This window comes from Luteolibacter flavescens, from assembly GCF_025950085.1.
Classification (GTDB): Bacteria; Verrucomicrobiota; Verrucomicrobiia; order Verrucomicrobiales; family Akkermansiaceae; genus Haloferula; species Haloferula flavescens.
Genome location: NZ_JAPDDS010000006.1, coordinates 1 through 230,686 on the forward strand (window position 1 = coordinate 1; position 230,686 = coordinate 230,686).

General features: G+C 63.9%; 179 protein-coding genes, 2 tRNA genes, 1 other RNA gene and 1 pseudogene (1 of these 183 cut by a window edge). 105 read left to right on the forward strand and 78 right to left on the reverse strand.

Annotated elements, in window-relative coordinates:
* Positions 1-137 precede the first annotated feature (137 nt).
* Positions 138-917: an IS5 family transposase gene (locus OKA04_RS11955; protein WP_319800611.1), complete on the reverse strand. Its 780-nt coding sequence runs from the start codon at positions 915-917 to the stop codon at positions 138-140.
* A gap of 539 nt (positions 918-1,456) precedes the next feature.
* Between OKA04_RS11955 and OKA04_RS11960 the strand changes: the two genes are divergently transcribed.
* Together OKA04_RS11960 and OKA04_RS11965 are read left to right on the forward strand one after the other, a co-directional pair.
* Complete coding sequence (locus OKA04_RS11960; RefSeq protein ID WP_264501400.1) at positions 1,457-1,891, forward strand: hypothetical protein; 435 nt, start codon at positions 1,457-1,459, stop codon at positions 1,889-1,891.
* An 84-nt stretch (positions 1,892-1,975) separates the two neighbouring features.
* Complete coding sequence (locus OKA04_RS11965; RefSeq protein WP_264501401.1) at positions 1,976-2,482, forward strand: hypothetical protein; 507 nt, start codon at positions 1,976-1,978, stop codon at positions 2,480-2,482.
* Positions 2,483-2,950: 468 nt separating this feature from the next.
* On the opposite strand, the gene OKA04_RS11970 is transcribed toward OKA04_RS11965, so the two are convergent.
* Positions 2,951-3,403, reverse strand: coding sequence for a DMP19 family protein (locus OKA04_RS11970; RefSeq protein WP_264501402.1), 453 nt, complete (start codon positions 3,401-3,403; stop codon positions 2,951-2,953).
* A gap of 60 nt (positions 3,404-3,463) precedes the next feature.
* Positions 3,464-3,874 carry a hypothetical protein gene (locus OKA04_RS11975; RefSeq protein ID WP_264501403.1) on the reverse strand — a complete coding sequence of 137 codons (411 nt, stop codon included), beginning with the start codon at positions 3,872-3,874 and terminating at the stop codon, positions 3,464-3,466.
* 816 nt (positions 3,875-4,690) lie between these two features.
* On the opposite strand from OKA04_RS11975, the gene OKA04_RS11980 reads away from it, so the two are divergent.
* Positions 4,691-5,593, forward strand: a complete 903-nt coding sequence (locus tag OKA04_RS11980; RefSeq protein ID WP_264501404.1) for a hypothetical protein — start codon at positions 4,691-4,693, stop codon at positions 5,591-5,593.
* A gap of 185 nt (positions 5,594-5,778) precedes the next feature.
* Here the strand turns inward: OKA04_RS11980 and OKA04_RS11985 are convergent, their stop codons facing one another.
* Positions 5,779-6,282: a GCN5 family acetyltransferase gene (locus tag OKA04_RS11985; RefSeq protein ID WP_264501405.1), complete on the reverse strand. Its 504-nt coding sequence runs from the start codon at positions 6,280-6,282 to the stop codon at positions 5,779-5,781.
* Between the two features lie 520 nt (positions 6,283-6,802).
* On the reverse strand, positions 6,803-7,852 hold the full coding sequence (locus OKA04_RS11990) for a metallophosphoesterase (protein WP_264501406.1): 1,050 nt from the start codon (positions 7,850-7,852) through the stop codon (positions 6,803-6,805).
* A 965-nt stretch (positions 7,853-8,817) separates the two neighbouring features.
* On the opposite strand from OKA04_RS11990, the gene OKA04_RS11995 reads away from it, so the two are divergent.
* From OKA04_RS11995 to OKA04_RS12010, 4 genes are all read left to right on the forward strand, one after another.
* A complete protein-coding gene (locus tag OKA04_RS11995; protein WP_264501407.1) occupies positions 8,818-9,369 on the forward strand; it encodes a hypothetical protein in 552 nt (183 codons plus the stop codon).
* A 276-nt stretch (positions 9,370-9,645) separates the two neighbouring features.
* Positions 9,646-10,011 (forward strand): dihydroneopterin aldolase, encoded by a 366-nt coding sequence (locus tag OKA04_RS12000; RefSeq protein WP_264501408.1) that lies wholly within the window; start codon positions 9,646-9,648, stop codon positions 10,009-10,011.
* A 57-nt stretch (positions 10,012-10,068) separates the two neighbouring features.
* Complete coding sequence (locus OKA04_RS12005) at positions 10,069-11,691, forward strand: zinc ribbon domain-containing protein (RefSeq protein WP_264501409.1); 1,623 nt, start codon at positions 10,069-10,071, stop codon at positions 11,689-11,691.
* Between the two features lie 494 nt (positions 11,692-12,185).
* A complete protein-coding gene (locus OKA04_RS12010) occupies positions 12,186-12,341 on the forward strand; it encodes a hypothetical protein (protein ID WP_264501410.1) in 156 nt (51 codons plus the stop codon).
* Positions 12,342-12,469: 128 nt separating this feature from the next.
* On the opposite strand, the gene OKA04_RS12015 is transcribed toward OKA04_RS12010, so the two are convergent.
* On the reverse strand, positions 12,470-12,598 hold the full coding sequence (locus tag OKA04_RS12015; RefSeq protein ID WP_264501411.1) for a hypothetical protein: 129 nt from the start codon (positions 12,596-12,598) through the stop codon (positions 12,470-12,472).
* A 425-nt stretch (positions 12,599-13,023) separates the two neighbouring features.
* A complete protein-coding gene (locus OKA04_RS12020) occupies positions 13,024-14,244 on the reverse strand; it encodes an RsmB/NOP family class I SAM-dependent RNA methyltransferase (protein ID WP_264501412.1) in 1,221 nt (406 codons plus the stop codon).
* A 70-nt stretch (positions 14,245-14,314) separates the two neighbouring features.
* Between OKA04_RS12020 and OKA04_RS12025 the strand changes: the two genes are divergently transcribed.
* Positions 14,315-15,172, forward strand: coding sequence for a hypothetical protein (locus OKA04_RS12025; RefSeq protein WP_264501413.1), 858 nt, complete (start codon positions 14,315-14,317; stop codon positions 15,170-15,172).
* 23 nt (positions 15,173-15,195) lie between these two features.
* On the opposite strand, the gene OKA04_RS24735 is transcribed toward OKA04_RS12025, so the two are convergent.
* The 6 genes from OKA04_RS24735 to OKA04_RS12055 form a co-directional block, all read right to left on the reverse strand.
* Positions 15,196-16,584: a hypothetical protein gene (locus OKA04_RS24735; RefSeq protein WP_264501414.1), complete on the reverse strand. Its 1,389-nt coding sequence runs from the start codon at positions 16,582-16,584 to the stop codon at positions 15,196-15,198.
* A gap of 288 nt (positions 16,585-16,872) precedes the next feature.
* Positions 16,873-17,277, reverse strand: coding sequence for a hypothetical protein (locus tag OKA04_RS12035; RefSeq protein WP_264501415.1), 405 nt, complete (start codon positions 17,275-17,277; stop codon positions 16,873-16,875).
* A 342-nt stretch (positions 17,278-17,619) separates the two neighbouring features.
* On the reverse strand, positions 17,620-18,390 hold the full coding sequence (locus OKA04_RS12040) for a hypothetical protein (protein WP_264501416.1): 771 nt from the start codon (positions 18,388-18,390) through the stop codon (positions 17,620-17,622).
* Between the two features lie 691 nt (positions 18,391-19,081).
* Positions 19,082-20,389 (reverse strand): UDP-glucose dehydrogenase family protein, encoded by a 1,308-nt coding sequence (locus tag OKA04_RS12045; protein ID WP_264501417.1) that lies wholly within the window; start codon positions 20,387-20,389, stop codon positions 19,082-19,084.
* A gap of 83 nt (positions 20,390-20,472) precedes the next feature.
* The gene (locus tag OKA04_RS12050) at positions 20,473-21,249 is read right to left on the reverse strand and encodes a sulfite exporter TauE/SafE family protein (RefSeq protein WP_264501418.1); all 777 of its coding nucleotides are present in this window, start codon (positions 21,247-21,249) and stop codon (positions 20,473-20,475) included.
* 389 nt (positions 21,250-21,638) lie between these two features.
* Positions 21,639-23,822 carry an excinuclease ABC subunit UvrB gene (locus tag OKA04_RS12055; protein ID WP_319800612.1) on the reverse strand — a complete coding sequence of 728 codons (2,184 nt, stop codon included), beginning with the start codon at positions 23,820-23,822 and terminating at the stop codon, positions 21,639-21,641.
* 102 nt (positions 23,823-23,924) lie between these two features.
* On the opposite strand from OKA04_RS12055, the gene OKA04_RS12060 reads away from it, so the two are divergent.
* Together OKA04_RS12060 and OKA04_RS12065 are read left to right on the forward strand one after the other, a co-directional pair.
* On the forward strand, positions 23,925-24,806 hold the full coding sequence (locus OKA04_RS12060) for a hypothetical protein (protein WP_264501419.1): 882 nt from the start codon (positions 23,925-23,927) through the stop codon (positions 24,804-24,806).
* Positions 24,807-25,459: 653 nt separating this feature from the next.
* Positions 25,460-26,374, forward strand: coding sequence for a Gfo/Idh/MocA family protein (locus OKA04_RS12065; RefSeq protein ID WP_264501420.1), 915 nt, complete (start codon positions 25,460-25,462; stop codon positions 26,372-26,374).
* Between the two features lie 555 nt (positions 26,375-26,929).
* Here the strand turns inward: OKA04_RS12065 and OKA04_RS12070 are convergent.
* From OKA04_RS12070 to OKA04_RS12080, 3 genes are all read right to left on the reverse strand, one after another.
* The gene (locus tag OKA04_RS12070) at positions 26,930-28,729 is read right to left on the reverse strand and encodes an FAD/NAD(P)-binding protein (protein ID WP_264501421.1); all 1,800 of its coding nucleotides are present in this window, start codon (positions 28,727-28,729) and stop codon (positions 26,930-26,932) included.
* 41 nt (positions 28,730-28,770) lie between these two features.
* Positions 28,771-29,142, reverse strand: a complete 372-nt coding sequence (locus OKA04_RS12075) for a hypothetical protein (RefSeq protein WP_264501422.1) — start codon at positions 29,140-29,142, stop codon at positions 28,771-28,773.
* Positions 29,143-29,276: 134 nt separating this feature from the next.
* Positions 29,277-31,061 carry a hypothetical protein gene (locus OKA04_RS12080; protein ID WP_264501423.1) on the reverse strand — a complete coding sequence of 595 codons (1,785 nt, stop codon included), beginning with the start codon at positions 31,059-31,061 and terminating at the stop codon, positions 29,277-29,279.
* 201 nt (positions 31,062-31,262) lie between these two features.
* On the opposite strand from OKA04_RS12080, the gene OKA04_RS12085 reads away from it, so the two are divergent.
* On the forward strand, positions 31,263-31,844 hold the full coding sequence (locus tag OKA04_RS12085; protein ID WP_264501424.1) for a PEP-CTERM sorting domain-containing protein: 582 nt from the start codon (positions 31,263-31,265) through the stop codon (positions 31,842-31,844).
* A gap of 691 nt (positions 31,845-32,535) precedes the next feature.
* Here the strand turns inward: OKA04_RS12085 and OKA04_RS12090 are convergent.
* Positions 32,536-34,275: a LamG domain-containing protein gene (locus tag OKA04_RS12090; protein ID WP_264501425.1), complete on the reverse strand. Its 1,740-nt coding sequence runs from the start codon at positions 34,273-34,275 to the stop codon at positions 32,536-32,538.
* Between the two features lie 222 nt (positions 34,276-34,497).
* Between OKA04_RS12090 and OKA04_RS12095 the strand changes: the two genes are divergently transcribed.
* The 7 genes from OKA04_RS12095 (at position 34,498) to OKA04_RS12125 (ending at position 44,296) form a co-directional block, all read left to right on the forward strand.
* Complete coding sequence (locus OKA04_RS12095; RefSeq protein ID WP_264501426.1) at positions 34,498-35,172, forward strand: hypothetical protein; 675 nt, start codon at positions 34,498-34,500, stop codon at positions 35,170-35,172.
* 102 nt (positions 35,173-35,274) lie between these two features.
* Positions 35,275-36,771 carry a FecR domain-containing protein gene (locus OKA04_RS12100; RefSeq protein ID WP_264501427.1) on the forward strand — a complete coding sequence of 499 codons (1,497 nt, stop codon included), beginning with the start codon at positions 35,275-35,277 and terminating at the stop codon, positions 36,769-36,771.
* Positions 36,772-36,787: 16 nt separating this feature from the next.
* Positions 36,788-37,870, forward strand: a complete 1,083-nt coding sequence (locus OKA04_RS12105; RefSeq protein ID WP_264501428.1) for a helix-turn-helix transcriptional regulator — start codon at positions 36,788-36,790, stop codon at positions 37,868-37,870.
* On the forward strand, positions 37,867-39,465 hold the full coding sequence (locus OKA04_RS12110; protein ID WP_264501429.1) for an MGH1-like glycoside hydrolase domain-containing protein: 1,599 nt from the start codon (positions 37,867-37,869) through the stop codon (positions 39,463-39,465). Before OKA04_RS12105 ends, OKA04_RS12110 begins: the two co-directional genes overlap by 4 nt.
* Positions 39,462-42,095 (forward strand): MGH1-like glycoside hydrolase domain-containing protein, encoded by a 2,634-nt coding sequence (locus OKA04_RS12115; RefSeq protein WP_264501430.1) that lies wholly within the window; start codon positions 39,462-39,464, stop codon positions 42,093-42,095. The genes OKA04_RS12110 and OKA04_RS12115 overlap by 4 nt, the downstream gene beginning before the upstream one ends.
* 401 nt (positions 42,096-42,496) lie before the next feature.
* Complete coding sequence (locus tag OKA04_RS12120) at positions 42,497-43,108, forward strand: DUF4142 domain-containing protein (protein WP_264501431.1); 612 nt, start codon at positions 42,497-42,499, stop codon at positions 43,106-43,108.
* 279 nt (positions 43,109-43,387) lie between these two features.
* Positions 43,388-44,296 carry a hypothetical protein gene (locus tag OKA04_RS12125; protein ID WP_264501432.1) on the forward strand — a complete coding sequence of 303 codons (909 nt, stop codon included), beginning with the start codon at positions 43,388-43,390 and terminating at the stop codon, positions 44,294-44,296.
* Positions 44,297-44,619: 323 nt separating this feature from the next.
* On the opposite strand, the gene OKA04_RS12130 is transcribed toward OKA04_RS12125, so the two are convergent.
* A tRNA-Tyr gene (locus tag OKA04_RS12130) sits at positions 44,620-44,705 on the reverse strand.
* Between the two features lie 545 nt (positions 44,706-45,250).
* Positions 45,251-45,523 carry a hypothetical protein gene (locus tag OKA04_RS12135; RefSeq protein ID WP_264501433.1) on the reverse strand — a complete coding sequence of 91 codons (273 nt, stop codon included), beginning with the start codon at positions 45,521-45,523 and terminating at the stop codon, positions 45,251-45,253.
* Positions 45,524-45,707: 184 nt separating this feature from the next.
* Here OKA04_RS12135 and OKA04_RS12140 point away from each other — a divergent pair, with 184 nt between their 5' ends.
* Entirely contained in the window at positions 45,708-46,379 is a 672-nt protein-coding gene (locus tag OKA04_RS12140; RefSeq protein ID WP_264501434.1) for a hypothetical protein, read from the forward strand.
* Positions 46,380-46,435: 56 nt separating this feature from the next.
* Positions 46,436-47,317, forward strand: coding sequence for a hypothetical protein (locus tag OKA04_RS12145; RefSeq protein WP_264501435.1), 882 nt, complete (start codon positions 46,436-46,438; stop codon positions 47,315-47,317).
* 160 nt (positions 47,318-47,477) lie between these two features.
* On the opposite strand, the gene OKA04_RS12150 is transcribed toward OKA04_RS12145, so the two are convergent.
* Positions 47,478-48,725 (reverse strand): hypothetical protein, encoded by a 1,248-nt coding sequence (locus tag OKA04_RS12150; protein WP_264501436.1) that lies wholly within the window; start codon positions 48,723-48,725, stop codon positions 47,478-47,480.
* A gap of 1,093 nt (positions 48,726-49,818) precedes the next feature.
* On the opposite strand from OKA04_RS12150, the gene OKA04_RS12155 reads away from it, so the two are divergent.
* The gene (locus OKA04_RS12155; protein WP_264501437.1) at positions 49,819-53,457 is read left to right on the forward strand and encodes a family 78 glycoside hydrolase catalytic domain; all 3,639 of its coding nucleotides are present in this window, start codon (positions 49,819-49,821) and stop codon (positions 53,455-53,457) included.
* A 51-nt stretch (positions 53,458-53,508) separates the two neighbouring features.
* Positions 53,509-53,889 (forward strand): hypothetical protein, encoded by a 381-nt coding sequence (locus OKA04_RS12160; RefSeq protein WP_264501438.1) that lies wholly within the window; start codon positions 53,509-53,511, stop codon positions 53,887-53,889.
* A 115-nt stretch (positions 53,890-54,004) separates the two neighbouring features.
* Here the strand turns inward: OKA04_RS12160 and OKA04_RS12165 are convergent, their stop codons facing one another.
* Positions 54,005-54,622 (reverse strand): hypothetical protein, encoded by a 618-nt coding sequence (locus tag OKA04_RS12165; RefSeq protein WP_264501439.1) that lies wholly within the window; start codon positions 54,620-54,622, stop codon positions 54,005-54,007.
* Positions 54,623-55,076: 454 nt separating this feature from the next.
* Positions 55,077-55,340, reverse strand: coding sequence for a hypothetical protein (locus OKA04_RS12170; RefSeq protein WP_264501440.1), 264 nt, complete (start codon positions 55,338-55,340; stop codon positions 55,077-55,079).
* A 119-nt stretch (positions 55,341-55,459) separates the two neighbouring features.
* Here OKA04_RS12170 and OKA04_RS12175 point away from each other — a divergent pair, with 119 nt between their 5' ends.
* Positions 55,460-56,845 carry a dihydrolipoyl dehydrogenase family protein gene (locus OKA04_RS12175; protein ID WP_264501441.1) on the forward strand — a complete coding sequence of 462 codons (1,386 nt, stop codon included), beginning with the start codon at positions 55,460-55,462 and terminating at the stop codon, positions 56,843-56,845.
* A gap of 15 nt (positions 56,846-56,860) precedes the next feature.
* On the opposite strand, the gene OKA04_RS12180 is transcribed toward OKA04_RS12175, so the two are convergent.
* The 5 genes and pseudogenes from OKA04_RS12180 to OKA04_RS24745 all read right to left on the reverse strand — a co-directional run.
* Positions 56,861-62,002 (reverse strand): FG-GAP-like repeat-containing protein, encoded by a 5,142-nt coding sequence (locus tag OKA04_RS12180; RefSeq protein ID WP_264501442.1) that lies wholly within the window; start codon positions 62,000-62,002, stop codon positions 56,861-56,863.
* A 113-nt stretch (positions 62,003-62,115) separates the two neighbouring features.
* Positions 62,116-65,724 carry a serine/threonine-protein kinase gene (locus OKA04_RS12185; protein ID WP_264501443.1) on the reverse strand — a complete coding sequence of 1,203 codons (3,609 nt, stop codon included), beginning with the start codon at positions 65,722-65,724 and terminating at the stop codon, positions 62,116-62,118.
* Positions 65,725-65,777: 53 nt separating this feature from the next.
* Positions 65,778-66,521 carry an RNA polymerase sigma factor gene (locus OKA04_RS12190; protein ID WP_264501444.1) on the reverse strand — a complete coding sequence of 248 codons (744 nt, stop codon included), beginning with the start codon at positions 66,519-66,521 and terminating at the stop codon, positions 65,778-65,780.
* 769 nt (positions 66,522-67,290) lie between these two features.
* Positions 67,291-68,565, reverse strand: a complete 1,275-nt coding sequence (locus tag OKA04_RS24740) for a chitobiase/beta-hexosaminidase C-terminal domain-containing protein (protein WP_425503678.1) — start codon at positions 68,563-68,565, stop codon at positions 67,291-67,293.
* Between the two features lie 60 nt (positions 68,566-68,625).
* Positions 68,626-71,151: pseudogene (locus OKA04_RS24745) on the reverse strand (hypothetical protein); the annotation flags it as partial.
* Between the two features lie 187 nt (positions 71,152-71,338).
* On the opposite strand from OKA04_RS24745, the gene OKA04_RS12200 reads away from it, so the two are divergent.
* Positions 71,339-71,488, forward strand: a complete 150-nt coding sequence (locus tag OKA04_RS12200) for a hypothetical protein (protein WP_264501446.1) — start codon at positions 71,339-71,341, stop codon at positions 71,486-71,488.
* 188 nt (positions 71,489-71,676) lie between these two features.
* Here OKA04_RS12200 and OKA04_RS12205 read toward each other — a convergent pair whose 3' ends face one another.
* On the reverse strand, positions 71,677-72,903 hold the full coding sequence (locus OKA04_RS12205) for a tyrosine-type recombinase/integrase (protein WP_264501447.1): 1,227 nt from the start codon (positions 72,901-72,903) through the stop codon (positions 71,677-71,679).
* A gap of 32 nt (positions 72,904-72,935) precedes the next feature.
* The gene (locus tag OKA04_RS12210) at positions 72,936-73,817 is read right to left on the reverse strand and encodes a ribbon-helix-helix protein, CopG family (protein ID WP_264501448.1); all 882 of its coding nucleotides are present in this window, start codon (positions 73,815-73,817) and stop codon (positions 72,936-72,938) included.
* A gap of 299 nt (positions 73,818-74,116) precedes the next feature.
* On the opposite strand from OKA04_RS12210, the gene OKA04_RS12215 reads away from it, so the two are divergent.
* From OKA04_RS12215 to OKA04_RS12260, 10 genes are all read left to right on the forward strand, one after another.
* Entirely contained in the window at positions 74,117-74,431 is a 315-nt protein-coding gene (locus OKA04_RS12215) for a hypothetical protein (RefSeq protein ID WP_264501449.1), read from the forward strand.
* Between the two features lie 57 nt (positions 74,432-74,488).
* Positions 74,489-75,109 carry a hypothetical protein gene (locus tag OKA04_RS12220; protein ID WP_264501450.1) on the forward strand — a complete coding sequence of 207 codons (621 nt, stop codon included), beginning with the start codon at positions 74,489-74,491 and terminating at the stop codon, positions 75,107-75,109.
* On the forward strand, positions 75,106-75,660 hold the full coding sequence (locus tag OKA04_RS12225; protein WP_264501451.1) for a hypothetical protein: 555 nt from the start codon (positions 75,106-75,108) through the stop codon (positions 75,658-75,660). Before OKA04_RS12220 ends, OKA04_RS12225 begins: the two co-directional genes overlap by 4 nt.
* Entirely contained in the window at positions 75,657-75,851 is a 195-nt protein-coding gene (locus OKA04_RS12230; protein ID WP_264501452.1) for a hypothetical protein, read from the forward strand. The genes OKA04_RS12225 and OKA04_RS12230 overlap by 4 nt, the downstream gene beginning before the upstream one ends.
* An 8-nt stretch (positions 75,852-75,859) precedes the next feature.
* Complete coding sequence (locus OKA04_RS12235) at positions 75,860-76,672, forward strand: hypothetical protein (RefSeq protein ID WP_264501453.1); 813 nt, start codon at positions 75,860-75,862, stop codon at positions 76,670-76,672.
* A complete protein-coding gene (locus OKA04_RS12240) occupies positions 76,669-78,036 on the forward strand; it encodes a DnaB-like helicase C-terminal domain-containing protein (protein ID WP_264501454.1) in 1,368 nt (455 codons plus the stop codon). The genes OKA04_RS12235 and OKA04_RS12240 overlap by 4 nt, the downstream gene beginning before the upstream one ends.
* An 8-nt stretch (positions 78,037-78,044) precedes the next feature.
* Complete coding sequence (locus tag OKA04_RS12245) at positions 78,045-78,674, forward strand: hypothetical protein (protein WP_264501455.1); 630 nt, start codon at positions 78,045-78,047, stop codon at positions 78,672-78,674.
* Positions 78,671-79,084, forward strand: a complete 414-nt coding sequence (locus tag OKA04_RS12250) for a hypothetical protein (protein ID WP_264501456.1) — start codon at positions 78,671-78,673, stop codon at positions 79,082-79,084. The genes OKA04_RS12245 and OKA04_RS12250 overlap by 4 nt, the downstream gene beginning before the upstream one ends.
* Before the next feature lie 360 nt (positions 79,085-79,444).
* Entirely contained in the window at positions 79,445-79,840 is a 396-nt protein-coding gene (locus OKA04_RS12255) for a hypothetical protein (RefSeq protein ID WP_264501457.1), read from the forward strand.
* Positions 79,841-80,341: 501 nt separating this feature from the next.
* Complete coding sequence (locus OKA04_RS12260) at positions 80,342-80,635, forward strand: hypothetical protein (protein WP_264501458.1); 294 nt, start codon at positions 80,342-80,344, stop codon at positions 80,633-80,635.
* A 501-nt stretch (positions 80,636-81,136) separates the two neighbouring features.
* Here OKA04_RS12260 and OKA04_RS12265 read toward each other — a convergent pair.
* From OKA04_RS12265 to OKA04_RS12300, 8 genes are all read right to left on the reverse strand, one after another.
* The gene (locus OKA04_RS12265; RefSeq protein WP_264501459.1) at positions 81,137-81,328 is read right to left on the reverse strand and encodes a hypothetical protein; all 192 of its coding nucleotides are present in this window, start codon (positions 81,326-81,328) and stop codon (positions 81,137-81,139) included.
* Positions 81,329-81,455: 127 nt separating this feature from the next.
* Positions 81,456-82,133: a hypothetical protein gene (locus OKA04_RS12270; RefSeq protein ID WP_264501460.1), complete on the reverse strand. Its 678-nt coding sequence runs from the start codon at positions 82,131-82,133 to the stop codon at positions 81,456-81,458.
* Positions 82,130-82,438 carry a hypothetical protein gene (locus tag OKA04_RS12275; RefSeq protein WP_264501461.1) on the reverse strand — a complete coding sequence of 103 codons (309 nt, stop codon included), beginning with the start codon at positions 82,436-82,438 and terminating at the stop codon, positions 82,130-82,132. The genes OKA04_RS12270 and OKA04_RS12275 overlap by 4 nt, the downstream gene beginning before the upstream one ends.
* The gene (locus OKA04_RS12280) at positions 82,435-85,869 is read right to left on the reverse strand and encodes an Ig-like domain-containing protein (RefSeq protein WP_264501462.1); all 3,435 of its coding nucleotides are present in this window, start codon (positions 85,867-85,869) and stop codon (positions 82,435-82,437) included. Before OKA04_RS12280 ends, OKA04_RS12275 begins: the two co-directional genes overlap by 4 nt.
* 3 nt (positions 85,870-85,872) lie before the next feature.
* Entirely contained in the window at positions 85,873-86,802 is a 930-nt protein-coding gene (locus OKA04_RS12285) for a hypothetical protein (RefSeq protein WP_264501463.1), read from the reverse strand.
* A 7-nt stretch (positions 86,803-86,809) separates the two neighbouring features.
* Positions 86,810-87,481 (reverse strand): hypothetical protein, encoded by a 672-nt coding sequence (locus OKA04_RS12290; RefSeq protein ID WP_264501464.1) that lies wholly within the window; start codon positions 87,479-87,481, stop codon positions 86,810-86,812.
* A 91-nt stretch (positions 87,482-87,572) separates the two neighbouring features.
* Positions 87,573-89,096 carry a hypothetical protein gene (locus OKA04_RS12295; RefSeq protein ID WP_264501465.1) on the reverse strand — a complete coding sequence of 508 codons (1,524 nt, stop codon included), beginning with the start codon at positions 89,094-89,096 and terminating at the stop codon, positions 87,573-87,575.
* A gap of 46 nt (positions 89,097-89,142) precedes the next feature.
* Positions 89,143-90,246 (reverse strand): hypothetical protein, encoded by a 1,104-nt coding sequence (locus OKA04_RS12300; RefSeq protein WP_264501466.1) that lies wholly within the window; start codon positions 90,244-90,246, stop codon positions 89,143-89,145.
* A 19-nt stretch (positions 90,247-90,265) separates the two neighbouring features.
* Between OKA04_RS12300 and OKA04_RS12305 the strand changes: the two genes are divergently transcribed.
* Positions 90,266-90,622, forward strand: a complete 357-nt coding sequence (locus OKA04_RS12305; protein WP_264501467.1) for a hypothetical protein — start codon at positions 90,266-90,268, stop codon at positions 90,620-90,622.
* A gap of 1,554 nt (positions 90,623-92,176) precedes the next feature.
* On the opposite strand, the gene OKA04_RS12310 is transcribed toward OKA04_RS12305, so the two are convergent.
* From OKA04_RS12310 to OKA04_RS12390, 17 genes are all read right to left on the reverse strand, one after another.
* A complete protein-coding gene (locus tag OKA04_RS12310) occupies positions 92,177-92,446 on the reverse strand; it encodes a hypothetical protein (protein ID WP_264501468.1) in 270 nt (89 codons plus the stop codon).
* 15 nt (positions 92,447-92,461) lie between these two features.
* Complete coding sequence (locus OKA04_RS12315) at positions 92,462-93,082, reverse strand: N-acetylmuramoyl-L-alanine amidase (protein WP_264501469.1); 621 nt, start codon at positions 93,080-93,082, stop codon at positions 92,462-92,464.
* A 156-nt stretch (positions 93,083-93,238) separates the two neighbouring features.
* Positions 93,239-93,823, reverse strand: a complete 585-nt coding sequence (locus OKA04_RS12320; protein ID WP_264501470.1) for a Pam3-gp28 family putative phage holin — start codon at positions 93,821-93,823, stop codon at positions 93,239-93,241.
* Between the two features lie 30 nt (positions 93,824-93,853).
* A complete protein-coding gene (locus OKA04_RS12325) occupies positions 93,854-95,977 on the reverse strand; it encodes an SGNH/GDSL hydrolase family protein (protein ID WP_264501471.1) in 2,124 nt (707 codons plus the stop codon).
* A 20-nt stretch (positions 95,978-95,997) separates the two neighbouring features.
* Positions 95,998-96,552 carry a hypothetical protein gene (locus OKA04_RS12330; protein WP_264501472.1) on the reverse strand — a complete coding sequence of 185 codons (555 nt, stop codon included), beginning with the start codon at positions 96,550-96,552 and terminating at the stop codon, positions 95,998-96,000.
* Between the two features lie 32 nt (positions 96,553-96,584).
* On the reverse strand, positions 96,585-97,421 hold the full coding sequence (locus OKA04_RS12335) for a hypothetical protein (protein WP_264501473.1): 837 nt from the start codon (positions 97,419-97,421) through the stop codon (positions 96,585-96,587).
* Positions 97,418-98,056 (reverse strand): hypothetical protein, encoded by a 639-nt coding sequence (locus tag OKA04_RS12340; RefSeq protein ID WP_264501474.1) that lies wholly within the window; start codon positions 98,054-98,056, stop codon positions 97,418-97,420. The genes OKA04_RS12335 and OKA04_RS12340 overlap by 4 nt, the downstream gene beginning before the upstream one ends.
* Positions 98,057-98,242: 186 nt before the next feature.
* Positions 98,243-98,692, reverse strand: coding sequence for a hypothetical protein (locus OKA04_RS12345; protein ID WP_264501475.1), 450 nt, complete (start codon positions 98,690-98,692; stop codon positions 98,243-98,245).
* 93 nt (positions 98,693-98,785) lie between these two features.
* Complete coding sequence (locus OKA04_RS12350) at positions 98,786-100,852, reverse strand: portal protein (protein ID WP_264501476.1); 2,067 nt, start codon at positions 100,850-100,852, stop codon at positions 98,786-98,788.
* 511 nt (positions 100,853-101,363) lie between these two features.
* Positions 101,364-102,071, reverse strand: coding sequence for a hypothetical protein (locus tag OKA04_RS12355; RefSeq protein WP_264501477.1), 708 nt, complete (start codon positions 102,069-102,071; stop codon positions 101,364-101,366).
* A 32-nt stretch (positions 102,072-102,103) separates the two neighbouring features.
* Positions 102,104-102,388 carry a hypothetical protein gene (locus OKA04_RS12360; RefSeq protein ID WP_264501478.1) on the reverse strand — a complete coding sequence of 95 codons (285 nt, stop codon included), beginning with the start codon at positions 102,386-102,388 and terminating at the stop codon, positions 102,104-102,106.
* 264 nt (positions 102,389-102,652) lie between these two features.
* Complete coding sequence (locus OKA04_RS12365) at positions 102,653-103,159, reverse strand: hypothetical protein (RefSeq protein WP_264501479.1); 507 nt, start codon at positions 103,157-103,159, stop codon at positions 102,653-102,655.
* Between the two features lie 145 nt (positions 103,160-103,304).
* Entirely contained in the window at positions 103,305-104,009 is a 705-nt protein-coding gene (locus tag OKA04_RS12370) for a DUF2829 domain-containing protein (protein WP_264501480.1), read from the reverse strand.
* A gap of 46 nt (positions 104,010-104,055) precedes the next feature.
* A complete protein-coding gene (locus OKA04_RS12375) occupies positions 104,056-116,196 on the reverse strand; it encodes an LPD5 domain-containing protein (RefSeq protein ID WP_264501481.1) in 12,141 nt (4,046 codons plus the stop codon).
* 54 nt (positions 116,197-116,250) lie between these two features.
* Complete coding sequence (locus OKA04_RS12380) at positions 116,251-116,445, reverse strand: hypothetical protein (protein WP_264501482.1); 195 nt, start codon at positions 116,443-116,445, stop codon at positions 116,251-116,253.
* Positions 116,446-116,529: 84 nt separating this feature from the next.
* Positions 116,530-116,799: a hypothetical protein gene (locus OKA04_RS12385; RefSeq protein ID WP_264501483.1), complete on the reverse strand. Its 270-nt coding sequence runs from the start codon at positions 116,797-116,799 to the stop codon at positions 116,530-116,532.
* A gap of 46 nt (positions 116,800-116,845) precedes the next feature.
* The gene (locus OKA04_RS12390) at positions 116,846-118,651 is read right to left on the reverse strand and encodes a hypothetical protein (protein WP_264501484.1); all 1,806 of its coding nucleotides are present in this window, start codon (positions 118,649-118,651) and stop codon (positions 116,846-116,848) included.
* Positions 118,652-118,741: 90 nt separating this feature from the next.
* On the opposite strand from OKA04_RS12390, the gene OKA04_RS12395 reads away from it, so the two are divergent.
* A complete protein-coding gene (locus OKA04_RS12395; protein WP_264501485.1) occupies positions 118,742-118,966 on the forward strand; it encodes a hypothetical protein in 225 nt (74 codons plus the stop codon).
* On the opposite strand, the gene OKA04_RS12400 is transcribed toward OKA04_RS12395, so the two are convergent.
* Positions 118,967-119,566 (reverse strand): terminase small subunit, encoded by a 600-nt coding sequence (locus OKA04_RS12400; protein WP_264501486.1) that lies wholly within the window; start codon positions 119,564-119,566, stop codon positions 118,967-118,969.
* A 134-nt stretch (positions 119,567-119,700) separates the two neighbouring features.
* Here OKA04_RS12400 and OKA04_RS12405 point away from each other — a divergent pair, with 134 nt between their 5' ends.
* Complete coding sequence (locus OKA04_RS12405) at positions 119,701-120,300, forward strand: hypothetical protein (RefSeq protein ID WP_264501487.1); 600 nt, start codon at positions 119,701-119,703, stop codon at positions 120,298-120,300.
* Positions 120,301-120,628: 328 nt separating this feature from the next.
* On the opposite strand, the gene OKA04_RS12410 is transcribed toward OKA04_RS12405, so the two are convergent.
* A complete protein-coding gene (locus OKA04_RS12410) occupies positions 120,629-120,928 on the reverse strand; it encodes a hypothetical protein (protein WP_264501488.1) in 300 nt (99 codons plus the stop codon).
* Positions 120,929-120,939: 11 nt separating this feature from the next.
* Positions 120,940-121,161 carry a hypothetical protein gene (locus tag OKA04_RS12415; protein ID WP_264501489.1) on the reverse strand — a complete coding sequence of 74 codons (222 nt, stop codon included), beginning with the start codon at positions 121,159-121,161 and terminating at the stop codon, positions 120,940-120,942.
* 344 nt (positions 121,162-121,505) lie between these two features.
* On the opposite strand from OKA04_RS12415, the gene OKA04_RS12420 reads away from it, so the two are divergent.
* Complete coding sequence (locus tag OKA04_RS12420) at positions 121,506-122,255, forward strand: tyrosine-type recombinase/integrase (protein ID WP_264501490.1); 750 nt, start codon at positions 121,506-121,508, stop codon at positions 122,253-122,255.
* Between the two features lie 181 nt (positions 122,256-122,436).
* Complete coding sequence (locus OKA04_RS12425) at positions 122,437-122,835, forward strand: hypothetical protein (RefSeq protein WP_264501491.1); 399 nt, start codon at positions 122,437-122,439, stop codon at positions 122,833-122,835.
* A 53-nt stretch (positions 122,836-122,888) separates the two neighbouring features.
* Here OKA04_RS12425 and OKA04_RS12430 read toward each other — a convergent pair whose 3' ends face one another.
* Positions 122,889-123,197 (reverse strand): hypothetical protein, encoded by a 309-nt coding sequence (locus OKA04_RS12430; protein ID WP_264501492.1) that lies wholly within the window; start codon positions 123,195-123,197, stop codon positions 122,889-122,891.
* A 235-nt stretch (positions 123,198-123,432) separates the two neighbouring features.
* Here OKA04_RS12430 and OKA04_RS12435 point away from each other — a divergent pair, with 235 nt between their 5' ends.
* From OKA04_RS12435 to OKA04_RS12455, 5 genes are all read left to right on the forward strand, one after another.
* Positions 123,433-123,564 (forward strand): hypothetical protein, encoded by a 132-nt coding sequence (locus OKA04_RS12435; protein WP_264501493.1) that lies wholly within the window; start codon positions 123,433-123,435, stop codon positions 123,562-123,564.
* Positions 123,565-124,043: 479 nt separating this feature from the next.
* On the forward strand, positions 124,044-124,526 hold the full coding sequence (locus OKA04_RS12440) for a CHAP domain-containing protein (protein ID WP_264501494.1): 483 nt from the start codon (positions 124,044-124,046) through the stop codon (positions 124,524-124,526).
* 7 nt (positions 124,527-124,533) lie between these two features.
* Positions 124,534-124,902, forward strand: a complete 369-nt coding sequence (locus tag OKA04_RS12445) for a hypothetical protein (protein WP_264501495.1) — start codon at positions 124,534-124,536, stop codon at positions 124,900-124,902.
* A gap of 170 nt (positions 124,903-125,072) precedes the next feature.
* Positions 125,073-125,981, forward strand: coding sequence for a hypothetical protein (locus OKA04_RS12450; RefSeq protein ID WP_264501496.1), 909 nt, complete (start codon positions 125,073-125,075; stop codon positions 125,979-125,981).
* Positions 125,978-126,538 (forward strand): hypothetical protein, encoded by a 561-nt coding sequence (locus OKA04_RS12455; protein WP_264501497.1) that lies wholly within the window; start codon positions 125,978-125,980, stop codon positions 126,536-126,538. The genes OKA04_RS12450 and OKA04_RS12455 overlap by 4 nt, the downstream gene beginning before the upstream one ends.
* A gap of 96 nt (positions 126,539-126,634) precedes the next feature.
* Here the strand turns inward: OKA04_RS12455 and OKA04_RS12460 are convergent, their stop codons facing one another.
* From OKA04_RS12460 to OKA04_RS12475, 4 genes are all read right to left on the reverse strand, one after another.
* Positions 126,635-127,057, reverse strand: a complete 423-nt coding sequence (locus tag OKA04_RS12460; RefSeq protein WP_264501498.1) for a hypothetical protein — start codon at positions 127,055-127,057, stop codon at positions 126,635-126,637.
* A 1,670-nt stretch (positions 127,058-128,727) separates the two neighbouring features.
* Positions 128,728-129,159 (reverse strand): hypothetical protein, encoded by a 432-nt coding sequence (locus tag OKA04_RS12465; protein WP_264501499.1) that lies wholly within the window; start codon positions 129,157-129,159, stop codon positions 128,728-128,730.
* 474 nt (positions 129,160-129,633) lie between these two features.
* A complete protein-coding gene (locus OKA04_RS12470; RefSeq protein ID WP_264501500.1) occupies positions 129,634-129,795 on the reverse strand; it encodes a hypothetical protein in 162 nt (53 codons plus the stop codon).
* Between the two features lie 153 nt (positions 129,796-129,948).
* Positions 129,949-130,033: transfer RNA gene (locus OKA04_RS12475), tRNA-Leu, on the reverse strand.
* A 141-nt stretch (positions 130,034-130,174) separates the two neighbouring features.
* On the opposite strand from OKA04_RS12475, the gene OKA04_RS12480 reads away from it, so the two are divergent.
* From OKA04_RS12480 to OKA04_RS12530, 11 genes are all read left to right on the forward strand, one after another.
* Positions 130,175-131,263 carry an ABC transporter ATP-binding protein gene (locus tag OKA04_RS12480; RefSeq protein WP_264501501.1) on the forward strand — a complete coding sequence of 363 codons (1,089 nt, stop codon included), beginning with the start codon at positions 130,175-130,177 and terminating at the stop codon, positions 131,261-131,263.
* A 134-nt stretch (positions 131,264-131,397) separates the two neighbouring features.
* The gene (locus OKA04_RS12485) at positions 131,398-132,894 is read left to right on the forward strand and encodes an ABC transporter substrate-binding protein (RefSeq protein ID WP_264501502.1); all 1,497 of its coding nucleotides are present in this window, start codon (positions 131,398-131,400) and stop codon (positions 132,892-132,894) included.
* Positions 132,891-134,585 (forward strand): ABC transporter permease, encoded by a 1,695-nt coding sequence (locus OKA04_RS12490; protein WP_264501503.1) that lies wholly within the window; start codon positions 132,891-132,893, stop codon positions 134,583-134,585. The genes OKA04_RS12485 and OKA04_RS12490 overlap by 4 nt, the downstream gene beginning before the upstream one ends.
* A gap of 97 nt (positions 134,586-134,682) precedes the next feature.
* On the forward strand, positions 134,683-135,216 hold the full coding sequence (locus OKA04_RS12495) for an RNA polymerase sigma factor (RefSeq protein WP_264501504.1): 534 nt from the start codon (positions 134,683-134,685) through the stop codon (positions 135,214-135,216).
* Positions 135,203-135,805: a hypothetical protein gene (locus tag OKA04_RS12500; protein WP_264501505.1), complete on the forward strand. Its 603-nt coding sequence runs from the start codon at positions 135,203-135,205 to the stop codon at positions 135,803-135,805. The genes OKA04_RS12495 and OKA04_RS12500 overlap by 14 nt, the downstream gene beginning before the upstream one ends.
* A 144-nt stretch (positions 135,806-135,949) precedes the next feature.
* A complete protein-coding gene (locus OKA04_RS12505; RefSeq protein ID WP_264501506.1) occupies positions 135,950-137,800 on the forward strand; it encodes an RICIN domain-containing protein in 1,851 nt (616 codons plus the stop codon).
* Between the two features lie 134 nt (positions 137,801-137,934).
* Positions 137,935-138,633: a hypothetical protein gene (locus tag OKA04_RS12510; RefSeq protein WP_264501507.1), complete on the forward strand. Its 699-nt coding sequence runs from the start codon at positions 137,935-137,937 to the stop codon at positions 138,631-138,633.
* 605 nt (positions 138,634-139,238) lie between these two features.
* Entirely contained in the window at positions 139,239-154,667 is a 15,429-nt protein-coding gene (locus OKA04_RS12515) for an SdrD B-like domain-containing protein (RefSeq protein ID WP_264501508.1), read from the forward strand.
* Between the two features lie 82 nt (positions 154,668-154,749).
* A complete protein-coding gene (locus OKA04_RS12520) occupies positions 154,750-155,367 on the forward strand; it encodes a hypothetical protein (RefSeq protein ID WP_264501509.1) in 618 nt (205 codons plus the stop codon).
* A gap of 17 nt (positions 155,368-155,384) precedes the next feature.
* Positions 155,385-156,281 carry a hypothetical protein gene (locus OKA04_RS12525; RefSeq protein ID WP_264501510.1) on the forward strand — a complete coding sequence of 299 codons (897 nt, stop codon included), beginning with the start codon at positions 155,385-155,387 and terminating at the stop codon, positions 156,279-156,281.
* Between the two features lie 283 nt (positions 156,282-156,564).
* On the forward strand, positions 156,565-161,469 hold the full coding sequence (locus OKA04_RS12530; protein WP_264501511.1) for a hypothetical protein: 4,905 nt from the start codon (positions 156,565-156,567) through the stop codon (positions 161,467-161,469).
* A gap of 49 nt (positions 161,470-161,518) precedes the next feature.
* On the opposite strand, the gene OKA04_RS12535 is transcribed toward OKA04_RS12530, so the two are convergent.
* Positions 161,519-162,199 (reverse strand): TetR/AcrR family transcriptional regulator, encoded by a 681-nt coding sequence (locus tag OKA04_RS12535; protein WP_264501512.1) that lies wholly within the window; start codon positions 162,197-162,199, stop codon positions 161,519-161,521.
* Positions 162,200-162,397: 198 nt separating this feature from the next.
* Here OKA04_RS12535 and OKA04_RS12540 point away from each other — a divergent pair, with 198 nt between their 5' ends.
* The 9 genes from OKA04_RS12540 to OKA04_RS12580 all read left to right on the forward strand — a co-directional run bounded on the left by OKA04_RS12540 (position 162,398) and on the right by OKA04_RS12580 (position 174,404).
* Complete coding sequence (locus OKA04_RS12540; RefSeq protein ID WP_264501513.1) at positions 162,398-163,312, forward strand: PEP-CTERM sorting domain-containing protein; 915 nt, start codon at positions 162,398-162,400, stop codon at positions 163,310-163,312.
* 51 nt (positions 163,313-163,363) lie between these two features.
* Positions 163,364-165,181, forward strand: a complete 1,818-nt coding sequence (locus OKA04_RS12545) for a beta strand repeat-containing protein (RefSeq protein WP_264501514.1) — start codon at positions 163,364-163,366, stop codon at positions 165,179-165,181.
* Between the two features lie 198 nt (positions 165,182-165,379).
* Positions 165,380-166,027, forward strand: coding sequence for a hypothetical protein (locus OKA04_RS12550; protein WP_264501515.1), 648 nt, complete (start codon positions 165,380-165,382; stop codon positions 166,025-166,027).
* 82 nt (positions 166,028-166,109) lie between these two features.
* Positions 166,110-167,975, forward strand: coding sequence for a beta strand repeat-containing protein (locus OKA04_RS12555; protein WP_264501516.1), 1,866 nt, complete (start codon positions 166,110-166,112; stop codon positions 167,973-167,975).
* Between the two features lie 20 nt (positions 167,976-167,995).
* Entirely contained in the window at positions 167,996-168,793 is a 798-nt protein-coding gene (locus tag OKA04_RS12560) for a hypothetical protein (RefSeq protein WP_264501517.1), read from the forward strand.
* A 12-nt stretch (positions 168,794-168,805) separates the two neighbouring features.
* On the forward strand, positions 168,806-170,998 hold the full coding sequence (locus tag OKA04_RS12565) for a TonB-dependent receptor (protein ID WP_264501518.1): 2,193 nt from the start codon (positions 168,806-168,808) through the stop codon (positions 170,996-170,998).
* Positions 170,999-171,017: 19 nt separating this feature from the next.
* Positions 171,018-171,959 carry a hypothetical protein gene (locus OKA04_RS12570; protein WP_264501519.1) on the forward strand — a complete coding sequence of 314 codons (942 nt, stop codon included), beginning with the start codon at positions 171,018-171,020 and terminating at the stop codon, positions 171,957-171,959.
* Positions 171,956-173,332 carry an MATE family efflux transporter gene (locus tag OKA04_RS12575; RefSeq protein ID WP_264501692.1) on the forward strand — a complete coding sequence of 459 codons (1,377 nt, stop codon included), beginning with the start codon at positions 171,956-171,958 and terminating at the stop codon, positions 173,330-173,332. Before OKA04_RS12570 ends, OKA04_RS12575 begins: the two co-directional genes overlap by 4 nt.
* A gap of 1 nt (position 173,333) precedes the next feature.
* Complete coding sequence (locus OKA04_RS12580) at positions 173,334-174,404, forward strand: serine hydrolase domain-containing protein (RefSeq protein ID WP_264501520.1); 1,071 nt, start codon at positions 173,334-173,336, stop codon at positions 174,402-174,404.
* Positions 174,405-174,417: 13 nt separating this feature from the next.
* Here OKA04_RS12580 and OKA04_RS12585 read toward each other — a convergent pair whose 3' ends face one another.
* The gene (locus tag OKA04_RS12585; RefSeq protein WP_264501521.1) at positions 174,418-174,810 is read right to left on the reverse strand and encodes a hypothetical protein; all 393 of its coding nucleotides are present in this window, start codon (positions 174,808-174,810) and stop codon (positions 174,418-174,420) included.
* 169 nt (positions 174,811-174,979) lie between these two features.
* Here OKA04_RS12585 and OKA04_RS12590 point away from each other — a divergent pair, with 169 nt between their 5' ends.
* Genes OKA04_RS12590 through OKA04_RS12600 form a run of 3 tightly spaced genes read left to right on the forward strand, consistent with a single transcriptional unit; the run spans position 174,980 to position 177,559 of the window.
* Positions 174,980-175,819: a hypothetical protein gene (locus OKA04_RS12590; protein ID WP_264501522.1), complete on the forward strand. Its 840-nt coding sequence runs from the start codon at positions 174,980-174,982 to the stop codon at positions 175,817-175,819.
* Positions 175,816-176,292, forward strand: coding sequence for a flavodoxin domain-containing protein (locus tag OKA04_RS12595; RefSeq protein WP_264501523.1), 477 nt, complete (start codon positions 175,816-175,818; stop codon positions 176,290-176,292). Before OKA04_RS12590 ends, OKA04_RS12595 begins: the two co-directional genes overlap by 4 nt.
* A 4-nt stretch (positions 176,293-176,296) precedes the next feature.
* Positions 176,297-177,559, forward strand: coding sequence for an NAD(P)/FAD-dependent oxidoreductase (locus tag OKA04_RS12600; RefSeq protein WP_264501524.1), 1,263 nt, complete (start codon positions 176,297-176,299; stop codon positions 177,557-177,559).
* A 31-nt stretch (positions 177,560-177,590) separates the two neighbouring features.
* Here OKA04_RS12600 and OKA04_RS12605 read toward each other — a convergent pair whose 3' ends face one another.
* Positions 177,591-178,505: a LysR family transcriptional regulator gene (locus OKA04_RS12605; RefSeq protein ID WP_264501525.1), complete on the reverse strand. Its 915-nt coding sequence runs from the start codon at positions 178,503-178,505 to the stop codon at positions 177,591-177,593.
* Between the two features lie 46 nt (positions 178,506-178,551).
* Between OKA04_RS12605 and metE the strand changes: the two genes are divergently transcribed.
* The 7 genes from metE (at position 178,552) to OKA04_RS12640 (ending at position 186,127) form a co-directional block, all read left to right on the forward strand.
* Complete coding sequence (metE, locus tag OKA04_RS12610) at positions 178,552-180,966, forward strand: 5-methyltetrahydropteroyltriglutamate--homocysteine S-methyltransferase (protein WP_264501526.1); 2,415 nt, start codon at positions 178,552-178,554, stop codon at positions 180,964-180,966.
* Between the two features lie 41 nt (positions 180,967-181,007).
* Complete coding sequence (gene metF / locus OKA04_RS12615; protein WP_264501527.1) at positions 181,008-181,904, forward strand: methylenetetrahydrofolate reductase [NAD(P)H]; 897 nt, start codon at positions 181,008-181,010, stop codon at positions 181,902-181,904.
* A 34-nt stretch (positions 181,905-181,938) separates the two neighbouring features.
* Positions 181,939-183,186: a serine hydroxymethyltransferase gene (glyA, locus tag OKA04_RS12620; RefSeq protein WP_264501528.1), complete on the forward strand. Its 1,248-nt coding sequence runs from the start codon at positions 181,939-181,941 to the stop codon at positions 183,184-183,186.
* A 274-nt stretch (positions 183,187-183,460) separates the two neighbouring features.
* Entirely contained in the window at positions 183,461-184,144 is a 684-nt protein-coding gene (locus OKA04_RS12625; protein WP_264501529.1) for a phosphatase PAP2 family protein, read from the forward strand.
* 114 nt (positions 184,145-184,258) lie between these two features.
* Positions 184,259-184,723: a hypothetical protein gene (locus tag OKA04_RS12630; protein ID WP_264501530.1), complete on the forward strand. Its 465-nt coding sequence runs from the start codon at positions 184,259-184,261 to the stop codon at positions 184,721-184,723.
* 122 nt (positions 184,724-184,845) lie between these two features.
* The gene (locus OKA04_RS12635; protein ID WP_343226882.1) at positions 184,846-185,319 is read left to right on the forward strand and encodes a VOC family protein; all 474 of its coding nucleotides are present in this window, start codon (positions 184,846-184,848) and stop codon (positions 185,317-185,319) included.
* Positions 185,320-185,401: 82 nt separating this feature from the next.
* Positions 185,402-186,127: a tellurite resistance TerB family protein gene (locus OKA04_RS12640; protein ID WP_264501532.1), complete on the forward strand. Its 726-nt coding sequence runs from the start codon at positions 185,402-185,404 to the stop codon at positions 186,125-186,127.
* Positions 186,128-186,295: 168 nt separating this feature from the next.
* Here OKA04_RS12640 and OKA04_RS12645 read toward each other — a convergent pair whose 3' ends face one another.
* Both OKA04_RS12645 and OKA04_RS12650 read right to left on the reverse strand, forming a co-directional pair.
* On the reverse strand, positions 186,296-186,505 hold the full coding sequence (locus OKA04_RS12645) for a hypothetical protein (RefSeq protein ID WP_264501533.1): 210 nt from the start codon (positions 186,503-186,505) through the stop codon (positions 186,296-186,298).
* A gap of 261 nt (positions 186,506-186,766) precedes the next feature.
* Positions 186,767-188,920 (reverse strand): TonB-dependent receptor, encoded by a 2,154-nt coding sequence (locus OKA04_RS12650; RefSeq protein WP_264501534.1) that lies wholly within the window; start codon positions 188,918-188,920, stop codon positions 186,767-186,769.
* Between the two features lie 60 nt (positions 188,921-188,980).
* Between OKA04_RS12650 and OKA04_RS12655 the strand changes: the two genes are divergently transcribed.
* Positions 188,981-190,663, forward strand: a complete 1,683-nt coding sequence (locus OKA04_RS12655; RefSeq protein ID WP_264501535.1) for a choice-of-anchor M domain-containing protein — start codon at positions 188,981-188,983, stop codon at positions 190,661-190,663.
* An 18-nt stretch (positions 190,664-190,681) separates the two neighbouring features.
* Positions 190,682-191,377, forward strand: a complete 696-nt coding sequence (locus tag OKA04_RS12660; protein ID WP_264501536.1) for a choice-of-anchor M domain-containing protein — start codon at positions 190,682-190,684, stop codon at positions 191,375-191,377.
* 68 nt (positions 191,378-191,445) lie between these two features.
* Here OKA04_RS12660 and OKA04_RS12665 read toward each other — a convergent pair whose 3' ends face one another.
* On the reverse strand, positions 191,446-192,267 hold the full coding sequence (locus tag OKA04_RS12665; RefSeq protein WP_264501537.1) for an all3515 family Zur-repressed PEP-CTERM protein: 822 nt from the start codon (positions 192,265-192,267) through the stop codon (positions 191,446-191,448).
* Between the two features lie 168 nt (positions 192,268-192,435).
* Between OKA04_RS12665 and OKA04_RS12670 the strand changes: the two genes are divergently transcribed.
* Both OKA04_RS12670 and OKA04_RS12675 read left to right on the forward strand, forming a co-directional pair.
* A complete protein-coding gene (locus tag OKA04_RS12670) occupies positions 192,436-193,044 on the forward strand; it encodes a hypothetical protein (protein ID WP_264501538.1) in 609 nt (202 codons plus the stop codon).
* Positions 193,045-193,463: 419 nt separating this feature from the next.
* Positions 193,464-193,796, forward strand: a complete 333-nt coding sequence (locus tag OKA04_RS12675; RefSeq protein ID WP_264501539.1) for a hypothetical protein — start codon at positions 193,464-193,466, stop codon at positions 193,794-193,796.
* 53 nt (positions 193,797-193,849) lie between these two features.
* On the opposite strand, the gene OKA04_RS12680 is transcribed toward OKA04_RS12675, so the two are convergent.
* The 3 genes from OKA04_RS12680 to OKA04_RS12690 form a co-directional block, all read right to left on the reverse strand.
* Complete coding sequence (locus OKA04_RS12680; protein ID WP_264501540.1) at positions 193,850-194,257, reverse strand: hypothetical protein; 408 nt, start codon at positions 194,255-194,257, stop codon at positions 193,850-193,852.
* A gap of 93 nt (positions 194,258-194,350) precedes the next feature.
* Entirely contained in the window at positions 194,351-196,315 is a 1,965-nt protein-coding gene (locus tag OKA04_RS12685) for a c-type cytochrome (RefSeq protein ID WP_264501541.1), read from the reverse strand.
* Positions 196,316-196,395: 80 nt separating this feature from the next.
* Positions 196,396-198,696, reverse strand: coding sequence for a DUF6797 domain-containing protein (locus OKA04_RS12690; protein WP_264501542.1), 2,301 nt, complete (start codon positions 198,694-198,696; stop codon positions 196,396-196,398).
* Positions 198,697-198,901: 205 nt separating this feature from the next.
* On the opposite strand from OKA04_RS12690, the gene OKA04_RS12695 reads away from it, so the two are divergent.
* Positions 198,902-199,459 carry a DUF456 domain-containing protein gene (locus tag OKA04_RS12695; RefSeq protein ID WP_264501543.1) on the forward strand — a complete coding sequence of 186 codons (558 nt, stop codon included), beginning with the start codon at positions 198,902-198,904 and terminating at the stop codon, positions 199,457-199,459.
* Between the two features lie 4 nt (positions 199,460-199,463).
* Here OKA04_RS12695 and OKA04_RS12700 read toward each other — a convergent pair whose 3' ends face one another.
* A complete protein-coding gene (locus tag OKA04_RS12700) occupies positions 199,464-204,560 on the reverse strand; it encodes an Ig-like domain-containing protein (RefSeq protein ID WP_264501544.1) in 5,097 nt (1,698 codons plus the stop codon).
* Between the two features lie 147 nt (positions 204,561-204,707).
* Between OKA04_RS12700 and rnpB the strand changes: the two genes are divergently transcribed.
* Together rnpB and OKA04_RS12710 are read left to right on the forward strand one after the other, a co-directional pair.
* Positions 204,708-205,102: RNase P RNA component class A (rnpB, locus tag OKA04_RS12705), an RNA gene on the forward strand.
* Positions 205,103-205,208: 106 nt separating this feature from the next.
* The gene (locus OKA04_RS12710; protein WP_264501545.1) at positions 205,209-206,441 is read left to right on the forward strand and encodes a tyrosine-type recombinase/integrase; all 1,233 of its coding nucleotides are present in this window, start codon (positions 205,209-205,211) and stop codon (positions 206,439-206,441) included.
* Here OKA04_RS12710 and OKA04_RS12715 read toward each other — a convergent pair whose 3' ends face one another.
* The 3 genes from OKA04_RS12715 to OKA04_RS12725 all read right to left on the reverse strand — a co-directional run bounded on the left by OKA04_RS12715 (position 206,442) and on the right by OKA04_RS12725 (position 208,038).
* Positions 206,442-206,801 (reverse strand): hypothetical protein, encoded by a 360-nt coding sequence (locus OKA04_RS12715; protein ID WP_264501546.1) that lies wholly within the window; start codon positions 206,799-206,801, stop codon positions 206,442-206,444.
* Between the two features lie 123 nt (positions 206,802-206,924).
* Positions 206,925-207,293, reverse strand: coding sequence for a hypothetical protein (locus OKA04_RS12720; protein ID WP_264501547.1), 369 nt, complete (start codon positions 207,291-207,293; stop codon positions 206,925-206,927).
* Between the two features lie 55 nt (positions 207,294-207,348).
* Positions 207,349-208,038 (reverse strand): helix-turn-helix domain-containing protein, encoded by a 690-nt coding sequence (locus tag OKA04_RS12725; RefSeq protein WP_264501548.1) that lies wholly within the window; start codon positions 208,036-208,038, stop codon positions 207,349-207,351.
* Positions 208,039-208,249: 211 nt separating this feature from the next.
* On the opposite strand from OKA04_RS12725, the gene OKA04_RS12730 reads away from it, so the two are divergent.
* The 22 genes from OKA04_RS12730 to OKA04_RS12835 all read left to right on the forward strand — a co-directional run bounded on the left by OKA04_RS12730 (position 208,250) and on the right by OKA04_RS12835 (position 225,648).
* Complete coding sequence (locus tag OKA04_RS12730; protein WP_264501549.1) at positions 208,250-208,816, forward strand: hypothetical protein; 567 nt, start codon at positions 208,250-208,252, stop codon at positions 208,814-208,816.
* Positions 208,813-209,079: a hypothetical protein gene (locus OKA04_RS12735; protein WP_264501550.1), complete on the forward strand. Its 267-nt coding sequence runs from the start codon at positions 208,813-208,815 to the stop codon at positions 209,077-209,079. Before OKA04_RS12730 ends, OKA04_RS12735 begins: the two co-directional genes overlap by 4 nt.
* An 89-nt stretch (positions 209,080-209,168) precedes the next feature.
* Complete coding sequence (locus OKA04_RS12740; RefSeq protein WP_264501551.1) at positions 209,169-209,834, forward strand: hypothetical protein; 666 nt, start codon at positions 209,169-209,171, stop codon at positions 209,832-209,834.
* An 11-nt stretch (positions 209,835-209,845) separates the two neighbouring features.
* A complete protein-coding gene (locus OKA04_RS12745; protein ID WP_264501552.1) occupies positions 209,846-210,154 on the forward strand; it encodes a hypothetical protein in 309 nt (102 codons plus the stop codon).
* A gap of 11 nt (positions 210,155-210,165) precedes the next feature.
* Positions 210,166-211,083 (forward strand): hypothetical protein, encoded by a 918-nt coding sequence (locus tag OKA04_RS12750; protein ID WP_264501553.1) that lies wholly within the window; start codon positions 210,166-210,168, stop codon positions 211,081-211,083.
* Between the two features lie 9 nt (positions 211,084-211,092).
* Entirely contained in the window at positions 211,093-212,043 is a 951-nt protein-coding gene (locus tag OKA04_RS12755) for a hypothetical protein (RefSeq protein WP_264501554.1), read from the forward strand.
* A gap of 14 nt (positions 212,044-212,057) precedes the next feature.
* Positions 212,058-212,681, forward strand: coding sequence for a lambda exonuclease family protein (locus OKA04_RS12760; RefSeq protein ID WP_264501555.1), 624 nt, complete (start codon positions 212,058-212,060; stop codon positions 212,679-212,681).
* Entirely contained in the window at positions 212,678-213,676 is a 999-nt protein-coding gene (locus tag OKA04_RS12765; RefSeq protein WP_264501556.1) for a hypothetical protein, read from the forward strand. Before OKA04_RS12760 ends, OKA04_RS12765 begins: the two co-directional genes overlap by 4 nt.
* Before the next feature lies 1 nt (position 213,677).
* The gene (locus OKA04_RS12770) at positions 213,678-214,157 is read left to right on the forward strand and encodes a RusA family crossover junction endodeoxyribonuclease (RefSeq protein WP_264501557.1); all 480 of its coding nucleotides are present in this window, start codon (positions 213,678-213,680) and stop codon (positions 214,155-214,157) included.
* Positions 214,150-214,980: a hypothetical protein gene (locus OKA04_RS12775; protein WP_264501558.1), complete on the forward strand. Its 831-nt coding sequence runs from the start codon at positions 214,150-214,152 to the stop codon at positions 214,978-214,980. The genes OKA04_RS12770 and OKA04_RS12775 overlap by 8 nt, the downstream gene beginning before the upstream one ends.
* On the forward strand, positions 214,977-215,711 hold the full coding sequence (locus OKA04_RS12780) for an AAA family ATPase (RefSeq protein WP_264501559.1): 735 nt from the start codon (positions 214,977-214,979) through the stop codon (positions 215,709-215,711). The genes OKA04_RS12775 and OKA04_RS12780 overlap by 4 nt, the downstream gene beginning before the upstream one ends.
* Positions 215,681-216,163, forward strand: coding sequence for a helix-turn-helix domain-containing protein (locus tag OKA04_RS12785; protein WP_264501560.1), 483 nt, complete (start codon positions 215,681-215,683; stop codon positions 216,161-216,163). Before OKA04_RS12780 ends, OKA04_RS12785 begins: the two co-directional genes overlap by 31 nt.
* Before the next feature lie 257 nt (positions 216,164-216,420).
* Complete coding sequence (locus tag OKA04_RS12790; RefSeq protein ID WP_264501561.1) at positions 216,421-217,290, forward strand: DUF4394 domain-containing protein; 870 nt, start codon at positions 216,421-216,423, stop codon at positions 217,288-217,290.
* A gap of 180 nt (positions 217,291-217,470) precedes the next feature.
* Positions 217,471-218,883 carry a ParB N-terminal domain-containing protein gene (locus OKA04_RS12795; protein ID WP_264501562.1) on the forward strand — a complete coding sequence of 471 codons (1,413 nt, stop codon included), beginning with the start codon at positions 217,471-217,473 and terminating at the stop codon, positions 218,881-218,883.
* On the forward strand, positions 218,867-219,139 hold the full coding sequence (locus tag OKA04_RS12800) for a hypothetical protein (RefSeq protein ID WP_264501563.1): 273 nt from the start codon (positions 218,867-218,869) through the stop codon (positions 219,137-219,139). Before OKA04_RS12795 ends, OKA04_RS12800 begins: the two co-directional genes overlap by 17 nt.
* Positions 219,136-219,528 carry a hypothetical protein gene (locus OKA04_RS12805; protein ID WP_264501564.1) on the forward strand — a complete coding sequence of 131 codons (393 nt, stop codon included), beginning with the start codon at positions 219,136-219,138 and terminating at the stop codon, positions 219,526-219,528. Before OKA04_RS12800 ends, OKA04_RS12805 begins: the two co-directional genes overlap by 4 nt.
* 210 nt (positions 219,529-219,738) lie before the next feature.
* Entirely contained in the window at positions 219,739-220,305 is a 567-nt protein-coding gene (locus tag OKA04_RS12810; RefSeq protein WP_264501565.1) for a hypothetical protein, read from the forward strand.
* The gene (locus OKA04_RS12815) at positions 220,302-221,684 is read left to right on the forward strand and encodes a DEAD/DEAH box-containing ATP-dependent helicase (protein WP_264501566.1); all 1,383 of its coding nucleotides are present in this window, start codon (positions 220,302-220,304) and stop codon (positions 221,682-221,684) included. Before OKA04_RS12810 ends, OKA04_RS12815 begins: the two co-directional genes overlap by 4 nt.
* Before the next feature lie 58 nt (positions 221,685-221,742).
* The gene (locus tag OKA04_RS12820; RefSeq protein WP_264501567.1) at positions 221,743-222,198 is read left to right on the forward strand and encodes a hypothetical protein; all 456 of its coding nucleotides are present in this window, start codon (positions 221,743-221,745) and stop codon (positions 222,196-222,198) included.
* A 125-nt stretch (positions 222,199-222,323) separates the two neighbouring features.
* On the forward strand, positions 222,324-222,881 hold the full coding sequence (locus OKA04_RS12825; protein WP_264501568.1) for an N-acetylmuramoyl-L-alanine amidase: 558 nt from the start codon (positions 222,324-222,326) through the stop codon (positions 222,879-222,881).
* 426 nt (positions 222,882-223,307) lie between these two features.
* Entirely contained in the window at positions 223,308-224,480 is a 1,173-nt protein-coding gene (nhaA, locus tag OKA04_RS12830) for a Na+/H+ antiporter NhaA (RefSeq protein WP_425503676.1), read from the forward strand.
* Between the two features lie 247 nt (positions 224,481-224,727).
* Positions 224,728-225,648, forward strand: a complete 921-nt coding sequence (locus OKA04_RS12835) for a ferritin-like domain-containing protein (protein ID WP_264501569.1) — start codon at positions 224,728-224,730, stop codon at positions 225,646-225,648.
* Between the two features lie 382 nt (positions 225,649-226,030).
* Here OKA04_RS12835 and OKA04_RS12840 read toward each other — a convergent pair whose 3' ends face one another.
* The gene (locus OKA04_RS12840; protein ID WP_264501570.1) at positions 226,031-226,273 is read right to left on the reverse strand and encodes a hypothetical protein; all 243 of its coding nucleotides are present in this window, start codon (positions 226,271-226,273) and stop codon (positions 226,031-226,033) included.
* Positions 226,274-226,406: 133 nt separating this feature from the next.
* Here OKA04_RS12840 and OKA04_RS12845 point away from each other — a divergent pair, with 133 nt between their 5' ends.
* Positions 226,407-227,696, forward strand: coding sequence for a GAF domain-containing sensor histidine kinase (locus OKA04_RS12845; protein ID WP_264501571.1), 1,290 nt, complete (start codon positions 226,407-226,409; stop codon positions 227,694-227,696).
* A gap of 937 nt (positions 227,697-228,633) precedes the next feature.
* Here OKA04_RS12845 and OKA04_RS12850 read toward each other — a convergent pair.
* The gene (locus tag OKA04_RS12850) at positions 228,634-229,002 is read right to left on the reverse strand and encodes a hypothetical protein (protein WP_264501572.1); all 369 of its coding nucleotides are present in this window, start codon (positions 229,000-229,002) and stop codon (positions 228,634-228,636) included.
* Between the two features lies 1 nt (position 229,003).
* Positions 229,004-229,414, reverse strand: a complete 411-nt coding sequence (locus tag OKA04_RS12855; RefSeq protein ID WP_264501573.1) for a hypothetical protein — start codon at positions 229,412-229,414, stop codon at positions 229,004-229,006.
* Positions 229,415-229,536: 122 nt separating this feature from the next.
* Between OKA04_RS12855 and OKA04_RS12860 the strand changes: the two genes are divergently transcribed.
* Positions 229,537-230,686 carry the 5' portion of a phage portal protein family protein gene (locus OKA04_RS12860; RefSeq protein ID WP_264501574.1) on the forward strand. It continues 974 nt past the right edge of the window, so only the first 1,150 of its 2,124 coding nucleotides appear in the window; the start codon lies at positions 229,537-229,539; its stop codon lies beyond the right edge, outside the window.

Below are 230,686 nucleotides of genomic sequence, written 5' to 3' on the forward strand. Positions count from 1 at the left end.
AGGGTTCGAGAATAGTCCAGACGCGGTTGGAAATGTCGTGACGATGAAGATCCCGGCTCACGCAAGAGCAGCTAACGCATCCTGATTGTTAATCCAACCGAATCTTGCGACGACGCAGTCTAACGGGATACTGCAAGCTATCCCAAAACCTGTTTCATCAACAGGATCGAGCATGTCAGATTGACGAATCCTTGGAACATCGCCGTCGACTTCTCCCAGCGGATGCATAGCCGCCGGTAGTTCTGGAGCCAGCCGATCGTGCGCTCCACCGTCCAGCGTCGCTTGTAGCGCCGCAGCTTGCGGCCATCCTGCGTCCGGTTCCCAGGCTTCCGGTTGGAACGATGGGGGGAGATCATGTCCACACCCAGCCCGGCCAGGGTCTCATCGAGCTTGTCGGAGTCGTAGGCCTTGTCTCCGACAAGGCGCTCCGGAAAGTCGACCGTGACCATGAAGTCGAAGAGTGGCTCGACCAGCTTGCTTTCATGCGGGCTCGCGCTGCCGGTATTGACCGCCACCGGCAATCCCCTCGCGTCGACCATGATCATGATCTTCACGCCTTTGCCCGCCTTGGTGCCACCGATCCCGTCCCCGCCACCCTTGGCCTTGGAGAAGGTGCCGTCGATGAAGCACTCGTAGAGCTTGAAGCCGCCGCGTTCCTCGACCATCGCGCCGACTTCGGCGAGCAGTTGCTCGAACGCGCCGAGATTGACCCAGCGCTGGAATGCACGGTGGACCGAGCTCTTGGTGCCGAATTCCGAGGGTAGATCCTCCCACTTAGCGCCATTGTCGAGGATCCAGAAGATGCCCGCGATGGCCTTGCGCTTGTCGGTGCGTGGCCTGCCGCCCTTCGGCCTGGCCGGTTCGTCGGGCAACAGGCGGCAAAGCATATCAAGCTGGTCTTCGGAAAGCTCCATCATCGGACCGCATCAAGCACCATCCTTGCCAGAACCCAACGGTTTTGGGATAGCTTCTAGTGTCTGTTGCCCCTGCCGGGGCTGGGATGGGGTCTCAGTTGGGCGATTCGTGTTGGCGCGCGCTGGCGCTCTGGTGGTGAGGTACTGAGGGATGTCTTCCTGAGAGCGCACCGGTCAATGGACTGGCCCGAGTGGTCCTAGGCTGCGGATGTAGACCTATTAGCCCTCGGGGCGGTCGTTGTTTTTCGAGCGCGCGCGAGAGCGTCGTAGTTTGCCTCATTTTCGATCGCCGGGCTCTGATTGTGATTTCCACCTCCTGATACCGTCCGCTTTTCTCTCGTCGGTTTCGCTAGTTTCGTTGTCGATCCAATCGCTCCTGAGGAGGCGTGGCTCTTCCCGGGGGTGCAGGGGTTTTCCATCGGCGGTGAAGGTGGCTTCGGGCCGGTCTGATGACCGGCGCTCCCAGGGGGGCTGGCGGTCTGTGGAGCTCGTGCTTCCGGAGTGACATTGTGGCGGGGACGGGGTAGAGGGGAGGGAAGATCATGGATGTTTCCCGCTCGCATTTCCTGAGGTCCGTCTGGCTGGGGCTGGTGGTGCCGGGGTTGCTCGCCTTCATGTGGATCGTCTCGATGGACAGCGCGAAGGGCGTGTGGCTGCGTGACGGGCCATCGTGGTGGGGAGTGATGCAGTATGAGGGTGAGGCGGGCGTCTTCTACCATGGCAATGCTGTGCCGGGGGCCGCGGGGCATGAAATGGAGATGGTGAATGTGGGCGGCGCGGGCGGCAGCCCGATGTATCGCGAGCGCTGGGAATTCATCCGGCCCCACGGAGTGGTGGTGCCGCACTGGGTGCTGCTGGCGACCTACCTGCTGCCATGGGGCGCGTGGCTGGCGTGGCGATGGCGCCGGGTGGTGCAGCGGGAGGCGGAAATGGCGCGCATGTTGCAGGATTCCGCTCTTCAATCCACCGGCCGGTGATGTATCAAGCGGCAGGGAATGCCATGACATGCATCGGGCCCCGGGCCGCGGCATGAAATACGATAGATCTAGTAGAAAGAGACGATGGATGCGACGAGGGGACAGGGCATGATGTCGGGCAAGGGTGCAGGCTTGCGCATGATGGCCGCTGCGGCCGTGACCGCTGCGGTGCTCGTGCTTTTGCCAAGCTGCGGCTCCTGCGGAAGCGGGCGACCGCCCATGGTGGAGCGCGGCGTGAAGTACCAGCGAGTCACCATCGGTGCCTATGGCTCCGGAGATGCCATCGCGCTTTCCTCCAAGGACGCGCGGCGGCTTGTCGGCCTGCTCGGGGATTGCCGGCTGGTCGTGCCGGATGTGCCTCCGGATACGATGGTCTCGTGGTCGATGGAATACGTCGTCCACCTGCAGCCCGGCGCGCAGCCCGCAGACCAGGATCCCGGCGTGACCTTCACCGCGGACCGCGTGCTGCTCCACGCCTGCTGCATCCGCGACGGCACCCAGCGCGAGATCCGCGAGCTGCTGGATCCCTACATGGACCGCATCGACGAGGCATCCCGGCGCGGCCGCACGCCCTACACCGTGCAGCGGTAGCGGCCAGCTTCAGCCTGCTCTTGGATCGCCGCCGTCCTGGAGGCTTCAGACAAAGGAAGCACACCGCGAAAAACGCGAAATGGCGCGAAATCTGAAGGCATGATGAAAATCCCGAGCCAAAAATTTAGCGGGATCTCGCTTTGTTTCGTGATTCGATTTTACCTTCTCCGATGCCTGCGGGATGGCTACAGTTCCAAGTGAAATGTTCCGGACCCACAGCTTTCTTCCTGCCTTTAGATTTCGCGCCATTTCGCGTTTTTCGCGGTGAAATGAAAGCCCCGACCCTTTCGGAAAGCCGACCTCAACTATCCCGCACAAGCGCTGCTACGACCTTGCGTGACACACTCTAACAGATCTACGCATCTTCGCGCTCATCGCGGTTCGTTGAAAGCTCAAGCAGCTCGATGACGCGTGCCCCATGCTCTCGACCGAGCGCCTGCGGACTCCCGGGAAAGATACTCTAACAGATCAACCGCCCGCCGCGTAGCGGTCCGCCGCATCGTCGAAGCCGCCGGCTTCTTCCTCGATGTGGACTGCCATGGCATTCTCCTGCTCCAGGAGGGGGATGGCGTCGCCGCCCTGCTCTTCCAGGTAGCGCTCCAGGATCGCCTCCCGCGTCTGACGGTCCCGCGGGTAGGGATCGCCAAAGAAGGCCATCGCCTCCGCCAGCAGGTCCGCGCAATGCCGCATGCCCATCGCGCGAAAGGCCTCCACCGCCTCCGGTGCCAGCACGCCGGTGGGATTTGAGAAGAATTGCCCCAGCCCGCCATTCATGAATTCGGACTGCGCCCAGTGGGCGGCGAAAAGCAGTCGCGCCCTCTCCGGCGCTTCCGCGTATTGGCGAAGGAAGACATCGGGAGCATCGTAGATGCTGATGTCGTCCCAGAGGGGCTCCACGAGGGACCAGTAGCCGGTGCTCATGATGCGGGTGATTGAGTGAAATGAGTTATTGTTAGATAACTGTAGAGTGCTCTCCCCGGATCAACGGCGGTAGCTGCCGTCCGGCACGTGGGGGATGGGCTCCGGGTGGGCCATGCACCAGTCCACGGCGCGCTCGTTCACGCGGTAGTACGTGCTGCCATCGCCGCTCAGGTCCGGGGTGGCCTCGTCGCGGATGATGGTTTCCACGAGCTCGCGGATGACCTGCTTCTCCGCCTCCGGGAAGGTATCGTCCTCGGTGATCTGCCGCGCGACGAAGCGCCACATCGTCTCGTGGTCCGCGTCCCAGTTTCCGTTGCCATTCCGGTAGGCCTGGTCCACCAGCTTCCCGCAGATGCGGATCAGCTCGCCCTGGAGGGTCTTCGCCGGGCCGCTCGGCGGCACGTGGGCATCCCACAGGCGTCCGTGCTCGTGTTTCCAATTGTAGGGAGCGGGTGCAGGGGGCGGGCTCATGTGTGGGAATGTGTGGGAATGTGTGGGAATGTGTGGGAATGTGTGGGAATGTGTGGCTACCCCTTAGCGCAACATCGGAGAAAGGAAAGGGACGGTTTTCGTTAGAGGGGATCGTGCCGTGTGATCGGTGCGAGGCAGATGGATCGCAGGTGTTTGATGGCGAATGATCGCCGCAAGGCGGGAGCGCTGGCTTTAGCCGGCGAGTGCTTCTTTCGTGGGAGCATTCAAACGTTAGCAGCCCCTGGGAGCGCCGGTCATCAGACCGGCCCGACGTCATCCTTGATGTCCGCATAGCCCCTACTGGGAACGCGGAATTCATTCCGCCCGGGTCACCCTGACTGCGGCCTTCATCAACCACTGATGGACACGGATAAAGAGGGGATGGGGTAGGTGGCTTTTGGGACCGGGATGGATGGGATGGATGGGCAAGTGACATTCTGCCCGAGTCTCCCGACGCCGCTCGCCATCACCCGGTGCCATCGTGGTCCGCATCGCTCCGCGTGCGGCCGAAGTCATCTGGCGGCCAGCCCCACCGGACTGATCTAACAACGACTGACCGCCTCACCCGCAATCACATTCACCCGAAAAGCAGACCGCACCCGCAGCTTCCCCACCGGCGAACCGCACGCGGAGCGATGCGGACCGCGATTGGCTCCTGGTGATGGCGGGCTGTTAGGCTGCGCTCGGGCGGAATGAATTCCGCGTTCCCAGTGGGGGTGATGCGGGCTTTCCCGCTTCCACGCGATTGATTTCCTCCCATCTTCGAAATATCACATCTCCACCCCTCGTTTGTCTCGCGGCTTCGTCCATCCCGTCATGCGCCTCTCCCGATATCTTCCGCGGCTGATTTCCCTCGTGTCACTTCCGCTTCTCTCCCTGCCGGCTCATGCGGAGCGCGAGCGATGGAAAATGATCGCCGACGATTGGCACCAGCAGTGGGAAGTCGCGGAGCGCGAATGGTCTGCCGCTCTGCGCGCGAACCAACCCGGCGAGGCCCCCGGAGATCTCGCCCTCCTCGTGGCGGCTGCCGAGAAGATCCGCCCGCTGGTGAAGATCCGCGAGGCCGAGGGCCCGCCTTGGGAAAACCAGCAGGCGAGCGATCGATACCTGCGCATGGATTGGCAACTCGCCGTCGCCGCCACGGCAGCGGGCGATCATGCGAAGGCGCTGGAGTATCTCACGCAACAGGCGGCGACGCCGGTGTCCCTATTCGAGGGCTCCCGGAATCCGGATAGCTTTGCCCCTGATGTCCTGGCGCTGCACGCGGAAATCATGGCGCGCACCGGCAAGGTGGCGGACATTCAGCACTCCGGGTATCAGGTCTTTGGCGTGGTGTCTCCGGGCGCACCGCCGCGGTTCGTCTTTGTCCGGGAGCCTTTCGAGAAGGAGATCTCGCAGATCACCATCGAGGGTGTGGAGGACGACGAGCAGAAGCACGAGGTGTCGCTCTATGAAGCGACGGCGGAAAGGGACGTGCGATACCTCGGCAGCTCGTTTGTCTACACTGGGCGCGGCAAGCTGACCGTGTCCGTCGCCGACCGCACCGGGCCCGTACTGACCCTGCGTGGCGTCACGAAGATCGTGGAATTCCGCGGCGAACTTCACGTGCCCCATCTTCACGTATCGCCGCGCTCGGAGATCGAGCTCCGCATGAACGGGGAAAAGATCGAGCAACCCCTCGATGCCATCCGCCGGATGGACCAGGCGGGGGAGAAGTGACGACCGCATGGCTCCGGCATCGTGGTCCGCATCGCTCCGCGTGCGGTTCGCTGGTAGGGAAGCTGTGGATGCGGTCTGCTTTTCGGGTGAGCGTGATTGTGGGTGAGGGTGAGGGCTGGCGAGAAGGCAGTAAGATAAAATGCCTGGCACCCGCTACGGGAGCACCCCTTCGACTCAAGATTAGATTAGTCATTGCCCTCAGGCTTCGAATCCGGAGCGGGTTGAACAGCGCCGACTGGTTCCGCCGTTGCTGCTCGTGGATCCGGGGCGAGTCCACGGAGGATCTCAAGACGGTTCGGCGGAGCGTCTGGGGAGAGGAAATCGCCGATCGTATGCTCGGTTCGCCTTGGCCGACTCAGGAACTCAACCGGCCACTCTGTCCGGCGCTCCTCAGTCACAGGGACATATTCGCCCTCTGCGGTCTCGTTGATGTGCTCTTTCTGAAGGATCAGAGCCAGTGGTTCATCAGACCCGGGATTGGCCTTTGCAAATTCAAGGGCCTCCTCGCAGGTCTCAAAAGCGTAGTAGTAATCCTCACCATCAAACTCGTCTGGTGCTCCGCGTTGAGGATGGCACCACACGCGATACTCCAGCACCTCGTCCCAAACGTAGCCGCCGCCAGCGCCAGCGAGCGCCGGGTATTTGCTTACCATCTCAGGGGCGAGCACCGTTGGATAAGGACTCTTCATTCTTTGGCAGAACGGTTTTAATTGTTTGTCGAGAATGCGGTTCGCGAAGGCATATCCGGATCAAGTCGACTCGAACAGAAACGGGGAATCCGTAGTAGGTCAATCGGGTTCGATACTTGGAGACGCCCGAGAAATGTCCGATTTTTCTGAGCCGCGGGGAAGTTCTCTTAATGCGGTTGGTCGCTGGCTGGGTAATGGCACTTGGCGCTCACGCCAGGCGAAAGCATCGACATCCAGGATCAAGGAGATGCTCTGAATTCCGCGTTCCCTGTGAGGAGGGATGCCGGATGGCACTCGTTCATCCGGGGACTTCATTTTCCCAAAGTCTTTATCCCATCCATCCTGGTCCTGATCCCTTCAGTTCATCTGTGTCCATCCGTGTTTATCTGTGGTTGAAAAATACGAAGGCCAGGGATGGCCCGGGCGGAATGAATTCCGCGTTCCCAGGTGGCGCTCTCTGCGGAAATACTCGCCGGCTAAAGCCAGCGCTCCGCCTGCGGCAGCCATCCGGCCTCCGGCTCTACGCTTCCAGCACCCGCATCTTCCCCGTCACCTCGCGCTCGTAAGCGTGGATCCTCTTTCCGTCGGGGTTGATGAATTGCACCGTCATCTTCTCCTCCGTGACGTGGATGTGATTGAAGCCGCGCGTCTGCATGCAGAAGCCGCGGCCCTTCCCCGGCACCACCTCGTAACGGCTCGCGCCGCCGCCGCCGGAGACGACGAAGTCCGGCGAATACCCCTCCACCCGCAGATGCTGCAGATTGTGATCGTGCCCTGCCAGATAGAGGGAAACGCGGCCGTCCTTCAGGTAGGGCCCCCACTGCTCCAGCAGCTTCGACCCCGCCGCGTCGCCCCGGCTCTTCGTCTCGGAAAAGATCGGATAGTGCGAGACCATCCACAGCCACTTCGCCGCGGTGGGCTTGGCCATCTCCGCCGCCAGCCAGCGCCGCTGTGCGAGCTTCTCCTGCGGTGTCAGCGCGCCTTCGAAGTTGTTCCCGTCCAGATAGATCACCTTCACCAGCGGCTTGCCCGTCTTCCCCGGCAGCTCGAAGGCATACCACTTCGCCGGCATCTTCCAGCGGGATCCCGGGCTCTGCCGCGTCCGCGCGAGCTGGTAGTCCGCCTTCAGCCGCCCCTGCTTCGAGTCATAGCTCGGGCCGTAGTCGTGATTCCCCAGCGTCGCGTAGAAGGGGCAGTTGAAGTCCTTCTTCGGATACATCGCCGAGAAGCGCGCGGGGAATTCCTCCGGCATGAATTTCCCGTAGAAATTGTCCCCCAGCGCGAGTACGCACGACAGCGGCCGGCCGAGCGCCCCGGCGTAGGCCGCCATCTGGCGGGCCACCTGGCGTTGCTTGTCATTGTTCGTCCCGTAGTCGCCAACCGCCAGCAGGTCGATCCCCCCGGGCCCGAGCGCCGCTCCCTTGTCCGCGCCATCCGGAGCTGCGGCGAGCCGCCCCGCCAGCCCGCCCGTCAAGATGCCGGAGCTGAAAAGCAGCGTCGTCCTCAGCGCCTCGCGCCGGGACATCGGGTGGGGGGCTGGGTTCGAGTTTGAGGGTGAATGGCGGTTCATGGGATCGCGATCTGTGGAGAAGGATGCAGGGGGATTCGCGGGAAAAAGGGGACAGGCAGGAGACGGTGAGGAAATGAGAAGCGAAGCGGGACGAGGTGCGGACGTCACGATACGCCTGCATGCCTGCGTTTTTATCCCCCGCATTCGCTCGGAGCAATGCTGGGGTTGGGGGCTGCTAGCTGCGTGGGAAGGTAGCTTTTCGCGGTGCGGCTTCCGCTGGGAGCGCGTGCCACCGGCTCGCTTGGACGGTCGGCGAAGTGACCGAAGAAGCTGCTGCAACCCGAGGCCATCGTGGTCCGCATCGCTCCGCGTGCGGTTCGCCGGTCCGGGGAAGGCTCCTATCAAAGCCCGCACTCCCCCACATCCTTCCAGAGCCGGAGATTGAGATCTGCCTGTAGAACTGCTTCGCCGCACGCGGAGCGATGCGGACCACGATGGCACAGGGTCTCCGCAAGCGGTGAAGGTGGCTTCGCACGGCTGTCCTGTATGTTCAGAAATGCCACCCCAAACCCCTGATCTGCTGCGGGTGGCTTCCGAGAATGGGCCGATACAAAGCTCGTCGGAGGAAGTCACCCGCGGCGGATCGCCCGGAAGCAAACCCGTGTGCTTCCTTCGCCAACCGTCGAAGCGGGCCAGTCGCCGCGCGCTCCCAGGGGGATCTTCCGGAGAGAGCGGCTTTTGCCCGTGCCTCGCCAACTTTCCAAGCGGGCCAGTGGCCACGCGCTCCCAGCGGGGCATTCCGGAGAAAGCGGCCTTTGCCCGTGCTTCGCCTACCGTCCAAGCCGGCTGAAGCCAGCGCTCCCGGCTCCGCCGATCCTGTGCCGTGGTTTGGGGAGGTCTTGTTAGGCAAGCACGATCCGGGGGCCTGTTAGATCGCCTCGCCTTTCAACCCTCAACCCTCAACTCCCCCGCACGCAGTCACCCGCTTGGCTTGCATTCCGCGGCGCATGGGGGAGCCTCGGGGCATGGCCGTGACCCAATGGATGAGCTGGGAAGGGGGCGTCGATCTCGTCGCCGTGACTTCGATGGATGTGGCGATGCCGAATGTGATCGTCCACGTGGCGCGCATGGTCCACACGCCCGTGGGCTCCGCCCCGGCGGGGATCGTCCTGTGGCAGCCGGATCCCGCCGCGCCGCCGGTCGTCTGCGGCTTCGTCAGCAGCGATCCCGCGGTGGCCGCCTACTTCGGCCCGCAGATATTCGCCGGCACGCCTTTTGAAAACGCGCCCGTGCTCGATGCGCGGATCGATATCGCCAGCGGCCCCGTCACTTGCACCGCCCGTGTGGAAGTCGCGGGGCATGTCTTCGAGACCGAGCTGACCGGGCTGGAGCCCGCCGCGCTCATCCAGCGCGAGCCCATCGCCACCGCGCCCTTCACCCAGCAGGGCATCGAGGCCACCGCTGCCACGGCCACGCTGAAGGTGGATGGCCAGCCCGTGGACATCATCATCCCGCCCGTGGGCATCACCGGCGGCCCCTGCGCCGTCTCCGCACCCTGCGGCATCTACGCCCGCTGAGGCTTCCTCACCGGAGCCGGGGCCGGGGGAATGGAACTGGAACTGGACCGGGATGGATAGGATGGATGGGATTTGGAGAAAGGCGGAGAGGTGAGCGCTTCCGGCTTCCCCGAGCCTCCATCTGCCCCGGATGCCGCTACCACTGCTTCACATCCTCTCTTTTCCCATCCCATTCATCCTACCCATCCCATCCATCCCGGCCAGAATCCCCCGGCTGCCTGACTCACCAGGGCGCACCCCGGTCCACACCGCCCCGCACCTGTCCATCCACACATCATGGGACATCTCCATCAGATAGAAATCCGCCGTCTCCGCGTCACCTGCCACATCGGCGTGCCGGATGAGGAGCGCGCGCTGCCGCAGCACCTGCTCGTCACCGTGCGGGCCACCGTTTCCGCCTCCTTTCACCAGTTGGAGGACCAGATCGGCCGCACGCTGGACTACGCCGAGCTGGCCACCTCCATCCAGGACCTCGCCTCCTGCCGCCCGCGTCATCTGGTGGAAACCCTCGCCGCGGACATCGCCGGGCTGACCCTCTGCCACGACATCGTCACTTCCGTGGAAGTCACTGTGGAAAAGCACATTCTGCCGGATACGGAATGCGTGGCTGTGCATCTCCGCCGCGATCGCGGAATTGTCTAACTGTGTCGCGGTTCTCCCGGGTTGCATTGCCCCGCTGATCCGCCAAGCTCCCCGCACATGGATCAACCACAACCCGACGCGGAAAAGCTCGCCATCCGGTGCCCCGGATGCGCCCAGCGCTTCAAGGTGGGCCTGGAACTCCGCGACAAGATAGTGGAGTGCGGCACCTGCGAGCACCGCTTCCGCGTGAATGACGAGGTGGTGGTCCGCACAAAGAGATTCTACCCCGGGGAACGCAAGGACCAGGCGCTGGACAGCTTTTCCCGCGTGCCGAAGACCATCGCCTCGCCCACGCAGGCGACCTTCCAGCAGATGCAGTATTCGCCGGAGCCGGTCCACGCCCACCACCATCACCGCCCGCCGGCCGGGGCCACCGGCTCGCCGCTGCGGCTGCTGCTCGGCTTCGCCGCCGTCATCGTCGCGCTGGCAGTTGGCTTCATCCTCGTCTTTGGCGGAGCGCCCGGCGGCATGCTGGATGGTGCCTCGCTGTCGAAGCGCCTCATGCTGGCCGGCTTCTCCGCCGTCGTCTCCGGCGCCCTGCTCATCGCGGCAAATCCCTGGCGGCGTGGCCGTGCCATCTTCGGCGCGCTCGCCACCGCCGCCATCCTCCTCGCGCTGCCCTTCCTTTTCACCGGCGGTGAGACCACCTCCGCCACCATCGTGAGCACCGGGGACGACACCGGCACGGGTGGGGATGCCGGACAGCCGCAGCCCGGCCCCGCGGCCGAGCCGACCTCCGGAGAGCTCGCCCTGGCCGACTTCAAGAAGAAGATTGTCTACGATCCCATGGAGCGCGCGCTGGAGACGGACTCCGCCGCCATCGGCCTCTGGCTCCGCGGCTTGCGGGAATTCCACCGCCTGCAGGTGCGCGACTACATCGTGCGAAATACCGGCGCGGACCCCAGCTCCCACATGTACCCCCGCGAGGGCGACTACCTCATGGTCGTCACCGGGACGAAGGGCGACCTCGATACCCTCGCCCGCCTGTGCGCCCGCTTTGGCGAAGTCACCCGCCCTGCCGATGCCATCCGCGTCATCGAAGTCATCGTCGACAATACCAGCTTCCAGGAAGGCCCGCTCGACAAGCTGACCGACCCGCTGAATCCCTCCTTCTACGAGCTGAACAAGCGCGAGCTGGAAAGCATCGACCTCGATCGCGCCCGCCGCGCCGTCTCCCGCCTCGCCCCCGTCGAGCCCAAGTTCTACCGCAAGGACATCGCCCGCCGCCTCGGCGAGCTCGCGCAGGAAGGCGACGCCGCCCTGCTCACCGAGATCGGCAATGCCCTGCCCACCTGGAGCGAGCCCGGCGACGGAATGGAGAATGTCATCCGCGGAGTGGTGGAAAAGATCCCCGCCGGCAGCCCGGTGCCCGAGTCGCTGGTGAAATTCCTCGCCACCCGCCAGGATACCCAGGCCATCCCCCTCATCGACGCGCTCTGGCTGCTGGAGCCGAACAAGTGGGAAGAAAGCTACGGCAGCTTTGGCCCGCAGATCGAAGACAAGCTGCTGGACCGCCTCCCCACGACCACCGTCACCCAGCGCATGTCCGCCGTCCGCATCCTCGGCAAGGTGGGCGGCACCCGCTCCATCCCCGTCCTCGAGGCCTCCCTCCGCGAAGCCGAGCCCGAGATGAAGCTCCTCCTCACCCGCTCGCTGGAAGCCATCCGCAGCCGCAGGTAAGGGCCGGAGATCGGAAATCAGAGATCAGATGGCGGAGGTCAGAAACCAGAGCTTTGCCCGGTGAGCGGTGAAAGGCAAGTTGCCGAATGGTCATCGGCAGATGGCTGCCGGCAGGCGGAGCGCTGGCTTTAGCCGGCAAGTGTCCCTAAAGCAGACTGCTGCCATCACGGCCTCCACCCCGCGAAAGCGCCGCCGCCGCCGCCCAATGGCCCTCAGGTCACCCCGCCTCCACCGGCCACTTCGCCCGCCCATCCAAGCCGGCTGAAGCCAGCACTCCCGGCTCCGCCGATCCTTGCGTTCCCCCTGGGAGCGCGTGGCCACCGGCCCGCTTGTATAGACCGGCGAAGCAACCCCTCCCGCCCGCATCTCCCAGCCGCCGCAGGCGGAGCGCTGACTTTAGTCGGCGAGTAGCCTGTAATGGACCGTCACCCCCCCAAAAAAAAGAGAGCGTCAGTCACCGGACCAGCCCAATCCCGCCCAGCCCCATCAAACCCATGAGCCCCGACCACGCCTCTTCTCCATCCTCCCCGCCACCGGCCTGCGACACCTGCGGCCGCGAAGCCGTCATCGTCATCGACGCCCGCGGCTGGTGCGAATCCTGCCTCCACGCCCGCGGCTCCTGCTGCGCGGAGTCCGAGATGGAAGACTGATTTTCCCGCCCAACACCGGCAACGGAAACCGCAACCGCAGCACGAAACTCATCCCACCCGGACGATTCCCCAACCGCCAAGCTCCCCGAGCCCCGGATTCGATGCCGATATCGCGACCGATATCCGCCTCACCTCCCCGCGCCCGGCGTCGTCGCCGCAGGCTCGTCCTTCCGCGAAAACTCGGCGGTATTGCTCAGATAGACGATCGTCGCCGCGCTGAGGATCACAGCCAGCAGGACGACCAAGGTGAGCAACATGCCGAAACAAGACTTCATTCGCGTCCCCCGACCATGCCCACCTTTCCCGCCCCCGGCAAGGGCCGGTTTTCCGGAGATCAGAAGGCGTTCTGGCGGAGCGGAGCGCTGGCTTTAGCCGGCGAGTCATCCGCGCCCCCATGCCCTGGGCGATACGGGCCTTCGTGATGGACCCGGCAGTCAGGGACCACTCGGGCCGGTCTATTGACCGGCGCTCCCAGGGTGGGCGCTCCGCTTTTTGAAAGCCCCAGCACTCCCTCCGTCCGCCAAAAACCTCTCCGCGCTCCTCCGCGACCTCAGCGCCTCGGCGGTAAATCCCATCAGCCTCGACTTCCCCGGCCAAGCCGCGCCAGCTCCGGCCAAACACAGCCCGGCCTCGCGCACTTGGCGTCTTGGCGGTTCCACTTCCCCCATCCCCGGGGAAGCCGTCACTTCACCCGCAGCAGCGCGGCGTAGGCCCCGTCCGTCCCGTCGCGTTGTGGCAGCGCCTGGTGCGAGGCTTCCAAAGTGAGCTCCGGGTGATCCGCCAGCAGGGCCTCGATCAGCCCGGCATTCTCCTCCGCCTCGATCGAGCACGTGGAATACACCAGCCGCCCGCCCGGCTTCAGGCAGGGCAGCGCGTTCTCGATGATCTGGCGCTGCAGCTTCGGCAGCTCCTTCAGGTCGATGGGACGGAGACGCCAGCGCACGTCCACGCGACGGCGGAAGACCCCCGTATTCGAGCACGGCACGTCCAGCAGGATCGCGTCAAAGGCGCCCTGCCACTTCTCCGGAGCCGGCGTGCTCCAGTCGTGGCACTCGATCTCCGTGCCCGTGATGTGCAGGCGCTCCAGATTCTCCCGCAGGCGCGGCAGGCGCTTCTCATTCGAGTCCGTGCAGACCAGATCCCGCCCGCCGCCCTGGGCCGCCGCGATGAGGAAGGCCTTCCCGCCCGGCGCCGCGCAGGCATCCAGCACACGCTCGCCCGGCTGCGGGGCCAGCAGCTCCACGCAATGCCGCGTCGCGGGGTCCTGGATGTAGATCGCGCCCTTTGCCAGCAGCTCCGTCGGCACCGGCCCCTCGATCTGGAAATACCCGTCCGGCAGGCCCTCCACCGGCGTCTGCTCCGTGCCGTCCGCCGCCACCAGCGGATTCCACCGCGCGATCGTCGGCGCGGGACAATTGTTGAAAGCCATCAGCTCCAGCGCCTCCGACTTGCCATACGCCTTTGACCAGCGCTTCAGCAGCCAGTCCGGGTGCGAATGCACCACCGCGGCCGGCAACTCGGAGACGTCCTGCAGCTTCTTCTTCGTCGCCGCCGCCCGGCGCATCACCGCATTGATCAGCCCGCGCCCCGCGCTCTTCCCCAGCTCCACGGTCTCGAAGACCGCCGCATGGTCCGGCAGCTCCAGGATCAGCAGTTGGCAAAGCCCCACGCGCAGGATGTCCCGCGTCTCATCGTCCAGCCGGCCCTTCCGCAGCTCGCCGATCCAGTGGTCCAGCAGCCGCAGGTTCCGCAATACCCCCAGCACGATCGCATTCAGCAGCGCCCGGTCCGCCGCGGACAGGTCATTCCGCGAAGCATGCCGCTCGATCAGGCTCTCGGCATACGCATGGCCCTTCGTCCAAGCCCGGAGAATGGAAACAGCAGCACGACGCGGGGATTTCATAAGGCAGAGACGGAAGACTGGAAGACGACAGACGGAAGACTGGAAGCGCGGGGGAGGAGAGGGAAGCCGGATGACGGGCAGCTTTCAAGACTTCCCTCAGGGGAGGCGGCCACCTCACCCGCAGCAGGAGCCCGAAATTACCTTCAATTTACCCACCGCCGGGGGGCATTGCGGCATCATGGTCCCCATGCAGCGTGTTTTCCACCTCCTTCGCCTCCTGCTTCTGCCTTGGGTCGTGTCTTCTTCGCCATCGCACGCGGAAATCGAGGTGACATTTCTCCCGGCCACGAAGCCTGAAAAGGTGATCACGCCAAAGGCCACCCCGCCAAAGGTCGCGCCGACCGAGAAGCCTGCCCCTGCGCCCAAGCCGGAAGAGATCGATGGCGTGGCGGCCTATTACTTGGGTCGCTATGGCAAACCTCTGAAATCCGGGAGCTTCGACGAGCTGAAAGAGGGCATGACGCTGAGGGAGATCGTCACCCTGTTCGGCCCCGGATCACAGGAGCCGTGGACCGGCTTGAAGCGCATCGGGTGGTGGTGCCGAAATGGCAAGGGCCTATATGTGGAGCCGCCTTTTAAATGGGACGCTAAGGCAGAATACTATGTCGTCCAGAGCGGCGTCGACCAGCGCCATGACGAAGTGGCTCTGCTCGCGAAATCCTTGATCGCGAGCATTAAGGTCACTGGATCGAAGGCGGAGATTGCCCTGACGCACGACACTTACGAGGCCAAGGCCCACGAGGTAAGAACCTACGAGGCGGGGCAGACGTTTCAGAAGACCGAGCCCCTCCCGCAACTGGATCTCCGCATCTCAAAGATCGAAGGCGACGCCGTGCATTGCCGCTACTCCTATCAGGCCGAACCGAAAGGCCTGCTCCGATACTCGGAAACCGGGACGCTGATCCTCCGTGAAGGAAAAAGTAAATAGGAGCTATGCCCCCCGCCGCCCGGTCACTTCGCCTTGATCTGGTAGAACTGCTTCGAGGTGTCCGGCTTCGGGTGGCTGAAAATCATCGGGCTGCCCAGCGGGGACATGTTGTCCAGTCCATCACCGGCGGATAGCTGCAGGCTCAGGTTCACCTGATCGTATTCCAGCCAGATGATCGGCGAGCCCAGCTCCAGTTGCGCCGGGCTGCGGCGCAGGGTCAGCAGCAGGGCCCGCATCTCCGCGGTTTGCAGATTTGCCACCAGGGGATCGAGGCCGCTCAGGTGCTCTGCGCCATCGTCCAGCCCGTCGCCATCGGTGTCCGCATCGAGAGGGTCGGTATTGAGCGCCAGCTCCTCCGCATTGGTCAGCCCGTCAGAATCCGCGTCCTCGTCCTCCGGCAGCGTCTGCGGCGGTGCCTGCTCCAGCTTCCTGATGGAGAAGCCCTGGTGCGTGAAGGCATAGACGCAGTTCTCCGCGGCATCGTAGTGCATCAGGCGGGAGTCCAGCCCGTGATTCAGCAGGGACTTCGCATTCCCCGTCGTGGCAAAGGTGGTGGTGTCCCACACCTGGCTCGAGCCAAAGGCCACGGACCCATCGGCATTGAGAGCCTGGATCTGCTCCGGGAAGACGCCGTACTGGATCAGCAGGTTGTTGGCGTTGAAAAGGACGCTTCCATACGCCAGCCGCTTTCCGTTCGCAGAGATGGAGTAGTTGTTGTAATCCCAACCGTAGGGATAGGGACTGTAGGGGTGCCGATCCAGCTTGAACGCGACCGGCTCCTCGATGTCGAAGACGCCCATCTCTCCGAGGTTTCCATCATAGACATACTGTCCGAAGAGCTTGGTCTTCGTGTCATTGACGACCATGCGGCTCTTGATCTGGAAATTACCGATCTTCCCCAGCTCCGTCTCGGTGGTCAGATTGACGATCCCGGTCTGCCCCGCCACGTTGTGGATATTCCCGTTCTCCCATGCTCCGTCATTGTAGTAGAGCCGCTCCCCGGGACCGCAGACGAGATTGACGGGCTGATACTTTGTCAGGAAATGGTGAGTCTTCGTCTGCGTGGCCAGATCGACCACCGAGATCTGGTATCCCGCGGGCGTTCCAGAGCCTATGCCCCGGTTCGCCACATACATCTTCGTCCCCGCTGCATTGATCGCGAGCGAAGTTGGCAGCTTCCCTACATAGACCGGCTTGATGGTCTTCAATTGCAGGTCGATGAAGAGCACCTCGCTGCCCGTCCGGTTCACCGCATAGAGGAAGGGGCGGTTCGGGTCCTTGACGAGATCGACGATCACCGCGTCCAGCGGGATCGTGTCGGTCACTTCCCAGTTGGCGCGCGCGACGCCGTGCAAGCACGCGATGGAGCCGAGCACGAGTGAAAGAGAAAGGAGGGAGGGGGAGCTTTTCATGGTCACGTCAGGGCCGTTCGTCCGCACCGGAGCCCCGCACGGCGTGGGAGAGAGGTGCGCGCGCAATCTCTCCCGGCGATGATAGATCATCAAGGATATAGACATCACGGGATGAAGCATCCGGCGCATGTGGAAAGCTGTCTCCCCCTTGCCCTACTCACAGCAGTCTTCCCCGCGCGCTCTTCATCGCCCCTGCCTGCCCGCATCTCAAGGCCCGGGGTGCCTCCCACCCGGCTCCCGCCGGGTCAAGGGCCCCGCTCTGTCTGGAAAGGGGAGAGACCTTCAATATCAACCGAGCAGATCGTCCAGCGTGACTCCCTTCACCACGTGCCCCGTGGTCCGGGGCCGGAGTAGATGCCCGTATCTCGCGTGGAGCCGCGGGAACTTCGCCTTGGCATCCTCGTCGCTCAGCCGGTCATCGTGCGGTCTTGCTGGCGGTTCATCGCCGAGGACGAGATAGTGGAGGAATCCTTCGCCGTCCTGCCCGTCGAGAAGTGCCCGGTCAAAGACGTCGCAAACCCTTGTGACCAGATGGTATTCGTCGAATCCCGACGAAACCGGATCATCGGCCAGCTCATCATGATTTCCCACGATCCGCTGATACCTGTCCTCGGGCAGCAGCGTCACGCAATCGCGGAAGTCGATGAGCCCGTCATTGCCCGCCATCCCGTCCGAAGCCAGGAACGCCGCCATGGCGAATTCCGTCGTGTGAAGCGCTTCACACCGCAAGAGAAGATCCCGACCGATGACCGCAGCCTCCGCCGCTGACATCGACCGGCACTCCGCCTCCAACCGCTCCGCCACCACAGGAAACCCCGGCGCCCCGGCCCATAAGCGCGAAAGAAGCTGTTGGGTCAGTGGATTCATGCTTGGTGCAAGGTAGCTATCTTGCGCCGGGAAAGGTGCAAGGCTTCAGAGTCCGCGATAATCCTAATCAAGACTTCCGTGAAAAAGGGGCGATGGGTTGGGCTCCCCAGCTTTAAATAATGGATGCTACTTGTCGTTTGATCCTGCCCGCTGCCAAGCCTGCCCCGCCTAGAGCCCGCGTGGCCTCATGAAAGAAGAGTTCGTTGGAGCCGGGCCGCTTCCTTCCAGATAGGCGCGGATGGCACTGCTGGAGAAGGCATAGCCGGGTGATTTGCCGATTCCCACGCCACGATCGAGGATCGGGCGAACCTTTTCCAAGGCCGCCTTCCGGTCCTTGGAGATCGCACAGGCGGCGACCAGCGCCAGCGTGTCCATGCGGCGATCTCCCGCCGCCGCGCCTGCCAAGGCTTCCCGCTCGAAAGCCGCGTAGTCTTGCTCCACCCAATAGGCCAGCGTCCGCAGCAGCGGATGCTTGGAGCGGGTCATGGCCTTGGAGAAATCGTCTGCGACCGACGCTTTCATCTGACCCGGATCACGCCACGCGTCGTACAGGCACCAGGATACCCCGTGGCCTAGCTGCGCCGGCAGATCCTCGGATGCCGGATAAAGATAGACGAAGATGTAGCTGGAGCCGTGGTTGCATGAATGCGTCCACGGTCCCGACTCCGCCACCCAAGCCTCGTGGATCGCCAGCACGCGTTCCATTTCCTGCACCATCTCGTCATATCGCCCCTGCTTCTTCAGGGCTTGCAGCACACCGTCGAGGGCGGCTTGTGCTTCGTTCTCGCGGCGATTCAACTCCGCCCGGCGATCAAGCTTCCACAGCAAGGTCCCGCCCCACAGGCCGAAGGCAATACATGCAAACGCCGTGATCGCGATGGCCTTGCCCGATGGACGCTTCAGCTTCCGGAAGATCATCGCCATTACGACGCAAGACAAGAAGGCTGGCACCAGGGCCGCCGCCGCGCAGCGCCACATGAATGCCGTCAGCTCTCCTCCGCCTGCCGGGGAAGCCAAGAACCGCAGATCCGACAAGGTCACATCCCATCGCAGCCCGAGCCCCCAAGGAATCGCGATGCCAAAGACCCCGATCAAGACGATCAGCAAGCTCAACCACATTCGCATCCCTTATCCTGCGGCCAGGCCTTCCTGCCGCCAATCCGAAACGGAAGTCACCCGGTGAGTCGGATCCTGGCGGTCCCGCGACCTTCCCTGCTTCCACGCACGGAGATGATCGTCGTATGCATCCGCTCCCGGGCGGTGGTGGTGCATGCGGGTGGTCCCAGGGTGATTGGACGCTGAAGGCCGCGAACGAGGAGGTTTTTCGTCCCAACGGGACCGGAGTAATGAAGCCCGGGGTTGCGAAGCTACCCCGGGTGCACCACCGGGGATTGCCTACGCCGACGGCGTTGTGTGGAAGAGCCCGGAGTGTCCATGTGGCCGACACCTTCCACAACGCCGTTGGCGTAGGAGAGGTGTTGTGACGGTTCCCGGGGTAGCCTCCTGCGTCGGCAACCCCGGGCTTTGTTTCGCAGTCCCGTTGGGACAAAAAAGGCGCGGACCGGAGTCCGCGCCTCGTGATTCAAGTCTTGTATCTTGCGTCTTCCAGTCTTCCGTCTGCCCGCAGGGCTCAGCGACCGATGGAGACGTATTCGAGGCCGGCGGCCTTGACGTCCTTGGGGTCGAGGAGGTTGCGGCCGTCGAAGACGAGCGGGGTGCGGAGGCGCTTCTTGACCTCGTTGAGATCGACCTTCGCGAAGGCGGGCCACTCGGTGGCGATGACCAGGCAGTCGGCGCCGTCGAGGGTGTCGTAGAGGTCGGTGTGGTAGGTGATGTCGCCCTTGAGCTCGCCGAATTTCTTGGCGGTCTCGATCGCTTCCGGGTCGGTGGCGTGGAGGGAGGCACCCTCGGAGAGCATCTTCTGGGCGAGCTTGATGGCCACGGATTCGCGGACGTCGTCGGTGTTCTGCTTGAAGGCGAGGCCCCAGAGGGCGACCTTCTTCTCGCGGAAGACCCAGAGCTTCTCGCGGATCTTGCCGAGGAAGCGGTCGAGCTGGTCGAAGTTGATCTTCTCGACTTCCTTCAGCAGGCCGAAGGGCTGGCCGAGGGTCTCGGAGATGTGGATGAAGGCCTTGATGTCCTTCGGGAAGCAGGAGCCGCCGTAGCCGAGGCCGGCATTCAGGAAGGAGCGGCCGATGCGCTTGTCCATGCCGATGCCTTCGGCGACCTTTTCCACGTCGGCGCCGGAGGCCTCGCAGATGTTCGCCACGGCATTGATGTAGGAGATCTTCAGCGCGAGGAAGGAGTTCGCGGCGTGCTTGATGAGCTCGGCGGAGTTGATGTCGGTGACGAGCACGGGGGCGACGAAGGGCTCGTAGATCTTTTGCATCAGCGCGAGCGCGCGGTCGTCATTCGACCCGATGACCACGCGGTCCGGGTGGAGCAGGTCATCGACGGCGCAGCCTTCGCGGAGGAACTCGGGATTCGACACCACGCCGAATTCCACGCCGGCGGGGGCGTAGCGGCGGACGGTCTGCTCGACCTTGTCGCCGGTCTTCACGGGCACGGTGGACTTGTCCACGATGACGCGGTAGCCGAGCTCCGGGGTGAGGCACTGGGCGATCTCGCGGGCGACCTTTTCGATGAAGGAGAGGTCCACGGAGCCGTCCGGCTGGGGCGGGGTGGGGACGGCGATGAAGATGACGTCGCCATTCTTCACGCCTTCCTCGGTGGAGGTGGTGAATTTCAGGCGGCCGGCGGCCACGTTCTGCTTCACGAGTTCCTCGAGGCCAGGCTCATAGATCGGCACCTGGCCGGAGAGCAGGGTGGCGACTTTCTCGGGATTGTTGTCCACGCAGGTGACTTCGTGGCCGACTTCGGCGAAACAGGTGCCGGATGTAAGACCGACGTAACCGGTCCCGATGATCGTGATCTTCATGTGATAAGAGGAGGGGGGGTGGTGAAAACGCGGCGGTGTCTAGCAGCCCGGACACCCCCGTGCAAGCTCCGCGAAAGCGTTATTCAGGCCACCTGCCTCCAAAAAAGCACCGCCGCGATGCCCAGTCCGATGACCGCCACGATGACCCGCACGGCCACTGCCGGGATGCGCTGGGCGAAGTGGGCACCGAAGAAATACCCGGGGATGGACCCGGCCACGAGCCACCCGGCGAGCCGCCAATCCACGCTGCCGCAGGCGATGAAATAGACGACCGAGGCGGCATTGCAGCACAGGGCGAGCACGGCCTTCAGGGCATTCATGCGGTTCAGGTCGCGCAGGCCCAGCAGGCCGAGGCCGGCCAGCATCATGATGCCGATGCCCGCGCCGAAGTAGCCGCCGTAGATGGCCACGCCGGCCTGGAAGGCCATGCCCCAGGGGCGCGGGCGGTCCGGTTCGGCATCGTGGCTTTCGCCGCGCTTTTTCTTCAGCCAGCGCTGGATCAGCGGGTTCAGGAGGAAGAGCGTGGTGGCCATCAGCAGCAGCCACGGCACCACGGCATCGAAGTAGGTGCTGGGCAGTGCCAGCAACAGCCAGCCGCCCGCGAGCCCGCCGAGCAGGCTGACGGTGCCCAGCGGGATGATCCACGCCCGCACCTCCCGCAGCCGATGGCGAAAGGCCCACACGCTGCCCGGCATGCCGAGGAAGAGCGCCACGGTGGACGTGGTGTTTGCCAGCACCCCGGGCAGGCCCGCGGCCATCAGCGCGGGGAAGGTGAGCATGGTCCCGCCGCCCGCCACGGCATTCATCACCGCCGCGAGAAATCCCGCGGCGAGCACGATCCATTCGGCATGGTCAGGCATGCGGGGAAAGGAGGTGTTTTAAAGGGGGAAGGGAATGGCAAAGTGTGAGGCCGCAGCGCGCCGGGGGTGGTTTGCTGGTGGGGGGCTGCTTATTGGGTGAGTGAAGGTGAGGCGGGTGTGCGGGGTGGAGTGGTTCGGGGGCCGTGGGTAGGGTTTGCCGCCAGATGGCTCCGGCCGCACGCGGAGCGATGCGGACCACGATTGGCACAGCGTCGTAGCGGGTTCACTCAGGTTCTTCATCCCATCCATCCTATCTATCCTGGTCCTGATCCCTTCAGTTCATCTGTGTCCATCCGTGTCCATCCGTGGTTGATGGATGCAGCAGTCGGGATGACTCGGGCGGAATGAATTCCGCGTTCCCAGTGGGAAGGCGGTCGCTGGTGAAGACTCTACTTTTTCCGGCTGCGTCCGCCCTTCGGGTATTTCACCGGGCGGCGCTCGGCGGTGGCGGCGGGGGTGCCGTCCTTCAGCGCCTTGATCTGGTCGCGGAGGTGCGCGGCGCGCTCGAATTCCAGCTTGGCCGATGCTTCCAGCATCTCCTTCTCCAGCTCGGCGATGACCTTCACCTTGTTGTAAACCGCCTCGTCATCGGAGACCATGGAGCGCTCCAGCTTGTCCGCGCTCTCGCGTTGGTTCGAGTAGAGCTGCAGGCTCTCCTGCACGGCGCGCTTCACGCTCTGCGGGGTGATGCCGTGCTTCTCATTGTGCTCCATCTGCCGGCTGCGGCGATACTCGGTCACGTCGATGAGCCGCTGGATGGAGTCCGTCACCTCGTCGCAGAAGAGCACGCAGTGGCCATTCAGGTGACGCGCCGCGCGGCCCGCCGTCTGGATCAGGCTCGTCTCGTTCCGCAGGAAGCCCTCCTTGTCCGCATCCAGGATGCAGACCAGCGAGACCTCCGGCAGGTCGAGTCCCTCCCGCAGCAGATTGATGCCCACGAGGATGTCGAATGCCCCCGCGCGGAGTTGGCGGAGGATCTCCACGCGCTCCACCGTATCGATGTCCGCGTGGATGTAGCGCACCTTCAGGCCGGTGCCTTGCAGATACTCGGATAGATCCTCCGCGGTCTTCTTTGTCAGGGTGGTGACAAGCACGCGCTGGCCCATCTCCACGCGCTGGCGGCAGAGCTCGATGGTCTCGTCGATCTGGTGCTTCAGCGGGCGCATCGATAGCGTGGGATCGAGCAGTCCGGTCGGGCGGATGATCTGCTCCACCACGAGCGGGCGGCCCGGCTTCTCCGGGTCGAAGTCGCCCACCGGCTCCGCGCCGCCGCTCGGCGTGATGCGCAGCTTCTTCAGGTCGATGTGGGTGAAGCCGCGGTCATCGCCGCGTCCCTTCACCGGGATGAAGCGGCGGTTCTCCGGTCGTGAATTCACGATCTCGAATGGCCCCGGCGTCGCGGACACATACACGCGCTGCTTCGTCATGTGCATGAATTCGTCGAAGCGCAGCGGCCTGTTGTCCATCGCGCTCGGCAGGCGGAAGCCATGGTCCACCAGCACCGTCTTCCGGCTCTTGTCGCCCTCGTACATCCCGCCCACCTGCGGGATGGTCACGTGGCTCTCGTCCATCATCAGCAGGTAGTCGTCCGGGAAGAAATCCAGCAGCGTGTGCGGCCGCGATCCCGGCGCGCGTCCCGTGAGGTGACGCGAGTAGTTCTCGATGCCCTGGCAGAAGCCCATCTCCTGCATCATCTCGATGTCGTAGTCCGTGCGCATCCGCAGGCGCTGCGCCTCGATCAGCTTGCCCTCTTGCTCGAACTCGGTGACACGCGCGTCCGCCTCCTTGCGGATCTCCACGATGGCGCGCTTCATCTTGTCCCCCGGCGTCACGAATTGCTTCGCGGGGAAGAAGGTGTGCTTGTCCACACGGTCGATCGTCTTGCCCGTGAGCGTGTCGATGGTGGTGATGCGGTCGATCTCATCGCCGAAGAATTCCACCCGCACCGCCGTCTCGTCGAGGTAGGCCGGGTGGACCTCCACCACGTCCCCGCGCACGCGGAATTTCCCGCGGCCGAAGGCGATGTCATTCCGCTCGAAGAGGATGGCCACCAGCGCCTGCAGGAAATCATCGCGGCGGATCTGCTGGCCCACCCACACCGGCACCATCATGCCCTCGTAGTCGTCCGGCGAGCCCAGGCCGTAGATGCAGGAGACCGAGGCGATGACCACCGTATCCTCGCGGGTCAGCAGCGAGCCCATCGTCGAGAGACGCAGGCGCTCGATCTCGTCATTGATGGACGAGTCTTTCTCAATGTAGGTGTCCGTCCTCGGGATGTAGGCTTCCGGCTGGTAGTAGTCGAAGTAGCTCACGAAGTACTCCACCGCATTGTGCGGGAAGAAGTTCTTGAATTCCGAGTAGAGCTGCGCGGCCAGCGTCTTGTTGTGGCTCATGATGAGCGTCGGCTTGCCGATTTGCTCGATCACGTTTGCCATCGAGAAGGTCTTCCCCGAGCCGGTCACGCCCAGCAGCGTCTGGTGGGTATTGCCCGCGCGGATGGACTTCACGAGCTTCGCGATCGCCTGCGCCTGGTCCCCCTGCGGGGAATACTCACTGGAAAGTTGGAACGCCATCCGGCCCCTCTTCTAGGCGCGGATCGCATCCCCCGCAAGAGGCGCGGCGGGGGACGGCAATTTCCCTCTCGCAAACATGCCTCCATTTCTCATGATGCCCCGATGAAGCGCCGGGGATTCCAAGCTTTCGCGGGAGCGATCTGTAGCCTGCTGCTCGGCAGCGCCGTGGTGAATGCCCACGAGGATCCCCTTGGCGAGATTCATCCGGAGGTGTCCGAAAAGGACGGGAATTTCGCGATCAAATTCCGAGCGTCCATCCCTAATCAAACCCCGGAGGATTGGCTGAATCCGAAATACTTCGGGATGATCTTTTCCCCCCAGGGGAAGCTGCTGGCTCCCCGGCATGCCATACCTACCTCGCCGCCGGATAAGGAGCACTCCGATCCGGAGTCGCCATCCAAGGAAAGCCTTCGGGTGGGGGAATTGACAGGGACTTTCACCAAGGATCCATCAGGGAAGCCCGGCTACGCCATCGAGTCTCCGGACGGATCTACCCGGCGTGTGAAGCTGCTCTGGCCGGATGGCGTAAAGCTTGTTCACTTGGAAAGCTCCATCCCGACGAAGGAGGGAATCGCGGTCATCGGAAAGGAGGACCTGGAGATCCTGAAGGTCTATTGGTTCCCCCTGGAGGAAGGCGTCAAGCCGACCATCCTCACCATCGGGGTCACGGAATGCATCTATGATTTCCCCGTGGCTTCCAATCCCGTCTTCGCCGGTGGGCGGCTCTGGGTAGCCTACATGCGCCCGGAGATGGCGGGGGCGGGGGATGACAAGAAGAAGGTGACGAAGCTGCGGCTGTGGTCATGGAAACCCGGGGAAAAGGACGCCCGCGATGAGGAACTCGACTCCCCCGGGGACTGGAATACCAGCCTTTCCCTCTGCGCCATCGGTGACCGGCTTTGCCTTGCCTACCATTGCGTGAACTACTCGAAATGGAAGAGCGAGGAATCGAGGATCGTCACTGTCTTCCGTGAGGCGAAGTAAGAAGCTCGGCTGGGAACTATCCCGTAATCTACATCACCAGGCCGCCGCCCCGATTATTCGTAGTCGTGGTGGTGACACCACGCGAGGCCGCGGGTGAAATAGTCGGGTTTGGCGGTCCGGGTAAGGTTGGCGGTCCGCGTGAGGTCAGCATTCTGGGTGAAGTTGGCAGTCCGGGTGAGTTTGCAGCCCGGGGTGGCCTCCACCTCGATCCTCTTCGTCCCGGCAGGGACGGTGGAGATTAGCCGGTGGCGTGAGCCACCGGGATGCATCCGGCGAAAGATGGCCGCCCCGGCAGGGTCGGCGGAGGGGTGCGCGACACCTGCGATCCACCCATCATCTGCCATCTGCCGCCCCTGCCGGGGCTTGCATATTTTTCGGGCGATAAACCGGTGGCTCACGCCACCGGCTAATCTCCGGTGCCCCTACCGGGGCAAAAGACCAAAGCCCCGGTAAGGAGCCGAGCCGCAGCAGGGACAACGCAGCAGGGGCAAAAGACCAGAGCCCCGACAAGCAACCGAGCCGAGGTAGGGGCAAAAGACCGCGGGAGGGAGAAAAGACCGTGGCCCCGGCAAACTACCTCCTCTCCCGCCGGCTGAAGAATTCCTCCTGTGAAGGGCTTGCCCGGGCTGCCGGGATTCGCCTACCTACCGGCCATGGAAATCATTCGCGCAGGGGTTGCCGGGGCAGGATCGATGGGGCGGAATCACGCCCGCGTTTACAGCCTCATCCCCGGCGCGAAGCTCTGCGCCATCTACGATGCGGATGCCGGGCGCGCGCAGGCCATCGCGGATGAATTCGGCACCGTGGCCGTTTCTTCGCTGGAGGAGCTGGCCGAGCGCGCGGACGCCATCAGCGTGGCGGTCCCCACCATCGCCCACCGCGAGGTCGGCTGCCGGCTCATGGACCTGGGCGCGCACGTGCTGATGGAAAAGCCCATCGCCCCGTCCGTGGATGACGCGCAGGCGCTCGTCGAGGCGTCGAAGCGCACCGGCCGCATCCTCCAGGTCGGCCACATCGAGCGCTTCAATCCCGTGCTCCGCCAGCTCGAGCAACGCCTCACGCATCCGAAATTCATCGAGGCGCACCGCCTTTCCCCCTTCCCGAACCGCAGCATCGACATCGGCGTGGTGCTCGACCTCATGATCCACGACATCGAGGTCATCCTGCATCTTGTCCGCTCGCCCGTCGTCAGCATCGATGCCGTGGGCGTGCCCGTCCTCATGAAGTCCGAGGACATCGCGAATGCCCGCATCCGCTTTGAAAACGGCTGCGTGGCGAACGTCACCGCCAGCCGCATCAGCCCGGAAAAGATGCGGAAGATCCGCGTCTTCCAGTCCGACTGCTACCTCTCGCTCGACTACCAGGAGCAGGCCGGCCAGATCCACTGGAAGGAAGGCATGGGCATCCAGCGCGCCGAGGTGGAAGTCGAGAAGGACGAGCCGCTGAAGCTCGAGCTCGCCGCCTTCATTGCCAGCGTCGCCACCGGCCAGGACGCCGCCGTCACCGGCCAGCAAGGCACCGCCGCGCTGGAGCTGGCGCTGGAGATCACGAGGCTGATCCACGCTTGAGAGGGAGGCGCACGGGACCACGATGGCACCGGGTCTCCGTCGGCTAGGAGGGTGGCTTCGGGCCGGTCTAATGACCGGCGCTCCCAGGCTGCCGCAGGCGGAGCGCTGGCTTCAGCCGGCTTGGACAGATCGGCGAATCATGGGCAAAGCCGCTCTCCCCGCAGGCTCCCTGGGAGCGCGTGCCACCGGCTCGCTTGGAAAGACCGGCGAAGCTACCAGCAAAGCTCGCTCCACCGCCCCCCACTGGGAACGCGGAATTCATTCCGCCCGAGTCACCCCGCTGCTGCCGTATTCGTCAAACACGGACGAAGAAGGGGATGATGAAGCAACGCCCCAAGCACGGATGAAAGCTGACACACCAACGTCGGCCTTCGGGAAAGATACTCGCCGGCTAAAGCCAGCGCTCCGCCTGCGGCGCCTGGGAGGTGAGTGGTCAGGCGGACAGTAGGGATCGCTTCGCCGATCTTTCCAAGCGGGCCAGTGGCTGCGCGCTCCCAGGGCGCACAAGCAGCGGCGGAGCCGGGAGCGCTGGTTTCAGCCGGCGGGTATTCCTGATCAGCGGTGCGCCAGCGGGCAGAGGCCGTAGAGCGTGGGCTGGCCGGTGAGAGCGGCGGCACAGATTGCCGCGGCTTCATTCGCCGCCTGCAGGCCGTAGGAATAGGGGCGTAGGCCATTGATGTCCGGCAGCGCGATGTCGTGGATCACGCGGTCCGCGGTGCCGGATTCATTCACCAGGCGGTACTCACGGTCGTAGGCGAGTCCGCCCAGCTCCAGCGCGGGGCCGGAGGCGGTGTCGGTCACCTTTGCCTCGTCATCCATCTCTCCGGCGCGCCGCGGATCGCGGAAGCGCACCGTGGCCGGGGTGGCGATGCCTTCGCCGAAGATCGAGGGGAAAGGATGCTTCCCGGGCGCGGAGGGCTTCTGGCCGGAGGACTCGATGAAGATGCGGAATTCCTCCGTGCGTGTCTTCCCGTCCTCGCCATCCACCTCCACGCGCGTGCAGCCGTCGCCCGGCTCGTGATCGTGCACCTCGGCCATGCCCGCGACGACGTGGACGATGCCTGCCGCGCGCAGTGCCAGCAGCTTCCGCGCAGAGTCCGCGGGCATGGCGGCCACCACGCTCATGACGAAGGGCAGGATGTCCGCCTTCAAACGGGCATGATCTTCCGCGGGCAGCAGCTCGGCGTGGAAATTCAGCGTGTAGAAGAGATCGTCCAGATACTCCTTCCAATGCGTCGGCGTGCCTTCGCGCGTGAGCTTCTCCGCGATGGCCAGCTCGCCCGCCATGCCCTCGAAAGGATCGTCGTAGTCATGCTCGGCGGAAAGCGTCTCCACCAGATCGGCCAGCGTGAAATCCTCGGACTCCAGCCGCGACGCGATGTCCGCGCGGCCATCCAGCGTGAAGCCCTCGATCAGCACCGGGCGGCAGACCTCGTCGAAGTAGCTCGCGAGCGAAATGAAGCCCGCGGCATCCACCAGCTCCGCCAGCCGCTCGCGCGTCGTGTGCCGGTAGATCTTCCGCATCGGCTCCGTTTGCTCGAAGAGCAGGTGAGGGAGCTGGCCATCCGCCGAGTGGAGGATGAGGCGAAAGCCCTCCGCCTCCGGGTGCAGCGTGTAGGTGAGCTTGCCATCGTCATCGTGATGGAATGCGCCGTGATGATGCGCGAGCGTCGTGACCACGTCGAAGGCACTGAGCGACGCGCCCAGCACGCCGACGTCGAAGGTGTAGTATTCGCCCTCCGCCGGCAGGATCTTCGCGATCGGCCACGGCGAGGTGAAATAGCCATCCTCCGTGCGATCGCGCGAGGGCCACTGGTGCCCCGTCGCGATGACCAGCGAGTGAAAGGAGAAGTGCTCGCCGCTTTCCAATGTCACCACGGCTACGTGGCCGCGCGGGTGGCTCTTCACGTCGGTCACGCTCGTATTCACGCGCTCCTCCACCTCCACGCCGCACTCGTGGAGACGGCGCAGGATGAGCAGATACTGGCTGCGGAAATACGCACCCAGCGCGAGCCGCGGATAGATGGCGGACTCGCTGATCTCCTCCCGCCGGATGCCCCACCACTCGAGTTGCTCGTCCTCCGCACCGCAGAGCCACGTGGCCAGCGACTCCATCAGCGGCGGGATCTCCGCGGAGGAGATATTCGAAAGATGATGCCGGTCCGTGGTGGACTCGCTGTAGGGCATCCCCGTGCCCGCCACCGCCGACTTCTCGAAGATCGTGATGCGCGCGGGCCGCGACGATGGCGGTGCATCGAGCAGATGACGCAGCAGGAAGATCGCCGATGGCCCGCTGCCGACGATGCCGAGCGAGCCTGACGAGGGAGACGCGTCTCCGGGAGGGTGGTGAGACATGGCAGGGGATGGTTCTTTTCTAACAGGATCTAACAGGTTCGTCAGATCTCGTTCGATCCGCCGCCGGAGCCAGCTTCTCCCTTGGGTCCTTCGGGGTCGTGCTGCTTCTCCAGTTCGGAATTCAACGGATCGCCCGCGGCCTTTCCGCCGAGCGCACCGAGGCCCGCGCCGACCAGCGCTCCGATGGCCATGCCGCCGACTCCCGCGAAGCCTCCGGCCGCTGCGCCCACCGCCGCCCCGGCGATCCCGCCGACGGACGTGCCCACGGCACCGCCGAGTCCCTGGCTTCTCACCACATGGCTCGTGCCGTGGTCGTTTGCCTCGGGGTGCTCGGTCGGTGTTTCGGTGGGGTCCTGGCCTTCCTGATTGTCCTGGTAGTGGATCATGGTGCCATCCCCATGCGCAGGACGCATGCCCGCGGTGCCAAGACGCGCTGAACCCTTGAAAACAAGCCTTTCCCCGTCATCCGCTGCCGCCTCACGATGGAAATGCGCAAGCCCCGCAGATGCGATTTGCACCGGTGCGGGGCTGCGTGATTCCGGCAAGTTCAGAGGCCGTCGCTGATCTTGAAGAAGCCCTTCCCGGCGGAGAGATTGGTGATCGTGAAGGTCGCCGCGGCTCCGGTGCCATTCAGCGTCTGGATCGGCTGGAAGGGCGAGACGAGATCCGGCGAATGGAGCAGCGTGTATTTCACGCCCGCCTTCCCCTGGAAGCCCAGCACCAGGTGGCCCGCCGCATTCCGCGTGGTCGTCACGCGCAGGTCCAGCGGTGCCGCGGTCGGCTGGTAGGGATCGGTCCTCAGGGCCAGCGCCCGGATGGGCAGCGTGATCGGCGTGAGCGTGGTCGTCCGCGCGCTCGCCGTGACCGTCGTGGCCTGCGGGGTGATCACCAGCGCCTGCGAGGTGAGCTCAGGCGTCTTGAAATTCACCGTCACCGCCGAGTAGTCCGGGCAAGCGGCCACCACCGACAGGTAGGTGGGATAGTAGCCGATGACACGCAGGCCATCGCCGAATTCCGAGGACAGCGTGCCCGTCGTGTCCCGCATGGAAAGCCGCGCGCCGCCGCTGAAGGTGTCGTTCCGCACGAAGGCCTGCACCGGGGATGCGCCCGCGGGCACCTTTACCACCAGCGAGCGCGTCTTCAGCGAGTCGTCATAGACATCGAAGTAGGCGGCATCCGCCTGCACCGCGATCATCGTCGCGTAGCTGCCCGCGCCCTCGTTCACCGGCGGGCGATACTCCGCGGAGACTTGCCCGGTGGCATTGCTCACCCGTGCCACCACCGGCTGGATGGACGGTGGATTCAGCCCCTCGATGTCATTGCCTGTCAGCCACACGCTGGCGGAGTCCGGCGAGTAGGCATTCACCATGAGACTCGCACCGGCGATGGTGGTGGACCACGCCTTCGTGCCGTCCGGGGCGAACTTGATCAGGTGCGTCTTTTGATCATACGCGAAGGTCTCCATGTTCAGCGCGCTCTCCACCAGCGTGAAGATGAAGGAGCCGTCCGGCGCGGGCATCATCGCCGGGCTCGCGCTGATCGTATTGAAGGGCGGGGACGATGCGGCCCAGGTGAAGGTCCGCGACCAGCTCACCGCGCCATTGGAGTCGAGCTTCACCACCAGATACGTGTGCGCGGCACCAGCCGGTGACATCTCCACCGTGAGGTAGTGGCCTGAGCCATCCTGCAGGCTGGTGAACATCGCGGTCTGCGGATCGGTCTGCCCCTCCGCCACCTGCGGCAGCAGCAGCGGGCTGGAGTAGGTCCTGCTGATCGCCAGGGTGCCCGAGGCATTGAAAGAGACGAGGCCGAGGGTCGTGCCCTGGTCCATGAGTTGCATGATCTTGTCCCCCGGGGCCAGCGTGGCGAGCACGTCGTCGGTGTTCGCGGTGTGGCTGAATTCCACGGCGAAGTCCTTTGCGAGCGTGCTGCCATTTCCCACGCCCACGCGGGTCTTGCCGCCCGGCACATTGTAGATGGCGAAGTATTTCGCGGGATTCGAGCGCAGCGGGCCGGCGATGGTCGGGTAGTAGCCCGCCAGCGGGCCGGTCTCCAGGTAGGCCGACCACTTGTGTGCGGCATTTTGATCATAGTAGCCGAAGCCCGTGACGGGATACGTCGCCTGGCCGTTCGGGAAATTCATCTGCGAGAAGAAGACCGCGCCCGGAAGGCCCGGGTCGGTGGACATGCTGGCATAGGTGAAGGCGGGCAACGCAGGGTCATTCTGCCGGATGACATGGCCGAAGGGCTGGATGCCATGGCTCGCGGCCGTGAGGGACATGAGCGTGGTGAAGGCGATGCGACCGAGCGGGCGGGGGCGGGAAGATGACATGGACATGACGGCCGCTGGTGTATCTCGATCCGCGGAATTTGATATGGGTCGAAAGGTGCACCCCATTCCGGTGTCATCGGATGGCAATGGCTATGCGCTCGAGGTGGCACAAGGCCTCCGTCCCTTCTCCCATCAAGGCCTACGCGATCAAGGGGGTGTCGGAAACTTGACCATCGCGGTGTGTGAACAATCCTCCGCCGCATGAAGTTCATCCTTACTTTCGCGGCCATCTTCGGGCTTTGCCACGCGGCCTCCGCAGCAGTGGTCGTCACCATCGATATCTCCAGTCCCGGAGCCGTGGTAATCACCACCGTCGGCGCCGGATCTTCCTCGACGGGGGACCTCACGGTGAATTTCGCCGGCGGGATCTCGTTCCTCGGCTTCTTCACGGATAACGAACTGATCACGGCGGAAGAGCCCGCTCTCATCTCCGGGAACTGGCGGGCAAGCGGCACGAGCACCAGCTACAATGAGATGGTGACCTTCGAGTATGGCAGCCCGGATGTCGTTCCCGGTGTGGATCTCAGCATCTACAATCTCGGCGCGGTCCTCTCCGACGACCAGAATTTCGTGCTCGGGCAGCAGGCATTTTTCGGAAGCTCCGTCGTGGACTTCTCGTCCCTCACCCACCTTCCTGCCGTCGGAACCACCGGCAACGTGATGCTCGGCTACAGATCGTCCCATGGAGGCGTCATCGGCCAGTGGGAGGTGATCCCGGAGCCGACCACGGCGCTCCTGGGCCTTCTGGGCATGGGTGCCTTCGCCGCCCGCCGTCGCCGCTGATCACGGCCATGACCACGTCGCCTGTCTGCTAGTGTGGCAGGCGATCTCGTTCCGCAAAGGTTGCCGGAGGCGGAGCGCTGGCTTTAGCCGGTGAGTATCCTTCGGCAAGGCCGGCCTTCACCAAGACCGGTCTCCGCAAGTATCGACGTCAGCGCACAGCAAACATGCGCGCGTCGGTGAATCGTCACCTCACCATCCCTTCTTCATCTGTGTCGATCCGTGTTCATCCGTGGTTGATGAAAACGGCAGTTGGAGCGACCCGGGCGGAATGAATTCCGCGTTCCCAGTGGGCGTAAAGATCGCGATTTACTCGATTTGCCGGAGGCGGAGCACTGGCTTTAGCCGGCGAGTATCCTTCGGCAAGGCTGGCCTTTACCAAGCCGGCCTCCACTACTACCGACGTTAGCGCACATCAAACATGCGCGCTTCGGTGAAGCGTCGCCTCACCATCCCTTCTTCATCTGTGTCGATCCGTGTTCATCCGTGGTTGATGAAAGCGGCAGTGAGAGCGACCCGGGCGGAATGAATTCCGCGTTCCCAGTGGGCGATTCCCAGTGGGCGGTTCCCGATGGTGGGTGATGCGGGCTTCTCACGGAGACGTGTTGGAGCTTCTTCGGAGAAATGCGGAGCGCAGGGTGAGGCGGGCCGGTCTGATGACCGGCGCTCCCAGGGTGGCGTTCTCAAGCAAGCATTACTCGCGGATGCGGTAGAAGTGCTTTCCGGCGGTGGCGTTCTGGTCGGTGTAGGTGGTCTCGCCGGCCATGCCTTGCACTTGCCCGAGGTCCTCCCATTCATCGAGATCTTGCGAGCGCTCCACCCGGTAGAGCTGGCCTGCCGCGGAGGCCCAGGTGAGCGTGAAGGTGGAGGCCATCGCATCGCGACTGAAGGACACGATCCGCGGTGCGGGATACTCCAGCGTGATGCCGAGCGGCGCGTGCATCTCTAGCCCGTAAACGACGCCACCAACCGGATTGAGATCGATGCCGTTCGCGGTGAGGTCTTCCAGCGTGCCGTTGAAGTTCCAATACGCCACCAGCCCCGGCTCGTTGCCCTGCAGGCCGTTCGCCAGGCTGCCGCGGATCTCCTCCACGGTGCGCGCGGCATTCCAGATGCGGATCTCGTCGAGGTAGCCGTGGTAGTAGCCCGCGCCAAAGGCGTCGCTGAGCTTCCGCCCGATCATGTGGTTCGCATCGGTCACGCTGACAGGCGCGGCGGGTGTCGCCGTGCCGATCGCGGTGCCATTCAGATACGTCACCACCTTCGTGCCATCGTAGGTCACGGCGAAGTGATGCCAGCCGTCGGAATTCGGCCCGCCCTCGTCGAGCGCGAAGGGCAGTCCGGTCTCGATGACGCTGTCGTCTCCCCAGAAGTAGTGCCGTACCACCGAGGACCCCGCGAGGCGGAAGCCGTTCGCCTGGCGCGTCGCCTCATTTCCCCAGAAGACGAATGTGCTGCCACCGAGCGGCTCCGCATTGATCGTCTCCGGATTCGCCCACAGCTCCACGGTGAAGGGCTCGTTGCCCGACGGGATGACCCCGGCCGCCGGGGCGAAGGTGAGATGGCTTTTTCCATCCAGCCGGATCGAGCCATTGCCGGTGAAGTTCGGGTGGCTCGCGTCATCGAGCGGATCGGTCGAGGCCGCCACTTCGTCGCCATCGGAGTAGAGATCGCCATCCGTGTCCACCATCAGCGGATTGGTCTGGTGGACATTCACCTCCGCGCCATCGCTGAGGCCGTCGCCGTCGGTGTCCGGATTCTGGCTGTCGGTGCCGAGCAGGCTTTCCTGTTCATCGCTGAGGCCGTCGCCATCGGAGTCGGCACCCGGTTGGAAGACGGACAGCTCGTCGAAGGGCGCGAACTGGCTGTTGGTGCCATTCCCGCCGAAACGCACCCAGATCTCCGTGCCATCCGGCAGACCTGTGAGATCCACCGTGCCGCTATGGTAGCCCACGCTGCCGATGCCCGCGGGGATGACCGAGAAGGTGCTGCCGAGCTGCACGATGCCGGGCGCCGAGCGGATGTCCACGCCATCCCCCGGGAAGAAGGTCTCGTCGGCGGTGAAGAATTCCAGGTCCGCGCCGGTCGAGGCATTCCCGTCCGTGAAGATGCCCTGATAAAAGCGGAAGCCGAGCTCCGGCGCGCGCGACGCATCGTAGGTGCCGATGGACTGGTAGATCCATCCGGTGCCGCGCAGCGCGAGATGCCGGCTCGGCGAGTAGCCGTTGCCGCTGTCCGCCTGGATCGCGTTGAAGGGATTCACCCACTCGGTGTAGCTGGCACCGCCGGTGCTCGATTCATACCACGCCGTCACGTCCTGGTTCTGCCCGGTCTGGCCATCCTCGAAGCTCCCGCCGATGACCTGCGGGGCGGCGAATGCGGGGAGACTTGCAGTGAGCGATATGACGAACGAGAGGACTTGGGGTTTTCTCATGATGGATCTGGTTTCATCATGACGATTTCATCCGCGGCCCGCGGGCGACCACCCGATTTCAGGTCGCAGAATCCCGATTTCCGATCACGTCCGGGAGGCTGACCGAAAACGCCGCCTCATCGACCGAAAATGCCGTGGCACCCCCGCGGGTGGAAGGGGCACAACCAACGGCGGACGCTGGCAAAAGCCCGGCCGCCGACAAAACCCACCACCGCCAAACCCATGAAAACCTCCCTCCTTCTCATCGCTGCCGCCATGGCCTCGCTGCCCGCCGCCCGGGCCGCGCTCACCGTCACCGCGGGTGACTTCGATGACGGCCTGACCGGCCAGCAGTTGAATGTGGCCGGCTGGTTCGACAGCTCCGTCGGCGGCTTCGTCGAGTGGAACAATGCGGCGGAGTCCATCCAGAGCGATCCCGCGAATGGCTACGTACAGAGCCGCCATCTCGCGATGCGCGGCGATGGCTATGTCTATCAATCGCTCGGCACCTATCAAAGCTCCGCCGGCACCGCCGCGCAGTGGCAGGTCTATCAGGGTGTCTTCGCGGACAACAATGCCTCGGCCGGCTTCACGATTTCCTTCTACGCCGGAGCCTTCCCGGGGGCTTCCGAGGGCGTGGACATCGCCGGTGCGGGCCTCGCCATGATCGGCTCCGCATCCAGCCTGAGCCCGCTGGGAAATCCCACATCGCTCGCATCCGCGGGCTACCGCAGCGGCTCGCTGGATCTCTCGGCGCTCGCCGAGGGCACCGAGGTCTGGGTGGCCATCCGCGGCACCGGTGGCGGTGGTGCCTTCGCGCCGCTGGACAATTTCTCGGTGACGCAGATCCCGGAGCCATCCGTCGCATTGCTCGGGCTGTTGGGTGTGGCCGGATTGCTCGTGCGGAAGCGTCGCTGAGGCGTCCGCCGCATTCCTGATGGATTGTCACGCCGCAAGCCACCTGCCACCGTCGAGGACACGGAAAACCCTCACCCTCATTTTCACCCCGACCACGAGACCATGAATCTGGAAGACGCGCTGCGGAAGATCGACGAGGGCAGACTGAATGAAGAGGCCGCCTCGGGACTTCGCGACTGGGTGCTGGATGAGCCGGACGCGCTCGCCCGCCTCGCCGCCGCGCCCGCCCTGCTCACCGGTCTGCCCGCGGGGGGCTCGCCACGCGAGGCCCAGCCCCGGCCATTCCTCTCGCGGGGAAGGCTGGGTGCGCTCGGTGTGGTGCTCGTCGCGGGGCTGGGCGGTGTGCTCACCTGGCAGGCGCTGCGCCCCGGTGCGGCCGCGCCACCGGCATCCGTCGCGGCATTCGTCACGGTCTATGAATCCCGCGCCGAGGGTGGCTTCAAGGTCGGGCAAATGGTCCCGCGCGGTCGCTACGACCTGCGGCCCGAGGACGAGATCGCCATGGTTTTCAGCTCCGGTGCCCGCGTGGAAATCAAGGGCCCCGGTGCCTTCGAGATCCTCGACGAGCGGAAGATGTTCATGCACGAGGGCCTGCTGAAGGCGCGCGTCGATGGCCGCCTCGGTCCCTTCCAGGTGGAGACGCCGGAGGGCCGCGTGATCGATCTCGGCACGGAGTTCACCGTGGCCCGCCCGCGCAATGGCTCGACCGAGGTTTACGTGAACGAGGGCTCCGTGCGCGTCGAGGCAGGCGGGAAGGATCGCCTGCTTTTCGAGAATGAGGCCGCCACCGTCGCGTCCGGTGAGATGGCCGCGGAGGACTTCCTGAAGCATCGCTTCGACACGCCGCTCGACCTTCACGAGATCGCCAGTGCGAATGCCCGCGCCTCGGCGGAGCCCTCGACCGCGCCGCCATCGTGGATGGACACGTGGGATCTCGCGACGGCCAAGCCGGGCGACAGCACGCCCGCGGAGTCCGGTGCCTTCAGGCTGCGCGGCGGCATTGTCACCGATGGCCTCACCTATCAATCCGGCGGCTACACGCTGCGCACCACGCCGCACGCGATCATGACCGGATCGACGGTCGGTGACTTCGAGTGCCTCATCCAGATGCGGGACCGCCGCGACACCGGCACGGAGAGCAGCTACGTCAGCTTCCTCATGCGGCTGCCCGATCCCGACCATGGCATCGAGACCGCCTATGCCGGACTGTCGTTTCTAACAGAAAGCCGCTGGGAGCATTTCTTCGTCGGCGATGGATGGTTCAAGTCCGGGCTCTGCATCCACGAGGGGACCACCGTGCCCGGGAAGTCCCGCGAAATGGAGACGCCGCTCGGCATCCCGCTCGGAAAGGAGACGGTGCTCGTCGTCCTGCGCATCGACCGCCTGAAAAAGGTGACCGACGTCTGGATCGATCCTCCGCTCGGCCTCGCGGAACCGCCCGCGAATGCCGATGCGCGTTGGCAGGATGTGCCGAAGTTCGACCTGCTGGGACTGCGCTCCGGGCACTACGTCCATGAGGGCGGCTACGTCTGCATCTTCGATGAATTCCGCATGGGCTCGGACTGGCGCACGGTCCTGCCGCTCGAGCCCGCGAAGTGATGCCCGCCTTCCTTTCATGAAGCGGATCACCGTCATCCTGTCCGACGCGGACGAGCGCACCATCCTGCGGATGAAGGGCGTCGGCGACTTCTTCCTCGGGGCCGCCGGATACCAGGTGGACTATCGCATGGCAGACAGCTCGCCCCCGCTCGCAGGCGAGACGGACGGCATGATCTTCCTCGGTCGCCCGTGTGGTGCGCCACCGCCGGGAGTCCCTGTCGTCGGCGTGGGGGAGGAATTCCACGCGCGTGAGGTGGCGGTGTGCCGTATCCGCGAGGACGCGGGCGCCGCGGGCATGGCGGCGGGTGATCTGTTGGCACGACAAGGCGTCGCCCGCGCGGTGATGATTTCCTCCGGCAGGGCAGGGGACCTCGCGATGTGGAAAAGCTTCCAACGGGCCATCGCACGATGGGACCTGCCGTGCCATCACCATGAACTCTCCGATCCCGCGCGCGGTCTGCCCGGGCAGGTGCGGGACCTTCTCATGTCAGGCCGCTGCGGCGTGCTGCTGACCTCTCCGCTGCTCGCCCTGCCGCTGCACGAGGTGAGGCTCGCGGCGAAAGGATCGCTGTGGATGACCGGCAGCGATGCCCCGGGCATGGCCGCCGCGCTGGAGCTGACCTCCGGCATCGAGTCCTCGCGCCGCATGGGCTGGCTGGCCGCTGCATGCCTGGTGAAGGCGATGCGGGGCGATGCCGTGCCGCCGCTGCTGGAGGTGCCGCCGCACGGCATCGCCCACCGCCGCAGCACCTATCCCTTCGCCGGGTCCGGATGCGCGGAGGTGGAGCGCGCGCTCGCCTTCATCCGGGATGCCGCGGAGCGCGACATCGGCGTGGACGACGTCGCGCGCGCGTCCGGCGTCTCGCGCTCCGTGCTCCAGCGCCGCGTGAAGGAGACGCTGCATGTCTCGGTGCTGCACCTCATCCAGTGGCACCGCATCGAGCGGGTGAAAACCTGCCTCTCCGACCGCAGCCTCGGCATGGAACAGATCTCGGAACTCACGGGCTTCTCCTCCTCCGCGCACATGACGGAGGTCTTCAAGAAGTGGACCGGCAATACACCCACCGAATTCAGAAACCAGCTCAAGGCCCGCCCATGACTTTCCTCCGCGCCACCCTTCGCACCCGCTTTCTCGCCGCGGCATCGTGCCTGCTTTCCGCCGGTGCTTCCCTCACGTCTGCCGCCGGGCCGGTGCCTGCCGTCGAGCGCCTGCGACACCATGTCGAGCAGTTCAATGGGCGGGACACGGACCTCTATCCGCAGTCGATCCCGAATGCGCAGGCCTACGATTTCCTGAAGGAAAACATCCCGCTCTTCGACGCGCCGGACGAGGACTTCGTGCGGACCTACTACTTCCGCTGGTGGGTCTATCGGAAGCACGTGAAGGCCACGCCGGAGGGGCGCGTGATCACCGAGTTCCTCCCGCCCGTGCCCTGGGCCGGGAAGCACAATACGATCTCCTGCGCGCTGGGCCACCACCTCATGGAGGGCCGCTGGCTGCGCGACCGCGGCATCATGCGCGAGAATCTGCAGTTCTGGCTCGGCAAGACGGATGGCGGGCACTTGCGGCGCTACAGCACCTGGCTCGGCACCGGGCTGTGGGAGCTGCACGAGGTGCATCCCGACGAGGCTTTCCTGAAGGACTTGCTGCCGTCGCTGGTCGCGAATTACGAGGGCTGGGAGGCGACGCATCTCTGCGCCGACGGCCTCTTCCAGCAGACTGACAATGCGGACGGCATGGAGGTGTCCATCGGCGGCTCGGGCCGACGCCCGACGATCAACAGCTACCTCTACGGGGATGCGCGCGTGATCGCGAAGATCGCACGCCTCGCGCGGAATTCCTCGCTCGCCGGGAAGTACGACCGGAAGGCAGACGACCTCCGCAAGCGCGTGCTGGCCACGATGTGGGATGACGATGCGGGCTTCTTCCGCGTGCTGCCGGGCAGCGAGGGGGAGAAGCGCGCGGACGTCTCCGAGCTGCTGGGCTACACGCCGTGGCTCACCGGGCTGGCGGATACCGGCGAGCGCCACTCGCGCGCGTGGCGGCTGCTCACGGACTCGAAGGGCTTCCTCGCTCCCTACGGCCTCACCACCGCGGAGCAGTCGCACCCGCAGTTCGCCATCAGCGGCACCGGCCACGAGTGCCAGTGGAATGGCCCGAGCTGGCCCTACCTCACCTCCGCCACGCTGAAGTCGCTCGCCAATGTCCTCCACGCAGGCGGGAAGCAACCGCTCACCCGCGGCGACTACTTCAAGCTGCTGGCCAACTACACCCGCTCGCAAAGGCTGACAGCGGCAGACGGCACCGTGCTTCCCTGGATCGATGAGAACCAGGATCCGTACAGCGGCGAATGGCTCGCCCGCAAGCTGCTCATCGAGCGCCACTCGCCGATCCGCGAGCGTGGGAAGGATTACAACCACTCGTCGTATTGCGATCTCATCCTCTCTGGCCTCGTCGGCATCCGGCCCGCCGTGGGGAACAAGCTGGAGATCGACCCGCTACTGCCGCCCGGACGCTGGCGCTACTTCAGCGTGGAGCGCGTGCGCTATCATGACCGCGAGGTGTCCGTGGTGTGGGATGAGGACGGCCTGCGCTACGGACGCGGGAAGGGCCTGCGCCTCATCGTGGATGGCAAGGTCATCGCCTCTCGCCCCGACCTTGGAAAGCTCTCCGCCGTCCTGCCTGCCCGATGAATGCCTTCTCCCTCCGCGCCGTCCTGTTAGGCTCTCTTTTCGCCGCCTCCGCATCGGGCGCGCCGCTGATCCTCGATCCCGCACAGGTCGATGCCCACCTCGATGTCTTCCGCGAGGAGGACCGGTGGTATTTCAATGTCGCGACGGACGCCGCGGTCTCGCAGGTGAACCACGGCACCTACGGCGGCCAGTGGGTGAAGAATGCCGCTGCGGCGGACTACCTGCGCACCAGGATCCCGCTGCTGGACGTGCCCGATGCCGCGCTGGAGAAGACCTGGTACTACCGCTGGTGGGCCTTCCGGAAGCACATCAAGAACATCGGCACGCCGGTCGCTCCGGACTTCATCATCACCGAGTACATCGACCCGGTGCCATGGGCGGACTCCACGAATGCGATCGTGGCTCCGGTGGGCCACCAGCTCTACGAGGCGCGCTGGCTGGATGACCCGCAGGTCAGCCGCGACTACATCCGCTACTGGATGACCCACGCCGCGGCGAATCCCCGGCGCTACAGCGCGTGGCTGGCGGACGCCACGCTGGCCCGCCACCTCGTCATGCCGGATGACGCGCTGGTCACCGAGATGGTCTCGTCTCCAACGAACCGCCTCACCCTTGACTCGAATTGGCAGGGCTGGGTGCTGAAGGACTCGCGGCCCGGCGGGGAGACCCAGCAGGCGAGCTACGATGCCGCCGACCGGCTCTTTTGGCAGAATGACGACCGCGACGCGATGGAGGTGAGCTATGGCGGCAGCGGCAAGCGCCCCTCGATCAACAGCTACCTCTACGGCGACGCGCGCGCCACGGCGGAGATGTATCGCATCGCCGCCCGCCATCAGCCGGCGCAGGCCGCGACGCACCTCGCCTCCGCCACCCGCTACGACGGCCTCGCCGAGGATCTCCGCGAGGCCGTGCAGACGCGGCTGTGGGATGAGAGTGACGAGTTCTTCAAGACCGGCTACGGCTCCGGCGGGAATGACGGCCCGTCCTCCTCCGCGGACTCCGGCACGCCGCGCCACACCTGGTGGGCACCGGATCACCTCGGCACCAGCGAGTGGGTGCAGTATGACTTCGCCAGTCCCGTGACCGTGGATCGCTGCGAGGTCTATTTCTACGATGACCGGCCCCATGGCGGCACCCGCGTGCCCGGCTCATGGGAGCTCCAGTACTGGAATGGTACGGCGTGGCAACCGTGCGTCCGCAAGCCGGGGCAGACCTATGCGGTGGAGCGCGATGTCTACAATGGCGTCGCCATCGAGCCCGTGACCACCTCGCGGCTACGGCTGGCCGCGTCGTTGCAGCCGGGCTTTTCCGCGGGCACGCTGGAGTGGCGCGTCTTCTCGACCGGCGGTGCGAATGTCTCCCTCGCCGCCACGCCGTCCGCCTCCTACACGGACATCTACGGCGGCACCGTGGCCGCGCTCAATGACGAGGGCCGCTACCCGGTGCAGGATCGCCGCGAGCAAATCGGATTCACCCCGTGGTATTTCGGCCTGCCGGAGAAGGACGCCGCCGTGGACTACGACCGTGCGTGGTCGCACCTCTGGAGATTCACCACGAGCCACGGCCTCACCAGCGGGGCCACGGATGAGGCGGGCTACCAGACCGGGCAGCTCGGAAGCTGCTGCCAGTGGAATGGCCCGGTCTGGCCCTTCGCCACCACCATCACGCTGAAGGCGATGGCGCGGCTGCTCCACGAGCACCAGCAGCCCTACGTGACGCGTGGCAATTACCTCGATCAACTGAAGACCTACTCGGACAGCCACCGCTTCACCCTCACGCGCGGCTCTGAGACGCGCACGCTGTCTTGGATCGATGAGTCGATGACCTCCGCCGGACCGGGTGGCGGGCTGTGGACGCACATCGGCGGCAATGGCGTGCAGCCCGGCAATGCCCCGCGCGGATTTTCCTACAATCACTCGGGCTTCGCCGACCTCGTGATCACCGGCCTCATCGGTCTGAAGCCGCGTGCCGATGACATCGTGGAAGTCGCCCCGCTGGTGCCGCTGGATGCAGGCGGCGGCTACGTGTGGGACCACTTCTGCCTCGACCAGGTCGCCTACCGCGGCCACCAGCTCACGATCCTCTACGACAAGACCGGCCTGCACTATGGCGCGGGCCAGGGGCTCCACGTCTTCGCCGATGGCATCCGCATCGCATCGTCACCGTCCGCCGGTGCCGTGCAGGGCGTGCTGCCAGATGCCATCCAGCGATGGGCCGCGCCTTTCTTCCCCGGCCATCCGGACCAGCAGCAACTCGCCGCGGACGCCGACCCCGATGGCGATGGCTCGGACAACCTGCTCGAGTATCTCTCCGCCACCGATCCCTCGTCGTCATCCTCCATCCCGTCCACGCGCGTGTGGATCGCCCCGGTGGACGGCCAGCCGGTTGATTCCGCGAAGCATCTCCACGTCGAAGCGATCGTCCGCGAGACGCCCCAGAACATCACCCTGCAGCCGCAGCTCTCCGCCAGCCTCGCGGATTGGGAAACCGGGAGCTTGTCCGTCGTCGAACTCCCCGCCATTCCCCGCGGCGATGGCACCGTCCTCCGCCGCTTCCGCAGCGCCGACCCCGTATCGTCCGTGGATGCCGCCTTCTTCAGATTTCGCGCCACCTTGCCTGTCGCGGAATGATCGGGCGGCAAGGAATCTGCAATGTCCGGGCTTGCGATCCGCACCCTCTCGTCATCCGGTGGCCGACTCGATGCACGCTGCCGTTTTGTTAGACTATCCCGCTTCGAGCTATCGCCGCCTCACTGGATTCACCGAAGAGATCGAATCGTGAATAACGCGAAATACCGCGAAATTTTCAGATCGGATTCTCTCCCTTGCCTTTGGATTTCGCGCATCTTCGCGTCCTTTCGCGGTGAAATAAAAGGCCCGAAACCTTCAAGCTGCCGTTACCCGCGATATCGAGTAAGCGGCCACGACCTCGCGTGAAAACGCTCCATCACCATCTGGCCTGCAACACCCGGTGATCAGCCTTCACACGATGCCCGTCCAGACGTGGCACCTGACCTGCGATAGCGGGCTGCATGACCACGAAACTCCTGATCAAGTGGGCCGGCATTGCCGCAGTGATCGGTGCACTCCAAGCGCCACTCTTCGCACGCGATGACGGCAAGGTCGGCAAGATGGAGCCGGCCGACTTCAGGAAGACCACCGAGAAAGCAGGAGAGAAGATCGCAGCCCTGCTCACCGTCGACGCCCCATTGTCCGCCGTCGACCGGGCCCTGATAGGGGAGCTGGCACTTGTAGGCCTCGCCCAATTGCAAGCGAGCGAACTGGCCGCGACGAAAGCGCGGGCAACCGAGGTGAAGCTGATCGCGGAAGAGGAAGCGAAGGAGCAGAATGCCATCGCCGCCAAGCTCAAGGAAGTCGCCACCAGAAAATCCCTCACCTTGCCCACCGAACTCGACGACCAGGGAAAGGAGCTCTTGGAGAAACTGGAAGCCATCGGCGACGGCTTCGACCGGCTCTACCTGCAGGAAGTCGGAGTCCGCGGCCACGAGGAACTCAAGAAGACCATGACCAAGGTCCAGCTCCAAGCGACCGACCCCACGCTCAAATCTCTCGCCGCAATGATCCTGCCCCTCATCGAGATCCACATCACCGTGGCCCAGGATGAAATGGCGACCCTGGGATAAGTTCACCAGAAGCCCGGCGCAGCCGGCTTGGACGGATGGCGAAGCACGTATAAAATCCGCCTTCTGCGACCGGCCTAGCTGGAAGCTCGCCGCCACTGGCCCGCTTGAAAAAAATTGTATGTTCTTTTGAGCCGCAAAAAGTTGCCTGTCTCCCTGAATCCGGGCATTGTCAGCAGATCAATCCCACGGGATGAGTCTTAGATGAAATCGACTGTGGTGGTTTCGATTGTGTGAATTTATTGTGACGGTAGGTAGATTGATGTGGTGATTAATATAGTAATGAGGTTCAACTTTGCTTTCTTGTTTTTACTGTTTTCTCCCTTGGAGGCTTCAGTCAGGGATTCCGCGATTGATGAGTTGTTGCTTCCAATGGTTTTATCTTACGTGCAAGGCGGGCACAATGACAAGATAAAGTGGGATGATAATAGAAATGGTGGATATCTGCTGCGATTGGAGATGGACGTTACGGGGGATGGTAGATCGGAAGTATTTATTGCCTCAACGCTGAATTCAAATAGATGGGGTCACTCATGGGATGTTTTTGATTTTACGGAGAATCGGATGCTTCGTCCGTATGACGAGTCAATCTCATTTGGTATTGCGAGATCGGTTACTAAAAATGGACAGACGTCACTTGATGAATATCCTTTTGGAGACAAAGAGCGTCTTCGGGTAAGTGATGAGAAGCCCTACGAAATCATCCAGTATTGGTTTTCTTTTCCTCGGATCACTGAGGATAAAATCTATGTGAGTGAGGAAGAGGCAATAAAAATTCGCTCAGCTAATCCCCGCGAACTTCCGAACCTGCAAGCGATCCTGCTGGCTGATTACTTGGTAGATCCAGACGCGAAATGGAAGGATGTTGTCGGCTATGGAATTGATATGAGCGATTGTTGGTATCTGGATGAAGATAAGGTAAGAGCCGAGAACAACACGGACTTCACTCCTCAAGTGGCTCTGTTACACCTCGGCCTCGCCCCAGCGACGCCCGAAAATCAAAAAAAGGTGAGCCGGCCAGAAAAAGCCGCCATCCCCTCCCGCTTCAAGGAACCGGCGGCCAGAAAGGCAAAGGAACCACCGCTGACAATAAACGGCGAAATTCTTTCATCCAGGCGATGGCCATGGGTGGCTGTGATGGTCGGGGCTGCGCTTGGCCTCCTTTGGGTATTCCTAAGAAAATGGAGGTGACGAGTCCCGCTTCCACGTCGTCTCTCTGAATTGCCAGTGAAAATCATGCGACCGGGCTGGAATCTGCGCGTCACTTCCTCGGCCTCCGGATCCGACGCATGCTGCTCTCCCCGCGCCGCCAACCCATCGTAAAGCACCTCACAGCCCGACGGGCTTAGGACGGAAGCACCGTCAGAACGAAGCGGCGCATCAGAATGCGATTGGGCGACCAGCGAGAGGGCTCATCCAAAATTTGCGGGGAAGCTGCCGGAAATCAAAACCGGCGGTCGGGGCGCTCGGAGAAAGCGTCTCTTTTCGTCTCCGCAGTCCTCTCAGGGAGAGGATGGTGGGCAGGGCTGGATTCGAACCAGCGTAGGCGTTAGCCAGCAGATTTACAGTCTGCCCCCTTTAGCCACTCGGGCACCTACCCATTTGTATCGGCGGGGGCAAAGAGCTATGGAGGGGGGCGGGCTTTGGCAAGGGAAAACCGATCATTATTTGCGATGGGCGGGGTTTATTTTCGCGGGGAGCTGTTAGGGAGGGTGCAGGAGGGGTGAAAGCGGGGAATTCCTGGTTTTGGCTGGGGCTCGAGGGGGGGTGAGGGGAGGCTGCTGTGGCGGTGGGTGCCGGGGATGATGGGGGGAGACTTGTGGAGGCGTGGACGGGGTTGGAGACCGCGGGCGGTGGGCGTGGTCTTGTCTTGATCCGGGAGGTCGGTTGGTTGAGAAAAGGGATAGCGGTGGATTCCGTGGGAAATCATGCGGCCATGAATGAGCGATCAAAGGTGACGGCGGGAGTGGGGGAGGGTGGATGCGCGTTCGCGAGGGCGGATGGCGGGGTGATGGCGATGGTGCGGCAGCGGTGGTTTGGGATCGGGGTGTGTTTGCTGGCGATGGGGGTGGGGGCGCTGACGTTTTCGCTGGGATTTCCGCAGTCGGGGCCGGGGCGGAGTGCGGAGGTGATGGGGGTGATTTTTCAGGGGCCTTTCGGCGGGCGGGGGATTTTCCCGTGGTTCGGGCCGGTATTGTGGTCGGTCTTTCCGTGGACGGCGCTGGTGCTGCTGGTGTCCCATCCGTTGCGGCCCAGGGCGGTGACGATGGTGACGACGTGCATGGGCGGCGCGCTGTGGTGGCTGATGGGGTGGTACGGGATCGCGGTGGGGTAAGGCCGGAGGGCGGCGCAGGCGGAGCGTTGGCTTTCGCTGGCCTTGGGCATGCGGGCGAGGTGGCCATTGGAAGCCGGGCTCACCGGTGGGCATCGTGGTCCGCATCGCTCCGCGTATGGTTGAGGGCGTGACGGAGGGGGCTGTCGCGGGGATACTCGCCGGCTAAAGCCAGCGCTCCGCCTGCGGCGCTCTCCGCACCCTCGGTATGTCCGCCAGTCCGGAAAGCGGGGCCTTGTATTGGAAGAAATCGGGGGTATGCCGGTGGGCATGTTTGCGATGCGTTCCCTGATGCCGGTTTGCGGGTCTTTTGTTGGCGCGGCCCTCGTGGTCGCGGGGGGCTTGCAGGCGCAGGAGAAGCCGGCTCCTCCCGAGGGAAATCCCGCGGCGGCCGAGTCAAAGCAGGCGCCGCAGGAGGTGCCACAAAACACGCCCGCGCCCGCTCCAGCCCCGACAGGTGCCGAGACGCCACCGGCTGCGGAGGCCAAGTCGCTGGCCCGGACGGTGAAGGTCCAGGCGGATGCGTGTTCACAGGCGTCGCTGCGAGGCGATTTCGAGGCGTCGCTGCCCTTCGTGCCCAAGAAGCTGATGGACCTGATGGGTGGCCGCGATGCGCTGAAAAAGATGATGGAGCAGGGCCAGGGCGAGTTGAAGCGCCGCGGCGTGACGATCGACTCGGCGACGACGGCGATGCCGGAGGAGCCAAAGAATCACGGCGGCCTGCTGGTGACGCTGGTGCCGACGACGACGCACCTGACGACGCCGCAGGGCAAGGTGGTGGCGACTTCCCACCTCATCGCCATCTCGGAGGACGGCGGCGAGCGCTGGGTCTTCGCGGATACGGCGACGGTGAATGAGGAAAAGCTGGCGACGCTCTACCCGGCGCTGAAGGGCAAGGTGAAGATTCCTGCGGCGACAGCGCGGATGGTGGGGGAGAAGTGAGGGGGCTAGAATGAGGTGTACCCCACGGGGCTCGACGGCCTTAGGCGATTGAAGACATGAACATCCAATATAGGGTCATAAAGAAATTCGCTTTTTTGATATGTACGATTATCGGTATCGTCTTCATGTTTGCATGGTTCAGTGGGAGCGAGGTTCGGGCATTTGTGAGGATGCAGAATGTCCCCATCGAGTTTCACGGTAAGGTTGTTGACGAGAATGGTGCTCCATTGGGGGATGTTGATGTGAAATATAAGGTCCTTTCGGGATCGTACATCTTCAGTGGACCGAAGCAGGTTTCCTTCAATTCATCGGTCGTCACAAAGAGTGACGGGTCTTTCTCAATTGGCCGCCGGGCTGGCATGATTTTGATAGTGGGGCCCCTGGGGAAAGGAGGCTATCGCGATGTCCTGAGCGATGGTCGTAGTTTTGGTTATGGTGGGGTTCCTCAGCCTCACCTTCCGGACGTGGCAAATCCCGTGGTTTTTCTCATGGTGCCGGAAGGAGCTGCCCGTCTTGAGAAGATAGATTCGCCACGCCTTTCATTTGCCTGGAATGAGGGATCAATCAGGGTCCCGGTGGCAGGTCTGGGAACTTTGGTTTTGGATCCGGTGCGGGCTGTGGAAGTGCCTGTCCTAGGTGAGAAATTCGATTGGAAGATTGGATTGAGCGTCGAGGGTGCGCAGATCGTGGACTGTGGCATCGAGTTTCCGGTCATTGCTCCGGATTCCGGCTATGTCGGGAATCTCAAATATGAAGCATCCAAGGATGATGAGGAGTGGCCTTCCATGCTGAGACGATACATTGCCTTTAAAAGTGATACTGGAGAATATGGATTGATTGAGTTGGGGATCTACGTCGATCGACGGAATCATCGAGTCAACGGGACGCTGAATATTATCAAGAATGCTTCCGGTGCGCGGAATTTGGATGAACCTTAGACAACATCATCTGATTGGAAAAGATCGCAGGGTGTAGTGATCCGATCTTGTTGCTCGCTGGCTGAAGCCAGCGCTCCGCCTGCGGCGCGGGAAAAGAAAAGCGGCGACATTGCTGTCGCCGCTTTGGTGAGCCTGGTGCTTTTGCTTTCCCGGTCCGGTATCAGCGGAAGGGATCGGCGAGCGGGTCGGGGCCGCTGCGGTTGGTGAAGACGGGGACATTGTCCCACTCGAATTCCCAATCGGGGAAGCCCTTGGTGATGCGCTCGCGGATGGGATCGACGATGGCCTCGGTGGTGAAGATGGGGAGAATGGGGCGGCCATTCCCGGCGGTGCGGTATTCCTTGTCCTTTTCCTCGACGAGGAGGAGGAAGCCGACGACGCCGCCGGGGCGCTCGCCGATGGCGAGGTCCATCTCGAGCTCTTCACCGGCGCGGACCTGGATCCAGTCGCCAAAGACGAGCGTGCCCATCGGGCCGGGGTAGGCGTCGCTGCCTGCGGCGGGCTCCCACTTGTCCTGCACGGGGGCCTGGAGCTCCGGGCGGGCGGCCACGAGGCGGAGGCGGCCCTTTGCCTGCACGGCGATGTAGTCGTCCGCGGAGCCGACGAAGCGGAAGCTCATGGTGCGGGGCGCCTTGATCTTGCCGCGGTAGTGGGCGAGCCAGCCGGAGGGCTTCATCTTGTCGCCGGCGCCGAAGAGGGCCGGGCCCTCGTCCGCGGGGCGGAGGGGGATGGCGAGCTGGGTGAGGTAGAGGGTGTCGGGCGCCTTGAAGAATTTCCGGAAGGCGGAGTCGCGGAAGCGGCGGTTCTGCAGGTCGTGGGCGCGGGTGATGAAGTGCTGGGCATTGCCGATATCGTATTCAACGGCCTTGCCCTTCTCGTCCTGCTTGAAGTCGTAGAGGTGTCCGGCGAGGGCGTCGGAGCGGTCCTGCTTGCCGCCGAAGACGGAGGTGGAGACAAAGCCCTGGCCGACGCCGGGGCCGCTGCCCATGCCGCTGCCGGAGCCAAAGCCCTTGCCAATGCCGGTGCCGCGGCCGCCGCCGGCACCACCGCCGGAGCCGGAGCTGGCGTCGGACATGGCCATGGGCATCGAGGCACTCGCGAAGTCAGGGGAAGCGTCCGGCAGGGAGAAGGAGGCGGGTCCAGCGACCGCGATGCGCTTCGAGAGGGCGGGCGAGGTCATCATGCGCTGCTGCGCCTTGATCTTGCTGACCGTCTGGCCCTCGTTGCCGCCACCACCGCCGCCGCCGGGGAGGAAGTCGATTTTTTCCTCGGGGGGCTCGACCCACTTCACGAAGTAGAAGACCGCCAGCATGAGGAAGACGAGGTGGATGATGACGGAAATGGAGAAGGCTCCGGCTCCGAATCGGCGGGGGCGGCTGGGGGTGACGTAGTCGGATTCTTCAGTCATGAGGTCACAGGTCTGAACGCAGGAGAAGGTAGGCTTCTTGGATGGATTTGCGCGCGAAATTCAAGGGTGCCAAGGCAAAGATTGGGAAATCAGGGGTTTGTGGCGTGATTTACTATGGAAAGTGGTAGGGGGAACGGTGGGAAATTGTGCGCGGTGATCGGTGAAGGACATGAGAGCGGCCCGTGGGCATCTCCGGGGGCGTGCAGCTTGCTGCGGAGGGATATGGCGACAACGAAACGGGCGAAATTGACGAAAGGAAGAAGTCGGGACGGGGGGATGATGAACCGCCAAGACGCCAAGGTCGCGAAGGAAGGTGATTGGGGTGATTGGGGTGATTGGGGTGATTGGGGTGATTGGAGTGATTGGAGTGATTGGAGTGAGGGGATTTTTGTCCCGGTGGGGACCTCAGGATATTAGCCGGTGGCGTGAGCCACCGGGTATCTGGGCAATGATGTATGCCGCCCCGGCAGGGTCGGCGGATGCGGCCGGTAGGGTGTTCCTAGTGGGGGCGATCGGGGATGGGGGCTTCTGTCGCCCCTGCCGGGGCTTGTGTTTTCGTTGGCGACGCGGATCCGGTGGCTCACGCCACCGGCTAATATCCGATGCCCCTGCCGGGGCTGTGAGCCGATGCTCCTGCCGGAGAAAAGCTGCTGCCTCTGCCTGGGCCGAGAGCTGGTGGGAGGCTGGAGGTCAGTGAAGGAGACAGGGGAGAAATGGTGAGAGCCTAGGTATTTTTGTAGGTCTAATAAGTTTGCCAAGGAATACATGGTTTGTTTGATGGCTAGCCATGGGATGGCGTCTCTTGGAAAAGAGAAAGGCGTCTTTTCATCGAAAAAACATGCGTATTCAAGATCCCGGATGACCGGGGGACGCGGAGGTAAACTAAGATCCATTTCGCCAGAATATACATGCCAAATTCCAAGTTTTCCATTCCGCGCGACGTGTCGGAGTGATAGGAGGATGAATAGGCGAAATCCCTGAAAACCTGTGGGATCAAGGGGTCGCATCCGCACCCGCAAGGACAGGGCCGGTCTCTTGCCGCCCGCTCCCGCTGCATCCTTTCCTCGCTTTCTGAACCCATCCCCCGTCCGCCATGCCACGATACCTCGTCTCCTTCCTCGCCACGACGCTCGCCGGATCGGCGGTCGTGGATGCGGCACCCTCGGTCACGAAGCTGAGGTGCGAGGACTTGGCAAATCCGACGGGCGTGGAGGTGGCGCAGCCGCGGCTGAGCTGGTGGATGACGTCGGACGTCCGCGGCGACACGCAGTCGGCGTATCAGGTGGTGGTGGATGGCGTGTGGGACTCGGGGAAGGTGATGTCCTCGCAATCGATCCACATCCCGTACGCGGGGCCGGCGCTGGAGCCGGGTCGGCGCTACGAATGGCGCACGCGGATCTGGGATGCGGAGGGCGCGGCCTCGGCGTGGAGCGAGACGGCCACCTTTGCCACCGGCATCCCGTCGTGGTCCGGGGAGTGGATCGGGCAGGAGAGCGCTGCGTGGCATGCGGGGATCGCAAGGGCTCAGTGGATCTGGTTCCCCGAGGGCAGCCCGGCGAGCAGCGCGCCGGTGGGCACGCGGCACTTCCGCCGCAGCTTCACGCTGGTGGAGGCCCCTACCCGGGCGAGCTTCACGGTCGCTGCGGACAATGGCTTCGAGGTATCCGTGAACGGGACGAAGGCGGGCGAGGGCAGCGATCTCACTCACCCGGGCCGCTTCGACATCGCGCCGCTGCTGCGGGCGGGCGAGAATGTGATCACCATCACCGCGTCGAATATCGGCACCGGTGCGAATCCCGCGGGCCTCATCGCGGGCTTGAAGATGGACTTCGCGAATGCGGCACCGATGGAGATCCACACGGACGCGCGGTGGCAGGCGAGCACGGACGGCAAGACGTGGAGCGCGGCGATGCCGCTGGGCGGCTTTGGCATGGCGCCGTGGGGCACGCTCCACGGGCGGAATCCCGCGCGCTACCTGCGGAAGGATTTCACCAGCGATTCTAACAAGGAAATCGCGCGTGCCACGGCGTATGTGTGCGGGCTCGGTTTCTTCGATCTCTTCCTCAATGGCGAGGAGGTGTCCGACCATGTGATGGACCCGGCGCTGTCCGACTACTCGAAGACGGCTTACTACGTCACCTTTGACGTGACGGACCGCATCCGGCCGGATGCGAATGCGGTGGGCGTGGTGCTGGGGAACGGGCGCTTCCACGCGCCGCGGCTGAGCGAGCCGGCACCCACGCAGCACTTCGGCTTCCCGAAGCTGCTGCTGCAGATCGACATCGAATACACCGATGGCACGAGGGCGACGGTGGTGAAGAGCGACCCGACGTGGAAGATGACCGACGACGGCCCCATCACCGCGAACAACGAGTACGACGGCGAGGAATACGACGCGCGGAAGGAGATGCCGGGCTGGGCGGCGGCGGGCTACGATGACTCGGCGTGGGCGGCGGCCACCGCCGTGACGGCACCGGGCCCGCAGGTCGCGCCGCAGATGATCGAGCCGATGCGCGTGGTCCGCGTGATCGAGCCGGTGGCGATTACGAATCCCACGGAGGGGAAGTACATCGTGGACATGGGCGAGAATTTCTACGGGACCATCCGCCTGAAGGCGAGCGCGCCGGTGGGCACCACGGTGAGCATGACCAGCTCGTATAGCCTGAATGCGGATGGCACGCTGAAGATCGCGGACAACCGCAGCGCGCTGTGCACGGACCGCTACACCTTCAAGGGCGAGGGCGTGGAGGTGTGGACGCCGCGCTTCAAGGGGCAGGGCTTCCGGCGCTTCGAGGTGAGCGGCCTGCCGGAGGCACCCGTGCTCGCGAATTTCGAGGGGCTGGTGATCAGCACGGATGTGGAGGACGCCGGGGCATTCGAGTGCTCGGACGAGCTGCTGAATGACATCCACCGGTCGGTGAAGCGCGGCCTGCGGATGTTCCTGCGGAGCGCGCCGATGGACCCGGACCGCGATGAACGGCAGTCGTGGATGGGCGATCCGGCGAAGGACGCGGAGAGCGGTGCCTACAATTTCAACGTGGCGGCCTTTTACTCGAAGTGGATGGACGACGTGGCGCGCTCGCAGCGCGGGGACGGCTCCATTCCCGACGTCTCGATGTATTGGAACTGGGGCGATGGTGTGGAGTGGGCGAGCGTCTTCACCATCCTGCCGGAGTGGATCGGGGACTTCTACGGGAACCCTCGTATTTCAGCGAAGCACTACCAGGCGATGCGGAAGTGGGTGCTGGCGATGCGCCGCCACGAGGAGAAGGACGGCACGCTGCGCGGCGCGAGCTACGGCGACTGGTGCGACGTCTCCACGATCACCTCGGGCATCAACAACGGCAATACTTCCTCCGCGCTGATCTCGTCCGCCTACCAGTATCACAACTACCGCATCATGCAGCGGCTGGCGACGACGCTGGGCCGCACGGCGGATGCCGCGACCTTCTTCGAGCTGGCGAACAACCTGAAGGTGGCCTTCAACGCGCGCTTCTACGATGAGACGACGCATGTCTATGAGTCGGACACGCAGTGCGCCTACGTGCTGGCGCTGAAATTCGGCCTGGTGCCGGACGGGGACAGGCCCGCGGTGCTGGCGCGGCTGGTGGATGACATCATGGTGAAGCACCACGGGCATCTCACCGTGGGCCTCATCGGCATGCAGTGGCTGATGCAGGTGCTGGGCGAGGAGGGCCGCTCGGATGTGGCGTGGACCATCGCGACGCGCACCGCGCGGCCGAGCTGGGGCTACATGCTTTCCAAGGGAGCGACGACGATCTGGGAACGCTGGGACGGCGACACGCGTGATGCCTCGATGAACAGCGAGGCGCTGCTCATCCTCGCGGGGAACCTCGACGCGTGGTTCTACCAGTATGTGGCCGGGATTCGCCCGGGCTCCACGGCATTCAAGCGCATCGTGATCCAGCCGGAGATCGTGGGCGATCTCACCTCGGCGAAGGCACACTTCGACTCTCCCTATGGCCGCATCGCGAGCGAGTGGCAGGTGGTCTCGCCGACGGAGGTGACCTTCACGTGCACGGTCCCTGCGAATGCGAGCGCGGTGATCCACGTGCCGGTGTCGAGGGTGGGGAATGCCACGATCACCGAGGGCGGCGTGCCGGTGTGGAGCGGCGGGGCCTACCGTCCGGGCGTGAAGGGCCTGGGCTACGAGGGGGCGGATGAGAAGGCGGTGCACCTGACTGCGGGCGCGGGCACGTATGAATTCCGCATCACGGGCACCTCGCTGGTGAAGCCAGGTACGATCATTCTAGTAGATAATGACAGCCCGGGTGCCCGCCTGCGTGGGAGCTGGACGCGTGGCACGAGCACGGAGGTGGACCAGCGCCACGGGGCGAGCTTCTCCTTCGCGGTGGCGGGCACGGGTGACTCGACGGCGGAATTCCGCCCCTACATCCCGGCGGCGGGCAACTACAAGGTGCAGGCGCGCTGGACCTCGCACTGGAACCGCGCGACGGATGCACCCTTCACCATCCGTCACGCGGGCGGGGAGACGACCGTGAGGCGGAACCAGGAGGAGAACGGCGGGAAGTGGGTGGACCTGGGCACCTTCGCATTCGACTTCGGCGCGGAGGGCAGGGTGACGCTGACGAACGATGCGGACGAGCACGTGATCGCGGATGCGGTGCGCTTCGTCCCCGTGGATCCCGCGGATACCTCGCTGATCTCCGGCGATGGCTTTGACGGGAAGGACGTCCTTCCCGACGCCTGAATCATCCCGGCTCGTCAAATGCCGCGCGGCCGGTACCGTGCTTGAGTGGCCATGCGTCCGGTTTGCCGATGGAAGTCCTTCTGGTTCGGCGTGCTGATCCTGGCATTCCTTGCATTCGCATGGTGCCGTTCGATGAATCATCGGGACACCTTGGTCGGCCACTATGGCCCGTGGGAGGGAGGCATCCTCAGCGGGAGCGGTGCGCTGAAGTATGTCGGGGAGTTCGACCGGGAGAATGAGCGGGACCTCTACTTCTTCACGATCACCGCCCGCCTGCCATCGGAGGACGGGCAGGTCTTCGCGAAGGCGTGGTCGCTGGAGGAGTTCGGGCCATCCATCGGCTACTGGTTCCTCATGCTGCTCTTCGCGATTCCGTGGGGCGCTTTTCTCGCGTGGCGCTTTCGCCGGCAACGCGCTCTGGGGAACTCATGATCACAGGGGCGAGGGAATCTCTGATTCCTCAGTTTCATCAGTGGTTGATGAAAACAGCATTCGAGTATGACTCGGGCCGGTCTAATGACCGGCGCTCCCAGGGGAGGTGACCGGATCAGTCGATGGTGAAATCGACTTCCGTCTTTTGTCCTTCGAAGCGGGTGAAAGTGCCGATGCCGAATGCCTTGATCTCGCTTTCGGGTGCGGTGAGCGACCACTTCTTCTCCCCGCCTTGGAAGACACTGTAGGTGATCTGGCTGCCGTCACCGGAGATGCTCCAGTTGTAATCCATCTTCTCCTTCAGATCGATGAACTCGGTCTTGAGCTTCTCCTCGCCCACTTCCATGACGATGAGGTAGCGCGCATTGTCCTCGGCGGAGGAAACGCCGACCTTGATGGTGCCGGAGCGCGGCGAATAGGGGACCATGGCGATCTTGCCGAGGTGCAGCACCGGGGATCCATCGACGTTGCCGCCGGCATTCTTCATCTCACCCTTGATGCGGATGCGTGTCTGTTGCTTGCCTGCGGTGACGGTCACGCGATGTTCGTCGAAGATGCCCTTCATCTTCGGATCGATCTTCATCTCGCGCCGGTTTGCGGTCCACGGATGGATGGCCACTTCCTTTGCGGTGATCGGTGCAGGCTTGCCCTTGGCGCCTTGGGCCGAGGCGATGTCGGCGGTGATGAAGAGGGCGAGGACGGGCAAGAGCCGACAGAGGAAACGGAGATTCATGGCGAGGGACATGACATCTTTCCAGACATGCAAAAAGGACAATATTGGAGATGGGAGGTGACGATTCTTGAGTTGTTCCGCCGGGTGGGCGAGTGTGTCTTTTTCGGTGTGTTTTCCCGCCTTTGGGTGACGGATGGTGATGTGCTGTCGATTTGTCGAAACGGGCCGTTGGCCGCGTGCTCCTAGGGCAGCACAAGGATCGGCGGAGCCGGGAGCGCTGGCTTTAGCCGGCTTGGACGGGCGGGCGAAGTGACCATAGGAGCTGGGCTTCACCTGCGGCCATCGTGGTCCGCATCGCTCCGCGTGCGGCGAAGCCATATCGCGGCGGTCTGCTGCCAAGACACTCGCCGACTAAAGTCAGCGCTCCGCCTGCGGCGGCTGGGAGTGGGTCGATGCGCGCAGTCAGGGATTGTCCGGGCCGGTCTGATGGCCAACGCTCCCATGGGCGCTGCACTTACTCGTCGGAGATGACGACCTTGCGCTCCCTCTCGGGGGCTGAGGGTGGTTTCTCAGGCAGGGGGCCGGCAGCTTTCCGCTTCTTCTTCTTCTTCTCGTGGTAAAACCACACGAGTTGCAGTGCGGAGACGATGATGACGTAAAGATAGAGGATGCGGTTTCGAAAGTTGGTGTCCTCGATCTGCGTGTAGAGAATTCCCCACACGGAGCCGACGACCACCGCGAGAGTGATCCGGATGATGATTTCTTTCCGATTCCGCATTTGCCTTCCTAATCCTCTGCTTCCCATCACGGATGATATCTCCCGGCCGGGTTTGCAAGGATGGATGAAGCCGCCGCATCCTCCGGTTGTGCGGACGCGGGGATGGTGGAGGGTAGGGGATGGCGGGTGAGCGGCATTTCGACTTCGTGGTGATCGGTGGTGGCAGCGCGGGCTATGCGGCGGCGCGTGTGGCACGGGAGGCTCGCGACAATGTGGCGATCATCGATGGCGCAGAGCACCTGGGCGGCCTCTGCATCCTGCGCGGCTGCATGCCATCGAAGACGCTGATCTATTCCGCCGAGGTGCTGCACCTGGCGCAGCGCGGGCGCGAATTCGGACTGGTGATCCCGGAGGCGCGCGCGGACATGGCCGCGATGCAGCGGCGAAAGCGCGAGGTGATCGAGGACTTCGGCTCCTATCGCCGCGGCCAGCTCGAGGCGGACCACTTCACGCTGATCCGCGAGCGCGCGAGATTCGTGGATGAAAGGACCGTGGTGCTGGAGCCTTCCGGCGACCGCATCACGGCGGACCACTTCATGATCTCCACGGGCTCGGTGGTGAATGTGCCGGACGTTCCGGGGCTGGCAGAGACGCCGCACTGGACGAGCGACGATGTGCTGGATCTCGATTTCCTGCCGGAGTCCGTCATCGTGCTCGGCGGCGGCATCGTGGCCTGCGAGTTGGCGCAGTTTCTCCGTCGTGCGGGATCGCGCGTCATCCAGATCCAGCGCAGCGGGCGCATCCTGCGGAATGCCTCGGAGGATGCCGCCGCTGTGGTCACGCAGGCCTTCCGCGACGAGGGCATCGAGCTGCACACCGGCACCGCCATCCGCGGGATCCGTCGGGAGGGCGATCAGGTCGTGGTCACCTACGACTGCGACGGGAAAGCCTGCGAAGCCCGCGCCACGCACCTGCTGAATGCCCTCGGACGACGGCCCGCGCTCGACGGCCTCGGCCTGGAAGCCGCAGGCGTGAAGACCGGCGAGTCCGGCATGATCACCGTGAATGAACACCAGCGGACGAGCAATCCCGCCGTCTATGCCGGCGGCGATGTCACGGGCCCGCACGAGATCGTCCATCTCGCGGTGATGCAGGGCGAGCTCGCGGCACGGCACGCGACGGGCAGGCCCGCCGAGCCGATCGACTACGACCACCTCACAGGCGTCACCTTCACCGACCCTCAGGTCGCCTCCGCAGGCATCACGCCCGCGGACGCGGAGAAGCGCGGCATCCGCATCAAGTCGGCGACGTATCCCTTCGACGACCATGGCCGCTCGATCCTGATGGGTGCGACCTATGGCTACGTGAAAGCCTGGGCCGACGTCTCCACCGGCAAGCTGCTCGGTGCCGAGTGCGTGGGGAAGGACGCGGGCGAACTCATCCACGGCATGGCCATCGCCATCACACTCGGTGCCACCGCTCGCGACCTGCTCCGCGTGCAGTGGTATCACCCCACCCTCAGCGAGATCTGGAGCTATCCGCTCGAAGACCTCGCCGGGGAGTGATGCCTACAGCGTTTTTCAGAACGTGGTGACGCGCACGCGGCCGAAGCGCTTCGGCCCGGTCGCGGGGTCGATGAAGGTCACGCGTTCCCAAGTTCCATCGATGGAGACGGTGGCGACGGGTGCGATCTCCAGCGCATGCAGCGCGTCGAGCGACGAACCTGTCTCCACGGTGTAGGTGATGACGGGCGAGCTGGCGGCCTTGCGGCGGACGAATTCGATCACGAGCCTGCCTTGCGCATCCGGGTAGATGCGTGGCAGTCCGGCGCTGCCGCCTTCGGGCATCACGCTCAGGTTCGCGCTGTCCAGATCACCGGCATCCGGAGCCATGTTGAAGGCGTACTTCAGCAGGTTCTCCACGCCATCGGCGGAGGGGCTGCCGTTGTCCTGCGAACCATTTGCCGCCAGTCCGTGCAGGAAGCGCCAGTCATCGAGGGGAGTAGCCGGTGCATTGGATCCGCTTTCAAATGCGCCGATGTCCGGCGCGTCTCCCCACGAGAGCGCCTGTGGCGGAATGATCTGCCGTGCGAAGGGCGCGGTGCCGTCTATCTGCTCCCAGCTTACCTGCATGGCGGCTCCGACCGCGGCCTCGTAGTAGCCGATCCACAGCGCATGGCGGCCTGCGGTGAGCTGCACGGTGCCGCTCACATTCCGCACCGAGTGGGCTCCATTGTTGTCCACCACCACATTGCCATCGATGGCGAGCACGGAGCCGTCGTCGCTCCGCGTGGTGAAGCGGTAGGTGGCCGTCTCCGGCACGGTGATGAAGCCGGTCCACAGCGCGGCGACATTGTCCACGGCGAGCGGGATGCCGAGTCCGCCGAAGATATTCCCGCCCGACTCGCCGCGATCCAGCACGCTGCCATCGCCCGCCGTGGTCTCCGTGCCCGCGCCGAAGTCGATGCGCGGAGTGGAGAGGGTGGCCACCGGAGTCAGTGCCTCCAGCGCGCCGGGCGCGGTGAGCAGGGTGGTGGTCGGCGTCGTTGCCAGCGCGTAATAGTGCCCCAGCAGGCCGGTGTTTCCGGCACGTGCCACGCCGCGCTGGTCGATGCGCGTCCCGGGGATGGAGATTCCTCCATTGTTCGCGATGCTGCCGGGCCGCAGCGCCATGGTTGGCGTTGGGCCACCATTGTCGGACAGGATGTCCAGGCGGAGCTGGGATGCGGTCACGCCGGTCAGGTTTCCCTTCACGCCATTGACCAGCCCGCCGCTGCCGCCCGCACCTACTAGATTGTTCGTAGATTGCGCGGAGAAGGTCCCGCTGCCATTGCCGCCGGATGTCACCACACCGTCGGTGCTGTTCCCGGCGAGGATGGAGTTCACCATCGTCACGGCCGTCTGGTAGATCCAAAGCGGGCCGTTCGGGCCGGTATTCCCGCTGATGGTCACGTGGCGCAGCGTTGCTTGAGTGGCTCCGATGCCGAGGGCGCTCGCATGATTGGCGGAAGTGTTCCCGGTGAAGGTCGAGTTTTCCGCGAGGAAGAGCGGCGATTCTCCCCAGCTCTGGATCGCGCCGCCCTCGGTGCCGGCATGGTTTCCCGTGAAGGTGCAGCCGCGCACGGTCAGCGCGCCGTGGCTCCAGATACTACCCCCATGGTCGATGGTCCGGCCGCCGGTCAGCGTGAGATTCTCCAGCCGCAGCGAGCTGCCTGAGGAGACATGGAAATGCCGGAGCTGGACCCCCGGAGCGATCGCCAGCGTGATGCGCGATCCGGAAGTGGGGCCCACGATGGCAACGTCATGATTGTAAACTTCCATCGCGCTCGCCGTGCCCGCGTTGTTCCACTGCGTGGACATCGTGATGGTGCCGCTCAGCTCCGGCGCGAAGGTGATGACGTCCGTGCCCGCGCGTTTCTCGGCGTGGTAGAGCGCCTCGCGCAGGCTGGTGCCGGTGCCCAGCTCCGGGACGCTCGCGCCATCGTCCTCATCGACCAGCGTCGTGACGACCAGCGAAGGCGCGAGCACCTGCCAGACACTGCCGATCCCGTCCGCAGATCCGATCCGCTCGTAGCAATTCCCGGCGGCGTTTCTCAGCAGCACCTCGCCATTCGCACGGGGATAAAGCTGCACGCCGGAGGCATCCGCGAAAACGGGTCCGTCACCCTCTGCCCAGCGATACACCGCGTGATCGGCTGTGCCGCCTTCATTGAGGAGGAACCACGTCGCTCCATCCCCGGCAATGACATGCGCCATGACCTGCCAGGCGCTGCCTGCTCCCGTCGCTGATCCCGCCCGGGCTTCCACGCTTCCATCCGCGCGGCGCACCAGCACCGTGCCCGTGGCAGCCTTGCCGATTTCCTCGCCCAAGCCCCCGCCGATCCAGACGGCGGGCTGGCCCGGCTCCTGACGGTAAACGCGCAGCTCGCTGCCGATCGCCACCGGTCCCAGATACCACTCGGCATTGCCCGCGGTGAGGATGGTCCCGTAGCTCTCCAGCCCGCGCTCATACGCGCCGATGTCCACGCCGGTGAAGCGCACCCTCGGCCTGCCTCGCTGGTCGGTCGCGGCAGCCCCGGTCACGGTGCCCGCGTCTGCCGCCGGGCTGCCCTCCAGCAACGCGAAGGTGAGGGTCGGGCCGCCATTGTCGGCCAGCTCTCCCAGACCGGGCTCGGTCACGCCGACGATGTTTCCATTCACACCGTCAGTCAGGTTTGACGAGCCGCCGGTGCCGATGAGGTTGTGCGAGCTGGCGGCGGTCAGCGCATGTCCGCTCAGGTCCGAGGCGTTGCCGTTGTAGGCGTTCGTGTTGTTGACCACGATCGAGTTCGTGAGCGTGACCCAGTTGGCCGAGCCGGAGCTGGACAATCCTGCCGCGTGGATCGCGATGCGGTCGGCGGTGTTGCCGCAGATGGTCGTATTCACGATCTCCGCGCGTCCCTGGCTGTCGATGGCGCCGCTGAGGAGGGTGTGGTTGTTCGTGATCGTGCAGTTGACGATGCGTGCGTTCTTTTCCCAGGAGTTGAAGATCGCACCTCCCGATCTCGCGGAGCGATTGTTCCGGAGGGTGCAGCGCTCGATCAGGAGCGTGCCGGAGTTGAAGACGGCGGAACCGGAGTCCCCATGGCATCCGGAGATCGTCAGGTCCGAGATGGCCAGGTTGCCATTGACCATGAACATGCGGAATGATCCGCCGTTGCCGTCCAGGGTGATGCCTTCGTCACCGGGCAAGCCGCGGATCGTCAGGTTTTTGGTTACGGTGAATGCCGTGCCATTGGTCGACTGGGTCACCTGCAGGGTCTGCCCTGCCAGCGCGGGGGAGAAGGTGATCGTCTGCGGGCCGGTGAAGCTGTTCGCGCGATTGATCGCTTCCCGCAGGCTGCGGCCCGTCCCCAGCGTGGGATCCGGGCTGCCATCGTCCTCATCCACGGCGGTGGTGACCGTCAGATCCTCCTGCACCACGTAGAGGGTGAATGCTTGCGTGACTGTCTCGCCGAAGTCGTTCCGTGCGGTGATGGTGAGCGGGTAGGTGCCTTCCGAGCCCAGCGCCGCGGTCCCGTGGAGGTCGCTGTAGCCGGCGGTGATCCCCGTCGGCAAGGTGCCGCTCACCTGGACCACCGGCGCTGGATCCCCGGTCGTCGTGATGTTGAACTGCGAGTTCATCCCCACCTGGAATGTGGCCGCATTCGTGCTGGTGATGGCAGGCGGGACGGCCCCGGCGGTCACGACCAGCTCGAAGGACTGCGTCGCCGTTTGGCCGAATTCATTCCGCGCGGTGAAGGTGAGCGGATAAGTCCCCGCGGTGCCCGAGGCGGGATTCCCGATGAGGGCTCCCTGGGGATTGAAGTTCACCCCCTGTGGCAGGTTTCCCGTCATGGTGATGACGGGAGCCGGGGTCCCGCTGGCCGTGATGCTGTGGGTGAGGGGCGAATGAACCCTGAGGGACACCGATGGCGCGCTGGTGAACTGCGGCGGGACCACATGCGTCAGCAGCATCTCCGTGATGCTATTGCCCAGCGAGGACACGATGTCCTGCGCACCATCCCCGTCCAGGTCTCCCGTGTTCAGTTGGAAGCCGCCCCTGTTCAGGGGCTTGCGGGTGCCAAAGGTGAAGCTTCCATCCGCCTGTCCGCGCAGGATGACGGCGTAGCTCTCCAGGACCACGGAGGAGTCTGCCCAGAAGACGAGATCCGCTCTCCCGTCGCCGTCCATGTTTGTGGCGAGCAGGCTGGCATGTGCCGGCACGAAGGTGTCATTCGCAGGCCCCGCCCCGTAGATGGCCACCCCGTTTACGCCATAAACGGTCCCATTGTTGAAGATGGAGCCGAAGGTGCCGTCGCCATTTCCCATGACCACGCCGACATTCTGGCCGGCAGGGAGATTGCCGCTCTCGTCGGCCACCAGCAGGACGGCGAGGTCGGTCTTGCCGTCGCCATTGAAGTCCCCGAGCGCGGTGCGTCCGGTCGGTCCCGGCATCTGCATTTCCCGGTGGCGGGCGAAGGTGCCGTTCCCCTGGTTGAGGAAGCTGATCACGGTTCTGCCCCCGTTCGGCGCGCTGACCACGAAGTCCGGCCGGCTGTCGCCATTCAGGTCGGCGACGCTCAGCGACCGGGTCATGGTGTAGCGCGTCCGGGCGGAGGCATCGAAGGTATTCCTCTGGGTGAAGGTGCCATCGCCATTGCCGGTCAGCGTGGTGACCAGTCCCTCCATGGCGTGATTCAGGTAGCCGGTGGCGATGATGTCGGCCTTTCCGTCCTGATTGAAATCGACGATCTCCATCGAGACGGCACGCAATCCCAGATCGGTCACCTGCTGCGGCAGGAAGCCGCCATTGCCGTCCCCGAGCAGCACGCTGATCGTGGCGTCCCCCAGGTTTCCCACGATGATGTCGGGATGCGCGTCGCCATTGACCCGCGCGACCTTCACCTGGGTGGGTGAGTCCCCGGTGTTGAAGAAGGTGGCGGTGCCAAAGGTGCCGGTACCAGTTCCAAGCGCGACCGCCACCTGGGAGCTGTGGATGGTGCGCACCATGTCCAGCTTCCCGTCGTGGTTCACATCGGCGAGTGCCGTCGCGTAGTTGGAGTTCGGGGGAAAGGTGACTTCATTCGACCTGAGGTGGTATCTCAGGTCGGGATTGGCGGCATGCAGGCCCGCCGTCATGGCGAGGGCCGACAGCCAGCCGGGCAGGAATCGTGATGCGGGGAACCGGGGGAAAGCAGTCATGTGCTGGAGAGATGAGGCGATTTGATTTGCTCAAGTCCTCAGCGGTCCAGCGCATAACCTTACCGGAAACGCGGGATTTTATTCCGGAAAGTTCTCCCCCTCGCGAGGGCGGCTCATTGCCCGGGCTCGGCTGTGATCGCCGGCAGCGCGAGCACCCTGCGGGCCCAGATGGAATACTCGTCCGTGGCGGCGGAGGCGGCGAGGCGCTGCCTCAGCAGAAGGATGCGGCCGATGTCGCTGACTCTCATGGCATTGCCCTGTTCGTGGAGAAGCGCGAGGCCTTCTAACAGATCCGGGAACCACGGCGGGACCGCACCGCGTGGCTGGGGCACAGCCCAGAGCTGGCCCTCCCGCATCCACGCGCCGAGGTGCACTTGGCGGCCGTCCGGCGACATGATGGCGCGCACGCCCTCGGCATCGAAGCCCATGCCGCTGAAGTTCCCCGGGTGGTGGACGCTCACGCGCTCGCCCCGGGCGGTGTCCCAAAAGCTGAAGCCCGTGTGATCGAGCACCATCAGGCACTTCCCGTCCGCGGTGAAGCGCACGGTGGCGGCGGAGCTGGGCTGGTGCATCGGGCGCGAGGCGGGCGTGCCGGTGAGCGGGTCCCACAGGCGCGCGGTGCCATCGCGGCACGAGGTGGCCAGCAGCCTGCCATCCGGGCTGTATTCCAGATGGGCCAGCCACGTCGCGTGCAGCATCGGCTGACCGATGGGGCGGCCCGTGGCGGCATCCCAGACGCGGGCCGTGCCATCGTAGGAGGCGGTGGCGACATGCCTGCCATCCGGGCTCCAGCTTCCGGCGATGATCGCGTCGGTGTGGCGGGTGAAAGACGCGAGCTTCTTCCCCCCGTGGAGATTCCACACGTGTGCGACGCCGTCCGTGGACCCGGAGAGGAAGCGGTCGCTGCCATCCGGGGCGAAGCGCAGCACCTTCACCTCGCCCGGGTGAGCCAGTGTCTGCACCAGCTTGCCCGTGGCGGTGTCGGAGATGCGGATGTGGCCGTCATTGTGACCGGCGATGATGCGCGTGCCATCGCGCGAGATCGCCGACGGGCGGATCGCTCCGGGATGGTGGACCGGCGGCCACAGCGGCTGCCGCGTCGCCAGCGTCCACCCGTGCAGCCAGCCATTTTCGGTGAGCGCATACAGGCGCGCTCCATCCGGTGAAAAGTGGAAGCCATACACGTCGCCCTTCGTCGGCTCGTCCAGCACCACGCGACCGGTGGCGAGTTCGTAAACGTAGGCGCGGAAATCCGGCGAGATGCTGAGGCAGGCGAGCTTGCCATCCGGGCTCAGGCGATTGATCGCGATCTCATTGACCTTCCCCGGCACCTGTCGCTGCGGCGGGCGCGTCACGGACGAGCGCCACACCGTCATCACCGTTGGCGATCCCGCACGCGCGCGCTGCGTGGTGAGCACCGTCTTGCCATCATGCGAGACGTCCACGTCCGCGGCCCTGTCCACCATGTCGAAGCGGATGGGATGGCACAGCGCCTCGCCCGTCCCGGCATCCCACGCGATGACCTGGCCATCCCGCCCCGAGCTGACCATGCGGCTGCCATCGGGCGAGGAAACGAGCACGGTGGGATTGTAGAGGTGCTTCATCGTCGGCGAGGTCTTCACGCCGGAATTCGTCTCGTACATCGCGAGCTCGTTCCCGCCCACGGTGAGGGTCACGCGCGAGCCCGCGGCATCCAGCGTCACCAGATCCACGGGTGAAGGCGAGCTGTCGATCTCGCATCGCGCCTCGTTCGTGGCGGCATCCCACACGCGTACGGTGAAGCGACCGTCTGCCAGGGCAAAGCGTTGCCCGCCCGCCGCCAACGCCCCGTTTCCGAACTCCTCCTTGGCATGCACCTCGACCAAGCGCCTGCCTGATGCGACCTCGATGAGCGAGGCGTGCCTGGCATTCCACACCAGCGCGCGAGATCCATCCGCGGAGATCGCCGCCCTGCGCACGCCGCCTTCGACGGTGAGCACCTTAGGCATCACATGCGGCACGGCGCAGGACCACACCTCCGCCGACTCCGCCGAGTGCCCGAGCAGGTGCGTGCCATCCGCGGAGAACTTCAGGAAACCGAGCGCGGTTTTTCCTCCGCGTGGCAAGGCGACGGGTGAAGCCTGTGCGCTCTCCCATGCCAAGAGCGGCCCGCCATCCATCGCCACCGCGAGCGCCAGTGGTCCGCCCGAGACGGCGAGTGACTTCGCCGCGTCATCCAGCGGCAGCCGTGCGATCTCCGCGCCGCTCTCCGCATTCCACGCCCGCACAATACGATCCCTGCCTGCCGCGGCAAACCAGCTCCCGTCCGGTGCGAGGCGCGGCGCTGTGGCGGGCGGTCCGTCCAGCGTGACCGGTGGCCCGGCGGGGCAGGGGAAAGGCTGCTGGTCCACCACGGACATCGCCAGCATCGCGGCGGGCCAATTTCCCGGCTCGGCCCGCAACAGCGTGGCCAGTTTTGCAAGTGCCTCCGGGCCGGCATTCGTATCGATCTCCCGCACGATGCCGGTCCAGTGCAGGTGCTCTAGCACCTCCTGCTGGTGCCTGCGTGCCGCCTCCGCGCGGCTCCATTGCCAGGAGACGCCGCCCAGCCCGAGGACCAGCGCGAGCGCCAGTGCCGCGAGCAGGCTGGAGATCCCCGGACGCCGCCGCGCCCAGCGCCACACGGCCTCCGGCGCGGTGACCGGTCGCGCCATGATGGAGCGTCCGGAAGAGTAGCGCTCCAGATCCTCCGCCAGTGCGTGCGCGGTGGCGTAGCGGCTGCCCGGCTCCTTCGCCAGGCACTTCATGCAGATCGTGGCGAGGTCGCGCGGCACGCCTTGCAGGGGCGCGGGCATTTCATCCACCACCATGCGCGCGGTGGCGAGGGGCGATAGACCGGTGAAGGGCGGCCTGCCGGACAGCAGCTCGTAAAGCACCGCGCCGAGGCCATACACATCCGTCGCCGTGGTCACGTCACGGAGCCTGCCATCCGCCTGCTCCGGTGCCATGTAGCTGGGGCTGCCCATCACCGCCAGCGAGAGCGTCCGCACGTTGTCCGGCTCGTGCTCGTGGATCATCTTCGCCAGGCCGAAGTCCGTGATCTGCGGCTCCCCGTTTTCATCCACGAGGATGTTCGACGGCTTCAGGTCGCGGTGCAGCACGCCGCGGTCGTGGGCGAAGGCGACCGCATTCGCGACCTTCGCCATCATCGTCGCGATGGCCCCGTGGGCATCGCCTCCTGCGGCGCGGTCCAGTGCGGTAGCCCAGCCCGCGACATTCCGCCCGCCGAGCACCAGCCGCATGGAAAAGAAGTGCTGCAGCTCGTGCTCCCCGATTTCGTAAACCGGCACGATATTCGGGTGGTCGAGCCGTGCCGCGGCGGCGGCTTCCTTGCGGAAGCGCTGCACCGTCTCCCCGGTGGCCAGCTCGCCCGCGAGGATCATTTTCACCGCCACCTCGCGACCGAGGCTGATCTGTCGCGCGCGATAGACGATGCCCATGCCGCCGCGCGCGATCTCCTCCAGCAGCTCGAAGTCGCCGAAGCCGCGCACCTGCGGTGCCCCGAGCAGATCGTCGTCCTCCGTCTCCACGAAGATGCCGAAGCCGCTGCCCCTCCCGATCCCGACGCCGAACCCGAGCAGGCAACGCGGGCACTGCCCGAGCGGCGCGCCGGGTGGAATGGCGGAGCCGCAGAGCGGGCAGGTGTCGGCCGGATCGGCGGATGTCGGATCGTGGGGAGGCATGGTCCGTGGGAGGTGCGGGCTTGTCTCTCTACTCACCGGTGCCCGCGGATTTCTTACACACCCGCAACGACATTCATCAGATGGGCCAGCTCGGCCTCCACCTCATCGGAAGTCTCCACCGTCTCCGCGATCGCTTCGCGCAGCAACTCGCCATAGCGCCGCCGCATGCGGTGGACAGCCACGGCCACGGCACCCTCGCTGATGCCGAGCTGCCGTCCCAGCTCGCGATGGCCCGTGCGGTCGAATTTCCCCGCCAGGCAGGGCAGCAGTGCCCGGAAGACCTCGCCACGGCCGGCACGCTCGTAGTCCTCGCCGAGTCGCTTGCCCGTCTGCTCCAGCAGGGAAAAAGCCCAGCTCCGCTCGAATTGCGCGTCCGGCGTGAGCGGCCCCGCGGGCTCGAGCGCAAATCGTCGCTCCGCCTCCACCTCGTCGATGGGGACGAAGGAAACGCCGCCGCCGCGTTTCAGCGCAGATTTGTGGCGCTGCTCGTGGCCCAGGTGATTCTTGATCGCGCCTAACAGGAAGGACCTGAAGCGGCCCTTCCCCGGCGTCGCGCGCGCCAGCATATCCCCGGACAGCAGATGGAGGAAGAAGCCCTGCGTCAGATCCTGCGCGTCCGGCACCGCATGGCCGCAGCGCCGCAGATAGGCGTAGAGCGGATACCAGTAGCTCTGGCAGAGCTTTGCCATCGCATCCTCGCAACCGTCCTCACCGGCGCGGAGGATCAGGCTCCACCGCGTCGTCTCGAATGCATGCGACCCGTCGGGCGCGGCTGGAGAGTGGGGGCGGGACTCCATCGGACGGCCCGCAGCATCACTTTCCCGTCCGGAGGTTCAAGTCCCGCGTGCTGCCATCCTAGTGGGAGCGCCCCCCTTGGGAGCGCCGGTCATTAGACCGGCCCGAGTGTCCTAGGACTGCCCGAGTCACCCATCGTTGTCGCACTGGCGAAAGTGCGGAGGATGTCCCTGTAGCGGACTTCTTCCGCGGCCTCAGCTTTCCAGAGCCAAAGGCCTCAGCTCACCACGTCCGCGGGTTCAGTTCTCCGGGGCCAGAGGCTTCATCTCTCCACGTCTGCGGGTTCGGCTCTTGAGGGCCAAAGGCCCGACCATCCCTCAGCCCGGGCCAACGGCCCGGGAAAAGCATCGCAGTGAGGGTGGCGGCCTGAAGGGCCGCGATACGTGCGGAGGGGTTTCAGTCGGAAGCCCACGAAGCAAAAGCCATGCGTGAAGGCGCGCCGTCCGGGTGGGGGCGGCGTTTGTTTGACTGACCGGCCTGCATCCTATCGCCGCCCTTCAGGCCGCCGACCTGTGTCGATAGCCAACCCCGGCCGTTGGCCGGGGCTGAGGGATGGCCGGACCGTTGGTCCTGGAAACCCGGGCTTCTGACGGCAGGCCTTGCACGCTTTACCTGCTGCTCCGGTGGCGTCACCACCGCGACCACGGCGGGAAATTACCTGCTCCTCCGGCTGCTCAATACTCAATCTGGAAACGCTCTAACAAAAAGACCGGCCCGCAGTTTCCTGCGGACCGGCCGGGGAGGGTGCCGGGGTGTTAGTCCGGCAGATTCCTAGTGGGGGAAAATCACCACGTCATCCACCACGGCGCGCTCCGTGGAGCCGCCGGTGCGGGCGCTGAAGCCGAAGCGTCCATCCTCCGGTAGCGTGAAGCCGGGCAGCGCGACATCCGTGAAAAGCGTCACGCCATTGAAAACAACGCTCACACCGGCGGTCGCGTCGTAGCGGACCTCGACGGGAACGGTGACCCCGTTCGTGAAGGGATTCGTCGGGTTGTGGGCCACCGCCGTGCCGTCGCGGAAGATCCGGACCCCGATGGAGCCGTCGCCGCCGTTGTTATACGTGTCAAAGCTGATCGTCAGGTTCCGCGCCGTGCCGGGGCCGTCCTCGCGCCAGGTGCCGGTGCCCAGATCACCCACGGAGAAGGCCACGCCATCGGCAGGATTGACGTGACCTGCCGGGCCGAGATTCAGCGTGAAGCGCGCGGTGAAGCCGCTCATGCCGGAACCTGTCACCGGGCCATCCAGCACGACTGCACCCTGCTGACCTCCGCCCGTCTCATCGGTGAGCTGGATCCCCTGGCTCGTCCAGATCGCATGGCCCCGCAGCGAGGCCGCACCCGGGCCGGAGCTGAAGTCATTCACATACGACGGAAGCGTTAGCACCTTCACCCGGCCAAAGCGACGCGTGCCTCCGGTGCTATCCGTCACCGTGACGCGCTCCCATGCGGCATCCAGCGACGTGACGCTGGCCGCGGCGAAACCGAGCTTCGTCCATGTCACGAGATCGCTGCTCGCCTCCACCGCATAGGTGATGCCGGGGCGGCTCGCGGCCTTGCGACGGACAAAGGTGAGCGTGAGCCGGCCTTCCTCATCCAGCTCCATGCGAGGCAGGCCGGCGCTACCATCGGCGGCCAGCACGGATGCGTTTGGCTTCCCAAGGTCGGCCGGTTGGCTTGCCAGGTTGAAGGCGAACTTGAGCAAATTCGACACGCCATCACCGGAGGGATTCCCCTCGTCCTGCGAACCGTCCGAGGCGAGCCCCATCTGGGATCTCCAGCTCGCCAGACCATCGCGGATCACGAAGAACGCGCTGGCCGTTGTGGATGGCGCGTAGCCCGGACCGTAGGCCACTGCGCGCACCGTGGCCGTCTCCGCGAGCGCAAAGGCCTGCGTGTAGATGCTGCCATGCGTCGCCGTGGGAGTGGTGCCATCCAGCGTGTAGCGGATCACCGCGGCGGGCGAGGCGGTGGCCAGCGTCACCGTCGCACTGCCGTCGAAGGCACCACCGGCCTCCGTGAATGCCGGTGTGGCGGCGGGCTCGGGCACGCGCTCGTAGGCACCGATGTCCGGCAGCGCTCCTTGCGGACGGGCAATGCCGCGCTGGTCCGTGGTGATCCCCGCGATGACGACGGCGGCATCGACCGCAGGGCTGCCAAAGGCAAGCGCCACGGTCGGCATGCCGCCGCCATTGCTGTTGGACGCGGCGAGGATGCCTGCATTCGTGGCGGAGAGATTCAGCAGGTTGTTAGACGAGGCACCTGCGAGTGCCGGCCCGTGAACGTCGGCACCGGCAGGCGCGGTGTTTCCGGCCACGATCGTATTCACCGCGGTGAGGCCCGAGGCCCAGAGATTCAGCCCGCCGCCCTGCTCCGTGGCGGTATTGTGGGCGATGGTCGCGTGCTGCACCGTGGCGGAGCCATTGCTGTGATGGTAGCCGCCGCCGCGTTTGGCGGTGTTTCCGGTGATCGTGCAGTTCTGCAGCGTGGTCGCGGCATTTAGGGAGAAGATGCCGCCGCCCTCATCGAGCGCCGTGTTTTGGTCAAAGGTGCATTCGGTGGCGTTCAGCGTGCTGAGGTTGCAGATGGCTCCGCCGTTCTTCGCGCGGTTGCCGGTGAGGCGCACGCGATGCAGGTCGAGGCGGCCGATGTTCCAGGCGACTCCGCCGCTGTCGGTGGCGCTAATTTCACCGCCGGTCAGCACCAGGTTCTTCAGCGTGAGGAAGGCATTTGTCTCCACAAGGAAGAGCCGCCGCGAGGCCCCCGGCGCATTGAGCGCGAGGGTCACGGGCGCTCCGCTGCCACCATCGATGGTGAGCGTTCCCACCGCGACCAGCGCGGTATCGTAGCCGGATGTCCACCCGTCCGTGAGTGTCACCGTCTGCCCTGCGAGTGCGGGGGCAAAGGTGATGGTCTGCGCACCCGCGAGAGTGCGCGCGTGCGCCACGGCTTCGCGCAGGCTGGTCTTGTTATCCAGATTGTCCGTGGTGTCCGTCGCGAGGTCCACCACCAGACGCGGCGCTTCCGTCACCTTCACTGTGAATTTCGCCGCCGCGCCATTGACCGTGTAGGTCACCTCATGGGTGCCGACACCGGCGGCGGCCGGATTGAAATTCGACCCGCTCACGCCCGGCCCGCTGAAGCTGCCTCCCGTGGTCTGCGGCCCGGACGCGGCGAGGAGATCGAAGGAGGCATCGGTCACCTTCCGCGTGAGCCCTGCCGTGGCGGCGGCATTGAAGGTCGGCAGGTTGATGCACGTGAAGGACGTGGAAACCGCCGCGTTGCTGGCGATGAGCCGGAAGGTGCCCGCCACGTTGTTCGCCGTGAACTCGGGGGCAATGATCCTGCCGCTGGCATTCGAAGTCCCGATGCCGCGCGGCGCATCGAAAGGGAATCTTGCCGAGGCGCCGCCAGCCTCGCTCTCGATGGTGAACGAGACCGAGTGATTGTTTCCAAGGGCCACACCATCGGAGTCGCGGACGGTCAGGACTTCCGGGCGCGGGAAAATCGTCCCGACCGGTGTGCTCAGGGTCGCCACCAGGGGGTCATACTTGTCGATGACCCTCACCCAGGCCGTCCTGCTATCCGCCACCGTGGGTCCGGCATTGCTGACGCGCACCCAGAAGCTCGTGTTCTTCATCAGTGGCGCAGTCTCGAAGCTCCCCGTGGTCGTCGTGCCGACGTGCTTCGAGGTATCCGGTGCGACACCCTCGTACCAGTTGTAAACAAGGTCGGTGCCGCGCGCGCCGATGGTGTAGGTCCGCCGGTAGCCCTTGAAGGCGGACCCGTCAAACATCCCGTCCTGCTCGTAGATCTCGGCTGGCGCGATCCCGGTGACGACCGCATCATTGCTGTCCGTGTAGGTGAATGGGGAGAATACCGAAGCCCGGCAGAAGTAACTGGCACTGCCGGGTGCGGTCATGACCGGGGGCGTGTAGCTGGTGCCCGTGGCACCGGGAATCAGCGTGGCCGACTGGAAGGCATGGCGCGACCCCTTGTACCACTGGTAGCTCATCTCGCGCGGGTCATCCCGCAGGACGGCAGTGACGGTCAGGGTGGTGGTGCCGGGGAGATTGACGTAGGTGTTGGCCGGATGCTTCGTGAAGAACGGCGAATTCTGGAACTCATAGTGGAAGCCCGTGAAGGTATTCAGGACGCTGGGCGATTCGGTGCGATGGCCCGCCCAATTCAGGCCCAGCCAGCCCACTCCCGAGTTCGTGGCCGCCGTGACCGTCCAATGCAGGTTTGATCCGGGCGTGGTCGGCACCACGCTCGTGATGGTCGCCGGAAAAGTGGGCTCCGAGAAAGCGAAGTTCTGCGCGGTGACTCCGGCGATCGGTTCGTCGAAGGACACTTTCCACCGGACGGAGGCCGCCGTGGTGGGAGTCGGGTCGAGTTGGACGATGTCCGTGACCTGCGCGCTCTGGAGAACGGTGACCCGGACGTGGTGGGTGGGTCCTTCCGCCGGCCCATAGCTGAAGGGAATCGTGATGACGGAGCCCGCAGGCAGCGTCTTCGGATAGACCCTCAGGGCCTTGCCGGGATGAATCCGGTTCGACGCCTTGCTGGGGTCAGGGGCGAAAGTCCCGAGCGAGGGCCAGACCGCCACGGCTGCCACCCCGGTCACACTCGCCATGCGGGCGACCGATGGCGAAGGATCCGTATAGAAGTGAAGCAGTTGGCCCGAGGTATTCGTGATATCCACGGAGTTGTCGCGGCCCGGAAGATTCGGCGCGACGGTGGCGGTGATGTCTTGGGCTCCAAGTCTGGCCGACGAAATCACCAGCGCCACGAGGAGGGAAAAGAGGAGGGGGATCTTCACGATGAAATGCTATGTCATCGTGATCCTCACCCGCGGACCGCCCATCCTTACCGCCTTCCCGAAAAATTCCGCCGGCATTTTTCGCGCCGCAGACATCTTCGAGGGCGCTTCCACCGCCCACGAAAAAGGCCCGGATTTCTCCGGGCCTTGATTCACAATAGATGGTGCTCGAGGGGGGACTCGAACCCCCACGGATTACTCCACTAGATCCTTAGAGAGACGCGCAACCCGTTGAAATTGTTGACTTGGTGGAATCCCTTAGAGCCGTATGGGCATCGATTTTCGTTTCTACAGGTCCGACAGATACCGACCTAACGTTTCATCGGACGAAATCGGATTTCAGCCAGCCTTGAGGTCCAGCCACGGCGCGATGGTGGCAGCTCCCTCTGGCATGAGATCGAACCAGGCTTCCCCCTGCTGCCTCGTCCGTGGATTGTGGTAGTGCCCGTGGAGCATCTCCTCGCTGGTGCCCATCTCCTCCGCCACGGTGATGAGATTCCGGAGCACGCCATTCCGATACGATGCGTAGCTGTGCCGAAGCGCGTCCTGAGGCCACTTGGTAAACCGCTCGGGAAAGCGCTTCGCGAGCGCCTTCCCCCACACCGTGGTGGCGCGTGGGTGGACCTCCGTGGGATTCTCCGTGCAGATCGGCCCTGTCCAGGTAGGCCCGGCGCCGGCGGCTTCGAGCCACGCGCGGGTGACGGGGTGTAGCGGCACGATTCGCGCACGTCCGGTCTTCGCCACTTCCGCCGGGATCCGGATGACGTTCCACTCCCAATCGATGAACTCCCACCGCATCCGCGGCTTGGGATTGTCTTCCTTGGGAGCGAGCTCTTCCGGGCGGATGCCCTCGAAGGCACCGAGTACCACGATCGGAAACCACTTCCGTTCCACGATTGAGAGGAGGAAGAGCAGCTCGTCGGGCTCGAAGATCTCGAGCTTGCCCTTTGGTGCCTCGATCGAAGGGAGACGGTCGGCGAGCGTGGTGGGTTCGTTGCCGGCGATGCCGTCCTTGAGTGCCCATCGCCAGAAGTTCACCAAGTAGCCACGGATCGCCTTCTTACGCGCCGGGCCCGCGGTGCCGGTGCGGTTGGTCCACCACTGCTCCAGCTCCCCGATCTGGATGTCCGTGAGCATCACGTTTGCGAAGTCGGCCGCGAGAGCATCCATGTCGCGCTTCACCTGGGCGAGGTGGGGAGTGGCGTCCTTGCCGGCCATCTTCCATGCGAGGAAGCGGGTGACAGCGTCCCGCACCTTGCTGCTCTTCTTCCGGCTCGCGAGGAACTGCAGCACGGCCTCTTGGTCTGCCACCGAGCATTCGCGCTCGATCGCCTCGTGGAAGGCAAGGCGCGCCGGCGGGAGAGCGGTCCAGATGGTGCCGCGCTGCTCGATGTCCTCGAGCGTCTTTTCGGCGGTGGCCTTCGCCTCATCCTTCGTCGGGCGGGTGATGTACTGCCATTTGTCGAGCGCCGTGCGCCTCCAGGCAAAGCGCCAGCCATCACCGTAGGGATAGACCGTGAGGTGGGAATTTCCTCGCGAGACGCGGAATGTTTTACGCGCAGGCATGATGCTGTTCTTGGGGTTGAGCATGGCCCTAATCAGCGCGCTTCACTCCAACGTTTAAGGTCGATCATCTCCGGATACCCCAGCACCTTGACAAGGGTGTATTGGATATCACCGGGCTGAAGAAGATACTCCCTAGGAAAGGCGGAATTAATGTGGCGAGCGATGGGAACGCCCTTTGAAGTTGCTTTTTCCCCTTCTATGCTCGAGCGGAAGTAAAGTTCACCGATGCCGAACCCGTGCGGGGTGTTGTATACGACGACTTGTCCTGCCTCTGGGAAATCCAGATAGTGCCATGGATCAAGAGCGACTAGGGCACCACTAGGGATTTGTGGGTGCATGCCCTTCCCGTAAACACGCATTATGTTGCCCCAGCCTCCGCTAGAAAGCAGGTGAACCCAATCGTCACGGTGTGTAAGCGGTGCTCGTCCCCCGGCAAGTGCATATCCGCACGCTGCCTGACCTAGGAACGGCTGAAAGCGGCCCTTATGGTGAATGCCGAGGACTCGCTCGTCATCGTCCTCAGGCACCTTGAATTCAGGACTCTCCCAGTAGTCTTCGAGCTGTTTGAGAAACTCGCCAGGTTTTGTTTCGACCAGTTGCACTAACTGGCGGTGCTCTGCGTCAAGTCGTTCGGCGCGCTCAGTCCGATAATGATGCTCCGTAACTACGCGTCTAACAACGTCATCAGGAAGTTGGTCGTAGGGAGAAGAGTGGGGATCCGTTAGTTGGCTTGTTACCGTAACCGGAAACTCGATCTGACCAGTGGCTTCAAATGCACGGAGAACGGCATCTAGCGCTTGGCGAGTGATCTCCGCGCGGGATAGCGGGCTCTCTTTCTCCAGAGCTTCTAACCTCTCGACCATCTTTGGATTCAGACGAACGGTGAGATTCACATCTTTTATTTCTCTGGCCATAAATGAGTTGTGATTGCACGCACGTGTTCGCACACAAAATGATTTGCGTCAATTTAATGTGCGGTGTATGTGCTTTTCGTGTGCGCTGAAGATGCCGCGCGCCTTTATTCAATCGAATCTGAAGATGAGCACCAAAAAGACCAACATCACCGTAAGAGCCCGCCCCGAATTGATCTCCAACATTGAACGAATCGCCAAGGCGAACTGCTCCAGTAACGGTCGCATCATCGAGCTAGCGTGTGAGCGTTTGGTGGACGAAGTCCGCCAAACTGGCCGACTTCCCCTTCCCCCCGTCGAGCTTGAACCCGCTATCACGGAGGGCTGATTCGATGACATTCTCCCCTGAACAAGAGGCACGCGTCATCGCAGAAGCAGCGAGGATCATTGCCGAGCAAGCGATACGAGAGGCGGGCAGCGCTAAGCGCCTCGTCACCTTCCCTATCCCCACCATTTGCCAGATGACGGGACTCTCCCGGCACACCGTGCCGCAGCGGATGCCCATCACTGAAACCACCCCCGGCAAGCACGGGGTCACCTTGGAAAACTTGGAGAACTATCTGGACGGCAAGACCATCTGGCCGGGTCAAAAGCGCCTTGCTTCTACAGGAAAGTGAAAGAGCCGGTGTCTTCAGCACCGGCCCCTTCGAAGTCGTAACCCTGATTGATTAGACGTGAAAACCTTAGCAACCAAAAGACCGGCCGTCAACGCCGGGAAAACTCAGAAGCGGATCCAACCGACAGCCGCTCCCGCTTCGGGGAAATCCGAAGTCCTTCGCATCGAGGTGCCCCGCGCTGACCTCGACGTATTTACTGCCTTCGCTGATCACTTCGCGCTCACGCCCGAGATGGTGATGGAGCATGCGGTTTTCGCGCAGGTCATCGCGTTTGGCGACACGGCGCTTGGAGGCCTCGCATGGTTCGATTCCAGGCCTCCAGGCGAAGACCTCGTGATGACCGAACTGTCTTTCGCTCGCGATGCATTAGACCTGCTGGAGTTCGTAGCCTCTACGCTCCGAAGGACTATCGAGGAGCTTGTTGCCAACTTTCTCCGAGAAGAGGCCGACTCCTATGCCGGCGAGATGGAACAAGCTTTGGCAGGAGACGGCATCGACAGCCATATCGACCTGCCACATCAGGCCCAGCGGGTCCTTGCATCCGAACTTGCCGCTCGGCGAGGAAGGCTGCCGAAAGACGGCAACAAAAAATGGGACGCGTGGGAGTGGCTGAACCTCCAGAGCTATCGCCCCGGTGCGAAACCTACTGAATCCCCAGCGAAGGAGGTGAAGCAATGAAGCCGCCTTCATCACTCGCCGCCTTTGAACGCGGCCTGAAGGAAGACCACGCCCAGGAGGAAGCGCGCAAGCTCGAGGTGCTCGGGATCGAACTGGAGAAGCCGAAGAAGCGGTCTGCCACGCGTATGAAGGCGTCGGCTCGGGACCAGAAGTGCCTTCGAACGAACATCGGCATCCAGCCTGAACTCGGAGACCAGCTCGAACGGGTCGCGCATGCGCTCGAACTCTCACCGCTCGACGTGGGAAGGATGATTCTGGCTGCTGGCATCGAGGCAGTCGTCTGCCAGATCGAAGCGACGGGTAACGTCGTCCTCCCACTCCGGCTCGAGGTCCGGCGTCAGAGTTCCACCAACGGCACTCGGTATCTCCGCACGGTTACGCCTGAGCGCTTCGAGAGCCTTCGAGGCCTCTTCGCCAGACCCCTTGCCCGATGGTGTCGGGGTAAGCACGCGGGCGACCGTACCGGAGAGCTGATGCCGCCGCCACCACCGGAGCCGACCGCAACAAACACCGGCATTGGAAATGCCACCATCATCGCCTGGAACCCATGAGCACTCCCACCGACTACGAACGAGGCCTTGCCGATGGCCGGAAGGAGCGCGCTGCCGAAGTACAGAAGCTCGCAGACGCGCTGAACAAAGCGATCTCGGAGAATCTGACCCTTCGCTCGAAGACTTTCACCCACCTCGATGCCGTCTCCCGGCAAGGCTATCACGCCTCGGTCGCGCGCCCGATAGACTGACCCCTCTCATGCCCCAAAGACTTCTCAGGGAAGGAATCCTCACCTCCGACCGGGTGGACAAGCTGTCCAATCCCGACGAGGTCTTCTATCGCCGACTCATGTCGGTGGTGGATGACTTCGGGCGGTTCGATGCTCGCCCAGCCATTCTCAGATCCTCACTCTACCCCTTGCGCATCGAACGGGTGCGAGAGGCCGACATTGTCCGCTCTCTGGCGTCCTGCCAAGAGGCCGGCTTGATCCGTCTCTACAACGTCGATGGCAAGGGCTACCTGACGATTCTGGACTTCCGGCAGCAGGTGCGAGCCAAGAACAGCAAATACCCCGATCCGCCCGATGAGGAGCAACCGCTGAGCAACTGCACATCGTCTGATGTACATCCGATATCAGATGATCACTTAGACGGAGACGGAGACGGAGACGGAAACGGAGACGGAGACGGAGACGGTACCCCCAAACCCCCAGAGGGGGATATCGGGCCGAGTAAAACGACAGGCAGGGTCACGGAAAGAGTCCTTCCCGACAACTGGAAGCGGATACCGAAAGGCGAGCAGAAGACTCGAAAGGTCCTTCGAAACAATCGCCTCATGGAGCGCATAGGCGGTTGGTTCAACCGAAAGCCCGAAACTCTGTGGTCGATAGCAGAAGCAGGGGCTCTCTCGCAGATCAGCCCTCCGCCAGAGGATCTGGAGCTCCTTGAGTCCTGGTACCTCGCTTCCAACGTGGGTGAGCGGGACATTCGCCGTCGAGACCTGCTAACCCTTCTCAACAACTGGAGCATCGATCTCGATCGTGCCCGACTTTGGAGCGCTGAAATGCCATGAGCGAAGATCCGATCATTCGGCAAATGCCCCACGCAATCGGACCGGAGAAGTCCGTCCTTTCGAGCTTGTTCAAAGGTGACCGTCTTCTCGATGAGAGCCCTCGTCCAGTTCATCGGGACCTCTTCTATCACGCTGCGCATCGCGCCCTTTTCGAGGACTTCGTGAGCGTAGGAAATTCGTGGGAACTTGTGTCCACCGTCCAACGTCTCCATGACAAGGGGATACTTGATCACGTGGGCGGGCCCGCGGGAGTCACCGACATCTACACCTACGCCCCGAACGGTCACCACTTCGCCCCCCATCTGGATATCCTTTGTGACCGGTATGCCCGGCGCATGGCAATCAGGGCTGCCACCGCGGCCGCTGAAGCCGCCTACGATTGTTCTGGTGAGGCCGACTATCTCGCGGCGCTAAGCGCGCCGGTGACGGCCGTCTTTGACGCCGCGGCAGATGCAGCACCGACGAAGGGCATGAAGACGCTTGCAGCAGATTTCCTTGCCCGGTTCGAACAAAAGGTTGCCGGCGAGATGATCGCCGACGGGATCATGACCGGAATTCCGGAAGTCGACCGGCACCTCCATGGTATGAAGCCTCAGCACGTTGGCATCATTAGCGGGCGATCGAGCGGAGGAAAATCCACCTTGGCCACACAGATCTTTGGAGGGCTTACCGATGCGCTATACCTCATTCTTGAGCGCACCGAACAAAGTGCCTTCGACCGTAGCGTGGTACAGGTGGCTCGCATCCACCACGGCGCTGTTTTCGATCCAAAGCAATTCGCGGAGATGAGCGGACGAAGCAGGCCCGAGAAGCGCCACCTCATCGCCATCCAGAAAGCTGTGAACCAGCTCTCAACGTCAAATCTCCACATCGTCAAACCCAGCAATCGGCGTCTGGCTACGATCTGCGCGGAGATCCGCCGCCACGTCCGGCTGAACAAGGTGAAGGTCGTATTCCTCGACCAAATAGGCCTGGTGCGTGGCGAAAGAGTCAAAGGAGATACCGGCGAGGCGGAACTGCGCGGAATTTCCAACACGCTACAGGAACTCACGCACGAACTTGCGATCTCACTGGTCGTGCTATCGCAGGTGACAGCCGACGGCGAAACGAAGAACGCCCGTGCTGTCGAGGAGGACGCCGACTGGTGGCTATCAATCATCCAGGAGCGCGACAAGAAGAAGGCGAACTTCGGTGAGCATCAGCACATCCTCATCGCGAAGGATAGCCATCACTCCTCCGGCGGAGAACGGCTGCCGCTGATCCTCGACAAGGACACCCTGCGCTTCGTGCACGGGTTTCCTGCATCCGCGGACGAACCGAAGGAAGCTGAAAAGAAGGACCGCTTCGGTAATAGCCGCCGATAACACAATCTATGAACCGACCCATCGATCCAGACCTCGACGAATCTCCCAACGTCCATGCTATGAGCGTCCCCGCGCTCCAGCGAACGCTCGTTCACGTTAGTGGCGAGCTTGCCGAGGAGCGCACAGAAAACCGGGCTCTCCGTAGGGAAATCGCAAAGCTTCAGGCGCGGCCAGCACCTCCTACCGACTCATCGCTATCGCCTATGATTGGGTATCTCGCGTGCTTGGCATCCCAATCATTCGCAGCTCGCGAACTCCTCTTCCCAAGAAAGAAGCTTCTGCTGGAGGCCGCGAAATACTTGGGCGGAGTTTCTCTCCTCATCCGGATTTTGAACAATGAAGGGCTGACCGATGCGCAGAAGGAACTTCTGAGTAGCGATCCTTCCTCGGTGGCTGATGTCCCTGACAATCTTCCGGAAGCAATAGACTTGGCACTGAAAGCTCTCGGAGATGAGAGCCTTCACCGGGAGATGGATGAACTGAATGTGGGTTTAGCGAGGCCCGGAATCAGCTCGCAAGAGACGGTCATGATTTTGGACCGGGTCAAAGAGATCAACGCGAGCCTCAGCGGTGTCCAGATGCCTACGATATTCACCGAAAGGTTTGATCGAGGCCAAGTCTCCGCCATGTGCAAATGAAGAAGGCTGACACCACCGCCATCATCCAAGCCGCGACCCCCCTCGGGCGCGAGGAGGCGATGCGACGCCTCAGCGGTGAGGACGCCAAGCCGCTCCGCGCACTGCTCTCCGACCTCGTTGATGAGTACGAGATTCAGCAGAAGGAATTCGGGGAGTGCCCGATCTGGCTCAAGCGGATGGACGGATTGACCATCGAGGCGGCGAAGGAAGTGGTCCGCGGGAAGTTGCCAGATGTCCCGGAATCAGGCGGGAAATTACCCAATAGTCCCGAGAACAGCGGTGAATCGTTGTTAAAGTCCCCGGCGAAGGAAAACTGCTGCAGGATGTGTGGATGGGAACCATGTTCTGGGCGCACGTGCCTTCATCCCCACTGCCCGCTCTCCAGCCAACTACCGGAGACAGTGACATGAAAGAATCCATCTCCTACGTCGGGATGCCGTCCGACATAGTGCGCCGCCGTAGCCGACGAAATGCGCGAAGGTCCCGTATGTTGTCGCCCTCATCAGCGAACCTACAGCCTATGAGGGTAGCTTCCAGCCAGCCTGCTCGCTCTCTCAATTTCACGTCGGAAGAGAGAATCGCCGTTTGAACAAGGCCTCGCGTCCGTTAGCATTGCTTCATGCCTAAGCCGTCCGGCACGTCACGCCGCCAACGTTTGCGAAGTTCCGGAGACTACGGCTTCGGTCGTCGTTTTCCCTGTACCGCGATTCTTTTTGGACTCGGAGTCATCTTTGCTGTGGTGATCTGGTTATCGATCTGACGGACCATCAATGCAGCCCCGCCCGCTCTATCACTGGAAATCCTTTTGGCTAGGGCTCTTCGTCGGGCTTTTCCTCGTGTGGGCCTGGCACGACAGCCTCACCAATGCGGTCGGCGGCTGCTATGGCAAGCCCGGGGGCACGGGCTACATGTTCACGCGAAAGAATGGGGAGTCCTTCCTCAGCGTGGTGACGCCTTGGTTTGCCAGCGGCCTTATCTGGAATTATGCTGGGGCTTGGGACCCGCGGACGGATCTCCGGTCGATGCAGGAGCATGGCAGGGTGAACTTCATCCGCATCCCCGATGCGGTGGTCGGCATTTCCTTCGTTTGGCTCTGGTGCGAGCTTCTGGGCTGGCGGTGGAGGCAGGAGCGAATGAGGTTGTCGTCTCTCTGCCAAGGGGAGTAGGTCACCGCAGCCAGTCGAAGCGTTTGTCGTCCAGCACCACTCTCCTAGCTTCGGGCCAAGCTGCGCACGAGGCGGCCACTGCGGACCGCGCCTCCTCATACCTCCCGGTCTCAACCATGGCCGTTGCCATCCCGTGGTAAAACGCCGCCGCCGCCTGCCGATCAAGGAAGCTTCCAGACGCGAGCTTCTCGGCTATCTCGGTTCCTCGACCCCAGTCCCTGGTCGCGTCGAATATCCGAACCAGAATCCGAAGAGCTTGTGGTCCTTTCCGTCTGGGCCGGGGCAATGAATAGATCGCGGCCTTGGCTTCGTTCCACAAGCCTCGCGCCGCCAGCTTTTCCGCTTGCGCAAGATTCATTCAGATACCTTCCGCTGGAATACGGGGCTGCGCAAAGGACATCTCGTCTACTGGCGGAACGTTGGCCGTATCTAGGCCGCGGTTGCCAATATCAGGTCACGCAACGGACTTGCTGTAGCGCTTTAAATCACCACGTTCAACCCATGAGGAACTACCTCGTCACCTTCCACTCCCCCGACGATCACGGCATCGAAGAGCGTCTCTCCGTGATCCTTTACAAAAACTACCGCGTGATCACCGAGGATCGCTCCGCGGGACTGTTTTTCATCACTGACGACAGCCATTCTGACGCATCGCACATCCTCGACCATCTGACCGGCTCGCTCGACGAAGAGTCGGTCTTCACTCTCTACGTCTTCGAAATTCGAGGGTCTTGGGATGCAGCGGCCGACGAAGAGGTGGTTCAGGCGCTGGAATCGAAAATTCGCCGGAATTGACGGAGACGAACGTCAGTCGCTTCCGAGATAGCTCTTTCGGAAGCGCTGGCGAGCAGGTTCAAGGCTCCAGGGATTGGAAAGCCGGAAATTAACCTGGGCAGCGGCAAACAGCGTCGAGCATCAGAGGGTTACGAGACTGGAAAACTATGCAGGCGACCGGACCGGGAGTTCGGAAAAGCCGCGGTCAAAACCGCAGATTTGCGGTGGGATTTGGAAATTCACCAAGGTTCAGCGGATGCGGACCCATCGGTGCTCTCCAAGCTTCTCCGAAGCGTGGAAGATCTGGAGTTGGAACTCGTAGCCCTCGCTGCTCACTGGATTGACGGGTGGAGCTCCGTTCGCAGGAAGAGACATTCCATCGAGTGGCGGGGTGTGTTGGTCAGCGGCACAAAGCCAATCACCGACCCTGCATTCTTTTGGGGATGGCTGCTGGCAGGGGGAGTCGTTCATTTCGACGGATTAGCAGACTTGCAGGCGGTCTGCAAGGAACGTGCATCTCGGTCAGTCGGGAGCGAATTCGGCTATTACGCGGTCCAGCAGGTCCTGCTGAACCACTTGATCCAGTCCGGACTCGGCAATCTTCCGGCGTAGGTATTCTGCCTTCGAATTCTGTGCGATGGCGCAGTCGCCGGGGGAACAATGCTGCTCTGTGATCAGCAGTTCGATGAATGCGCGTAGCTCCGCCTCGTTCATCCGGCCATATCAGCGGGGTTGGACGGTGAGAGCAAGATCTTCGGTTGCAGGTTGCCTCGCTGGCTCAGAAGGCATCGGTAGGGGGAGCTAGCGCATGTGTTCACGTGGTCAGTCCGTGACGGTCGCGTCAAGTCGGCCCGTAGCTGTCCACCTTCACCGGGTGGTTCAGCAGCAGGGGATTCACAATCACCTTCTCCGGCACCGTCTTGAATGTCTGGGCGTTCCAATGGGTCTTCCGGCGATTTGCGCTCTCCATCGTCATCCCGGCCCGCCGCAGCACCGAGGGGAGAGCGATCTCGGAGAAGCACTCCCGCGTCTCCTCCGCGCATCGGATTGCCTCGAGTACAGCCCGGCGGGAGAGCCTGAAGCAGGCCGGCACGAAGAAGCACGATGCCCAGTCCGGGGTGCCGCGATGGCTCCACCAGGGATTCTGCAACGTGGCAGCCCGCTCGCGTATCGGGTTGCTCACGCAGTCGGCGGGATTCCCTCGTTGATCGGCGAACAGCGCCTTCCATCGCTCCTGCGAGGCCACGCAATCGCTCTCGATGAACCAGTAGGCGTCGGCATCGACTGCGAGATCCCGCACGGCGGCGAGCCCCACCCATGCCGCCCGCACCCAGCAACGCTTCGTGAATGGAACCGACGTGTCCGCGGAAAGCCAGTTGCCCGGAACCCGAAAAGGGCGGGCGTGCCGTTGGTGGCACTCCGGCAGGGAGACGGCGATCACGCGCTCGTGGGCGTCCTGCAGGGCCTGAACGCGGAGGGGATGCCCCGTCACATCCTGAACGATGACCACCTCGGTCATATCGGGCTGCTGCTGTTGTCGTCGTCGCAGCCGGTCCGAATCACCTGCTCACCTTCCGTTAGGATCTTACGGCGGTCCCATTCCAGCCGACCGACCTCAGCCCCGTCACAGTCCTGGAAGATGATCTTGCCCTCCTTGCCGATCGCCTGATTCACCGTCTTGCTGCCCTGCTGCGGCTGCACCGTCGGACGCGGAGCGGGAGCGGGGCGCGGCCTGCCCACCGAGGAATCGCGGAGGGTCTTGGTCTCAAAGAAGGTTCGGACTGCTTCCCGCCGCTCGGTCTGTTGCTTGCTCTCAGGGATCATGGATAGGTGCTCTTCCACGTCCACGTGGCTGCCGCGTCGAGCGGCAGTTCGTAGAGGATGTTCCACTTCGTCCCGTTCCAGTGCGCGTTCGTGTCGAGCCCTCGGTCGAAGGCGGCCGTGTAGATCCGCCCGTCTGGCAGCGCGAGTGTCGCGGTGACGAGCGGGAGGGGGATCGGACCGTTCACTCCGGGGATGATCGTCGCCGTGCCGTGGATCGGGATGTACGCCCCGAATCGCGGAACCGGCGCCACCACGTTGAATGGCCACGTCGGCTGCGTGTGGCCGGGGATCGTCATGTCGAGGAAGTCGGCACCGTTGACGACGATGTCGGCCTGCGCGCTGCCGGGGAAAGACAGGGTGAGGACCATTCCCGGCCGCATTTCGCGGATCCAGACGAAGTGGTAGAAGTTGATGTGCTGGGGAGTGCCAGCTCCACCCGGACGGCTCGACGAGAACAGAAGCTCGATGTGCAACGGTCCGAGGTCGATCGTCGGGGCGTAGAACCACACCGGATCGGAGTCTCCCGCGGGATACCGGGCGACCACCGCCCAGCGCTCGCCATTCTCCCCAAGGTCGGAGGGAAGAGTGAAGACGAAGTTCCCGTTCGGGTGGACGGTGGCCAAGGTCTCGTCATCCGGATCGTTCTCCGGGTAGATGGCGATCGTGGTCGCACCGGCGGGAAGCGTGCCGACGTAGCCGATGCTGGCCTGGGTAAAGGTAGGCATCGCCAGCGGGATTACCGGAGCCGTGATCGTGATCGAGTTCGAGCGGATCGCCGCGTTCACCGGACTTGTCGCCACCACGCGGACGGACTCACCGCGGATCAGGCCGGGCAGGAGGGGGATGCCATAGTTCCCGCCGCCGTCGGCGGTGTCGTATGCCAGCAGCGTGTTTCCGAGGTAGGCATTCACCCGCGCGCCCGGCGTCGCCACGCCCTCGATGAGCACCGAGGTGGTGAAGGCTGCACTGGTGAGCGTGGGTGGCGTGCTCGAGGCCTCGACGACCGTCGCTGGTGACGTCCCGCCGGCATCGGTGGCTGTGACGGATACCTCGTCGCCGGGTGACAGCGCCGTGCTGAAGGCAAAGGCGAAGTTTCCCGCGGAGTTCGCCACCACCGTGGACGCTCCGACGCCGGGAGTCGTGTTCGCGCTCGCCGGTGAGGGGATGAGGCCTTGGCAGGTGCCGTTCGTGATCGAGATTGCCAGCGACGCATCATTCGGTGCGACCGCGCGCGCCGTGAGTGTGACCTGGTTCCCCGCGCTGCCGGGGAGATAGTCGTTGTTCGCCTGCGAGAGCAGGATGCCCGCTACAGCCTTCTCCGCCACGGTGGATGCGGTGTCGCCGAAACCCACGGCGAAGTCCACCTGCAGCGGGCTCCAACTGGCGACCCCGCTCGTGATCGTCGCCCTTGCGGTACCGGCGGCGGTGATGCTCACCGGAGAGTTTCCCGCCGTGGTGATGGTCGATGTCGCAGGCGTGACGCCAGTGCTGTTCGGGTCGGTCAGATTCATTCCGGCGGTGCCGTCGTTCGCGGCCGTCACACGCGCTGTCGCCAGAAGGTTCCCGCCAGCCGTGGAGAAGATCCAGTGAGCATTCGCCGCGGTACCCTCCAGCGCCCATTGAGCAGCGGTAGCCATCTCGCCCGCGGCCATCCCCGCGGTGAGCGGCACCATCACGCCCGTGACCGAGACGAGCGCCGAAGTGAAATCGACGAGCGCGTCGTCGCTCGTCGTGATCGTGCCCGCGAAGGCCAGCGTGAGAATCTGGGGCCGGTTTGCTGGAATGGTGACCGTTTCCACCTGTGCCACGGCGTTCACCAGAATCGAGATCCTCGCTCCGGGCTTCGAGGTGCCGGTGAGGGTGGTGAGGTCCGCAGAAATGGTGGCAGTCGGCGCGAGGGGCGCGAGGTCGTTGGTGGTGACTGGCGTGACCTGCGAAGGAATGCCCCCGCGGCGCGCGATGACGCTAAGCACGACCGGGTCGTTGTGGGTCACGTCCAGCTTCATCGAGTAGGCCCCGGAGCCGTCGCTCATGCCGCGACCGATGATTGTCAACCCTTCGCGGGCGCTGACTTCGGCGTAGGGGCTCGTCGTCCCGCTGATCGTCCGGTTGTCCGCGGAAATGTCGGCAGTCGGCAGCAGCGGGCGACCGGCGGCCGGCGGCGGGTCGTTCGCGCCGGTGTCTCCAGTGTAGCCATCCGGGGCCGTCTGCCCGAGTGGGATCGTCTGCCCGTTGTAGACGCCCGTCGTGTTGATTTCCTCGATCTCGATCAGGTAGAGGCCGTATCGGGTCTTCCGAGGCGTGTAGCCGATGATCATCGAGCTCGATCCGGCGAAGGCGGAGAAGCCGGGAGTGGCCGCCAGCGTGTTTGTGCTCTGGCCGACGCTGATAGTGTCGCCGTTCTCAATGTGGAGCTCGCCGTGAATCGTCTCCGGGATATCGAGCTGCCGCGCCTCCGCGAATGCCGAGTTTCCACGGTCGGAAGCATTTGCCCACGCCCGGCTGATGCCTATGGTTTCGTTCACCGTCACGATCTTCTGGATCGGATACAGTAGCCGGAGTGCGTCGGGCGTCGTCGTGAGGAATCTCAGGATCCGTGCCTCGTAGGGACCGCCGGATGGCTTCACGATGTCATAGGCGAAGTAGTAGGCCTCATCGTAGGCGGGTGCGGCCTCCGGCGAGTTCGCCCATGCCCACGCTGCCACCAAGTTGATTCCGCGGAGCAGGGCGGGGAAGGGGTAGTTTGCATCCGCCGGGATGGAGACGAGCTGCCGCGGGGCGGAGTAATCACCAGCGAGCCGCGTGGTGATTTTCAAGTCGTGGTGCTCGCTGCCGCTGACACCCTCGACCGTCACTCCGCCGCCTGAGCTGTCTGCCACGCTGCCACGGGGGACAACCTCGGTCGTGCGCGTCACGCTCGCATCGAGTTCGTCGTCATAGAAGGGCTCGATCTTCGGTGAGAGAATGAAGATCCGCTCGACGGCCACGAGAATGGAATTCGGGTCGCTGCCGATCTTCGACACGGTCTCGGTGGCAAATTTGAAGGGCGGGAAGAGCGTGTCGGGGGTTCCTGCCGCGGGAATCGTGCCCGCATATCCGCTGGCCAGATAGTCGGCCCGCTTCATCACGTAGAAGCGGCTTACCGTATCGCCGCCGGACTTGCTGAAGTTGTAGCTGTCCTGAGCTGCGAAAGTCGCCGGTGCCGGAAGGTGCTGGATCCACACTTCCTTGTGATTGTTCCCACGGGGTGACGAGCCTCTGGCGATGATGAGGTGCCCGCTGAACTGTCCCCACTCGGGACCGACGGGCGCACCGATGGCCGGAAGCGGCGTCTGCACCGAGACCGCCCGCTTTGTCGTGTAGATGTTGATGATCCCCTGGAACTGGGAGTCATCCACCGTCGTGCGCGGTGTGAAGGCGTCGTCGGCCATGGGTCAGTAGGTCGAGGTGAACCGCGCGCCGGCGCTCTTCCGCGGATTGAGGGAAGCCAGCAGCTTCAACGCGCTCTGGTAGTCGTCATCGACCGACACTTCGGAATTTCCGGGAAGGTAGAAGGCGGAAGAGCTGAGCCGCTTGAGGGCGATGGGATAGAAAAGGGTCTGGACGAACTGCAGCGGGATCGGAAGGGCCGCGTTGCTTGCTAGGCTGTCGACGACGACCGGAGGTGCCAGCATGGCGCGATACTCAAGCACGCCGTCGACCGCCGGTGCCGGTTGGATTTTGAGGCGCTGCCGCGGCCCCGACGTCGCGTCCTTCATCCAGGTGTCCACCGTGTAGCCAATCGGCTGGCCGATCCGCTGTGCGACCCGCGGAGGCGGCGGGTCAGCCTGATGGTGTCGATGGAGACCGAAGTCATCATCCCGCGGCGGGAGCGTCGGGTATTCGCTGGCCACGAGGTTTCCCAGTTCCCGGCGATTCGCCTTCACCGGCTCGCAAACCTCCATCACGTCGGCGTCCAGCGTGACGCAGTCCTGAAACACCGTGGCCAAGGTGCTGCCGGTGGGCCCGTCGTGCGGCACCTTCAGCATCACGGCAGCAGCGTCGTTGCGGATCTGGTTATCGAAGGCGCTTCCGTCGATCACGATCGCGCAGCCCGCCATCCATGCTTCCCATCCGGTGGTGATGGTTGCAGCCGAGCTTCCATGCGTGACGGTGATCGTCACTCGCGCCGGAGCCCGCAGCAGTGCGCCCTTCTCGTCGTAGCGGACCCATGGCGATCCCGCACCGAAAAGCTCTTGGAGCGCGGCATTCATCGCCAGTGCCACCGCCGCATTCCTTCCCGGGTAGTCGGCGTGGTCCGGAATCTGGCGCTCTTCCCAGGCGAAGCGGGTGAGGAGCTGCGCGGCAATGGCATTGATGGTCATGACAGGATCAGGCTTTCGACTTCGCCTTCTTGCTCGCGGGCTTCGCGGCTTTTGCTTTCTCAAGCTTCTTCCGGTCGCGGTATTGCTTCTGCCGCTCGGCATTGCTCATCGCTGCCTTGGCTGCCGGCTTCGATGCGGCATCAGCTTCCGGCCCCCGCTGGGTGGTGGCAGGCTGGTTGCTCAGCTCGCCCTCGATGGCCGCAATCTGACCTTTCAACGTGGCTTCGATCTCGTCCGTGGAAGCGCCGGAAGAGAGAAGCGAGATGGCGGACATGATGATCTCCGGCGCGCCGGTCAGTTCGGCGAGGCGCTTGAAGGTCTCCAAGCTCGATGGGGTGCCCGAAGTCTGCGCCGGGGGCTGCGCGTGTTTCCACGGGACCACGAGGATCATGAGGGGTGTCTTCAACGCGTTGCGCGTGCCCAGCACGTCCTGAGCAATCGACGTGTTCTTCGCGTAGACTCCCTTGGGGACGCCCGCCATCCACACCGAGACGGGAACGTCGATGACGTGCGCCCCTATCTCGTTGTCACGCGTCGCGAGGTAGCGCCTCGAGAGACCGCGGAGGGTGTAGATCCCCGGATTATTGATCTGGCGGATGACCAGGCGCACGGCGTGGGTTTCATTGGGAGCCGCAAAGCGGATGAGGTCCGCGGCGGTGACGATTTGGGGCAGGTTCATGGAGATGAATCAGGGCCGCATCTGGGAAAGGAAAAGGGGGCGGCGGTAGATGCGCGACCGCCGCCCCCAGTGGGTTCCGAGCCCGGCCTCGTCAGATCGACGGGCAGGGGAAGCCTTCGTGCTCGATCGCATGGCGGACGAGCAGGTAGCTGACCGGCTTGCCGCGCGGGTTCTTCGTCACGCCGGTGCCGAAGAACTCCTCGTAGCCACGGCCTTGGATGTGGCCGTAGTCACGCTCCTGCTCGATCAGCGCATTGCGGATGCCACCGTAGGCGAAGCAGGCAGCCATCGCGCCGAAGACGTAGGACTCACCGAGGCACACGCCGCGGGCGTTCGCCTGGATGATGTAGGCACCGGCCTGCACCTGGTCCTTGTAGACGTAGCCAGCAGGGAGGTTGCTGTCGGCATCCGGTGTGATCACGTTGGCCGCAACCGTGGGCGTGGTGCCGAGGTTGAGCTGACCCACGATCTTCGCGCCCTTCGTCGATGTGCCGGCGGTGGTGGCGAGGATCTTCGTGATGACGATCTGGTTGCCATTGTTGCCGCTGCCGGTATAGGCGATGAAGCAGCGCGACCCGTCCGGATTGCATGCCCACGCGTAGTATTCGGTGGGGTCCGCCGCCGGGTTGTCGGTGATGAAGAACTTGAACGCGTGGCCGTAGAAGAACTGCCAATATTGCGACAGCAGGTTCGCCGGGTTGGTGACCAGCTTGCAGTCGGCTGCCGCGCTCGCGATGCTGAACGCCACGTTGTTGATGCCCGTCGGGCTCATCGCGCCGCCGGTGTAGTCGTCCCACGCCTCATCTGTCTCGCGCATCTCGAAGAAGGGCATGCCCTGCCAGTCGATGAGTTCGCCGGTGAAGTTCGCGTTCATCTCGCCGCGAGCGTGGCCATTGGCGAGCGCGAGCTGGAAGCCGTCGTCGTTGCGGATCGGCAGCATCGCAGTGCGGCCGCCGAAGATGAGGTATCCGTCGATCGCGCTGCCGGTACCCGAACGCTTCACCTGCATCGGCAGGCCGCCGAGACGGCCCAAGCGGGAACGGGCAGCGCTGCAGAGGTCGAGGCTGAGCGTGTCGGTGGCGAGGAGGTCGTTGTCGCTCGCGCGGTTGTTCACGCGGTAGAGGTTGCCGTCGACCGCCTTTCGAAGGCGCATCATCATGTCGTTCTGACGGTTGATGCCCATCTTCTTGCCGAGGAGCTTCAGCAGCGTGCTCGTCAGCTTGCCTCCCGTGGTCATGAGGTGGAGTTCCTCCTTGGTCAGCTCGAAGCCGTCGCGGTAGAGGCCGATAGCCACGTCCCACGTCTTCATGATCGAGGTGGAGGTGCGGCCGGTCAGCTCCTGCGAGCCTTTCGCACCGGGACCACCGGGCGTGCCGACAACCGTGAAGTTCACCTTGTCCGCCCCGCCGCCGCTGAGGTCGGAGTTCTCGACGAAGATGGAGCGCACTCCCATTAGGCTCGCGCCACCGGTGTATTTGGACGTGAAACCGGCAAAGGCGTTCTGCTGGGTCGCCGCCATGTGCAGCGTCTTGGAGAAGACCTCTCCCTTCAGTTTGGGATCCTCCGCGATGTATTCGGAGAGGATTTTGACATTCGAATCGCTATTGTAAGCCATGGATAGGGGTCAGTGGAGGTGGTTTGGTGATCCCGACGGCTGCATGTCACAGCATGTCTGCGAGGCGCTGCAGTTCGTCGGCGTTGAGGTCATCGATCCCCTTCGTGATCTGCTCCTTTGTCGGGCGGACGGTCGTCTGGTGCCCTGGTGCCAGGTTTGAGCCGACAGGCCGTGATGGCTTTGCCGGGGCAGGTGTGGCAGGTGGTTTCGCGGGTGCTCCCTTGGTGATTCCGAGATCGCTGGCCACTTCATCGGCCATCGCCTTGATGTAGTTCGGATCCTTCAAGCGTGGGTCGCCCTTCGAGCGGGCCGCGGTGACGCGGTCGTCGAGGATGCGGTTGAAGGCGGAGTTGTCGTCCGCCGTCTGCTCGGGATACGCGGCTTCCACCTCTTCGACGGCAGCTTCAAACCTCTGGCTGTAGACGGAGGCTGCGGCTGCCTGGTCCTTGGCCGTAACCGCCGCTTCCTTTTCCGCGTATTCGGCGCGGACGAGGTCGAGGCCGAGGGATTCGATTTCCCTCGTGAGCTTTCGGACTTGGGCCCGGTCGAAATCATCGTCGGCTTGGTCCCGCTGTTCGCGGAGATCCTCGATCCGGCTTTGAATCTCGCTGACCTTCGAAGGAGTGGCTTCGAGCTGTGGAGTGGGCTGCTGATCTTCCACCGGCGCTGCGTTCGACGGGTCCGCGGTGTTACCCTTCAGTAGGGCGACGGCCTCGAAAATGTCAGTGGCCTTGCCCTGGCGAATGAGTTCGACGGCGGCGGCAGTCTGTTGGGCTGCATCCGGATCGACTCCGTTCAAGGATAGGCGTCGGCGGAAGTTCTTCTCGGGATCGGCCGTCGGCGCTTGCTCCGGTTCTGCTTCAGCTTCGGCAGCAGCTGCAGGTGCAGCTTCCGGCTCGGCTTCGGCGGGTGCAGCGGGTTCGGCATCTTGGGAGGCCTCCTGCGGAACTGCGTCGATCGCGTCGAACAGTTCGTCCAAAGAAGCTCCATCAAATGGGGATGCGGATTCGCCAACCGGCTGCTGTTCGCTCGCGGGAGTGGCGGTATCAATCACGGGCGGCTGTTCGCTCGTCCCGTTCTCGTTTTGGTCTGACATCGCCGCGGATCGTGCCCGGCATTTTTCGGTGGCGTAACGGGCGCAACTGCTCAAGGTCCGCCGTTACGGACAGATGAGCATTGAGGCAGCAGAGGGATATATCGAGCTGGGCCTTTTCCACGATGCGTGGGACGCACTGGAGGACTTGGAGCCCGCTCAAAAGACCATGCCAGCCGTTATCCGGCTGCGGCTGCAATGCGCTCTTGGATTCGAGCGCTGGATGATGGTCGAGACCTTGGCTGACCTGCTAGCCCAAGGCGAGGAGAGTGATCGCGAGGGCGCGGCGCGGGCCTACCATCTCCTTGTCGTCGTGTCCTTGAGGGTGAAGAGAATCGAGACCGCAAAGCGATTCGTTGCGAAAGCCGTTGAAGCTTGGCCAGCAATTCGCTCGGAGATCATCGACGACCCGGATCTCTCCGAACTCTTCTGATAGGTTTTTCCGAAGGTATCCTTCGAAACTCTCTCCTCCAAGGGGGAGGCAAAAACGGATACGACTGCCGCTTCCCCAGAGTCATGAGCACATCCGGTTGGACTGGCCGGGTGCCGACAACGAGCCCCCGCGGCGGCGACCCGCGGGGGCTTCCTTCCCTCAGAGCAGGTTCCACTGCGACTCCTCTAACCATTTGCGATTTCGTTGGCGCGGTCCCCCCCGGGGATTAGGATGAGTTGCCCCCGTTGTATGGCGATACGAAGGGGCACAAACAGACAGCATACTGAGAGGCGCGCCTTCTTCTGAGAGGTAGAAGGCGCGCTTTTCTTTTGCGGAAGGACAACCAGCAAGTCGCATGGAATTTCTGCTCTGGCTTCCCTAGGCTTTCGAGGCGACCGGGCCTCTACGTAAAAATACTTTGACGACCTTGATTTCCATGTAAAGTAACCGGCGCTGTTTTCCTTGCGGCCGGTGGAAGCCGGGGGGCTTGAGAGACCACCGTCGCGACGAATCCAGCATCAGCTTCAGAATTGAGCCGTCCTCCCCGACGACCCATTCTGAGCAACCCGTCGATCTCTCCATCCGGGGGGACGAGAGATCGACTCAGCCATGGGTGCCCTCTCCATCACCCGGAGAGGGCACCTCCGGTCTGGCACACACCCATACCGGTGTCTTTGGGGGGGCGTTACAAAGAACATCGTCCCTCGATCATCGCAAGGAGATCGCGGATCAATTAGATCAAATCCCGGCGCTTGCCCGCTCCAACACTGCAGTGAACCGGTCTCGACTGAGCATCCAGCAGCGCGCGATCCTCGAGCTTGCCGCGCGACACGGCGGAAAGTGCTGGCCGGAGCTGATCTATCGGGAACTGCACGGACATCCTCCGAAATGCGGGAATGGGCCCGGTCGAAGGACTCCAATACCGCCTTCGACCCGGACCATGGTCTCAAAACGCCTGGCGACCTTGGTCGAGAGGGGATTGCTGAGGCGAGATGCCTATGGGCGCACCTTCACGCTGGTTGTGGCCGCGTAGGATGTCTGAATCTTTTGAGGTTCGACCGGTGGTGTGCCCGGCCCGGAGAAAGTTTTATCTGGCGCTTGGGGCGATCCACTTCAAGAGTGAACCTCTTCGCGTCTACCACTGATGCGGGCTCCTTTGGCAACCGCTTTGCCAACCCGCCTTTGGCCGGTCCGCTTTCCCACGTGCCTTATGCGCCAGATCGCTTGCCTCGACCAGATTCGCTCGTGCATCCTGAAGAGGATGCGATGCTCCTTTGTCTACAGACGCGAGAAGCTCGTCGCGGATCTCTACCTCCTTGGCCAATGTCGACCGAATCTCAGCTACATGGTGGTCGCTTGGGTAATCGAGCCGATCGAGAGGTGGCAGCACCTCATCTATTCCCAGATCTACGACCTTGAATGTGTGGGAAAAGCTGACGCGATTCGTCCCGACTTCAACCCTCGTGACCGAAAGATTGTCGTCATCGACACTCACTTGCCCGTGGTTCGCGGATCCCACCGAAACTGACTGAGCGGGACCCCAAGCGACAGCGGTCAGACTTCCTGCGAAGGCGGCGTGGTTGTCGGAGGAAGAATGATCGATGGCCGTCTATGGACCCACAGGCACGTGGCGACTCCGCAACCGCCGGACAAGCGTTCGATGTCCTTCCGCATCGCCTCCATCTGAACCGCCTGATCCGTGATCACCCGCGACTGCGAGGTAATCCGAGAATTAAGCGAGCTGAAGATCACGCTCGCCAGCGTGCAGATGCAGCCGCACAGGGCGGCAATGGTGCCGAGAAACCATCCAAGAGGAACTTCCATCGGGGAAAAGAGGGGTCAGAGGGTGGGGATTGCCGCGGTGAATCCGCAAGCGGCGCGGAGGGCGGCCATCGGGAACGCAGGGCCGGGGTCGGACTTGCGGCCGCGTGCGATGTCCTCGTGGCCGATGATGTCGTCGAGGTTGTAGCGCTTCACGAGGGCCAATGATACGCGCTCGCAGGCAGCGAGCTGTGAAGCGGGGAAGGCCTCCCAGTCGGCAACGGGCCCGCCGTGCTTGTGCTTCGCGCGGACTGAACCGAAGCCCGGCTGCTTGGCGGCCCAGTCGTAGGCGTCACGACCTGGAGTATCGGCGCCCGCGTTTGCCAGCTCAATGCCGATGGAACAGGAGTTGAGGCCGACGTAGAGCTTCCCCGTCTTCGGGTCCCTCCATTGGGAGGTTCCGGCGTGCCCGGCTGTGACATTGAAGGGACGGCACTGGATGATGGTGCCGTCGCGATCGATCACCACGTGAGCGCTCGCTCCGTTCGCGCCGGGATTCCTCCACCACTCGATGCTGCTGACTGCAGTAGCTCCTGAGGTGAAGTGGACGACTTCAAAGCGGCGCGTGTTCATGGGGCTGCCGCCCGGGATCAGTGCGCGCTTCACTCCTTCGAGCCAGTGGTCTGCGGTGATGTTCATCGGCGTTTTGCTTCGTAGCGGGTGAGGGTTGTCCATGGGCACCTCGGCACGATCAGCGCCGAGGCCTGCGCCCCGCTGAAATAAAGCGCGGGGAGCAGGCTAATGAGAACGGGCGCAGTGGTGCGGTGGGTCATCGGGTGAGCGTTCGAAGGAGGATCACTTTCCCGCGTCGATCACCTGAGCGGCCCTCTGTGCGACGAGGCCGGCATTATAGAGGCCCCACACGGCATCTGCCGGGGACGACTTGGCCCTGAGGACGTCCGCGGATGCCACGTTGAAGCTCTTCCCGTCGGCGGTTTTCACCGGCTCCGAAGGGATCGGCTGTCCGGTTATTCCGGCATAGACGCCCGTGCAGGACGGAGTGAGGAACAGCGCGAGGAGAGCGAAGATCCACAGCGGTGTGGTGCCCGCTCCAGACGTGCCGTTCGACTTCGCCGAGATCGTCCACGAGGTGGAAATCAGGACGAGTGCCACACCGGAGAGCGCTTCGGCCTTTGCAGGGTCAATGATGCCGTAAGCTACGAGGACGCCGGAAGCGCCGGAGAGGACCTTGCGAATGAGGCTGAGGACGACGTCCAGCCCTTCGTTTGCCTTGAGGGCGAAGACGAGCGAGACGAGGGCGATGATAACACCGGAAACGAGTTCAACGGTGCTGGAGGTGGTGACGCCGTAGGTCACCAGTGCGGCACCGATTGCGGTGCCGACTTCACGGACGATGCCAAGTGCTTGGTCTTTGTTCATGGGAAGGATGGGATGGAGATAGGTTGCGGGTCACTGGCGCTCCGTGAGCATCCAGTCGAAAGTGCTGGTGTCGGTGGTCACCGTCGCTCCGTTCGCATTGATCGCGGTGATGGTGAAAGAGGCCCCGGCGGTCTTCGTCACGAGATAGGAGTCGCCTCCCGTGCCGCCGTGGGCCGTCTTGGTGATGTCGATGTGCGTGTTTGCCGTGATACTCGTGTTCGCGACGGTGGCCACGCCTGCCACCAGTGCGACGCCCGTGCCGATTCGCGCATTCGCGCCGGTCTTCAGGCTCACGCCGAGGCCGACGTTCTCGAACTTCAGGTTGCCTGTTTGATCGAACCTGCTTGCGACCGTTCCGTTGGAAGCTCCGCTTGCACCCGTCCGCATTTCAAAGAGGTTTGCGGTCTGCCCAGTGATCCCGGAGGCGCAGAGGGCGATCATGCCAGCTGTGCCAGAGTGGGCCTCAACACGACCGGTGGGTTGGCGAGCGCTGATCGTGAGTCCGACCTGTCCCATGATCCATTGGCCGGCCGAATTGATGTTCGTGTAATCCTGCGAGCCCCGGCGGAATGCCAGGCCCGAGGCGCGCCAGTCGGAACTTGTTCCATACTGCCAAATCACGTTGACCGGATTTGCGTTCACGGTCCCTTGACCCATGTCCGAGAACGACAGCCCGGTTCCATTGCCGAGCGAGCCGTCGAAGTAGATCGGGAAGTCGAAATTGGGAACTGACGTGACTCCGCGGCCATACCATTGCGGGCCACTGGCAAAGTTTCCCTGGGTGTCGTGAAGGAAGCGACGAACCGGCTGGAAGTAATCGAAGACTGCCTGGGAGATCAGCACATCGCCGTAGTAGGCAGTGTGAACCTCCCCTGGCGCGGCGCGGTGGATCAGCATGTTCTTCGCCTGCTGGATGGTCGCAGGCATCACCGCCTTGATGTCCACGAAGGTTGCGGAATTGTCGGCATCTGCGGCGAAGGCGCGCATGTAGGCGTCAATCGAGGCATTCCGCGGTTCCGAACCGTCATCGGTGAGGTGACGACCGATGAGGACAAGGTCACACTCGGGACGTGCAGTGCGGATGCGGGTGATGACGGTCAGAAAGTCCGGCACCCATGCAGCAAGATCGACTTCCGCCTTCTCCCGGAAGAAGATGACGTCCGGCTTCAGCCAGCCGAGCAAGGTGTCCCAGTTCGACTGCGTGGTCTGCGCCATCTGCGCCATCGTGCAGCCTCCGATGGACACGTCGCAGTCGACGACCCCCTGCCGGGAGGTGGCAACGACCGGATTGTTCTGCGAGAGATTGGTGATACCGGCGGCGAGGATCTTCGGAGTGCCGGACGCCCAGACGACGCGTATGCGGGTGGAGATGGGACCGAATGCGGCGCTCTCCCACACCTGCAGACCGCTGGTGGCGACCGAGTTGCAGTTGACCGTCGCAAGCGCGGTCCATGCTCCGGCCGCGGTTTCGTATTGGACAGTGAAGGACCCCGCTGCCGCGCCCTCATAGGCGACCATTGCGAAGCGACCGACGGGAAGCTTGCCGGTGCCGTCTCCATTCAGCCCAAAGGTGGCAAATGACGATGTGTTGGTAGACAGGGTGATCGTGCGGCCGCCGAATGGCGTGAGCGTATACTCACTGTAATGGGCGGAGAGAACGGCAGTGCCGTTGAGAGCTACCTGTGAACTCATCTTCACCGTTCCGGCTGTCCCAAGAACCGCTCGCAGCAGGGACACGCAGTTGGTAGCCCATGAGTCTCCCACCGTCAGGGTGCGGATAACTGGAGGCAGCGAGTTTTGCCGGTTCCAGTTCAGGTGGTTCATCGTCCAGTACAGCCGCTGCGGAGCGCTGTTGAGGTCGTTGGCTGCGGATGGCTTGATCGCGTTCCATCCCGCCAACGCGTCGAAGTTCGACATGTCGCGAAGCAGGATCTCGTCAGCGGATACCGCTCTGCCGGTGAGCCGGTCGATCAGACGGAGGGCATAGCGGGCGACTGTCGCGGCGGGTTCCTCGGCAGTGGTCCCGCGCGGGGTCCAGAGCTTCGCGATCGCCTTGAAGGCGCGCTTGCCGATGCCGTCGGAGTTGTTCACGCCCGCGAAGTCGCGGTGCGGATCTGGAAGGCGGTTGCGGTCGGCGTTGAAAGGGTCGGGCATGTGAAGGTGGGGTGAGAGGGTTAGGACTCGGGTTCAGCAGTGGAGGAGGGGATCAGCTCCATCATCGCGGCCTTGGCCTCCGCCAGCTCCGGCGGCACCTCGATGGCCTCGATGGTCGCGCGGGCGAGATCCGTCTCATCCGCTTGCAGCAGTACGCGCACGGTGGCAAAGGCGATGCCGAAGCTCCCCTGCAGCTCCACCGGCACGGCCGCGCGGAAGACCGCATTAAGGTCGGACAGCAGCGTGGATGGGGGTGGCTCCGGCACTGCGGTCAGCCGGGCAATCTCATCGGCGTGCTGCTGCGCTAGGTCCGCGAGCTCGCTGATTCGCTGCATGTCCTTGGACTGGGCCAGCTCCTTCAAAGCGGTCGCATGATTATCGGCTAGCACCATGGCCTCGCCCTCCAGTTCGCCGACGCGCGTCACCGCCGCGGCATTGAGGGCGGGCAGCAGCGCTGCGAGCGCGGCCAGATCCAGCGGTATCGGCGAGCCGCTGTCAGTGGTCTCGCTCGCGCCGAGGAAGACCCCGTCCTCGGCGGACAGCACAATTAGGATTCTCTGTTGTTGGGCAGACATGTTCGGGAATGTTGTGAGTGAGGGTTGGTTGGTCAGAGCACCATGCGGACGATCCAGTTGGTCCCGTTTGATCGGACCAGCGCGCGAACTGCGCCGCCGCCCGCCACTGTTGCTCCCGCTGCCGGACCATTGGCATCCGTCACCTCGATCCACATTCGCGCGTTCGTGGAGGCAGTAGGCAAGGTGCCCACCGTGGACTGGCCGTAGGTGATGCCGCCCCCGGCCATGACGCTCTGGCAGGCGATGGACGCATCCGCAGAGTTCACACGATTCCGGAGCTTGAGTAGCCCATCCGTATCGGCATCGAATACTACCCCCCGCGAGTTGCTTGAGTTTGTTAGCCGGAGAGTAGAGTTGCCCAACGCAACCACTGCAACTCGGCTCGACCAAGACAGAGTGTCAGTGGGGCCAATTGTTAGGTTCGTAAACGTTCCCGCCGCAGGTGTCGTGCCCCCGATAGCCACATTGTCCATCGAGCCCACGCTCGCTGGAAGTAAAAGCAGTGTGCCACCCCCATTCGGAGCCAGTCCAATCTGGCCGTTCTGCGTAGTGAACGCGATGCTGGCGTTGCCTGTGGCGGAGACAAAGAATTGTTGGCCAGCTCCAGGCTCAAAAAGAGTGGTGCTGTTCCAGGTATTGATGCCCGTCCACGCGTTAGTTCCAGCGAGAGAACCCTTCCCGTCGAGCGTGGTTTGTAGACCTGTAATATCGGTCTGAGCATGCGAATGGCTTGCATTCGCGAAGATGCCTCGCGGCAGCATCACGGGATTGCCGAGGCCATCGAGAGCGAACAGTGAAAGCGTGGCCGCGCTGACCTCGCGGAAGGTCACGTTGCCATCAACGTTCTGTGTGAGGATGAAGGTCGTCATTCGGTGGGGTTGATGGCTGATGCGGGCCAGAAGATCGTGACGCCATCTGCCTCAGCGCTGGCGATGCCGCTTGAGATGGTGATCGCGCTACCACTTCCGCCGCCGCTTGCGTTCAGCGCGAGAAGCGGTGCTTTCTTCCACAGCGCACTGTCGCCGGTGCCGGAAATAACGACGTAGAGGAAGTTACCGTCGCACATCATCTGGTATGGCGCGCCGGATGTAGCGGCTTGCGCCGTGAAGGTCGGTGTTCCGGTGGAGTCGAGGTCGCTCGCTGGATCGGGCTCCCATCCCGTAGCGAACTCAGGCGAAGGATCATTCCCGGGAACGGCCCGCCATGTCGCACTAGGACCGGTGCTGCCCGATCCGTAGAAGGAGATGCGCCAGCGTCCGGAGCTGTAGTGGATTTTGAGGTGCCGGGTGTCTTCTGGAACTACGAAGTTCCCATCGCTTGAGAACCACGGCTTGCCGCCAAGCTCACCGCCGTAAGGGACGAAGCCGGTGATGTCGGGATTCAGCACTCCACCGATGAAGATTCCGCGGGAGAGAGGCGTGCCGGCAGCGATGTTCACCACCCGCCCGAGGATCTTGCTCTCCAGTTCGTCGGCGGAGTAGGGGATGCCCGTGCTTCGATCCACGACCCGGTGTGCGACACGGCAGAGTGTCGCTACTGGGATTTCGAGGATCGCGCGGATGGGAGACCAGAGCCGGGCGATCTTGGACATGGAGCGCTGCGGAGGTGCATCGACCTCGTTGGCTCCACGCCAGTCTCGCGATGGCTCAGGGAATTCCTGCCGGTTGGATGGCACAGGCATCGCGTCAGGTCAGATTCGAATCCAGGCACCGGCACCATTCGTGTTCACGCACTGCCAGGCGTAGCTGGTGTTCGCAACCAGCGAGGTGACGGCAGCTCCACTGATGGTGCCGCCGCCCAGGACATTCACTGTGAGCGCGGTCTGCGTCGCCGTGGAGAGGAGGCGCACGATCTGGCCTTCCTTGGCAAAGGCTGCAGCCGGGAGACGGAACGTGCCGGTCGCCAGTGTGCCCGCTGGGGTCAGGTAATGCACCTGGTCGACGAAGGCCGCGGCAAGGATGGTGAAGCCGGTGAGCGGAGTGGTCCGGATCGAGACCGTGCGGCGCTGGAGTTCGTCCGCTGAGTAGGCTTCGCCGGTCTGTCGGTCGATCACCCGGAGGGCGTATCGCGAGAGGGTGGACAGAGCGTTCTCAAGCGCGGTCCCGATTGGACGCCACGCCTTGATCAGCTTCTGGGCCACCGGATTTGCCCGGCGCGCGCTCCCTGCGAAAGTCGCGGAGGGCGCCGGGAAGTCGTTTGGATTCTGTGGGGCTGCCATAGCAGCCGGAGAGTGTCATGCCGCCGCAGTCGGCATAACGGGCGCATCGGATGCCGGTGCCCCTTCGCCTTCCATGACCGCTGGCGCGGCCAGTCCCTGGCTCGCGAGGAAGGCGTCGAAGACCGGTTGCATCTCCGGCGGGAGCAGTGCCGAGATGCTTGCGGCATCGAGCACGGCCTCACGGATGACCTTCTCCGCATCGTTGAAACCGAGCGCCGCGATTGCCTGAATGAAGAGCCGCCGGAGGGAGGACTTGTCGATCTCCGGGACCGCCGAGTAGCTGGTCGCGATCTGGATTGCTGCCTTCGCGGCCTCGAGCTTCTGGAGATTCTGCGATTGCGTGAGACTCAGTGAAACGTTCGCCCGCAGCCCCTTCACATCGCCCGCCCTGATCTGCAGAAGCTCGGCATCGCGGCCCTCGCCCCACGTGAAGGTCTCATCCTGATTCTGATTCGCGTAGTTCAGGTGGACCGAGTATTCCACCACCGGCTGCAGATCCTTCATCATCTGCGAAATTTGGGACCGGTCGAGGAGCGCGGCGCGGCCCGCGTTCAGCTTCGATCCCGTGGCCGTATCATTCTCCGGGATGCCTGCAAGTTCGCCCTGCGAGGCGCTCGACGTGCCCATGCGAAGGTTGAGCGTCTGAAGCATCTGCTGGAGCAACGCGTCACTGCGGCCGTTCGCATCAGGGACCACTTTGAACTGGAAGGCGTCATCGATGCTCTTGTCGTCGGCGATCTCGTAGACCTTGTCCGGATCGTTCACGATGTCCTGCCCTTCGAGCTTGTCGACGAAGGCGCTTCGCTTGAATCCCTTCAGCACGTCCGCGCTTCTCCGGTTCCGTAGCGTGGTCGCGTTGAAGAAGCCGTCGATGGTGTCGTTCGCCTCTTGGAAGCGCTCCCAGTAGCCCTTCCCGAGGACGCGGCGCGGCTGCTTGAAGGCACGAACGGCGAAGACCGGCAGCATCCCGCCGGGAGTGACGTTCGCGAGGAAGTCGCAGCGGAACATCACGCGAAGGTCCGGCGAGAAGATCACGTGGATCCGGACCGGCTTGCCCGTGTTGAAGGGATCGCAGCGGAGGTAACCTTCCACCAGCCACACGACCGGGTTCGCCTGCGGATCGAGGGCCATCGCAGAGCCATGAATCTCGCTCTCCCCGCGGTGGGCGCGGGGTTCATCCTCTCCGCCGAGCTGCGCGGCCGCGATCAGGTCCTCGTGCTCCTTGGTATCCAGATCGTATGCGGCGACGAGATCGTGGACGCCCATCTTGAACCGGTGAAGGAAGTCGGTGTGGCGGAGGTTCAGCTCCGGAGCGATTGGGTCAAAGGCGATGTCCTTCCAGTCGAGGTTCGCCGCGTCAATGTTGTCGTAGACCTCGGTCGTCTCGGTGATGAGGATCTCCTTCCACACCCAATCGGCCGGCGGGAATGCCTGAGTGTCGACCTGAGCGGCCGCCTCATCCGTGACGATGTAGTCGCCGGTGGGGTCGAGGATCGGTTTGCCGGACTTCTTCGAGTGAAGGACGTAGTCCGCCTGCTCGTGCTCCTCGATGTCCCGCAGCCAGCGAATCTTCGGGAACGCGGTGCCGAGGTGGGTCGCGAGGATGAGCGAGTCGATCAAAGTCGCCTCGAGGTTCGACTGGTCGAACTTCCACTGACTGTGCTTCGTGATCAGCTCCGCGAGCTTCGTGTCGTCGATACCCTGCGGTGTTGCGGCAAGCCATGGGCGGGTGGCGAAGATGTCGTCCTTCGCCTGAGCGTGGATCTGGTCGCTCTTGCCGGACACCAGCCCGAGTGTGTTGTTCTGCCGCTCGAAGATCGATCTCCGGGCGTCGGACGTTTCACGGTTCGGGGCCGTGCGGTCGGAGTAGTTGTCATCCGCCAGCCTCTCGAAGCGCTCCATTTTCGCGCGCCAGGTGCTGAGTGCTGGGTGTAGCGCTTCCCATTGGTCGATCGCGTAGTCGAGGAGCCACAGCTCTTGCTGCGGGTTCATGCCCTTCGAAAGGGCGGTCTTCCCCCGGCTGAACAGCTTGCTCTGGACGGGCTTGGCGGGCGGGCCGCTGACGATCAACTCGTAGCTCATTGCCGCGCATGGTGCCCGCCGCACGAGTCACTCGTAACGGGCGCAAGGAGCGGGTTGAATTTCCAGTGCCTTGTGCGGTATAAGGACCGGCGATGACACCTCCGCCGCCCTACACGAAGATGCCCAGCGTTACGGTTCGCCGTAGATGCCGGGCTCTCGTGATTGAGACGGCGGCGCGCTACGGCATCCCGCCTGCATTCGTCACCGCTCACGTACGACCGGTGAAGGCGGTGACCGCCCGCCGAGAGGTGATGAATGCGATGCTGGAGATGGGGCTCACTCGCTCACAGGTGGCTATGGCTTTTGGGCGTGACCTGCGTCGAGTCCGAGAGAGCGAGATCGGCAAGGCAGGGAAGCCGGGGAAGCCGATGTTCCGGCGCCGGGACTACCGACGGTTCGACCTTTTCGGGGTGCCGCTGGAAAATCCGGGCAGGAAAGCAACTGCATCGCGGTCAGCAGCGGCGCTTTCCGAAAGCAGCTAGGGCTGCTAATGCCAAAAGACACCCGAAGGTTATATAGCAGCCGACGGGGAAGACGAAGTTGCCTCTGTGGGCTTGGCCTTTTCGGGATAGATTTCGTTAGCAAGATCTGGGGTAGACCTCATAGCCAACTCCACGAAGTTTCCAAATTCCACGAGTCTATGAGTTACCTCTGTCATAATGTCGACCGTTGGCATGACGTTGAGATCTTCAACTGATTCGTAAACCTTGGTTCCTTCTTCCCAAACCTGCACAAAGGAAATCCAGAGATCAAAGGGAAGGTGCGCGCGTTCGAAATTACCGGCGATCATGTAGCGTCCGTTAATTTCGAAGTAGGCACTCCTTTTCTCTAGGACTTTTTGTTCAAGCTCATCCAAGCGTCCGGCTTCGGACGCCTCTTCTTTCAAGAAGTGATAAGTATGAACAGCAGCGAGAAAATCCCCGAGTATTCTGATGTAGTCGCCGACCAGGATCTGGGTGTTCGACATCGCCTGGAAGCGCAGGTCGATGATCTTCGCAACCGCGGCGACTCGCAGGTTTGATGTGGCGCCAGCTGCGATTTTGGTAATGTCATGCTCCAGATCCCGCAGCTCTTTCTTCGTCGCGAATCGGTCTGTGAACCAACCTTTGAAATAGAGCTGAATGATCCAAACGGCCGCGAATGCAACTCCGCCCGCTCTTAGAAGCCAGTCAACTGCCTCTCCAAGGATTTCCCAACCTGTCATGACAGCGGCATACACTTACTCGTGCGCAAGGGAAGTAAATCCGAAGGTTAGATTTCCCTCAGCCCCTCTGCCTTTATGAAGGTGAGCACCTGGTCGAGGAAGATTCCGGCGGGATAGCAGACGTTCTCCTCGGCATTGTGGGGATCGGCGTACGGCCCCTTTCCGCGCGTCCGATAGTCGAAGGCAAAGCCGACGTGCATGGCCTCGTGGGAGAGGATTTCCGCGGTGAGGTTCCCTTCGACCAAACACACGATGCAGAAGTACCGGCGATCCACCTCGATGCCGATCAGTTCCCGATCTCCGTTGTATTCTTCGATTGCCAGCTTGGTCACGAAGCCTGCGCACCTTCGCCCAAGTCCGGGACCCCTCGCATTGTCGGAATTGCGATACCTAGGCAAGATCCTAGACTGGAAGTTCCTCATCGCAGCGCGGGTGCGGAAAATGGCCACCTTCGCCGCGGGATAGTCATCGCTGGCTACATGAATGTTGCAGGCGGCGACGAGACCAGGAACCCCGCCCGGTATTCGCTTCAGGCGCTTTGGCAGGCCTTTCCGGCGGAAGGTGAGCCGGACGGGGTCATGGTAGACGTTCATGTCTCAGAAGGGAGCCGTGTCCACTTTGCCGTCGGGTCCGATCATGATCCGCTGTCCGCGGAAGAACTTCTCGTGAGCGCCGTCTGCCTGAGCAACGAGGTAGAGGTCGTCATTCTCGTGGGTTACCGGGTGCCCGTGGAAGTCGAAGGACCATGGCATTCCATTGTGAAGCGTGACACCTTGAGTAATTCCGAGCTGCACAAAATCTTCGAATGAGATCCAGTCCTGGATATTCGGCGACTTCTCGTCAGGTGGAAGAGGTTCCCACGTCTGCTGCCGGATGATCTCAATCGTCTTGCCCTGCTCCATGAGGTAGGCGCGCTCGAAGCATCCGCCGCAATCAAGTTCCATCGGCACGGGCGGTTGATCCTTTACGATGTAGCGTCCGATGCGGTTCCGCTTGTGATCGAAGGCTTCGACTTCGATGCCATGATTCGCGAGAACCGTGGTCGTGATGCCAGCAGCCTCGATGATCTCGGCGCGGCCTGGGGTAACAAGTTTCAGTGTCATGTCTTTGGTCTAGGTTGAGCCGTCACCTCTGACGGTTGCGCAACCTTGGACCGAAGTAGATGCGTGCTGTAACGGGCGCAGTGGACACAAAGAAGCCCCGCGCGAGCAACCAACCGGAAGTCGCGCGGGGCCTGTGAACCGCAAATCAGGCGACGTCGTCGGCAGCCGGATCGTCCGGCAGAATCTCCCAGTCCTCAGCGAGAATGTCGGTCTGCGAAGCGAGCCAACCGGTGACGGTGGAGCCGGTCGCGGCGCGCATGTTCACATTCGGAAGCCGCGTGACCACGCCGTCGTCGCCTAGATCGAAGAGATGGTCGGAGACCCCGTCGATGTGGGTTTCGCGGGACGGCAGGGAATCGGTGATCCCCTTGTTCAGCCACAGGAACATTCCCTTGCCGTTCCAGCCCATACGGGCCACGCGCTTGCCCTGCTTCAGAGCTTCGACTGCGTCGCCGAAAGTCCCCCTCGACGCAGTGGCGCTCAGCTCACCCGGCTCCGGATCGCCCCCGGAAGCACTCGCGGAAACAGCATCGGTGCGCGGCCCGCTGTCTGTGTGGACCAACACGGGCGCGACGTCGGGCCAGTAGAAGGAGCCTGGTGTCGGCTCTTTGGTGGCAGTCACGGAGGTGAGCCAAAGGGTGTCGGTCCCATCGAGCAGCAACTTGCCGTTCACCGCGCTTTCCGGCGAGTCGCCCCACGCGCGGACAACGATCATGGGGAAGACATCGCCTTCCTTGACGGTATTGCCGGAGAGAACCCCGCCAGACTGTTCACGCTCATGGTTGATGGCGGAAACCTGGGCAGCGGCGAGGACGAAGAGGACGATGCGTCCGATAGATGGTGTTTTCATAGCCCGGGCACCGTGACGGACCTTCCGTCACGGCGTAACGGGCGCACTATTTGAGCGTCGCTGATCTCTCCGCTAGGACCTTCGCCCGCAGACGCGCCCTCTCGGACTTTTGCGCTTGGCTCACCACGTCCTTGATGCGCTCCGCGTGCTCCTCGGTGAGTGGTCTGGTCTCCCAGTCGTCGCCGAGCATCCGCCGGGCGAGCTGGCCGGCGTTCCGATTCGCTTCCGCCTGATCCTCCGCGGAAAGGCCCACGGATTCGCTCTTGTCGTTGCCGGGAAAGCGCACGGTGATCGCATTCGAGATCGGCTCGATGGCGACGCGCTCTTTCGAGTCCGCCGTTGCGAGGTTGTAGCGGAAGATCCACCGGTCGATCGGGTCGGCCTCGGTTCCGAAGGTCGCATTCGTGGGGTCGAGAATGCGGAAGATGAGATCCGTAGCAGCCGTGCCACCAAACTGCTCGCCACGGGCAGACGGCACTTCCCGTCCCCACACGTCGGTCTTTGCCGGAGCCTTGCCCGGTGCCAGCGAGTAGCCAACCCGCTTTGCGACCGAGTAGAGAAAGCCGTCGTCCGCACGAGGGTTCTGATCACGCACGACCGTGTCCGACTCCCGGAGGGGCTGGCGGATCAGATTCGGGACGAAGCCGGTCACGATGTTCGAGGTCATCCGCTCGCCGAAGCGGTCGGGGTCTTCGATGGCGTTCAGCAGAGAGGAGAGGCCCTGCAGGAAGGTCTTCTCGCTCACCTGGTCCTTGAAGCGCGCCACCGTTTCGGAGGCGACGGCGGGTTTGAGCCCGCCCTGTCGATTGATTGTCACCAGCAGGTCTGCGCTCGACGCCAACATAGTAGCGAAGGGCTCGACGCGGGAGTAGCTGAACTGCACGCCGGTGCCCGGAATGCGGATCGTCATCGGCGGCATCACCGCGTAGGCGTTGTCCCGCTCACCGCGCCGCGTGGTCTTGTATGGCACCGTGCCAGTGATGATCGGAAGCTCGTCCTCCTCACCCCCGCCGACGAGTCCCTGCATGGCGAACAGGGCCGCCCAGCCGAGCGTCTGGTTCGTCAGGTCTTGGATCAGGCGCAGGCGGTCGTAGATCTGCTCTGCGTCGGCTCGTAACTGCTCCGGGCTGTGCTTCGGACTCTTCAGCAGGCCGCGGTCCTTCGCTGCCGCCATCACCCGGCGGCGGAGCGACCGGATGCCGTCCACCACGATGAGGAAGCTGCCGAGCGGCGACATCTGGATAGCCTGCTTGAAGATGTTCAGCGGCGTATCGATGAAGGGCAGCACCAGCGTTAGCGGTCGGCCAATGTAGGGAGCCGAACGGCCTTGCTTGAGAAGCTGGGCCACCTGGTCGAGCCGGTTGATCAGCCGCGGGCCCTCGCCGTCCAGTTCCTCTTGGAAAGTCACGCGCTTAGCGCCGTCGATCGCTCGCAGCCACGCCTTGCTGCCGGGCTCCATCAGGTCCGCCATCCGGTCCTCATACGCCTTGCCGGTGAGCTTCTCCTCAATACGGGCGATCCGGTGTGACTGGCCAGCCACCTCGAACTGCGCATAGAGGCTCTTGAAGAACTCGTCCGCCGCCGTCATCGCGCGGAAGGAAAGCGCCCGCATGATTTTCCCGATCTTTCCGCCAAGGGCAGGCGGAATGTATTCGGCACCCAGACCGGTGAAGTCGAGCTGCAGGGCTTCCGCGCGGGCGTAGGCATCAAAGGTGCGGCTTTCCAGTTTCCACGAGCGGACAGCGTTGCGGGCCGCAAGCTGGGTCGCCTTGTGAAGCTGGCGGGCCATGGGGACGAACTCCTTGAAGGTCGCTGCGCGGTCACTTCCTTGCCCGACGAGACCGAGCAGATTGTTGATCAGCGCCTCCGTGCCCCGGCGGGGCAGCAGGTCATAGGCGACGTGTAGGAAGTTCGAGCCGACGTTTACGATGTGGGTCTGTGGGCCTGTGAGGATCGAGGAGCGCCAGTACTCCATGAGGGCATCGAGCTTCGAGCCGCGGGCGATGGCGAAGGCGTTCATCACCTCCTTCATCGCGACCGGGTCATTCAGGTCGAATGTGCCGCCGGGTATCTCCGGGCCGTGGTTCCACGGCTCCAGCTCCCTTTCGATGGGGTTCGGATTCGCCGGATCGTATGCGCCGTCGACTTTGAGCTCCGGATCCAGTCCGAGTTCTCCCTGGCCAATGGTCGTCTTCCGCTCGCTCGGGCCGGTCGTCTCGTTGATCGGCTCCGCGAAGAGTTCGCTCTGCTTGCGGAACTTCTCGCGGGTGGCTGGAAGCGCCGCCCACTCGTCGATTCTCATCCGCTCCGCCTTGGGCAGCAGGTTCATCTCCGCCTGCCACTCGCGATGGGTCTCGGGAAACTCCTTGGCGGCCCACTCCGTGAAGGAAAAGCGATCCCGCGGCCGCAGCGCCTTCATTTCGGTTTCGTAGAGCGTGCGCCACGTGGCCGGCGGACGGCCCGCCCATTCATCAAGCGTGATGTCGGGTTTGCCCACCGGCTTGCCTAGCACCTGCTCGCGCTTCTTCTCCCGGTTCTTCCGCTCGCTCTCGCGCCTCGTTGCAACTGCCTTCTCCTTCTGGCGCTTCTGCTGGTCCGCAGCATCCGCTGCGATGTCGTCAGGGTGGGGGACGCCAAGGTCATCGAGGATCGATCGCATGGCGTTGGACATTCCCGAGGCAGCGAGAGCGCTCTCGAGGTACCGCTTGGCGCTGGCGGCCATCGCGTCGTTGATGCCCGCGTAGAAGTCGCGGTAGATCTTCTTGGCGTCCTTCACGTCCATGCCGGTCTGGAAGGAGACGGCATCCCACGTGGCGCCGGAGCGGATGGCCTGCACCACCAGCTTCTCGCGCTTGGTCAGCTTCTTCACCTGCTCGTCGATGACGGTCATTGCCCTCGGGCTCTCGGCCTGGGTCTGCTTCTGAGCCTGCTGAAGGCGGCGGAAGGCGGCGAGAGAAGCATCGATATCGATGCCTTGCGCGAGGAGTTCTTCCTTGATCGCCTTCACCCGGTCCATCCACTGGGCGAGCATCGACTCCTTCTGCGCCTTGGTCTTGCCCTTCATCGCCTTCCGCGTGGCGGCGTCCGGCGTGGTGAGGACTTCCGCGAGAAACTGCGCATGGCGCTCCGCGGGCCGCATGTGTGGGTCGAAGCGCATGGCCAGCGCGCGGGCGGTCTCCGTGCCGATGTCGCGGTAGCTGTAGGCCAGCATCGCGAGCTTCACCTGCTGGGCCTTCGTCTTCGCCCCGCCGTCGATCATTTCGCGACCGAGGATGATCTTCGCTGCGGCGACCTCGTAGTCCGCGAGCTGCCTCTCGTCGGCACCGGCGGAGAGGATCGAATCGTAGGTGCCCTGATAGTCCGCGGACAGCATCTCCTCCGCCTTGGCGATCACCTCTGCGCGGCCGCGCACGCCAGGCACGTCCGAATCGTTGCGCGCCTGGTCGATGGCCGCCATGGCAGGCTGCGCACCATACCCGAGATCAGGGCGTCCGCCGTCGATCTTGCCGTCGCGCATCACCGGCTGCAGGCCGTCCGTGCTGGCCGCTTGGGTGGCCACAGCGAGCCGTGCCCGCACGTCGTTCAGCACGCGGGAGACTCCCAGCTCGCTCAGGCCGAAGCGCTTCATCACCTCGGCCTCGGTCGCACCGTTGCTGATCCGGCGGAACACTTCCCGCTGGAGTGGCGGCATCGCTGCCAACGCGGCATCGACCGCAGCCTGTGTGTCCTTTGAAGGTGCAGACAGGAGCGTTACGCCATCGCCTTCCACCTTCTTGACGATCTCCGCGAGCTGTGCCAGCGTAACGGTGCGCTCCGGATTCGCCAGTATGCTACCGTCTCCACCGGACGGGAACGCGCTGTAAGCGGCCGGGGCGTCTTCTATTTCGAAAGTCTTCAAGTCGTAGAAGCGGCTCCATGGGCCGGTGCTGTCGCCCTCCCGCGGTTCGACGGTGATCCGCACGAGCAACGGCTTCCCGCCCAGTTCTGCCACGGAGTGCATCGTGACCATGCCATCGCGACCGACCGATACGATGCGCGCCTGCTCGATCAGTTCCGGCAGCGCGGCAATCACGCGCATCCGCTCCGGCTTGCGGTTCTGCTGCGCCGTGTGGCCGAGGCCGTAGCGGGTGACTCCCACGTCTTGGCCGAGGACCGGCGAAGGGAAGTTCCCGCGGAGGTTTGTCCGCGCCCATTCTGCGATGTCGCGGGAGGACGCGCGCTCGTCCGGGAATCCCTCGGGCAGCGTGACTTCCACGATCTTGGCCGGTGCCTGATTCGCAGGGGAGGAGAAGAGACGGATCTCACCTCCAGCGGCTTCTTCCGAGCGAATGGTCGCGAAGAGATCGTCGAACGCTCCTTCGATCGGTGCCATCTCCTCATCCAGGTGGTAGGGATAGCGACCGGGATCCCGGACGAACTCGCTCACCGGTGTCACATTGGCCAGATAGTCATTGTGGAAGCCGTCCCGCATCATCCGGCTGATCACGTAGTTCTCGAACGATCGAGCGGCGATTTCGATGATCCGGCTCCAGTAGCCATCGGACTTCCCCTTGTCGATTTTGGCGGCACGCTTAGCCATCGGGGAGGCATTGAGGGTGGAAACGAGGTTCAAGAAGCCTTTCTCCACTTCTGGTCGGACACCGGGGACGGCCTCCCAATCTTCCGCGACGTTGTAGAGGAATTTCCCGTCCCTCCGCACATTCTGCAGACGGTTGAGGTTTTCTTTGGTCTGCACTTCGCCGGTCAGCTTGTGCCGCATCATTCCTTCGGGCTGAAAGGTGATGAAGCTTCCGCCGTGGGGGTCGTTCCTCGAAATGGGGCGCTTGCGCTGAAAGTAGTGATCGAGAGCGTGAAACCATTCATGCGCGAGCGTGCCGGCTCCGCGGGTCTTGGTGAGGTTGATGACAAGATTCCCGGGCTCGTAGTGAGCCGATGCTTTGCCAGAGCCCCGAGATCCGAAGGCAAGGCCAAGCTGCCCTTCCAGCGAGACACCGCGGGATGGAATGCCGATGATCACCGCCAGGTCGTGCAGCGCATCGAATGCCTCATTGAGCATCCCTTGGCGCTCCTTGGCATTCGCTCCCTGCGAGACCCAGTTTCCGAATTCCACGCCCCGGAAGCCAAAAGCGGTCTGGAACATTTCCGGACTTGCGTCCTTGCCACTTCTCCTCGACGTCCCAGTGCGAGGCCGGTTGGCTCGAGTTCGAAGGTCGTCCTCCTTCACGTTGTCGGACTCCTTCACCTGATTCCAGGCTTCAGCGAGCTCGGCAGCATTCTTGCGGATGAAGGCAAACGCCTCCTCCGAGGTGCTGAAAGTCTTCAGCTTCCGATACAGTGGGTCGCCCTTCTTGTTGATGTAGAACTCCCCGATCCCTGACCGCGGTCCGCGGACCTGGAACTCCATCTTCTTCGCCGCCGGCTTCTGCCCCAACTTGTCCCGGATCTGATCAGCGAGAGCCTCAAGATTTGGGGCCCTGACGGTTTGGCCGTCAAAGCTGGCGGTGGTAAATGGGGCTGGCACTTTCTCGCCCGTGCCCCGGTCGTAGCTGTATGCGTCCGGATAGTCGGCCACGTTCGAGACGCGCCCCCACTGTTCCCGGGGAAGCATGCCCAGCAAGTCCACGGTATCCGCAAACTTATGCAGACCGATCGAGCTTCGGTCGTTGCGAATAGCCGTGATCAGCTCCTCGGGTCCGAGATCCTGGGCCCGTGAGAAGAGCTGCCGGGCCTGCTTCACGGTTTCAACCCACCGGCGAAGCTTCCAGTCATTGCGCGGCTTGGCAGGGATGAGATCGCGGGCCGCATGCGCCACGGCAGCAGCTTTTTCGTCGGTGATCGCATCGAGCGCTGACTTCGGCCAGATCTCCGAGAGCGATTTGCCGCTGATCTCGTCGTCTCTGATTTCAGGAAGCGAGGTTCTCGGCTGGTCCTTCCGCGCTCCCTGCATCTTCACACCGAAGTCGCCAAGTTCTCCTGCCTTGAGGGAAGGTGATACAGCGGACGGCGTTGCACCGGCAGACCTCGTCGCGGCACTCGGCATTTCGAGAACCAGTGGAAGCAGCTGGCGGATCGGAGCCATGAGTCGAATGACTGCCATCGGTTCAGCAGGTGCTTTCGAAAGGCTGGCCATCCACTGATGGTGCCCGTCGACCACATGGCCATCCGACGAGACGAGAATTGAGCGGTTGCCACCCTCATACTCCCGAGCCTTCCGGACCTTGGCCGGTGAGTATTCGGCCTGCGTCGGTCGAAGGGTGCCTGGCAGCACGTCCTCTGTCGCATAGGCGACGCCGCGGGCTCGAAGGAACTGCACGAGAGCGGACCTATCCTCCGCCCGGATCTGCGGCATCTCCGCTCGAGGAATGCCAAGTGTCCCCGAGCGAGGGCCGTAGGCGGTCCACGTTTCATCGATCTTCGGTCCCTGCAGTTGAGCTGCGGGGATGATGTCCGGAGTGGTAGGCTTGGGAGTCGAGGGCGAAGCCTCAAACGAAAATCCGAGCTGCTGCCTGGTGCCCAACTCCCCGGACGCCCCGAAATCGAACATCCCTTGGCCAATCGAAGTGGACGAGAAGAGGATGTCGTCATCCTCCTCGACCGTGAAAGCCGCACGTTCTTCCGGCTCCGGCATCGCCGCCCGCGCTGCTTCTGCCGCAGCGATCTCCGCATCAGTCCATTCCCGGTTCGGATCGAGCGAAGTTCCCGCCGCACGCTGCCCGGTGGCCACCTGATTCAGCTCCGTCCCGATCATCGCCCAGAGGTCTGACGCGGTGGAACCTTCCTCGACCATCGACGCCATCACGTCCGGTGCCACACCCTCGCCGGACTTGGCCATCAGGAGCGACAGGATCTCGCGCGCCACGCGGCCGTTGCCCGCATTCTCGAACTGGTTCTGGAAGACCGCATCGTCGTGCTCCGCGGTGTTGCGGAGGACAGCCATTTCCCGCTCGGTGAGCTTCTCGCCGGCGCGCTTCCTTGCCAGCACCAGCGAGATGACGTTCGGACGTGGCGCGATCTTCCCGTTGGCGAACACCGCGGAGAGGGTGGGAAACTCGCCGGAGTTCAGGATTTCCCGGGCTCGGACGCCCGCCGGTTGGTCCGGCTGCCGCTTTGGCGGGAAGCGCTCATCGAGCCAGCCGCGGATTGCCTGGTCGAAGTAGGGGCGGCGCTGATCCGGTGGCAGCGTCTCAAGCACCGCGTCGAGATCCTCCGTGGCAAGCTCGAGGTCGCGGCGAAGGTTCTTCGTGAGTCGCTTGTCGGCGGCTGCCGCATCCCGGATGGCCAGGCCGATCACGCGCATCGGGGCGTTCTCGTCCTGTGCTGGTGCGGGTGCTCCGTTACTTTCGGCTTGGACCGCTCCGTTACTTTGGTCCGCTGCTCCGTCAGTATGCTTGCCCTGATACTCGGTGAGGATGCCCTCGATGGCGTCGATGGCCTGCCTCACGCGCGGCGGGACATCACCCTTGGCCACGAGATCGCGCAGGAAGTTCAGCGCGCTGCGCAGGAGCTGGATGAGCTGCTGCGGCATGTCTTTCGTGAAGGCGCGCGTAAGCTCGGTCACGCGGCCGTCCACGCGTTGCTGGACAAGCATGCGGACGGTCTCAGCCGCCTGCTGCCAGGTCTCCAGCCTAGCGAAGCTCTCCTGCCCGTAGGTCGCGGCTGCCGCACGTTGCTGCATCGCGGTGAACTCATCCCATAACAGCGCATACGATTCCTTGAAGGACTCCCCGGCGCGCTGAGCTGCCTCGAGCTGCGCGAGGTGGACGATCTCCTCACCGAGAACAGCATCGAGCCGTGCCTCCTGCTGCTCGGTGCCGTCGAATGCCGCGAGGTCTTCGCGGGTATCCGCAAGGTTGATGACGACGCGCCCTTCCAGCATGTAGGCTCCGCCGGAGCCGATCCGCTCGCCGGTGGCGTCGACGGTGAAGCGGCCCTTGAGGGCGGGAAACTTCGCTTCGGCCCGGGCGACCGCGGCGCGGACCGGCTCCGCTACCGGCGATTCCGGTGATGAAGGGGATTGCTGAGGTAATTCGGCAGCGGAAATCGCGTGATCTGGCAACGATTCGGGCGCTGCACCGGGGGATTCCGAGGTACTTTCGCCTGCTGCCCGCGCCATCGACGGGCTGACCGTCCGACCGGCGGCGCGTGCTTGACCCACCACCGCGGGGACGTCCGGAAGCGACGGATCGGCCGCCCGCAGCGTCTCGTATTCCGCGGTGTCCATTCCGGCATAGTTCGGCTGGGCGGGAGGGGCAGACGCTGCCGTCTCCACGCCGTTCTGCCGCAGATACTCCGCGCGCTCCGCAGGGCTGAAGTTTGGATTCGGCGGCAGCACACCGCGGTCTGCGAGAAGCTTGTCCTCCGCCTGTCGCCGTGCCGTCTCAGGATCTACCGCCTGTCCTTGCGGCTGCGGCGCTCCGGCGACTGGTCCGGGTCCTCCGGCGGCCGTTTGTCCCGCGGGCGGCTGGGCTTGTGGAGCTTCTTGAGCCGGTTGCGGTCCGGTTGGTCCTTGCGTGTTCTGCTCATTGGTCGGAGAGGTGGGTTCGGGTTGGGTGAGGGGAGAGGAATCGACGAGGGCGCGGCTCTCGTCGGTCTGGACGAGGCCACCGACGAGCGGCTGGTCGGCGAGAAGTTCGGCTCGGCCCTCCGCGGTGAAGACCGTCTGGCCGTTCACGTCGGCGAAGTAGGGCATGCCATCGCGCGTCTGGAGGCCGGTGATCGCCCTGCGCTCGGCACCGGTGAGGAGGTCCGTGCGTCCCGTGGCCACCTTCACGAGTCCGAGCGTGCGGGCCTTCGTCGGGGCATCCATCGCCTTCGTGGACTGCGCGGCCTCGACCACGCCGCCGACGTAGTTCGTCAACGCAGCCGAAGTATCCTCTGCCCGGACAGTTGCGCGGGAGAACTTCGAGGCGGCGTTCTCTCGCCATGCAGCGCCGACTTCCGCAGCAGTGCCATTGTCGCTGGGCACACCGCGGGCCGGGACGGGCTTAGCATTCGCGAGCTCTTCCGCGGCTGCGACCAGATCCTGCACCGCGACGGCATGCTCGTCGGCGAGCTGCTTGTGGGTGACCGGGTCGACCATCGAGAGGGCGGACTCGGCCTCCTGCGGTGTCATCGGCGCGAAGCCGGGCGTGTCGGCGTTCGTGCGGTTGTACCAGTCGGTGAACTGCTTCGTGGCCTTCGCCTTCTCGTAGCGCTGGCGGTAGGTCCCGTGCGCACCGCCGATCGCTCCGGTGAGCGGACCGAGGAAGATCGCGCCGACGAAGCCGGCAGCCACCTGCTCCTTGAAGCTTTCCTCGGTCACATTGGGATCCGCCAGAGCAGCCACGCCTTCCTCGATGCCTTCACCGATGCCCTCGACGGTCTGCACCTTGGCCACGTCGACCGCCTTGTTCGCGAATCGCTTCGCCTTGCTCGCTGGATTGGCCAGCGTGTCGCTGAACTTCAGCGTACCGGCGAAATCATCCCTCAGTCCAGCCACCGCACCGCGGAGCCGGGAGAGTCGAGTGCTCGCCGCGGCTGCTTCCGCACCTTCCAGAGTGGCCCGCGCACCGGTGGAGAGCAGCTTGCCCGTGCCCGCGGTGAGAGCGGTGCTCAGAAGCTCGATGCCCATTTCCTGAGGCGGTGCCATCACGCCTGCGGAGAAGGCACTGGCGAAGCGTCCTTGGCCCTCCGTGAGGGCTGCCATGGTTTCCTCTGCCTGCCGGTGGCCCTTGTCCATGCGCAGGCGGCGGCGGAAGGACTCCCAGAGTTCCGGATCACCGGTCTCAGCGAAGCCGATCAGCGCGGAGCCGAGGGATTGATCGCCCAAGACATCGAAGTCCGAGCGCTCAACTGCCCAACCGTCTTCCAGATTCAGGCCATGGAGATCGAAGGCGCGATCTCCCACGGCCTGAGACGCAGCAAAAATCTGCTCGCGGAAGTCAGCGTCAGGCACCTCGTGCCGATTCTCGATCAGCAACCTGAGCTTCGCCTCAGCCGCACCGAGGGCATTGTTCCGTGCCTTTCCCTCATCCGTGAGGTGCTTCGTGTAGTTCTGGACGAGACCGCGGTTGAAGTTCGCACCTGCGCGGCCAATCACGGCTCGCTGAGCCTTGGCACCTTCTGCCATGTCATCTGAGACCACACCTCCGACAGTGAAGACGGCTTGGCCTGCAAGCCCCGAGAACATCCCCAGCATCGAGCCCGCGGCATCCACGACGATACCGCCGGTGTCCTTCATCAGCCCTTTGGCGATGTCCCCGCCGGTCTTCTCCGGCAGTCCCACGCCGCGTGCCGCCTTCTGCATGGCGAACGTGACGCCGGGTTTGTGGCGGTTGTTGGAATACCACTCGGACACGAACTGCCCTTGGATGCGCTGCAACGTGTCGTGGTCCTTCTTCGCATTGGCCTTCTGCCACTCGTATTTCATTCGCGGCTCCTGCCCGCCAAGCCATGAGTTGAAGGTCTCCGGCGACTTCGGATCGCTCGCCTTGAGCGTGTCGTCGTAGAGACGATTCATCAGCGTCTCCGCGTGGCCGATGGAGAGGCTCCCGTCCTTCGTCTTTCGCAAGATGTCAGCGTGGCTCGCGCCCATCGCCTTGAGCACGTCGTTCGGGTCCGGCTGTGGCAGGCTGCTCTGTCCCTCTGCCAGCGGACCTTGTGTGGGCTGACTGATGACCTGCATCACCTGAGCCATCCATTGCGCTTCCTCCTGTGGAGACTTTCGCTCGCGGAGGTTGTCAGCCACGTAGGTCTGAAGTCCGCCGGGCTGGCCCGAAGTGGAAACCGCAGCCAGCACGTCCGCAGGCGATGTGGTCTGAAGCACGAGTGTGGGGACACCGGAACTGGCGTCGATCTTCCCGACCGCCTCGCGGCCGCGGTAGATGTAGGTCTGGCCTGCCCGCTTGCCTTCGAGGGTGAGGTTGTCACCGGCAATCGATCCAAGCGCCTGGCGAAGTTCGTTCTCGCTGCCCGGCGGCACAGGGCGCGGCGTGACGATCTCCTCGTTGGCGACCGCCGCCGCAGCCATGGCGGGCCCGCCGAGGAGGCCGGTTTCCATCTCTGCAAGCTCGCGGGCGATGCCACCGTCATCCGCGGGCAGCCCGAGCTCGATGCGCCGCTCCCGTTCCTTGAGCCGCACCCGTTGCTCCTTGATCTCGCGCTCGACGCGCTCGTGGTTTCCGGAGGTCTCGACATGCTTGGTGTATTCGGCCTGGGCGCGGCGGAACTCCTGTTCGGATTCGTAGCGCTCCTTCTGAAAGGCGATGAACTCATCGCCCTTCTCATGATCGGCCAGCGGCTGCCAGTTTCCGTAGGTGTCGTAGCGGCCCATCCGGGCAGCGCCACCCGACTTCCGGTGCGCTGTAGACTCTGGCTCGCGGACATACTTGCCAGCCAGCGCGTCCTTGCGCCCCTTCGCCGCTTTGTAGTCCGCGGCGATGCGGTCCCACTTCGGCTTGAAGGCAGCGTTCGCCTGACGGAAGGCATGCTCGCGGCCGTCGAGGTTCTGCTGCTCCTTCTGGATCTTCAGCAGCTCCGCCGCCTTCGGATCGGTCCCGACCACGCGGCGCTGCGGGCGACCGAAGGCATCGGGCACCTCGACGTAGCGCTCCGCGGTCTTTTCGTCGGTCTTCTCCGGCAGCGGCTCGGTGACCTCAGTGCCGCGGTCATCGCGGAAGGTCTGCTGCCACACGGGCTTTGTCTCCGCCTTGGTCGGCAGCACCCCGGACGCGCCGGCATCGGGCACCAGCGGGTTCGACGTCGGGGTGAGCGTGGTCTCTGCCAACTGCACCGGCGCACCCACGGCACCCGGCTTGTAGACCGGTGACCCGTCGTCGTGGCGCTTGATCGAGCGCTCTCCTGTCTCGATGTCCGTGGTGGTAACCATACCGGCCGCCGCACCCATACGGACGTTGCGCGCTCGCTCCTCGCGCTGTGTCTTCTCGAGATCCCTCTGTTGCTTGGCGGATTCTGCAGCCTGCGCCTTTGCCTGCGCCTCCGCATCGCGTTGGGCCAGGATGGACGTCTTCTGATTCTGCCGGTGCTGCCGCTCGACGAGGTCTTGCCCGATGCGCTGGGCTACGGGATCACCCGATGAGCGGGCGAGGGTCTGAGCACGGGGATTGACGCCAGCTTGGCCGACCGATGCTTTCTGGAGGTAGCTCTGGACCTCCTCCTCGGCAGGGGAGAGGCGGGTGTTGTTTGCCATGCTTCAGCATGGGCTGAAGGCATGGCGGGGCGTAACGGGCGCAGGGTTCAACACTCACTCATAGTCGATCCCGTCTGCTGAAGCCTTTTGCTGGACGCGGATATATTGTTGTTCGCCCACCCAACACCAAAGGACACCGTCCCTGTCCGTAACGAAATGATGGTCGCCTTCCTTGTCGACCACTTTGCCAGGACCAAGGCCTCGAAAATTGGGGATGACGTCGCCGATGAGGTATTGCTTCTGCTCCATTCTCAGATCCAAATTCTTTCGGAGGCTCTGGTCAATTGGCGCATCCGATCATTGAAACTGCTCCCACTTCATGCTAGGGACCGCTCACCGCGCCGCATCGAACCGCTGGAGCACCTCGTTGATCCGCTCAGGCGTCATCCCGATCTCCTCCACGGCGTCCGCCTCGATTCGCTTTGAGCTCTCGGGCGCGGCCACGCCTGTGCAGTGGGGAGCCTTCTGGCCCTCATCCTCGATGAAGACAAATTGGTCGGCTTCCCCGATCTCCTCGCGAAGATGCGCCTCAAGCTCGGACTTGCGCGGATAGCCTTTGGGGAGGCTGATTGAATACTGATAGGACTGCTGGGGATTTTCCACGATGCACCGGTAGCCGATCACTGGACGAGCGCAAGCGACCTCAGCATCACCCCCACGAACGCGCCTTCCAGCCATGCGGCCCGCGGTCCTTGGGCTCCACGTTCTTGATCTTCACCACGCGATATTCGGTGGCACTGGATGGGATCACCTCCCATGCGATCGCCGCGTGAATGACGTCGTCGTCGTGGTAGCCGAGCGCCCCGACGCTCTTGCCTTTCGCGTTACGGATGAACTTCTTCATCTCGCCGATCATGTGCTCGCACGGGATGTCGAGGTCTCCGTTGACCAAGGCGCTTGCCAGGGATGAGACCAACGCCTCGCGGGTGTTCGCGTCGGTCATCTTGAAGCCATACTGCTCCTCGACCTTGCCGGTCCGGTTGTTCAGCGGCTTGCGCTTGTAGCAGGGTATTCCCGCGAGCTGTAGGCGGCGGAGGATGTGGAAGCCCTTGTTCACCTCCTGCGCGGCGATGCACGTGCCGTAGTAGCGGCTGAGGCGGATGGCATGGTCCGCCACGTCGTCTTCCTCCCCGCGGAAGGGTGCCTTGAGCCGGGCCACCAGCTTCATCGGTCTCCACACGTCCATCGCCTCGTCCTGGTAGGCACCGCGCCAGACGCCGAGGCTGTTGGCATCAGGATCCGCTCCGACCGTCTGGCTCAGGCTCTCCGCCGGGTCGAGGACCAGACCGTATTTCATCCCCGGCACCGGGTGCTCGTAGATCTCGATGTCGCCGGAGCCGTCGTGTTGCGGAGAGAAGCTCACCACGTTGTCGTGCTGGCGGATGAGGAAGCCTAGATCCGGGGTGATGATCTTCGCCCGCTCTTCCATCTGTAGCAGACGCTCCATGTCGAAGCGTGGGGTGCCACCGGCGATCCAGCAGGAAACGGGGTCGGAGGGGTAATAGAAGGCGAAGATCCGCGGGTCCTTGTCACACTGGCTGTCGATGGTGTCGCGCCGCCAAGCGAGCTGCTCGTAGGTCCAACCGTATTTCGCGCGACCCTCGCGCTCGATCTCGGTGAGCGTCTCGTCGATGTAGCCCCGCTCGATCTCCGACACCGGCTCCTTGCGGCGGTAGTCAGCGAACTCGTGCCAAGCGGCGAACACCTTGATCCACACCTCCTCGGGCCGGAAACCCTCCTCATACCGGCGGAGGAAGTCGTCGAGCCACATCCCCTCATTGAAGGTGTCGTAGAACCAGCCCGCGGCATTCTCGGGCGTGGATTCGGCGATGACCACGGTGTCGTCGCCATCGAAGGACGGCATGGCAGCGGTGATCGTCTTCCGGTCGTTCTTCTTCTCGGTCTGAGGGTACTTCGAGACCTCCGACATGTGGCCGAACTGCCGGGTGCCGCCGACGCCGGCGTCCGGGTTCTCCGCGGTGTCCACCGTCCACTTCGAGCCGTTCGCCCACGCCTTGGTGCCGGTGGCGTCCTGCACCAGCGGATTGTCCCACGGGAAGGAGTCGTGCCCGGAATAGTCTGCCAGGCGCTCGGTGAGCATGGCCGAGTTCTCCTTGCAGTCGGCGATGGTGATTCCCTCGATGGTCCGCCGCTGGGCCTCGTGGTAGCCGCAGTGCAGCGAGAAGGTGGAGAGACCGGCGCGGCGGGGCTTCACCCCGATGATGCGTATACGGGTGCCGGGGCAGCGCACGCGCAGGGTCTCAATGACCTCGGAGACGCGGAGCTGCAGGACATTGGGCTCCGGCCGGATGTAGCGGCCGTTCTTGTCCTTGATCTCCATGAACAAGGCGAAGTGAACCGCGGGGGAATTGTAGGCCAGGGCCGTGAGGTCGTCCTCCGACGCCTCGTCGAGCATCGTGCGAAAGCGGGTGACAATCTCGGGCTCGGTGGTCAAAGCGCCCGGATCGTGGGGCAGGGGAGCCGTGGCACGTAACGGGCGCAAAGGCGTTGCATCACGCTCCAGAAGCAGATAATCGGTGAGAATATGATCCCCGAAGCGCTGGGTTTGGCATTTATCGAGAACTACCTAACCGCCGTGGTCTGGGCGATGCTGGTGGTGATCTTTGCGGTTCTGGTGCAGTCGGGTGGGTATGGTCGACTTCTCAAGACAAATTTTGGAGGCATGGTGGCGACTCTCCTCGTGCTCTCGCTTATCTTTCTAACTATCCGGCTGATCGGTGAAGTGTACACGGCATTCTTTGCCGGTTAATCACCCCTTCTTCCCGCCCTTGTATTTCCCGGCCAGAGCGCTGGTGACCTGGCTCGCACGCTCCTTGATGGAGAGGAGGGTCTTCTCCCCGACATCGACCTCGACCCGGTCCGGCTCGAAGTGCCCGAGGAGCTTCGAGTGCAGTTCGATCGCACGAAGCTTGTCGCCCATCTTCACCTTCCGACGCAGGACGGTCGGCCCGGCCACCTCATTCCCCGATGGAGCCTGCCCGCGGCGCAGCTTCCCGCGGCTCCCACCGGCCACGGTCTCCTCCGAGAACTCGACGCACAGCGGGCTGTCCGGGCCGATCTGCTCGATGGGCGTCCGAATCAATTCCGCCAGAAACCGCAGCTTCTCGTCCTTCGTCATGTGCGCCGCCTTGGTCTGAGGCTCCCTCAGGGCGGCTATCTTGGCCTGTACGTCAGGATTAGACAGGGCTTCATGCGCATTCCTTCGCGCCACCTCCCTTGAAACCTTGTACCCTGCTTGAATCCAGGCGTCAGCAGGAACCACACCGGCAGCAATGAACTCGCAGAACCTTTCACGTCGGACGTTCGGCTTCGGCTCTGGCTTCGTGGCCTTCTTTTTGGCGGACTTCATGGGGTAGTACGGGAGCGCTTCGCTCGCTCGGGCTGGGGAAATTTTAAAGCAGGCCGACAAGCTTCATTTAACGGGCGCAACTTCCTCTTTTGCGCCCGGTGCGCATCCTCTCCGCACAGTCCTATCCTGCCCCCATGGCACGCCAGATCTACCTTCCCGGAGCGAATCCCTACAGCGATGGCTGGAACGGCCGCGGACGCCGTAGAATCGACGCCAGGCCCCAGAACTCCGCAGCGACGGCAGCCGGCATGCGTGGAGTCCACAGGGACACCCGCGGGAATGTCATTGGTGGCTACACCGCAGAAGGCGAGGGGATCGGCACCAAGGGCGGGAACTGGCGCAAGCCGATGGATCTGGCCGGCATGCCTCCGGCGGCGGAGCAGTCCCAGCCGGTGACGACGGCGGCCCCGCCTTTGGCTAATTCCAGCCCGGCAGCATCCTCTGCCGCTCCGAAGCGCTCGTGGCGCGATGGCATGGCCACTCAGGGCACGATCGGCGCGGACTTGGGCGCCAAGCCCACCCCGACCGGCGGAGGGCTCTGGAGGTGGAACGAGTTGAACCCCGACGCGGGCAAGTTCGGCCAGAAGAGGCCGATGGCACCGGGTGAGATCCGCGATGCACCTGTCGTCGCTGAGAAGCCGCTCGGGCCTTCCCAGCCGAAAGTGGCCGCTCCGGCTGCCACCGCTCCTCCGGTAGCGAAGAAAAAGGCCTCTTGGCGGCAGCCGGTGGCCTGAGTCTTTCCTCCCATGGCACGGCGCTGTCTCGAATCAGGGCGAGGCGGTGCCGGGCCTTTTCGCGTTCTCAGACAAAGTCGAATCGCCACGAAGTAGAGTTATCGAACACCACTTCCGCACCCATAAATCGAAGCGATCCTTCGGTGGGGCCAGTAGCAACCGTCAAATAGGTCGATCTCCGGAACTGACGCTCAAACTCATGGCGCTGGAAGCGACCTACCACGCAGCGAAGCCCTTCGGAATTACGTCCCTGCCGTGTCAGATCGTGCCGCTTGCGCATGATCGCCTCAGCCATCTCGGAGTAGGTAGATGGGAAATAGTGCATCGATCACGTGGAAGGTTGGTGGTCCTCCACCCAATTCAGAAAGCCGAGGATGTCACCACAGACGTTCCGCGGACCATCGTTCGGATAGGGCACGCCGCTTTTGAGGTGATTCATCACGTCGCGGTGCCACTCAGGACAGGGTTCAGGACGTGAGCACGAGACATGGCCGCCTCCGTCGGGGAAATGCGTGACCTCGAATCCAGATACGTGCCTGATTCTGTGGAACACGCCGAGCGAACCAACGCCACTCGGCCCCAGTTGCCAGCCGGAAATGGGAGTCGGTGATCCTTCGTCGGTGTCCATCGTTACGGCGATCATGAGAGAAGTGAGTTACGGCGTCTAGATTCATTCGCCGCTGGGTCGCCCCAGCAGATCAGCATTCCCTCAAACGGGAAGCCATGGGTCTCCCGGAACCAACCGGCCATGTCTTCCCAAGTCTCAAAGCCGTCTGCCACGGCAAACTCCTCGCGCTCGGTCGAACTGAGCCGACGTCCCGCGAGCTGGATCGAATCGCCGTAGATCTCGATGTCCTCCACCGCGGTGATGATCCCCTCGATGAGCCTATCGGGAAGGTCGCGATTGGACTACTGGCCCCAGAAGGAGTTAGCCTTTGACCAAATCGTGAGCCGTCTTTTGCTATCTATTACAACGAGTGCTTCGGCTTTAGCGCGGCGGGCGTCGTCGAGGGCGCAGGCAAGCTGTCTGCAGTCTCCATCGTCGCGCGGATCATACGCCGCGGTGGTAGGCTCGAAGCCAATGAGGTCTTTTGACCATTCGGAGACGGGCGCGTCGAGGTAGGGGATCAAGATTTCCTCGACGACGATCAGCGGTCTGGTTGGCGGGGTTTTCAATTTGAACGAGTTCGAGGTGTCTGCTGAGCGTGCTTGCTGATCAGTTCGCCCGCGCGCAGCCGCTCGATTTCTGGCCACGGAATGAGGATCTTGCTGGTGCCGGGAACACGGCGGAGCCTTCCGGCATGTACTTCGTTGCGAAGGTGGGACTCGGACTTGCCAGTGAGCAGAGCGGCCTCTTTGAGTTTCACTGGTGCACGGCTTGCATCAGCTGCGCCTTTCAGTTCGGCGGCGACGAGCGGTGCCAGTTTCTTAGCGAAAGCCTCAAGCAATTGGTTTATGTCCATTTCGGGGATAAAGAGCAGGGATCTATCGAGCCGACGATGTCCCGATCGTGTCGTTTTCCCGTGGTATGTCGATGGCGTAACTTAGGAATTGCGAAGTTTATCTTGCTGAGATTGAGTGACGTCGGCGATGAATGGCTCACGATCAGAGGTGGTGAGGAAGGCACCAAGAACAGCCTGGTGCGTCGCGTGCCGATCAACCCTCCACTCTCCGCCGTGATCCTCCGGCGCCGGTATCCTGGAGCGGCCGGCAAGGTCTTCACCATCACGAGCCCTGTGAAGGCGTTCCAGAATGCCTGTACCGCTTGCGGTGTGCCTCCACTTCGCGTGTATGATCTCCGGCATATTTTCGCGACCGTGGCCATCGAGAGCGGCGTGGATATCCTCACGGTGTCACGTTGGCTCGGCCATCAGGACCGCGGGGTGCTCGCCATGAAGACCTACGGTCACCTTCGCGATGAGCACTCGCTGCAGTCGGCGAAGAAGCTGGCGTGACCCGTCCCATGCCGCGGGGTGATCATTTCTTCCAACCCTGGGACCACCTCAGGAGCAGATAAGCCACCGGCACGCCGAAGACGAACCCGCTGAACCCTCCCAAAAGTTGGTCATATACCCTCTGCAACTGCTGTGCGCGAATGCAGCCGCTCCCGTCACTTTGGCAGGAGTCCTGGTCTCCATGGCTCTTCTCATCCTTGGTGCCGTGGTCGCTCACTGGCTCACGAGGGACCGTGAAGAGAAGGCCAAGAGCGCATTGCTGGAAAGGGAGGCCGAGCTGAGAAGGCGTAGCTTCCGCAAGCTCGCCAGAGTGTGGAGATACACGCTGGAGCGGCTGCCAAACAACAACGCCTCGGTCGTGTGGGAGGCCTACGAAAAGATGGCCGTTGAGATCTTGGCTGAGGGTGACTTGTCGGCTCCCGACTTCAAGCGGCACGACGATCTCATGGCTGCGATCAAGACCGCTGGAGAGATCCGAAAACGCGATGCTGAAGCAGAGGCACAGCAGAATTGCTGCTCGCTCCGCGAGTTGCTGCGGGACAAGGTGAAGGCCATTCAGGAGATTGCCGATCAGGGATGATTTCATCTCTGCGACGGTGAACCGCCGTAACGCCATGCGTAACGGGCGCTTCGTTACTCCGCCCGAGGCTCCTTGCACGAGACACCGTTCCTCCGGAGGAGCTTCACCGCGGCAGCGAGTTGGAGCTCCCTCCCGTCATCGGAAAGGTGGCGAGGTGAGTTTCCGCCCTTCGCTTCAGCCACGAAACGCTGCAGCCACCGCAGGACGCGCGGGTCGCTCTCCTGGATCCACTCCCCTGCCCTTGTCCGGAATTCGAATCCGAAGTCGAGGTGATGGCAGAAGATCTGCCGGTCGAGGCCCCAGTCGGTCGTGACGTGGGCCACCATGTCGTCGTGAGTGAGGCGGTCGACCTGGACGACCATCCCTGCGCGCAGCTTGCCGAGGGATTCTTTCAGCCGCGCTTGCCCTTGGTGCGGCTGCGCCTCACGCCAAACCGGTTCTGCCCGAGAGGAAGAGGCGGACGAGTCCATAAGTTCACTCGAACACCAAGTTGCGTGAGCTGTCAACGGGGAGCGTTACGAAGGATGGTGTCAGCCGTAACGCTTGGGCTGGACATCCCCGGGCATGATCGGCAGGAACTTAGGCCCGCTCCTACTCATGAAACCCGCCCTTTTGAGAGATGCCGCGGCGCTGTGCGTCGCGTTCGTGTGGATCGTCCCGATTCTGATCTTCGGAGCTTTTGTCCTGCCGTTCCTGGCGATCTCGGCGAAGTGGAAAGCGGCCAATTGAAGCCTCGCTGCGGAAACGGCGCGCGTGGGAAGGGCTGGACTTTCTGGAGGCGCGAGGGCAGGAAAAATTGGTGCGAATCGTCATCCTTTTCTTAGGCTTCGTATGCTTGGTCTCCTGTGACAGGGAGGAGGACGTCCTGAGGTCTGAGTTTGAAAGGCTTCAGACACAGAATACTACGCTGAAAGCTAGGGTCTCCGACCTGGAAGATCAGATTGAGCGCTCTCGAGAAGCCACGGACTACGTGGAAGTTTCGGCACTGAGATTGGAAAGTCAGCTTCGACGATTTGAACATGAAGATTGGAGAAACGTGGTCCCGACTGTAGAAGCTACGGCGCGTGAAGTCCTCGGAGGAGTTCACCAGATTCTGGATGTGCTGTATTAGCGATGGGTAAGCAGGTCCGCTATTAAAGACCGCCTCCGCCCGCACCAAGTGGGAGGCCAGCCTCAAGCCCACCAAGGAGGGCAGCATCGCGGCATGCATGGTGGAGCTGGCGACCGCAGATCTCCACATCCGCGAGACCGAGGGCAGCAACCGCGGCCCCGGCATCGAGAAGTATTGGTCAGCCACAAGCTATCCGGGCGGCTACGAGGCCCGCCAGCCATACTGTGCGGCCGCGGTCTGCTGGTGGGTGGAGCAGGCTGCCAAGGATGTGGGCTACACAGCTCTGCCGCTGCTCCGATCTGCCCGTGCTTTCGATTTCCACCAGTGGGGGAAGACGAACGACTCGGCGGGGCGGAAGGTCTCGGTCATCGCCAAGAGCGACGAGATCCTCCCGGGCGACATCATCGTCTTCTCGTTCTCCCACGTCGGCATCGCCGAGGCCCGCTCCCCCAAAGGACGCGACGTCCAGACCATCGAGGCGAACACCTCGCCCTCCAGCACCAACAACGAAGGCGGCGGCGTTTACCGTCGCACCCGCTCCCGCAACCTCATCCGCGCCATCGTGCGCATCACCGCCTGATTCTCCAGTGAACACTCTCTCCAGCTTCATCGCCGACACCTCCGGTCACTCCGAAAAGGTCCTGATATACACCCTCATCGGCGGTCACGTCGTCACCCTCGTCACCCTCATCGTGAAGGCGATCATCGACCAGATGAACCGCGTGCAGGACCGCCTGGACAAGCAACTGGCACTCACGGAAGGGAGGCAGCGGGAAACCCGGCTTGTCGCGAAGATCGACGAAAACACCAAGATCTCGAAGGAGGCTTTCGTGGCCGCGAACGGGCACAACGAGAAGATCGCGACGGCCGTCGAGCTGGCACAGAAGGCAATGGAGACCGCCGCAACGAAGGAGGTGCATGCCACTGTCGAGCTGCGGCAGGCGGAGACCAAGTAGAAGGTGCGCCCACCTTCCTTAGGCGAAATTGATATTCGACCCCATGATCATGTATGCAAATCGCCTTGATTACCACGTCGCTCCTCATCATCTGTGGGATGTCTAGACTCCCACATATGATTGTTCGTGCCTTCGGATTCGCCATTGACGCCTCTATTTTCCCCCCTGCGATGCCCATCGACTCCCCATTTGTCGGGCTAAAAGATCATGGGACGTCAGCTTTAGATCCTCGAAAAGAGACTATTCACGGAACTGCGACATTGGTGAAGCATGCCTTCCGCAACGTAGAACAAGAGTGGTGGGCTGGTATCATTCTGAAAGCTCGAGACGCAAGGTCCTTCAGTAAGCTGGTTAGGGCTGGCGGAGCGATTCGGATGACAGCCGAAGAACTAAAAGATGGGAAAATTGCGGAGAGCGCCTACTTCCTAGCTCATCCCACGTCGGGCCGTGGCCTTGTTGCCACTTATTGGGGTGCCCCCGGAGGAACCACGATCGAACGGGCGCTCAAAAAGACGTTCACTGCACGACAGAAGACCTTGCGGCAAGAAGCTCTCTCGGCAGCCACTAGCGACAAGGATCGCGCAGCCATCCTTAAGCACTACAAAGGTGCCCTGAGGGTCAAGGCTCAGATAAGAGATGGCTCGATGGCTGAGTATTTGAAGGACATGAAGACGAAGTCCTTGGACATCAAAATTACTTCGGTGGAGAACCGTGACAGGCTGTTCCGGACGGCCCCCCCCAAGTCGGTCACTCGAACGGAACATTACGTGTTTCCCCCGAACTTCGCTTTCAACTCCGAACTCGCAGAGGCAGCCGAACTGGAAATTTCCCAGTTGGAGGGAGTTGAGGCGACGTTCAAAGGCGTTAATTCTAAGGGCGCACCGCAGACGGTGAGTAATGTCGAATTAAAGAATAAGCTCGTTTTTGCCACGGCTGAGTACGACGAACTTCACGGGGACTTCTTCGCCTTCAATCATGACGAGCATGGGAGCAACATCGCCGAGTCACCGGTGATTGACTGGCTGAAAAAGGTTCTCAATCATGGCTCTGTTCATCAGAATCTCGTCACACCCCAATGATGAGAATTTTTGCGGCTTTCTGGCTTCTTCTTCCCTGCGCGCTGGGTTGGGGCGGGTGGTGGATTGCCGTCAACAGCGAGGAGCTCATGGGCGTTTCCACCGCGAAGTTTCTTGAGACTTTTGCTGCGTCGGCGAGGACTCCGATTTTTTCAGGATTTCTCACGATGGGCAGTTTTCTGCTGGCGATGAAAACGAATATTCTAGCCCGACTGAAAGAATCCTACGACACAGAGACCCATAGGCTCGAATTTTTGAGGCGTAACTCGTTTAAACCAAGGGCGGAATGGGAAAGGTTTTACGCCCCACTTGAGCGGCTGAGTAGCGTACTTGGTTGGAACGTCATTGCATGCCTCGCCACGTCACTTTTGCAGATGACCATGGGTTTTTGGCTTCACCCAATTGGATTCGGCGCGTGTGTCGGTCTTGCTGGAGCATGCCTAGCGCTCCTTACCTACCTGACCTTTGAACTCATGAGATCCCACCGGGCATGGTTCGATACGATCAATGCGAAAGCAATTGATGGGATCGACGATATCCCACGGAATGGAGCGTCGTAGGGCGGTGAGCGGCATTCCAGTCATTTCAGGGACATTTCTTCTCAAGATCCATATGATCTCGGTGGTCATGCGAACCGGTAAGGCCGGCTTACAGGTTCATGACTCCTCTTCTTGAGTCGGCACTTCCCACCCGTTCCGTTCCAAGATCCACTCGATCTCATCAATCAGTCGGCGCTTCTCCGCTGGGGTGGCCACATAGATCTTGGTCCTGTCGTCAGCAAAAAGCGCCTCTCGCAGCCTCGGGAGGTAGCGCCGGCTTCTCTCGTCGCTTTCCGGAATCCAGAGGCCCGAACGGGTGCGATACTCCCGCCCACAATCGACGGCCGCCGCCGGTAGCTGCCAGATGCTGCCCTCAGCTCTGACGATGAGGTCACGCCAACCGGTGCGCTCGAGCACCTCCAGCGGTGTCTTGTGGGCGAGGCCGACGGGCAGGATGATGCCGCGCTCGCCGTGGGCCCAGCCTCGCAGCCCTGGCCGCGGGTTCACTTGGCGGCGCACCGGCTCGTCGTTGAGTTCCATGGGGTGTGCGGGGACTTCTCTTACCACTGCGAATGGAGTCCTACTTGCGAATCATCAGAAGAACTGTGGTCAAGGCTGCCACCATCATGAGGACTGGGATGAAATAGGGCGACTCGAACATTGCCGATTCGCTACCTCATCCTCGGTGCGCAATGCAATCCAAAGACTCTGAAGTCGGCTGTGTCTGAGCAAATGTTGCCCCCCTCCACCCGGAGGGGGGCTTGTATGACCCCGGCGGGCCTGTGGACCCGCCGGATACCATTTCACCGTATGCTGTCAGTGAGCTGCGGCGGGCGAACCTCCTACCGCGCGCCCGCCGTCCACGACTCACCGGTGAGAGATAATCTTACATCATGGGGAGCGCCACCGAAGGATTCATCAAAAGAGAACCTTTCCTTCGACCTTCCATCCATCGGTTTCTTTCGAACACCTCTGGAATTGGAAGGGGAACGATCGTGACGTGCTCGAAAAGTGGATCGTCAGCAGATCGCCAGGGTCAGGTTCAATCTGTCGATCTGCAACTAAGGTGCAGCCATGCCACTGACTATCCTGAACAACGGGAAACGCGTATTTGGGCGACGGAAGTAGGCTACAGCACACTTCGCCGTTTCTCATCAGATGAGAGGCCATCTTCCAATATACTCGCGGACCGTTCTAGCGCCAGAACGCACAAAAACCAAATGACTGGGTGAAGCCCCCGCAGGAGCGCAACCCGCGGGGGCCTCTGCCGGAGTCCGATCTGATCCCCTTGGTCAGATGGACGCGCTCACGACACGGTCAACAACGTCGGCGGGTTCCAAATAGTTTCGCGTGAGCGGTGCGAGATTTCTGATGGCAGCCATCGAGAAAATCTAATCCCCCGCAGGTCCGCTCCCGGTTGAATCGGTCAGGATGAGCGTCTTGCCATCCTCAAGGCGTTTCAAGAGTCCTCGTTCGACGAGCCGAGATATTCGAGAAGACACCATCACCCGGGTGGACTGAGGAATCGGATCTCGCCGCGAAGGGCCCTTCGTCTTCCTCGGGTGGCCGTGCAGTTCCTGATAGATAAGCTCGGGCCAGCACTTCCCACCGTTTTTAGAGGCGAGGTCCAAAATGGCTTTCTGCTGCTTGCTTAGCCTGGAGCGGTTCATGGCCGGGAATTTCTGGCCGCGAAATCTAACTTATCGGTGATCTGCTTGCGAAGGTAATTCTTTCGTGTTCACTGCCTCACCCCCCGACACGCTGGCAGTTATTTGCCGGATCGGAGGTGCCCTCTCCTGGCGACGGAGAGGGCACCGATGAAAGTTTCGCCCTCTCCGCGAACAGAGAGGGCGATGGGGAGGGGGGCAAGGCGACGGGATCGAATCCGGTAGTCCATGCCCGAACTGTCGGAAGACTGCAGGAGCTTAGGAGCGAAGCTCGCTGCCGCTCACCGAATCGACGTTCACAGGTTATTCACAAGCCGCCCAGCCGATCATGCATTTTTTGCGGTATCGATTGTAAAAGCGCGTGAGAAAAGCAGAAGCCCCGCCGGGACAGACCCGCGGGGCTTCTGGTCGGCACGCGGAACGGCCCCCCGACTGTCCCAGTTGCGTGCGCTGACGCCGGAATTTGATACGGAAACCGAGAATTTCTATCAGAAAGTGCAGGGTGGTTGAGAACTGCTTCTCACTGCGCACTTCACACCGACACTACTCCTCGCCGTACTGGGCAATCACGAAGCGCCCGATCGCCTCAGTGACGGAGGCCGCAGAAATCTTGTCGAGGGGGAGGACGACCGCCTTTGCCGGAGACGTGGGGCTTTTGGCACTCGGGTAGAGGAAATGAATCACGTCAGAGTTTTCCAGCCACTGGAAGCGGGTATCTGGAAGACCGGCTACAAGCATGACCTTCTCAAGAGCGCCTGGTGTGTTCCTGTTCTTGATCTGTGCCATTCTCCCGTTCTCGTTTAGGGCGGAACAGATTTTCTCGAGTTCGGCGGCGATGATGGTCGTAAAAGCCTTCTCGGCCTCTGCGCGCAGCTCCTTTTGTCGTGATCGGCGCTCCTCATATTGAGCCATGAGTTCCGCGCTTTTGGCCTCGTCGCGAGCTATGCTTTTCCTGATGTGATCGTTGTAGTCCATGTTCAAGGAGGTCAAATCTCGTCTGTTGGTTCGGCTGGTCCGGACGCAACCGAGGCTATGCAGAATTCTGCGTATGGGAAAAGGTTCACCATACGCAGAAGCCTTCAGGCCACAGGAGATCGCAGACTTTTTTGTTGTCGATAAAGCTGATTCCCATCGTGGGGTCTGCCGTGACGGAATCCCGAATAGATCGCCGGGCTGCCTCGAAATTTCGATTTTGGATGCTGACGATCGCCATGACGACGTATGCCTCAGCCGCGGTCCTCCTGTCTTGTTCGTCACCATGCCGCAAGATGCTGATCAAGTCCCTCACCAGCTCCCATTTCCTCCAATGGATCGCACATGCCGTCCGTATCCGTATAGCCGGCGGCCCAGCCCGGTCTTGAGGGGGCAAAGTCTCAAGGGTGTCCCACGCTTCCTCATAGAGCTCTAGGGAAAGGAATCCACTGGCCTCCCGAAGGATGGATGTGGAGTTCACCACACGTCACCTCGCCTTTCAAGGGCTGGAGGGTCCGGCAGCACCTGCAAGCCGGTGGAGAAAGCTGGGTTATTGGGCATGAAGACGCATTCCACTACTATGCGCCCTTCACCAACGGAAAACACGTAGCTCAGTTGCTTTGTTTGTTCGATGGTCATCGCGCCGATGAGGGCTTGGACAACGGCGTTTTCGTGGGGAGGGAGGGGGTCCATTGGAGGGGCAATTCTATCGGACGAAAATCGGATTTGGTGGTCCGGGAGGTGATTCCACGAAAAAGGCCCGGCTTTCGCCGGGCCTTGATTCACAATAGATGGTGCTCGAGGGGGGACTCGAACCCCCACGGATTACTCCACTAGATCCTTAGTCTAGCGCGTCTACCAATTCCGCCACCCGAGCATTGCTTTGTTGGTGGGCCGCGGATTTATGGGGCGGACCCGGGGTTTGCAAGAAATTCTTCAATCGATTTTCGATTTTGTTCCGCGGGTGCTTCCCGCTTGCATGGCGGGGCCTGAAAGAGTGCCTTTTGCCCCCAGTCTCATGGATGCCATCATTGCGGATTCCATCGTCAAAGATTTCGGCAGCGTCAGGGCCCTGGACGGGGTGTCCGTGGAGGTGGCCGCGGGGGAGCTGTTTTTCCTGCTGGGTGCCTCGGGCTGCGGGAAGACGACGCTGCTGCGGTGCATCGCGGGGCTGGAGACGCCGACTTCGGGAACGATTTCCTTTGGCGAGCGGGACGTGACCACGCTGCCGCCGCACAAGCGCGAGGCGGCGATGGTCTTCCAGAGCTACGCGCTGTGGCCGCACCTGAGCGTGGAGAAGAACGTGGCCTTCGGCCTGGAGGAGCGGAAGATCCCGCGGGCTGAGATCCGGCAGCGGGTGGGGGAGGCGCTGGACCTGGTGCACCTGACGGGGCTGGGGGAGCGGGGGATCGACCAGCTCTCCGGCGGCCAGCAGCAGCGGGTGGCGCTGGCGCGCGCACTGGTGGTGAGGCCGAAGTGCCTGCTGCTGGATGAACCGCTGTCAAATCTGGACGCGAAGCTGAGGATCGAGATGCGGCGGGAGATCCGCCGGATCGTGAAGGAAGGCGGTCTGACGGCGATCTACGTGACGCACGATCAGGAGGAGGCGCTGTCGATGGCGGACCGGATGGCGGTGATGAACCGCGGGAAAATCGAGCAGCTCGGGACTTCGGAAGATGTTTACCGGAATCCCCACACGGCCTTCGTGGCGAGCTTCATCGGCGAGACGAATCTGATCAAGGGACGCGTGGTCGAGGTGCGCGGCGAGTATGCGATGGTGAAGACGGAGGCTGGCCCGCTGGTGGGCCGGGTGACGCGCCCGGAGTGGCAGCCGGTGGCGGGGGATGATGTGACGCTGTCCATCCGCCCGGAGGCCTGGCATGTGGAGGCGGCGAGCGGGGAAAACGGGGTGACGGGGAAAATCACCGAGCGCTCCTACCTGGGGCAGCGCATCCAGTATGTGGTGGATACTCCGCTGGGGCCGCAGCAGGTGGTGGAGCTGAATCCGCATGTGGTGCGGGAGCCGGGCGAGACGCCGGTGCGGCTGACGGCACGGCATGCGGACGTGGCGGTGCTACAGGTGCAGATGCAAGTGAACATGCGATAAGGGGTGGCGGGAGCCGCCGGGATGTGATGCGATTTTCATGCGACGAGAGTTGATGCGGAGTAATGCGATGTGAGCTGACCTGACCTGACGACAGAGCCGACCGAGGCACCTTCCCCCTCTTTTCCCTTCCCCCCATGATGCGACGTTTCCTCCCCATCCTCCTGCTGCTGGCCGCGGTGATCGCCGCGCCGATCCTGCTGCGGCGGGACTCGGATCTGGCGGAGATCGGCCAAGGGGATGACCGGCTGGTGATCATCACGCCGCACAATGAGTCGATCCGCTCGGAATTCGGCGAGGCATTCGCGAAGCACTGGAAGGCGAAGACGGGGCGGACGCTGAATATCGAGTGGCAGATCCCGGGCGGCACCTCGGAGATCGTGCGGGTCATCGAGAGCCGCTTCACCGCGGCAGGGGAGATCGGGAAGGCGGGCGTGGGAATCGATATCTTCTTTGGCGGTGGCGAGCCTGAGTTCAATGGTCAGGCGGCGAAGGGCCGCTTCGTGCCGCTGGCGGTCTTCCAGGAGCAGCCGGGGTGGTTTGCGGACAGCGTGATCCCGCGGACCTTCACGGGGGAGAATTTCTACGAGGCGGATCACCTGTGGGTGGGCACCTGCCTCTCGCAGATGGGCATCTGCTACAACAGGGACTCGATCAAGCGGCTGCGTCAACTGCCGCTGCGGAAGTGGGACGACCTGGCGGACCCGGCGCTGGCGGGCTACGTGGCACTCGGCGACCCGACGAAGAGCGGCTCGGTGAACCGCGCCTACGAGATGATGATCCAGGAGAAGATGCAGCAGGTCATCCGCGAAAAGGGCGACAGCCCGGAGGCGCGCGAGGAGGGCTGGAAGCAGGGGCTGAACCTGCTGCAAGCGATGGCGGCAAACGCGCGCTACTTCACGGACTCCGCCAGCAAGGTGCCGCACGATGTGGCGCAGGGCGATGCGGCGGCAGGGACGTGCATCGATTTCTACGGGCGCTCCTTCGAGGAGTCGCTGTCCCGCCGCGGCCGGCAGTCCCGGCTGGTGTGGACGGCTCCGCTGGGCGGCACCTCGGTGAGCGTGGACCCCATCGCGATCCTCAAGGGCGCGCCGAACGAGGCGATCGCGCAGGAATTCGTGACCTACGTGCTGAGCAAGGAGGGGCAACTTATGTGGAATGTGAAGGCAGGCCAGCCGGGCGGTCCGCGGGAGACGGCTCTACGGCGGCTGCCGCTGCGGCGCGATGTCTACACGACGGAGAATCTGGCGCGCTTCTCGGATCCGGATGCGCTTCCCTACGAGCGCAGCGGCGGCTTCCAGTATCAGCGGGAGCTCACGGGGCCGGCCTTTCGCGCGTTGCAGCAGGTCTTCCGCGCCATGGCGATCGACCCGCATGACGAGATGAAGGACGCGTGGGTGGCCATGCGGAATAATGCGGGGCCCCGCCAGCGCCCGCTGGCGGAGACCGCGGCGGGGCAGGCCTTTTACGATGTGTCACACCTTTCCTACGCGCGGCTGATGGATGAGATCGTGCCGCTGGTGGGCAAGCGCGACCCGCTGGCGACCTCGCGCGAGATGGCGAGGATCTCCGCGACCTTCCGGGCGAATTACCAGCGCGCGGCTGCCCTTGCGACGAAAGGAGGCGCGCCATGAATCGCGGCGCTGCCATCACGGTGACGGGCATCGTCACGGCGCTCTTCGCGGTCTTCTTCCTGTATCCGGCATTCTCGGTCATCGGGGAGGCCTTTCGCACGCCGCAGGGGGGCTTCACGCTGGATTTCGTGGGGGATATTTTCCGGAATCCCATCTACCGCGAGGGCCTGTGGAATGCGCTGGCGCTGGGGGTGACGAGCACGGTGGTGACCTTCTTCATCGCCTTCCCGCTGGCGCTGGTCTCGCACCGGTATGATTTCGCGGGGAGGGGTCTGTTAGGCATCCTCATCCTCATCCCGCTGGTGCTGCCGCCCTTCGTGGGGGCCATCGGCATCCGCCACATGCTGGGGGTGGAGGGCTCGCTGAATGCGCTGCTGATGGAGCTGGGCATGATGAACCGCGAGACCCCGGTGGACTGGCTGGCGCGCGGGCGCTTCTGGGGGATCGTGGCGATGAACGCTCTCCACCTCTACCCGATCCTTTACATGAACATCACCGCCGCGCTGTCCAATCTGGACCCGGCGATGGAGCAGGCGGCGGAAAATCTGGGCTGCACGCCGGCGCGGCGGCTGTGGCGGATCACCCTGCCGCTGGCGATGCCGGGCATCTTCGCGGGCTCGGCTATCGTCTTCGTGTGGGCCTTCACGGAGCTGGGGGTGCCGCTGGTCTTCGACTACACGCGGGTAGCGCCGGTGCAGGTCTTCGACGGGATCAAGGATCTCTCGGGGAATCCCACGCCGTACGCGCTGGTGGCGGTACTGCTGGTGATCTCGGCGTTGGTCTTTGGCGTGACGAAGTGGCTCTTCGGCCAGCAGACGGCGGCTGCGACGCCGCGTCCGAAGGGCCGGGGAGCGGAGGTGAAGCTGCGCGGGCTGAAGTCGCTGGGCTGCGCGATGCTCTTCGGCACGGTCTTCCTGGTGGCCTCGCTGCCGCACTTGGGGGTGATCCTGCTTTCGCTCTCGGACGATTGGTACAAGACGGTGCTGCCGATCGCGCTGAAATTCGATCACTACCTCGACGCTCTGGGCGATCCGCTGGTGGTGCCGTCGATCCGGAACAGCCTCTTCTACGCCTCCTTCGCCACGCTGGTGGATCTGGTGCTGGGGGTGGCCATCGCGTGGGTCATCGTGCGCAGCACCATCCGCGGCCGGGCGATCCTGGACGGGCTGATGATGCTGCCGCTGGCGGTGCCCGGGCTGGTCCTGGCCTTCGGCTACCTGGCGCTGACGCAGGAGGGGCGGCCGCTGCATTTCCTCATCGGTGAGGGGGGGAATCCCGCGCTGCTGCTCATCGTGGCGTATGCAGTACGACGCCTGCCGTACGTGGTGCGGTCCGCGGTGGCGGGCCTGCAGCAGAGCAATCCGCTGCTGGAGGAGGCGGCGCGCTCGATGGGTGCGGGCTGGCTCAGCACGCTGCGGAAGATTTCCCTGCCACTCATCGCGGCGAATCTCGCGGCGGGATGCATCCTCGCGTTCGCCTTCGCAATGCTGGAGGTGAGCGACAGCCTCATCCTCGCACAGCAGGTGGAGTACTATCCCATCACGAAGACGATCTACTCGCTGCTCTCCTCGCTGGGGAATGGCCACGAGCTGGCCGCGGCGCTGGGCACGTGGGCGATGGTCTTCCTCTCCATCGCCATCGCCGGTGCGGCGGCGATGGCAGGGAAGCGCGGCGGGCTTTTCCGCTTCTGATGCTCCGCGCGGAAGGGCGCGCGTGGCGATCTGCCGGGTGGCTTCGTTTTTCTGTAAGGCGACGGGCGCTTGATGCTTCCTATGATCCAGAAGCCAAGTGGACACCTCCGAACATCAAAGGAAATTCGCCGAGTGGACCGGGGAGCACGGTGCGATCCTGCATCACGTGGTGAATGGATTCGCGTCCGGGGCGGACCGGCATGACCTGCGCCAGGAGGTGATGCTGGCCGTCTGGAAATCCATCCCCGCCTACCGCGGCCAGGCGAAGCCGACGACCTATCTCTACCGCGTCTGCCACAATGCCGCGCTGATGTGGAAGCGCTCGGAGAAGAACTACCGTCACCGCATCGATCGCTTCACGGCGGAGACCCGCGAGGACGCAGGCATGGCGATTCCGCCTGCCGTGCACCGTGGCTCCGGGGCGGAGGAGCGGCTGGAGCTTCTCTACGCCGCGATCCACCGGCTGAAGCTGCTGGACCGCTCGCTGATCCTGATGTGGCTGGACGGCCTGAGCTACCACGAGATGGCAGAGATCCTGGGACTCACGGAGGGCAACGTCGGCATCAAGATCAACCGCATCAAAGGACAACTCACCCAAACACTGAAAGGAAACGACCATGGACCTCGCTGAACTGCAAAAGACCTGGAAATCCCCGCTCAATGACCTGCCCGCCCCGGAGCGGACGATGCTGGTGACCGACTTCGCGCGCCGGATGATCCGCCGCCGCCGCTTCCGGTCGATCTGGCTGGCCACCACCTTCCTGTGGCTGGCGCTGGCAACGGCGGCTGCCGCGCGGGCGGTGGTGCTGGGCCGCACGGACTCGCTGGAGCGGTGGTGCATGTTTGCCCTGCTGCTGCCCCCGTGGGGGCTGGCGATTCACTTCCTGCGGCATCACTTGCGTCCGGAGGCGGGATTCACGTCCGGGCAGCGATCCGTCAGGGAGTCGGTGGCGGGTGAGCTGGGTGACACGCGGACCGGCATGCGGCGCATGCAGTGGATCGGGCTGCTCCAGCTCGTGATGATCCCGCTGCTCGCACTGGTGGTGCGGCACCTGCATGCGGTGGGGAAGGTGTCATCGCGCGAGCTGATGTCCCTCTCGGTCTTCATCGCCATCGTGCTGTCGGTCTCCGCCGCGGGGATGGCGTGGCGATACTTCGGCTGCCTCTCCCGGCGGCGGGATCGGCTGGAGGGGATACTCCGGCTCTGCGACGAGGCGTGATCGCATGGTGGCAAAGTCGCGGCGCGGGAGAGATGCGGTGCGGACAGGATCTCCGGAGTTTTGTTGGCGGAGGATGGATCGGGATTCCGCCATTCATGTTGAAGCGGGTGATTCCGCGGCAGCACACGGCGACTACTAACTACCATGAAATCAAACTCGACCAATCGCATCCCGGGCGGCACCGCGAGCTCCGGTGGATGGCTTCTTCTTTCCTTCGCGGTGCTTTCCTCCGCATCGGCATGGGCACAGGTGGCGAATGGCACCTACAAGATCGTGGCCCGGCACTCGGGCCAGGCGCTGGAGGCAAATGGCACCGGCAGCCAGTCCACGCTGAAGCAGCTCCCCTACGAGGGCAGGGCCAGCCAGCAGTGGACGCTGACCAGCCTCGGCGGCGGGCAATACCAGATCATGGGCGTGCAGAGCGGCCTCTACGCGCAGGTCACCGGATCCAGCCAGGCGAACGATGCAGAGGTGCGCCTCTACCCGTGGGTGAACCAGAACAACTTCAAGGTGACGCTGGAAGCCACGGAGGACGGCTACTACCGCATCAAGTTCGTCCACTCGAACAAAGGGCTGGCCGTCTATCGCGGCGTCGGTCCGCTACTAGATTCATCGTACAATTACGGCTTCAAGGCCGTGCAGCGCGACTCCGGCGGGCTGCTCGACGACCAGTGGAAATTCCTGCCGACGGGTCACGTCGCCAATGCGGGCAATCCCTTCGAGATGATCGTGCTGCCGGACACGCAGAAGTATACCAACGAGTGGAACGGCGGCACCCACGAGATGTTCTACGGCCAGACGGCATGGATCGCGAACAACCGTACCACGCGGAACATCAAGTACGTCGCCCACGTCGGCGACATCGTGGACAACCAGAACGTGCCCGCGCAGTGGGTGGTGGCGGACACCGCCATGTCCACGCTGGACGATACCGTGCCCTACGGCGTGGTGCCCGGAAACCACGACTACAACTGGTGGGAGACGGTGCCGGTGACCCAGTCGTATCACCAGATCTTCGGCGCGAGCCGCTGGGCGGGGAAGAGCTACTATGGAGGTAGTTTTGGCGCGCTGAGCAATGAGAACCACTTCGACCTGATCACGGCGAACGGCATCGACTTCGTGATCATCTACCTGTGCTGGCGCGACAAGGACAACCCGAACCAGGCGGAATACGACTGGGCGGACAGCATCCTGAAGGCCTACCCGGACCGCAAGGGCATCCTGGTCAGCCACGAAATCATCAATCCGCACCGGAGCTGGGGATGGAATGGCCAGCAGATGTACGACACGGTGAAGGGGAATCCGAATCTCTTCCTCACGCTGTGCGGCCACTACGGTGGCGAGGCCATCCGTTACGACCGCTTTGGCAACAACATCGTCCACTCGGTGCTGGCCGACTACCAGGGCGACGTGAACGGCGGGAATGGCAAGCTGCGCGTGATGAAATTCGTCCCGGCGGAAAACATCATCCGCATCGAGACCTACTCCACGCACACGAACCAGTGGTACACGAACTCCGGCGCGCAGATCTCGATCCCCTTCGAGATGGGCATCGTGAATGGCGGCATCTATGAGCTGGAGCCGCTATGCGCGCCTGGCAGCCGCATGGAAGTGCGCAGCGGCAATTCCGCGAACAGCTCGAACGTCTCGTTGTGGACCGACAACAACTCGAACCCACAGCGCTGGCGCGTGGAACTGCAGACCGATGGCTCCTACGAGCTCATCCCCCAGCACGCCACCGGCATGCGCCTGAACGTGGCGTCCGCGGGCACGTCGAACGGGACGAACGTGGATATCTACGCCGACCAGAATTCGAACTCGCAGCGCTTCGTCCTGCAGAGCCAGAGCGACGGCTGGTATGAGATCGCGCCGAAGCACGCGCCGGCCATGCGGCTGGACGTGCAAGGCGGTCTGAGCGCGAACAACACGAACATCCGTCTCTACACCGACAACAACAGCGCCGCGCAGCGCTGGAAGCTGATCAAGCAACCCTGAGCCGGAAGCGGTCTCGGGAAACAAACGTGGCACCTGCTTCCCATTGGAGGCAGGTGCCCTTCATGCGAAATGGACGGGAGCCAATCCCGTGATAGATGGGAATGGAAGGCCGATGAATCCGATCGAAGTGAAGCATGAAACACGAACTTCAGCAGTGGGGCGGTCTCGCACTTCTCGCGTGCGCGATTTTTCTAACAGTCTCGCGCAAGCCCGGCGACTCCGGGCAGGCGCGGCACGAGGAGAGTGCGCCGGCCGATGCGGCACCGCGTGGACTTCGTGAGAGCGCGGAGCGTTCTCGTCATGATCGCGGTCAGGGCAGGGTGGTGGATCGTGAGGAATTGAAGCACGCCTTGCTGGTGGCTCTCGATTCGGAGGATGATGCGGCTCTTGCCGGCTACGTCGTAAGGCATGCCGGTGGTGATTTCCCCGCGGTGCTGCAGGTGGTGAGAAGCGATGCGGGATTCATGCCGCGGCGCATCCAGATGGAGGAAGCGCTCGTGCGCTCGTGGTCCGCCCATGATCCCGACGCGGCGATGCATTGGGCAGCCAACCTGCCGGAGTGGGAGCGTGCGGAGACGCTCGGGCGCGTGTGCCGGAATGCGGCAAGGGTGGCTCCGGCGAAGGCGATGCGCGCCTTGCTCGGATCGCGCGAAGGAGAAGCCGTGGCAGGCGACGCGGAGAGTGTGGCGGACACCTGGGCGGCGAGCGATGTGGATGGCCTGATCCGCTGGGCGACGGCATTGCCAGGCGGAGAGCTGCGCGAGCGCATGGTGGCGAAGGCGGGCGAGGGAGGATTTGTTAGAGAAGACTTCGGCGGCCTTTCCCACGAATAGGGGAGGATGCTGGCACGGATCGCACGGTGAGGTCTGACACGACCGGAGAGGGGATATTCCGCTCGGAACTAATGGGCATGTCCGTGTTCGTGCGAGGTGTCGTCGGGGTATTTTTGATGTATCCGGGTATGTTATTATCTTTTTGAGTTATCCTTACCAAAAATCGCCATTTGGGGTGATGGATCGGACCAAGCAGGAAATGACGATAAGGTTATTCCCCGGCTAAGGTTTTGTGCCGGTTTTGGGCGATGGGCAATTTGCCCGGTAGCTTTGTGGTGGCCTTGTTACGGGTTGGTTACATGAGGGTTGCGATCAATCGCTGGTGCGTTTTGCACTTTATTGTCTTATTGGCTTATAAGTCAGGGGTTCCTGAAGAAATGCGTCTTTTTACGATGCAAAGGTGTTGACGTTTTTGAAGAGTTAGATAGATCAATGGGCGTTCTTTGGCCTTCTCTCCTCCCCGAGAAAAAGGAAACCGCTGTACATACCCTACAACTCCGTTTTCGGGAGGCTCGATAGGTGCCACAGGTACCCTCGGACGAGGGATAACCGTGCCCTGATGAGACGATCTTCCCGGTGCGTATTGCCCTTAAGATCCCACCTCCATGAAATCCCGGACTGCCTTCGCAGGAGCCCGCGCTTTGCTTCAGCCCATTCTGGCCTTGGTCGGGATGGCGAGCGCCTTCTCCCAATCGATCGTTCAGGAATACTACGTGCCGATGCCCGAGGCTCAGATCCGCCAGTCTTTCCTGGCGCTCGCGAGCAACACGGGCACGACGATGGACACCACCATCTCCATGGTGGCGGCCGTCAATGGCACGAAGATCGTGTATGACCACTGGGAGGACGGCTATGAGGTGAACCTCGACAGCCCGACGCAAGCCTCCACCCAGATCTGGGGTGACGGGAATGACTCGAACGGCAAGCCGCCGGGATTTGCCACGGACCCGAATGGCCTCTCCGCCGGCGCGGTGATCGCGCTGCGGAACCTGATCACGCTGCCGCGGAATCCCACGGCATTCCTTTACGACGGCCGCGACCGGGTGGGGGCCACGCGCGGGATCGCGGTGAGCCGGTCGAGCTGGGCAACTACGCCGGGTGCCGTACTTGCGGACGCGACCGAGGTGAATGCCACCATCGACTGGGGCACGAATTTCACCATCCCGGTGGGTGAGAACGAGATTTTCCCGACGCCTGCGACGGCGTCGATGTTCGAGCTGTGCTCGCTCTTCGTCCAGGCCTCGCAGGCAGGCACGACGGTCCGGATCGACCGCGATGGAAATGGCACCGTGGATGCGACCGTGGTGCTGGGACAGGGAGAGACCTACTATCTGGAGCGCGGCGTCCTGCGTGGTGCCACGGTGCTGGCCACGAAGCCGGTGCAGACGCACATCATCACCGGGGACATCGGAGGGAACTACGAGACCCGCTGGTACACCGTCGCTCCCACGAATCTGTGGGGCAGCCGCTACTACAGCCCGGTGGGCACCGCCTCGGATGGCGATGACACCTACGTCTTCCTCTACAATCCGGACACCGAGGCGACCACGGTGGCCGTCACTACGCGCCTGGGCACCAGCACCATCAGCATCCCTCCGAAGAGCAACTACATCTACCTGATGCCCCAGGAATCGGGGGCCAGCTTCATCAATGCGGCGGGCAAGACCTTCTACGCGATCGCGACCGTGGGTGCGGAACCCACGGCGAACAACGTACACGACTGGGGCTTCAGCCTCGTGCAGGAGTCGGACCTGACCACCTCGCTGTCGCTGGGCTGGGGCCCGGGCAGCTCCGAGACCGGCACCATCACGGTGAACGGAAACCCGGTCTGGGTCACGGCGACGAAGAACACGACGCTCTACGTTGACTTCAATGGCGACCGCATCGGCTCGCAGACCGATCCGCTGGGCGGCAAGTGCGACCAGATCCTCCAAGTCTCCGCGCTCCAGGTAGTGCGCCTCTTCGACCCGGACAAGGACCAGACCGGCATGCGCGTCTACACCACGGACGGCACGCTGATCACGGGTGCCTGGGGCCAGGACCCGGCGACCGCCGGCCCGGGCAATCCGTTCCTGGATGCGGGCACGACCATCCCGTCCTTCCCGCTGCCGGTGATCCGCAAGACCTCGGCCATCGCCGTGGACAACAACACCGTGGGCCTGAGCGACGGCGACGTGCTTGAATACACCATCACGTTGGACAATGCGGGCCTCGTCGCGCTCGGCAACACCCTCGTGACCGACAACCCGCCCTCGAAGCTCATCTACGTCGCGGGCAGCGCGACTCGCGACGGGGTGACCGTGCCGGACAATACGGGTGCGGGCAACACGCCATTCCCCTTCGATGCGGGCGGCTATAATATCCCGATCCTTGCTCGCGGCCAGGTCACGACGCTGAAGTACCGCGCGACCATCAGTGGCACCGGCCCGATCACGAACACGGTGACGACCTCGTATCCCGGCGTCGTTTCCACGAATACCATCTCGGTCCCCGGCGGCGGCACGGCAGCGCAAATCACCTTCAGCCTCTCCGGCGGCACCGGCACCACCACCTACACCGCTGGCGATGGCATCTACGTGACGCTCACCGATCCGGATGCGAACACGAACAGCACCACGGTGCAGACCGTCACGGTGATCGTGAGGAATCCGACGACGGGTGACTACGAGACGATCACGCTCACGGAGACCACGGCGTCTTCCGGAGTTTTCCGAAACACGACCCCGCTTCCCTCGTCCTCCGCCGCGGGGACAAAGCCGAATGACGGCACGCTGAATGTCTTCCCGGGCAATGGCCTCACCGTCAGCTATACCGACCCGGTCTTTGGCGAGACGGCGAATGCCACCGCAACGATCATTACGCCTGCTCCTGCGAAGATCCTCTACCTCAGCACGGACGGCGTGGGCAATCCGGACCAGGATCTGGACCGCATCGATCCGAATCTGTCCGGTGACACGACCCCGGCATTCACGGCGGACATCACCGTGCCATCGGCAGTGACGGCAGGCACCACGTCGCAGTTGGGTTTCAATGGCCCGCTGCTCGGCACCACTCCGAGTGCCACGATGAGCCACACTGTCAGCGGGACGAACCGCCTCCTGCTTCTCTCGGTGAACTACGAGGACGACAACACGGCGGGCATGGCCATCAACACCGTGACCTTCAATAACGTCGCGATGACCCGGGTCTCACGCGTGCCTTCCTCGCAGGAGGCGGTCAGCGAGCTCTGGATGCTGATGAATCCACCCGCGACGACGGCGAACATCGTCGTGAACATGACCGACTTCAGCATCGGCGACGCGCTCTACCTCGCGGCCACCACCTTCACCGGGGTGAATCAGACGACGCCGCTCGGCACCACGGTCACGGCGATCGGGACGACCACTCCCACCACGATCACCGCGGGTGGCGCGGTCGGCGAGCTGGTCTATGTGACCGCTGCCATCGATGACTCCCGCACGGCCACACCGACCGGCGCGACGGCCACCGCGCTGTGGAATGGCGCGATTGGCGGCACCGGTGACGGTATCCGCAGCGTGGGTAGCACGCGTGCGGGCACCGGGTCCACGGCTGCCTTTGCATGGACGCTCAGCGCGGCGGATACCTGGGCGGCCATCGCCGTGCCGATCCGTCAGGCCACGGCGGGGATCGCTTCCACGGTGAGCTTCACCCAGACGCCGAACTTTGCGGAGGCCTTCACGATTCCGTCCGGCTCCCAGTTGGTCGGGACCATCTTTTACACGGCGTCCACCGGCACCCTCAGCGGCACGGTGGCAGTTTCGGCCACGCTGCGCTACGGTTCCACGGTGGTGGCCACCGCCAGCTCCGCGAGTGCGAATGCCAGCACGTCGGTGCTGACCTTTAACTTCCCGGCGCTGTCGAGTGCGGTGACGATTCCCGCCGGGCAGCCGCTCACGCTCGACATCACCACGGCGGTGTCCGGCGTTTCCTTCCGCGTCGATTACGACCTGAATACGAAGCCGTCGCGGATCTCGATCCCGACTACCACGGTCATCCACACGGACTCGGTCGGCGTCTACACCGCGCCATATCCCGGCGGCACGCTGGTCACCAGCCCGTCGAATGGCCAGACACTCTACGTCCGGACCGTCGTGGGCGATCCCTTCGGTGCCTATGACATCACCAGCGTCTCGCTGAATGTGGACGCGCGTGACAGCAACATCGACGACTTCACCGTCGTGCTGAACGACGCGAACGTCGTGGCGAGCACCGCTTCGTCGAAGACGTATGAATACGTCTGGCGCACGGGCGTGACCACCGGGCCCTACACGCTCGCGGCAACCGCGCGAGAGGGACTCGAGGGCACCATCACCTCTTCGCGTGCCACCTCGGTCACGCTCAGCTTCCAGGACCTCGGCACTCCATCCACCACGGAATTCTTGAATGCCAGCGGCACCCGCACCACGACCTACGCGGCGAATGACCCGGTCCGCATCCGCGTGACCGACCTGGACAAGAACCAGAATCCGAACCTGGCCGAGACCATCACCGTCATCGTCACGAACAGCAGCGGCGACTCCGAGACTGTCACGCTGGTGGAGACCGGGGTGAATACCGGCGTCTTCGCCGCGGTGTTGCCGACGACCTCGACCGGCTCGCCCACGCAGAACAACGGCACGCTCTACGCCCCGACCGGCAGCGTCATCAACGTGGTCTACACCGACGCCACGGACAGCAACGACACCTCCAGCGCCACGGCCACGGTGCCTGCGGCCACGGCCACGCCGGCCTTGTCCATGAGCAAGACGCTCATCTCACCGACCGGTGGCCAGGCAATGGTGGGCGACACGATCCAGTATCGCCTCCGCGTGGTGAATACCGGCGGCACGGCGCTTTCCACGGTCTCCCTCACGGACACCTTCCCGGTGGCGAACCTGACCTACGTCTCCGCGACCACCACGCCGACCAGCGTTTCCGGTGGCACCATCACGTGGTCGAATGTCGGCCCGCTGGCACTCGGCGAGTCGGCGGAGATCTTCCTGACCTTCACCGCGAATGCCGCGGGCACCACGGTGACGAATTCCGCGACCGCGACCTCCGGTTCCGCGACTTCCACCAGCTCCGCGAACATCACGATCGTCCGCCCGCGCCTCACCGTCACGAAGACGGTGACGAGCCCGACCTCGGGCGTTGCAGGCAGGGGAGACAACGTGGTCTTCAATATCTCCGTCCAGAACTCCGGCACCACGGCCATCCCGAACCTGCCGCTGGAAGACCTCTTCAGCAACGATACCTTCGAATACGTCACCGCCTCGCTCACACCGAATGCGGTGGGCTCCGGCACGATCCTTTGGAATGACATCACCGGCCCGGGCAGCCTGGCCGTGGGTGCCACCCAGACCATTTCCGTCACCCTGCGGGTGAAGGGCCAGGCGAACCCCGCGACGAACGTGGCGGCGGTGAACTACGCCACGGATGCGAACGGCAATGCCGTCCCGGCAAGCAGCAGCACCGCCTCGCTGGTGACCTCCGCCGCCTCGATCCGGGGCACTGTCTTTGAGGACAAGGGAACGGCAGGCTTCGGCGATGGCGATACCCCGCTCGCGAACGTGCGAGTCACGCTCTACTCCGATCCGAACAACGACGGCGATCCTTCCGACGGCACGGTGCTGGCGATCGCCAACACGGGAACCGATGGCGTTTATGAATTCCTGAATCTCGCGATCGGCAACTACGTCGTGGTTGAAACCGACCCGATCGGCTACCGCAGCGTGGCCGACGTGGATGGCGCGAATGACAACCGCATCAAGGTCTCCATCACCACGCTCACCGCGGTGACGGGGCGGAACTTCCTCGACATCTACATCAATCCCCAGGACTACGCGAACATCGCAGGCCAGGTCCGCAACGACGTGGATGGCGACGGCGACCTGCTGGATGCGGACAGCGGCATCAGCGGCGTGACCATCGATCTCTACACCGACCCGAATGGCGACGGTGATCCGACAGACGGCACGCTCTACCTGAGCGTCCTCACCAACAGCACGGGCAACTACAACTTCGACCTGGTGCCACCCGGTTCGTACGTCGTGATCGAGACGGACCTCGCGGGCTACTTCAGCACGAACGACAAGACCCTGCCGAACGACAACCGCATCCCGGTCACGGTGGCGGCCAACGGCAACTCGCTCGACAACCACTTCCTCGACTCGAACGCCACGACCCTGCTCGGAACGATCGGTGATCTGGTCTGGGCGGATGCGAACAACAACGGCCGCTTCGACGCGGGCGAGTCCGGCATCCCGAATGTGATCGTGCAGCTCTACCGCACGTCGCAGACCCCGGGATCGAGCGTCCCGTATCGCACCACCACCACGAACTCGAGCGGCATCTACGCCTTCGCCGGAGTGCCTGCAGGCAACTATCTCATCTACCTCCCTGTCTCGAATTTCTCGGGCAGTGGAGCGCTGGTCACCTCGCCGCTGTCCTCCACCCTGACGGTCACCTTGGACAACCGGGTGAACAACGATGACAACGGCATCCAGACCGCATCCGGCGCCGCGGTGGTGAGCCCGGCGATCTCGATCTCGCCGAACGAGACGGACAACACCATCGACTTCGGCTTCGTGCCGAATGCCAGCCTCGGCAACATCAGCGGCACCGTCCTCGCCGACATCAACAACGACAACATCGGCGATACGGGCATCGGTGGCGTGACCATCCAGCTCTTCACCGATCCGAATGGCGACGGCAATCCGGCGGACGGCGTCGTGGTGGCCACCACCACCACCGCCGCGAATGGCAGCTACTCCTTCACCGGTCTGCCGCCGCGTGCCTACGTGGTCATCGAGTCGCAGCCCGCGGGCGGCTACCTCTTCGTCTCGGACAGCGACAGCAGCACCCCGGCCCGCCAGGTTGCGCTCGTGCTGGCTGCCGGTGGCAGCGGCGTGGCGAACTTCGTGGAAGAACTGCCCGGCACCGTGACCGGTCGCATCTACCGCGACGTGAATGGCAATGGCACCCAGCAGCTTCCCGCCGAGCAGGGCATCCCGGACATCCGCGTGGTCATCAGCAATGCGAATGGCGGCACGCAGGAAGTCTTCACCGACTCGGATGGCAACTGGAGCGCTACCGTGCCACCCGGCACGACCATCGCGAACGTCGATGAATTCTACCTCCCCGAGGGCTGGGTCCAGACCGAGGGCACCGATCCCACCACCGTCACCGTCAGCGCGGGCGGTTCGGTCAGCGCTGGAAATGACGGCTACTTCTACCCGGCCATCGTGACCGGCCGCGTGTATCGCGACGTGCTCGGCAATGGCGTGCAGGACGGCTCCGACCCGGGCATCTCCGGGGTGATCGTCCGCGTCCGCGACGTGCTCGGCGTGATCCGCAATGTCACCACGAATGCGAATGGCGACTGGACCGTGAGCGTGCCTCCGGGTGCGACGGTCATCGATGTGCTGGAACTCGACGCGACCTTCCCGACCGGCGGCATCCTCGTCGAGGGCACCGATCCGAACACGGTGGACGCACAGCCCGGCACCACGACGAATGGCGGCAGGGACGGCTACTACTTCCCGGCCACCGTGACCGGCCACGTCTATCTCGATGTGAATGGCAACTCGGTGCAGGACTCGGGCGAACCGAATCTCCCGAACGTCGGCATCCTCGTCACCGGCAGCAATGGCGTGGCGCAGACCGTCAATACCGACAACGCCGGCAACTGGCTCGCCAGCGTGACGCCCGGCGGCGGCACCGCGAAGGTGGTGACGACCAGCCCGGGATTCCCCGCCGGTGCGGTGCAGCGCCAGGGCGATGACCCGACCAGTTTCGTCGCAGTGGCGGCGCAGGTCGTCTCCGGCGGCATCGACGGCTACTTCGTCCCGGCCACGGTGACGGGCTACATCTATCGTGACGTGAATGGCAATGGCGTGCAGGATTCCGGCGAGGCCGGCCTGGCAGGCGTACCCGTGAAGATCACGAATAGCCTCGGCGCGGTGCAGACCGTGACCACCGATGCGCTCGGCTTCTGGACGGCGACGGTGCCACCCGGCACCACCATCGCGGATATCGATGATGCCAGCCCGGCGATTCCTTCCGGCTCCGTGCGCACGCAGGGCACCGATCCCACCACCGTGACCGCGCTCGCGGGTGCCACGGCGGATGCGGGCAAGGACGGCTACTATCAGGCGGCGACCGTCACCGGTCACCTCTACGTGGACTCGAATGGCAACGGCGTCGAGGACGCGGGCGACCAGCCTCTTCCAAACGTCAACGTCATCATCACCGACATCCTCGGCGTGGTGCGCGTGGTCGTGACGGATGCGAATGGCAACTGGACCGTGAGCGTTCCTCCCGGCCAGACCACGGTGGACGTGGACCAGGCCGATCCGGACTTCCCGGCAGGCGGCACACTCAGCCAGGGCACGGACCCGAGCACGGTGACCGCCGTCGCGGGCCAGAGCACCGCGGCAGGCACCATCGGCTACCGCATCCTCGGCATCGTCACCGGTCACCTCTACATCGACGTGAATGACAGCGGCGCGCAGGATCCGGGTGAGCCGGACCTGGCAGGCGTCACGGTCACCGTCAGCGGCGGGCCTTCCGGCACCGTCACCACCGAGACGGATTCGCAAGGCAACTGGTCCGTGAGCGTGGCTCCGGGCAACTACCAGGCGAAGGTCGATACGCTCGATCCGCAATTCCCGGCCGGCTCGGTCCAGAGGGAAGGCACCGATCCCACCCCGGTCACCGCATTGGCAGGCCAGACCGTGAGCGCGGGCAACGATGGCTACTACATCGCCACCTCGGTCACCGGCACCATCTACCTCGACCGGAACAACAACGGCACCCGCGACAACGGCGAGCCCGGCCTCGCCGATGTGACCGTGCAGGTCACGGCATCGAACAACTCCGTCCGCACCGTGGTGACGGATGCGAATGGCGTGTGGGTGGCCAGCGTTCCACCGGGCACCACCACCAGCGTGGTGCAGGAGACCTCGCCGATCTTCACGGCCGGCTATGTCCGCACGCAGGGCACCGGCACCGGCACGGTATCGGCGGTGAATGGCTCGCCGACCTCGGTCCCGATCAACGGCTACTACTTCCCCGCGACCATCACCGGCCATCTCTTCAATGACCTGAATGGAAACGGCATCGAGGACTCCGGCGAGCCGGGCCTCGGCGGCGTGACCATCATCATCACGGACAGCCTCGGCGTGGTCCGCACGGTGGAGACGGATGTGAATGGAAACTGGACCGCGAGCGTGCCTCCCGGCCAGACCACGGTGGACATCGACAATTCCGATCCGCAGATCCCGTCCGGCGCGACGCAGACCGCGGGCAACGATCCGGTGACGGTGACGGCCGTGGCAGGCGTGAGCACGCCGTCCGGTTCCACGGCTGGCTTCTACAAGTCGGCGACCGTCACGGGCCACCTGTATCTCGATACGAATGGCAACGGCACGCAGGACATCGGCGAGCCGAATCTGCCAGGCGTGAATGTCTTCGTCGCCGACTCGAACAACGTGACCCGCACCGTGGTCACCGACGAGAATGGCAACTGGACCGCCAGCGTGCCTCCGGGCCAGACGCTCATCGACATCGATGAGACCGACCCGCAGTTCCCTGCCGGCTCCACGCAGACCCAGGGCGTGGCCTTGACCACCGTGACCGCCACGACGGCGAATCCGGTGAGCGCCGGTGCCGCGGGCTTCTTCGTGCCCGCCGTGATCACGGGTCACCTCTACCTCGACCTGAATGGCAACGGGAACCAGGACTTCGTGGTCCACGACCTGGCGAACGTGAACATCATCGTCACCGACTCGAACGGCCAGACGCAGATCGTGGTGACGGATTCGAATGGCAACTGGCGCGCCACGGTGCCACCGGGCCCGGCCTCGGCGAAGGTGGACGACACCGACCCCGAGTATCCCGCGGGATCGACGATCACGCAGGGTGCGGCGACCACGGTCTTCAATGCGATCGCCGGTGCGACCACGGGCAGCACGCCGGTCGGCTTCTTCTTCCCGGCGCGTGTCTTCGGCCACCTCTACATCGATACGAATGGCAACGGCGTGCAGGACACCGGAGAGCCGGACCTGGCAGGCGTGGACATCTTCGTGACGAGCGCGATCAACAACGTCCAGACCGTGACCACCGATGCGAACGGTGACTGGATCGCGACCGTGCCACCGGGCAATACCAAGATCGACATCAACGAGAACGATCCGGACTACCCGACCGGCTACACCCAGACCGAAGGCACCGATCCGAGCTTCGTGACCGCGGTGGGCAGCATCGACACCTTCGCGGGCAACGATGGCTTCTATCGCTCCGGCACGATCAGCGGCGGCATCTTCAATGACACGAATGGCAACGGCACCCGGGATCCCGGCGAGACCGGCCTGCCCGGCGTGGACGTGCTGATCACCGACGTGAACGGCAACACCCAGACCGTGACCACCGGCGCGAATGGCGAGTGGGTTGCGACGGTGCCACCGGGCCGCGTGGACATCGACATCGTGGACACCGATCCGCAGATCCCTGCGGGCGCGACGAAGACGACGGGAGATGATCCCACCTTCGTGATCGCGCAGCCGGGTGTGAATGTGCCCGTGCCCGGCACCGTCGGCTTCTTCCAGGCCGCGACCGTGACCGGCGTGCTCTATGCCGATACGAATGGCAATGGCGTCCGCGATGCGGGCGAGCAGGGCCTGCCGGACATCACCGTGCTCATCACCGACAGCCTCAATGCTGCCCGCACGGCGGTGACGGATGCGAATGGCGTCTGGACCGTGAGCGTACCGCCCGGCACGACCGTGGCGAAGGTCGATACCCTCGATCCACAGTTCCCCGCCGGTGTGATCCAGCGCGAAGGCACCGACCCGACCACGGTGACCGCCGTGGCTGGCACCACCGTGAGCGCGGGCAATGACGGCTACTTCCTGCCAGCGCAACTGACCGGCACGATCTACCGCGACGTGAATGGCAATGCCACGCGTGACGGCGGTGAGAACGGTCTCGCCGGCGTGATCGTCCGCATCACCGACAGCCTCGGCACGGTGCGCGACGTGGTAACAAATGCGGCGGGCGTCTGGACGGTGAGCGTTCCTCCCGGCGAGACCGTGGTGGATATCCTGAACCAGGATGGCACCTTCCCGACCGGCGGTGTGCTGCGCCAGGGCGTGGATCCGCAGACGGTGGTCGCCGTGGCAGGCTCCACGGTCACCGCGGGCACGGCGGGCTACTACTTCCCCGCCACCGTCACCGGCCATGTTTACTTCGACGTGAATGGCAATGGCACGCAAGACTCCGGCGAGTCCGGCATCGCGAGCCTCGATGTGGTCATCACCGACAGCAATGGCACGACGCAGACCGTGATCACGGACGGCAATGGCAACTGGACCGCCAGCGTGCCGCCGGGCAGCACTTCCGCGAAGCTGCTGGAAAGCGATCCGCAATTCCCCACGGGAGCCCAGCGCACTTCGGGGGCCGATCCATCGGTCGCAAGTGCGGTGGCCACCCAGATCACGGGCACCGCTCCGATCGGCTACTACTTCCCGGCCACCATCACCGGCGTCGTCTATGCCGATACGAATGGCAATGGCTCGCAGCAGGCCGGTGAAGACGGCTACGTGGGCGTGACGGTGAATATCACCGACAGCCAGGGCGCGACCCAGACGGTCACGACCGGTGCCGGTGGCGTGTGGACGGCCTCCGTGCCGCCGGGCCTGGCGACCGTGCTGGTGACCGACACCGCAGCCGTGATCCCCGCGACCTCCATCCTCCGCGAAGGCACGAATCCGAGCACCGTGGCCGCTGTGGCCGGGGTGGTCTCGAATGCCGGCAAGGACGGCTACTTCCTGCCCGCCATCTTGACCGGCCACCTCTGGGTGGATGCGGATGGCAGCGGCACCGAAGATCCGGGCGAGGCACTGCCGAACGTCAACATCATCATCACCGACAGCAATGGCACGGTCATCATCGTGACCACCGATGCCAACGGCGACTGGACCGTGACCGTGCCACCGGGCACCACCATCGTGGATGTGGATCAGGGCGATCCGGATTTCCCGATCGGCGGCACCCTCGTGGGTGGCGGCACCGATCCGAGCACGGTGACCGCGGTCGCTGGATCGACCGTCGCGACTCCGGGTCTCTCGTATCGCGTCTTCGGTGTGCTGACCGGCCACCTTTACTACGACGTGAATGACAACGGGGTGCAGGATCCCGGTGAGCCGGCGATGGCTGGCATCACGATCACGATCCTCGATTCCCTCGGCGACCTCCAGGTGCTGGAGACCGACGTGGATGGAAATTGGCGCGCCAACGTGCCGCCGGGCACAACCCGCGTCACGGTGGAGACTTCCGATCCGCAGTTCCCCTCCGGCGCAGAGCAGACGCAGGGCACGAATCCGACGGACGTGGTGGCCATCGCGGGCCAGTCCGTCAGCGGCGGGGTGAATGGCTACTACGTCGCCACCTCGGTCACCGGCATCGTCTATCTCGACCGGAACAACAACGGCACCCGCGACGCGGGCGAGCCCGGCCTGGCCGGAGTGATCGTCCGCGTGACGGACTCGAACAACGTGCCGCGGAACGTGGTGACGGACAGCGAGGGCGTCTGGGTGGCATCCGTGCCGGTAGGCACGACCACCTCTGTGGTGCAGGAAAGCGGCACCATCTTCACCCCCGGCTACGACCGCACGGAGGGCACGGGCACCTCCACCGTCACGGCGGTGAATGGCTCGCCTACCCAGGTGGATATCACGGGCTACTACTTCCCGGGTGCACTGACCGGCATCATCTTTGACGATACGAATGGCAACGGCGTGCAGGATGGCGCCGAGCAGGGCATCCCCGGCGTGCAGGTCACCATCACCGCCGGCAACGGGGTGGTCACGGTGGTCACCACGAATGCCAATGGCGAGTGGACCGCGGAGGTGGGTCCCGGCACGGCGATCGTCAGCGTGGACCGCGGCGACGTGCCTCCGGGCGCGATCGTCACCGCAGGCTCGGATCCGACCGAGGTGACCGTCACCCCGGGCACCACCACCACCGTCCCGGGCACCGCCTTCTACGTCCCGGCCACCGTGGGCGGCCATCTCTTCCGCGATGTGAATGGCAATGGCGTTCAGGATCCCGGCGAGCCGAACCTGCCGAACGTGAATGTCTTCGTGGCCACCTCCACCGGCACCGTCATCACGGTGGTGACGGATGCGAATGGCGACTGGACCGCCAGCGTGCCACCGGGCACGACGCTGATCGACATCGACGAGAATGATCCGGACTTCCCGGCGGGCGGTGTGCTCACGGCAGGCCAGCCGGTCACGACGGTCACCGCGGTGGCAGGTCAGAATACCAGCGGCGGCACCTTGGCCTACTTCGTCCCGGCGACGATCCGCGGCCATCTCTACCTCGACGTGAATGGCAATGGCACGCAGCAGGTGGCGACCGAGGCGAACCTCGCGAACCTCGACCTGCTCATCGTCATCGTGGATTCGAATGGCAATACCACGCGCGTCACCACGGACAGCGCGGGCAACTGGAGCGCCACGGTGCCTCCGGGCCCGGCGACAGCCACGGTGGACTCGGCTGATCCGGAGTATCCCGCCGGTGCCCTGGTGACCCAGGGTGCAATCACCACCAGCTTCAATGCGGTGGCAGGGGCGTCCACGGACAGCACGCCGGTCGGCTTCTTCTACCCGGCGATCATCACCGGCCACCTCTACGAGGATGTGAACGGCAATGGCACGCAGGATCCCGGCGAGCCGAACCTGCCGAACATCAATCTCTCGGTGCTCAACTCGAACAACATCACCCTCACCGTCACCACGGACGTGAACGGCAACTGGTCCGCCAGCGTGCCGCCGGGAACGACGGTGGTGAACGTGGACGAGTCCGATCCTGACTTCCCATCCACTCACGTGCAGACCGAGGGCGATGACCCGACGACGGTGACGGCCGTGGCGAATACCACCACCTTCGCCGGAAGGGATGGCTACTACCGTGCAGGCACCGTGAGCGGCCGCGTGTATGCAGACACGAATGGCGACGGCGACCTGGATTCCGGTGAAAACGGCATCGCCGGGGTGGAGGTGCGCATCACCACCTCGACGGGCACGGTGCTGACGGTCTTCACGGATGCGGTCGGCTTCTGGACCTCGCCAGTGCCTCCGGGCTCGACCATCGTGGATGTGATCGACACCAGCTCGGTCATCCCGGCGGGCTCCGTCCGCACGGCAGGCACCGACACGGTGACCGTGACCGCGACCGCGGGTGCGAATGTTTCCGCGGGCAGCACCGGCTACTTCCTGCCGGGCACCATCAGCGGCTTCGTCCAGTCGGATACGGATGGCAATGGCATCCCGGACACCGGCATCGCGGGTGTGACCGTGGGTCTCTTCGACACGAGCAGCAATGCGATCGCCTCGACCGTCACGGCGGCGAATGGCAGCTACTCCTTCACGAACCTGCCACCGGGCAGCTATGTGATCGTGGAACTGCAACCCGCGGGCTACCTGAGCATCTCGGACGTGGACGGTGGTGATCCGGACACGATCGGCGATGTCTCGCCGGTGGTGCTCGCGGCAGGTGGCACGGTCAGCGGCCGGAACTTCCTGGAGCGTCCGCTCAAGACGCCGAATACCTTCGCGGCATGGCAGGCTGCCAATCCGCTGGGCGGCCAGAACGGCCCGACGCAGAACCCGGACGGCGACATCTCGAACAACCTGATCGAATACGCCTTCGGCCTCGATCCGGCCAGCGGTGCGGGCAATCCATACTGCCTGGTGCCCTCGCTCGCCAATGACGGCACCATCGATGCGGTCTATACCCGCACCGCCGGTGGCGCGCTCGACGTGACCTACGAGCTCCAGTCCATCTCCAGCCTCACGCTTTCCCCGGCTAGCTGGGCGACGGTGAGCCTGGCTCCGGTGAACTTCACGGTGACGAACAACGGTGACGGCTCCGAGACGGTGCGAATCCTGAACCTGCAGGCCCTGACCGGCTACACGACCGGCGGCTTCGTCCGGATGCGCGTGAGCCTGGATGCGGATAGCAACGGCACGCCGGAAGCGGTGGCCGTGACCGAGGTCGGCGGCTGGGTGGCCACGGATCTGGGTGAGGGATGTCGCACCTATGCCGATCCGTTTGTCTCCTGCCCGCCCTTCTCCGGAGTGGTGAGCGGGGTGAATGGCCAGCAGATCACGCTGGGCACCTCCGCCGCAGGGCTGAATCTCGCGACGGTGCTGCCATCGGGCTCCTCCTACTACCTGGAGGTGACCTCGGGCGACTGGGCGGGCCATCGCTTCGACGTGACCACCACGGGAGTGGGGACGCTGTCGCTGGCGAATGACTCGGACATCTACTCCGAGACGGGTCCATTCAACACGGTTGCCGGAGCGCTGCCTGCCAGCTTGGTGGGAGACAGCTTCGTCATCCGCGTGCATCGCTCGCTCGGCCAGATGTTCCCGGTGACCGCCTTCGCCGCGACGAATTCGCAGGACACGGCAGATCAGGTGCAGACCTACTCGAATGGAGTCTTCATCTGCTACTGGCTCTACAATGACGGCGGCACGCCGCGCTGGGTCCGCGTGGATGACAGCAGCATGTCCGACCAGACCTCGAAGGTCATCCCGCCGACGGCAGGCACCTTCGTCACCTGCGTGGATGGGCCGGGCGCGCTGCTCGCCTATGGAAAGGTCCGCTCGAATGACTTCGCGCTGCCGCTCCAGGCCGGAAACAACCTGGTGCACGGGGGATACCCGGTGGATGAATCCCCGCTCTCCCGCGGCATGACGCTGGGGAATGGCTTCTACGGCGACCGCGACTTCAAGAAAGCAGATGAAATCTTCATCTGGCGAGGCGATCAGTCCTCGAGCGCCAGCGGCTACGACACCTACTACCTGCTCGATGCGTCCACGACGCTGAGGCGCTGGGTGAAGGTGGGCGACGCGACGCTCCAGCCACAGGATGGTGCCCTGCTCTTCAAGCGAGACAACAGCGCCTTCATCAAGACGAACAACCCGCTGCCGTTCCACAAGGTCACCCGCCCTTGGCAGCCCTGAGACCTATACTTCACCCCTTACCACGATGAGAATTCGTCACCTAGCAGTGCAAGCGGCGGCAGCGTTCCTGCTCTTCGCTTCCATGGAGGCTCCGGCCGCGACCATCAACTGGGGCAGCCCGGTGCTCTCGACCACGGTCGATAGCACGGGCGCGGCGCTCACGTCCGACTACAGCATCAGGCTGGGCGTCTTCGCCAATGGCTTCGTCCCCACGGAAACGAATGTCCACCTGTGGTCCGCGAACTGGCGCACCTTCAGCGTCGCGAGCTTCGATCCGAATCTCGGCTACTTCACCGCCACGGCGAATCTCATCGCCGGAGGCGGCAGCAGCGATCCGGTGGCCTACCCGGGCTTCGATTTCTCCGGGCTGAATGCCTACATCTGGATCACGGAGGATGCGGCGATGACGGTGGGCTCGGAGAGCTTCCTGGGCCGCAGCGAGAGCTGGGTGCTGCCGGGTGCCCCTCCGCCCGACGATTGCGGATGCGACGGAGGCCTGCCCTACCAGTGGTCCACCTCGGATCTCGCCGTCTCGGACGTGCCGGTCTATGGCTCGCAGGGGCCGGTGGTCGGCGGTGGTGACGTGGAGAATCCCGGGACCTACACCATCCAGACCCACGTGGTGCCTGAGACGTCCACCTTCTTCCTCGCGACGTGCGGCTTGCTTTTCGCGCTCCGCCGCCGTCGCATGAAGTCCTGAACAAGATCCGGAATGCGATGATTTCCCTGCGCGGCCTCCTGCTCCGCTTCTTCCTGGTGATGGTCCTCATGGAGGTCTCCGGGGCGAGGACGATCCAGTGGTTCAGCGACGCGCAGAATGTGAATGTGGACAGCGGTGGCGCGCCGATGGACGGCGGCTATCGCTTCGAGCTCGGGGTCTTCGCCGCGGGCTTCACGCCGACCACCGCGAATACCGCGCAGTGGGCCGCGAACTGGAGCGCGGCACAGCGCCTGATCTACAATCCGGTCACGCAACGCTTCACCGGCCAATACACGGTCACGTCGAATGTGGCACCCTTCACCGTGGGCGCGAATGCCTGGGTGTGGGGCTTTGGCGGCAGGGCGGGGAATGAGTGGCTGCTCTTCCGCGCGCCCTCGTGGACGTGGCCGGCACCCGACAGCACCAACCCGAGTGCCCTGAGCTGGAATGCGAAGAATGCGACGCAGGTCGTCGCCGGGTCCATCCAGTCATCCGGCAGCCCGTCGCTGATGCGGACAGTGGCGGTGACGAATGGAGCCGCGCCTTCCACGACCTACGCCCGCTGGAGGGACGAGGAGCTGAACGGCGTGGTGCTCGGCGGAGCGGAAGACGATGCCGATGGCGACGGCATCCCGAACGTGATGGAGTTCGTCTTCGGCACCCGCCCGATGACCCCGGACACGCTTCCGCCGGTGACCACGTCCCTCGGTGCGGGCGGCGTAATCCAGCTTTCCATCCCGCGTCGCCTCGATCGCTTGGCGAACTTGTCGATCCAGAGCTCTCCCAATCTCCAGACATGGGGCTCCGCAAGCGCGGAAGCCACGCTGGTGAGCAATGGCTCCGCCGCCTGGGTCGTGAGCTTCCCGATCAGCAGCAGCGGCCGACGGTTCTTCCGCGTCGTGGCGACGCCGTGAGTCCCCGGGGTCTTGTAAAGATGCCGGCTCGGTCGTAATTGTCATATCATGCGGATAGTCAATCTGGTGGTTGTTAGGGAAGGTGGTGGCGGGAATTCGCCTCATTGAGGTGCGCGTATCTATCAGGTTTTCAGTCTTGTAGGCTGTGCGGTCTGGTGGGCTTGGTCATCGGGAGAATTGCCCGATGAGATGCGTGGGGTTGTTCGATCCGTAACTTCGTCGTAGATGGTCGCGCGAGTCGTTTGCCGTATCCCGGTGCGAGTCGCTTTTCCCCCTTCCCGTCATGAGCCAGAGTTCGTCGTCCCTTGCTGCCCGCGTTTTCCTGCGTCCGCTGTTTGTCCTTCTCGCCCTGCTGTCGGTCTGGATCGGCGGCGTGCAGGAAGCCAGGGCGCTGACGGTGAAGAGCGAGCTGGATCTCTACTCCAGTACGCTCGGCGGACTGACCGATGCCATCGATGCGGGCGGGACGGTGCGCCTCCAGTGGGTGCTACGCTATGACAAGGTGCCACAGAGCGGCATGGCGAAGCTGACGCTGCCCCCGATGATGACCTATGTGTCCGGCCAGAGCCGCTTCGGCAGCCCGGTCTCGCTGAGCCACGCAGGCGGCACGATCACGGCGACGCTGCTGCCGGGTGGCAACGAGGGCCGCTCCGAGATCTGGCTGACGGTGCAGGTGGCCAGCCTGGCGGATCTGCCGGAGGTCGCGCCGGATTTCCAAGTGAAGGTCTCCGCGAATGCGGCGCGCGCTGGGGAGTCGGCGTCGGGAAATTTCAGCCATCCCTTCGCGATGCTCTACTCGAAGGTGAAGGTGACAGCGGACACCTCCGGACCCGTCGCCCCCGGTGACTTGATCACCTACACCGTGCAGGTGCCGGATTACCCGCACTTCACGATGTATTCCTCGCGGCTCACGCTCACCGCGCCGAATGACACGGATATGGTGGCGAGTTCGCTGGCGGGAAATTCCGGCGGCACGGTGACGACCAGCGGGACAAGTCGCTTCACCATCGACTGGGGCACACAGGCCCCGCGCAGCCACACGGTGAGCTTCCAGGTGAGGGTGCGGCCGCGTAATCAGATCAGCCCGAGCGTCACGGAGATCAATTGCAACAACGTCAGCTTCCGCCTGCAGGTGGAGACGCCCTACACGGGGAATCCCACGTCCGGGGCAGGCGGGAAGCACCGCCGCACGATCTCGCCCGTCGCCCCGGCGGTGAAGGTGCCTTTCGATACATCGCTGGAACTCGGGCTGGGCTTTGACCGGCTGGGCGTGGCGGTGAACCAGGAATTCCAACTGAAGGCGCGCATCACGAACATGACGCCCTTCCAGGTGACGGATGCGAAGCTGGACCTGGCGACCCTGGCCTACAGCGGCGAGGGGCTGGCGGAGCCGACCGGCACGCCTCCCGCCGGGGTAGCGCTGGCACCGGGCGCGAGCGCGGAGCTGATTTATCGCTTCCGCGCGACGCGGAATGGCAAGCTGGCCATCACGGTCCTCGCCTCGGGGCAGGCGATGACTTACCAGAATTTCAAGATTTCCACGCCGCTCGTGACCAGCGGACGCATCTGCGTGGGCTGCTCTGGCGTGGGGCTGGAGATCGAGCTGCCTGAGGATGCGGACCCCGCGGTGGATATGCCCTTCATGGCGACGGTGGTGGCCACTTCCTACGAGGCGACGCCGCAACTCGTGACCTTCACGCCGTCGCTGCTGACGGAGGCGGGCAGCGGGCGTTTCAAGATCGAGGCGGGCGAGGTGCCAGCCTTCACGCTCACGGCGGCGAATCCCATTCGCAGCTTCCCGGTTGTCATCACGCCGCTGAAGCCGGGTACGGGAACGGTGCGCTCGGATGCCGAGGTGCTGGCGGCGAATGGTGGCGTGAGCACGACGGGTGTTTCGAAGGAGATCGTCGTTTCGCCACTGAGCATCACGCTGCGGGCGAAGCCACTCCTTGGCGACGTGCCGATCGTGAACATGAAGCTCTCGGAGGAGCCCGATCCGCAGACCGGGCTCTACAAGGTGATGGACGCGGATGACCACGTGATCGAGCCGAAGATCGAGGTCATCATCGAGAACAAGAGCGACCAGCCGGTGGCGGCGCAGGTGGAGTCGGTTTCAGCATTGGCGCGGGATCGCTCGGCGCTGGTGGGCGCGCGCATCGCCATCGGAGGGCAGCAGGCATTCGACGCCGGGACGCTGGCACCCGGGGCGATCGTGAGGAAGGAATATCCGCTGCTGGTGAAGGCAGACGGGCGCTTCCATTTCCGCGCGATGGTGAATGGCCGCAGCGCGGGGGCGGCGGAGCCTTTCCGCACGTTTGGCACCGGCGCGCCGATCGCGGTGGGGATGCCGTATCCGGTGGAGCTGGAGCTGGACTTCGCGCGGACGCCGGCGATCACGAACCAGAACAACGGCGCCTTCTTCATGCAGCCCGGGGCGTCGCTGCAGATCTTTGGCAAGGTGACGAACAAGACGTCGAACTCCACGGTGGAATTCCACGGCATCCGCTCGACGAAAAACCTGAACGCCCTGAGCGCGGTGCTGACCAGCGACGACGGGAACATGGTCGACCCGCCTTTCCCGCATCAGCATGAGATCGAGGCGAATGGCGTGCTGCTGCTGAGCGGCAAGATCATGACGGAGGCGGACGGCGCGCCCTCCGGCACGGCCACCTTCGAGGGAATGACGGACATCGTGCTGATCGACGACGGGACGGGCGACGAGACGAAGCTGACGATGGATGATGTGCTGGTGACGGGCGGGCTCGGCGGTTGGCTGGGGAATCCGCTTTCCGTGCGCATCATCCAGGACCACAGCCGGCCCTTTGCTCCTGCCGCGCTGACCAATATGGAAGAGGTCGCCTACTGGAGCCATGGCGCGATGGTGGGCATGGGCCAGTGGTGGTATGACAATCTCGACAGCATCGGGGCATTTGGCCGGGTGCCGGGAAGCATCGCGGGGAATCCCTCGCAACTCGGCGAGATGATGGGCTCCGCGTCGCGCGCGGTGTGGGAGGGCGCGGAGTATCTCGCCTTCACGTGGAAGGGCATGACGCCGGCGCAGCGCGAGGCTTTCGTACAGTCCGCGGCATTGGAGGTGGCCCGGCGGGCGTATCTGATGAAAGCGCTGAGCCTGCCCTTCGACCCCAGTGACTTCAATCAGGTGCTGGATTACACGCGCAACTCCACCTACTCGCTCTTCAGTGGCATGGAGGCCGCGTATGCCTCGGACGATCCCGCACAGATCGCGGACTTGTGGGGCAGGGTGTCTGGGAATGCCGGCATGGAGGTGATCACGATGGCGCTGCCGAGCCCGAAGCTGAACCAGTATGCGAAGGCGCAGGAGCTGTCGAACCTGGTGGAAAACTCCAGCATCAGCAAGGTGCTGAATGACCAGGAGACGCTGCTCCGCACGCTGAAGCCGGGCAAGGTGGATGCGGACATCACCCTGCGCGCCTGGGGGCTGACAGGGGATTATCTGAAGGACATCCAGGAGATCTTCCGCCGCTTTGGCATCAAGGGCTACATGCGCGAACGCACGCCGGAGTCGCACACGCTCATCGATGTGCTGGGCGAGGCGGTGTGGAAGCCCGAGGCGATGAAGCCGAAGGGCATCTCCGACGTGGACATGCTGCTGCTGGGCGATGACATGCCGACCATCCGCGGGAAGTCGCCGGAGAATCGCGCGCTCGATCCCGTGGGCATCACGGCGATCTTCATGCCGGACCCGGACGATGTGATCCGGGCGAACCTGGCGGCCAAGGGCCACTCGGAGGCGGTGATCGAGGTGGCCCTGCGACGCGCGGCCAGCCGTCGCAAGGAGTTCGACAAGCACTACCCGAACTTCAAGCAATGGTCGAAGCCGGTGAGCAGCGGCGGCGGCCTGCCGATGAAGAAGAACTACAAGGACAACGGCGTGCCGAATCCGGGCTCCGAGAAGGGTCCGAACCGGCCCTTCCGCTACGATGTGATCGAGCGCCCGGGCAAGCCGCCCGTGCTGATCCCGAAGATGATGAACTCCGATCTCACCGAGTTCAAATTCATCTCGGGCGATATCGACTGGATTCACTTCACCTTCCTCGATGGCACCCCCATCGACCCGGTCACGGCGGCCAGGCTCTACGACACGATGAGCCGCTGGGTCGGGCTGCAGCACCCGGAGACCATCAGTTGGATCGACGATCTCGGGCAGAGCATCTTCGTGGACAAGGCCGACCAGCTCGTGGACTACCTGCGCGGGGAAAAGGCCCTGCTGGAGGTCTCCGGAACTACTACAAATGCCGTACATATCAGCATGGGTCTATCCCGCTTCGCGAGGAAGGGGCGGACGCACCTGATCCACTTCGACGGTGGCATGAAGTCGCGCGTGCGTGCGGCGCAGGCGGACATCGAGGACGCCTTCGCCTATTTCCAGGCCAAGTGGCCGGACCGCAGGATCTTCATGCCTTTCCTCTGGAACCACGATGGGGAGGAACCGGACGGGACCATTGGAGGGAATCCGAACTGGAACTACAGCACGAATGAATCCGGCGGGTCCCCACTGCTGGTGCGCGGCGGCGACGGGGAAAACGTGGAGGTCTTCAATGGCACCACCTGGGTTCCGCGCCCGGTGAGTTCGCTGCCGCCGGTGATCAAGCTCGCGCCGACCTCGGCTTTCAGCAGCGAGACCGCCGCGGGGGCTATCTCGGCGGTGCCGCAGGACCCGCTGGCGATATGGCCGGATCAAATGGGCGGCCGCATCCAGCAGTGGTTCGCACCGGGGCAGGTGGTCGTCATCGAGCCCGGCACCATCTATCAGGAAGTCCGCCGCATCGTCTCCGTGAATCCGCTTGTCTTCGACAGCCCGCTCGACCTGCCGCACGCGGAGGACGCGATGATCTCCTATCTCTCGCCGACGCTCTACGCAGCGGTGGACCCGGTGGACCGGCCAGTTGCGCTGGGGATCACGCCATACGGAACGACAGGCGAGCTGATCGCGGACTTCATGGTGCCCTACGGCGGCAGCGCGATCCTTGAGGAAAGCGGCACGCTGGCCGGCTCATGGTCCGCCATTCCGCTGCCGATGATCCGCGGCGGGCAGGTGCAGGCTGGCAGGGTCAGCGTGACGTACCCCGGCGAGGTGATCTCGGTGGTGCTGCCGACGCGTGCTCCGGCTCCGCAGCGGCGGTTTGTCAGGGCTAGGGAGCCTTGAGCGTGGCCTGTGCCGGGCTGGCGGCAGGATGCCGCAGCCACGGTGGGTGTCACTTCGCGAGCATGCCGCGGAGGAGGCGGAAGCCGTCATCGACCAGCTCGGACGGGGGCACGCCCATCATGACGCGGAGGAATTCCGCCTTGCGCGTGGAGATGGAGAGCAGGCCGTGCGTGAAGGTCCAGACGACCAGCGCGGTCCTCCGCAGGTCCACGCCGGGGAGCTGGATGGAGCCGTCGGCGATGCCGAGCGCGAGGGCCTGGCCGAGCATCTCGAAGGCCGGGTGGGAGAAAGCGGGTGCGCCCTTGCCCGATCCATCGCCCGCGGGCTCGTGGTCCTGCTCGGAGTGAAACTTGAAATACACCGGATGCTCGCGGGCAAACTGGTAGTAGGCGCGGCCGATGAGCTCGATGCGGTCGAGCCCGCTGTCCGCCCCGGCGAGCGCGTTTGAGAAGAGATCCCGCAGCACCGTGGCACCGCGACGGCTGATCGCGTGGAAGAGATCGGCCTTCGTCGGGAAGTAAACGTAGATGAGCGAGCGGCTCAGGCCGGTGAGCTTCGCGATCTCGCCGAAGTTCGTCGTGTCCCAGCCGACCTTCGCGATCACGGCCTCCGCGGCGTCGATGATTGCTTCGCGGCGGGCCTCCTTTTCCGCCTCGCGGCGCTGCTGCTGGGCGACTCCGGAGGGGGAGGGGGGACGGGGTGGCTTCTGCGACTTGTGACGGGAGGGCATCGGTCTCGGTTCGGGAAACTTTCGGGGGAAAGGGGGGCGCGGCAAGAAAAAGGCGGCTCCCGGGAAATCGAATTGACACTTTGTCAGTGAGAATGAATCTCAATAGTGCCGCGCGGGCCGAGACCTGTCCACTTCGATCCGCGAAATCACGGCCACCCCGGAGAACCACCCCGCCCCGCCACTTCCCGACCATCCCCTATGATCACATCCCGAAACTTCCGCCTCGCCTGCTGCCTCACGATCGCCGCCGCGGCCATCCCCACCGCCCACGCCGCCGTGAACTACGTCAGCCTCGGTGGCCCGGCGACCGGCGGCCTCGCCCTCGCGAACTACAAGAACTCGACCACGCAGGACGGCATCGAGAACAAGACCGGCGGCAACGGCCTGGCGCAGTATCCGAACTTCCAGATCCCCACGGGCTACACGAATGCGGGACGATGGACGGCGATCGTCACCTCGCCGCAGTCCACCTCGACGAACTACGCGACGAAGTTCAGCAATGCCTTCTACGGAGGCTCGCCGATCACGGTGCACAACCAGACCGTGACCGATGCGGACCACTCGACGATGAGCGCGGGCCTCATCGGCTACGACACCTCGGCACTGACCGGATTTGGCACGGAGACCATCCCGCTGAGCGGGCTGACCATCAATTTCGACACCTACCAGTGGGACGGCTACACCGCTTCCGGGTGGAACACGGGCGTGGGCAACGTGAACATCTCGCCCTTCTCGACCGTCCACACGATCTACAATGAAGGCGGCGGCGCGGGAAATGCGGCAGGCTTCTACAATATCTCGCTCACGAATGCGACGGGTACCGGCCTGACCTTCGTGGATGGCCAGCTCACCTCGATGGACATCTCGGGCACGCTGAACGTGCTCATGCAGATCGGGAATTTCCCCGGCTTCGGCTCGGCGACCTTCACCGGCACCTTCTCGACGAGCGGGCTGAACTACGCGTTCGACGTGAAGGACACGGAGACCGTCGCGGTCTTCACCGGCATCAACATGATCATGGACCGCGCGGGCACCGCCTTCGTGATTCCGGAGCCCTCGTCCCTGCTGCTCGGCGCGCTGGGCCTGCTCGCCGCCGTCCGCCGCCGCCGCTGAAGGCTGCCCTTCCCCGCTGACCTCGCATTACTGGCCCCCTTTGTTTTCTCCGTGAAGCATCTCCTGATCGTGCCGCCGCTTGCCGCGGCCATCCTCTCGCCTGCCGCCCTCCGCGCCGATGAAGTCATCGACGGCGGTGAGGTCATCACCGTGCCCGGTTCCCACGCCACGCCGTGGCCGGTGACGGGCAATCTCCATGTGGGCAGCACCGGCGCGGGCACACTGGGCATCGGTGCCGGTGGCCAGGTCACCAGCCGGAATGGCTTCATCGGTCACTCGGCGGGGTCGGTGGGAAATGTGGGCGTCTCGGGCACGGACGCGCTGTGGCGGCTGACGCCGCCTTCCGGGACGATCGGCACGGACGGTCTCTATGTCGGCTACTCGGGGCAGGGCACGCTCGCGATCTCCGGCGGTGGCCGGGTGGAGATCCTGAATTCATCCGCGCACATCGGCTACAATGTCGCAGACGATGCAGCCGCGAAGGGCGAGGTGACCGTCACCGGAGCAGGATCGTCCTTCCACGCCGCGGCGCTCCTCACGGTGGGACGCATCGGGAATGGCAGCCTGACGATCTCGAATGGCGGGACGGTCACGAGCCAGACAGGCATCGTCGGCCAGCAGACGAGCGGCACCGGCTCGCTGCTGGTGACCGGCGCGGGGTCGAACTGGACCACGAGCACGATTTCCGTCGGCACGGAGGGGAGCAGCGTGCGGATCGCGGACAAGGGTAAGATCGACCTCACCGGCACCTATGTGCAGCTCGCGGGCAGCACCGTGGTCACCGGGGAGGGCAGTCTCCTGAAGGCGAACAACCTCCGCGTGAGCACCGGCTTCGTGCTGGAAAACGGCGCACGCATCGAGAGCCAGGCCGCGAGTCACGTGGGCTACGAGTCCGGGGCGGCCGCGGACCTGACCATCACTGGAGCGGGTTCCGAGTGGTCCAGCGTTTCGAGCATCACCGTCAGCCGGACCGGCGCGGGTGCCGATAGCTCGCTGACGGTGACCGATGGAGGTGCCGTCACGGTCGACGGGGGCACCGGCAGTATCATCCTGTCCGCCGGGAACAATACCACCGGCACGCTGAACATCGGCAACGGCGGCGCGGCGGGCATCGTGAACGCCGCGACCATCAGCGGTGCGACGTCTTCGCTCCGCACGGGCAAGGTGAACTTCAACCACACCGGCACCACCACCCTCTCCGCCAGCATCACCGGCAACAACATGAGCGTGACGACCTCCGGGCCGGGCACCTCCATCCTCACCGGCGACAGCACCTACCGCGGAGCCACCACGGTGGGCAATGGCAAGCTCGTCAACAACGGCTCGCTCGGCAACACCACCATCACCGTGATGGACAATGCCATCTATGGCGGCAGCGGCACGCACACCGGTGCGACCGTCATCGAGAGCGGCGGCACCTTCGCGCCGGGAGCCAGCATCGGCATCATGAATACGGGATCGCTGCACCTCATCGGCGGCGCGATCTACGAGTGGGAACTCGGCGATGCCACGGGCGCTGCAGGCACCGGCTGGGATACGGTGGAAGTCACGGGCGCGATGTCCTTTGCCTCGACCGAGGCGAATCCTTTCACGCTCACGCTGGAGAAGGCGGGAGCACTCACGAACTTCGATCCGCTGCAGAGCTATCAGTTCGTCATCGCGAATGCGGTCGGTGGCATCACCGGCTTCAACGAGGAGTTCGTGACGATCGACGCGAGCGCGATCCCCGAGTCGGGCACGGGTGCGTGGGCGCTCGGGCAGAGCGGGAATTCGCTGATCCTTTCCTACTCCGCGGTGCCGGAGCCATCGGCCGCCTTGCTCGGTGCGCTGGGCTTGCTCGCAGCCGTCCGCCGCCGCCGCGCCTGCTGAAAATCTTCACGCCACCCACGGAGGTCCGGACCCCGTCCGGCTGCCTCCCTGCCCGGCGTGGATCACTGGAAACACAAGTAAGACAAAACCAAACAAATGAATATCAGATCGATGCTTCATGCTCCGGCCCTTGCCGGTATCGTTTTTTGTTCGAGTTCGTTTCTGCTCCACGCCGGGACCATCCCGCTGACATCGACCATGGACGACCGCAGCGTCCTGGCGGAGGACTTCGCGACCGGCGGCTTCAGCCGGATCAACGGTGGCACGGGTGCTCCCGGCGACCGCGACGGCCTCTTCACCTGGAGCGGCTACACCGATCCTTCCAGCGTCACCATTCAGTCGACCAGCAGCCTGCTCGATGGCTATGCCGTGGGCACGGGCTGGGACCTCTTCCCGTATGAGACGGAGTTCCTGATCGGCAGCATCACGTATGACGATACGCTGGTGGACAACGTGGGAGTGGACGTGGTGCCGATCACGTCGATCGACCTCGGCGACCTGTGGGCACCCGGCTCCAGCACCACGGACATCTCCGATACCGCGCTGGACTTGTGGTTCTTCGACGGGCCGGTGTCGTTCTCCTTCGGCGCGCTGGATGCGAATGACACGGTGACCTTCACGAATGGAGTGCTCACTTCCATCAATCTCTCCATCACCGCGTCCTTCTCGGCATCGGTGTATGGGAACACGCCGACGTGGAACGGCACCTTCTCGATCTCCGGCGACGATGTCGCGCTGAGCATCGATGACACCGAGACCGTGAGCTACGGCATCTTCGCCGGTACGTCGCGCTTCATCGCGGATGTCTTCGGCACCGCGGACGAGGTGGGCGTTTACACCGACTGACCGCATTTCCCCCACCATCACCAGGGAGGGGCGACACGCGTGTCGCCCCTCCCGCTCCTCTTTCTCCATCCATCGCGCCCCCATGAAACCAAGCCTCCTTTTCTCCCCCCGCACGGATCTTCCGGCCATCCTGGTAGTCGGTCTCGCGGGGCTGCCGTCCATCACTTTCGCCGTCGATGAGGTCATCGACGGCTCGGCCATCGGTGTCCCGGGTGATCATGCCTCTCCCTGGGACATCGATGGCAAGCTCACCATCGGCGACACAGGCACGGGCACGCTGACCATCGGTCCCGGCGGCCAGGTCACCAGCATCACCGGCAGGCTGGGGAATGCGGCAGGCTCCACGGGAAATGCCACTGTCTCCGGCGCGGGCGCGTATTGGCACCTCACCGACGCGGCGAATGCGGTGGGGGAACACGGGCTCGTCGTTGGCAGGGCCGGCACGGGCACGCTCGCGATCTCGGGTGGCGGCGTGGTGGACTCGGACGGTTGGGTTTACATCGGCGGCTACAATGGCGGCACGGCAGCCACCACCGGCGCGGGCACCGTCACGGTGTCGGGTGCGGGGTCGCGGCTGGAGGCCGGGCTAGCCATCATTCTCGCAAGCAACGTGGGAAACACCGCCAGCCTGACCGTCTCGGAAGGCGGAGCGGTGAAGAGCTACCAGGGGCGACTGCAAAATGGCAGCACGGTCATGCTCACCGGCACGGGCACCCGGTGGGATCTCGACATCGGCATCAATGTGGTGGGCGCGGGCAGCCTCGCCACGGTGAAGGACGGCGCGATCCTGTCCTCCGGGGTCGGCTTGTCTTCAAACACGGGCGGCACCTTCGCGGTGAAGGCGGGTGGCACGGCGACCTTTGCCGGGACGATGCTCCATGACGGGAATCTCACCGTCGAAGGAGGCGGCAAGATCCACTTCACCGGTGCGGGTCAAAACATCCGCGTCGGCAACAGCGGAGGATCGGTCGGTGCGGTCACGATCACCGGCACAGGCTCCGAGTGGACGAGCGTCTCCGGCATCGCAATCGGTGCGAGTGGCAACCGCAACGCGATCTCCAACAACACGCTGACCATCGCCGATGGCGGCAAGGTCACGGTGGACGGCGGCGCTGGCAAGATCACCCTCGCGAGCTCGAACTACGTGAATGCCACGATGAACATCGGCAACGGTGGCGCGGCGGGCATCGTCTCGGCCTCGGAAGTCACCTCCGGCACCGGCCTGAACTCGACCGCGACGGTGAATTTCAACCACACCGGCACGACCACTTTCGCTGCAAACCTGACGGGCACGCGCCTCGCGGTGAACCAGACCGGCCCCGGAACGACCATCCTAACAGGAACGGGCAACAGCTATGGCATGGCGACTACGGTAAGCGCGGGCAAGCTGGTGAACAACAGCTCGCTCGGCAACACGGCCATCACCGTGATGAATAACGGCACCTACGGCGGCAATGGCACGCACATCGGCGGGATCACCGTCCAGAGCGGCGGGGCCTTCGCGCCGGGAGCTAGCATCGGCATCATGAATACGGGATCGCTGCACCTCATCGGCGGCGCGATCTATGAGTGGGAGATCGGTGATGCCGCGGGCGCTGCGGGCACGGGCTGGGACACGGTGGAAGTCGCGGGAGCGATGTCCTTTGCCTCGACCGAGGCGAGTCCTTTCACGCTCACGCTGGAGAAGGCGGGGGCGCTGACGAATTTCGATCCTCTGCAGAGCTATCAGTTCCTCATCGCGAGCGCGGTCGGTGGCATCACCGGCTTCAACGAGGACTTCGTGACGATCGACGCGAGCGCGATCCCCGAGTCGGGCACGGGCGCGTGGTCGCTCGGACAGAGCGGGAATTCGCTGATCCTCTCCTACTCCGCGGTGCCGGAGCCATCGGCGGCGCTGCTCGGTGCGCTGGGCCTGCTCGCCGTCGTCCGCCGTCGTCGCGCGTGCTGATCTTCCACCTATTCCACTTTATGAAATACCGATCCATCCTGCTCATCTCCCTGCTTGGTGCGGCGTCGTCGCTGCATGCCGCCACCGTCTCGCTTGCCTCGACGATGAGCGGGGACAGCTACATCTCCGAAGACGCGGCCACCGGCGGCTTCGGCATGATCCGTCTCGGCAATGGCTCGCTGGGCACGGCCGGAGCGAACACGGGCGATGCAGATGCCATCTACGACATCAACAATCTCGGCCAGGCGAATCCCGGCTCTCCGCTGGGGACGACCATCGATCTCTTCCCGCGCGAGACGAGCTTCCAGGTGGGCTCGCTTTCCTATGACGAGACCGGGCTCACCGGCGTGGGCACGGAGACCGTGGCGATCACGTCCTTTGACCTGAGCGCCTTCTGGACGTCCGATCCGGCCCGCACGAATGGAGCGCCCGGCGGCCCGCCGACGGTGATCAGCGACATCTCCGACCACGCGCTCGGGCTGTGGTTCTTCGATGCCCCTGGGGGCATCTCCTTCGGCAGCCTGGATGCGTCGGACACGCTGACCTTCACGAATGGCCAGCTCACGTCGATCAACCTGGCGATTCCCACGACCTTCACCGTGAACATCGGCACGGAACTCGCGTGGAGCGGGACCTTCTCCGTCACCGGCAACCAGATCGCGTATCTCATCAATGATGTGCAGGAGACCTTCATCGGGCCCTCGACGCTGACGGCGAATCTCACGGGCACCGTGAATGCGGTGGTGCCGGAGCCTGCCGTGACACTGCTCGGTTCGCTGGGTGCTCTCCTGCTGCTTCGCCGCCGCCGCTGCCGCTGAACCTCTATTTTCATGCATGCCTTTCCTGCCATCGCTTCGGCGATCCTCATGACGATGCCCTCGTCGTCGGGCCAGTCCCCCGCGGAGGAATCCGCGCCTGCATCCGCCACGGAGGCGGATGTCTTCGGGGACCTGCCGGCCGACGAAGGCGGGATGGAGATGCTCGGCGAGATGGTCGTCGAGTCCTCCAAGCTCGATGAGACCTTCGCCGAGACGCAGACATCCATCGGGCGGGTGAATGCGGAGCGGATCGACAACTCGCAGATCCGCGACGTGAACAGCGCGTATCGCCTGCTGGGGAACGTGAGGGCACCGCAATTCGTGGACGGCGGCTTCGTCATCCGCGGCATGAATTCCGAGGCACCGGATGCCGAAAACATCTCGGGCGACCAGGCGGCGCTCTCCACGATCTACGTGGACGGCGTGGCCCTGACCCAGCAGTCCGCGCGCCGCGGCCCGACGCGGGCGTGGGACGTGGCGACCATCGACGTGCTGCGCGGCCCGCAGTCCACGCTGCGCGGGAAGAACTCGCTCGCAGGCGCGGTCATCATCGAGACGAAGGACCCGGAGCCCGGCTACGGCGGGGCCTACCGCGCCACCTACGGCAGCCACGGCCTGCGCGAGCATGCAGCGATGCTGAATCTCGCGGTGACGGATGAATTCGCGTTGCGTTTCACCTTCGAGGACTCGGAGCGCGAGAGCTTCGTTACCTACCCGCTGCTGGTGAGCCAGCCGAGGTACGAGGACTTCCGTACTTCGGATTTCCTCCAGTTCCGCGCGAAGGCACTCTATCAACCTACGGCGAGTCCCTTCTCATCGAAGCTGACGTATGCCTACTCGGAGAGCTCGCCCGCGCTGAGCGATGTCTTCGGGCCGAATGCCGACCCGCGGGTGCCGTCGTTCTTCGACCGGCTGTGGCTGACGGGCTCCGGCACGCAGCAGATCCGCGATACCACGGGGCACCTGCTCTCGTGGGAAAACCGGCTGGAACTCACCGACCAACTGCGCCTCACCGCGCTGACCACCTGGGTGGATACCGACCTCGAGGTGGGCCAGGTGGACGGCGGGAAGGTCCGCGACGACAACGAGCTGGAATTCACCCAGGAGATCCGCGCGAATTGGGACGATACCTGGGGGAAGGCCGTGCTGGGCGCGTATTACTCGGAGAACGAGGGCACGAGCACGCAGTCGGACATTGACCGCCAGCGCCGCCATGCGGCCGTCTTCGGCGAGATCGATTGGCTGCTCGGCGAGCGCTGGCACCTCATCGGTGGCGGCCGGCTCTTCCACGAGGACTACCGCTTCTCCTCGAACTCCGGGACGACGAAGTCCTCGGAGACCGACTTCCTGCCGAAGCTCGGCGTGCGCTATGATTTCAATCCCGAGCACACGCTCGGCTTCACCTTCCAGCGCGGCTACCAGAGCGGCGGCTCGGGCATCGATCTCCAGTCGCCCTACCAATTCGACCCCTCGTCCACGAATCACTACGAGATCGCCTACCGCCGCGCGCTCTTCGGCGGCCGGGCGAGCCTGTCGGCAAATGCCTTCTACAGTGACTGGAAGGACCAGCAGGTGGTAATCCGCACGCTGGATCCGGCCACCTTCCAGGGCAGCGAGCGCGTCATCAATGCGGCGAATTCCACGCTCTACGGCGCGGAGATCGAGCTGCGGGCTCAGGCCACGGAGAGCGTGGAGCTCTTCGGCTCGCTCGGGCTACTGGACTCGCAGTACGACGACTTCGTCTATCGCGTGGATCCGGCGCTGACGGCGTCCGGCATCCCGGCGACGATGAATTTCGCGGGCTATGAATTCCCCGAGGCGGCACCGGTGACGGCATCGCTCGGCTTCACGTGGAAGCCGTGGAAGGGGATGTATCTCTCCGGCGACGTGAGCTACTCGGCGGCCTACTACAGCCCGGTGCTCTTCGCGCCACTCGGCGGCTCGACGGGCTTCCTGCCGATCCAGGTGCCGCAGGACGATACCGTGGAGATCGACTCCTTCATCACGGTGAATCTCCAGGCGGGCTATCGCTCCGAGCACTGGGAGGTGAGCCTCTTCGTGGAGAATCTCTTCGATGAGAACCACGTGGTGGGGAAGGTGCCCTTCACGTCGCTGGGTCCGGATGGCCCGGCCTTCCAGGACAACTTCCTCGCCACGGTGGGCGCGCCGCGGACCTACGGGGCGTCCTTCACCGTCCGCTTCTAACAGCCAGTCCCGTCCCGTCATGTCCAGGCTCCCGCTCACCCTCGCCCTCCTGACCCTGCCGCTGCATGCGGCGCAGGTCACCATCCCGCTGACTGGCACCGGTGCCTCCGAGGCGAACGGGAACGGCCACGCCTTCGTGATCCCGGACCTCGACGGGCTGACCGTGAATCCGGACGGCACGGTGAACTACAACCCGCTGACGTATCCGCCGCCGCCCTTCAATCCGACTCTCGCCACACCATCGAACCAACTGCCCGCACCCGGGCCGAACGAGGTCTTCGACATCGGCGACCTGACCTACAATGACTCGCTGATCACGCGGCAGGGCACGGAATACATCGCGCCGCAGTCGCTGGGTATCCTGCTGGACCTGGAGCTCTACTCGGATGCCTGCGGCTACGAGCTGGACGTGCGGCCACCGACGCTGCCGAGCCAGGTCATCGTGGTGAAAAACTTCACCGGGCCGGGTCTGAAACTCGTGAACGGCACGCCGGTGCGGCTGGACTTCGCCGCCGAGATCACCTTCCAGCCCACCTACAAGAGCCCGCAGACCGGCCAGCACTCCTACCTCACCTCGCAGCCCTACCGCGGGCGGCTGGTGGTGGAGAATGGCACCTTCCGCTTCGACCTCGCGGACAATTCCGTGAACTACTACATCGGTGCGACGAACGTCCACATGGAGTTCGACCTCATTGCCACCATCGCGTCGCTGTCCGAGGCGGAGCCGCCCGCACCGCTGGTGATGCCGACGCTGGGCATCGGCGTGGCGGGCGGGAATGTCACGCTGACGCCGGTCTTCCCTGCTGCCACCACGCGGCGCTTCATCTTCGAGGCCAGCCCGTCGCTGGCCGGCGGCTGGCAGGATCTGGGGAGCCAGTTTGACTCCGCGTCCGCCGTGCCGCTGGTGGTCCCTCTCGCGCCGCCCGCCCGTTTCTTCCGCATCCGCTCCATCGAGCCCTGACCGAGACATCCAGCAGCGAACCTGCCTTCGAGCGGAAGAATCTCTTCCAGCTCGCGTGGCCGCTTTTCCTTTTTTCCGCCCTGTCCATCGGCGCGACCTTCGTGGACCAGATGATCCTGAGCGCCTACCAGCAAAACCTGGCGGCTGCGGTGAGCCTGGGGAACCAAGTACTAGGGGTGGCGTACGATCTCTCCGGGCTGCTGGCCATCGGCGGACTGGTGCTGGTGGCCCAGTGCCTCGGCCGTGGGGATACCCCGGGTGCGCGGCGCATCGGCGGCATCTCCATCGCGGTGAATACCCTGCTGAATGTGGCGATCTCGCTGGTGCTTTTCATCGGCGCGTCGTCCTTCGTCGGGTGGGTGGACACGCCTGCCGAGCTGGTGGCGGACACCACGAGCTACGTCCGCGTCATCGGTGTCGCGATGATCCTGAACGGCTTCATCACCGTGGCGGCGTCGGTGCTCCGGGCCTTCGGCCACACCATCGAGATCCTCGTCTTCGGCATCGTGGGAAATGTGATCTACCTCGCGCTGGAGTATGCGATGGTCTTCGGGCGGTGGGGCTTTCCGGAGATGGGCGTGCAGGGGGCGTCGCTGTCCACGCTGATCGTGCGGATCGCCGGCGCGGCGATGTTTGCGTGGGCACTGACCCGTCGGCTCGGCTTCTCCGCCGGGTGGGCTGGCATGGGGCGGCTGTGGCATGGACTGCGCGACCGCGAGGCGATCCGGCGGCTCTTCCATCTGTCAGTGCCGGGTGCGAGCGACAATTTCGCCTACAATCTCTTCCAGCTCACGATGGTGAAATTCGTCGCGTCGCTCGGCACCTCCGCCGTGCTGGTGCGGAGCTACACACTCACGATCAATGCGCTGCTTTCGCTCGTAGTCGTGGCCGTGACGCAGGCGAATGAAACGCTGATCGGCTACGACAAGGGCGCTGAGGATCACGCGACCGCGCGCCGCCGCGCCGTGCGGACCACCATCGGCACGGCGCTCGCGGTGATGGTCCTGTCGGGCGTGCTGTATGCCTTCGCCGAACCCTTGACGCGACTCTTCACACAGGACGAGGCGGTCATCCGCGGGGTGAAGACGTTGCTGCTCGCGGGTATCGCGCTCGAGCCCTTCGCCGCAGGGATCGTCATCCTGCTCGGCTCGTTGCGGTCGGTGGGGGATGCGGTGGTGCCGGTGGTCTTCAGCATCGCGGTGACGTGGCTGCTCGGCGCGCCGCTAGCGTGGTATCTCATGAAGCACACCGGGCTGGGCGTCACCGGCCTGTGGATCGCTCTCGCCATCGCGGAGTGCGTGAAGTGCACCGGCCTCTTCGTGCGCTGGCAGCGGATGAAGTGGGCGGCGCGACCGGCCCTCGTCACCTCGTGAAATGAAAAGGAAATCCCTGCTGCGCATGTTCCAGTGGCTCTCCACCCTCGCGCTCGCCTCCTGCGGACTGCACCGCGACGAGGCCTCCGCCATGCGCTCGCTGCAGGCTCCGGCATTCTTCATCGCGACGGCTGGAGAAGACTCCGCGCCGGAGATCCGCGTGGCGGGGCATGCCGACTGGGAGGAAGCTGAGCCCGCCACCGCGGACATGCATTTCCGCATCGGCAGCGTGACAAAGCTCTTCGTCGGCACGCTCGTCCTGATCCTCCATGACGAGGGAAAGCTCGATGTGGACGCGCCCATTTCACACCATGTGAAGGGCGTGCCGGGTGGGGACAAGATCACGCTGAAGCAACTCGCCAATCACACGAGCGGGCTGCCGAACTCGATCTCCAGTCGCGAGTTCCAGCAGGCGATCACCGACGATCCAGCTCGCGTGTGGACCGCCGGGGAGATCCTGAAGTTCGCCTTCGCGCAGCAACCGTCCTTCGAGCCCGGCACCTCCTGGGAGTATAGTAATACGAACACGGTGCTGCTTGCCATGGCCGCCGAGGAGGCGACGGGGAAGACGTGGGCGGTGCTGCTGGAGGAGAAGATTTTCCGTCCGCTCGGCATGAAGCACACCGGCGTGCCTGCAAAGGGAGAGTTGCCCGATCCACACCCGCGCGGCTACCGGCATGGCCGCCCCGGTCGCCCGATCGGCTATGGCAAGGTCCGCTTCGACGTGAGCGGCTACAATGCCTCGTGGGCGAATGCGGCGGGCGATCTCCACTCGACCATCGGCGACCTGCAGCGCGCGGTGGTGCCGCTGTGTCGCGGCAGCCTGCTCCGCGAGGAATCGCGCCGACTTCTCCACGAGTGGCAGGAGACCGGGACGCGCGGGTATCGCTACGGCTTCTGCATCGAGTCGTGGGACGGCTTGATCGGCCATCGCGGCGACGTGCCCGGCTATCAGGCGGTGATCGCGGTGGACGAGAAGAGCGGACGGAGCTTCGGCATCGCGGCGAATCTTTCGAACACCTCTGGCGGGAAGAGCCCGGCGAGTGAGTTGCTGCGGTGGCTGTCGCGTTGAGCGCGGGCGGGCCTCAGCGCCTGCTGCCGGATTCGCTGCCGGGGGCAGCGGGGAGGAAGACGACAACGGCCTGTGCGATGGAGCTGAGGATGATGAGGCCGACGCGTATCGTGGCGTCCTCAGCCGGTGCCTTGATGAAGCAGTAGAGGTAGAAGCCGAAGACGAGCGCGACGACCGGGCCGCACACCGCGCGAGCGGCCCGCCGCCTGCCGAGGCGGAAGAGGAAGGCACCGGCCAGCATCGCGATGCCGAGCACGAGGCAGAACCAAAGCGCATTCGGCTTGTAGGCGCGCTGCACGATGCCGGGCAGCAGGCCGGTCCAGATGAGGTGCAGGGCGTAGAGGACGGTGAAGATCCAGCGGTAAACCATGATGCCGATAGCTACCGCATCGGGCGCTTGTTTCAATCATCGGATCGGCTGGCGTTCGCTTGCTTCGGGTGATGGCAGGTTGTCGCGGGTGGCGGGAATGGGAATCCATCGCCAGAAATTGGCACGGCATCGCTAGCGCGCGCGGCGGCCCTTCGGGATCGTTTGCCCGCGTCCGCCATCTGCATGTGGTGGAGCAGATCGGGCCATGCATCGGAATATCGCAGGAGAAGAAACATCGGAGGCCGTGTCCTTCCCCGGGGTGGGACGGGTGCTCCGTCTGAGGAAGGATTGGGAGGCGCTGGCCGCACTGCTCCCGGAGCTGCGCACGTCCGCGACCATCTACCGCTCGCCGCACGTGCTGCTGTGCCGGGTGGGTCGCTTTGGGCGGCTGCAATTTTCGCCCGGCTGCGCGCATCGCATGGAGGGCGTGCAGGGGGACTCGCTGCGCATGGAGAAATGGAGCGAGGCCTTCTGGCACGTCGAGGAGCGGAATGGCGAGAGCTGCCCGTGCGTGGAGATCGCGGACGAGCGCGGCCGCGGATTCCTGAAGCTCTGCTACCGTGGCATGGAGGAGGCGGAGGAAGACCTCGCGCTCCTGGAGCCGCTGATCGAGTCCGAGGGCGACGGCTGGGACCTGCTGCACCTGCGCCGGGCAAATGCACTCGACTGCGGATGCCTCGACCGCGGCCTGCGCAAGAAGGGCAAGTGGCTCTGGAATCACCTCGAGCGCATCTTCCAGGAGGCCCGCGAGAAGGGCGTGGCTCCGGGCATGATCCTGCCGCACGACCCCGCCACCACCTGGGACGAACTGCGGCCGGAGGAGATCTCGCGCCATGGCTGCTGGATGAGCGTGGCGCAGGCCGGGCAGTGCCTGCACGTGCGACCCTCGTTTTTCCACCGCGTGCAATTCGTGGGGCACGGGGAGCGGCCGGTGCTGCTCTTCGCCGACCAGCACGGGGAGATCGTGCTGACACTCATCGAGCCCGAGGGCTGCCGGATGGACAGCATCGCGGCACTTGGAAAGGAAATCGCCAGACGCTCATGAACAAGATACACATTATCTTCGGCTCGCAGACCGGCATGGCGGTGGATGCGGCCATCGAGGCGGGCAAGGCCCTGAAGGCCGCAGGCCATGAAGTGGAGTCCATCGACCTCGCGCATCACAAGACCGCCGACTTCCTCCGTGGCTGCACCGTGGTGCTGGCCGTGGTGAGCACGTGGGGCGATGGCGAGCCGCCGGATGACGCGCTGCCCTTCTACGAGAGCCTGCGGAAGGCATGCCCGCTCGGCTACGGGCACATGCGCTTCAGCGTGCTGGCGCTGGGGGACAGCCGCTATGATCTCTTCTGCGAGGCGGGAAAGGAACTCGAGCGCGAGCTGCTGCGCCATGGTGCGGAGTCGCTTTCGCCGCGCGTGGACTGCGACGATGGCTATGACGAGGGCCTCGCCGGATGGATGGCGCAGGTGCTCCCGATGCTAGATCCCGTGGCGGCGGTGGCCGGCGGCTTCCGCGATTGATCCGATGGCCGGGGACAAGCACGTCGTCATCATCGGTGCGGGATTCGGCGGGCTCTCCTGCGCGCGCCATCTCGCAGGCAGGCCGGGCATCCGCGTGACCATCGTGGACCGGCGGAATCACCATCTCTTCCAGCCGCTGCTCTATCAGGTCGCGACGTCCACGCTGACGGCACCGGACATTTCGCGATCCATCCGCACCATCTTCGACCGGGATGAAAACATCGCCGTGCTCTACGAGCATGTGGAGTCGGTGGATCTCGCGACGCGTTCCTTGACGATGGCCAGCGGGGGAAGGCTGGAGTTCGACAAGCTGGTCATCGCCACCGGATCGCGCGCGAGCTTCTTCGGCAATGAGGCGTGGGCTCCGCACGTGCTGCAGCTCAAGTCGCTGAGCGATGCCTTCGAGATCCGCAAGCGCGTGCTGAGGAATCTGGAGCTGGCGGACCGCGCCGAGCCGGAGCGCCAGGCGGTGCTGGGCTGCGTGGTCATCATCGGCGGCGGTCCCACTGGCGTGGAGCTGGCGGGTGCCTTCTCGGATCTCATCCAGCGCACCATGCGGCGCAGCTACCGCGGCTACGACACGCGGCGGCAGCGGATCATTCTGCTGGAGGCGCGGGATCGCCTGCTTGGCACCTTTGATCGTGCGCAATCGGACTACGCACGGCGCAGGCTGGAGAAGCTGGGCGTGACGGTGCGGCTCGGCGCGATGGTCTCCGGCATCGAGGATCAGCGGGTGACGCTGGCGGACGGCGAGGTGCTGGAAGCAGGGGCCATCATCTGGACTGCGGGCGTGGAGGCCACCGCGCTGACGCGCACGCTCGGAGTGGGACTGACGCGTGCCGGCCTCATCCAGGTGGAGGAGGATCTCTCCCTGCCCGGCCATCCGGATGCCTACGCGATCGGCGATACGGCCGCCGCGATGACGCCGGACGCGCGTCCCGTTCCGGGCGTGGCCCCCGCCGCCGTGCAGGCGGGCAAGCACGTGGGACAGCAGATCCTGAGAGGCACGCGCGAGCCCTTCCGCTATCTCGACAAGGGCAGCATGGCCATCATCGGGAAGAATGCCGCGGTGGTGGATGCCGCGGGCATGCGGCTCCACGGCTGGCCCGCATGGTTGATCTGGCTGCTCGTTCACGTGCTTTTCCTCGCGGGCTTCCGCAGCAAGTCCGGCGTGCTCGTTTCGTGGTTCTGGGCCTACATCCACGACAAGCCGGGCTCGCGGGTCTTCACCACGGCGAGCGACGACGAGCCGGGGGGCGTGAGTTGACGTACGGAGCTCGTAGTATTATTGGCGACCCTCATTCAGCGGGCTCGATGCCCTTCAGCGTCGAGAAGCTGATGCGGCGCATCGTGTCGAGGAACTCCGTCATGTAAACCGACGAGGCATTCTCGGTGGTGGTGGCAGCGTAGAGATTCGCGAAAAGACCGGACTTCCGGATGGGGCGGGAGACGACGTAGCTCTTCTCAAGGTATGGCTGCACGGCCCAGCCGGGCATGGCGGCGATGGCGCGGTGGCTGGCGACGAGCTGGAGGATGGCCACGGTCAGCTCGGTCTTCCGCCGCGGCGGCTCCACGCCCGCGGGTCCGAGCACCTCGCGGATCACGTCGATGCGGTCGTCCGGGATGGGGTACGTGACCAGCGTTTCCTTAGCGAAATCGCGCGCGGTGAGGTAGGGCTTGTTCGTGAAGGGGTGGTTCCGCGCAAGCAGGGCCAGCACCTCGTAGCGGAAGAGCGGGTGGAAGGTGACACCGGCGCGCGGGCGTGCCTGCGAGACGATGACTAGGTCGGCCACGTCCTCGGCAAGCAGGCCCACGGGGTCCGGCTGGAATCCGGCGACGAGGTCCATTTCCACCTCCGGCCATCCCTCGCGGAAGGCATCCATGCTGGGCATGAGCCAGTCGAAGCAGGAGTGGCACTCCACGGCGATGCGGAGCTGGCCGGACTGCCCGCCGGCGATGCGGGCGACATCGCGCTCGCACTGCATCACCAGCTTCTCCACCTCGTAGGCGGTGGTCAGCAGGCGGTCCCCGGCACGGCTGAGACGCAGGGGATTGCTCTTCCGCTGGAAGAGCTCCGTGCCCACGTGGTCCTCGAGGGCCTTCATCTGGTGGGAGAGCGCTGGCTGGGAGAGATTCAGGCGCTTGCCCGCCTTCGAGATGCTTCCCGTTTCGGCGATGGCGACGATGGATCTGAGGTGACGCAGCTCGAGCATGTGGGAGGAATGATCATTCGGATGGCGAATGACGATCATAAAAACAATGAGCTACCTGCATGATGCTCCCGGTCGCTACGGTGGCGGGAGCATGTCAAACATCCGCACGCACATCCTGGGCTACCCGCGCATCGGCGAGCAGCGCGAACTTAAGAAGGCCACCGAGCTCTACTGGAAGGGCGAGATCCCGCGAGCGGCGCTGGAGGCGATCGGCAAGGACCTGCGCAAGCGCAACTGGCAGAAGCAGGCCGCCGCGGGCATCGACCTGGTGCCGTGCAATGACTTCTCCTTCTACGATCAGGTGCTGGATGCCGCGTGCCTCTTCGGCAACGTACCGCCGCGCTTCACGTGGGACGGCGGCAGCGCGGGGCTCGACCTGCGCTTCCAGATCGCGCGCGGTGCCCGCGAGGTGAAGAAGGATGACGGCTCCTGCTGCGGCGGTAGCTGCGGCACCGGCACGGGGGAGACCAGCGGTGGCTTCGCCGGGGAGATGACGAAGTGGTTCGACACGAACTACCACTACATCGTGCCGGAGTTCCGCGCGGACACGAAGTTCAAGCTCTCCGACACGAAGATCTTCAATGAATTCCACGAGGCGAAAGCGCTGGGCCTGAATCCGAAGCCCGTGCTCGTCGGTCCGGTGAGCTACCTGACGCTGGGCAAGGTGCAGGATGCCGACCATGCGGACTTCAACCGCTACGACCTGCTGGAGCGCCTGCTGCCGGTGTATGAGGACATCCTCGCCCGTCTGGCGGCGGAGGGCGCGGAGTGGATCCAGCTAGACGAGCCGGTGCTGGCGCTGGACCTGGATGCGGAGCAGAAGGCATGCTTTGCCGCGAGCTATGAACGCCTCGCGAAAGCGGCGGGCACGGCAAAGCTACTGGTGGCATCGTACTTCGGCGAGCTGCGGGACAATCTCCCACTCTTCCTCGGTTTGCCGGTCGCGGCGCTGCACTACGATGCGGTGCGCTGCGCTGCGGAGGTGGAAAAGCTTCTGGCATCATTCCCGGCGGACAAGATCCTCTCGCTGGGCGTGATCGACGGGCGGAACATCTGGAAGAACGACTTCGACGCCTCGCTCGGCCTGCTGGAGCAGGCGAAGCAAAAGCTGGGAGCAGAGCGCCTGTGGGTGTCCGCCTCGTGCTCGCTGCTGCACACGCCGGTGACGCTGGCATCCGAGAAGAAGCTGGATGCAGAGGTGAAGGATTGGCTCGCCTTTGCGGATGAGAAGCTCGCGGAGATTTCCACGCTCGCCGCGCTGCTCTCGGGCACGGGTGACGAGGCTGCACTGGAGGCGAACCGCGCGAGCCAGAAGCGCCGCCGCGAAAGCCCGCGCATCCACAATCCCGCCGTGAAGGCACGCGTGGCCGCAGTGACAGCCGCGGACGGTCAGCGCGCCTCCGCCTTCCCGCAGCGCCAGCAGGTGCAGCGCGAGAAGCTGAAGCTGCCGCTTTTCCCGACGACCTCCATCGGCTCCTTCCCGCAGACGGCGGAGGTGCGCGCCGCCCGCGCGAAGTGGAAGAAGGGCGCGCTGAGCGATGCCGACTACGATGCCTTCTTGAAGGAAGAGACGCGCAAGTGCGTGGAGTGGCAGGACGAGATCGGCATCGACATGCCGGTGCACGGCGAGTTCGAGCGGAATGACATGGTGGAATACTTCGGCGAGCAGCTCGACGGCTACGTCTTCAGCCAGAATGGCTGGGTGCAGTCGTATGGTTCGCGCTGCGTGAAGCCGCCGATCCTCTTCGGGGACATCACGCGCCCGCGCCCGATGACGGTGGAGTGGACGACCTTTGCCCAATCGGTAACGAAGAATCCGATGAAGGGGATGCTGACCGGGCCGGTGACCATCCTGAACTGGTCATTCGTCCGCGATGACCAGCCGCGCGCGGTCTCCTGCAAGCAGCTCGCGCTGGCCATCCGCGACGAGGTGCTGGACCTGGAGAAGGCAGGCGTGCGCGTCATCCAGATCGACGAGGCGGCGCTGCGCGAGGGCCTGCCGCTGCGGCGCTCGGAGTGGCAGGAGTATCTGGACTGGGCGGTGGAGTCGTTCCGCATCACGGCCAGCGGCGTGCGGGACGAGACACAGATCCACACGCACATGTGCTACTCGGAATTCAATGACATCATTGCCGCCATCGCGGACATGGATGCGGACGTCATCACCATCGAGACCTCGCGGTCGAACATGGAGCTGCTGGATGCCTTCGTGGAATTCCAGTATCCGAACGAGATCGGGCCGGGTGTCTATGACATCCACTCGCCGCGCATCCCGACGGTGGAGCAGATGGAGCGCCTGATCCAGAAGGCCGGCGCGGTGATCCCGCAGGGGAACCTGTGGGTGAATCCGGACTGCGGCCTGAAGACCCGCGGCTGGGCCGAGGTGAAGCCCGCACTGGTGAAGATGGTGGAGGCCGCACGCCGCCTGCGCGTGGCAGCCGGGGCCGAGGCCGCCGTGTGAGAAAAGAAACCATTCACCTGAGAACTATCTAACAGATCGCCATGCACATCCGTGACATCCTCTCCGGCCCCGGGCCGAAGTTTTCCTTCGAATACTTCCCGCCGAAGTCGCCGGAAGCGGCGGAGTCGCTCTTCCGCACCATCACGGAGCTGCAGCGGTGTGATCCTGCATTCGTATCCGTCACCTACGGTGCGGGCGGCACCACCCGTGGAGCGACCCACGGGCTGGTGCTGCGCCTGCTGCAGGAGACGCGGGTGAATGCCATCCCGCACCTGACGTGTGTGGGCCACACGGAGGCGGAGATCTCCTCGCTGCTGGAGAGCTACGCCGTCGCGGGCGTGTCGAATATCCTCGCGCTGCGCGGTGATCCGCCGAAGAGCGGGGGAGGGGCGAAGGGCGACTTTCCCTACGCTGCTGACCTGGTGGGCTTCATCCGTCGCTTCTCGGAGAGGCACGGCCATGACTTCGGCATCGGTGTCGCGGGCTTCCCGGAGGGCCATCCGGGCACGCCGAACCGGATGCTCGAGATCGATCACCTGAAGGCGAAGGTGGATGCCGGCGCGGACTACATCTGCACGCAGATGTTCTTCCACAATGGCGACTTCTATGACTTCCGCGACCGCTGCGAGCTGGCGGGCGTGCGGGTGCCCATCCTGGCGGGCATCATGCCGGTGACGAGCCTCGCGGGGCTGAACCGCATGTCTGAGCTGGCGGCCGGGGCGCGCTTCCCGGCGCGGCTGCTGCGCCTGCTCGCCCGGGCAAACGGGGACGACGCGGTGGTGCGCCGTATCGGAGTCCACTACGCGACCACCCAGTGCGCGGACCTGCTGGACCATGAGGTGGCGGGCATTCATCTCTACACGCTGAACCAATCGTCCGCGACGGTGGAGATCTTCCACAGCCTCGGCCTGCGCAGCCCGGAGGCGGCGGTATCCTGATCCCTGCGACCCATTTCAAATTCTTCCGCAACCCATGCACGACATCGAATCCCAAGACCCCGAGGTCTTCTCCGCCATCCGCGCGGAGGAGCAGCGCCAGCGCAATCACATTGAGCTGATCGCTTCCGAGAATTTCACCTCCGCCGCCGTGATGAAGGCGCAGGGGTCTCACCTGACGAACAAGTATGCCGAGGGCTACCCGGGCCGCCGCTGGTATGGCGGGTGCGAGCACGTGGATGTGATCGAGCAGCTCGCGCTGGACCGCGTGAAGCAGCTCTTCGGCGCGGAGCATGCGAATGTGCAGCCGCACTCCGGCTCACAGGCGAATGCGGCGGTTTACTTCTCGGTGCTGGAGCCGGGCGACAAGATCTTCACGATGGATCTGGCGCACGGCGGTCACTTGACCCACGGGCACAAGGCGAATTTCTCCGGGAAATTCTACGACGTCACGCACTACGGTGTCAGCCCGGATGACGAGCGGATCGACTACGACGAGCTGGAGAAAACCGCGAAGGCACTGAAGCCGAAGCTGATCACGGCGGGTGCATCCGCCTATCCGCGGGAGATCGACTTCGAGAGGATCGGCCGGATCGCGAGGGAGGCCGGTGCGTTTCTCTTCGTGGACATGGCGCACATCGCCGGGCTGGTGGCGGCAGGCGTGCATCCGAGCCCGGTGCCGCACGCGGACTTCGTCACGACCACGACGCACAAGTCGCTGCGCGGCCCGCGCGGCGGGGTAGTGCTATGCAAGTCGGAGTTCGCGAAGAAGATCGACGCGCTCGTTTTCCCCGGCGTGCAGGGTGGTCCGCTGATGCATGTCATCGCGGCGAAGGCGGTGTGCTTCCGCGAGGCACTCCAGCCGGATTTCCGCGCGTATGCGGAGCAAGTCGTGAAGAATGCCCGCTCGCTCGCCGCCCGCCTGGCGACACACGGATATCGCATCGTCTCCGGCGGCACGGACAATCACCTGCTGCTCGTTGACCTCCGGCCGCACGGTCTCAATGGCTCCGATGCCTCCCTCGCACTCGACGAGGCAGGTATCACCGTGAACAAGAATGGCATCCCCTTTGACACCGGCAGTCCGATGAAGCCCAGCGGAATCCGCATCGGCACGCCCGCCGTGACCACGCGCGGGATGAAGGAAGCCGATGTGGAAAAAGTCGCCGACTTCATCCACCGCGCGCTGCAGGTGAAAAAGACCGATGCAGCAGCGCTCGGCGCGATACGGGAAGAGGTCTTCGCCTTCAACAAGGCATTCCCCTTGCCGGGGTCGGCGCTGTGATAGTTATCTTGATCGGCGGAGCCGGGAGCGCTGGCTTTAGCCGGCTTGGAAAGTTGGCGAAGCTATTCCCAGAGCCGGTCCCACCTCCCTCCCACCAGTTGCAGAGACACAGAGCGAAAGCGGCGCGTCATCTCACTTCGCATGTCCGGCGCCCCCACCTTCCAAGCCGGCTAAAGCCAGCATTCCCGGCTGCGCCGAGCTTGGATCCATGGTTTTGGCTCAGCCATGAAACATCGTTGGCATGTGATTCCGACTTCGGCCATGATGGCGGGACATGCCACGTTTTCTCGATCTGCTCGCCCGATGGCGGAAGGAGCCCCTTATCACCGCCGCGCTGTTGCTCATCGCGGGCGGGTTGTGGGGATTCATGGAAATTTCCGAAGCGGTGGGCGAGGGTGAGACCCATGCGTGGGATGAGGCCGTCCTGCTTTCACTGCGCGAGCCGGGAAATCTATCCGATCCCATCGGCTCCAGCCGCATCGAGGAGATGGGCCGGGACCTCACCGCGCTGGGCGGCTTCACGATTCTAACAGGACTGACTCTGGCCTCCATCGGCATCGCGCTCTTCCTGCGAAAGCCCCGGATCGCGGCGCTCATCGCGATCTCCATCACCACCGCTTCGTTCCTCACGAGCCTGCTGAAGCAGGGCTTTGACCGGCCTCGGCCGGACTTGGTGCCGCACGGGACGGTGGTGACAAATGCCAGCTTTCCCAGCGGCCACTCGATGATGGCGGCGGTGGTTTACCTCACGCTCGGCATGCTGCTGGCGCGCACCCAGCCTGGCCGTGCCTTCCGCGTCTATCTCATCGCTCTCTCCGTGGTGGTCACATTGCTGGTGGGCACCAGCCGCGTGTATCTGGGCGTGCACTGGCCGTCGGACGTTCTCGCCGGGTGGACGCTGGGTGCGGCGTGGGCGTTGCTCTTCGGGCTCATCGCGATCCGGATCGATCGCCCATGATCGCCGGTTTCTTTTTTTCCGCCGCCGTCATGCTGCGGTCATCTTCGCGTGGTCTAGGTCTCGTGTCCGGCGGGCATGTCGTCCTGCCGGGCCAGAACACGAAACCAAGATCTCATGAACACCACATCCATCCGCATCCTCGCCGCCCTCGCCCTCATCGCTCCCGCCGCCTCGCGCGACATCCGTCTCGCCGATTGCCCCGAGCCGGTGCGCAATGTCATCCAGTCGAATGCCCGTGACTGCAAGATCGAGGAAGTCGAGGTCTTCCAGCGCGAGGGCAAAACCATCTACATCGCCGAGGTCGATCTGAAGGGTGGCATCGACCTGAATCTCTACGTCTCCGCCGAGGGCGCACTGCTGAAGACGAAGGAAGACATCCGACTCGCCGACGCACCGGAGGCGGTGCGCACCACGCTGCAGGGACTGGGCGGTCGCGTCGATGACCTCGACAAGATCACCGAGGGCGAAACTGTCACCTACGATGCCGACATCGAGCGTCACGGTCAGCCCGACCTCGACGTGATCGTTGCTGCCGATGGCAAGGTCGTCCGCCAGACCGAGGACCGCGACGACGATTGATCGGTCCCGACGATCTCACAGGCGAGGCTCCGTATCGGGGCCTCGCCTTTTCTCGTGTGTAACTTTCCGGTGACGTCCCCGTGGATCATGCCTAGGTTTCGGTTTTCACCATGAAAAATCCCATCGCCAAGAACACGATTTGCCTGTGGTTCGACAAGGACGCGCTTGAAGCAGCGGAATTCTACGCCGCGACCTTTCCCGATAGCGCGGTGCACGAGGTCCATTACGCCCCCGGCGACTATCCTTCGGGGAAGGAGGGCGACATCATCACCGTTCACTTCACCGTGCTCGGCATCCCGTGCATCGGTCTGAATGGCGGGCCCGCCTTCAAGCACAGCGAGGCATTCTCCTTCCAGGTGGCGACGGACACGCAGGAGGAGACGGACCGCTACTGGGACGCGATCGTCGGCAATGGCGGCGAGGAAAGCGAGTGCGGCTGGTGCAAGGACCGCTGGGGCATTTCCTGGCAGATCACGCCACGCACGCTGAGCGAGGCAATGTCCGCCGGCGGCGACGAGGCGAAGCGGGCCTTCGCCGCCATGATCCAGATGAGCAAGATCGACGTCGCGAAGATCGATGCCGCACGGCGGGTGTAAAACATCGCGTTTTTTCCAGACCGTTTGACCGGATGCGTCGCAGGGGTAGGATCGCGCGTTTTACCTCACAACATCCCGCATCATGTCCCTCGATTCCCTTTTCTCCAGTCTCAGCAGCAATCTCAAAGGCAGCGGCAAAAGCGATCCGAAGTCGCTGCTGGGCGGCTTGCTCGGCTCGGCCGGTGCGCAGGGGGCGCTAGGCGGTGCCGCATCTGGCGCGCTGGTCTCCGTGCTGATGAATGGGAAGGCGCGGAAGAAGATACAGAAGAACGCCGTGAAGGTGGGCGGCATGGCCGCGCTCGCCGGCGTGGGCTACTATGCTTATCAAAAGTGGCAGCAGAGCCGGCAGGATGCGCCCGCCGCCACGCCGGTCCAGGTGCTGCCCCCGGCATCGCAGGATGCCACGCCGCCGCCGCTGCCTGCGGATCTGGCTTCGGCCAGCGTGCAGGTGAAGGTGACCGGCGAGCTTCCAATGAAAATGGTGCTGGCGATGATCGCCGCAGCGGCTGCCGATGGCACCATCGATAGCGTGGAAATGAGTGCGCTGGCCGAGGCGATCGACAATGCGCCGGTGGAGGCTGCGGAGAAAGCGCGGCTCACCAGCGCGCTGAATAGCCCGCCGACGGTGGAGGAGCTATCCGGCCTCGCGAATGGACCGGAAGAAGCGAGCGAGATCTACGGCGCGGCTTTGACGGCCATCGAGGTGGACACGCCATCCGAGCATCTTTTCTTGCGACGTCTCTCGCGTGCGCTGGATCTGGACGAGCAACTCGTCGCAACGGTGCACGAGACGCTGGAGAAGGCATGATGGTGTCCCGGGAGGGATTCGCGGAAAGAGGGGAGTTCTATCGCGCTCCGGTGTGCTGCAGGTTTGGCTGCTCCGCGGGGTGATGGCGATGGATGCCATTCACCCGCGGGCAGCCTTTGAGATGAGACATGATCGGACCGTGGGATGATTCCATGAGTGACGGGGAGATCACTGGGAATCAGCGGCCTCGATAGCCCGAGCGATGGCTTCCGTGGTCATGATGCCCATGGCCTCCATCGTGCCGGTCACGCCCATGATCGCCGCGGCGTGGGCCGTGATCGTGGTGGCGATGGTCATCGCGCGAGGGGCGATGGCGATCGTATCGGTGGTCATGGCGATGGCCGTGCTGGTGACCGTGGCCATGATGATGGCGGTCATTCCGGTGCTCGTACCGGTGATGGTGCGGCGGTGCCTCGTAGCGGCCTCCGGCATTCACGGGCAATGCCGTGGTGAAGGTCAGGGCGATGGCGCTCAGTAGGATCGAGAGTGTTTTCATCGGTTGTATCGGTTGGTTTCGATTCGCCAATTCCGACGCAAGTCCGAGCGGATTTATTCAAAGGAGCGTTTAATTTGTTAGATCCGGCGTCGCTGTTCTCCCGGGGAATAATCTGGCTCTCCGGTCCTCCTTCGGAGCTTCTGTTAGAACTCGTGCCTCACCCCGAGTGACACGCCGCGGCCGGGCAGGGGAGCGACATCCTTGCGGAAGGAAGTGGAGACGCGCGCCTCTTCATTCAGCAGATTCGTGCCGCGGAGGAAGACGGTGAACTCATGCGACCTCACCGGCACCGTCCACGAGACATCGGCATTCACCAGCGTGTAGGAGCCGGTGGGCAGCTCGGGCCGCGGTGCGGGTTTCACGCGATCCTGCGCGGTCGCGTGCCGCACCTCGATGCCCGCGGTGAAGCGGTCGTCGCTCCACTCCAGCCGGGTGCCAAAGCGCAGCGGCGGCATGCGCGGGATCGGCTCGTTGTCGTCCTTGTTCTCCGCGCGGACGTAGTCGCTCATGAGCGAGAGCGTCAGGTGCTCGCGGATCGTCCAGTCGAGCTCCGCCTCGAAGCCCGTGAAGGTCGCGGCCCGCTCGATGTATTGGACCGCCCGGCCAAATCCTCCCGTCAGCTCCGGCGCTTCCTGGAGGAAGATGAAGTTGTCGAAATCGTAGTGGTAGCCATTCAGCCGGGCTTTCACCGGTCCCTTGTCCGCCTCGAGCCCCAGCTCGAAGCCGAGCGATTCCTCGGTGGACAACGGCGAGCCATCGAGGTCCCCGCCCACGAGGAAGCGCCCGATGCCGGCATTGTTCCAGAAGGCATAGCGCTCCGTCGCCGTGGGCAGCCGCTCGACGCGCGACACGATACCGGTGAGAGCCAACCGGTCGAGCGGGCCCGCGCCTTCTCGCGTCCAGGTGAGCGCGGCGGATGCGCTGTTGGAGAAGTCGTTTCCACCGCGCAGGTAGCCGGATTGCTCCAGGCTGTGATCGTGGATGCGGACCTTCTCTATCCGGTAGCCGAGTTGCCCTGCCCACTCGCCCTGCTCGTATTTTTCCAGGAGATACAGCCCCGCCTGATCCGTGCGAAAGGTGCTCCTCACCCGCTGCGGATCGGGCGGAGGGAAGACGGTGCGGACCGCGGTGAAATCCTCGGTGCCACCCGAAATGCCGATGATTCCCGTGAGCCGCTCATCGAGCGCGCGGTGATGCACGTCCACGCGGCCCTCGATGGCGTCCTTTTCAAAGGTGCTGTCGGCGAAATCACGCCCACGGTCCTTGCCCAGGCCCTCGAAGAGCTCCGCATGCCGATAGGCCCCGTAGGCGAGGCGCGTCTCGATCTTCGAGACCGGGCCGTGGTCGAGATCGATGCTGCCTTCCAGGTCGAAGCGGTCTTGAATCAGGTCCAGCGTGTAGTTCCCGTAGAGGTCCGTCGGGTCGCCCGGGTAGATCCACGGCACGCCGTAGCGCGTGTCAAATCTCGAGTACGACGCACCTAGTAGCAGCGGCAGCTTCTCCGGCAGCCAGGAAACACCGGCCGACCAGGTGGAGCCGTCGTGGCCGGAGTTCGGCAGCGTTCCATCGGGATTCGGCACGGGAATGGTGGTGCCGCTCGCCGGATCGTAGACACGGGGATTCTCCAGCTTCTCGTAGGCACCGCTGCGCGCCCGGCCGGGGATGGACAGGTCGCCGGAGTCGCGGGCGGATCCGGTGAAGCGGAAGACCAGCGGCCCGGTGAGGAGGGAGAGGTGACCCGCGCCGGAGAGGCCGTCGCCCTGCGTCTCGTAGCGGGTCTCCCAGCCGCCGGAGATCGCACGGTCCGGGCGCTCGCGTGCGAGCACTCGGCTGCGGGCATTCACCGCGCCGCCGATCGCCGAGTTCCCGTAGAGCAGGGAGGCCGGGCCGCGATGGATCTCCACGCTCTCCAGCAGGAAGGGCTCCAGCGCCACCCCGTGATCAGGACTCACGTCGGAGAGGTCGAAGGTGCCGAGGTCGTCGCGCAGCGTGCGGACTCGCACGCCCTCGAATCCGCGAACGACGGGCCGGCTCGATGCCGGGCCGAAGTAGCCCGAGGAAACGCCCGGCTCCCAGCCGATCGTCTCCCCGAGGGTCGCCGCCGCATTCCGCTGCAGGATCTCCTCCGGCACCGTACGCACGGATTGCATGGAAAACTGGCCGAGCGACGGCGGGCCGCTGGCATCAGCAGTCACGGTCATCTCCTCCATTTCAGCGGTCACGGTGAGCGGCTCCAGCAGATCCTGGCCGGATGCGGAGAGGATCAGCGGGAGGGTAATTGCAGCGCGGAAGCTCATGCCTGCGGGTTGCTTATGATTTTGATTTACGAATGCAATAAATTTGCGTCAAAGGGGCGCGTGACCCCGTTCCGGCTGCTTCCATTCGTCCTGCTGGCGCTCCCCGCGGCAGCGCTCACCCCGCCGACCGACCTGCTCTACGGTCACTACGAGCTGCACGTGGACTACGCCGTCACGCCCGGAAATCCCGACGCGGGGTGGCGTTTCTCGGTCTCCTACGACGAGGACGATGACTTCAGCACCGGCGCGGGTGTCGTCCGCCTGGACCCGGAGAGCACGGTCATCCTTGCCGCGCCGAGGACCGCGACCGCCGTCCCCAGCCCGGCCGGTGCCTTCGCCCGCTTCGGCCCGCCGGGCACCCCGCTCTGGGTCCTGCCGCAGAACAACGCCATCGGCACTCCCTTCCTCGGCGTGCGCACCACCATGTCCACGGGACTCTTCCAGGCGCGCGTGGGGAACAACTACAGCCCTAGTAGCCAGGGCAGCATCTCGTTGCGGCTGGTCTCCGTGGAGGGCACCGGGCCGGATGCCGGGGGGAAATTCGCCACTTGGAAAACGGAGTCCTTCGGCAGCGTGGTCTTCTCCTTCGATACCACGGACGGCATCGGCGCTGCGGAGGAAATCCCTACCATCCCGGTCTCCTCGCACACCCACTACAACTGGGCTTTCACGAAGCCAGGCCTCTACCGCGTGACCCTGGAGGCTAAGGGCAAGCTGATGCCCGGGCACGGCAATGTGATCACCTCCGCACGGAAGACCTTCCTCTTTGCCGTGCCTTTCTCCTCCCGCATCGCGGGCGTTGGTGAGCTCCGGGTGGTCGCGGAGGAAAGCGGACCGCCGCGGATGATCGCCGCCGATCCTGCGAATGGCGTGGCCTACACGCCGGACCGTGCGATGCTGGAGACGGTCGCCGCGACCACCGCCGGATCGGCGCTGCCGGGTGCGCGGTGGCAGGCGAATCTGTCGCTGTCCACGATCGCCGCCGCCTTGCCAAATGGCGTGGGCATCGATCCTGCCGTGGCTTCCTCCGGGCTCGCCGCATCGGAGTGGTCGGATCTCGCTTGGAATGTCACCGGGGTCCGCGGGCCGGGAAATTTCGCGCTCATCGAGGGCGGGAGCGCCGCGGGATTCCCGCTGTCCTTGTCGGCGGGAAGTACGAGGAATCTGGTAGCAGCCTTCACGGAGACCGGGATCTACCGCGTGACCGGCACCTTGTCCGGTTCGCGGGCTGGCGTTCCATTCACCACCGCGCCATATACGCTGACTTTCGGAGCAGGGCTGGGAGCAGACTTCACCTATGCGGCGTGGCAGGCGAGCTTCGAGCGGGCTGCCGGACTTCCTACGGGCTCGCTCGCCGATCCCGAGGCGGATCACGATGGCGACGGGCTCGCGAATGGCGTGGAGTTCGCCTTCTTCTGGCACGGTCTCGATCCCGCCCGCTCCGACGCGCATCTCATGCCGCTGCCCGCGCCCGGCGACGATAGCTCGGCGGGCATCGGCTTCCTCCGCGACACCTACAAGGATCCGCTCGACGAGTCGTCGTGGGAGATCCGCGGCTCGCACAGTGCCGATCTTTTCACGTGGCGCGTGCGCTCGTCGCGCATTCCCGGCTTTCCGCTGGGCATCTTCGAGACCGGGGCGGAGCAGGGGAATACGTGGTCCCGCATCATGCACCGCCGCCTGCGCGTCCTGCCGGCACCGCAGTCGCGGGGCTTCTTCCGCTTCGATGTCTCGGCTCCCTGATTTCCTGTTAGATCCATCATGAAAACGACCATTCCCACCCTCGCCATCGCGGCGCTCCTCGCGTCCCCGGCCCACTCCGCCCTCTACACCAGCGGCCATGCCGACTACGGCATCGGCTATGAAAACGGCGACTTCCATTTCCACTTCCATGCCGAGGGCGCGACCGTCGATGGCATCGAGCGGGATGACGAGGAGTTCGACATTCCGGATGTGATCACGGTGGTCTCCTCCGGGGCCATGCTATCGCTGCCGATCGACTTCGCTCCGCTGGGCGCACAGACCGGAGACATCATCTGGGTGCTGCCCGAGGTGGAGAACATGACGCTGCCCTTCCTCGGGCTGGCGACCGAGGAGCTGAGCACGTCCGAATGGGGCGACATCACCTTCAGCCTGGGTGCCGTCACTTCGCCGAGCGGGAATGGCGAGTTCGCGCTCTGGCAGTCCGGCTCCCTCGGCGATCTGCTGCTGCGCATGTCCACCTCCGATCCCAGCGCGGACGCGCTGACGCTGCTGCCCGGCAGCCATGCCCACTACAACTACGGCTTCACCGAGGCTGGCATCTGGCAAATCGAGATGACCGTCAGCGGCACGCATGTCACGGATGGCTTCAAGAGCGCGACCGAGACGCTCACCTTCCACGTCATCCCGGAGCCGTCGGTATTCCTGCTCGGCGGACTCGGCCTTGCCGGACTCGTGTTGCGCCGTCGCCGCTGATTCCTTTCTTCATGCGAAAGCGGGTGCCCTGGCGAACCGGGGCACCCGCATTTTTCTAACAAGTCCGCTCAACGGCGGCGACGCACCAGCCCGCAAAGCACCGCCGCACCGGCGAGCAATGCCGACGACGGCTCCGGCACGGCATTGAAGCGGAACTCGAACTCACCCGAGTCACCGAAGATGCCCTCCTCGTCCACCAGCTTGAAGCGCGCGACGTAGTCACCGGCGCCTGCATTCGCATCCAGCCAGAAGACCGGCGAGAAATTCACGCTCCCACCCAGATGAAGCTCATCGCCCGGATTCGTCAGCCCGATGCTGAAGGCCGAGTCGCTGCCGATATTCAGCCCCTCGGTCATCGAGACGAGCACGAGGTGGATGTCCGCGCCGCCCAAGCTGCCTGCATAGCGGCCCGCGGAGGAGTTGAAGAGATAGTTCTCCACCGTGCCCGCAGCGTGGCCGCTTAGCGAGCTGGTGTCGCCGAAGTCGATCAGGCTGAAGTGATTGCCCGGGTCTTCCAGAGCGATGGTCACGCCGCTATAGAGTCCGCTGCCGGAGGTGAAGGTGAGCGGCGGATTGCTGCCCTCCGGCAGGTAGTTCGACGGGCTCTGCTCGATCACCGGCGAGACACCCGTCGTCGGTTGATAGCGGTAGATCCCCTTCGAGTGGTAGTGGCTGCTCGCGGGAGCGGATTCGTTAGGGTGGGCGTAGAGGAAAGTGAGACGGTTGTAGTTGGGATTCGCCATCCCGGCGAATTCACCGGAAGCGATCGTCTGCATGGTGTCCACGCCGACATAGTAGCTGACCACCGCGGCCTCGGCCGTGGCCAGGGAGAGGAGCACGCCGATGGCTGCGGTGGCGGGGATGAGACGGGATCGAAGGGTCGCTTTCATGATGATGTGATGGAGTGAGGTGGCGCTCCGCAACTCGCGGGGCCGTCAGGCTTTTACGTCTCATGTGTACTGAAGCAACAAAATTGCGTTTGTAATTTTATGACGGCGTGATTTTCTGCGGGCGTCCCGACACCCCACCGGTTGGCGGTGCTCATCCGATTCACGCCGATGCCCTATTCCCTTGCCACTTCCCGCGGTCCATCCACGCGACCGAGCGCCCGCCTCGGCGGCCTGTGCAGCGATCTCGCCGCGGGCCTGCGCCAGCAGATGGTCTATTGGGGGCGCGATGTCGTGCATCCGCACGGAAATCTGCTGGCCGCGCAGGGCTTCCGGAAATCGAAGTCCCCTGGCTTGCAGACGAGCAGTTGCTACGCGCTGGAGTGGGAGGGCGGCCGCATCGAACTGCACGGCGCGTGCGCCGGATGGTTCCCGGAAGACGGGAGCGCGGGATTTCTCTTCATCCGCCCGCTCGGCAGAAGCCATGTGTGGAAGGGTGGCACCGCCCCCGTGCCGGGCGAGTGGCCTGCCGCGCTGCTGGACTCCACGGACTTCCCCCGCGTGCTGGATCTCGCGCGGCCCTTCCTGCGCTGGTGGATGGAGTCCGAGGCATGGATCCTCGATCTACTAGGTCCATCGTACCGCGACTCCTGCCATCGCCATCTCAAGCGCCTGCCCAAGGGCCAGCCCTGGCTCCACCCGGCCGTCGCCATGGCCTGGGTCGCGCAACTCCACTCCAGCGGTCACGAAGCCCGCCGTGCCCGGAGATTCACGGCATGAAAGCGAGCCGGGACATCCGGCCCACATCTCACATTCGAGGTGTTCGGTGGTGAGATGGTGTTTTTGTGAAATTAGCCGACTCCTGGAGGTTGTTGTAAAAAATCTACCTAGGTGTCGGATTCGAGGTTAGACCCGCGTTTTTCTCCAACTCGCGCCTTGGTGATGAAGCCGGGGCTCTAACTGGAAGCGTCGGAATGCCTTGTCTTTCTGATAGATCCGGGTGGTTTCCGGGAATGAGCCGGAGGAGCGTCCACTCGGTTTCGCGTCTAGGAATATTACCTACCCGGAATTTCGGAAAGTACCCTACGTAGATTCGTAATTCTTTGACTCTTGATTGCTAAGATCTCCGTGGCAAACTTGCCACCTCTCCAGGATGCAACTCTCCCCAGCATTCAGAACACCCCAAAACCCGTCGCCCCGTGCCAGCTGAAAAACTCATTCTGGCAGGGCGGCCTGCCGACGCGTGGAAGATGTTAGAAGACCTCCCCGCGCGCCTGAAATTCACTCCGCGTATCCTGCGGCAGAGGCTGTCCTGCGCGCTCGCGCTGGGATGGCACCGCCGCGCGTGCATCCTCGAGGAGACGCTTTCTAAAAATATCGACCGCGACGCCATCTTGGATGCCGCACCGGATCAGCAGTGGGAAAGCCGCGCCCTGACCCCGGTCATGAGCGCTCCAGCCAAGCAGCGGAGGAAGGAGTCGTGTGCCACCGACCCGCTTGTCGGGCCGATCCACAATTTTCTGCTCTGGTAAGCGGATCCCCCTGCTGATGAAGGGTCGGCTGGTCCGGTAGGCCGGAGGTCGTCTCAATTCAGCACATGCCACCGCTGGCCGCCGGACTGGCTCGGCAGGGTGGAAGATTGGCCACTGGCCTGACGAACCGTCCACTCCAGCGAGGGTGTATCCATGGCGAAGCTGTGCTCCCAGCGGGTGGGGAAGAGGGCCAGCGCATAGCGGTGGGTGCCCTCCACCTTCGCATGCACGAGGTGCTTCCCGTTCTCCTTGGTGACCGCTGTCACCAGCACCTTGCTGCCATCCGGGGTGAAGAGACTCTGCCCCACGGTGCCGTAGCCGGGATTGCGGGGCATCTCCACGGTGACCTCATGCCAACCCTCGGACCGGAGGCCCACTTCCGTGGAGACGTAGGTGCACGTAACGATCAGTGCGCTCACCCCGAGGGTGGCGAGAGTCGGTTTGAACAACTGGACTGCCATTTCGCGGGGAAATAGCAGCCGTTGTTCCAATTCGTGCCGATTTCCGGGAACTTTCTCCGGAATTTGTGCGAGCCCGCCGCCGGGATAGTATGATCAGGGCTTCTGGATGTAGTTCCAGATCGCCTCGAATTGCTTGTTGGCGTCGCCATCCAGCTCCGGACGCTGGGACTTTCCTTCGTCACTGTAGCGCGGCATTTTCGAGCCCGGGGTGACCGAGGTCGGATTGTCCATCCAGCGGATGTACCACTCCTTGCGCAGGCGCTCGTGGCTCAGGGCGAAATTCACACCCTCCACCTCGAAGGCGGCGCTCGGCTTCACCGGGCCCACGCCGTGGCAGGTGGTGCAGCCGAAGCCTTCGCTGCTGGCGATCTTCTTGCCGATTTCGGCGAGCGCGGCGTCGATCTGGACGGGCTCCGCCTTGCCGGGCACCACGCCGTGGAGGCGGGCGAGACCATCGGCCAGGCCGGTGGCGTACGAGGTGTAGCCGGGCATCCGCATGTCCAGCCACGGGCGCGGGCGGCCGCCGGTCGGCTTGCCGGTCAGCATTCCCTCGATGTAGGACGAGTGAAGCATCTCGCCGATGTAGGTGAGGTGCGGGCGGGATTGGTCGAGCTTCTCATTCTCACCGGCCACGTGGGCGACGAGTGACTTCGTCTCGACGTGGCGGGTATCCAGCAGCGAGGCGTGGCCGTCCATGCCGTGGCAGCTCGTGCAATGCAGTGCCTTCACCTTCGACGCGGCATACTCGGATGGCACGTGGCGGGTCAGCGGCGCCATGCCCTTCTTCGAGAAGGCGACCAGCGCGGCGCGGTCGGCATCGTCCAGCGCCAGGCGCGGGGCCTTCGGTCCCGGGGTGGCGGAGACGCAGCCTGCGGCGGCCCAGTCCTTCTTGAAGATGGCGTCCGTGGTCGGCAGGGTCACATTCATGGCTCCGGTGCCGGCATGGCAGGAGCCGCAATTCAGGGCGGTGGCGATCTCCATGCCCTTGGCAGGGTCGCCCTTCGGGAAGGTGGATGGCTTGCGCTCCGTCTTGGAGGACTCATCCAGCAGGAAGGCCGCGATCTGGTCCGCCTCGGCATCGCTCAGCGCGAAGTCAGGCATGCCGATGTGGGCGTACCAGGCATCGGGCTTCTTCAGGAAGCCGGACAGCGCTCCGGGCTGGAACTTGAAAGCGACATTGGAAAGGGGCACCCGGTTCGGATCTCCCTCGCTGCCCGCCGGGGTGTGGCAGGCCACGCAGCCGAGACGGTGGAAGTGCTCGCCGCCCTTCTGGGCGAGGGCCTTGTCCGGGGCAGGGGGCGCTTCGCCCACCTTCTGGGTCATCAGCCAGGCGGCGAGGTCCGCGGCCTGCTGCTTCCCTGCGGGGGTCGATTCGTCGATCAGATCCGGCATCCGGGTGTCGTGGCGGAAGGCGGATGGATTCGCCAGCCACTCCGCGATCCACTGCTCATTCAGGCGGGACCCGGACGCGAGAAGCATGGGGCCGAATTCCGTGAGCTCGGTCATGCCTGCCGCGCCCATGTGGCACTTCGAGCAGTGATTCTCCGCGAAGAGGAGCCGGCCCTTGCGGGCCAGGTCTTCTTCCATGGCCTCGGTCTTGAAGACCGTCGGCGGGACGCTCTGCTTCGGGAATGCGCGCTCCTCCCAGAAAAGGCGGAAGCGGCCGGATCCGTCGGCTTTCGAGCGGTAAACGATGGTGATGTCATGCTCCCCCTTGTTGAAGCGGGTGCTCTTCGAGGCGGTCGCGCCCAGCGTGCCGTCCTCGGTGTGCACTTCTTCGCCGTCGATGGTGAGCGTCGCCTTGCCCTCGCCCTCGAAGGAGAACGAAAGGCGCTGGCGCTCGGCCAGCACGAGCTTGCCCGTCCACGTCACGCTGAATTCACCTCCGGGGAGGAAGGGCGTCGGGGACTCGCCCGCCTTGACGTACAAGGCCGGCAAACGATCGGCACGGGTGTCCTTCGCCCCGCCTGACTCGAAGGTCGCGGCGAGCTCGGCACGGGCGGACCCGGCCGTCAGGGCGGCGGACAGGACGGAAACGAAGAAGGGAACCTGTTTCATCACAAAAAACAAATGGTGGGTGAGGCGGGCCGGACAATGGCCCGGCCCGTCTCAAATCTCCAACTATCAATCGGAGGGCTTTACTTGCCCATCGCGCGGACGGTGCAGTGGATGTCGCCCTGGAGGACTTCGCCATCGGCGTCCTCGAGGTCCCATGCCACCTTCAGCGACATCGAGGGCTTGTGGCCTTCGAGGTCGATTTCAACGGTCTTGCCATCCTTCAGCAGGCGAGCGGCGGTGACCTTCACGGTGTCACGCTTGTGGTGCTCCTTGGACTCCTTCTGGAGGGCCACTTCGCGGGCCGGCTTGTCGACATTGTCCACCGAGAACTCGCCGGAGCCGTATTGCGGGCCGCGGACGTAGTCCCAGCGCTGGGCCGAGTAGCTTTCCGGGTCGGTGGCGAGTTCTTCGTCCAGCTCGGTTTCGAAGTGGATGCGCACGCCCTTTTCGGTGATCTCGAGCTTGTCCGGGATGGTGACGGTCGCGCCGGTGTAGCGGACGCGCTGCACGGCGCACTCGGCGGCGGCATTCGTCTGCCAGCCGCGGAAGCCGGCCACGTAGAGCGAGCCGTCCTTGTGGAAGCGGGCGCGCATGGCGGAGGAGCCGAGCTTGGCCGGGATCTTCACCACGCCGCCTTGCAGCGTGTCACCCACGTCGGAGAAGAGCACGCGGTAGAGCGTGGACTGGCCGTAGGAAAGGTGGATCATCTCGCCTTCCTTCAGGCCGAATTTCACGCCCTTCGGCACCCAGACCTGGGAGCCGCCGGAGTTGTCCACGTCCATAGGCAGGTAGCAGAGCGGCTCGGTGTACTTGGCATCCTTCAGGCCCTGGCGGCTCGGCTCGGTGCCGAAGAAGAGCGGACGCTGGTCCTTCTTCATGTAGTTGATCTTGCAGCAGGGCTGCCAGGATCCCTCGTTCTCACCGGTGGTGATCTCGCCATTCGGGCCGACACCCACGCCGCCCGGGGCGCGCAGGCCGGTCGCGACCACCTCGAAGCTCGAGGCGTCCTTCGACAGGCGCATCACGGTGCCGTGGTGCGGGAAGATGGTGTCGAAGCCACGGCCGCCGGGGCGGACCGGTGCGGCCTTCGAGAAGTAGAAGTCGCCGTTCGAGTCGGTCTGGAGGTCGAAGGCGAACTCGTGGAAGTTCGGCGAAACGGCCACGCCATTGAAGAAGCACTCGAAGCGGTCGGCCTCGCCGTCCTTGTTCAGGTCGGACAGCTTCGTGATCTGGTCACGGCCGTGGACGAAGATGGCACCGTCGACGACCTTCACGCCGAGCGGCTCGAAGAGACCGGCGGCGTAGCGCTTCCACGCCAGCTTGCTCCAGTCGCCCTTCAGGCCCTTCACGACCCACACGTCGCCATTCCAGGTGGAGAGCGCGGCGCTGTCCTCGTCGATGAAGTCGAAGCCGCCGAAGCGGATGTTGGCCTTCCACGGATTGTCTTCCGGGAGGGTGAGGGTGTCGGTGACCCACGGCGACTTCTTGTCGGTGGAGACCTGGCCCTTGGTGGTGATGACGTCCTTCCAGAGGCCTTCGCCGCCCTTGGTGGCGCCGGTCACGTTGAAGGGGGCGACGGACTTGGCTGCACCGCCGCGTGCGTAGGAGATGGTGAAGGTGGTCGCCTTGTCGGAAGGAGCGAGCGTCGCGACGAGGCGGGAGGCCTTGTCGGCGGCGGGGGCGAGCACGGCACCGGTGCCGCCGGTGGCGACGGACAGGCCGGAAGCGGACTTCGCGCCGCCCTTTTCGGCGGTGAAGGCACCGCTGTCATCCGCGGCGATCAGCGAGAGCGGCTTGTCGTGCGCGGCCACTTCGAAGTGACGGACGAAGCCATCCGGGCCGGACTGGAGGTGCTCCAGCACGTGGGTGCCATTCACCGTGTATTCGAAGACGATACGGCTGCCGTGGCGGTAGAAGCCCTTGTACTGGGCGTGCGGGATGTTTCCGCAGGCGGCGGTCACCTGGCTGGCGTCGCGCTTCGCGGTGTAGAGCGTGAAGGACATGCTCGTGCGCTTGTCCTCGAAGCTGCCGGTTTCATTCGCCCAGCCCGGTCCGGGCACGGTGTTGAAAAGGAAGTCCTTCTCGTTCGCGGTCTTCACGAGCTGGCCGTGGGCACCGGTCCATGGCGTGCCGCCCCAGTGGACGCCGCCCTTGTAAACGGTGACGACGCGCAGGGTCTCGGTGTCGAAGAGGGCGCGATTTCCATCGCCCAGATCCACGAGAACGCCCTTCACGGCAGCGACTTGCTCCTGGCCGTCGAAGGTTCCGGCGAAGGAATTGGCCCATGCCGGGCCGAGTTGCATTTCCTCATACCAGTTGGCGGCCTGTGAAGGCATGGCAGCGGCGGCGAGGACTATTGGTGCGAGGTGATACGGGCGCATGAGTGTCAATTTACGTCGAGGGTTGGGGTCGGGTTTATGGGAATGGTACGGAAAGGTGTCAAAGTTCGTGCGGTTAGCCCGGAATATCGGTGCCGGGGGCCCCCACTACGGCAATTTCCAATCAAGTTTCACATCAATTCCGTGCCACGGCCGATCGCGGGGAATTCCTCGACCGTCCGACGTTCGGGACTATGCTGCGGGCGCGATGTGGGAGGCAATCACGCAGTGGTGGGAAGCATTCATGCACTGGGGCGGCTGGGGCACCGTGGGGAGCGGACTGGCATGGATCGTCACTTCTTGCCTCCTGATCGCCGGTTTGATCGGCTGCATCATTCCCATCCTGCCCGGTCACCTCATCCTCCTGATGGCCGCCATCGCCCACCGCCTGATGCTCGGGCGCGAGGAATCCGGCATGGAATGGTGGACCTTCGTCATTCTCACGCTGCTGATGGCGATCTCACAGGCCCTTGAATTCGCGGCCGGTGCGGCGGGCACGAAGTGGTTTGGTGGCACGAAATGGGGAGCCTGGGGCGCGCTGGTCGGCGGCATCGTCGGCATGTTCTTTTTTCCGCTCGGCCTCATCCTCGGCCCGCTCATCGGGGCGTTCGTCCTGGAAAAATGGGGCGCAAAGCAAGAGCTGAAGCCTGCCGCGGTCTCCGGCGTCGGCTCCGTGGTCGGCACCGTCGCCGGCATGGGCATGAAGCTCGCCATCGGGATCGTGATGATCCTGTGGTTCTTCATCGACTGCTTCTGGATCGGCTGAGGCGCTACTCCGGGGTCACTTTCAGCCGGAGAAAGAGGCCGGGGCTTTCTCCGGGGAGCAGGGGATCGCGGACGATGATCGTTTCCGTGCCGTCTTCGTGGGGCTGGATGATCCAGTCCTCGGGCGGGACGGACTGCCAAGGCGGGGCCAGCGTGGTGCTGGACTCGACCTGATACGATACGCCGGGAAGGCCAGCGGGGCGCTTGAAGCTGAGCGCGAATCTCCCGTCGTGGGACCGGGGTCGGGGGAGCATCGCGGGCGTGGCCGCTGCGGGATCGAGCCCGAGCGCGTAGGCGAGGCCATTCGCGATGCCGCCGGGGAAGGGGACGGACTCGAAGCCGCTGACGAGCGGATCTGCCCGCTCCAGCGCACGGAAGCTGGCGAAGCGCCAGGCATCGAAGGGAGGATCGGAAATCATCACCGTGGCGGTCGTGCTCTCGCCCGCGACGTAGCCGGGGTCATCCAGGAGCGAGAGCGTGACGCTTTCCTCGCCCTCGGCGACCGGGTCGGCCACCGCGGTGACGGGCAGATCCAAATGGGCGGCTCCCGCGGGGATCGTAACCACGTCAGGCAAAGCAGCGAAATCCATGCCCGCTTGCGCGGTGCCGCTCATCCCCAGTCGGACCGCGAGGTCTTCCGTGAGTTTTCCCGCTCTGGAAATGCGGATCGTCGCCGGATCGTCCGCGCCTTCCGCCGTGGCGGGCGCCAGCGCGGCGAGGGAGACGGCGGTGCCGGCGGTCGAGGGGCCCAGCGGCTCGATGTCGATGAAGCAGATCTTGTTGCCCGCGGCACCCGGCGCGCTGCGGACCGTCAGGCGTCCATCGGCGAGCGCCACATCCTGCGTGCCCTCCACCCAGCGGTGGGCGGAGGTGGCGACGCCATTCACCACCAGCACCTCCTCCGCCTTGGTGAAGAAATTCCCGGACGTGCCGATTGCATCGCCCGAGACGATGTGGACTCGATAGCCGCCATTCGGCAGTTCGATTTCCCAGACGGCGTCCGGATTGCCGCTGTTCTGCAGGTGATTCAGCGTGTCGTAGCGCTGGTCTGGCGATGCGGAGGAATTCCGGTCGCGCGTCGCCGTGGTGGGCGCATTCCATCCGTAGGACCAGCCGTTCCCCCGGTCGCCAAAGACCTCGCCGCTGTCCACCAGATAGCCTTCCGGGATGGGGGCGCTCGCGGGCTGGAAATTCACCCGCACCGTCGGCAGCGGGGTGTGCGCCCTCGCCCGCACCGTGACGAGCCCGGTGACGGTGGTGAGTCCGGATGCGAAGCGGATGCGCGCGTGGAAGGAATGATCTCCCGCAGCCAGATCGCCCGAGGTGCCGGTGAATGGAGGGCTATTTGCTCCGTCGAGCACTTGCATGCCATGCAAGTATTCCACCGACGCCACCGGACCGAGGAAGTCCGTGACATGCACCGCCAGCGTGACCGGCGCGCCCACCGCGTAGAGTGCTCCATTCACCGGTTCGGTCAGGCGGACGAGCGGGCCGAAGTCGTGCGTGGAGTCTTCGTCGCCGAGCTGCAGCAGATAGGCGGCCAGTTCATCGCGCTGTGCCGGCGAGAGCTGTTGCGCCGCGCCGTGGACTTCGCCATTCATGAAGACGTCCGCGAGCGTTGCCGCCGATCCATCGTGGAGATAGGGCGGGGTTTCCCACAGTCCTTTCAGCGTCGGCGTGTCACGGCTCCCTGCTGCTCCGACCGCGTGGAGCAGTCCCCCGGCGCTATCCGTGAAGGAGGATCCGCCATGGCAGGCGTAGCAGCCGAGTTGGTCGAAGTGCTTCTTCCCCGTGACTGCCTCAGCCGTCAGCGATCCATCATGCGAGCGGTGCGGACTCGGGTGGATCGTCGTGAGCGACGACACATAGGCGGCGAGCGCGTCGAGATCCGCGCTCAGGCCTGCCTTCGGATCGCCGAGCGGCTGCGAGACCGTGCCGGTGGAAAACTGCTCATCGGTCAAGAAGCCCGAGCCGCCGAAGGCATCGCGGATATCGTGCTCGAAGTCCTGGATCTCGTCGAAATTCGCAGTCCAGTGGACCCGCCCGTGACCCAGTCCGGCGCGACCGTGCAGCGTGGTCGTATTCCGCAGGCCCTCGCCGCGGTCGGTGAAGTCCCACGTCCGCGCGTCGTGTCCGCCGTCCAGATGGCAGCTCGCACAACTGATGTATCCGTCGTGATTCATCCGGCGGTCCGTGGCGTCGTAGAAGATCCGCTTTCCCAGCAGGACATCGGGAGCCTGCGGCTCGTTCGCCACGGTCGGGACGATCGCCAGGCGCGGCGCGGCATTCGCGGAGGATGACGTGAGCGCCGAGACATCGTGGACGGCGATGGTGCGATCCATGAAGTTCTGCACGTAGAGCTTCCCGCCTGCGGGATCGATCGCGAGTCCCTGCGGCGCGCGCCCCACAGTCTCGATGGCGGACACCAGATCGCCGGAGTAGGCATCGATCACATCGACGGAGTTCGACCCCTGAAGCGCGATGAAGGCGAAGTCGCCGCGCGGGCTGAAGGCGGTGGCCTGTGCCATGTCGCGGTCATTGAAATCGATCCGCCCGTTGGGGATCTCGGCATTCGTCGCGAGATCGATCCGCGAGACGATCGTGCGGACGGTGCTTTCAAAGGTGAGCGGCTGGCCGTCGCGTGCGAGGCCTCGGGCGATATTGTCCTTCTTCGACGGCAACCACAGTGAGTGGCCGTCGGGCGAGATGGCGGCGGCGCTCAGGTAGTTCGGGATGCCGCGGCCGCTCGCCTCGGTATCCGGCCCGGCGTCCGGCGCGAGCGGGATGGTCCTCACGACCGCAATGGTCGCCGGGTCGATCTCATGGACCTCGCCGCCTGCATCGGAGGAAAGGAAGCGGGTCACGAAGATCCGCGCGGGATCGCCCCCGATCGCGATGCCCCGCAACGGCCCGCCGGGCATGATCGTGGCCAGGACCTCGCCGGTCGCGGGGTGGAGCTTCAGCAATTCTCCGGTTCCCTCCGTCGTCACCCACGCGGCACTGCCATCCGGGCTGAAGGCGATGCCGTAGGGTCGGCTCGCGCGTGGCAGCGCGATCTCCCTCCGCGCCGTGCCATCGGTGGCCAGCACGGAAATCGTCGCGTCTTCCTGATTCACCACCCACAGGTCCCCATCCGGTGCTCTGGCGAGGGTCCGAGGGTGTCGCCCCACCGGTGTCTCGTGGAGCTTCGCGAAGGTGGATGCATCGATGGCCGTGACCGTGTCGGCATCCGGATTCACGCACCACACCTGCCCCGTGTCCGGCAGGTGGAGGATGGTCGAGGAGGCCACGGGCGCGGTCGGCATCAGCGGGCGATGGACGGTCTGCACCAGCGATCTCCCCCGGGTCATCGTGCCATTCGTCGCCTGCACCGTCACCGCGTAGTGGCCCGGTGCATCATACGTGTGGGTCGCCGCGGGATCGCTGGAGTAGGCCGTGGCGGGCGTGCCATCGCCGAAGTCCCAGGAATACTCCATCGTGCCCTGTCCCTCCGCGGTGGCGGTGAAGTTCACCGCTTCACCGGTCGTCGCCGGTCCGCTGGCGGATGCCGTCACGAGGATCGCGGCGAGCGAGGTGCCGGTGGAAAAAAGGCTGGTGTGTTCCGTGGCCAGGCCATTCCCCGCCCAATCCTTCACCCCGCCCGCGGGCAGATGGATCTGGTAGGCGGTATCGGGCTCGAGCGGCTCATCCGGCCAGAAATTCACGATGCCCGTCTGGTGGCTGTAGCGCCCCGTCAGCGGCTGCCCGCCCACCGGACGGATGACCACGGTGGTGGAGTCCACGGTGCGCAGGTCGATGGCATCGGTGAAGGTCAGGCCGACCCGGCTGGTCACAGCGCGGTTCAGCGAGTCGGGTGCGGGATTCACCATGTTCACCACCGGGCCGGTGGTGTCCGGCTCGGTCTGGTGGACGATGAGCGCGCTGCCGGAGTGATCGTTCCCCATGAAGACCAGATTTCCCAGCGGCATCGCGAAGTCCCAGTCCGGCTGGCCGAAGCCGCTGGGCGCATGCGTCTGGACGGGCGTGAAGGGCGGCGCGCCCACGTCGATCTTCCGGTAGCGGTTCGACGCGCCGTAGAGGAAGAAATTGTCCTGCACGACGCCGTAGCCGCCCTTCGAGGCACTGTTGGGGATCTCGCCTTCGAGGGTGATGTTCGTGGGGTCGGAGATATTCCACACGTCCGGGCTGGAGCGCGTGGTATAGATCCGGTGGCCATTCAGCATGCTGCTGTAGCCCGCGGGCTCGCTCACGTGATCGAGCAGCACGGGATTCGCCGGATCGCTGATGTCGAAGGTGGCGATGCCCGTTTTCGCGTCCGCGCTCGCGGGCTGGGAACCGGTGACGACGAGCAGGTTTCCCACGGCGAAGACGACATTCGTCGCGTGATTGGCAAAGCCGAGCTCGCTGGTCGTGCGGCGGCTCACCAGCACCGGGCTAGCCGGATCGCTCAGGTCCACCACGTAGAGGCCCGCGCTCGTGCCCGCGACGTAGGCGTAGCGGCCTCCCTGCCAGAAGACCCACCACGCCCGCGCCGCATAGTCCCCGCCATTCAGCCCGGGCAGCGGCATGCGGCTCACCCGTGTGGGCGCGGGCACATCCATCTCCGTGAAGTCCCACACCTGCAGCCCGGAGGAGTCGGGCCTGCGGATATTCTGCGTGACGCACACATAGTCCCGCCCTCCGAAGCGCGTGAAGGAGTAGCCGTGCGGCTCGCCGATCTGGCCCGGGTCATTCGGGCTGCCCGTGGCATAGTCCGGGTGATCCTGCGTGGTGAAGGTCAGCCGCACCGCCCGCGGGTCCGACACATCGTAGAAGGCGAATCCGCTTTCGTCGAATCCGCCACCGCCATCCAGCGAGAAGGGCACCACCAGATAGCCCTTGTGCATCGAGACAAAGCCGTGGCCATGCGGCGCGCCGGTGCTCTTCTCAAAGCGCGCCACGGTGGACAGCAGCTCCTCCGGCGCAAAGGTGACATTTCCCAAGCCCGGGCCATCCGCCGCGGCGGGGCTCGGGATCAGGAACGAAAGCAGCGACAGGCAGGCACAGGCACCCGCCAGCAATTTGCCGGCGGCCCTGCCATTCTCATGGCATCTGGAGATCACGGAGGGAGGCAGGTGGGGGGGGGAGTGAATCCGTGAGTGAACGAATCTACCGAACATCATCCGCGCGGAATCCGCCAGCCGTCATTTCGCCACGGCCGGCTGAAATTGGCTCTTCCCACCCGTGCGGGGTGCCCCTAGGGTCCCGCCGCCGCTCTCCGGGCGGTCACGGTCCTGCTTGCAGGGTCGAGGAAAGTCCGGACACCGCAGGGCAACGCGCCTCTTGAAAAAGGGGGACGGACGCGTCAAGGCGTCCGGACGGAAAGTGCAGCAGAGAGCATACCGCCGATGGCCCGCAAGGGCACAGGTAAGGGTGAAAGGGTGGGGTAAGAGCCCACCGCGTGTCCGGGCAACCGGCACGGCACGGCAAACCCCGCGTGGTGCAAGACAGAACAGGGGAAGGGTGCCCGCCCGTCGTATCCCCGGGTATTAGTCGCATCCCGCGCAAGCGGGAAGATCCTTGTTATCAGGGATTTAGAGAAATGATCGTCAATCTGGACATAGGGTCCAGAAAACAGAATCCGGCTTACAGGAGAGCGGCCCGCCTTTTTCATCGACCATTTTTTCCGAGCTACTCGTAGATGGGGGAAAATGGGGATATGTGGGGTTAATGGGGTTGTTGTCGGGTGTAATGGGGTGTAAATTGGCCAAGTGGAGACGGTGACTTTTGGTACGGCAATTGTCCGGATTTACGGCCGGAGTAACGGCAAGTGGGAGGTGAAATGGCGAGAGGCAGGGCGCGGTCGCAGCACCACGAAGACGAACAAGGAGGAGGCGCTAGCAGTAGCTAAAGCCCAAGCGAGGAAGCTCGATGGCGCGTCCGGGAAGCAGTGGGTCACTGCCGGCGAAGCTGATCTTCTCAAGAAGGTGAAAGCGCTCGCAGGGGAACGCTCCCCGTTCATGTGGCTCGACAAGGTGGAAGAGGCAATCAACGCCTCGGGCGGACTCAGCGAACTTCATGAAGCAGCCAATTCTTATGCGCTGGCGAGAGCTAAAGAATTTGTCAGCCGTAGCTTTGCCGACCTGTATGACCGCTTGGAGGACGAGTATCGATCTCACCGGCGAAGCGAAACTTGGAAAACGATTCGAACTGAACTCAAACCATTCAGAGACGAAATCGGATCTCTGCTCGTCGAAAGCATCAGCCCGGAAAATGTTGCCGAATGGTGCGGGCGGGGAAACCCATCTCCCAGGACATACAACAACCGGCGCTCGATTTGGGGCACTGCCCTTGGACGAGCGCGTGATCTCGGATGGATCAATCTTCACGCCCGCACCGCAGCTGAGATCTCGCCCAAGCGCCGTGAGGCGAAGAAATCACCAACTGTCTGGTCTCCCCAAAATGGGCGTCAAATTCTCGCGCTGCTACGCGAGAAGCATCCTGATCTGGTCGCATATTTCGCCCTTCAATGTTGGGGTGGACTGCGGCCTTCCGAGGCACAGGACATCGAGTGGCGCGACATTGGCGAACCGAGTGGCTACATCCACGTGAGGCATGAAGTGGCCGGCAAATTAAGCGCAGAGCGGTTCGCTCCGATTCAGTCGAACCTGAAGGCGATTCTCGAATCCCTACCCGACATCGAGAATCGTCATTCCGAAGGTAGATCAGTCTATCATCGCCGCCGAGATATTGCGCGCTTGGCCACTTTTCCAGCTCCCTTGAACGCTGCGACAAGACTGGCTGAGGCTGTAATCGCTTCTGGAGTGGTGAACAAATGGCCAAACGACGTGTGTCGCCATTCCTTCTGCACCTACCGCCTCGCATCCACAAAAGCCATCGGGGCCGTTGCCGAGGAGGCGGGAAACAGTGAAGCAGTGATCCGAAACAACTACCGCAAGCCGGTGCCAAAGGAAATGGGCGAGGAATGGTTTGAGATCCTATGATCAGGCCACCTTTCTCTGCTTACCGAGCAGATCTCGGAGCAGGGCCTCTGCCCCGCGCTCAATGGACTCCGTATCATCACGGACGAGGGCCTCTTTGACCCATTGGCGAAATCCTTGCGGCTTGGGAGGATCTTCCGACTCTGCCTTTACGCGGATCTCAGAGATTACCCGCTGACGGTCCTGCGAAGGGAGGGCTAGTATCTTGGTCGTGAGCGGGAAATCCCCACCACACAGCCCGTGGTAGATGATGAGATGGCGAACGACCTGGTTGCGTGAAATGCCCATTCGCGAGGCGGTAGCATCAAGGATGGCAACTTCATCATTGGTGAGAGTGACGGAGGTTTTCACGTTGAGTTTCATGCAGGCAGGTCAGGAGTGTTTAAGGATTCCAGAAGGGAGTGATGCGGAGAGTGACGCGATTGAGTAGACGGAGCAAGCTGTTAGTGTTCTGGTGAACACATGAAACGTGCCGCGCATCACTCCTCACCCTTCGTTGAACACCGTGGAATCCAGTTTTCTCAGTGCTTCCTGACGCCGGGAACGTTCCTCCGGAGTGATCGTGCTAACCGAATTCGGATTGACCGAAAACGAAGCCGAGCGGTCGGGCTTGGGGAGCCCGACCAGTTCTTTCGCGTAGCATCGGATATCCCAAACCCAGCGTAGAAGGGTCGAAATGATCCAAAGCCCGACAGCGGAAAAAACTGTAGAAACCGCAAAATAGACTGCGATTACCACATTACCGGCCAACACGGCAATGATCGCCCCTGCTGCGAGTAGAATAGACACAAAGATATTGATAATGAGGAGGGCAGAGATGATGCCCGGTTCATCTGCGGAAGACCGTTCGTTCATGCGGGCGATGATATAAACAAATCCGAAATTCGTCTTCCGTAATTATCGCGAAGCCTTATTTCCCGGCATTATTCTTGCCGTTTTTTTGGGGGGAAGGGAGCTGGTCAAGAACGATGGATTCTAGGACTAAAGCCTTAAGTAGCTCTTCGCGACTCGCGAATCCGCGGCGGCTCTGAAGTTCGGAAAGCAACCTTCCCTCAAGAGGGGTGAGTGGGGTCACTGCGATCTCGCCGGCAATCAATCTCTCAACTGTTTCTGCTGCCTTCCCGTGAGGCTTGTTCCGACCGCTTTCCCAGTTATGGACGGTCGAAGCGCTGACGCCGCACAGCTCCCCAATCTCTTCGCGAGAAAGCCCCTTTTCCTTTCGCCAGGCACGAAGCGCACCGCCCTCAAAGTGTGAATCCATAAAGTCGACTTTAGATAAAAAGTCGCGACTCGCAACTTTTTTGTTGCAGATGTCGCGACTCGCTACAAACGTCCCTTCATAAATCGCGACTCGCGAAAAACCGCTCACCACATGAACTCCGTATTTGACCCGCAGATCCACCTCACGGCTTCGGATGAAACACGCCTTCGTCAGGCTGCGAAAGCACGTGGTCTCAAGCTTGGCGACTATATCGAAGCTGTCCTGAAACGCGCGCTGTTTTCCGAAGAAAGTACTCGAATCACCAGCACTGAGAAGGAGGTAGCCAAGTGAAGCTACTCCCGGTGGCGACGATTTGCCGATTCCTCGGGAAAGATCCAAAGGACGGGGAGCACCTGATCGAAAGTGGCTTGCCTGTCGCTAGAATTCCCGGCGAAGCGAAGAATACTCCACGCGTCGTCCCCGCTGCGTTCATCGGCTGGATCTCTGACCGACTGAGCGGGACCGCGAAGCCGGAGCACATCGAAAAGGACCTTCGGGAATTTGTCGCGGAGGAGAACGCGAAGCGGGGAGGGGGCAAGCGGTGATGACGATGACCGATGCGCTGCGTCGCGATCTGGCGACCTCCATCGGGCTTGCCCGCGACGCGAGGGAGCAGGGTCTCCGGCATGCGGTGGCGGCGCACCTGCGGGTGATCCGCGAGACCCGCACGGCGATCCGCAAGCAGCGGAATCCCGGCCCCGACCAAACGATTTGCCCCCGGTCGCTGGCACGACCGAGGGCTGAGCACGAGTGCCCCGCGAGGGGCGAAACGCAACACGAAATGAGCACGAAGAAACACATGCGTCAATGCGCCCCGGGGCTGGCACCCCGGTCGCCCAAGGAGGATGCGGTCCGGAATGTCGCGGCGAGCCCGCGGTCCACGGACCGGCATTCCGAATCACGAAGCCCGCTTCCCCGCGAGGGCGGATCGGCCGGTGAACCGCCGGAGCCGCTTTCCCCGGTCCAGTCGCTCGGCGACGCCGAGCTGAAGCACGCGATCCGCGAGCTGTCCGTCGTCCTGTCGCTGCAAGGCGCGGGCGAGGTGAGGCTGCGGTCGTTGAAGGCGGAACTCGAACGCCGTCGCGAGAAGCGCCGGGGAGAGGAGACCGCACGATGATGTCCGCCGCCGACCATGAGCGCCGGGCGGGCGAATGCCGCACGCGGGCCGCACTGCTGGCGATCCTTTCCACCGTGCTGCTGGCCGCGGTCTTCGCCTTCGCTATCCACCAGGCTCCGGCGCTGGCGATCGGTGCGGCGATGGCCTTCGTGTGGGGGCTTTTCGCCGCCGCCACGCAGATGAAGGACGCGGCCCGCCATGAGGACGAGCACGTCGTCCTCGAACACCTCCGCCGCCAGCGGGAGCGGCGCGAGTCGATCTGATCCTTTCCCTCCTTTTCCCGCCTCCGGCCCCTGGCAGGGCCGCGGCGGGCGACCCGAAGCAAACACCCCCGGAAGACCGGGAACCACCCATGAGCACGAGCACGAAAGCACAACGCAAACTGAACCTCTCCGCCCTCTGTGATGCGGACCAATACGAGCCGGTCGTGGCCGGCTGCCTCACCGACAAGCAGTCGAAGGCGCTGCCCCCGCGGCACCTGGCGAACTTCCTTTCGCTGGCCGCGGAACTCTTCCTCACCCACTACGACGGGATCTCGCATTCCTTCGAGATCAACAACGGGGCGGAGGTCTCTCTGAAGCTGCAGCTCGGTCCGCAAAAGGACGAGCTGAGGCTTTCCTACAAGCCCGCCAACGAGGTGAAGGACTCGGCGATGGCGACCGTCCCCGATCCCGACCAGGTGGAGATGGACTTTGCCAAGCCGAAGCCGAAGCCGCCGGAATCCGCTCCGGCACCTGCTACGGTCGTGGACGTGGCAGCCGTGCCGGAGCCCCTCCTGGGACTGCCCGCACCGGAGGAGACCGAAGAGGAAAAGCAGGCCTACCTGGACGGGCGCGAGGCCTCCGCGAACGGGCGGGCCTTCAGCACGAATCCGAACCTCTTCAAATCCGCCGCGTGGTTCGCGTGGGTGAAGGGCTGGGACGACGGGCGCAGGCGCTGCGAGGACCCGGATGAACAGGAAGAGGAAGCGCCACAGGAGCGCGACACCCCTGACGAAGACGGCACCTCCTACCTCTGACCGCGACGACCATGAATCCGGATATTTCCACCACGCCGGCGCTGGAGTCGGCCATCGCATCGCTGCCCGGCTGGTCGGTGTGCATCACCACCCGCAACTGGTTCCACGACGGCTCGGGCCGGACGGCCAGTTACGAGGCCTACGCCTGCCAGAAGGGCGGCGCGAGCGTGAGCAGCCACGGCAAGGCGACACCCGAGGAAGCGGTGAAGGACCTCGTCGCGCAGGCGAAGTCCTACGACCCCGTCGAGGACCTCAAGCGCCGCGCCATGGCGCTCGGCATGTCCGTCGCCCCGCTGAACCCCACCAACCCCCATCCCTGACTTTTTTTCCGATGTCCACATCATCCCTCATGATTTCCCCGGGCGATGTCCCGGCCAAGGCCCCGGCTGCCCTCACCACCGCCATCGAAGCCCGCGAGGCCCAGAGCGTGCAGGTGGCGATGCTCGCCGCGAAGCGCTTCCCCCGCGACGAGCGGGCGGCACTCGACCGCGTGCTGAACTCCTGCTGCCGCGAATCCCTCGCCTCGGTGGCGATCTACCAGTACAGCCGCGGCGGCACGGACATCCAGGGTCCGTCGATCCGGCTCGCGGAAGCCATCGCCCAGCACTGGGGCAACATCGAAAGCGGCTGGCGGGAGATCGACCGCTTCAGGGACTCCGACGGCATGGGAGTCTCGGTGATCGAGGCCTTCGCCTGGGATCTCCAGAGCAACTACCGGGTGCCGCGTGTCTTCAACGTCCGCCACTGGCGGGACACGAAGAATGGTGGCTACGCGCTGACCGATGACCGCGACATCTACGAGATGTGCGCGAACCAGGCATCGCGCCGGGTGCGTGCCTGCCTGCTGGCGGTGATCCCCGGCGACGTGGTCGAAGAGGCGCAGCGCCAGTGCGACGTGACGTTGACCTCGAAGGCGGACACCAGTCCGGAGGCGCAGAAGAAGATCCTCGCCGCCTTCGAGCCGCTGGGCGTCTCGCGGGCGCAGATCGAGGCGCGTATCCAGCGGCGGCTCGAATCGATCACCGCGGCGCAGGTGGTGCAGCTCCGCAAGGTGCTGGCCTCGCTGAAGGACGGCATGAGCAAGCCGGAGGATTGGTTCGAACCGGCGGACAAATCCGCCGCGGCTGCCGCCCTCGACGGCGGTCCCATCGATCCCTTCGCGAAGGCCAACCCGCCCGCCGATGCGAGCGCCCCGGTTGCCGCTCCCGCGGCTGCACCGGCGAAGGAAGAAACCGAATCCCTGATCTGACCCCCGACGATGAACCACACATTTGAACTGATCCCGCTTTCCATCGAGACCCGCGGGGAGGTCATCGCGTCGAACGTCGATGAGTTCCGCGAGCTCGTCCGTGGCGCGCTTTCCAACATCAACCGCGACCTGAAGACCGACGAGGAATTCGGCCAGGCGGAACTCGACGTGAAGGCGCTGAAGGGTGCCGAGGACGGCGTGAGGTCCGCGAAGGAAAAGGCCATCGCCGATGCGGAGCAGCTCAACGCACTCTTCGTGGCCCTCGACGAGACGGCGGAGGAAATTCGCGCGCCCCGGCTGGAACTCGAGAAGCTGATCGCCCGGCGCAAGGACGAGGTGAAGAACGAACTGATCACCGCGGCAATCGCCCGGCTCGACTGCGCGCCGCGGCTGCGGGCCGGGACATTCGGCAAGGGCCTCACCGAGTGCATCAAGGGCAAGCGCACGCTGGAGACCATGCGCAAGGCGCTGGACGTGGCCGTGACCACGCACAACGGGATGATCGGCCAGTGCCGCGTGGCCATCGACACCTTCATGTGGGATCATGGCAAGGAGCTGGTGCCCGATGCGGAGGACCTGGAGGTCCGCGGGCTGGAATACGTCCAGGGCGAACTTCGCCGCCGCCTCGACATGCGGCGTGCCGAGGCGGAGAAGAAGCGGCTCGCCGCCGAGGCCGAGAAGGCGAAGGCGGAAGTCGCGGAGATGAAGCGCAGCGTGGCGGAGTCGGGCAAGGCACCGCTGCCGCCCATCGGCTCGGTGCCCCGCAGCATGCCGCGCGCGTCGACGATGGCCCCGACGGAGCTCGAAGTCTCCGCCGAGTGGGAAGCCTTCCGGGCGAAGGTGCTCGCCGCCTTCAAGCCGGTGAAGGATGCCCGCGAGGCGCTCCGCTGCCCCGGCAATGTCACGCGCGCCGCGGGCTTCGCGGAGGCGGTGGGCAAGGCATGGAAGGAGGTCGCTTGAAGATCTGGCCGGAAATGGAGCAGCGCACGGAGCAGTGGTTCCGTGCGCGGGCCGGGCGGCCGACCGCGAGCCAGTTCTCGCGGATCGTCACGCCGACCGGAAAGGACTCGGAGCAATGGGACGACTTCGCCCTGGAGCTGGTGGCGCAATGCATCCGCCCCGACGAGGTCGAGTGGACGGGAAACCGGCACACCGACCGCGGCGAGGAACTGGAACCGGCGGCGCGCGATCTCTTCCGCGAGATGATGGACCTCGACGTGCGCGAGGTCGGCTTCATCACGCGGGCCGACGAGGTGATCGGCTGCTCGCCGGACGCGCTGGTCTATCAGCGCGGCGCGGCCCATCCGCTGGCCGGGCTGGAGATCAAGTGCCCGCTGGCGAAGCACCACGCGCGCTATCTCGTCGAAGGCGTGCTGCCCGATGCCTACCGCGCGCAGGTGCACGGCAGCATGGCGGTGACCGGCCTGCGTTGGTGGTATTTCATGAGCTACTGCCCCGGGCTGGTGCCCTTCGTCCTCCGGGTCGAGTGGGACAGCTACACCGACAAGCTGGCCGGCGCGCTCGACCGCTTCCTCGTGTTCTACGCGGAACGGCGGAAGCAGGTGCTTCCGGTGCTGCTGGGAAAGGAGGCTGCGTGATCGACCTTTCCGACACCATCACCTTGCTCTCGCTGGGAGCAGGAGTGCAAAGCACCACGCTTGCCTTGCTGGCCGAGGCCGGGGAGATCGAGCGGCCCGCCGCCGCGATCTTCGCCGACACTGGCGACGAGCCCGCGAAGGTGTATGAGCACCTGGAGCGGCTCCGCGGCATGATCTCCTTTCCGGTTCATATCGTCCGCGTTGGCAAGGGACTCGGGGCTGACTTCCTCGGTGCCCTTTCCAGCGAAACCGGGAGTTGCGGGCAGCCGCCGTTCTACGTCCGGGCTCCGGACATGACACCGGAAGAGATCGAGCATGTCCTGTGCATGCCGGAGCCGCGGCCCGAGGACTTCCCGGCGAGTGACGCCTTCTTCCTCAGCGCGGACGACTCGGAGCAGTGGGGGGAGAACGACGCCTTCGGGCAGGCGCTCTACAGCCATTGGGCGCTTCGCAACAAGGCGCTCAGGAAAGACGAGGGCGGCATGCTCTGGCGGAAGTGCACGACCGATTACAAGATCATCCCGATCCGACGGAAGGCGCGCCTGATCATGGAGGCCGCGGGTGCCCGATGCATCGTACAGCAGATCGGGATCTCCACCGACGAGGCCGAGCGCGAGAGGACATCGGACGTGCAGTACATCCACAACGATCACCCCTTGCTGCGGCTCGGCTGGTCGCGTGCGAAGTGCGAGGCATGGCTGTGGGAGCGCTTCTCCATGCGGGTGCCCAAGAGCGCGTGCCGGTGGTGTCCCTACCGGTCCAATGCGGGCTGGCGGGCGATGAAGAAGGATGAGCCCGACGAGTTCGAGCTGGCTTGCCAATTCGACGAGGCGATCCGCGAGGCGCAGGGCAAGAAAGTGAACGGTGCCGGCATCATCGGTCGGCTCTACGTCCACCGGTCCTTCACGCCGCTGCGAACGGCGAACCTGGCCGACCTGCCCGGCCAGCGTGATTTCGGCTTCGAGCAGGAGTGCCACGGGATGTGCGGACTTTAAAATGATTGCTTTCCATCTTCCCATCACCCCGCCCAAGGCGACGAGCCAAGGCGCGGGGAAGCGGATCCTAGTGAAGGACGGCAAGCCGATGTTCTTCAAGAACAGGAAGGCGACCAGCGCGGAGAACGACCTCACCTTGCTCTGCTCGCGGCACGTGCCCCGCGAGCCGATGGACGGGCCGCTGAGCCTGAGCATCGACTTCGTTTTCCCGTGGCGTGCCTCGGAGCCGAAAAAGCGCATCGCCCTGGGGCGCGTGCCGCACACGTCCAAGCCCGACTGCTCGAACCTCGTGAAGATGATCGAGGACTGCCTGACCAGGCTGCAGTTCTGGAAGGACGACAGCCAGGTCGCCGACCTCCGCGTCACGAAGGCGTGGGGGAAGGCGGTGGGGATCTACGTGGCGATCCGGCCCCTCCCATCCGAACCCGCACCGGCGGGCAGCCCCGGCAAATCCGACCCGACCGAACCCGTCCATGGCTGACCTGCCATACCTGCAATTTTTCCCGGCCGACTGGCTGCAAGATACCCGTGTCCTGAGTCTCAGCGCGAAGGGCGCTTGGATCGACCTGCTCTGTGCAATGTGGACGGCGCGCGAACGCGGCCGCATCCGCATGCGTCTCCCTGCCTACGGGCGATTGATCGGCGCGACCGACGAGAGAACCGCACAGATCCTCGATGAGATCACCGACCTGGGCATCGCCGAGCGTGAGGACGGGGAAGACGGCACGATCACGGTGTGGTGCCGCCGGATGCTGAGGGATGCCGGGGAACTGGAAGCCCAGGCCGAACAGCGGAAGCAAAGCGCCGCGAATGCCGCGCGCGTGCGTTGGGGAAAGAAACCGCAATCCGGGCCGGATGCGTCGCGCATGCGACCCGCATCCGCAGCGCAATGCGAACCGGATGCCAATCCAGAAGCCAGAAGCCAGATGGTAAGTAAGCTAGACTACAACACCCGCGAGAACGATGCCACGGCACCGCCATCACCGGCAGCGTCCCCGCCGCATCCCGCGGTGATCCCCACCCTCGACGAGGCGAAGCGCTATGCCCTCTCGGCCCCGGTGCCGATCTCGGAGGATTGCGCGATTGCCTTCCACGACACCCAGCAGGCCGAGGGCTGGATCACGCGCAACGGGCATCCCATCGCGGACTGGCGGGCGGCATTGCGGCGCTATGCGAGCCGCTGGAACGAGTTCGAGAAATCAAAGTCGAGCCAGCCGCCGGCATCCGGAGGGAATCCACGCCCCCGGCCCCCGGCGACGCCCGCATCGGGCTACGGCGAATCCACCGATCTCAGCGGCCTATGAGCACGACGGCATTCACGGAGGGAGACACCCTCGCAGGCTTCGCCAGCCGACTCGATGCGATGATTGCGGCCATGCCGGAAGACGATGCTGCCGGGGTAGAGAGCGCCGCTGCGGTGCCGACGCCGCGTTGCACCTGGCACCCGATCTATTCGGCCCATGGCTGGCCGAACCGCTACACCGGCGAACTCGATGAAGCGACCGGCGGCGAATGGCTCGCATCGATCGCGCTGCTCCGCCCGGTGATCGAGAGCGGGGGCATCGGCCTGCTGCACGGCAAGCGCGGTGCGGGAAAGACGCGCATGGCGGCAGAGATCGCGCGCAGCGGTAGCTTCCCGCTGGATCGCACGGCGGGCGCGAAGCTCACCGGCGGGCCGGTGGAGGCGCGGCGCACGGCGGTCTATCGCACGGCCATGGGCTTCTTCCTCGACGTGAGGGCTACATACAAGAAGGACGCCCGGGAAACCGAGCGGGACGTGATCGAGGAGCTGAAGCGGCCCGGCCTGCTGGTCATCGACGAGCTGCAGGAGCGGGGAGAGACGGCCTTCGAGAACCGGCTGCTGACGCACCTGATCGATGCGCGCTACGGCGCGATGCTGCCGACGATCATCATCGCGAACCTGACGGCGGCAGAACTCGGCGAGTCGCTCGGGGCCTCGGTCGTGGACCGGGTGTACGAGAATGGAAAGAGGATCGATTTCACATGGAACAGCTACAGGAGGGCGGAACGATGAAGACCGAAGTGAATGCGGTGGACGGTGGTTTTTCGGGAGCGACGGAGGAGGAACTTTCCTTCGCGCAAATCCTGACCGCCCAACGGCTTGAGAAAATGATGACGGTCGCGGAGCTAGCCGCGGCAATCCACCGACCACCGAGGACGGTCGAGAACTGGCTGAGCGGGCTTCATGTGCCCGATGCTGAAGCTCGGAAAGCGGCACTCAATGCCCTTGGCTCGGCGGCTCCGTCCGCGCGTCGGCAGCGTGAGCTTCAACGGCTCCACGGCCTCACCTGGGACAAGAGCAAGCGGCGCTGGAAGCTCCGTCTCACGCTCGACATGGGGAAGAAGGTCGTCGGCAAGCGGATCACCGTGGCGCTGAAGACGGCGGACGAGGCCGTGGCGATGCAGAAGCGGGACGGGATCGTCGAGGCATACCGGCGGCTCGGGCTAACGATATCCCGGCGCTAGATGACGTACGACGGCCCAATTTTCATGACCGTGCGTTAGGCTCTGTTAGGGAGGTCTTCATGAGCCGGATTAATATGTGAAAAAGTCAATGTTAGTCGGGCGATATGCACGCTTTCGGGCTATTTGCATCTAAGCGAAAATATCTTATGGTCAGTGACTAATATCGGTTGCGAGTTGTAGCTTATCGCAGAGGTTCACCCGCCTCATCAGGGCGTTTAAAGCCGTAACCAAAACCAACCATGATGTCTCCTCGTTCATTGATTTTCCCCGCCATTGCCTCGGGCCTCCTCGCGACATCGGCTAGTGCCGTCACGATTTACACCATCGGCAGCGACAACTCCTTTTACTCGTTCGACTCGGCAGTTCCTTCCGTGGTCACCCAAGTGGGTGCTGCCGGATCTGCCGCCGGCTATGTTGATCTCGATGTATATGGAGCGAATGGATCGCTGTATGGCATCACTGCCAGCGGATCAGGAGCCAGCATCAACCTCTCGACCGGAGCCAGTTCCGGAGGGTGGACCCCGAACACCAATCCGATCACGGGTGCCGTCAATGCATTCGACTTCAATCCGGCTGCTGACCGAGTCCGTGTGATTTCCAATGGAGGAACCAACAACTATCGCGTCCAACCGGATTTCGCCTCCGCTCCTCAGACTATCACCAATCCGGGCGGGGTCACAGTGGATGGGGGATTCAATTTCACCTCCTCCACGGGTACGCTTCGCCCGGGAATTTTCGTTCTTGGGGCGGGCTACACCAACCCCGGTAATAATCCGGCCTCCACGATCCTCTATACGCTCTCCTCGGACGGCTTTCTGAATTCGCACACTACCCCCGCGGGATCATTCGGCGATGGTGTTGCCATCGGTGCCGCGGGCTTGGGATTCACTCCAACGGGTAGTGGCTTTGACATCGACCTAGAGGGGATCGGCTACGCAATCGCCAACTCGGACGGTGTGAGCAATCTCTACGCGATCGATCTCACGACTGGCGTGGGCACACTGGTGGGCGCTGTGGGCACTACCACCGGTCTCACCTTCAACGGATTGGCTGCGGTTCCAGAGCCATCGACCGCTCTCCTGGGCGCTTTGGCCGGTCTTGCTCTTCTTCGACGTCGCCGAATCTGAATGCCCTGAAAATTTCCGTGTTATTAGGGGAGCCTCACCGCAATTTGCGGTGGGGCTTTTTCATTTCTTGAGAATGGGACCAGACCGAGCGCTCGTGAAATCCGCGTCAGATCTAAAGGTGTTCATGTGAACTCTTTGAATCCTTCCGTAGTTCCGCCCTTTCACTGCACCCATAGGGAATTGCGAGACCCATCGGCGCTGGTGGAGCACCCGCGAAACCCGAATCGTCATCCGAAGAAGCAAATCGAGCTGCTGGCCCGGATCATCAGGCATCAGGGATGGCGGAATCCCATCGTGGTCTCGGCTCGCAGCGGGTTCGTGATCGCCGGGCACGGGAGACTGGCTGCGGCGCGGTTCCTCGGGCTGACCGCGGTGCCGGTGGACGTGCAGGAGTTCGAGACGGAGGCGGACGAGTGGGCACATCTGGTCGCGGACAACCGCATCGCGGAACTGGCCAACATGGACGAGGCCGGGCTAGGGGAGTTGCTCCGAGATCTGGGCGAGGTGGAAGACTTCGATCTGGATCTGACGGGCTTCGACGATGAGGCGCTGGCCGACTTGATGGGTGATGGGTCTCCGGCGGAAGGGGAAGGGGCTGCCGATCCGGCAGTGACGGGGAGGGGGCTGGTGGGGGATTTCGGGGCCGCGCCTTTCTCGGTCTTCGATGCGCGCTCGGGTGCCTGGCTGGACCGGAAGCGGGCTTGGATCGAGTCGGGTATCGCCAGCTCGGAGGGGCGGGCCGAGGAGCTTGCTTTCTCGACCTCGTCGCAACCGCAGGAGACCTATGACCGGAAGGCGGCGGTGGAAGCCGCGGAGGGGCGGAAGCTGGGGTGGAAGGAATTCGCCCAGCGCTTCCCGGAGGCGATGAAGCAGACCGGCACGAGCATCTTCGACCCGGTGCTCGCGGAGATCGCGCTGCGCTGGTGGTGCCCGGCGGGTGGACGCGTGCTCGATCCCTTCGCGGGGGGAAGTGTCCGCGGGCTGGTCTCGGCGAAGCTGGGCATGCACTACACGGGGATCGATCTGCGTCCGGAGCAGGTGGAGGCGAACGAGCGCCAGGCGGCGGAGTTCGGTCCGGTGCCGGGATCGGCACGGTGGATCACGGGGGACAGCCGCTGCTTGCCGGAGCTGATCGGGGAGGCGGAGCCCTTCGACTTCATGCTGAGCTGCCCGCCCTACTTCGACCTCGAGGTGTATAGCGAGCGTCCCGAGGACCTGAGCGCGCTGGGCAGCTACGCGGGATTCCTCGAGGCCTACCGCGAGATCATCCGGCATGCGTGCGCGCGGCTCGCGCCGGATGCCTTTGCCTGCTGGGTGATCGGGGACGTGCGGGATTCCCGCGGTTGGTTCCACGGGCTGACCGGCGACACGGTGCGGGCCTTCGAGGATGCCGGGATGCGGCTCTACAACGATGCGATCCTGCTCACGCCGGCGGGCTCGCTGCCGATGCGCGTGCGCGGGCAATTTGAGAAGTCGCGGAAGCTCGGGAAGACGCACCAGTACGTGCTGATCTTCGGCAAGGGAGATCCGGCGAAGGTGGCGGCACGGTGCACGCTGGCGCGGCTGCCGGAAGACGATGGCCAAAACGGCTGAGGAGTGCCTGCCTGCCCGCATCGATCAATGCGGCCGGATCCTGCCGGAGCTGCCGGTAGAAGTGCGGCTGCAGGATGGCGTCCTTTGCCCGGAGGATGTCGTCCCGGTGAAGGCCGAGATCAGGGAAGCGGGCGGCGAAACGAAGGGCGGCGTGCCAGTCGCCGGAGGCCATCAGATCGAGCAATTGCGACAGCTTGGTCCGCATGGGGCAGGAGCTAAGGGAGTCGCGTGGAAGCTCAAGGGGATAGACCGATGAAGAAGGGGAGACCGGCGAAGGAATTCGATCTCGCGGAGGTGGAGAAGCTCGGGATGCTGGGTGCCACGGCCGCGGAGATGGCGGCGTGGTTCAACGTGGGCGTGCGGACGGTGGAGCGCCGCATGGGGATGAAGGAGGGCGATTTCCGCCGCTCCTATGACCGGGGCTTCGGGCGGCTCAAGATCTCCCTCCGCCGCCAGCAGATCGAGGCAGCGAAGGGAGGGAACGTCACGATGCTGATCTGGCTGGGCAAGCAGCTCTTGGAGCAGGCCGACAAGCGCGAGATAAAGGAGGAGGCGACCGTGACCCAGCAGGCGGGGCCGCTGGCGCTGACGCCGGAGGATGAGGCATTCCTGCGACGAAAAGCAGAAGCGCTGACCGGCATCTGAGCAGCGGGGAGAACGGGAAGATGACCCGGAAAGGCAGTCGCCCCTCCCACACCCATGGGAGGGGCTATATGACTACGTCGGCGGACCTTGTTGCAAGCAAGCCCAGCCGACGGGCACTCTCGGTCAACACGTCGCGGGGTCAAGGGACGGAAATCGTGGGGACCATCCACCCCTCTCGACTGGAATTGCACGACCCCGCCAGCTGTCGTTATGGCAGGCCGGAAGAAAGCGAAGCAGGTGAAGCGGGGAAAACGTCCAGCGGGACGGCCGTCGCGGTATCGGGAGGAGTTTGCCGAGCAAGCGCGGAAGCTCTGCCGCCTGGGGGCGACGGACAAGGAGCTGGCCGAGTTCTTCGAGGTGGATGTGGCGACGGTGAACCGGTGGAAGCATCAGCATGCCCAGTTTCGCGAGTCCCTAAAAGACGGGAAATCGGCGGCTGATGCTGAGGTTGCGGACCGGCTCTATCAGCGCGCACTCGGGTTCAGCCATGCGGACACGAAGATCCTGCAGAACGATGGAGTGCCGGTGATCGTCCCGACGGTGAAGCACTACCCGCCGGACGTGGTGGCCTGCATTTTCTGGCTGAAGAACCGGAGGCCGGACCTGTGGCGCGACAAGGTGGGCATGGAGCACAGCGGACCGAATGGCGGTCCGATCCAGACCGAAGACGTGTTCCGTCCGTCACCGGAAGACGAGGAGGTCATCCGCCGCATCTCCGAGGCCCGTGAGCGGGTGAAGGGCGGTGATCACCAGGGCAACGGGGAAGGGGATGCGTGAAGACGCAGCGCACCATTCTCAGTCCGAGTGAATTCTCATGGTTCCAACTCTGTGAGAAAACGCTCTACGACTGGCAGATCGAGTGCCTTGAAGCCATCGGCCTGCAGGAGCACGGCGGGCCTCCTGTCGCCATTGCCGCGGCGAACGGATCGGGGAAGACGGCCAAGGTGGTGGCGTCGGCCATCTGCTGGTTCCTGAGCCGGTATCCGCGCGGGCAGGTAGTGGTGACATCCGGCTCCTTTCGTCAGGTGGAGAAGCAGCTTTGGCCCGCGCTCCGCGTGCATCAGCGAAAATTCCCCGGATGGAATTTCCTCACCACCGAGATCAAGACGCCGGAGGGTGGCTTCGCCATCGGCTTTTCCACCGATGACGCCGGTAGGGCGGAGGGCTGGCACCCGAAGATCAACCGGCAGACCGATCCGGTCTTCATCATCGTGGACGAGGCCAAGACGGTGCCCGATTCCGTGTTCGAGGCCTTCGACCGGTGCACGCGCGTTTTCCAACTCTGGGTCAGCTCGCCGGGCAAGCCGTGGGGGCAGTTCTACGAGGCCTTCCATGCGATGCGGAAACACTTCTGGGTCCGAAAGGTGCGGAGCGACGAGTGCCCGCACATCGACCCGGCGAAGCGGAAGCGGGACCTGGAGAAATACGGTCCGGACCATCCGGTCTACCGCTCGATGCATGATGCGGAATTCACCGAGGATGCCGAGCGTCTCGTGCTCTCTCCCGACCTACTCACCAAGGCGCTGGACGGACAGCCGGTGCCGCACGAGGACGGCGAGGTGGTGGCCTTCTGTGACTTTGCGGCGGGCCGCGACGAGAACGTTCTGGCCGTGCGCCGGGGCAACACCGTCCGCATCGTGAAGGCGTGGGTGGAGAAGAACACCATGCAGGCCGCGCGCGAGTTCGTGCAGCTCTTCCGCCTGAATGCCCTTCACCCGGGCCAGGTGTGGGGCGATGCCGACGGCCTCGGCACGGCGATGATCGATGCGATCGAGGAGGAAGGGTTTTACATGAAGCGCTTCCACGGGGGCCAGGGCGCATCCGACCCCGACGAATACTCGAACCTCATCGGCGAGGTGTGGCACGTCGGCTGCCGCGAGATCGAGCGGGGAAGGATCAACCTCGGCGTGATCGACCCAGACACTTTCAAGCAGCTCACGACGCGGAAGAGCGAGTGGGCGGAGAACGGAAAGCTACGGGTGGAGAGCAAGGACCGGATGCGTGCCGAGGGAAGGAAGTCCCCGGACCGCGGTGACGCCATTCTCGGGGCCATCGTGTGCGGTGCCCGCCTCTCCGGTGTGGTCACCGGGCAGGCGGTCGATAGCAGCGAGGTGGAGGACTCCAACTTTGCCTCGTCCCATGTCGGGGGATGGTAACCGGGACCACTCCACATCGTGGATACCGGGAGATGACGGGCGCACGGTGTGATGCGTCATGAACGAAACCAGTTCCCCACACTCCAATCAGACGCAGCTCAATGGTGAGCTGATCTCGGTGGTGCCGCCGCTCTGGCGCTCACAGCTTGTCCGCGTGCTCGAAGTGCTTGGCGTGGTCGCCATGTTCCTCGGCGGCGCGGAATTCCTCAGCTTGTTGAATTCTTTGCCCGATGGCGTGGCCCCGCAGTGGGCATTCCTCATCGGCGGAGTCGTTAACAAGTCAGCACGGCCTGCCATCGAGTTCTTCGGCGACTGGTTCGATGACGGCGAGCTGAACAAGTCGTTCAAGATCGGCCCGACGGTCGGACTGATCGCCGTGCTGTGCGCTCTCTCCGTCGGCCTCACCTCGTGCCAACACCTGGCAGGCACGCAGATCGGCTTCGACGAGAACGGGGCGCTGGTGGTGACCCCGCCGACGAAGCCCGTCGTGATCCCGCTGCAGGACGGCAAGTAAGCCCGCGCCGCAGCACCTTTCCTTTCCAACCAAGCGAACCGCGGCCGGCCCTGCCCGCATCCAAACGAACGCCTCCCCCGACGGCCGGAACCAGGGGGAGGCGAAACCTTTTCCACGATCCCTCCATGTCCACGAAGACCATCATCATCGATCCCGGGCACGGGATGAGCAACCGGCGGTCCGGAGTGTTCGATCCCGGAGCCGTCGCCGCCGGAGTGCGGGAGGCCGACATCGCGCTCGACTGGACCAACGAGCTGCGCGGCATCCTCCAGGCAGCCGGGCACAAGGTGGTGCGGACGCGCAGGGATCATGCTGACCCGGCCCCGGTTGGGAAGCGGGCGGGCATCGCGAAGCAGTATGGCGGGGAGGTAATGATTTCCTTCCACTGCAACTGCGCCGACGGCCGGGCGCACGGCACGGAGACCTTCTACAGGGGCGATGGGAACCGCGCTATGGCGGCCAAGCTCAACGAGGCGGTAGCGGAAGTGCTGGGGACGAAATCTCGCGGCGCGAAGACAGAGGCGCAGAGCCAGCATTCCTCGCTGGCCGTGCTTTCATTCAAGCAGTGCTACCTGGTCGAACTTGGCTTTATCGACAATTCGAACGACCGGGTGAAAATGCTGGATGCCGGGCTGCGCCGGAAGGCGTGCGAGGCGCTGGCGAAAATCCTTACCTCATCTTGATCATGGAAGTCCCACTTGGCTGGTTCTTGGCAACCATTGCTGCCTTGTCCGGGTGTATCTGCACCTTGGCGGGGATCATCTTCAGCTCGCTCAATGCCCGGATAACCTCGCAGTCGCGGGTGATCACTGATCAGGCGGTCCAGATGGAAGGATTGCGGAAGGACATTGAGCGGCTATCCGCAGGGTGCGGCGCTGCGTCCTGTCTGTGGGTCCATCGGAGACCTGCGATCATCGTTCCGCCGAGTGTATCGCCACCGGAGGCATAATATGCGGATGGCAATGACGGCGGTGAAAAGGTCGCATGCCATGCATCGGGGTTCGGATCGCTGCACAGCAAAAGCCGATCCTAGCAAGGACAATCGGGAATATCGGCATCTTGAATCAGTTCGGGTTGCTCCACCCATTCTGAGCCTCCCTATTGGGCGGATGAATTCGACACCGCCCCCAATGGGAATGATCCGAGCCTTCTTTTCCATGGAGTCAGCCTCAGGGCTGATTCTCATGGCTGTGGCGGCAATGGCACTTGTCGTGGCCAATTCGGCATTCGCGCCCTCCTATTTTGGGATTCTAAACAGCTATGCGGGTGGTCTAAGCATTCTTCATTGGATCAACGACGGACTGATGGCGGTCTTCTTTCTTCTTGTGGGTCTGGAGATCAAACGGGAACTTCTTGAGGGCGAGCTTTCCACGTGGCAGCGCCGAGCGTTGCCGGGCTTTGCGGCCCTGGGGGGCATGATCGTGCCGGGAGCGGTCTACTACGCATGCAATCTTGCAGAGGGAGGGCAGGCGAGAGGATGGGCGATCCCCACAGCTACAGACATCGCCTTCGCGCTGGGGGTGCTTGCCTTGTTGGGATCGCGAGCTCCCGTATCGCTGAAGATTTTCCTCACTGCTCTGGCAATCATTGATGACCTCGGAGCGGTATTGATCATCGCGATTTTCTACACGAATGAGATCGATCTTCGTTTCTTGGGAGGCGCTGCAGCCACATTAGGTGTCCTTGGTCTGCTAAACTACCGAAATGTTACCTGGCTGAGCATCTATTGCGCACTGGGAATCGTGCTTTGGGCATGCCTTCTGAAATCCGGAGTCCATGCGACCCTCGCCGGCGTCCTACTAGCTCTCACCATTCCGCTTCGGTTATCGGCACAGGCCACAATCCAACCGCCTCTGAAGCGTCTGGAACACTCAATTCATCCATTCGTGGGTTTCCTCGTAATTCCGATTTTTGGATTCGCGAATGCCGGCGTTTCCCTGACAGGATTCAGTCTCCCGGCGCTCGGTGAACCGGTATCCCTCGGCGTCGCCCTCGGCCTTTTTGCGGGAAAGCAGGTGGGCGTTTTTCTTGCCTCTGCTATAGCAATCAAGGCGGGCATTGCACGCCTTCCTGACGGAGCCAACTGGCGGCAGCTCTACGGTGTGTGCGCCCTTTGCGGGATTGGATTCACCATGAGCCTGTTCATAGGCCTTCTGGCATTCGATGCTCCGGATATTCAGAATCAAGTGAAGCTCGGCGTAATGATTGGGTCGGCAGCGTCGGCGATCCTTGGTGCTGCTCTGCTGATTCCCAAGCGAGGCACTGATTTTAAGTTAAGATGATCTCGTCGCCCGCGAATTGATCAGTTCATTCTAAATAGAATAGTTTTCGGGCAATCTGCGTGACGGCATGGCGCGTTCCGTGCGGTTCGCCCGAGTGAATACTGACACAACGGAGAGCGAACTTATACGGGTCTAGGCAGATCTGCTTTTTTGGATGTGTGGCATTCTTCTAGCGAGACCCTCTGATCCTCCCCTGACGACATGGGCGGAAAATCACTATACTCCAATGAACGAGAACGTCCGTGAAATGAGCCCCATCACCCTCGATACGGTTGACGGCCGTCGCACCTTCCTCCGCCGCCTCAGCATGCTGGGAATCGGTGGCGCCGGCATTGTCGCTGCACCTTTCGCCAAGGCCGATCCCCGGCCGACGCCTTACAACAAGAAGGCGCGGACAGATGCCGCCGTGCTCAATTTCGCGTTGAACCTGGAATACCTCGAAGCCGAGTACTATCTGCGCGGCACTACCGGTCTTGGACTGGAGGGCGCTGTCATCGGCACCGATGGAGCAGGCACCGAGGGTGCCGTCACGGTGAAGCAGAATCCGAAGGTTGTATTCTCGACTCCGGCGGTCGAACAGTATGCGAACGAGATCGCGATCGATGAAGCCAACCATGTGCGCTTCCTCCGCGAAGTGCTCGGCGCATCGAAGTATGACCAGGTGGCACGGCCGCAGATCGATTTGTTGAACAGCTTTAACACGCTCGGCACGCTGCTGGGCCTGGAATCCTTCGACCCCTTCGCCAATGAAGTGAATTTCCTTCTCGGAGCATTCATCTTCGAGGACGTCGGTGTCACGGCCTACAAGGGGGCGAGCCCTCTTCTGACCAACAAGGTCTATCTGGAGGCTGCTGCCGGTATCCTCGGTGTGGAAGCCTACCATGCCGGCTCGATCCGCACGCTGCTCTACAGCCTGGGAACCGATGTCCAGAACACCGCGAACGCCATCTCCGATATCCGCGCTTCCCTCGACAATCTCGCCTCTCCCAGCACTCCAAAGCTGGACCAGGGGATCAGGTTGAACAACGTGGCCAATATCGTGCCCGCAGATGGGAACTCCGTGGCATTCAGCCGCACCACGCGTCAGGTGCTCAATATCGTCTATGGTGCACCCAATGCGACCTCCGGGCTCTTCTTCCCGGCTGGGTTGAACGGAAGCATCCGGTAAGTTTCGACAGTTGTTCGGTTAGCTAAATCGGAAGGCACCATGGCTCACGCTGTGGTGCTTTTCAGTTTTCCGCAGTTTGGAAAACCTCAAGTCGATACGAAGTTCACCATGCAAATACTTCCTAGGGAAATAGGACAACGTTGAGCCCCCCTCCACCCAGAGGGGGGCTCTATGTCGGAATCCTACATGGGCCTGGGGTCCACAAGGATTCCTATCACCGTACGCTGTCTGTGAGCATCGACGGGCGAGCCTCCTTCGCACACCCGCCGACCCAAACTCACCATGTCCCAGTAAGCCGACAATTGAGTGCGTGCCACCGAAGGAATAGTCAGAGGAGAATTTTTCTTCTATCTCCCTCTTGTGGTCGCATCGCCGAGAATTTTCATCGCGAACTGTTTCTATCGGAGAGCGTGGATGTTCGAGCTGTCTCCTTCTCAATCCATTCCTTCACGAGTTCGGCGCACTCAAGGTATTCGACGTTCGAAGCCTCGGGGAACTCCTCGTAACGCAGCTCCGTAACTCCGTCGGCCATGCGAACATATACGAGGATCTTGGCCATTTCATTTGCCCACACGGGAACGGCGGCGGTTCCTTCATGGAGGAGCTGCAGGAGGCGGGCTTTCATGAGATCGCTAATCACGTCTTAATCTTGAGGCGGTCAAAGGACGATCTGAGATCCAGGCATTAGGTTTTTCCTAAGGGCGAGATCGAAAAATTAGCGTTGAACTTTGCTTGCGGGCCGTGGCGTTTCAGTTTGCATGGCGGGGATGCTTTCGAGTTCCTCTGAGGCTGCCCGGGCTCTAACCCTACAGCGCTACAACATTCTGGACACGCCCCGTGAACTTGAGTTCGACCGCCTCGTCGAGCTGGTATCCAAGGTGTTTCATGCTCCGATCGCCTTGATCTCATTCCTTGATGGTGAACGTCAGTGGTTCAAGGCAGAGGTTGGCCTTGGAATCGATTCAACCGAAATCGGATGCTCGATCTGCCGACATGCGGTGGAATCGGACGCCCCCGTCTTCGTGATCGGCGACACGCTGCTCGATGAGAAAACGGCGGCTAACCGGTTGGTGACCGGCGAGCCCAAGGTGCGGTTCTACGCCGGAGCCTCGTTGATCACGCATGAAGGGGTGGGCGTAGGAACCCTTTGCATTTTGGACTACGTGCCGAGGCAGCTAGATCCCCATCAGAAGGAATTGCTGGCCAGCCTGGCCCGGCAAGTCGTTCTGATGCTGGAAGCCCGCACGCGGTTGGAGATCCGTGACCTGGAAAACAATTTTCTTCGTGGTGAAGCCGTTGTCCGGGTTGAAGAGCTTCAAGCAGCTCAGAACGAGGGAGCCGATCTGAAGGTCAAATTGGCGGAGCGCAAGGACGTCCTCGCCATTGTGACGCACGATCTTCGAAGCCCCATGACTGCAATCACGCTGGTCGGGCATCTCATGAAGGAGATGGCCGCGCGAGAGCCGTCTCCTACCATCGAGAAGCTTTCCTCCTTGTTGGTCAGTGCATCCGACGACATGAGCCGCCTCGTCGCTGACCTCACCGACATCTCCGTGATCGAACAGGGGCAGCTTCGGATGAAGTTCGAAATATTTGCCATGGCCGATCTGGTGGAGAGCCTGAAGTTGAGCCACGCGATGCTTGCGGAGGACGCGGGCGTACTGCTGAGGTTCGATCTGCCAGAGGTGTTTTCCCTGATGCTCAAGGGCGATCCCTATCGATTGCGGCAGGCGCTCAGCAACCTGGTGGGCAACGCGATCAGATACACCCCAAAGGGCGAGACGATTGCCATCGGCTTCAACCGGTCGCACGAGGGCTTTTCCATTACAGTCACCAATCCGGGCGTGGGAATTGCGCCGGAGTCCTTGGACAGGATCTTCGACCACTTCTGGAGCGAGGGTACAGGGCTGAAGCGCGGGCGAGGCATAGGACTGTCGATTGCTCGCGCCGTTGCCCGGGGCCACGGAGGGGAGATTTCCGTTTCGAGTGAAGTCGGCGGGCTCACCACCTTCAAGATGACGATTCCCAGCCGCGGGATCTCAGATTGAAATGAAGCCCCCGCGGTCGCCACCGCGGGGGCTTGTGTCATCACCCAGGCGATCCTCCCAGATCCAGCCCGGTAGCACTCATGACACAGGTTGAAGCGTCGTCGGCTCGATAAAGTTTCTTTGCCGTGGATGGGAGAATTCCGAAGGGATCGTTCGGGAAAACCTATGTGATACCACTTGTGGGTTCGCTCTGATCGGTGAGCAAGTAGGTTTTGCCGTCCTTCTGGCGCTCCAGCAGCCCGCGATCCACCAACCGGGAAAGACGATTCGAAACCATCACGCGGGTGGTGTGAGGGATGGGGGCTCGTCGGCCCATCGCCTTTCCGCTTCGCCGCGGGTGGCCATGCAGCTCCTGATAGATCAATTCGGATGAGCAGGTCCCGCCATGCCGCGATGCCAGATCGAGGATCGCCTTTTGCTGTGAGCTGAGTCGTAAACGGTTCACGGTTTAACTTGGGCTGCGGAGCGAGATCTAACGATTTTGTGAACTTCTTGCATCAACTGACTTTATGTGTTCAATGGGCTTTCCCCCCCCTTGTGTGACGCTGGCTTGTGTGTGCGCCAGTCCGAGGTGCCCTCTCCAGGCGACGGAGAGGGCACCGACGAAAGGTGCGCCCTCTCCGCGAACGGAAAGGGCGACGGGGAGGGCGGTCGTCGAGGCAGCATTCGATGTGCTAGCTATTCGGACCGTGTTTTCCAAAAGGCATGCAGGAACCCAGGAGCAAAGCCCGCTGCATACCGTCAATTTGACGGGGGGAGCTTACACAATGCACGGCAGCGCACATGCATTAATCGCGCGTCCGATTGTAAAGCGGCGAAAAAGAGCCCCCGCAGGGACAGACCCGCGGGGGCTCTTGTCGGCACGCGGAGCAGCCCCCCGACTGTCCCAGATGCATGCGCTGACGCTCCAGATTAGCTTGGAAACCTAAAATTTCTATCAAAAAAGTGTCGAGAGGGCAGGGTCGATGAGGATCGCCTCGCGCTGCGCCGGCCAGATCTGAAGAGCAGCCCTTAAGAGCACCCGTGCACGCCTTTCATCACCGCGCAAAAGGTGGATCGCGGCGAGTTGCTGGAGGACCCCGGCCGAGTAGGCGGCGTCCTGCTCGTTGCCCGTTCCCAACATGACAGCGAGAGTCTCGGTCATGTCCCATGCCTCCATGGCCAAGGCACACCTGAGACGGACCCGCATGATCGGAAAGGTGGTCCGCATGCTCGGAGGAAGATCCTCAATGAAGTCCCACGCCTCGTAATGGAGCCCGAGCTCGGCGTAGCCCTCTGCTTCAGCGACGACGGCATCCTTTTCCATCTCAGCGGATTGCCTGTTCCCAGAGGAAGAACTCGTAGCGTAGAGAGTCCACGGTAGTGAGCCGGTCTTCGCTGTCGGCTTCGTCGAAATCGGCTTCCACGAGCACGGACCCTTTCAGAAGTCCCTGGCGCTCACGTCCCATCTCCGTGCCATGGGGATTCACGCCGGCAAGGCGCTCCTCAAACATGACGCTGATATCCACGTGCAGCGGGAGCACGACTTCTCTAGGAAGGTATGTATTCAGCTCAGACAGCTCGCAAGTAGCCACGGTTAGGGTGGTCTGAGTCATATCGTCGTCAAAGGCGACAACCGTGGAACCAATGCGATGATGGCGGAGGAACTCAATCAAACTTCCCCGGAATTCGTCCGTGCGGATCAGCCACTGGATGGGCTGCTTTTCGAATGCGCTCATGGGCCGGATATATCGAATGAAAATCCGTTTGGGTCAATTTCCAGCCTGCTTGTGGAGCCCTGGAAGGCCGGGACCAGTCATGCGAACCGACAGGCGCTTGATGGGGCGGCAGGCTGCAGGGCATGGGAAACACCTTTGCCCCGGTGGGTGCCGCGCTGCCGGCGCGGCGTGATGCGTTGCGGATCGAGGCTGCCGATGGCGGATCAATCCCGCGGTTCGATGGTGGCGGCGAGTCGATCATCGCTCCGAAGGCGCAGGACCGGCTGCTGGAACTGATCGAGCGGGAGCAGCTTCCGGCGGACGTGCGGCACACGCTGGCGGGGGCCTTGCAGGGCGATCTCTTCCGGCAGCAGCTCCTTTTCCAGGCGATGATCGACACCTGGCCGCGCCTCCAGAAGGCGCTGGCCGAGATCAAGCGGGCGGCGCGCAAGGCTCCATGGCAGGTGAAGGCATGGGCGAACCGCGGAGAGAAGCCGACGGCGGGGGCGGAGGCGCTGGCGAAGGAGGTGGAGTCGGCCGTCTGGTCGATGCGCCCCGATCCGGTCCGCGGGCTCAAGGGATTCGAAGGCATGGTTGAGGAACTGGCGATGGGCTACTTCCTCGGGCACCAGGTGATGGAGGTTCATTGGGCACGCGACGGCTCCACCTGGCGGCCCGCCTCGGCGAAGGTTTCCCCGCCGCGGTTCTACGGGTATTCCCAGACGTGGGACGGGGAGGACCGGCTGATGCTGGACCGGACGGGCGGCATGGGGGCGCTGCAACTCGAGGATTTCCCCGAGCATCGGTTCCTCATCGCGGTGAATGGCGGGCACTCCGGGCATGCGGCGGTCTCGGCCCCGCTCCGGGCGCTCGCGACCTACTGGCTGGCCGCGGTCTATGGACTGAAGTGGCTGATCCAGTTTGCCCAGCTCTGCGGCGTGCCGTTCCGCTGGGCCGAGTATGCCGGCGAGCCGGACCGGGTGAAGGTCACGCAGATGCTGGAAAAGATCGGCTCCGCGGGGTGGGGGGCATTTCCCGCGGGCACCAAGCTCAACTTCGTGGAGTCGCGCCGGTCTGCCGAGCAGCTACCGACGAAGGTGCTGATCGACCTGGCCGACGAGCAGTGCGACATCTTCATCCTCGGCCAGACGCTCACCAGCTCCGCCGGGGACAAGGGCAGCCAGGCGCTCGGGACGGTGCACGAGACGGTGCGCCAGGACGTGATCGAAGGTGTGTGCGACTTCGTCGGCGAGGTGCTCACCCACCAGCTCGTGCCGTCGCTCGTCACGCTCA

What these genes read in the sequence shown, in the direction of transcription:
- OKA04_RS11955 (WP_319800611.1), bottom strand. Translation starts at nt 917, where the DNA reads ATGATGGAGCTTTCCGAAGACCAGCTTGATATGCTTTGCCGCCTGTTG.
- OKA04_RS11960 (WP_264501400.1), top strand. Translation starts at nt 1,457, where the DNA reads ATGGATGTTTCCCGCTCGCATTTCCTGAGGTCCGTCTGGCTGGGGCTG.
- OKA04_RS11965 (WP_264501401.1), top strand. Translation starts at nt 1,976, where the DNA reads ATGGATGCGACGAGGGGACAGGGCATGATGTCGGGCAAGGGTGCAGGC.
- OKA04_RS11970 (WP_264501402.1), bottom strand. Translation starts at nt 3,403, where the DNA reads ATGAGCACCGGCTACTGGTCCCTCGTGGAGCCCCTCTGGGACGACATC.
- OKA04_RS11975 (WP_264501403.1), bottom strand. Translation starts at nt 3,874, where the DNA reads ATGAGCCCGCCCCCTGCACCCGCTCCCTACAATTGGAAACACGAGCAC.
- OKA04_RS11980 (WP_264501404.1), top strand. Translation starts at nt 4,691, where the DNA reads ATGCGCCTCTCCCGATATCTTCCGCGGCTGATTTCCCTCGTGTCACTT.
- OKA04_RS11985 (WP_264501405.1), bottom strand. Translation starts at nt 6,282, where the DNA reads ATGAAGAGTCCTTATCCAACGGTGCTCGCCCCTGAGATGGTAAGCAAA.
- OKA04_RS11990 (WP_264501406.1), bottom strand. Translation starts at nt 7,852, where the DNA reads ATGAACCGCCATTCACCCTCAAACTCGAACCCAGCCCCCCACCCGATG.
- OKA04_RS11995 (WP_264501407.1), top strand. Translation starts at nt 8,818, where the DNA reads ATGGCCGTGACCCAATGGATGAGCTGGGAAGGGGGCGTCGATCTCGTC.
- OKA04_RS12000 (WP_264501408.1), top strand. Translation starts at nt 9,646, where the DNA reads ATGGGACATCTCCATCAGATAGAAATCCGCCGTCTCCGCGTCACCTGC.
- OKA04_RS12005 (WP_264501409.1), top strand. Translation starts at nt 10,069, where the DNA reads ATGGATCAACCACAACCCGACGCGGAAAAGCTCGCCATCCGGTGCCCC.
- OKA04_RS12010 (WP_264501410.1), top strand. Translation starts at nt 12,186, where the DNA reads ATGAGCCCCGACCACGCCTCTTCTCCATCCTCCCCGCCACCGGCCTGC.
- OKA04_RS12015 (WP_264501411.1), bottom strand. Translation starts at nt 12,598, where the DNA reads ATGTTGCTCACCTTGGTCGTCCTGCTGGCTGTGATCCTCAGCGCGGCG.
- OKA04_RS12020 (WP_264501412.1), bottom strand. Translation starts at nt 14,244, where the DNA reads ATGAAATCCCCGCGTCGTGCTGCTGTTTCCATTCTCCGGGCTTGGACG.
- OKA04_RS12025 (WP_264501413.1), top strand. Translation starts at nt 14,315, where the DNA reads ATGACGGGCAGCTTTCAAGACTTCCCTCAGGGGAGGCGGCCACCTCAC.
- OKA04_RS24735 (WP_264501414.1), bottom strand. Translation starts at nt 16,584, where the DNA reads ATGAAAAGCTCCCCCTCCCTCCTTTCTCTTTCACTCGTGCTCGGCTCC.
- OKA04_RS12035 (WP_264501415.1), bottom strand. Translation starts at nt 17,277, where the DNA reads ATGGCGGCGTTCCTGGCTTCGGACGGGATGGCGGGCAATGACGGGCTC.
- OKA04_RS12045 (WP_264501417.1), bottom strand. Translation starts at nt 20,389, where the DNA reads ATGAAGATCACGATCATCGGGACCGGTTACGTCGGTCTTACATCCGGC.
- OKA04_RS12050 (WP_264501418.1), bottom strand. Translation starts at nt 21,249, where the DNA reads ATGCCTGACCATGCCGAATGGATCGTGCTCGCCGCGGGATTTCTCGCG.
- OKA04_RS12055 (WP_319800612.1), bottom strand. Translation starts at nt 23,822, where the DNA reads ATGGCGTTCCAACTTTCCAGTGAGTATTCCCCGCAGGGGGACCAGGCG.
- OKA04_RS12060 (WP_264501419.1), top strand. Translation starts at nt 23,925, where the DNA reads ATGAAGCGCCGGGGATTCCAAGCTTTCGCGGGAGCGATCTGTAGCCTG.
- OKA04_RS12065 (WP_264501420.1), top strand. Translation starts at nt 25,460, where the DNA reads ATGGAAATCATTCGCGCAGGGGTTGCCGGGGCAGGATCGATGGGGCGG.
- OKA04_RS12070 (WP_264501421.1), bottom strand. Translation starts at nt 28,729, where the DNA reads ATGTCTCACCACCCTCCCGGAGACGCGTCTCCCTCGTCAGGCTCGCTC.
- OKA04_RS12075 (WP_264501422.1), bottom strand. Translation starts at nt 29,142, where the DNA reads ATGCGTCCTGCGCATGGGGATGGCACCATGATCCACTACCAGGACAAT.
- OKA04_RS12080 (WP_264501423.1), bottom strand. Translation starts at nt 31,061, where the DNA reads ATGTCATCTTCCCGCCCCCGCCCGCTCGGTCGCATCGCCTTCACCACG.
- OKA04_RS12085 (WP_264501424.1), top strand. Translation starts at nt 31,263, where the DNA reads ATGAAGTTCATCCTTACTTTCGCGGCCATCTTCGGGCTTTGCCACGCG.
- OKA04_RS12090 (WP_264501425.1), bottom strand. Translation starts at nt 34,275, where the DNA reads ATGAGAAAACCCCAAGTCCTCTCGTTCGTCATATCGCTCACTGCAAGT.
- OKA04_RS12095 (WP_264501426.1), top strand. Translation starts at nt 34,498, where the DNA reads ATGAAAACCTCCCTCCTTCTCATCGCTGCCGCCATGGCCTCGCTGCCC.
- OKA04_RS12100 (WP_264501427.1), top strand. Translation starts at nt 35,275, where the DNA reads ATGAATCTGGAAGACGCGCTGCGGAAGATCGACGAGGGCAGACTGAAT.
- OKA04_RS12105 (WP_264501428.1), top strand. Translation starts at nt 36,788, where the DNA reads ATGAAGCGGATCACCGTCATCCTGTCCGACGCGGACGAGCGCACCATC.
- OKA04_RS12110 (WP_264501429.1), top strand. Translation starts at nt 37,867, where the DNA reads ATGACTTTCCTCCGCGCCACCCTTCGCACCCGCTTTCTCGCCGCGGCA.
- OKA04_RS12115 (WP_264501430.1), top strand. Translation starts at nt 39,462, where the DNA reads ATGAATGCCTTCTCCCTCCGCGCCGTCCTGTTAGGCTCTCTTTTCGCC.
- OKA04_RS12120 (WP_264501431.1), top strand. Translation starts at nt 42,497, where the DNA reads ATGACCACGAAACTCCTGATCAAGTGGGCCGGCATTGCCGCAGTGATC.
- OKA04_RS12125 (WP_264501432.1), top strand. Translation starts at nt 43,388, where the DNA reads ATGAGGTTCAACTTTGCTTTCTTGTTTTTACTGTTTTCTCCCTTGGAG.
- OKA04_RS12140 (WP_264501434.1), top strand. Translation starts at nt 45,708, where the DNA reads ATGTTTGCGATGCGTTCCCTGATGCCGGTTTGCGGGTCTTTTGTTGGC.
- OKA04_RS12145 (WP_264501435.1), top strand. Translation starts at nt 46,436, where the DNA reads ATGAACATCCAATATAGGGTCATAAAGAAATTCGCTTTTTTGATATGT.
- OKA04_RS12150 (WP_264501436.1), bottom strand. Translation starts at nt 48,725, where the DNA reads ATGACTGAAGAATCCGACTACGTCACCCCCAGCCGCCCCCGCCGATTC.
- OKA04_RS12155 (WP_264501437.1), top strand. Translation starts at nt 49,819, where the DNA reads ATGCCACGATACCTCGTCTCCTTCCTCGCCACGACGCTCGCCGGATCG.
- OKA04_RS12160 (WP_264501438.1), top strand. Translation starts at nt 53,509, where the DNA reads ATGCGTCCGGTTTGCCGATGGAAGTCCTTCTGGTTCGGCGTGCTGATC.
- OKA04_RS12165 (WP_264501439.1), bottom strand. Translation starts at nt 54,622, where the DNA reads ATGAATCTCCGTTTCCTCTGTCGGCTCTTGCCCGTCCTCGCCCTCTTC.
- OKA04_RS12170 (WP_264501440.1), bottom strand. Translation starts at nt 55,340, where the DNA reads ATGCGGAATCGGAAAGAAATCATCATCCGGATCACTCTCGCGGTGGTC.
- OKA04_RS12175 (WP_264501441.1), top strand. Translation starts at nt 55,460, where the DNA reads ATGGCGGGTGAGCGGCATTTCGACTTCGTGGTGATCGGTGGTGGCAGC.
- OKA04_RS12180 (WP_264501442.1), bottom strand. Translation starts at nt 62,002, where the DNA reads ATGACTGCTTTCCCCCGGTTCCCCGCATCACGATTCCTGCCCGGCTGG.
- OKA04_RS12185 (WP_264501443.1), bottom strand. Translation starts at nt 65,724, where the DNA reads ATGCCTCCCCACGATCCGACATCCGCCGATCCGGCCGACACCTGCCCG.
- OKA04_RS12190 (WP_264501444.1), bottom strand. Translation starts at nt 66,521, where the DNA reads ATGGAGTCCCGCCCCCACTCTCCAGCCGCGCCCGACGGGTCGCATGCA.
- OKA04_RS12200 (WP_264501446.1), top strand. Translation starts at nt 71,339, where the DNA reads ATGAAATGCTATGTCATCGTGATCCTCACCCGCGGACCGCCCATCCTT.
- OKA04_RS12205 (WP_264501447.1), bottom strand. Translation starts at nt 72,903, where the DNA reads ATGCCTGCGCGTAAAACATTCCGCGTCTCGCGAGGAAATTCCCACCTC.
- OKA04_RS12210 (WP_264501448.1), bottom strand. Translation starts at nt 73,817, where the DNA reads ATGGCCAGAGAAATAAAAGATGTGAATCTCACCGTTCGTCTGAATCCA.
- OKA04_RS12225 (WP_264501451.1), top strand. Translation starts at nt 75,106, where the DNA reads ATGAAGCCGCCTTCATCACTCGCCGCCTTTGAACGCGGCCTGAAGGAA.
- OKA04_RS12230 (WP_264501452.1), top strand. Translation starts at nt 75,657, where the DNA reads ATGAGCACTCCCACCGACTACGAACGAGGCCTTGCCGATGGCCGGAAG.
- OKA04_RS12235 (WP_264501453.1), top strand. Translation starts at nt 75,860, where the DNA reads ATGCCCCAAAGACTTCTCAGGGAAGGAATCCTCACCTCCGACCGGGTG.
- OKA04_RS12240 (WP_264501454.1), top strand. Translation starts at nt 76,669, where the DNA reads ATGAGCGAAGATCCGATCATTCGGCAAATGCCCCACGCAATCGGACCG.
- OKA04_RS12245 (WP_264501455.1), top strand. Translation starts at nt 78,045, where the DNA reads ATGAACCGACCCATCGATCCAGACCTCGACGAATCTCCCAACGTCCAT.
- OKA04_RS12250 (WP_264501456.1), top strand. Translation starts at nt 78,671, where the DNA reads ATGAAGAAGGCTGACACCACCGCCATCATCCAAGCCGCGACCCCCCTC.
- OKA04_RS12255 (WP_264501457.1), top strand. Translation starts at nt 79,445, where the DNA reads ATGCAGCCCCGCCCGCTCTATCACTGGAAATCCTTTTGGCTAGGGCTC.
- OKA04_RS12260 (WP_264501458.1), top strand. Translation starts at nt 80,342, where the DNA reads ATGAGGAACTACCTCGTCACCTTCCACTCCCCCGACGATCACGGCATC.
- OKA04_RS12265 (WP_264501459.1), bottom strand. Translation starts at nt 81,328, where the DNA reads ATGAACGAGGCGGAGCTACGCGCATTCATCGAACTGCTGATCACAGAG.
- OKA04_RS12270 (WP_264501460.1), bottom strand. Translation starts at nt 82,133, where the DNA reads ATGACCGAGGTGGTCATCGTTCAGGATGTGACGGGGCATCCCCTCCGC.
- OKA04_RS12275 (WP_264501461.1), bottom strand. Translation starts at nt 82,438, where the DNA reads ATGATCCCTGAGAGCAAGCAACAGACCGAGCGGCGGGAAGCAGTCCGA.
- OKA04_RS12280 (WP_264501462.1), bottom strand. Translation starts at nt 85,869, where the DNA reads ATGGCCGACGACGCCTTCACACCGCGCACGACGGTGGATGACTCCCAG.
- OKA04_RS12285 (WP_264501463.1), bottom strand. Translation starts at nt 86,802, where the DNA reads ATGACCATCAATGCCATTGCCGCGCAGCTCCTCACCCGCTTCGCCTGG.
- OKA04_RS12290 (WP_264501464.1), bottom strand. Translation starts at nt 87,481, where the DNA reads ATGAACCTGCCCCAAATCGTCACCGCCGCGGACCTCATCCGCTTTGCG.
- OKA04_RS12295 (WP_264501465.1), bottom strand. Translation starts at nt 89,096, where the DNA reads ATGGCTTACAATAGCGATTCGAATGTCAAAATCCTCTCCGAATACATC.
- OKA04_RS12305 (WP_264501467.1), top strand. Translation starts at nt 90,266, where the DNA reads ATGAGCATTGAGGCAGCAGAGGGATATATCGAGCTGGGCCTTTTCCAC.
- OKA04_RS12310 (WP_264501468.1), bottom strand. Translation starts at nt 92,446, where the DNA reads ATGGAAGTTCCTCTTGGATGGTTTCTCGGCACCATTGCCGCCCTGTGC.
- OKA04_RS12315 (WP_264501469.1), bottom strand. Translation starts at nt 93,082, where the DNA reads ATGAACATCACCGCAGACCACTGGCTCGAAGGAGTGAAGCGCGCACTG.
- OKA04_RS12320 (WP_264501470.1), bottom strand. Translation starts at nt 93,823, where the DNA reads ATGAACAAAGACCAAGCACTTGGCATCGTCCGTGAAGTCGGCACCGCA.
- OKA04_RS12325 (WP_264501471.1), bottom strand. Translation starts at nt 95,977, where the DNA reads ATGCCCGACCCTTTCAACGCCGACCGCAACCGCCTTCCAGATCCGCAC.
- OKA04_RS12330 (WP_264501472.1), bottom strand. Translation starts at nt 96,552, where the DNA reads ATGTCTGCCCAACAACAGAGAATCCTAATTGTGCTGTCCGCCGAGGAC.
- OKA04_RS12335 (WP_264501473.1), bottom strand. Translation starts at nt 97,421, where the DNA reads ATGACGACCTTCATCCTCACACAGAACGTTGATGGCAACGTGACCTTC.
- OKA04_RS12350 (WP_264501476.1), bottom strand. Translation starts at nt 100,852, where the DNA reads ATGAGCTACGAGTTGATCGTCAGCGGCCCGCCCGCCAAGCCCGTCCAG.
- OKA04_RS12365 (WP_264501479.1), bottom strand. Translation starts at nt 103,159, where the DNA reads ATGACACTGAAACTTGTTACCCCAGGCCGCGCCGAGATCATCGAGGCT.
- OKA04_RS12370 (WP_264501480.1), bottom strand. Translation starts at nt 104,009, where the DNA reads ATGAAAACACCATCTATCGGACGCATCGTCCTCTTCGTCCTCGCCGCT.
- OKA04_RS12375 (WP_264501481.1), bottom strand. Translation starts at nt 116,196, where the DNA reads ATGGCAAACAACACCCGCCTCTCCCCTGCCGAGGAGGAGGTCCAGAGC.
- OKA04_RS12380 (WP_264501482.1), bottom strand. Translation starts at nt 116,445, where the DNA reads ATGGAGCAGAAGCAATACCTCATCGGCGACGTCATCCCCAATTTTCGA.
- OKA04_RS12395 (WP_264501485.1), top strand. Translation starts at nt 118,742, where the DNA reads ATGATCCCCGAAGCGCTGGGTTTGGCATTTATCGAGAACTACCTAACC.
- OKA04_RS12400 (WP_264501486.1), bottom strand. Translation starts at nt 119,566, where the DNA reads ATGAAGTCCGCCAAAAAGAAGGCCACGAAGCCAGAGCCGAAGCCGAAC.
- OKA04_RS12405 (WP_264501487.1), top strand. Translation starts at nt 119,701, where the DNA reads ATGGCACGCCAGATCTACCTTCCCGGAGCGAATCCCTACAGCGATGGC.
- OKA04_RS12410 (WP_264501488.1), bottom strand. Translation starts at nt 120,928, where the DNA reads ATGGACACCGACGAAGGATCACCGACTCCCATTTCCGGCTGGCAACTG.
- OKA04_RS12425 (WP_264501491.1), top strand. Translation starts at nt 122,437, where the DNA reads ATGGCTCTTCTCATCCTTGGTGCCGTGGTCGCTCACTGGCTCACGAGG.
- OKA04_RS12430 (WP_264501492.1), bottom strand. Translation starts at nt 123,197, where the DNA reads ATGGTCGTCCAGGTCGACCGCCTCACTCACGACGACATGGTGGCCCAC.
- OKA04_RS12435 (WP_264501493.1), top strand. Translation starts at nt 123,433, where the DNA reads ATGAAACCCGCCCTTTTGAGAGATGCCGCGGCGCTGTGCGTCGCGTTC.
- OKA04_RS12440 (WP_264501494.1), top strand. Translation starts at nt 124,044, where the DNA reads ATGGTGGAGCTGGCGACCGCAGATCTCCACATCCGCGAGACCGAGGGC.
- OKA04_RS12450 (WP_264501496.1), top strand. Translation starts at nt 125,073, where the DNA reads ATGCCCATCGACTCCCCATTTGTCGGGCTAAAAGATCATGGGACGTCA.
- OKA04_RS12455 (WP_264501497.1), top strand. Translation starts at nt 125,978, where the DNA reads ATGATGAGAATTTTTGCGGCTTTCTGGCTTCTTCTTCCCTGCGCGCTG.
- OKA04_RS12460 (WP_264501498.1), bottom strand. Translation starts at nt 127,057, where the DNA reads ATGGAACTCAACGACGAGCCGGTGCGCCGCCAAGTGAACCCGCGGCCA.
- OKA04_RS12465 (WP_264501499.1), bottom strand. Translation starts at nt 129,159, where the DNA reads ATGGACTACAACGATCACATCAGGAAAAGCATAGCTCGCGACGAGGCC.
- OKA04_RS12470 (WP_264501500.1), bottom strand. Translation starts at nt 129,795, where the DNA reads ATGACCATCGAACAAACAAAGCAACTGAGCTACGTGTTTTCCGTTGGT.
- OKA04_RS12480 (WP_264501501.1), top strand. Translation starts at nt 130,175, where the DNA reads ATGGATGCCATCATTGCGGATTCCATCGTCAAAGATTTCGGCAGCGTC.
- OKA04_RS12485 (WP_264501502.1), top strand. Translation starts at nt 131,398, where the DNA reads ATGATGCGACGTTTCCTCCCCATCCTCCTGCTGCTGGCCGCGGTGATC.
- OKA04_RS12490 (WP_264501503.1), top strand. Translation starts at nt 132,891, where the DNA reads ATGAATCGCGGCGCTGCCATCACGGTGACGGGCATCGTCACGGCGCTC.
- OKA04_RS12500 (WP_264501505.1), top strand. Translation starts at nt 135,203, where the DNA reads ATGGACCTCGCTGAACTGCAAAAGACCTGGAAATCCCCGCTCAATGAC.
- OKA04_RS12505 (WP_264501506.1), top strand. Translation starts at nt 135,950, where the DNA reads ATGAAATCAAACTCGACCAATCGCATCCCGGGCGGCACCGCGAGCTCC.
- OKA04_RS12510 (WP_264501507.1), top strand. Translation starts at nt 137,935, where the DNA reads ATGAAACACGAACTTCAGCAGTGGGGCGGTCTCGCACTTCTCGCGTGC.
- OKA04_RS12515 (WP_264501508.1), top strand. Translation starts at nt 139,239, where the DNA reads ATGAAATCCCGGACTGCCTTCGCAGGAGCCCGCGCTTTGCTTCAGCCC.
- OKA04_RS12520 (WP_264501509.1), top strand. Translation starts at nt 154,750, where the DNA reads ATGGAGGCTCCGGCCGCGACCATCAACTGGGGCAGCCCGGTGCTCTCG.
- OKA04_RS12525 (WP_264501510.1), top strand. Translation starts at nt 155,385, where the DNA reads ATGATTTCCCTGCGCGGCCTCCTGCTCCGCTTCTTCCTGGTGATGGTC.
- OKA04_RS12530 (WP_264501511.1), top strand. Translation starts at nt 156,565, where the DNA reads ATGAGCCAGAGTTCGTCGTCCCTTGCTGCCCGCGTTTTCCTGCGTCCG.
- OKA04_RS12535 (WP_264501512.1), bottom strand. Translation starts at nt 162,199, where the DNA reads ATGCCCTCCCGTCACAAGTCGCAGAAGCCACCCCGTCCCCCCTCCCCC.
- OKA04_RS12540 (WP_264501513.1), top strand. Translation starts at nt 162,398, where the DNA reads ATGATCACATCCCGAAACTTCCGCCTCGCCTGCTGCCTCACGATCGCC.
- OKA04_RS12550 (WP_264501515.1), top strand. Translation starts at nt 165,380, where the DNA reads ATGGACGACCGCAGCGTCCTGGCGGAGGACTTCGCGACCGGCGGCTTC.
- OKA04_RS12555 (WP_264501516.1), top strand. Translation starts at nt 166,110, where the DNA reads ATGAAACCAAGCCTCCTTTTCTCCCCCCGCACGGATCTTCCGGCCATC.
- OKA04_RS12560 (WP_264501517.1), top strand. Translation starts at nt 167,996, where the DNA reads ATGAAATACCGATCCATCCTGCTCATCTCCCTGCTTGGTGCGGCGTCG.
- OKA04_RS12565 (WP_264501518.1), top strand. Translation starts at nt 168,806, where the DNA reads ATGCATGCCTTTCCTGCCATCGCTTCGGCGATCCTCATGACGATGCCC.
- OKA04_RS12570 (WP_264501519.1), top strand. Translation starts at nt 171,018, where the DNA reads ATGTCCAGGCTCCCGCTCACCCTCGCCCTCCTGACCCTGCCGCTGCAT.
- OKA04_RS12580 (WP_264501520.1), top strand. Translation starts at nt 173,334, where the DNA reads ATGAAAAGGAAATCCCTGCTGCGCATGTTCCAGTGGCTCTCCACCCTC.
- OKA04_RS12590 (WP_264501522.1), top strand. Translation starts at nt 174,980, where the DNA reads ATGCATCGGAATATCGCAGGAGAAGAAACATCGGAGGCCGTGTCCTTC.
- OKA04_RS12595 (WP_264501523.1), top strand. Translation starts at nt 175,816, where the DNA reads ATGAACAAGATACACATTATCTTCGGCTCGCAGACCGGCATGGCGGTG.
- OKA04_RS12600 (WP_264501524.1), top strand. Translation starts at nt 176,297, where the DNA reads ATGGCCGGGGACAAGCACGTCGTCATCATCGGTGCGGGATTCGGCGGG.
- OKA04_RS12605 (WP_264501525.1), bottom strand. Translation starts at nt 178,505, where the DNA reads ATGCTCGAGCTGCGTCACCTCAGATCCATCGTCGCCATCGCCGAAACG.
- metE (WP_264501526.1), top strand. Translation starts at nt 178,552, where the DNA reads ATGAGCTACCTGCATGATGCTCCCGGTCGCTACGGTGGCGGGAGCATG.
- metF (WP_264501527.1), top strand. Translation starts at nt 181,008, where the DNA reads ATGCACATCCGTGACATCCTCTCCGGCCCCGGGCCGAAGTTTTCCTTC.
- glyA (WP_264501528.1), top strand. Translation starts at nt 181,939, where the DNA reads ATGCACGACATCGAATCCCAAGACCCCGAGGTCTTCTCCGCCATCCGC.
- OKA04_RS12625 (WP_264501529.1), top strand. Translation starts at nt 183,461, where the DNA reads ATGCCACGTTTTCTCGATCTGCTCGCCCGATGGCGGAAGGAGCCCCTT.
- OKA04_RS12630 (WP_264501530.1), top strand. Translation starts at nt 184,259, where the DNA reads ATGAACACCACATCCATCCGCATCCTCGCCGCCCTCGCCCTCATCGCT.
- OKA04_RS12640 (WP_264501532.1), top strand. Translation starts at nt 185,402, where the DNA reads ATGTCCCTCGATTCCCTTTTCTCCAGTCTCAGCAGCAATCTCAAAGGC.
- OKA04_RS12645 (WP_264501533.1), bottom strand. Translation starts at nt 186,505, where the DNA reads ATGACCGCCATCATCATGGCCACGGTCACCAGCACGGCCATCGCCATG.
- OKA04_RS12650 (WP_264501534.1), bottom strand. Translation starts at nt 188,920, where the DNA reads ATGAGCTTCCGCGCTGCAATTACCCTCCCGCTGATCCTCTCCGCATCC.
- OKA04_RS12660 (WP_264501536.1), top strand. Translation starts at nt 190,682, where the DNA reads ATGAAAACGACCATTCCCACCCTCGCCATCGCGGCGCTCCTCGCGTCC.
- OKA04_RS12665 (WP_264501537.1), bottom strand. Translation starts at nt 192,267, where the DNA reads ATGAAAGCGACCCTTCGATCCCGTCTCATCCCCGCCACCGCAGCCATC.
- OKA04_RS12670 (WP_264501538.1), top strand. Translation starts at nt 192,436, where the DNA reads ATGCCCTATTCCCTTGCCACTTCCCGCGGTCCATCCACGCGACCGAGC.
- OKA04_RS12680 (WP_264501540.1), bottom strand. Translation starts at nt 194,257, where the DNA reads ATGGCAGTCCAGTTGTTCAAACCGACTCTCGCCACCCTCGGGGTGAGC.
- OKA04_RS12685 (WP_264501541.1), bottom strand. Translation starts at nt 196,315, where the DNA reads ATGAAACAGGTTCCCTTCTTCGTTTCCGTCCTGTCCGCCGCCCTGACG.
- OKA04_RS12690 (WP_264501542.1), bottom strand. Translation starts at nt 198,696, where the DNA reads ATGCGCCCGTATCACCTCGCACCAATAGTCCTCGCCGCCGCTGCCATG.
- OKA04_RS12695 (WP_264501543.1), top strand. Translation starts at nt 198,902, where the DNA reads ATGTGGGAGGCAATCACGCAGTGGTGGGAAGCATTCATGCACTGGGGC.
- OKA04_RS12715 (WP_264501546.1), bottom strand. Translation starts at nt 206,801, where the DNA reads ATGAAACTCAACGTGAAAACCTCCGTCACTCTCACCAATGATGAAGTT.
- OKA04_RS12720 (WP_264501547.1), bottom strand. Translation starts at nt 207,293, where the DNA reads ATGAACGAACGGTCTTCCGCAGATGAACCGGGCATCATCTCTGCCCTC.
- OKA04_RS12730 (WP_264501549.1), top strand. Translation starts at nt 208,250, where the DNA reads ATGACCGATGCGCTGCGTCGCGATCTGGCGACCTCCATCGGGCTTGCC.
- OKA04_RS12735 (WP_264501550.1), top strand. Translation starts at nt 208,813, where the DNA reads ATGATGTCCGCCGCCGACCATGAGCGCCGGGCGGGCGAATGCCGCACG.
- OKA04_RS12740 (WP_264501551.1), top strand. Translation starts at nt 209,169, where the DNA reads ATGAGCACGAGCACGAAAGCACAACGCAAACTGAACCTCTCCGCCCTC.
- OKA04_RS12745 (WP_264501552.1), top strand. Translation starts at nt 209,846, where the DNA reads ATGAATCCGGATATTTCCACCACGCCGGCGCTGGAGTCGGCCATCGCA.
- OKA04_RS12750 (WP_264501553.1), top strand. Translation starts at nt 210,166, where the DNA reads ATGTCCACATCATCCCTCATGATTTCCCCGGGCGATGTCCCGGCCAAG.
- OKA04_RS12755 (WP_264501554.1), top strand. Translation starts at nt 211,093, where the DNA reads ATGAACCACACATTTGAACTGATCCCGCTTTCCATCGAGACCCGCGGG.
- OKA04_RS12760 (WP_264501555.1), top strand. Translation starts at nt 212,058, where the DNA reads ATGGAGCAGCGCACGGAGCAGTGGTTCCGTGCGCGGGCCGGGCGGCCG.
- OKA04_RS12770 (WP_264501557.1), top strand. Translation starts at nt 213,678, where the DNA reads ATGATTGCTTTCCATCTTCCCATCACCCCGCCCAAGGCGACGAGCCAA.
- OKA04_RS12775 (WP_264501558.1), top strand. Translation starts at nt 214,150, where the DNA reads ATGGCTGACCTGCCATACCTGCAATTTTTCCCGGCCGACTGGCTGCAA.
- OKA04_RS12780 (WP_264501559.1), top strand. Translation starts at nt 214,977, where the DNA reads ATGAGCACGACGGCATTCACGGAGGGAGACACCCTCGCAGGCTTCGCC.
- OKA04_RS12785 (WP_264501560.1), top strand. Translation starts at nt 215,681, where the DNA reads ATGGAACAGCTACAGGAGGGCGGAACGATGAAGACCGAAGTGAATGCG.
- OKA04_RS12800 (WP_264501563.1), top strand. Translation starts at nt 218,867, where the DNA reads ATGGCCAAAACGGCTGAGGAGTGCCTGCCTGCCCGCATCGATCAATGC.
- OKA04_RS12805 (WP_264501564.1), top strand. Translation starts at nt 219,136, where the DNA reads ATGAAGAAGGGGAGACCGGCGAAGGAATTCGATCTCGCGGAGGTGGAG.
- OKA04_RS12810 (WP_264501565.1), top strand. Translation starts at nt 219,739, where the DNA reads ATGGCAGGCCGGAAGAAAGCGAAGCAGGTGAAGCGGGGAAAACGTCCA.
- OKA04_RS12820 (WP_264501567.1), top strand. Translation starts at nt 221,743, where the DNA reads ATGAACGAAACCAGTTCCCCACACTCCAATCAGACGCAGCTCAATGGT.
- OKA04_RS12825 (WP_264501568.1), top strand. Translation starts at nt 222,324, where the DNA reads ATGTCCACGAAGACCATCATCATCGATCCCGGGCACGGGATGAGCAAC.
- nhaA (WP_425503676.1), top strand. Translation starts at nt 223,308, where the DNA reads ATGAATTCGACACCGCCCCCAATGGGAATGATCCGAGCCTTCTTTTCC.
- OKA04_RS12835 (WP_264501569.1), top strand. Translation starts at nt 224,728, where the DNA reads ATGAGCCCCATCACCCTCGATACGGTTGACGGCCGTCGCACCTTCCTC.
- OKA04_RS12840 (WP_264501570.1), bottom strand. Translation starts at nt 226,273, where the DNA reads ATGAAAGCCCGCCTCCTGCAGCTCCTCCATGAAGGAACCGCCGCCGTT.
- OKA04_RS12845 (WP_264501571.1), top strand. Translation starts at nt 226,407, where the DNA reads ATGGCGGGGATGCTTTCGAGTTCCTCTGAGGCTGCCCGGGCTCTAACC.
- OKA04_RS12850 (WP_264501572.1), bottom strand. Translation starts at nt 229,002, where the DNA reads ATGGAAAAGGATGCCGTCGTCGCTGAAGCAGAGGGCTACGCCGAGCTC.
- OKA04_RS12855 (WP_264501573.1), bottom strand. Translation starts at nt 229,414, where the DNA reads ATGAGCGCATTCGAAAAGCAGCCCATCCAGTGGCTGATCCGCACGGAC.